Source organism: Pseudomonas sp. WT-JTC (genome assembly GCF_056711565.1).
Genome location: NZ_CM160042.1, coordinates 3,954,838 through 4,182,903, shown reverse-complemented (window position 1 = coordinate 4,182,903; position 228,066 = coordinate 3,954,838). Strand labels below are relative to the sequence as shown.

Sequence of the window (228,066 nt, the reverse complement as noted above, 5' to 3'; positions counted from 1 at the left end):
GGGGGCCGGGTTGTTGGCGGTGGCCTGGGTTTGAGACAGGCCGGTCCTGATGTATTGACAGGTCTATCGCCTTCGCGGGCAAGCCCGTTCCCACAATTGATCTGCGTACACAGCTCAAAATGTGGGAGCGGGCTTGCTCGCGAAGGGGCCGGTCCGGGCGCTAAAAATTTTTGGTCTAACTGCCGCTCTCGGTTCGACGACTACTCACCTCAGCCGGCACATCATCCCCGGCCATGCGTTTGCGGAACAGCGCCGCCCGGGCCAGCAGCAAGGTGGTCACCGGCACGGTAATCGCCAGCAGGATCGGAATCAGCCAGGCGTGCAGTACCGGCGCGGACTTGAGCGCCGAAAAGTAGATGATCGAAGCCAATGCTATGCACCAGGCCCCGAGCGTCGAGGCCAGGGCCGGCGGGTGCATGCGCTGGAAGTAATCCTTCATGTGCAGCAGGCCGGTGGCGCCGATCAATGCGAACAGGCTGCCGAGCACCAGCAGGACCGCCACCGGGATTTCCACCCACAACGACAACGGCGTATTCATTCGATCACCTCACCACGCAGCAGGAATTTCGCCAGGGCGAACGAGCCGACGAAACCGAACAGTGCTATCAGCAGCGCCGCCTCGAAGTACGTGTCACTGGCATAACGGATACCCAGCGCCAGCATCATCAGCATCGCGACGATGTACAGGTAGTCCAGCGCCAGGACCCGATCCTGGGCCGACGGCCCCTTGAACAGGCGGATCAGCGTCAGGATCATCGCCAGGGAAAAGAAGAACAGGCTCAGCAGGATCGCGTTCGACAGCAACGGGCTCATTCGAAGATCTCCATCAGCGGACGTTCGTAGGTCGCCTTGAAGTGCTGGATGAACAGCGCCTCGTCGTCCAGGTCGAAGACATGCAACAGCAAAATGCTGCGGTCCAGCGCCAGCTCCGACCAGACCGTACCGGGCACCACCGTGGTGATCATCGACAGCGCGGCCAGGCCGTTGGCATCGCGCAGGTCCAGCGGCACCTTGATGAATTGCGAGCGGGGCGGACGGCGACCGGCATTGAGCACGCTCCAGGCCACGGCAAGGTTGGACACAAGCACATCACGTCCGACCACCAGCACCAGGCGCAGGATCACCCCGGGACGACGGATGCGCACCGGCAGCGGGCGTAGCCTGCGCATCATCAGCGGCGCACAAAACCCCAGCGCCGCCCCCAGCAGCAGATTGCCGGGGCTGATCGACAGATTCAGCAACAGCCACAGCAGCCACAGGGCCAGCGACAGCAACGGTGCCGGAAACAGGCGCTTCATGGCTGCACCTCTTGCGGGGCCGCTGCGGCCGACGGGTTCGGCACGACGCGAGTGTCGAGCACGGCCATCACGTATTGCTGCGGGTTGTACAAGGCGTCGGCGGCGGCCTGGGTGTAGCGCAGCAGTGGATCGGCCTTGAAGGTCAGCGCAATACTCAAACCCAACAGCGCGAAGATCGGCACGCATTCGAAGCGTCGCAGCAGGGGCGAGGGGCGTTCGGCTGGCGTCCAGAAGCGCTGGATACCCAGGCGCGAGAACGCGATCAGCGATGCCAGCCCGGACAAAATCAACAACACCAACAGGCCCCACGCGGCGTTGGAAATCGGTTCGTCGCCGCTGCTGCCAAGGCCGAGCGGATTGAGCAGGGCGCCGATCAGCCCGAGTTTGCCGATAAACCCGGAGAGCGGCGGCATGCCGATGATCAGCAGGGCGCAGGCGATGAAGCTCAGGCCGAGAAACGCCATGGTCCAGGGAATCACCTGGCCGACCACGGCTTTTTGCTCGTCGTCGAGGTTGGTGCCTTTGGGTGGATGCAGAGATTCCAGTGGCCGGGGCAGCAGTTCGGCTTCATCTTCGAGCAGGACTTCGTTGGCCGAGCGCGAGCGCTCGATCAGTTCGGCCAGCAGGAACAGTGCGCTCAGCGCCAGGGTCGAGCTGAACAGATAGAACAGCGCCGCGCCGACCAGGTTCGGCTGGGCGAAACCGATGGTCGACAACAGAATACCCGCCGACACCAGAATGCTCAGGCTGGCCATGCGCTCCAGGCGTTGCGCGGCGAGGATTGCGATGGCGGCGCAGACGATGGTCGCCATGCCGCCGTAAACCAGCCACTCACCACCAAAGAACGCCGATGCCCCGGCCTCGGCGGAGAACAGCAATGTCCACAGGCGCAGCAAGGTGTAGACGCCCACCTTGGTCATGATCGCGAACATCGCCGCCACCGGCGCGCTGGCCGAGGAATAGGCCGGCACCAGCCAGAAGTTCAGCGGCCACATGCCAGCCTTGGCCAGGAATGCGACGGCCAGAATTCCCGCGCCGGCGTGTAGCAAGCCGCGATCGGCTTCGGACACCAGGGGGATTTTGACCGCCAGGTCGGCCATGTTCAGGGTGCCGGTCACGCCATAGATCAGCGCCGCGCCAATCAGGAACAGCGAAGAGGCCAGCAGGTTGATCGAAATGTAATGCAGCCCCGACGACACCCGCGCCCGGCCCGAGCCGTGGAGCATCAACCCGTAGGACGCGGCCAGCAACACCTCGAAGAACACGAACAGGTTGAACAGGTCGGCGGTGAGGAACGCGCCGTAAAGGCCCATCAACTGGATCTGGAACAGCGCGTGAAAGCTCGAACCGGCGCTGTCCCAGCGTGCCATGGCAAACAGCAGGGCACTGACGCCGATGATGCCGGTCAGCACCAGCATCAGCGCCGACAGGCGATCGACCACCAGCACCAGGCCGAAGGGCACTTGCCAGTTGCTTGGCAGGTACACGCCAATGGAACCGGGCACACCGGTGGTTTGTGTCCATTGCAACAGCGCCACGGCAATGCCCAGCCCGAGCAGGCTGGAGAACAGATTGATCCTGGCCTTGAGCGGCCGGTGCTTCTCGCCGAGCGTCAGCATGATCGCGGCGGTCAGCAGCGGCAGCAGAATGGGTGCGACGATCAGGTGGGTCATCGCCATCATTCTTTAGGCTCCCGGCCATCCACATGGTCGGTGCCGGTCAGGCCCCGGGACGCCAGCAGCACCACCAGAAACAGCGCGGTCATGGCGAAGCTGATGACGATCGCGGTCAGCACCAGGGCTTGCGGCAATGGGTCGGTGTAGTGCAACAGATCCTGCGGCACGCCGTCCTTGATGATCGGCTCCTTGCCGATGAACAGGCTGCCCATGCTGAAGATGAACAGATTGACCCCGTAGGACAGCAGGCACAGGCCCATGACCACCTGGAACGTCCGTGGGCGCAGGATCAGCCAGACGCCCGACGCGGCCAGTACGCCGATGGCGATTGCGATGACTTCTTCCATCAGACGGCTCCCTTGGCGGTAACGGATTTTGGCTGGGCAGCGGTTTTGTGACCCCGCACCGATTGGTGGGCGAGGGCGGTGAGGATCAACAGGGTCGAGCCAACTACCACGCCATACACACCGATGTCGAAGAACAGCGCGCTGGCCAGGTGAATGTCACCCAGCAGCGGCAACGAGAAATGCCAGGTGTGGGTGGTCAGGAACGGATAACCGACCACCATCGCACCCAGGCCGGTGGCCGTGGCGAACAGCAGCCCGGTGCCCATCCAGCGCAGCGGCCGCAGGCTCATTTGCGCCTCGACCCACTGCGTGCCGGCGACCATGTATTGCAGGATGAACGCCACCGACATCACCAGCCCGGCGACAAAGCCGCCGCCCGGTTGATTGTGCCCGCGCATGAACAGGTAGAACGACACCACCAGCGCCACCGGTAACAGCAGGCGCACCAGCACCGCCGGCACCATCATGAAACCGAGCGCGGTGTCGCTGGCGTGACGCGGGTTGACCAGGTCGGTGACCACGTCCGGTGCGAGCAAGCGTTGCTGGGCCGGCAGTTGCAGGCTTTCTTTCGGCGGACGGAAGCGTCGCAGCAGGGCGTACACGGTCAGGGCCACGGCCGCCAGCACGGTGATTTCACCGAGGGTGTCGAAACCACGGAAGTCCACCAGCATCACGTTGACCACGTTGCTGCCGCCGCCTTCGGGCAAGGCGCGACTCAGGTAGAAGGAGGAGATGTCGTTGGGGGTCTGGCGCGTCAGCATGGCGTAGGCCAGCAATGCCATGCCGACACCGACCGAGGTCGACAGCAGCAAGTCGCGGATACGCCGCATCCGCGCCCGGCGCAGACTGCCCGGCAACGGCGAGACTTCTTCGATCCGTCGTGGCAGCCAGCGCAGGCCCAGCAGGATCAGCACCGTGGTCACCACTTCGACCGCCAGTTGGGTCAGGGCCAGGTCCGGCGCGGAAAACCAGACGAAGGTGACGCAGGTCATCAGGCCGCAGACGCTGACCATGGTCAGGGCCGCGAGACGGTGATATTTGGCCTGATAGGCCGCGCCCAAGGCGCAGGCGATGGCCAGCAACCACAAGGTGACGAAGACGATCGATCCCGGGATCTTCGGCCGGTCACCCCAGTGCAGGCTGCTGTGCAGCATGGGGATCAACCCGGCCAGCACGGCGGCGAGCACCACCAGGAACAACTGCATTTGCAGGCGCCGGGTACCAATGCGGGGCTCCAGGCGACGGGCCAGGCGCATGATGGCGACCAGTGCGTATTCGAACAGGCGCTTGCCGTCCAGGCGACCGATGACGGGCGGGCGGTCGAAATTTCCGCGCTTGAATTGATTGCGCAGCAGCAGATAGAGCACGGTACCGCAGGACAATGCGATCAGGCTCATGATCATCGGCGCGTTCAGGCCGTGCCAGATGGCCAGGCTGTACTCGGGCAGCGTGCCGCCGACCACCGGTTGCGCCGCCGCCGCGAGCAGCGGGCCGACCACCTGGGCCGGGAAGATCCCCACCAGCAGGCAGGTGAACACCAGCAGCTCGACCGGCGCACGCATCCAGCGCGGTGGCTCGTGAGGCGTGTGCGGCAGGTCGGTCGCGGGCGGACCGAAGAACACATCCACGGTGAAGCGCAGGGAGTAGGCCACGCTGAACGTCCCGGCAATCGTTGCCACGATCGGCAAGCTCAACTCGACCCAGCGCGTGGCATTGATGAACACGGTTTCGGCGAAGAACATTTCCTTGGACAGGAAGCCGTTGAGCAACGGTACCCCGGCCATCGAGGCGCTGGCGACCATGGCCAGGGTGGCGGTAAACGGCATCAGCTTGTACAGGCCGCTGAGCTTGCGGATGTCGCGGGTGCCACTTTCGTGGTCGATGATCCCAGCAGCCATGAACAGCGAGGCCTTGAACGTCGCATGGTTGAGGATGTGGAACACCGCTGCCACGGCGGCCAGCGGGCTGTTCAAGCCGAGCAGCAGGGTGATCAGGCCGAGGTGGCTGATGGTCGAGTAGGCCAGCAAGCCCTTGAGGTCGTTCTGGAACATCGCGCAGTACGCACCGAGCAACAGGGTGCAGGCACCGGCGCCGCTGACGATGTAGAACCACTCTTCACTGCCCGAAAGCGACGGCCATAACCGCGCAAGCAGAAACACCCCGGCCTTGACCATGGTCGCCGAGTGCAGGTACGCCGACACGGGCGTCGGCGCGGCCATGGCGTGGGGCAGCCAGAAGTGGAAGGGGAATTGCGCACTTTTGCTCAGGGCGCCGATCAGGATCAGGGGCAACAGAATCGGGTAGAGGGCATGGGCGCGAATCAGGTCGCCCGCAGCCAGGACCTTGTCCAGGTCGTAGCTGCCGACCACATGGCCAAGCAGCATGACCCCCGCCAGCAGGCACAAACCGCCCGCGCCGGTCACCATCAGCGCCATATAGGCGCCGCGCCGCGCATCGGCGCGATGGTGCCAGTAGCCAATCAACAGGAACGAGAAGAGGCTGGTCAGTTCCCAGAAAAACACGATCTGGATCAGGTTGCCGGAGATCACCAGCCCGAGCATGGCGCCCATGAAGGCCAGGAAAAACGCGAAGAATCGTGGCACCGGATCGTTCGGCGACATGTAGTAGCGGGCGTACAGCGAAACCAGGGTGCCAATGCCCAGCACCAGCATGGAGAACAGCCAGGCGAAACCGTCCATGCGCAGGACGAAGTTCAGGCCCAGGCTGGGCAGCCAGGAAAATTCTTCGCGAATGACGCCACCGTGGGCGATCTGCGGGTACAGGAACGCGACCTGAACGGTGCCGATAAGGGCGATCAGGCCGGCCAACAGGGATTCGGCGTTGCGTGCATTGTGCGGCAACACGGCCGCCAAACAGCTGCCTATGAAAGGCAGAAGCAGTAGAACTATCAGGGACATAGGCTTCTAATCTGCGGAAGTTTGTGAAGCATCATACGTGCCAGCTCCCGGATCACCAAACGCCAAGCTGTCGCAGAATCCTACACGGTAGTCGGAAAAGCCCTGATTCACATTGTTTCAGCGGGGAGTCCGTTCTGATGCCATCGTGATCTGAGCTGCTCGCGAAGGCGTGTACATATCCGTTGCTGCGGTAACGGCGACTTTGGGTTTCGCCCTTACGGCGACTCACTTTTTTTACAAGCGCCTAAAAAAGTAAGCAAAAAAACGCTCGCCCCGAACGTCCGGCCCCTCGCCAAGGCTCGGGGTTCCTTCGCTCCGGCATTCATCCGGGGGCATTGCCCTCCGGTCGGCTTCGCTCGACCCACATGCAATGGGTTCGACTGCGTCGAACGGCGCTACGCGCCCATCCCCGGATGAACACCTCCGCTCAGCCTGCCGAGCTAACGCTCGGCCTTGTAGGAGCGAGCTTGCTCGCGATGGACGTCAACGATGACGCGGGCTGCCTGAATGCCCGCGGTGTCCCGGCGTTTTTCGCGAGCCAGCTCGCTCCTACAGGGGGAACGCGTTCATCTGTGGTCAGGCCGGCCGGTAGGCCGCCTCGCTTTGGCTTTGACTTTTTGATCTTCTTGCCCCCTCGAGGGAATGCCGAGCCTTGGCGAGGCACCGAACGAAAGGGGCAAGAGCCCTTGGTTACTTGGGGCCAGACGGCGCTCCGCTTTTCCAAGTAACCCGCCGTAAAGGCGGAACCGTTAGCTGCCGTTACCGTAAAAATGGATATACACACGGAAAAAAACGACTATCAGCGAATAAAGTGAATCTTCCCGCTGTCATCATTACCCATGTAGATGCCATAAACCCCAGCCTGACGCTCCTCGATATAACGCTCAAGGATCTGCCGGATCGCCGGGTAGTAGATGCTGTCCCAGGGAATGTCCTCAGGCGCGAAGAATCGGTAGTCGAGGGTTTCCGGACCATACTGCCCGGTGATCTCCAGCGCGATGGCGCGAAAGATGATGTACACCTCGCTGATCTTCGGCACGCTGAAAATCGAGTAGGGCGAGACGATTTCCGCGCGCACGCCGCTTTCTTCCCAGACTTCGCGCAAGGCCGCCTGCTCGGTGGTCTCGCCGCTTTCCATGAAGCCCGCGGGCAGGGTCCAGGTGCCGGGGCGCGGCGGGATGGCGCGTTGGCACAAGAGGTACTTGCCGTCCTGCTCGATGATGCAGCCGGCAATGATTTTCGGATTGACGTAATGGATGTAGCCGCAGCCGCGGCACATCAGGCGCTCGTGCGTATCGCCCGGCGGCAACTGCTGACCGAGATCAGCGCTGCCGCACCTGGGGCAAAAGCTCGGGCTGAACATCTCAGCGACCTATGCGCGGTTCTTTCAAGGCGATGGGCAGGGTGATCTGCGGCGTGGCGCCGGTTTCTTCCTGCTTGCGCTTGAGGTAGTCCAGGGCCACGGCAGCCGCCGCACGCACGTGGTCGACGCAAGCCTGGTGGGCGGCCAGCGCATCACCGCTCTTGATCGCTTCGACCATGCGTTCCATTTCCTGGTTGCTGGCGCCGCGACGGTTTTCCTGGGACACCGAGGTCGCGCGCAGGTAGCTGATGCGTGCCTGCAATTGGCGCAACTGAGTGGCCGCGACATGGTTGCCCGAGCCTTCGAGCAACACGTCGTAGAAGCCTTGCACCGAGTCGATGACCTGTTGCAGTTCGCCGTCCTTGAGCGCCTTGCGGTTTTCTTCCAGGGCTTTTTCCAGGGCCTTGATGTCCTTGGCCTTGGCGCGCAGGGTGAACAACTGCACGATCAGCCCTTCGAGTACGCAGCGCAGCTCGTAGATGTCCACGGCATCGGCCAGGGTAATGATCGCGACACGCGGGCCCTTGGCATCGGCGAATTCCACCAGGCCTTCGGATTCCAGGTGACGCAAGGCTTCGCGCACCGAGGTACGGCTGACGCCCAGGCGATCGCACAGATCGCGTTCGACCAGACGGTCTCCCGGCAAAAGCTGGAAGTTCATGATGGCGCTTCGCAATTTATCCAGCACGATTTCGCGCAGGGTGACGGGGTTGCGATTGACCTTGAAGCTGTCGTCGAGTGGCAGGCGTTTCATGGGGTCCGCTCTGATTGTGGCTGTCCATGCAAAAAGGAGCACTGCGATTACGGGAATCCATGTGCTCGGTCAGATCAAACAGCCAAGGGTTAACTGGAGGCCTCGGCATCGGCTTCGGCGAAGGCTTCACGGGCGAGCCGGAAACTGTCTACGGCAGCGGGGACACCGCAATAAATGCCGACCTGAAGCAATATTTCGCGTATTTGCTCACGACTCAGGCCGTTACGCAAGGCGCCGCGCACATGCAGCTTGAGTTCGTGCGGCCGGTTGAGGGCCGAGATCATCGCCAGGTTGATCATGCTGCGCTCCTTGAGCGACAAACCCTCTCGACCCCAGACATGACCCCAACAGTATTCGGTGACCATTTCCTGAAGGGGGCGGGTGAAGTCGTCGGCGTTCTCGATGGAGCGATTGACGTAGGTTTCGCCCAAAACCTGGGTGCGGATCTTCAGGCCTTTTTCGTATTTTTCGTTGTTCATTTGCGTAGCTCCCGTGGGCTCAGAGGCCTCCCATCAAGGTGTATTTGAGTTCCAGGTAATCCTCGATGCCGTACTTCGAGCCTTCACGGCCCAGCCCTGAGGACTTGATCCCGCCAAACGGCGCGACCTCCGTGGAAATCAGGCCTTCGTTGATCCCGACCATGCCGTACTCCAGCGCCTCGCTCATGCGCCAGGCGCGGCCCAGGTCGCGGGTATAGCAGTAGGCAGCCAGGCCGAACTCGGTGTCGTTGGCCATCTCGACGGCCTGGGCCTCGGTATCGAAGCGGAACACGGCGGCCAGTGGACCAAAGGTTTCATCGCGGGCGACTTTCATCTGCGTGGTGACGCCTGTGAGCACGGTCGGCTGGAAGAAGCCGTTGCCCAGCGCATGGCGCTCGCCGCCGCACAGCAGTTGTGCACCGTGGGCCAGCGCGTCTTGCACGTGGTCTTCGACCTTGGCCACGGCACGCTCGTTGATCAGTGGCCCCTGGGTGACTCCGGCGTCGAAGCCGCTGCCGACCTTGAGCTGCGAAACCCGCTCGGCCAGGCGATTCACAAAGGCATCGTGGATTCCGGCCTGCACCAGGAAGCGGTTGACGCAGACGCAGGTCTGCCCGGCGTTGCGGAATTTGGCGATCAGCGCGCCGTCGACGGCGCGTTCCAGATCGGCGTCGTCGAAGACAATGAACGGCGCGTTGCCGCCCAGTTCCAGCGAGACTTTTTTCAGGGTCGGTGCGCACTGGGCCATCAGCAGTTTGCCGATGGCGGTGGAACCGGTGAACGACAGTTTGCGTACCAGGCTGCTGCCGGTCAGCTCACCGCCGATGGCGATGGCGTCGCCGGTAATCACGTTGAAGATACCCGCCGGAATGCCAGCCTGTTCCGCCAGCGCGGCCATGGCCAGTGCCGAGAACGGTGTTTCCGGAGCCGGCTTGACGATGCACGGGCAACCGGCCGCCAGTGCCGGGCCGGCCTTGCGGGTGATCATCGCCGCCGGGAAATTCCACGGCGTGATGGCCGCAACGACGCCAATCGGCTCCTTGCTGACCACGATGCGCGCATCGCCCTTGTGGCTGGGAATGGTGTCGCCGTAGATGCGCTTGGCCTCTTCGGCGAACCATTCGATGAAGCTCGCGGCGTAGAGGATTTCGCCCTTGGCTTCGGCCAGTGGCTTGCCTTGTTCGAGGGTGAGGATCTCGGCCAGGGCGTCGGCGTTTTCCAGCATCAGCGCGTGCCAGCGCTTGAGCGTATTGCTGCGCTCTTTGGCGGTCAGCGCACGCCAGGCTGGCCAGGCGTTGTTGGCGGCGTCGATGGCCAGGCGCGCATGCTCGGCGCCGAGGTTCGGTACCTGGCCGATCAGTTCACCGGTGGCCGGGTTGAAGATGTCCTGACAGGCGCCATCCGGCGCGTCCAGCCACTGGCCATTGATGTAGGCCTGCTGACGGAACAATTGCGAGGCTGCTGGGCTCATGCCGGCTCCTGAGAAAAGAGAAGGTTACCTGTAGGAGCGAGCTTGCTCGCGAAAAACCCGAGAACGCCAGGGGCTGTCAGGCAGCACGCGTTATCGTTCACGACCATCGCGAGCAAGCTCGCTCCTACAGGGTCTGTGTCAAGCCAGGGTGGGCAGTGGCCCCAGCTTGCCTTTGTGGTAGATCATCGGCGTCACCGGTTGCTCGGGCAGGATCAGGTTCTTCACCGCGCCGACGATGATCGCGTGATCGCCGCCGTCATATTCGCGCCACAGTTCACACTCGATGATCGCCGTGGCCTTGGCCAGGATCGGGTTGCCCAGTTCGCTCAGGTGCCACTCGATGCCTTTGGCCTTGTCCTTGCCTTTACCGGCAAAGGCATAGGCTTCGGCGGTCTGCTCGGCGGACAGCAGGTGAATCGCGAACTGCTTGCTGTCGCGCAACACCGGGTAGGTGTCGGAGCCGTAGTTGGGGCAGAACAGCACCAGTGCCGGGTCGATCGACAGCGCACTGAAGGCGCTGGCGGTGATGCCGACGATGCCGCCGGCCGGGTCCAGGGTGGTGACCACCGTGACCCCGGACGGAAACGAACTCATCACGTCTTTGTAAATGCCGGGTTCGATCATTTTCCAGGACTCCTAGCGCATCACGAAGGGATCAGGCATCGGTGCCTGGGACAGGTTGATCCACACCGTTTTCAGCTCGGTGTAGGCCAGCACCGAATCGATGCCGCTTTCGCGTCCATAGCCGCTGTTCTTGAAGCCGCCGATCGGCGCCATGGCCGAGACCGCGCGGTAGGTGTTGACCCAGATGATCCCCGAACGCACGTCCCGGGCCAGGCGATGGGCGCGGCCCAGGTCGCGGGTCCAGATGCCGGCGGCGAGGCCGAATTGCGAGTCGTTGGCAATCGCCAGCGCTTCGGCTTCGTCCTTGAATCGGATGACCGAAGCCACCGGGCCAAAGACTTCTTCCTGCATGATCTTCATCGAATTGCGGTCGCACTCGAACAAGGTCGGCTCGTAGAACCAGCCGTCGCCCAAGTTATCCGGACGCTTGCCACCCAGGCGCAAACGCGCGCCTTCGGCAATGGCGTCGGCCACCAGGCCTTCGACCACGGCCAGTTGCTGCGCGGTGGCCATCGGGCCCATTTCACTGCTGTCGTCCTGCGGGTTGCCAATGCGGATGCGCTGGGCGCGTTCAACCAGGCGGCCGACGAATTCGTCGTAGATTTCGTCCTGCACCAGCAAGCGCGAACCGGAGACGCAGCTCTGCCCGGAGGCGGCATAGATCCCGGCGATGGCGCCGTTGATCGCGCTGTCGAGGTCGGCGTCGGCGAAGATGATGTTCGGCGATTTGCCGCCCAGTTCCAGCGACAGCTTGGCGAAGTTCTCCGCGCTGCTGCGCACCACATGCCGCGCGGTGGCCGCGCCGCCGGTGAAGGCGATCTTGCGCACCAGCGGATGGCGGGTGAGGGCGGCACCGGTGCTTGGGCCATAACCGGTGACGACGTTGACCACCCCCGGCGGGATCCCGGCTTCCAGCGCCAGGCGAGCCAGTTCGAGAATGGTCGCCGAGGCGTGTTCCGACGGCTTGATCACGATGGTGTTGCCCGCGGCCAGCGCCGGGGCCAGCTTGATCGCGGTCAGGTACAGCGGGCTGTTCCACGGAATGATCGCGGCCACCACGCCCATGGCTTCGTGCACGGTGTAGGCAAACAGGTCCGGCTTGTCCAGCGGCAGGGTGCCGCCTTCGAGCTTGTCGGCCAGGCCTGCGGTGTAGTGGAAGAACTCCGGCAGATAGCCGACCTGGCCACGGGTTTCGCGGATCAGCTTGCCGTTGTCGCGGCTTTCCAGCTGCGCCAGTTGTTCTTTGTTATCGGCGATCAGGTCGCCCAGGCGTCGCAGCAATTTGCCGCGAGCGGTGGCCGTCAAGCCGCGCCAGGCCGGGCTGTCGAAAGCCGTCTGCGCAGCCTGCACGGCGCGTTCGACATCGGCTTCGTCAGCATCGGGCAGTTCGGCCCAAGGCTTGGCCAGCGCGGGGTTGAGGCTTTCGAAGGTCTTGCCGGACAGGGCATCGACCCATTCACCGCCGATGCACATCTGGAAGCGTGCGAGTGTCATGCAACGATCCCCTTGATCTGGTTTTGTTTGGCGTGCGCGGTCTGCAGAAACTCCAGCAACAGCTGGTTGACCAGGCGCGGCGATTCTACGGGCATCATATGCCGTTGCTCGGCGAGGACGGCAACGGTCGCGCCGGGAATGCGTTCGGCCAGTTGCCGGGCCATTTCCGGGGTCGAGCCCGGGTCCAGTTCGCCGGTGGCGATCAGCGTCGGCACCCGGATGCTGGCCAGGTCGTCGGCGCGGTACATGTCCTGGGTGGCGAACAGTTCATATGTGGTCAAGTAACCCTGAGGGTCATTGCCGGCCAGGGTCTGGCGAATCGCGGCGATCTGCGCCGGGTTCGCAGCCTGGTATTCACGGCTGAACCAGCGCGACAGCGCCGCTTCGGCATTGGCGTCCGGCCCGTGTTCGGCAGCCTGACTGGTGCGGGCGATGACCCCGGCACGCTGTTCGGCGCTGCGGTTGAACACGCTGTTGAGCACCACCAGACCTTCCAGGCGTTGCGGGTAGTGCAGGGCAAAGGCCCGCGCCACCAACCCGCCCATGGAAAAGCCGATCACCGTTGCCTTGGGCAATTGCAGGTGGTCGAGCAGCTCCAGCAACTGGTCGGCGTAGCCGAGCAGCGGCGTGCCGCTCTCCGGGCGCGGGCTGGCGCCATGGCCGAGCATGTCGTAGGCGATGACGCGATAGTTCGTGGCCAGGCCAACGATCTGACCGCCCCACATTTCTTTGTTCAGGCCCACGCCGTGGATCAAGACCACGGGCTGGCCTTGGCCGGTCGCCAGGTAACTGGTGCCAGCCGGGGTGAGTTCAGCGGTGAGCCGAATCATGGAGCGCTCCTGCAATGCCTTCTTGTTGTCGTTCTGCTGGCCGGTTACTGGGCTTTTTCGGCTGCCAGTTCTTCCAGGTCGATGTAGCGGTTGCCAATGCGCGGGTGCAGGCGGCCGCCGTCGGCGCAACCCAGGACCACGACGATTTCGTCGGCACGTGGTGCGTCTTCGATCTGCATTTCCAGGGTGATGTAGTGCGAGCGCAGGCCTTCGTCGTCCTTGTGCATCATCGGGATCTGGATCGAGGTGCCCGGACCGCCGCGCTTGTTGGTGAAACTCAGGTAGCTCTTGGCCTTGACCGCTTCGCGGTAATGGTTGCCGAAGCGCAGGGTGTGGATCACCGCCGAAGCGTGTTCGATTTCGCCGTCGGCACCGACCACGGCCGCCTTGCCGTAAGCCTCGATCTTCTCGGCGCCGCCGATGATGCCCACCAGGCGCTCAACCATCAGCGCGCCGAGGTCGGAGCAGTTGGCGCGGATCTGTGGTTTCAGGTCTTCGACAAAACCGTTCCCCAGCCAGGGGTTTTTCATCACCACGGCCAGACCGACCATGGTCACGGGCTTATCGGTGGCTTTGCCGCCTTCAATAAAGGTTTCTTCGACATAGCTGACGATCTTGCGGATTTCGAAACTCATGAGCTGCTCCGTAGAGGTTTGGGTGTCTGTGCGTCTGATGGTATACCATAATACCTGAAGCACAAGTCCCCTAATGGAGTTTCTGGCTGGATGGCGATAAAAAGCGTGCGGCGAGGCGCTATGGGTGGCGGGAAGGACTTATAAAAGGCGTAAAAAAACCCGGCTGATGAGGCCGGGTTTTTCGTTGAGTCCTGCGGTAAAGCACTGCATTCAGACAGCGCGGCTTTCGATCAGACGGTCGGAACCACCTTCAGCGACGCGGTTTTGCAGCAGCTTGTCGGAGCCGCCTTCGGCTACGCGGTTTTGCAGCAGCTTGTCGGAACCGCCTTCCGCAACGCGGTTTTGCAGCAGCTTGTCAGAGCCACCTTCAGCGACGCGGTTTTGCAGAAGTTTGTCGGAGCCACCCTCGGCCACACGGCTTTCAATCAGACGATCCGAGCCGCCTTCAGCGACCACAGGTTGAGCAGAGGTAGCGGCGAAAGCGTTAACTGCGAAAACCGAGAAAGCGATGCTGAGGAGGGTCTGGCGTTTCATGATGGTGTGCTCCGGGGTGCTTATGGGTTGGTATGGAGCAGATGTTACGCCGTGGATTTTTTAAGAGAACTTCATTGAATCAATGGTGACTATCGACGCAGTCAATGGATCGCAGATCCTTGTGGGAGCGGGCTTGCTCGCGAAGGCGGTGTGTCAGTCGCCATCAATGTTGAATGTGCCGGCCTCTTCGCGAGCAAGCCCGCTCCCACAGGGTTCGTGGTGTTAGCGGGAAATGAGCCCGTGATCGATGGCGTATTTGACCAGCGCCGCCGGCTTGTCGATGTTGAGCTTGCGCCGAATGCTCAAGCGATGGGTCTCCACGGTACGCACGCTGATATCCAGTTCCCGGGCCATTTCCTTGTTGTTCAGCCCTTGCGCCATCTTCGACAACACCTGGCTTTCCCTCGGGGTCAGTTCGTTGTCGGTGTTCCTGTCGGCGATCAGCCGCTGGGCGATTTCCGCGCTGTAGAAGGTGCCGCCGCTGCTGATGGCTTCGATGGCGGCGATGATTTCCCGTGAAGGGGCGTTCTTGAGCACGTAGCCGCTGGCGCCGGAGCGCACCGATTCACTGACGTATTCGTAATTGTCGTACATGCTCAGCACCAGCACCTTGAGCGACGGGTACTGGCTGCGCAGCACGCGGGTCAGTTCCAGGCCGTTCATGTCCGGCAGGCTGATGTCGACCAGCAGCAGGTCGGGCTGGCAGCGTCCGACCATCTCGATGGCCTCGGCGCCGTTTTCCGCTTCGCCGACCATTTCCAGGGGCGACATCACGGCCAGTAGCGCCTTGATGCCGTCGCGGACCAGGGAGTGATCGTCGACCAGGGCGACGCGGATCGGGGAGGGCAGGTTCATTGCAGCTATTCACTCTTGTAGTTTTGGGCCGGGTCAGCGTTGTGCGTCCGGTTTCATTGGCAGCCGTACGTCCAGCTCACTTCTGCCCGGCATCGAAATCAAATCGAAGCGCCCGCCAAAATGTTCGACGCGTTCGCGGATGTTACGCAAGCCAATGCCGGCCTGGCGACGTTCGACCTGGGCTACGTTGAAACCGATGCCATCATCGACCACCGTCAGCCGCACTGATTGTTCGCAGCCGCGCAGGGTAATGGACACGTGCCTGGCCCGGGCGTGGCGTTCGATATTGGTCAGGCCTTCCTGCACGATGCGGAACAATGCGACGGCGGCACCGTCGACCAGTTGGCAGTCGAATTCATTTTCGTCATAGGTCACGGTCAGTCCGCTGCGCTGTTCGAATTCCGCGGCCAATTGGCCGATGGCCGCTGGCAGGCCGAGGGTGTCGAGCAAGGATGAGCGCAGGTCGTGAGAGAGGCTGCGGACTTCACCGATGGCATCGCCCAGGCGCTCGGTGGCGTCTTTCAGCGTGTTCAGGCCCTTGTCGTGGGCCTGTCCGCTTTCCAGTAGATGGCTGGCCAGTTCGAACTGAAACTTGATCGAGACCAGCACCTGGCTGATGCCGTCGTGCAACTCGCGGGACACCCGTGATCGTTCTTCCTCCTGCAGGCTGACGATGCGTTGGGTCAGGCGCTGCAGTTTCTTGTCCGCCAGGCGATGCTCGCTGACGTTGAGGGTCATGCCCGTGGCGAAGACGAACAGCACCGCGACGAGGGCAACCACGGCAATCGCCATCATGGTCTTGCGGATGCCCATGGCCACTTCGGCACGGGCCTGCTGGGTGGCGCGTTCGACATCCTCGAGGTAGATGCCGGTGCCGAGCATCCAGCCCCAGCGATCGAGCATCACCACGTAGGCGAGCTTGTCGGTCACCTGGCCGGAGGAGGGTTTGTTCCAGGCGTAGCGTTGAAAGCCTTCGCCCGATTGTGCGCTTTTGAGCAGCGCCTGAATCACCGGCAGGCCGTGGGGGTCTTTCATGTCCCACAGGTATTGCCCCACCAGCTCCGACTGCCGTGCATGCATCAGGCTGCGGCCTTCGCGGTCGTAGACAAAGAAGTAGCCATTGATGCCGAAGCTGAGCTTGCGCAGTTCTTCCAGCACTTGTTGCTGGGCATGGGTGTCGCCGTGGCCGTCGTCGTACAGCGGCGCGATCAGGCTTTGCGCCATTTCCACGTAGTTTTTCAGTTCCGCGCGCTTGCTCGCCAGAATGCTGTCTTCGATCAGCTGCGCCTGCTGATCGCCCAATTGGCGGTTGAGGGAAATCACCAGCGCGCAGATGACGGCAATGGCCAGCACCAGCGGCAGAATCCCGAGGGCGACGATCTTGTGTTTGAGCTGCATGTTGACTCCTGCCCGCGCGAAGGCTCGGCATCATATGCCAAAGATACGCCCTGTAGGAGCGAGCTTGCTCGCGAAAAAGGTACAGCCGACACCACTCAGCGCCTGGAATACCATCGCGAGCAAGCTCGCTCCTACAAGGGGGAAGGGCGTGTTCTACGTAGAACTACGTAGACGCCGCGTACGTAGTAACGCGGATTTATTTGTGGACGGCATGCGCAGATATTGGGCCAGCTCCGCACCGCGGACACAATTATAAAAATTACCGCCGCAGTCACGAGCTGTCGGCAGGAGACCCTCTATGCCCCGTCTGGCTAAACACCTCGCCTGGTTTGCCGTGGCTGTCCTGGGAGCGATTGCGCTGAGTGTCGTGGCCCTGCGCCGCGGTGAAGCGATCAACGCCCTGTGGATCGTAGTCGCAGCAGTCGCCATCTACCTCGTTGCCTACCGCTATTACAGCCTGTTCATCGCCAATAAAGTGATGCAGCTCGACCCCAATCGGGCAACTCCGGCTGTGCTCAACAATGACGGTCTGGACTACGTACCGACCAACAAACACGTACTCTTCGGTCACCACTTCGCGGCCATCGCCGGTGCTGGTCCACTGGTCGGTCCGGTGCTGGCGGCGCAGATGGGCTACCTGCCCGGCACGCTGTGGCTGATCGCCGGCGTGGTGCTGGCCGGTGCCGTCCAGGACTTCATGGTCCTGTTCATGTCCACCCGCCGCAACGGTCGCTCCCTGGGCGACATGGTCCGTGAAGAAATGGGCCGCATCCCCGGTACCATCGCGCTGTTTGGCTGCTTCCTGATCATGATCATCATCCTCGCGGTGCTGGCGCTGATCGTCGTCAAGGCCCTGGCCGATAGCCCGTGGGGCATGTTTACGGTGATGGCGACCATTCCAATCGCGATGTTCATGGGCGTCTACATGCGCTACATCCGCCCGGGCCGCATTGGTGAGATCTCGGTGATCGGCGTTGTGTTGCTGCTGGGCTCGATCTGGCTGGGCGGGCAGATTGCCGCCGATCCGGTGTGGGCCAAAGCCTTTACCTTCACCGGTATCCAGATCACCTGGATGCTGATCGGCTACGGTTTCGTCGCTGCCGTTCTGCCGGTATGGCTGATCCTGGCACCCCGTGACTACCTGTCGACCTTCCTGAAAATCGGCACCATCGTCGCCCTGGCCATCGGCATCCTGGTGACCATGCCCGAGCTGAAAATGCCGGCCCTGACCCAATTCATCGACGGCACCGGCCCGGTATGGAAGGGCGGTCTGTTCCCGTTCCTGTTCATCACCATCGCCTGTGGCGCGGTGTCGGGTTTCCATGCGCTGATCGCCTCCGGCACCACGCCGAAGCTGCTCGCCAGTGAAGGGCATGCCCGTTATATCGGTTACGGCGGCATGCTGATGGAATCGTTCGTGGCGATCATGGCGATGGTTGCCGCGTCGGTGATCGATCCTGGCGTGTACTTCGCCATGAACAGCCCGGCTGCGGTGGTTGGCGCCGATGCGGTTACCGTTGCGCAAACCGTCAGCAGCTGGGGCTTCGCGATTACTCCGCAAGCCCTGCAAGCGGTGGCCCACGACATCGGTGAAACCACCATCCTGGCCCGTGCCGGTGGTGCGCCGACCCTGGCGGTGGGGATCGCGCAGATCCTGCACCACGTATTGCCGGGCGAGAACACCATGGCGTTCTGGTACCACTTCGCGATCCTGTTTGAAGCGTTGTTCATCCTGACCGCGGTCGACGCCGGTACCCGTGCCGGGCGCTTCATGCTCCAGGACCTGCTCGGCTCGTTCGTGCCGGCCCTGCGCCGTACCGAATCCTGGACCGCCAACCTGATCGCCACCGCCGGTTGCGTGGCCATGTGGGGTTATCTGCTGTACCAGGGCGTTATCGATCCATTGGGCGGCATCAACACCCTGTGGCCGCTGTTCGGTATCTCCAACCAGATGCTGGCCGGTATCGCGCTGATGCTCGGCACCGTGGTGCTGATCAAGATGAAGCGCCAGCGTTATGTCTGGGTGACCTTGCTGCCAGCGGTATGGCTGCTGATCTGCACCACCACCGCCGGCTTCATCAAACTGTTCGACGCCAACCCGGCGATCGGCTTCCTCGCCCTGGCCAAGAAGTACAGTGATGCGCTGGCCAACGGTCAGGTGCTGGCCCCGGCCAAGAGCATCGACCAGATGCAGCACGTGATCTTCAACGCCTACACCAACGCGACGCTGACCGCGCTGTTCCTGTTCGTGGTGTTCAGCATCCTGTTCTTCGCGCTCAAGGTCGGTATCTCCGCCTGGGGCAGCAAGGAGCGTACGGATAAAGAAGCGCCATTCCAGGCCGTGCCGAATGCATAGGCGAGGAGGGCAGCATGTTCAATGACCTGAGTCGCCTCGGTAAATACCTCGGTCAGGCCGCGCGCCTGATGGTCGGCATGCCCGACTACGATAATTACGTCGAGCACATGCAGACCAAACACCCGGATAAAGCGGTGATGGACTACGAGGCGTTCTTCCGCGAGCGCCAGGAGGCCCGTTACGGCAGTAAAGCCGGACCGAAGTGCTGTTGAGCGAAACAAAAAAACCGGCTGAAAGGCCGGTTTTTTATTGCGTGCAGGAACGCACCGGATGTTTCAGGCCGCGTGGCAATCCGAATCGTCGCCACCACTTTTATCCCGGCTCATGGCAGTGCTGTCCACCTTTTGACCCTGGGGCTGAGGATCCGGCCTGGCGATCTTGAGCGCACGGTCGGCAACCTTGGCGTTATGCATCAGGCGACAGAACACGGCGGCGACGATGATCGACAGCAATATCCAGATGACAATGATTTTGAGGAGCATGGTGAAACCTCTTGCGGCAAACGATCCTTCCGATCGCCAACATCCTTGTAGCAAATAACAATAATGCATTGTGGCAGGTGTTCATGATCTTGCCGATGCTCTTGCGAGCTGCTGCAGCTTCGTGCTGATTTGAACTGTTTATCAGCTATCTCCCCGGTGGCAGCGACAGTTTCCCGGAGCGGTACTTTAATGGATGTTCTGGAGCGACTGATCACGGGGCCATCATAGCCTTAAGGCTATGGATCCCATACCGAAAAGCTATTTCATCAATCGGTGATCCGGATCCACGCTCAAAGGTGGTTAGCTGAAAACAAAATAAAGAGGAGATGCCATGTCAACTGAATCGAAATGCCCGTTCAATCACGCCGCTGGCGGTGGCACGACGAACCGCGACTGGTGGCCGAACCAACTGAACCTGAAGATCTTGAGTCAACACTCGCCCAAGTCTGACCCGTTGGGGGGCGACTTCAACTACGCCGAAGCCTTCAAGAGCCTGGACTTCCAGGCGTTGAAAAAAGACCTGACTGCGCTGATGACCGACTCCCAGGACTGGTGGCCGGCGGACTTCGGTCACTATGGGCCTTTCTTTATCCGCATGTCCTGGCACGCCGCAGGCACCTATCGCACCGGTGACGGCCGGGGTGGCGCCGGTTCCGGCCAGCAACGCTTCGCACCGCTCAACAGCTGGCCGGACAACGTCAGCCTCGACAAGGCCCGTCGGCTGCTCTGGCCGATCAAGCAAAAGTACGGCAACAAAATCTCCTGGGCCGACCTGATCGTCCTCGCCGGCAACGTTGCACTGGAGTCCATGGGCTTCAAGACCTTTGGTTTTTCCGCTGGTCGCCCGGATGTCTGGGAACCGGACGAAGACGTTTACTGGGGCTCGGAAAGCAAGTGGCTGGGTGGCGACGTGCGTTATGGCAAGGATGCCGGACAAAATCCCGTAGAGCGCACTCTGGAAACCCCTCTCGCAGCCGTGCAGATGGGCCTGATCTACGTAAACCCCGAAGGCCCTGAAGGCAACTCTGATCCGGTTTCCGCCGGGATAGATATCCGTGAAACCTTTGCGCGCATGGCAATGAACGACGAGGAAACCGTCGCGCTGATCGCGGGCGGTCACGCCTTCGGCAAAACCCACGGTGCAGGTACCGTCGATCATGTCGGACCTGAGCCCGAAGCCGCCGGCCTCGAACTGCAGGGCCTGGGCTGGAAGAGCACGTTCGGTACCGGTAAAGGCGGCGACACCATCTCCAGCGGCCTGGAAGTGACCTGGACGACCACGCCAACCCAGTGGAGCAACAACTACCTGGAGAACCTGTTCGGTTACGAATGGGAACTGACCAAGAGCCCGGCGGGGGCCAACCAGTGGAAGCCGAAAAGCGGTGCTGGCGCCGGCACCATTCCGGATGCCCACGATCCGTCAAAACGGCGCGATCCGACCATGCTGACCACGGACCTGTCGCTACGCTTCGACCCGATCTATGAACCGATTTCCCGGCGCTTCCTGGCCAATCCAGACCAGTTGGCCGACGCCTTCGCCCGTGCCTGGTACAAGCTGATTCACCGTGACATGGGCCCGCTCTCGCGTTACCTCGGCCCGGAAATGCCGAACGAAGAGCTTCTGTGGCAAGACCCGATCCCTGCCGTCGATCATCCGCTGGTCAATGACAGCGACGTGGCGGGCCTGAAAAGCAAGGTGCTGGCGTCCGGCCTGTCGGTCTCGCAGCTTGTATCTACAGCTTGGGCGGCGGCTTCCAGCTTCCGTGGCTCCGACAAGCGCGGCGGTGCCAACGGCGGGCGTCTGCGCCTGGCGCCGCAGAAATCCTGGCCGGCCAACCAGCCGGGGCAACTGGCCAATGTGCTGGCCAAACTCGAAGGCATCCAGAAGGAGTTCAATAGCGCGCAAACCGGTGGCAAGAAAATCTCCCTGGCCGACCTGATCGTGCTCGCCGGTGGTGCGGGTGTCGAACAGGCTGCAAAAAACGCCGGCCACAGTGTGACGGTGCCGTTCAGCCCGGGACGCATGGACGCCAGTCAGGAACAGACCGATGTCGACTCCTTCGGCTACCTTGAACCGATTGCCGACGGCTTCCGTAATTACCTGAAGCAACAGTACCGTGTGCCGGCCGAAAAATTGTTGATCGACAAGGCGCAACTGCTGACGCTCAGTGCTCCGGAAATGACGGTACTGCTGGGTGGGCTGCGGGTGTTGAACACCAATGTCGGGCAAACCCGGCATGGCGTGTTCACCCAACGGCCGGAGACGCTGACCAACGACTTCTTCACCAACCTGCTGGATATGGGCGTGGAATGGAAGCCCGTGTCGGATGCCCAGCAAGAGTATGAAGGGCGTGATCGCAAAACCGGTGCAGTGAAGTGGACGGGCACCCGGGTTGACCTGGTCTTCGGTTCGAACGCGCAGTTGCGTGCGCTGGCCGAAGTCTATGCCTGCGCCGATGCGCAGCAGAAGTTCGTCAAGGACTTCGTCGCCGCCTGGACCAAAGTGATGAACCTGGATCGATTCGATCTGAAATAGGGGAGGTTGTCGTAACGTTGGTATTGCCGGCAAAAAAGTACCCCGGCTCGCCCTCCGGCTCCTGCTTCAGCGGAGGGCGTCCGGCGACCATGAACCTTGGCGGTCATGGCCCGGTCCCAGATGAAAGCTGAATGGTGTTTAGCGCGAGTCAGCTTTCAATAAATGAGCGGTTCTCTTCTCGAATGACGCGCGCAGCATCATCGTATAGAAACGGCAGAAACATATAACGGCGACCTTGGGTTACCGGGGTGGCTTCGTGCAACAGTGAGCACGAAAACACCACGGCCCCTCCTGTTGGAGCGCTGTAAAGTACTTTTCCATACTCTGGAAAATGCAGAAAACCACCGTCGTACTCTTCCGCATTGAGAAACAGGGAAACGGCAAAGCGGCGATGCGCCGTACCCTTCGTGGTGTTATCCCGATGGGGCCGGAAATGCCCGCCTTCCTCGCTGTTGTAGCAGGCCACCAGGTAGCGCTCCATTCGAGTGGCATTGAACTGGAACGCTTGATGTAGCTGTGGAAGCAGACGGTTGGCTATACGCAACACACAGGCTTTGGTTAGAGCCTGATCTTCAATCACGCAGTCACGACGTCGTTTGTGGTTATGGTCGGTGATCTGGACGGTTTTACCCGATTGCTCGGTCATGAAGCCGGATTCCTCTCCGCCACGTTCGTCGTAATAACGTATCAGTGCTTTACACAGCGAAGGCTCGAATATACGGGGAACCACCAGGACTGGTGCGTGTGGAGTGGCGGCGCGTGGCGGAGTCGGTGCGGGCAATCTATCCAGAAAGCGCATCAACAAGGGGACATGGTTATCAACCGGTGCTTCTATCGGGACGACGGCCAGGACACGTAGCGCATGATCCAGCACATAGGTCATTTGCCTGATACTGCCGTCTGTTTGCAACGTACCGTAGAGCTTGCTGACTGACCGATCGAAATCCCAAATGAAGCGCATGCCAGGTATCGAACTTTCTACCCGCTTGAGCTTTTCATCATCCGGATCTACGGAAACACCAAAGAAGCAAATGTGATCGTCATCGAACCGCTGGCGATGGGTCCGAATACCTTCCAGAATTTTAATTGATGCCGGATCAGCCGCAGAACCGAAAAAATAAAGCACGACATACCGACCGGCGATAGTGTCGAAACAAAAGCGTTCCCTTAGTTGAGTTCGGCAATAGAACCAAGGGGCTGGTTGACCGACTGAAAATGCTGAGGCGCGCATCACAACTCCTTGCCGGTTGGCCGTGGTTGCGGGTAAAGCTAGTTCAGTCTTGTTGATGTTGCCCGGAGCGCTGATGGCGACTCCTCATTCATGACGTGTCTCTCTGGTTTACCAGGCTTGTCATGCCTGGGCGTCGGCAGACCAGGCCTCGATCACCGATTGCAGGAACTGCTCCGACAATCGAGGGTTGTCCAGGGCCCTGGCGATCAGTATTGCCCCTGTGATCGATGACAGGATGCGCAAGGCTTGCTGGTGCTTTTCATCATAGGTATCGCCGTCGACCAATGGCATCAGCGTTTCGATCAGGGTCTGCACGCCTTTGGTGAACGAGTGGCTGACCGCTCCGCCGTTGCGCGCGACATCGGCACCCAGGGCGGGGATCGGGCAGCCTTCGGTCCAGTTGCTCAGGTGGGCTTGGGTCAGGTAACCCTTGAGCAGTTCGGGGATGGATTTGGCCGCTCGCCAGTCTTCGATGTTGGTTTCGAACGTGCGGCTCACGGCCTCCGACGCCAACTGCTCCTTGCCACCGGGGAACTGTCCGTAAAAGCCGCCATGGGTCAGGCCCACCGAGCGTGAAAGCTCGCCGATGCCAATGCCGTCGATGCCTTTTTCCCGGTACATCCTCGAGGCCGCGCCGAGGATCGCTTCCTTGTTGGCCGCTGCCTGGTCTTTTGTCACTTTCATGAGTGGGTCCTGTCATCCGACGAGCGCCCTGGCAAATTTTTGCGGGGGGCTGGTATTTATGATGGTCGTAATATAAATTCGCTGCAATGGCTTTGCCGGTCCCGAGCCCGTGGCTCAAGTCAAAACACCTCACAAGGTGCTGGCCCATGAAACGTAATGATCTGCGCAGTATCGACCTCAATCTGCTGGTGGTTTTCGAGGTGCTCATTCAGGAGCGCAATGTCAGTCGGGCCGCAGAAAGACTTTGCCTGGGGCAACCGGCGGTCAGCGGTGCATTGGGCCGTTTGCGCACGCTGTTCAACGACCCTCTGTTTAAACGCATTGGCCACAAAATGGAACCGACCACCCGAGCCTTGCAGGTGGCGCAAATGCTTGGGCCCGCATTGGACTCCATCTGTTCCGTCGTCAGTCTGACGGCTTCCAGTAAAAAATCTAATTAATTCATAGGCTTGATCTGAGTATTCGTTTTTTTTGTTCTTAAACATGATAGTCATCATTAATGATGATAGCCAAGTTCACTCCGTTCAATTCGTCGCTGCCCCCTGTGCGGCCGAGAATTCTCCAACCCCTAAACCGTCAGGCGGACACCCCCATGGAACAGTCACTCAAACCTTTGCGTTATCCCCTTGTTGCATTGGCGTTGGCGACCATCACTGCTTGCGGCCACGCACCCGATGCCGCCCAGGCTCCGGGTGCGCCGCATGTCACGGTCGCCAAAGTGCTCGAGCAACCCATCACTGAATGGGATGAGGTCACCGCCCGCCTGGAAGCGCCGGAAACCGTCGTGGTTCGCCCGCGGGTTTCGGGGCAGATCGATCGTGTCGCCTTCACGGATGGCGAGTCGGTAAAGAAAGGGGATTTGCTGTTCCAGATCGATCCACGGCCGTTCGAGCACGAAGTGCATCGCCTTGAAGCGCAGTTGCAGCAAACTCGCGCCACGCTGGTTCGAACCGGCAACGAAGCGCAACGCGGCCAGCGCCTGCTGAGCAGCAATGCCATTTCTGCGGAACTGGCCGACACGCGCAGCACCACCGCCCAGGAAGCCAAGGCCGCCGTCGATGCCGTGCAGGCACAACTCGATCTCGCACGCCTGAACCTGAGCTTCACCCGCGTCACCGCGCCGATCACCGGCCGGGTCAGCCGTGCCGAAATCACCGCTGGCAACATCGTCACCGCCGACACCTCGGCGCTGACCAGCGTGGTCTCCACCGACAAGGTCTACGCCTATTTCGACGCCGACGAACGCCTGTTCCTCAAGTACGGCCAACTCTCCCGCGAAGGCCGGCGCAGTCAGTCCACGCCGGTGTACATGGGCCTGTCGAACGAGGAGGGCAACAGCCACCTGGGGCAGATGAACTTTGTCGACAACCAGGTCAATCCCAAGACGGGCACCATTCGTGGCCGCGCAGTGTTCGACAACGCCGACGGTCAATACACCCCGGGCTTGTATGCCCGATTGAAACTGGTGGGCAGCGCGGCCTATGCCGGCCTGCTGATCAAGGACGAGGCAGTGGGCACCGACCTGGGCAAGAAGTTCGTGCTGGTGATCGATCAGGACAACAAGGCCGTGTACCGCAGTGTCGATCTGGGGCCGAAGCTCGAAGGGTTGCGCATTGTGCGCAGCGGTTTGCAGAAAGACGACCGGATCGTCATCAACGGTCTGCAACGGGTTCGTCCCGGCGCGGTGGTCGCGCCTCAGGATGCGCCAATGGCCGATGCGCAAACCGTCGCCACCCTGGCCCGTCAGCGGCAGGCCATCGAGGCGGGTAATCAGCCCGTCGCTCCGTCACCGGCGCTGGTGAAAACCGATGCCGCCGTTTCACCACGCGGATAAAGGAACACAGCCATGAAGTTCTCACAGTTCTTTATCACGCGGCCGATCTTCGCCGCCGTGCTGTCGCTGCTGATCCTGATCGCCGGTGCCATCGCGCTGTTCCAGTTGCCGATCAGCGAATACCCCGAGGTGGTGCCACCGACCGTCGTCATTCACGCCAACTACCCGGGCGCCAACCCCAAGGTGATTGGCGAAACCGTTGCCGCGCCACTCGAACAAGCCATCACCGGCGTCGAGAACATGCTGTACATGTATTCGCAGTCTACCGCCGATGGCCGGCTCACCCTCACGGTGACCTTCGCCCTGGGCACCGACCTGGACAACGCCCAGGTGCAGGTACAGAACCGTGTCACGCGCACCGAGCCAAAACTTCCCGAAGAAGTGACGCGCATCGGTATCACCGTGGACAAGGCGTCGCCCGAGCTGACGATGGTGGTGCACCTGACCTCGCCGGACAAGCGCTACGACATGCTGTACCTGTCCAACTACGCGATCCTCAACGTCAAGGATGAGCTGTCGCGCCTGAACGGTATCGGTGACGTGAAGATGTTCGGTATCGGCGACTACTCGCTGCGTATCTGGCTCGATCCGAACAAGACCGCTTCACGCAACCTGACCGCGACCGATGTGGTCAACGCGGTCCGCGAACAGAACCGTCAGGTCGCTGCCGGCCAATTGGGCGCACCGCCTGCGCCCAACGCCACGAGCTTCCAGATGTCGATCAACTCCCAGGGGCGGCTCGTCACCGAGGAGGAGTTCGAGAACGTGATTGTCCGCAGTGGTCCGGACGGCGAGATCACTCGCCTCAAGGACATTGCGCGGATTGAGCTCGGCTCCAACCAGTACGCCCTGCGCGCACTGCTCAATAACCAGGAAGCGGTGGCGATGCCGATTTTCCAGCGCCCGGGTTCCAATGCGATCGACGTCTCCGACCAGGTGCGGGCGAAGATGGCCGAGCTGAAGAAGGGCTTCCCGGAGGGCATGGACTACGAGATCGTCTACGATCCGACCATCTTCGTCCGCAGTTCGATTGAAGCGGTGGTTCACACGCTGTTCGAAGCACTGATCCTGGTGGTGCTGGTGGTGATCCTGTTCCTGCAAACCTGGCGCGCCTCGATCATTCCGCTGGTCGCCGTACCGGTGTCGTTGATCGGCACGTTTGCCGTGATGCACCTGTTCGGTTTCTCGCTCAATGCCCTGTCGCTGTTTGGCCTGGTGCTGGCGATCGGTATCGTGGTCGATGATGCGATCGTGGTGGTGGAGAACGTCGAGCGCAACATCGAGTTGGGCCTCGAGCCGATCGAGGCCACCAAGAAAGCCATGGGCGAGGTGACCGGACCGATCATCGCCACCGCGTTGGTGTTGTGTGCGGTATTCGTGCCGGCAGCGTTCATCTCGGGCTTGACCGGGCAGTTCTACAAGCAATTCGCCCTGACCATTGCCATCTCGACGGTGATCTCGGCGTTCAACTCCTTGACCCTGTCGCCGGCATTGGCCGCGGTATTACTCAGGGCCCACGGCGCGCCGAAAGACCGTTTCTCCAAAGTGCTGGATCGTCTGTTCGGTGGCTGGCTGTTCAAACCCTTCAACCGTGTATTCGAAAAGGCCAGCCATGGCTATGTGGTTGCCGTCGCCAAGGTCATTCGTGGCAGCGGCGTGGCCTTGCTGGTGTATGCCGGGCTGATCGCCATGACGTACATGGGCTTCAGTACCACGCCGACCGGTTTCGTGCCGACCCAGGATAAAAAATACCTGGTGACTTTCGCGCAACTGCCGGACGCCGCCAGCCTTGATCGCTCGGAGTCGGTGATCCGGCGCATGAGCACCATCGCCATGAACGAGCCGGGTTTCGACAGCGCGGTGGCGTTCCCCGGACTGTCGATCAATGGCTTCACCAACAGCCCGAACGCTGGTATCGCCTTCATCGGCTTGCGGCCCTTCGATGAACGCAAAGACCCGAGTCTGTCGGCAAAGGCGATTTCCGCGTCACTGAACGCCAAGTTCGGCAGCATTCAGGACGCCTACATCGCCGTGTTCCCGCCACCGCCGGTTCAAGGCCTGGGCACCATCGGCGGGTTCAAACTGCAGATCGAAGACCGCGGCAACCTGGGTTATGAAGCCCTGTACAAAGAGACCATGAACGTCATCGCCAAGAGCCGCAGCGTTCCGGAGCTGGCCAACCTGTTCACCAGCTTCACGGTGAACGTGCCGCAGGTCGACGCCGCGATCGACCGGGAAAAGGCCAAGACTCACGGCGTCGCCGTCAGCGATATCTTCGATACGTTGCAGGTGTACCTGGGTTCGCTGTATGCCAACGACTTCAACCGTTTCGGCCGCACCTATCAGGTCAACGTTCAGGCCGACCAGCAATTCCGCCTGGAGCCGGAGCAGATCGGCCAGTTGAAGGTGCGTAATGATCATGGGGAAATGATCCCGCTCGCCACGTTCATCAAGGTCAGCCCGACGTCGGGGCCTGATCGGGTCATGCACTACAACGGCTTCATCAGTGCGGAAATCAACGGAGCGGCGGCGCCCGGCTTCAGCTCCGGCCAGGCCCAGAAAGCCATCGAGAAACTGCTCAAGGAAGAGCTGCCCAACGGCATGACCTACGAATGGACCGACCTGACCTACCAGCAGATCCTGTCCGGCGATACCGCGTTGCTGGTGTTCCCGCTCTGCGTCCTGCTGGCGTTCCTGGTGTTGGCGGCACTGTATGAAAGCTGGAGCCTGCCGCTGGCGGTGATCCTGATCGTACCGATGACCCTGTTGTCGGCGATTGCCGGGGTGATCATCTCAAAGGGCGACAACAACATCTTCACCCAGATCGGCTTGATCGTGCTGGTGGGCCTGGCCTGCAAGAACGCGATCCTGATCGTCGAGTTCGCCAAGGACCGGCAGGACCAGGGCCTGTCGCCGCTGGACGCAGTACTCGATGCTTGCCGCATGCGTCTGCGGCCGATCCTGATGACCTCGATCGCTTTCATCATGGGGGTGATCCCGTTGGTGACGTCCACCGGAGCCGGTTCGGAAATGCGTCGGGCCATGGGGGTCGCGGTGTTCTCCGGAATGCTCGGGGTGACCTTCTTCGGGTTGCTGCTGACGCCGGTGTTCTTCGTCCTGATTCGTCGCTACATCGAGCGTAAAGCCGCGCGCAAGGCGGCCCAGGTTCACTCGCTCAAGGTTATTGATTCGGAGGCACACTGATGAACGCGTTAAAGCTGTTTTTACCGAGTCTGCTGGTCACCGCGTTAGCGGCATGCACGGTCGGGCCGGATTACAAAACCCCGGACACGGCACCCGCCCATGTCGTTTCGGCACAAGGGGCCAATTACGATCAAACGCGTTTCGAAACGCTGTGGTGGCAGCAATTCGATGACCCCACGCTGAACCAGCTGGTCGGCAAAGCGCTCGACGGCAACCGCGATCTGCGCGTGGCCTTTGCCCGCTGGAAAGCCGCCCGGGCCATCCGCGACGACGTCAGCAACGACAACCTGCCGGTGGTCACCAGCCGTGTCAGCAGTCTGCAGGGCAAGTCGCAGGTACCGGGGCTGACCGAGCACCGGGTCAACACCGAACGCTACGATCTGGGCCTGGACATGGCCTGGGAGATCGACCTGTTCGGGCGCATCCAGCGCGAACTGGAGTCCAGCGATGCCCGGGAAGACGCCACGGCGGCGGACCTGTACCAGCTGCGGGTGAGCATGATCGCCGAACTGGTGGATGCCTATGGTCAACTGCGCGGAGCACAACTGCGGGAAAAGATCGCCCTGGCCAACCTCAAGAACCAGAGTGAATCGCGCACCGTGACGGTGAGCCTGCGTGACGCTGGCGTGGGTAACGAACTCGACGTGGTGCGAGCCGATGCCCGGTTGGCGGCCGTCGAGGCCAGCGTGCCGCAACTGCAGGCGGAGCAGGTGCACCACAAAAACCGCATCGCCACGCTGCTGGGCGAACGCCCTGACACGCTGAGCATCGACTTGAGTCCAAAGGACTTGCCGGCCATCGCCAAGGCGTTGCCGATTGGCGATCCCGGCGAGCTGTTGCACCGGCGCCCGGACGTGCTCGCGGCAGAGCGCCGGTTGGCGGCTTCCACGGCCGATGTCGGCGTGGCCACCGCGGACCTGTTCCCACGGGTGAGTTTGAGCGGGTTCCTGGGGTTCACGGCGGGGCGTGGTTCACAAATCGGCTCCAGTGCCGCCCGCGCCTGGAGCCTGGGGCCGAGCATCACCTGGGCCGCATTTGACCTGGGCAGTGTGCGGGCGCGAATCCGTGGCGCAAACGCCGACGCCGAGGGGGCGTTGGCGACCTATGAGCAACAGGTACTGCTCGCACTGGAAGAGTCGGAAAACGCCTTCAGCGACTACGGCAAACGCCAGCAACGCCTGCTGTCGCTGATCAAGCAAAGCGAGTCGAGTCGCGCGGCGGCCGAACTGGCGGCGACGCAATACAAGGAAGGGGTGGTGGACTATCTGGTGTTGCTGGATGCACAACGTGAGCGATTGAACGCCGAGGACGCCCAGGCACTGGGTGAAACCGACCAGTACCGGGCTATTGTCGCGATCTACAAATCCCTGGGCGGCGGTTGGGACAGCGGTGAAACCCGGCTAGCGAAAAACAACTGACTGACCCGTTGCTGTTGCTGTTGTTGTAGGAGCGAGCTTGCTCGCGATGGACGTTAACGAAAACGCGGGCTTGCTGGTTAAGCGCGGCGCTCTTGAGTCCATCGCGAGCAAGCTCGCTCCTACAAGACAACGCAATGGCATTTTTCGTCTATTGACCGTCCACAAGGCGTGCCCTCGCCACAGAAATTCAATGAACGGAATTACATTGTAGGAGCGAGCTTGCTCGCGATGGACGTTAACGAAAACGCGAGCTTGCTGGTTAAGCGCGGCGCTCTTGAGTCCATCGCGAGCAAGCTCGCTCCTACAAGACAACGCAATGGCATTTTTCGTCTATTGACCGTCCACAAGGCGTGCCCTCGCCACAGAAATTCAATGAACGGAATTACATTGTAGGAGCGAGCTTGCTCGCGATGGTCGTTAACGAAAACGCGGGCTTGCTGGCTAAGCGCGGCGCTCTTGAGTCCATCGCGAGCAAGCTCGCTCCTACAAGACAACGCAATGGCATTTTTCGTCTATTGACCGTCCACAAGGCGTGCCCTCGCCACAGAAATTCAATGAACGGAATTACATTGTAGGAGCGAGCTTGCTCGCGATGGTCGTTAACGAAAACGCGGGCTTGCTGGCTAAGCGCGGCGCTCTTGAGTCCATCGCGAGCAAGCTCGCTCCTACAAGTCAACGCAATGACATTTTTCGTTTATTGACCGTCCACAAGGCGCGGCAGCCCCAAAGGATTGCCCTCGCGCAGGGGCTCTGGCAGCAGGGCATCCGGAAAACCCTGGTAGGCCACCGGGCGCAGGAAGCGTTCGATGGAGGTCATGCCCACTGAGGTAAAGCGGCTGTCGGATGTGGCCGGAAACGGCCCGCCATGCACGGTGGCAAAACACACTTCCTGCGGATGGGCGAAGGCGTTGACCACGATGCGCCCGGTACGTCGCTCCAGGGTTGGCAGCACGCGACGGGCCAGGGGCAGATCGTCCTGCTCAAGATGCAGGGTCGCGCTGAGTTGCCCCTTGAATGAGCGCGTTACCCGTAGCAACTCATCCTCATCCCTGACCTTCACCAGCAGCGCGGACGGGCCGAATACCTCCTGTGAAAGCGCCGGTTCGGCGAGAAAGCGCTGGCCATCGACTTCGAACAGCGCCGAGCGGCCATCGACTTCAGCCGTGGAGGTCGAGCCAACGGCGACGAGGCGGGCGCCGGCGTTCTCCATGTTGCAGAGTCCCTTCAGGTACGCGCCATGGATGCCCGGAGTCAGCATCGTGCGTGCCGGAGCCTCGCTCACGCGTTTGTTCATGGCGTGGCGCAGTGCTGCAAACCCTGCACCTTCGATGGCAATCAGGATCGCCGGTTTGAGGCAGGCCTGGCCGACGTTGACCAGCATGCGTTCGGCAAACCCATCGCCGATCTGCGCACCGCGTTCGGCGAGTGCCCGGGGCAGGATGAAGGTCGGGTTGACGCTGGTCATTTCGGCGAAGACCGGGATCGGCTCGAGGCGTTGTTGCGCGCGCCGATACAGCGCCATGCCACCTTGTTCGGAACCGGTGAAGGTCACGGCCTTGATCAGCGGATGATCGACCAGCGCTTCGCCGATGGCATTGCCGCTGCCACGCACCATGGAGAACACGCCTTCGGGCAGTCCACAGGCTTGCACCGCCTCACGAATGGCGCGGGCCTGAATTTCCGAGGCACCGGGGTGCGCGTTGTGCGCCTTGAGAATCACGGTCGCGCCGGCTGCCAGCGCCGAAGCGGTATCGCCACCGGCCACCGAGTAGGCGATGGGAAAGTTGCTCGCACCGAAGATCGCCACCGGGCCGATGGCGATTTTCTGCAGGCGATGGTCCATGCGCGGGCGTGGCTGGCGCTCGGGCTGTGCAGGGTCGATGGCCAGTTGCAGGAAACGCCCCTTGCGCACGACATCGGCGAACTGGCGGAACTGGGTGGCCGCCTTGGTTGCCTCGCCTGCCAGTTGCGCCTCGGGCAGGCCGGTTTCCAGGGCGGCCCGTGCCGCCAGCGCCTCGCGGACCCTGTCGAGGTTGTCGGCGATGCACTCGAGAAACGTCGCCCGGGCGGCGAGCGAGGTATGGCTGTAGACATCGAACGCCTCGTCGGCGAGAACCGCGGCGCGGTCGACGTCGGCCACGCTGCCCAGCGCAAACGCCGGTTCAATCGGCTGGTTTGTCGCGGGATTGAGCGCCTTCAGGGTGCCTTCGCTGGCGGCGACATCGCTGGCGCCGATCAGCAGATTGCCAGTCAACTGCATCACGCACCTGCCTGTGCCAGTACGGCAACGAGTTCTTCGGTAGTCACGATGGAATGGGCGAACGTCGGTCCGTTCAGCTCATGGGCGGAATGCATCATTTCCGGCTTGAAGGCCGCGGTTGCGTCGCGTACCAAGGTGACGTGATAGCCGAGTTCCTGAGCGTAACGGGCGGTTGCCTCGATGCAGGTATTGGCCAACAGGCCGACGATGATCACGTGGGTGATACCCTTCTGCTTGAGGCGAAAATCGAGGTCGGTATTGGCAAAGCCGCTCGACCCCCAATGTTCCTGTACGACGATGTCGCCGTCCTTCGGTGCGAAGTCGGGGTGCCATTCGCCGCCCCATTCACCGCGTGCGAAGTGATGCATATGCATGATCTTGCACTGGGTGGGGCTTGGGTGGTCCCAGTTTTCATAGTCGCCTTTTTCCCAGCGGTGGTGCGGTACGATGACCACTGGAATATTGAGCGCGCGTACGGTGCGATCGAGCGTACGCAGGTTGTCGAGCAGACCGACCTGCTCGGCGATTGGCTCGATCAAGGGATAGATCTTTCCGCCATCGGAGAGAAAATCATTGTAGGGATCGACCAGCAGATAGGCAGTCCGGTCAAGAGGGTAGGTAGCGTTGGACATGACGGTTCTCCGCAAAATATCCGTGGATGGTGAAGTGTAGTTGCTCGGAATTCACGCAGATATGATAATCATAGTAACTAGGAAAGAGGCAATACCGCATGTCGGTGAAAAAAACCGTTTCTGAAACCCTGTGTCCGATTTCCCGGGCCGAATCCGTCGTGGGCGACCGCTGGACGGTGCTGGTGCTGCGCGAACTGTTCATGGGCAGCCATCGTTTTGACGACATCCAGGTGCAGACCGGCGGTACGCCGCAAATGGTCGCGGCGCGTTTGAAAAGCATGGAAGCGGACGGAATCATCGCGCGTCGGGCCTACAGCGAACGGCCAAAACGCTACGAGTATCACCTCACGGAAAAAGGCGACGCGTTCTACTCGGTGATCCTGGCGCTGCGGGCCTGGGGCGAAACCTGGTGCAAGTCGCCCGAGGAAGGGTTGGCGGTGGTGTATACCCACCGCAGCTGCGGCGAGCCGGCCGGACTCGGACCGTTGTGCGTGCATTGCGGGCAGCCCTTGCGCCGCGCCGACCTGATCAGTGAACCGAGTGTTGCCTATGTCGCCGAACGCAACGCCCGGCGCGAAGCGTTCAAGGGCAGTCGCGCGGCCGATTCGGGAGCGGCGGGGGAGTAGACCAGCGACGTGCCCGCAGCGGTGGGTTTGTATCAATAGGTATCGGCGACGCCTGCCGTTACCCGTGCATACAAAACCGCCGTTTCCCGACACCCGGGCGATACACGGCGGCCTTCAAATGGAACCACCGGCATCGCGCCACTTTCGGCGCGGCCTGGCGTGGTTCAACTGGAGGAAAGACTATGTTGCGTACCCACACCCGTCACACCCTCGGCAAGCTTGGCATGATCCTGGCCGCGGCAGGGCTTGCCAGCGCAGCGAGCCTCGCTCAAGCCCAGGAAGCACAGCCGGCCCCGGCGATGAAAAGCTGGCAGCAGGGCCTGCATCGCACCGACCTGGTACACGAAGACCTGGGCGCCGCCGATCGCGAAGTCCTGCAAGTACTCGTGGACTTCGATTCCGGTGTGACTTCGCCCAAGCATGCCCACCCGGGCGTCGAGGTGGCACACGTGATCAGCGGCACCTTCGAGTATCAACTGGAAGGGCGGGCACCGGTGACGCTCAAGGCCGGTGATTCGTTGTACATTCCCGCAGGCGTCGCCCATGTGGCGAAGAACGTGGGTGGGGGCAAGGCCTCGGAACTGGCGACCTACATCGTGAAGAAAGGCGAACCGCTGCTGATCCTGAAGGAGTAGGCAATGTAGGAGCGAGCTTGCTCGCGATGGTCGTTAACGATAACGCGTGCTTACTGGCTAAACGCGGCGCTCTCAAGACCATCGCGAGCGAGCTCGCTCCTACAAGCAATTTTGGTGTTCAAGAGGCCTGGCCTGACCGGTATCAAGACGTCAGGCCAGGCTTTTCTGCATCGGTCAAACCAGATTGATTTCGACGTCGATGTTGCCGCGCGTCGCCTTGGAGTACGGGCAAGTCTGATGCGCCAGTTCCACCACCTTGCGTGCGATGGTCGGGTCCAGGCCCGGCAGGCTGACATTCAGACGGGCTTGAAGGAAGAAAGCGTTTTCGGACTTGCCCAGATCGATTTCGGCATCCACCGCAACGTCGCTCGGCAAGGCCACTTTCAGCGCGACGCACGCTTTGCCCATCGCCCCGATGAAACAAGCCGACCAACCCGCCGCCAGCAGTTGCTCAGGATTGGTACCGGCACCCGAAGAGCCGGGAGGCGAAAGCTTGATGTCCAGGCGTCCATCGGTGCTGCGTGCCTGACCATCGCGGCCGCCGGTGGTGTGGGTCTTGCCGGTGTACAGCACGGTATCGATTGCATTGATCATGGTGGTTTTTCCTGTCAGTGGGTCGCTGGAATGCTCGGAAAACCTGCGCTTTCCGATGCGCCCCACTTTTTCATTGCCATGTACTGCCTATATGTCCTGAACCTGGCGGATTTGTATCGCTGTGTAAGGTGGCCGGGGGAAATACAGTTCGATACAAAGCGCTTGAATGCCTTCGACCGGGGAGGGTGTGGCGGTCAAGCCTGGCGTTTCACACTGAATTTTCCGGTGGCGTTATTGACTGCAAACCTCCCACACGCACCCGCGCAGCCAGCGATGCGCCGGGTCGGCGTCCATGCGCGGGTGCCACAGCATCGAAACCGTGATCGGTGGCGTGGCGAACGGCAGGGCAAAGCAATGCATCCCCTGGCACAGGTTGCCGACGTGCCGCTCCGGTACGCTGGCGACCAGGTCGGAAGCCCGCGCCAATGCAATCGCGGAAGAGAAACCGGCAACGATGGTGACGATGTCCCGCTTCAGTCCCAGCTCATTCAAGGCGTCGTCCATGACGCCTTTTTCGTGACCCCGGCGTGAAACCAGAATGTGACGGGCGTCGGCATAGCGCACAGCTGTCATTGCACCTTTTGTCAGTGGGTGATCCTTGCGCACGACGCCAATGAACCGATCGCGAAACAGCATCCGGGTGCGTACTTCCGGGCTGGTCGATTCGCCGATCACACCGGTTTCCAGGTCCACCGAGCCGTCACGCAGCAAGGTGCTGTCCTTGTTCAGCTTCTGCACGAAATTCAAGCGGACACCGGGCGCCTCCTGGTGGATGCGTGCGATGAGCTGCGGTCCGAAGTTTTCCACGAAGCCGTCGCTGGTGCGCAGGGTGAACGTGCGGGTCAGTTGATGGAGATCGAGCGCCTCGGCGGGGCGCAGGACGGCTTCGGCGTCCTGCACGAGCACACCGACGCGTTCACGCAACTCCAGCGCCCGAGGCGTGGGAACCAGCCCGCGCCCGGCCCGCACCAACAGCGGATCACCCGTGGTTTCGCGCAATCGCGCCAGCGCCCGGCTCATGGCCGACGGGCTCAGGCGCAAACGCTGCGCCGCCCGGGCCACGCTGCCTTCCTCCAGCAAAACGTTCAGGGTGATTAACAGATTCAGGTCTGGCATCGGAAATACCTGTGGGAGCGGGCTTGCTCGCGAATGCGGTGTGTCAGTTGACACGTGTATTGCCTGACACACCGCTTTCGCGAGCAAGCCCGCTCCCACATGGGTTCGTCGCTATGTGGCGTCTCGTGCATGAATAAACTGCAAATGCTGCGTCTTCCGCCATGTTATGGCCGAGCTTAGGCTTGGGACAACCTATTTGCGGAGTCGCGAGAGAATGAAGTCCATATCGATTCGGGGAGCCTTGGCCAGCCTGTCGTTATCCATGTTGCTGTCGTCCCTGGGCACCAGCATTGCCAACGTTGGCCTACCGGCATTGGCCGAGGCGTTTTCAGCGTCGTTCCAGGCCGTGCAGTGGGTGGTGCTCGCCTACTTGCTGAGCATCACGGTGTTGATCGTCAGCGTTGGCCGGCTCGGCGATCTCATTGGGCGGCGCCGGTTGCTGCTGATCGGCATTGCGCTGTTTACCGTTGCCTCGATCCTGTGCGCAATGGCGCCCGGTCTGTGGCTGTTGATTGCTGCCCGGGCGTTACAGGGCATCGGCGCGGCCACCATGATGGCGTTGTCCATGGCAATGGTGAGCGCGGCAGTGCCCAAGGAAAAAATGGGCAGCGCGATGGGCGTGCTCGGCACGATGTCGGCAGTCGGCACTTCCCTGGGGCCGACACTTGGCGGCGTGCTGATCGCACAAGTGGGATGGCAGGGGATTTTTCTGCTCAACGTACCCTTGGGTGTCCTGGCGCTCGGGCTTGCCTGGCGCTTTTTGCCAGTGGATCGCCACGAGATGACGTCCAATCGGCCAGACTTCGACGCACTCGGCACGCTGGTATTGGTCCTGACCCTGCTGGCCTACACGCTGGCCATGACCCTTGGGCACGGCAGCTTCGGCCCGCTCAATACCGCGCTGCTGCTGGTCGCGGTGATCGGCTTGATCCTGTTCGTGTTGGTCGAGCAGACGGCCACGTCGCCGCTGGTCAAACTGACGATGTTGCGCAACCCGCGGCTGAGCGCAGGGTTCGCCATGAGCACCCTGGTGACCACGGTCGTCATGGCCACCCTTGTGGTCGGCCCGTTCTATCTGTCGGGTGCGCTGGGTTTGAAGGCGGTGAGTGTCGGGCTGGTGATGTCGGCCGGCCCGCTGGTGGCGGCATTGGCCGGTGTGCCCTGCGGGCGGCTGGTCGACCGACTGGGCGCGCAGCGTTCGAGTGCGGTCGGGTTGATTGCCATGTTGGCCGGCGCAGCCATCCTGCCGGCCGTGCCGATGAGCCTCGGCGTACTCGGCTACCTCGCGCCGCTGGTGGTGCTCACGGCCGGCTATGCGCTGTTCCAGGCGGCGAACAATACCGCCGTGCTGTCGGACATTGCGCCAGAACAACGTGGCGTGATCTCCGGTCTGCTCGGTCTGTCACGCAACCTGGGGTTGATCACCGGCGCTTGCGTGATGGGCGCGGTGTTCGCCTTCGCCACGGCCAGCAGCAACATTGTGCAGGCACCACCGGAAGCGGTCGCGCAGGGGATGCGGGTCACGTTCGCCGTCGCGGCGGCGCTGGTTGTCGTGGCCCTGGTCATCGGCACGCTCAGTCAATGGGGGTCACGGCGCCTGGCAACCTCGTGCTGAAAAACGGCGCGACTGTCGTGAAAACGACCTGTTTGCGCTGAACGCGAAGCCTCGCGAGTTTTCTGTTGAACGAGTGTTCAGTCTCGACTATGTTGGGGGCCACCTTCCCCCGGCTGGTTGCGGGCTTGCGTTTCTTCAATTCGAACGAGGCACTGGCATGCGGTTTTCACCCTTTGTTGAGCGGATCAGTGGCCAAGGCGTTGCCGCCTGGGATATTCACTACGCGGCCAATGCGGCGCAGCGCAACGGCGAGGACGTGATCATCCTCAGCGTCGGCGACCCGGATTTCCCCACCCCCGATTTCATTACCGACGCCGCCATCCACGCCTTGCGCGAAGGGGATACCCACTACACCGAAATCGCCGGCCGCCAGGCCCTGCGCGAGGCCATTGCCGCCCGCTACAGCCGGTTGACCGACCGCGAACTGCAGGCGTCCAACGTCATTCTCACGGCCGGTGCGCAGAACGCGTTGTTTGCCACCTCAATGTGCCTGCTTGGTGCCGGCGACGAAGTGATCGCCTTCGATCCGATGTACGTGACCTACGAAGCGACGCTCAAGGCGTCCGGCGCCACGCTGGTGCGGGTGCCCTGTGCGGCGGACTCGGGTTTCCGCCTCGATGCCGCCGTGTTGGCCAAGGCCATTACCCCGCGCACCCGGGCGATTTTCTTCTCCAACCCGAACAACCCCACTGGCGTGGTGCTCAACCGCGAAGAGCTGCAAGCCATCGCCGACCTCGCCATTGCCCATGACCTGTGGGTGGTGGTCGACGAGGTCTACGAGAGCCTCGCCTACGAGCGCGAACACCTCAGCCTGGCAGCGTTGCCGGGCATGGCCGAGCGCTGCGTGGTGATCGGCAGCCTGTCGAAATCCCATGCCATGACCGGTTGGCGCATCGGCTGGGTCGTGGCCAACGAAGCCCTGGTCAATCATGTCGAAACCCTGGTGTTGAGCATGCTCTACGGCCTGCCCGGGTTTGTCATGGAAGCGGCGCTCAAGGCCGTGCAGGCCTTTGATGAAGTCACCCACGGCATGCGCGAGATCTATCGTCGGCGCCGCGATCTGGTGGTGTCCGGCCTGGCCGATTGCCCGGGCATCAGCGTGCTCAACCCCGATGCCGGCATGTTCGTGCTGGTCGACGTGCGTGCTACCGGCCTGACGTCGCTGGAGTTCGCCTGGCGCCTGCTGCGCGAAGCCGGTGTCTCGGTGCTGGATGCGGCGGCATTCGGTGAGCCGGCCCAGGGTTTTGTAAGGCTTTCGTTCACCCTGAGTGAAGAGCGACTGGCCCAGGCATGCCAACGCATTCGCGACTTTGTCCGGGTGCTGAACGGCGAAGCACCGAGGCCAGTGATCGGCACGGTGACCAGTACCGCAACCGTCGAACCGGCAGCGGCCAAGACCATGATCGAGGTCGATCGCCTGCACAAACGCTTCGGCAATATCGAAGTGCTCAAGGGCGTTTCCCTGACCGCCCGCGAGGGCGAAGTGATCTCCCTGATCGGTGCCAGCGGCTCGGGCAAAAGTACCTTGCTGCGCTGCATCAACATGCTCGAAGTGCCGGACCAGGGCCGTATCCTGGTCGATGGCGAAAGCATTCACCTCAACCAGAATCGTCCCGGCGCACCGCTGGTGTCGGACGCCAAACAGCTGGTACGCATCCGTTCCAGCCTGGGCATGGTGTTTCAGAACTTCAACCTCTGGCCCCATCGCACGGTGCTGGAAAACCTCATCGAAGCGCCGACCCAGGTCCTGCGTGAAAGCCGTGCGGAGGCCACCGAACGGGCCGAAGCCCTGCTCGAACGCGTCGGGCTTGCGGCCAAGCGCAACGAGTACCCGGCGTTTCTCTCCGGGGGACAGCAACAACGGGTGGCCATCGCCCGGGCCCTGGCCATGCGGCCCAAGGTCATGCTGTTCGATGAACCCACCTCGGCACTCGACCCGGAACTGGTCGGGGAAGTGCTGCGGGTGATCCGCTCCCTCGCCGAAGAAGGCCGGACCATGATTCTGGTGACTCATGAAATGGCCTTCGCACGCGATGTCTCTTCCAAAGTCGCCTTCCTGCATCAAGGGCTGATCGAGGAAACCGGTTCGCCGGACGAAGTGTTCGTACACCCACGCAGCGAGCGCTGCCGACAATTCGTCAACGCTCATCAGACTCGCTAACTCATCATAAAAAGACGGGAAAACAACATGGGAAATCGACGTTTTGCAAACTGGTTGACCGGTGCGGCCTGCGTATTGCTGGCTGGCATGAGTGCGGCACAGGCGCAGCCGATCAGGTTCGCGGTGGCAGCCGAACCCTATCCGCCGTACACAGAGAAGCAGGCCAACGGTGAATGGAAGGGCTTTGAAGTCGACCTGATCCACAAGCTGTGCAGCGAAATGAAAGCCGATTGCGAGATCAAGGAAGTGGCGTGGGACGGCATCATTCCGTCGCTGCTGGCGAAGAAGATCGACGTGATTTTTTCCTCGATGTCGGTGACCGAAGAACGCGAAAAACAGATCGCCTTCAGCAAGGCCTACTACGATTCGGCGATTGCCGTGGTCGGCCCGAAAGAGTCGTCGGTGAAGAAGTACCCGGATGACCTCAAGGGCAAGATCATCGGCGTGCAGAACTCGACCGTGAGCGCCAGTTACCTGAAGACCTACTACGAAAAAATCGCCGACGTTAAGTACTACGACACCCAGGACTCGGCCAACGCCGACCTGATTGCCGGCCGCATCGACCTGATGATGGCCGACGGCACTGCCATGGCCGCGTTCGTCAAGACCCCGGATGCCAAGGACCTGGCCTACCTCGGCACCGTGCCATATGACCCGATCTTCGGCAAAGGCGTGGGCGCTGGCTTGCGCAAGGACGACACCGAACTCAAGGCCAAACTGGACAAGGCCATCCAGCAATTGCTGGCGAGCAAGGACTACGACGACCTCTCCCAAAGCTACTTCGGCACCAGCGTGAAACCTGCGTTCTGACGACTGGTTAAACGCAGATCCCCTGTGGGAGCGGGCTTGCTCGCGAAGACGGCATCACATTCAGCAATGATGTCGACTGACACACCGCTTTCGCGAGCAAGCCCGCTCCCACATTGGGGGGTGTGAGGTCCGCAACTGGAGAGTGAAATGCCGGCAATGTTCGATCTGATCAATTTCACCGAACAGGGATGGGGCAGTGCGCTGTTGAAGGGGCTCTGGATGACCCTGCAGATTTCTGCCGGGGCCTTTGTGCTCGGGCTGGCCATCGGGCTGGTGGTGGCTTGCCTCAAGCTTGGCGCGCCGAAGCCGATTGCGGCGCTGATGCGCGGCTACACCACGTTGTTCCGTGCGGTACCGGAGTTGCTGCTGATCCTGTTGCTGTACTACGTCGGCTCCATGCTCCTCAATTCGTTGATGACCCGGCTCGGCTACGGCGTGGTCAATGTCAGCGGTCCGCTGGCCGCCATCGTGGTGCTGGGGCTGGTGCAGGGCGCCTACGCCTCGGAGATTTTCCGCGCGGCGATCCAGGCGATTCCCTTCGGCCAGATCGAAGCGGCCAAGGCGTTCGGCCTGAGCGGTTTCGGCCTGTTCCGTCGGGTCACGCTGCCGATCATGGCGCCTTACGCCATGGCCGGGATGGCCAACCTGTGGATCAACCTGATCAAGGACAGTGCGCTGATCAGCGTGGTCGGCACCAACGAGCTGCTGTACACCGCCAAGCAAGGCGCGGGGTCGACGCGCCACTATCTGTTGTTCTACCTCACGGCTGCCGCGTTGTATTACGCGGTGACGCTGGCGTCGAACTACCTTTCGGGACGGTTGGAGCGACGCATTCGTCGCTGGATGCCTCTTGTTGACTGAACCGGCAGAGAGAATGAAATGATTCCAGCGTGGATAGTTGAATACGCGGCACTGTTGGGCCGGGGGCTGCAAACCACCCTCGCGATCCTGTTGGTTTCCAGTGTGCTGGGTTTTGCGTTGGCGATCCTGGTGGCGCTGGCGCGGATCTCGAAAAACAAGGTGATCGCCAAGGTCAGCCTGTTCTACACCAGCGTGACCCGCGGGACACCGTTGCTGATCCAGATCTACATTTTCTACTACGGCCTGGGCAGCCTGTTTGCCCAGTTCCCGCTGATTCGCGGCAGCTTCCTCTGGCCGTACCTGCGCGACGGATACTGGTACATCGTGTTCGCCCTGGTGGTGTCGGTCGGGGCTTATGTCGGCGAAGTGATTCGCGGTGGCCTGCTGGCGGTGCCGAAGGGCGAAATGGAAGCGGCCTCGGCGTTTGGCATGACCGCGCGCCAGTCCTTGCTGCGGGTGCGCTTGCCCCGGGCGATGCGCTTGTTGCTGCCGACCCTGGCCGGGGAAACCGTGATGCTGCTCAAGTCCACGGCTCTGGCCTCGACCATCGCCGTGATCGACCTGCTCGGCGCCGCCAACGTGGTCCGCGCACAAACCTTGCAAGTGTACGAACCCTTGCTGCTGGTGGCCGGTGTGTATGTCTGCCTGACGTTCCTGATCGAAGCGCTGTTTGCCTTTGCCGAGCGGCGTGGGACGCCCGTGCGCAGGTCAGCCTGATGAGTTCGCCAAGAGTGGACCGCTCGCTGCAGGGCATTGGCCTGTGCACGTTGGGTTATGCATTCCTGTCGCTGCAGGATGCGGTCATCAAGTGGCTGGTGGCCGACTATTCGGTGGTCACCATTCTGTTCTGGCGCGCCGCCGTGGTGGTCGTGGCAGTGTTGCTGGCGGGGCGTTTGCGCGTTATCCAGCAGGCCTGGCACTCACCGAGCCGGCGCCTGCTAGTGGTGCGCGGCTTGCTGTCGATCGTGGCCTGGGTGCTGTACTACACGGCGGCCAGGGACCTGACCCTGGCCGAGATGACCACGTTGTACTTTTCCGCGCCGATCATGGTCACGGTGCTGGCGGCGGTGATTCTCAAGGAGCGCGCCAGCGGCTGGCAGTGGTTCAGCCTGATCGTCGGTTTTGTCGGGGTGGTCATTGCCTGTCGCCCCGACAACATGACCGACCCGTTGCCGATCGTCCTGACCCTGCTGGCGGCGATGTGCTGGGCGTTCACCTACATCCAGTTGCGCCAGGTGGATGAGCAGACGTCAGTGCTGGAGCAGATGCTGATCACCAACGTGGTGTTCGTGATTTGCATGACGGTCGCGTTGCCGTGGACCCACACACCATCGCCGACGCCCGCCTGGCTGGGCATGCTCGGCGCCGGCCTGGTGGGCGGTATCGGCCAGTTCCTGTTGTTCGCCAGTTTCCGCCGCGCCACCGCGACCTTGCTCGCGCCGTTCGAATACACCGGGCTGATCTGGGCGTTTGCGCTGTCGAGCCTGGTCTGGGGCACGCTGATGGATACGTCGCTAATGATCGGTGCCGGGCTGATCGCGGTCAGCGGCACCCTGGCGATGATCTTCGGCCGGCACTCGTCACAGGACGTCGTCGGTGCCGAATGCTCCGTGACGCAGCCCCTTTATCCAGCAACGGCAGATATGGAGCCCGTTGGCGGCGCTGAAGGTCTCGGGGTTGAGGCACCACTCGAGCCAGAGACCGTCGAGCATCGCCGATAAGCCGATGGCCGCCAGGCGGGTGTCGTGAATCACGAAGCCTTCGCTGGCCGCCAGCCCGTCGAGCAACTGGCGGATCAGGTCAAGGTAGGCGCGGTAGCTTTTTTCGTGGGACTGGCTGACGTGATCGGAGTGGCGGATCAGGCTCCAGAACACCACCCACACGCCGAGCAGTTTCGGGTCCATGACCCTGGGCGAGAACGAGCCGACCAGGAAGGCATCGATCTTCTGCGCAGGTGTTTCGGCCTGCTCGATTTCCAGCAGCAGGGCAGCGGTCAGTTCGCTCGCGAGCCGCTGGTAGGTTTCAGCGATCAGGGCCTCGATGCTGCCGAAGTGATGGTTGAGCAAACCCACGGACACCCCGGCCTCGGTGGCAATGCGGCGCACGGAGATCCCGGCGTGACCGTCGCGGCCCAGGCAACGCAGGGTGGCAGCCACCAGCATTTCGCGGCGGTCATCGGGTTCGGCGCGGCGTTTTTTTGGGGCATCGGCTGTCACGAGGCTGTCCTTGGATGAGGTTCCACGTTGCCGAGCTTAGTTGAACGTCTGTTCAATCACCAGCATCGGCAGTAGCGATACAACGTTTTCAACGTTCATGACCGGAGGGAAAGCCAATGCCGCAGGATCTTTCATTCAGCGTTCGCAACAACAATGGCGACGCCGTGCAGGTCGGCGCCTGGCGTTATGCGGGCGATGGCAGCGGGCCGAACGTGCACCTGCAAGCCGGCGTGCACGCCGATGAAATCGCCGGGATGTTGGTCCTGCATCTGCTGATGCAACGGCTTCAGGTCGCCGAGGCCCAAGGCCGGCTCAAGGGCAACATCACCGTGGTGCCGCAGGCCAATCCGCTGGGCATCGGGCAGTTTCGCCAGGGGCGGATTCTCGGTCGCTATCACGACGCCACCGGGCATAACTTCAATCGCGCATTCGACCAGTCGGCGGCCATGGAGCGACCTTCGACCTGCGTCCAGGAGTGGCAGAAAAAACTGGTGCAACTGGCCGCCCCGGCCGATGTGATGCTCGACCTGCACACCGATGACGAGGCCTTGCCGTACCTCTACGTGCACCGCAGCTTCTGGCCCCGCGGCCGTGAACTGGCGGCGTCGATGAAGATGGACGTGGCGATCATCTGGGATGACGGCGGCGATGGCTCCTTCGAGGAAACCATCATTGCCCCGTGGTTGCGCGAAGGCGTCACCGCGCACCGCATGGCGGCAACCCTGGAGCTGCGCGGGCAGGGCGATGTCAGCGACCGTTTCGCGCAATCGGATGCCGAAGGGCTGTACAACTGGTTGTGCAGTTATGGCGTCATCAATGAGTCAGTGACGCCCGCCGACTGGCCTGTCGAGGCGGTGGAAATGGGCCACATGGAAACCATCATCGCCCCGCAACCCGGCGTGCTGATCTTCGAAAAAGAGCTGGGGGATTTCGTAGAGGAAGGCCAGCGCTTTGCGCGGATCCTCAGGACCCCGGGCGATCCATCCTCCGAAGTGGTGCTGCACGCCGAGCAAGCGGGGCGGCTGGTGACGCGCTATCGCGACCGCCTGATAGCCCAGGGCATGGGCGTGGCGAAATTCACCGGCAGTCGGGTGTCGCGCAACTGGGGTGGCGGGTTGCTTGATCCGAATTGAGGGTTTGAGCTTCAGGCCTGAAGATATGTGGTTGCGGCTGCTGAGTCAGAAGGCTTCATGAGCAGCCGCTTTACCCTGTTACCTAGTGCATGGCGACGTCGGTGAACTTGAGCATCAGATACTCACTGTCTTTATCCTGAAAACCCAGTTTGATCGCTGGGGTTTTGCTCAACTTGCTGTTGCTTTGCTGAAACAGCAACGTCACGCGTGTTGGTACGTTGCGAACCAGCTGAAACTGTCTGGAGTAGTAGTCCTCGACTTGGCCGACTCGAATCGATTCCGGTTTGAGCGGGCCACCAGACTCGTCGAACATCCGTGTGCCATCTTCGAAGCGAAAGATGCGGTCCACATTGAGGTTGGTGAGTTCGAAGGTGCAGGTTGGCAATCGCCCGATATTCTCGCAGCCCAGCAGCTCAAAGCGGACGTTGTCCAGAACCTCCATGCGTTTTCCGAGCAGGTTGTTGCCTTCGTTTTCGACCATTTTGGATTGAACCTTGGCAAACTCGAACGACGGTTTGGCGTATTCAGTGCCCAGGATGAAGAAGCCAAAAGACAGGCCAATCACCATGCAAAACTGCAGCACCCCTCTGATCACAGGCGTGAAATTACGGATCTGCCAGCCAATGGAAATGGCGCTCAGCAGCAGGAATGTACTGACCACCAACACCACGCTCTTCCAGCTGATGAAGCTGAAGCCGAACACGCTTGGGTCCGGAACGGCGTAAGTGATCAGCCCCCACAGGCCACTCAGTACAACACCGAGGCCTGCCATGCCACGGGTGATCAGCGAAGTGATTTTTTGCGTGCGAGTAACGGGTGCGAGTAAATCCTGCTGAGGCATCAACGGTGCCAACTCCTTGTTTTGTAGCCGGGTCAGCCGTCCTTGAGGAGCGGCGGGCTATTGCAGTAGAAATCCCTGGGATGCCAAGGCAGGCGTCAATTGTGGCATGTTGCCACTATCTAGTCATCGGCCCAGCCCTTTTTTACCGGACCACCCAAATCCCTGTGGGAGCGAGCTTGCTCGCGATGGGCCGCGCAGCGGTCCAAAAAAGTGATAGCCGCACAGCCCAACGCGAACAACATCACTCCTCACAGCAGACGGCATCTACTCAGGCGGATCAATCCGATCCAGCACCCGGTTTGCCGTGATCTCCGCCAACATCACGCTGTTGGAAATCCCCAGCAGGGCATTGCGCGATCCGCCGTCCAGATGATCGACCAACTGGTGCACCATCACATCGACCGAGGCCAGCGTCTCGACCAGATACACCATCAGGGTTTCGGTATCGACCTTGGGGTCCACGGTAAACAACGTGCCGGGTGTACGTGGAGTGGCTTTGATGTCGGAAATCGATGGGGATGTCGGATCGGTGTCCGGCGGGTTGGGGGTGACCTTGAACATGGCTGTCTCCGCTTCATGGTTGAAGCTGCCACGTTCGTTTCCAGACGAAGAGGTGGCAGCTGTGCGCAGGCTGGAAACCCGGGGAAACGGCAACCCGGTAGACCCGAAGGTCTCCCGCGCACAGCCGCCATAACGGAGTGCACACTTAAAAGCGCGCAAGCATAGGTTATGAAGGGCGCAGTTGCGCCATTTTCATTTCGGGGTTTCCAGACCCGACCACTGATGGGCAGTGGCGCGGAAACGATAGAGACCAGGGGCAGGGCGCACAAGCCGGCGGATTCTGGCGTAACCGTAGGCAACGACGCAAGGTGTTGTGGCTTTCTGGAAATACCCTACAACCTTTTTAAACATGCGCGCTTGCGGACATGAGCAACTGAGTATCGGCTTTCGTGTATCGCTGTGTATCAGGGCACGACATGCGCATACAGCCATACAAAACCATCACTTCACGGATACAGCCGGGATACACCACGGGGGCCAAATAGACCTGCCAGAACGAGATGCCCAACGCACCTCGCAACCAGGTTCATTAACCCTTGTGGTACGACCAATAGTGGTCCAGCCACGCCATTGATCCGGAGTATCAACATGTCTCGTATCCAGTCGAACAAAACCCGTATTGGCCTGCTCGCCGTTGCACTGGTCGGCGGTATCAACTTCGCTTCCACCGCGTTTTCCGCTGAAGCCTTGCCTCAAGGCTATCAACTGGCCTCTGCGGAGAAGACCAGCGAAGGCAAATGTGGCGAAGGCAAGTGCGGTGCCAACGAAGCCAGCGCGCAAAAGACCCAGGCCGAGGGCAAGTGCGGTGAAGGCAAGTGCGGCGATGCTTCTTTCGCCAGGACCGACGCCGATCATGACGGCCGCGTGTCGCTCAAGGAACTGCTGGCGGTGGCGCCCAAGGGCGCTGAGGAATTCAAGGCGATAGACACCAACGGCGACGGCTTCCTGTCCGAGGGTGAGACGTACAAGTACCGCACCAACCAGTTCATCTCCAACGGCAAGAAAGTACCGACCGAGCTGTACACCAAGTTGAGCCAGGCTAAAGACTGATCAGTCGCAATGAAAAAAACCTTCCTGCGTTGATGCGCAGGAAGGTTTTTTTGCGTGGGTAGTACTGGTTTGGTCGTCAGGCGCGAAATTGCACTGCACTTGACCACCGGTTGCATCGGATTTAACCAGCAGGCTTTGTGAGCATGACCGGCAGAGAGCGGCCAGAAGCGTTCGTTCTACGAACCAATCAAAGCAGCCAGTATTTTTTGACGTCTATCTCCATGTTAATGGGAATTCTACTCGCCTAGTAATCCCTTCCAACGGAAGACCTGCTGTGTCCGCTCAAATCTGGCGTCAGGCCCTTTGCATGAGAAGCGCCCGACTGAATTGCGTGATAGCAAACGGACAGTACTCTTCAGTAAGATCCATTAATAAGCAAGTCAACGGTGGGTTGCTTGAAAATGATGACGATGAATCAGAAGAGAAAAAAATGAAGCTCATCACGACAGCCATAGACCTAGAAACAAACCTTCAACGGCTTATCAAGAGCTACTCAAATATTTCCATTGGGGTCGCGTGGGCTTCAGCCTCAACGAAGCCCTACGAGCTTCTCTTGAAGCATAAGGACAAGATTCGGGTTGGAGTGATCGGAACCCACTTCTACCAGACCCACCCTGACGTGCTGGACAACTTCCTCCAGTCCAACACCGTCAAGTTCGTACTGCAACCCAAGGGCGTATTTCATCCAAAGGTGTATCTCTTCTGGAGTAACCATCAGTGGGAAGCCATCATTGGTAGCGCCAACTTCACCGCCGGTGCCCTACACGAGAACACCGAGCTTTGCACTCTTCTTTCCCATGAGGATGGCAATCACCTCAAGGACCTGCAAGCCCTTATAGAAGGCTATTCTGAGCGAGCCAAATCCATCACATCAATCGAAGCTGCTAACTACCGGAGAATCTGGAAGGCCAAGCAACCTGAGCTTCGCAAGCTGATGGATCACTACGGCGATAGGCCGCCGACCAAATCAGCTATCGAGTCCGAAGTGATGGGTATGGACTGGCCAACGTTCCTGGCTGAACTTAAGAAGGACAAGTTACATGGCTTCGATGACCGCTTGGATCTCTTGGACAAGATCCAAAAGGTTTTTGCAAGCGTGCCTCACTTCAAGGACGTTGATGCTCAAACTCGGCGTGCGATTGCAGGGATCCCAAACAAGGTAATGGAGCATGCAGCCTGGTTTGGCTCCATGAAGGGTGCGGGTGTATTCAAGAACGTAGTCATTGAAAGTCCTGAATTTCTATCGACTGCTCTAGACCAGATACCTTCCGCTGGTACTGTCACCAAGGATCAGTACCAGCGCTTCATTGCCGAATACTTGAAAGCCTTCCCAAATGGACGCGATGGCATAGGCACGGCAACCAGGTTGCTCAGCATGAGGCGACCAGACCAGTTCCTTTGTGTTGATAGTGCGAACCTCAGAAAGCTGGCCAAAGACGTTGGTATGACCAATTCCACACAGCTTGACTACGACCGCTATTGGGAAGAAGTCGTTGAGAGAATCATGAATGCACCGTGGTGGAAGTCAGCACCACCGAAATCAGGCAAAGAGCTCAAAGCCTGGAGGGCAAGAGCGGCCATGCTGGACGCTATCTTTTACGAACCAAAGTAAATATTGAGGTCGACGACGCCTTCAAGATGATCAAGCGAACTGACTAGACTAGCAACGGTTGCGTCTGCAGCCGTCGCTCTCAGCACCATCCGCTTTGGGTTGTGGATTCAACCGGTCATTGCAGCCCTTCGCGACAGGCAGCAATCGGCCAGATATTGACTGTGGAAACACGTGAAATCGGATATAAGGCAACTGCTGCTGATAGCGTCCTATAAGCCGAGAGCCGACCTACGGCTTTCTCTGATTGCCTAGCGTTAAGTTCCGAAGCTACGCAGGGGGAGCGTAGACGCCGTAAAGGCTGAGCTGTAGCTTAGCGAGCAAAGAAAAATCAAAAGAGGCACGACTGGGCCTGTGCCTTAGCTCACCTAGCGTGTTGCTAGGATTGAGCACGGGTTCAAGGCTTGCAGCAACGTGGGACGCAGGCGCTTGGATCGGTTATCGGCATTTTCGTAATACAGGAGTTTTTCAGTGGACATCGAGCGGCTACAAGTTGAAGGCGGATTTCTGGATGGTCTGGATCTTAGGTTTTCCGACGGTCTTAATGTAATCATCGGCGCGAGGGGCACTGGAAAGACTTCGGTAATCGAATTAATTAGATATGCATTTGCTGCTCGCAGCCACACCGTGGAAGCCAAAAACCGTTCGCTTGACCACGCGAGGGCAGTGCTGGACGGCGGAGAAGTGACCGTCGTGTTAAATAATTTAATCGATGACGTCACCGTTTCGCGCACTGCTGACGAAGATCAGCCACGCTCAACTGCTCGTTTCGTTGCGCCGATTGTACTCTCGCAAACTGAAGTCGAAACTCTAGGGCTCAGCGATGCGGGACGTCTGTCACTTATTGACGGATTTATCAACGGGCGTACGAGCATGGCTGCTAACGAAGCCTCTGTGATTAGTTCGATAAAAAGTATTTATAAAGAGGTATTAGCGGTCGAGACAGAGATCTCTTCATTATTAGATGAGGTCATTAAGGTACCGAGCTTAATATCGCAAGTGCAGGATTTTGAGCGGCAGCTTCGGGAGCTTCAGGGAGATTCGATTGAGGTAGCAAAAAAGCAAGAGGAATCTTCGCTTCTTACCGAAGAGCTTGCAGCCGCTTCCGCTCGTGAAGACATTGTGGCTCGTTTCGAAAATCATGCTTCCGAATGGAAAACGAAGTTAGATGCGCTGCTTTCTGAAAATTATGGTCCAGATGCATGGCTCGGCGAGCCAGATAAAGATCCAGTTAGTGACCTTCGCGGTGTATATGAGCTTGCCATTTCAAAAATTTTTGACGCTTCGAAAACCTTTGAACAGATTGAAGACGTGTCTAAATTGAGACGTGAAGAGATTTCCTCTAAACACTTTGACATGGAGCGTAAAGCTAGAATCTTACGACTGGAGCTTGATAAAGTTTCTGAAGGCACCGGAGCATTGAGTCGCAACATATCGATCATTAAAGCGCAGATTGCTCAAATTAATACCCGCGAAAGTTTATTGGGAGAACGTCGAAACAGATTGGAAGCGCTCCGCAAACGACGTGACGAGGCTGCAAGTGAGTTGGAAGACCTTCGACTTAAGCGTTACGCACTTAGATGCGAAGTGGCGAATGCCATTAATCAAGCGCTAACACCCTATATAAAAGTAGAAGTCGAACAGTCATCTCAGCTGGGGGAATATTCTAAGGCGCTTACTGATGCACTCAAGGGTAGTGGCATTAAATACAATGATCTGGCTTCAAAAATTTCAGAAAATATTAGTCCTCGAGAACTTGTTAAGGTCGTTGATAACGGTGGATTTGAAGATCTTTCAGATTTGGTGGATATACCGAAAGAGCGTGCAGCTAGGGTGGTAGCGCAGTTGCGGGAATTCGGCTTGGCTGACATATTGACTTGCGACGTTCAAGATGACGTTAGCATGAGCCTTCTCGACGGCGTGGACTACAAGGACGTTTCCGCTCTGTCAGCTGGTCAGCGGTGTACAGTTATTCTATCTATTGTTTTGCAACACTCTGAAAGAGTTTTGATAATTGATCAGCCGGAAGATCATTTAGATAACGCCTTCGTGACTAAAACAATAATAAAAACTCTGAACAATCGAAAGGGACGGGGGCAGATCATTTTGTCTACGCACAATGCCAACATCCCTGTATTAGGTGAGGCGGACTTAATCATTGAATTGACGTCTGATGGCAGAAACGGCTTTGTCCAAGTCAATAAGCCCTTAACCCATCCAGAGGCAGTTAACGCTATTACTACTGTAATGGAGGGGGGGCTGAAGCGTTCGCTACCCGTGCAAAATTTTATCAAGAAAACTCATTGTGATGACGCGAGAGCAGGCGACTGCTTCCCTTTTCAGCAACTCAGTTGATGAAAGGCTGGAAGCCGCTCGCTACTTTTCCAGGGCCGCAGAAGTTACTGACGCTTCTATGCTCTTGCGGGCGCTTGCGAAGGAGAACGCTCGATGGGTAAAGCGCGCACTTGAGCGAGCTATGGATCGGATTCAGGTTGGTCCACCAAAGCAAGATGTAGCGACCATTGAAGAACCCGTTATTGAACACGATTCTGAACGGTTGGTTAAAGATCTGCGAGCACAGGCTGTAGATGAGGTTTCTCGAACCATTCTGCATGAATTCGCTCCGCTTATTGGATCTCTGCGGCTCGTGGCAGAAATGGAAGTTGATGCATACGAAACATCTAGGACCAAACACTGCGTAGAGCGTTTAAACGGCTTATTAGAAGCGGTGGGGAACCTGAAAAAGGCGGCATCTACGCCTTCATACAGCGAGTTTGATCTGTCAGAGCTAGTTGCTGAATGTGTAGCAGTTCTAAATATTTCGAACGAAGAAATAGTTTTACGGGTTGCTGGTATAAAGCCTTACATGGTTCAGGCCGATCGCGACTCCCTGGGTTTAGCTATCGACAATGGAATTAGAAATGCTGTTGAAGCGGTTAGAGATTTTTCAACACTTGACCCAGCAGAGATTCTAATAAACTGGGGGCCTGCCGGCTCTGAAAATTGGCTTGCAGTTCTTGATTGCGGAGCGGGTTTTTCAGGAAATCCTGAAGAAGCTTTTAAGCTTGGTGTCTCAAATAAGGATGAACACTTTGGTTACGGGCTAACCACAGCTCAGCTGTCGATGCGCTCAATGGAAGGCGATGTTTTTGTCTCAAACAAAGCCGAGGGTGGAGCAAGATTTGAATTGAGGTGGTATCGGGATTATGCAAATATTGTTCGTTGAGGATAATTTCTCTTACGCAGATACACTGGTTTCAGTAGTGAACGAGAAATTTCCCGGGGTGTCATGGGATGTAATCGATAACTCAGGTTCGGCTGAGGAGCTACTAGCGCATAATTTTTACGACCTAGTGATTCTTGACCTTTGTATGCCGAGCATCCCGTCTGGGCTTGAGAAGAACGTTGAGAATGGTCAGAAGCTATTTTATTTGATTCAGCAACTTATGCCGGGAACGCCAATCTATATTCTTACCGGCTCGGACCTGGACAGCTTTGCCACAGGGCTTTCACGACATGGAGAGAGGGTTAGACTCTGGGGGGCTGAAAAAGAGTTTCCAACCGTATTGTATTTTAGAAAAAATAAGACGCCTGAACTTATTGAAGAATTATCGGGCGTTTACCATGAGATCTTATCTGTAAACTCTATTCCCATTAACACCAGGGGCAAGGCAATAGTATTTGCCAAAGGGCAAGAGCGAGCCCTAAAAACATTTGTCAGAAGTATGGGGGGGGTTGATGGGGTTTACTACCCCTTAAGTGGTTTGTCTGGCTCTTTGGTTGGTCGAATAGAGGTTCGAGATGTTCGGCTGAATATTATTGGGGCGTTCGTCGCCAAGCTTGGACTTACTTCAAAGATTCAGAAGGAAAATGAGTCGTACGCACGCCATGTTAGACTTATGGCTATCAACACATTCACTCCGTTGTTATCTGGGATAGATAAAGGCTTGAAGGAATATAGTGCAATATTTTATACACTGGCTGAAGGTTACAAGGAAACTTTGTTCGAAGTTGTGCGTCGCGATACTATAGCTGCGGTCGGGGTAATCCAGCAAGTCCGGGCTAGTTTGGAGCGGTGGAGTGCTGTTCGAGAGGTTTCAAGAGTATCCGTTGGTGAAATACGAAAGGCGAAGCTTACTGATGAAAGTTTTGATGCGCTAATCGAGCAATACGATTTAGAAGAATTACGAGAAATTGAAAGCATTCATGTAAGTGCTTCCTCTTCTTGTATTCATGGGGATTTGCATGGTGGAAATATTCTGGTAAACCGCGCTGGAACGCCTGTTTTAATTGACTTTGGTGACGTGGGTTTTGGCTATACAGGATTAGATCCTATAACTTTGGAAATGAGTCTTATTTTTCATCCTGATTGCGTATCATCTGGAGTGTCGCAAGAAATGCGATCTTTTCTGGTGCATTGGCCGGTAATTGATGGGTACTGCCAAAATAATCCATTTGGCAATATTGTTAAATATTGTCGAGATTGGGCTTATGACATAAGCGGAGATGATCGATCTGTTTTGGCCGCCGGTTACGCTTTCGCAATAAGACAACTGAAATATGATACTGTGAACTCCGATGAGACTATCGCGCTTATAGTACGTATCGCTAATGCATTAAAGGAAGGGGGGCGATAAGGTATAATGGCCTAGTGCTGTTCATGTTTCTGCTTTAAGGGCTGTTCATAAAGCGCTGATTATTGCTCATAGTAAATCACCTCCACTTTCGTTCTCGCGTCCAAGGTCTGCTAATGGCCGAGCTGCCTCACACGAAAGGCAGCTATGGGTCGAATAGCGCCCACCATTCGTTATGACTGATTCACCCTCGTCCTCCCTCAACGTGGAGGGCGAGCCATGAAAACTATAGCTAGATACAGCCATCAGCCTTGGAACAAAGTAAAACTTGTCGGGCAGAAAGCCCCGCTCCCAGTCAGAGATGGCCATTCGGGTCAGACTCCAGCTCGCGGAGAAGACACGTGATTTGGCGCTCTTCAACTTGGCCATCGACAGCAAGCTACGTGCCTGTGACTTAACCAAGCTGCGAGTTCGAGACATCGCCCATGGGGAGCATGCTTCGTCACGGGCCATCGTGATGCAGCAGAAAACTCAGCACCCAGTGCAATTTGAAATCACGGAGCAAACTCGAACGGTTCTGGAGGCGTGGATGCATCAGGCGCACCTACGCAGCGAGGACTTCTTGTTTCTAACTCGATTGCATGCTTCAGACCATCTTTCCACCAGGCAATACGCTCGAATAGTCAAAGCGTGGGTGACAGTCATTGGCCTGGGCCCAACCATGTATACGGTACTCACACACTACGGCGAACCAGAGCATCGCTGATCTATCGCAGGACGAAAAACCTGAAAGCTGTCCAGCTTCTGCTTGGGTAGCGTTGAAGGTTTCAAACGGCGTGATCTTTTATGATTCGCACCATTCGAGGTCAAGCTTTTTTGTATTTTTTGCGGGAAACTCAGGGCTCATAGCAACTCTAGTCGCCGACAATTTTTGCGTTCAATCCCATTGCTACTACTTCAAATACTGTTCTAGAGGAAAGAAATTCCCTGATAGCTTTTGTGACTCAGCAATTTTAACCAAGCAGATATAGAACCCCATAAGAGCGCCGCTCTCGCTATTACCCGTTGAATAGTGAACGTTTCCATGAACCTTTCTAATGAAGAACCCGTTATTCTTCACCAAATAATACCCTCTGTCTAAAACAGCGATGATGTCAGGCATATCATCCAGGTCGACATTGTTTCCAGTCATGTATTGATAAAGCGAATCTCGTAGCGTCTTTTCTTCAGGCCCCCGAAAGGCAAATATTATGAATGGAGTTTTTTTCATAGTCGCACACATACCTGTGATTTGCTCAGCTATGTTCCCCACGTGAGCGGGAATATTCCGCTGCATCAGGTAACCATCATCGATGCCTACTGGATTAATTCGAATCAAACTCTTTGATTTGACGCAAGCGTCTAGTGTGGTCTTAAGATTTGAACTTCCTTCAATCATTGAGCCAGTGCTTAATGACGATTTACATTCGATTAATGCTAGCGCTGAATCGACAGGGATCATATCCTGATCTTTTCCAAAGTTCAGCTTCAAGGAATGCTTAGAGTATATAATGATATCTGCTTGATTCGAGACGTTGTCCTTAGAGTCGAAAATTTGCCCTGTCGTAAACTCTAAATTGCTAGGTAGGTTTGCAATTAAAAACTCTGTTACTACAATCTCCCGAGCACTTCCTTTGCTACTCCCGTGCGTCGTTAAGGACGAAACGTTAAACTTTGAAGTCAAAAGCCCCGTAGAGTTTGTTAAGTGCCGTTGGATTAACTTCATGAATTTCCGTCCATTTTAGATAATTCACATTTTTCGGAGGCAGGCGGGAAGCTCAGTTACAATTTATTAAAACTCCCGCAATCAGCAAGCTTTCGTCAGATTAAAATAACAAATTAACCAGCAGGTGCTAATTGTTTTAATCAATGAGTCGTATCCTCGTGACCTGCCGCAAGCCATTTTGCAAAATATCATATAAGTCTGCTCTAAATGTCTGCTTCTGGCCGATTTCAGCCTGGTGTCGAACGTCTGCAAAGGGTCGTTTAGTGCCCTTGGCGAAAGCCATGAGCAGACAGCTCCCACACGGATCAGTAGGCTCATCTCTAGGTATCGGGGTGTCCAGAAAAGCTGTACGTATCACGGCCCTATTGCAGCGAGTTCGAATTGGCCATACCCTATCGTTGGTTTTGGAAGCCCCAGCCTCCCCCATTGCACGCCAGTGCACGGTTAATGCCTTCCCACCCTCCGCATCGCGGGGGCGCGACACACTCATGCTAGGCCCTAAATCAACTCGATCTAGTGTCTGTAATAGGGGGAACCAGATGCATATGGGTCGATTATCTGGTGCCTCGTATGTCCGCGCTCTCTTCAAACGATGTAAAACTGCTGTCGCAGATCCTCCACTCCACATCAAAAACTCTGGGCCGTCCCAGTAAACTCGCGGCTACGCGTGAAATGCTCAGCAGGCTGCTCGGCTACAATGACTGGAATGGGGCATGCGCAATGTTGCCCAACAACACGTCCAACAATACCCATGTTGGCATCGCCTTGCTCGAGGTGCCGTCCGTACCACCGAAGACGTTCATAGTCACCGGCAATGATGCTCCATGGCAGCTGTCTGATACGGTGCGCAAGCACCTGACCAAGCATTCCTTGAACCCGGCAGGTTTCACCGTGCCCAGTTGCTCGAGGTCAGACCCGGAAGGTGATTCGAAACCACGATACTGGAGTTTTGTGGTCGCGCAGACACCTGGGAGCAGCACAGAGCACAGAGTGCCATTTGGTCCGCACACGCCCGATTACAGCCGCCTGGATCACACCCCCACCGTGATGACATTTGCCAATGCACAGGGTCGCGTCGACTTCACGCTCACAGTCTGGTGCATCACCCTGCATCCTGGCACCGGCACGGCGACGAACTTCACCGGCGCGACGTCAATGCCGCTGTCCCACACACTCATTGAATCAATCACCGGCCGCGCACCTGATCTTCGCCAGGCCTATTGCTTGGTCAACAGCCGGCAAGGCGGATTTGCCTACGCGATCGTTAGGTGCAATGAGAGGGGAAGCGAGCTGGAAATCGTCAAGCATCTTCCCCACATGTCGGACGACGAGGCTTGGGCACAAGTGGCGCCGTACAACAATGTACTAGGCCTATCTCTTCTGGATGTAGCAGACATCACCGACGCATGCATTAGCGCGGACAATGATGATATCGGGGAGACCTGGTGACGGGCGTTGCGTAATTGCACCAGTCTGGCGAGCCTGTTGGGTCAATATTGACCACCTATTGCATCTGACTTGGACGGTCCCAGCCAATGGTGACCGTCAGGAGCCGGCCCAATTCAGTCGATGCTCACCGGCAACTTTTGGCCGTTTTCTGCCGGTCATAGCCATAAAACACGGCAGTCAATCCCATACAAATACCTGCCCAGCTCAAACGCAATCAGGTGAGCAAGCCTATGCAACCCCCCATCAAGCCTTAACCCACCGCTGCCGACTCCAACTACTCAACCCATCAACCGCAAACACCAGCACCAACATCGCCAAAATCACCGTACTGGCCTGCGCCTCCTGGAACAAACTGAGGCTGACATACAGCATCTGCCCCAAACCGCCGGCACCGACAAAACCGAGCACGCTGGCCATGCGGATGTTGTTTTCCCAGCGGTACAGGATGTACGCCAGCAGCTGTGGAAACAGGTTGGGCAGGGTGCCGTAACAGAAGGCCCAGACGACGTTGCCGCCCTGCAAGCGGATGGCTTCGGCCGGTTGCGGTGGGGTGTTTTCCAGGGCTTCGGCGAACAGGCGGCCGAGTACGCCGGTGGTGTGCATGGCCAGTGCCAGGGTACCGGCGTTCGGGCCGAGTCCGGCGGCCAGCACCATCAGTGCGGCCCACACCAGTTCCGGAATGGCGCGAAGGGCGTTGAGCACTAGGCGCGATGCGCTCTGCAACGGCCAACCGAAACGCCCGGCCGCTGGCAGTGCCAACAGCATGCCGAACACGGCGGCGAGCAGGGTGCCGAGGGCCGACATGGCCATGGTTTCCACGGCGCCACGGCCGATGGCTTGCAGATGGCCGGTGCTCAGGTCCGGGCTGAGAAAGCGCAGCACGTAGGCGCCCATCTGCTTCAGGTTACCGCTGCCGGTCAGCTCGCCGAGCTCGATGCCCAGATAGCGGAACGAAGCGACGACCGCTGCGCCGATGCCCAGGATCAGCAGCAGGTTGACCAGGCGATTCATGCGAACCTCCAGCGCAGCAGGCGGCTGATCTGGTCGGCGAAGAGCACCAACAGGAGAAAGGTCAGCAACATGCTCGCCACTTCACCGCCGGCGAACATGCGCAACGACAAGTCGATCTGCTGGCCCAGCCCGCCGGCGCCGACGAAGCCCATCACCACGGACGCGCGGATCGCGCATTCCCAGCGGTACACGGTGTACGACAGCAATTCCGCGCCGACATTGGGCAGGATGCCGTAGCAGAAGGCCGCCAGCCGGCCACTGCCGGATTGCAATAATGAGTGGACGGGGCGCTGGTCGACCGACTCGAAGATTTCCGCGTAGACCTTGCCCAGCATGCCGCTGTAGGTGATGGCAATGGCCAGCACCCCGGCCGTCGGGCCAAGTCCGACGGCGCGCACGAACAACAGGGCCCAGACGATTTCCGGCACGCTGCGCAGGAAAATCAGCAGCCCGCGCACCGGCCAGCGCAACAGCCGGCCCAAGGCGCTCGGGCGACCGCTGCGCGAGGCGGCCGACAGCGACAGCGCCCGGCTGGCCAGCAGGCTGGCGGGCACGGCCAGCAGCAAGGCCAGGGCCATGCCGGCGGTGGCGATGGCCAGTGTCTGCAGCGTGGCTTGCCACAGCAACTGGAGGAATTCTTCGCCATGGGCGGGTGGCCAGAAGGCTGAAACAAAACGGCCCATCTCACTCTGGCTGTCGGCCTTGAGCAGCACACCCAGGTCCAGTTCGCTGAAGTGGATGCCGGGCCACAGCAGGGCAAGCGCCAACAGACTGAGCAACAGACGGGGCAGGGTGGCCGGGTCTCGCCTATCACGCGTCAGCATCGGGGAATCTGCACACTCAAGGGCACCACCGGGACGGGCGGCGATTGCAGTTGCTCGTTGGCGTAGAGCTTGTCGAGCAGCGCGTGGTCGACGTCGCTGGCGGGCAGGTCGAACAGGACCTGGCCGTCGCGCAGGCCGATGATGCGCGAGAAGTGCGTCAGGGCCAGATCCACGGCATGCAGGCTGGCGACCAGTGTCACCTTGTGTTCCCGTGCGTGGCGGCAGAGGATCGACAGGGTGTGCCCGGCCAGTACGGGGTCCATCGCCGACACCGGCTCATCGGCCAGCAGCACTTCGGGGGCCTGGTACAGCACGCGGGCAATGCCCACGCGCTGCAGTTGGCCACCGGACAATTGCTGGCACTGGGCGAACAGCTTGTCACTGAGGTCCAGCTTGAGCAGTGCCGCCCGCGCGCCTGGAACATCCACCGGATGCAGCAGGCTCAACAGGCTTTTGGCGAACCCCCATTGCCCCAGCTTTCCGGCCAGCACCGCCGTGACCACCCGTTGCCGCGGTGGCAGTGGCGGCGCCTGATGGACCAGGCCGATGCGTGCGCGCAAGCGCTGGCGCTGGCGGGCGCCGAGCTGCCAGGCGTGCTCGCCGAGCACCTCGACCGTGCCGCTGCCGGGGCGCAGGGCGGTCGCCAGCAGGTTGAGCAGGCTCGACTTGCCGGCACCGGACGGCCCGATGATGGCGACCTGCTCACCGGCAGCGATGTGCAGGTCGACCTCATGCAGCGCACGCACGCCATTGCCGTGGGTGAGGCTGACCCGGTTCAGATGCAATGTCATTTCAGCAGGTCGGCAGCGCGCGCGGCTTCCTCGATGCCCTTGTAGTTCTCAGGCTTGGTCTCGATGAAGCGGCTGGCGGCCTGCAGGTCCAGAATGGCTTTTTGCTCCGGGTTGGCCGGGTCGAGCGCGAGCAAGGCTACCTTGATCTTGTTGGCGAGGGCCGGGTCGAGGGTACCGCGCACGGTCCAGTTGTAATCGAAATAGGCTGGCGTGGTGGCGAAGACCTTGACCTTGTCGGTGTCGACCTTGCCGGCCTTGACCAGTTTTTCCCAGACGCTGGCATTGAGCACGCCGGCGTCCACCTTGCCGGCCTGAACCCAGGCGACCGTGGCGTCGTGGGCGCCGGAGTAGCCGACACGGCTGAAGTAGGTTTCCGGCTTGATGCCGTCCTTGAGCATGAAATAACGCGGCATCAGGCTGCCGGAAGTGGAAGACACCGAACCGAAGGCAAAGGACTTGCCCTTGAGGTCGGCCAGCGACTTGACGGCCGGGTCGGCGGTGATGAACTTGCTGGTGAACTGGGCATCCTGCTCACGCTGTACCAATGGAATGGCATTGCCGGTTTTCAGTCGCGCCTGCACGAACGTGAAGCCACCCAGCCAGGCCATGTCGATGCGGTCAGTGGCCAGGGCCTCGACCACCGCCGGGTAGTCGGAAACCGGCACGAACTCGACTTTCATGCCCAGCTGCTGCTCTAGATATTCGCCCAGTGGCTTGAACTTTCGCAGCAATTCGGTCGGGGCTTCGTCAGGAATGGCGCTGACCTTGAGGGTGTCGGCAGCCTGTGCCAGCAGGGCGGAAAAGGATAGGGTCAGGCCGACGGCCAATGCCAGGGTACGTTTGAGCATGGAAGTTCTCCGGTTCAATAGCGGAAAAATGTCGATGCGCCCCGCACAAGCTGATTGCTGCACGACGCTTCGTGAGGGTAGACGAAAACGCCGCGATTATAGGGACTCTTGCTTGCCAGACCAGCAAAACCTGTAGGAGCGAGCTCGCTCGCGATGGTCGTTAACGATGCCGCGTGTTTACTGACTAAGCGCGGCGTTCTTGAGTCCATCGCGAGCAAGCTCGCTCCTACAGGTACGGGTACAGGTACGGGTACAGGTACAGGTACAGGTACAGGTACAGCGTTTACGGTGTGCCACCATTCAGGTGATTTACATCCTTGCCAACGCCTGCGCCAGATCGGCCCGCAAGTCCTCGACATCCTCGACACCCACCGACAACCGCACCAACCCGTCGCCAATCCCCAGTTCCGCGCGGGTGTCGGCGGGGATGGTGGCGTGGGTCATGATCGCCGGGTGTTCGATCAGGCTTTCCACGCCGCCCAGGCTCTCGGCCAGGGCGAAGATCTTCACGCTCTCGAGGAAGCGTTTGGTGCCCGCCAGGTCGCTCTTGATATCGAGGGAAATCATCCCGCCGAAACCGCGCATTTGCCGTTGCGCCAGTTCGTGCTGTGGGTGTGACGGCAGGCCGGGGTAGTAAACCCGTGAGACTTGCGGTTGGCGTTCCAGCCACTGCGCCAGGTCCAGCGCGTTACTGCAATGACGCTCCATGCGCAATGCCAGGGTCTTTACGCCGCGCAGGGTGAGGAACGCATCGAACGGGCCGGCGATGGCGCCGACGGCGTTTTGCAGGAAGCCCAGGCGCTCGGCCAGTTCGGCGTTCTGCCCGACCACGGCGATGCCGCCGATCACGTCGGAGTGGCCGTTCAGGTATTTGGTGGTCGAGTGCAGCACGATGTCGAAACCCAGTTCCAGCGGGCGCTGGATCCACGGGCTGGCAAAGGTGTTGTCGGCCACGCAGATGATGCCGCGCGCGCGGCAGGTGCGGGCGATGGCGGCCAGGTCGGTGAGGCGCAAAAGCGGATTGCTCGGGGTCTCGACCATGACCATCCGGGTGTCGTCCTGCAGGGACGCCTCGAACGCCGCCAGGTCGGTCAGGTCGACGAAGCTGAAGCGGTGCCCGGCGCTGCGCTGGCGCACCTTGTCGAACAGGCGGAAGGTGCCGCCGTAAAGGTCGTTGCCGGAGACGATGTGCGAGCCGGCGTCGAGCAGTTCCAGCACCGTGGAAATGGTCGCCAGGCCCGAGGCGAACGCAAAGGCCCGGGTGCCGCCTTCCAGGTCGGCCACGCAGCGTTCCAGCGCCCAGCGCGTCGGGTTGTGCGAACGCCCGTAGTCGAGGCCTTTGTGCACCCCGGGGCTCTGCTGCAGGTAGGTGGAGTTGGCATAGATCGGCGGCATCAACGCCCCGGTCGACGGGTCCGGCGTTTGCCCGGCATGGATCACGCGGGTGGCGAAGCCGCGCGGCGGGGCGTTTTCATCGTGCTGACTCATGGCAGGGATCTCCGCAGGTGGTTGAGCATGTCGGTTCGGGTAATCAGGCCGTGGAATCCCGAGGCATCCTGAATGATCGCCACCAGCCCACGGCCCAGCTCTGCCTCCAGATCAGCCAGCGTGGCGTCGGGGGACAGGGTTTGCAGCTTGTCGGTCATGGCGCTGGCCACGGCTTTACGGAAGTGCGCAACGTCTTCATGCACCCCCAGCAGGATGTCGGACTCGTCGATCACGCCCACCAGTTGCTTGCCGTTCACCAGCACCGGCAGTTGCGACACATCCGCCAGGCGCATGCGCTGGAAGGCGGTGAGCAGGGTGTCGTCGGGGCCGACGCTGATCACCCGGCCGTCCTCGAAGCGCCGCGCGATCAGGTCGCGCAAGTCACCGTATTGCTTGCGTTGCAGCAGGCCCTGATCGTTCATCCACTGGTCGTTGTAGATCTTCGACAGGTAACGCGTACCGGTGTCGCAGACGAAACTCACCACCCGTTTCGGCGTGGTCTGTTCGCGGCAGTAACGCAGTGCGGCGGCCAGCAGGGTGCCGGTCGAGGAACCGCCGAGAATGCCTTCGGCGCGCAGCAGTTGGCGGGCATGGTCGAAGCTTTCTTCATCGCTGATCGAATAGGCGTGGCGCACGCTGGACAGGTCGGCAATAGACGGAATGAAGTCCTCGCCTATGCCTTCCACCGCCCACGAACCGGGGGTGCCGAGGGTGCCGCTGCGGCTGTACTCGGCCATCACCGAACCGACCGGGTCGGCCAGGACCATTTCCAGGTCCGGCTGCACGCGTTGGAAAAAGCGCGTCAGCCCGGTCAGGGTCCCGGCGGAACCGACGCCGACGACGATGGCGTCCAGATCATGCTGGGTCTGCGCCCAGATCTCCGGCGCGGTGCTGTATTCGTGGGCCAGCGGGTTGGCCGGGTTGTTGAACTGGTCGGCGAAGAACGCATCGGGAATATCCGCGGCCAGCCGCGCCGCGACGTCCTGGTAGTACTCGGGATGGCCCTTGCCGACATCGGAGCGGGTGATGTGCACCTCGGCGCCCATGGCCTTGAGGTGCAGGACCTTCTCGGTGGACATCTTGTCCGGCACCACCAGCACCACCCGGTAACCTTTGGCGCGGCCGACCAGGGCCAGGCCGAGGCCGGTGTTGCCGGCGGTGGCTTCGACGATGGTGCCACCGGGGCGCAGGCGGCCATCGCGTTCGGCGGCATCGATCATCGCCAGACCGATGCGGTCCTTGATCGAACCGCCGGGGTTCTGGGATTCGAGTTTGAGAAACAGCGTGCACGGGCCGGTATCGAACCGGCTGACCCGTACCAGGGGTGTATTGCCGATCAGTTCGAGCACGGCAGGGCGGGAGTTGTCAGGCATGTCGTCACTTCCTTGCGCAAATACGCACTGGGTGGACAGTGGCCTGCGATGTGCCATCAGGCATCGATCGCAGGCATTGCATCGCTAGGACCATAGGCCGGGATCGGGCCCGCCGCAACCTCATGTAGCCAGCCGGTTGCCTCGACGCTTTTTCCTCGCCAGCGACCACAAAAAACATAATTTCGCTATTTCCCGGCTCCGAACAGAATGCGGCCAACACCCTGACACCGATAGCCGCAGCAGAAGAACAACAGTGATCAGAATCGAGGCGGCAGCCATGACCGACCTGAATCAAACCACCTTTCAGAAGTGCACAGCCATGACAGTTGATAAAACCGAAATTGATACGCTTGTTGTTGGCGCCGGCCAGGCCGGCGTGGCCATGAGTGAACACCTGAGCAAGCTGGGTGTGCCCCACCTCGTGCTGGAGCGCAACCGTATCGCCGAAGCCTGGCGCACCGGCCGCTGGGATTCGCTGGTGGCCAACGGTCCTGCCTGGCACGACCGCTTTCCGGGCCTGGAATTCGACGGCCTGGACCCGGATGCCTTCGCCGGAAAAGAGCAGGTGGCTCAGTACTTCGAAGCTTATGCCCGCAAGTTCAATGCACCGATCCGCACGGGCGTTGACGTGAAGAAAGTAGAGCGTAATGCCGATCGTCCGGGTTTCACCGTTGAAACCTCTGATGGCGTGATCGAGGCCCGCCACGTGGTGGTCGCCACCGGCCCGTTCCAGCGTCCGGCCATTCCGCCGATTGCTCCGCAAATCGCTGGTATCAGCCAGATTCACTCCGCCCAATACTACAACCCGCAGCAACTGGCCGAAGGCGCCGTATTGGTGGTGGGCGCCGGTTCGTCGGGCGTGCAGATCGCCGATGAGCTGCAACGCTCCGGCAAACAGGTCTACCTGTCGGTCGGCGCCCACGATCGTCCGCCGCGTGCCTATCGCAACCGCGATTTCTGCTGGTGGCTGGGGGTACTCGGCGAGTGGGATGCCGAGGCCATGCAACCGGGCAAGGAGCACGTGACCATCGCCGTGAGCGGTGCCCGTGGCGGCCACACCGTGGACTTCCGCCGGCTGGCCCATCAGGGCATGACCCTGGTGGGCCTGACCCAAGCGTTCAACGGCGCGGTGGTGAGCTTTGAAAATAACCTCGCCGACAACATCCGGCGCGGCGATGAAAACTACCTCGCGCTGCTCGACAAGGCCGACGCCTATATCGAACGCAACGGCCTGGACCTGCCGCTGGAACCCGAAGCCCGCGCCATGCTGGCCGATCCGGACTGCGTGACCAACCCGATCCTGGAACTGGATCTGCTCAAGGCAGGCGTGACCACGATCATCTGGGCCACCGGTTACTCCACCGATTACAGCTGGCTGAAGGTCGATGCCTTCAAGGAAAACGGCAAACCGCAGCATCAGCGCGGGGTGTCGGCCGAGCCCGGCGTGTATTTCGTCGGTTTGCCTTGGCAGTCCCGTCGTGGCTCCGCGTTCATCTGGGGCGTTTGGCACGACGCCAAGCACATCGCCGACCACATCGTTAAACAGCACACCTATTTCAACTATCGGGATGCGAGCCAGCGTCAAGCCGACGCCGCCCGTGCATCTCTTCAAAAAGCCAGCCTCATGGGAGTTCGTTAATGCCTACTCATACCCGCATCCGCATGTTCAACACCAAAGACACCTACCCGAACCAGACGCTCGACAACGACCTGTGCCAGGCCGTGCGCGCCGGCAACACCGTGTATGTCCGTGGCCAGGTCGGCACCGATTTCAACGGCCAACTGGTGGGCCTCGGTGATCCGCGCGCCCAGGCCGAACAGGCCATGCGCAACGTCAAGCAACTGCTCGAAGAGGCCGGCAGCGACCTGAGCCACATCGTCAAGACCACCACTTACCTGATCGACCCGCGCTATCGCGAGCCGGTGTACCAGGAAGTCGGCAAGTGGCTCAAGGGTGTGTTCCCGATTTCCACGGGCCTGGTGGTCAGCGCCCTCGGCCAGCCGCAGTGGCTGATGGAAATCGATGTGATCGCTGTCATCCCTGAATAAGGAATTCGCCATGACCTTTTCCATCGTTGGTCGCTGCGCCGAGACCGGCCAGCTGGGCATTGCCATCAGCTCTTCGAGCATTGCCGTCGGCGCGCGTTGTCCCTGGCTGCGGGCCGGTGTCGGCGCGGTGTCGAGCCAGAACATCACGCTGCCGGCCCTCGGCCCGCAGATCCTCGATGAACTGGCCAACGGCTCGGCGCCGCCCCAGGCGCTGGACCACTCCTTGACCCGCAATGGCTACAGCCAGTACCGCCAGGTGGCGGTGGTCGACGCCCAGGGACGCACGGCGGTGTTCAGCGGCAACCATGCGCTGGGCATCAACAACGCCCTGGCCGGCGACCAATGCGTGGCGGCTGGCAACCTGCTGGCCAACAGCGGGGTGATCGAGGCGATGGTCGCGGCGTTCGAAAACAGCGAAGGCTGCCTCGCCACCCGCCTGATGAACGCCTTGCAGGCCGGGCAGGATGCGGGGGGCGAAGCCGGTGCAGTGCACTCGGCGGCGTTGTCGGTGGTCGGTGACCTGACCTGGCCGATTGTCGACCTGCGGGTGGATTGGGCCGATGAAAACCCGATCGGCGAGCTGGGCAAACTGTGGGCTGCCTATGAGCCGCAATTGCAGGACTACCTGACCCGTGCCCTCAATCCGACCCTGGCTCCGAGCTATGGAGTGCCCGGCGATGAGTGAGTTGCGCAGCCGCGCCATGCTCGCGCGATTGATCGGGTTCGCCACGGTCAGCCGCGATTCGAACCTGGCGCTGATCGAGTTCGTGCGGGACTACCTGCACGGACTGGGCGTGGATTGCGAACTGATCTACAACGCCGAGCGGACCAAGGCCAATCTGTTGGCCACGGTCGGCCCGCGCGTGGCCGGCGGCATCGTGCTGTCCGGACATACCGATGTGGTACCGGTGGACGGTCAGGCCTGGACGGTCGAGCCGTTCTGCCTGAGCGAGGCGCACGGCAAGCTTTACGGACGCGGCACCGCGGACATGAAGGGCTATCTGGCTTCTGTGTTGGCGGCCGTGCCGATGTTTCTGCAAAGCCCTTTGAAGCGCCCGGTGCACCTGGCGTTCTCCTACGACGAGGAGGTCGGTTGCCTTGGCGTGCGCGGGTTGCTGGAAGTGCTGCCGCAACGCATCCCGGCACCGGCGTTGTGCCTGATCGGCGAGCCGACCGGGCTCAAGCCGGTGCTCGGCCACAAGGGCAAGCTGGCGATGCGTTGCCACGTGCGCGGCGCAGCCTGTCATTCGGCCTACGCGCCTTATGGGGTCAATGCCATCGAGCAGGCCGCGCGCCTGATCGGTCGGCTGGGTGAAATCGGCACGCGCCTGGCTGAACCGCAGCATCACGACGAGCGCTTCGATCCGGCGTATTCGACGGTGCAGGTGGGTGTGATTTCCGGCGGGACGGCGTTGAACATCGTGCCGCAGAACTGCCGCTTTGATTTCGAAGTGCGCGCCTTGCCGGACTTTGCTCCGGAAGCGGTCGCCGATGAGCTGCAAAACTACGCCGAGCAAACCTTGCTACCGGCGATGCAGGCGGTGAAGGCCGACACATCAATTCGTTTTGAAAAGCTTTCGGCCTATCCCGGCCTGGCCACACCCACCGACAGCGCAGCTGCCCGGCTGATTGCCGAGCTGTGCGGCAGCGATGATTTCAGCACCGTGGCCTTTGGCACCGAAGGCGGGCTGTTCGATCAGGCCGGCATACCGTCGGTGGTCTGCGGTCCCGGCAGCATGGACCAGGGGCACAAGCCCGATGAATTTGTCAGCGTCGAACAGATGGCGGCCTGTGACCGCCTGATGGATCGCCTGGCGGCTTACTTGAGTGAATCCGAACACCCATAACAACAAAGGGCCATTCAGGCCCGAGGAAGCGATCCATGTCCAGATCCTTGCGTTGCAGTGTTCCGTTTGCCCTGGCGTTGTTGAGTGCCAGTGTGTGGGCGGCCCCCCAGGACCTCACCGTGATTTCCTTCGGTGGTGCTACCAAGCAGGCCCAGGATAAGGCCTACTTCCAGCCCTTCAATGCCAGCGGCGCGGGCAACATCATCGCCGGTGAGTACAACGGCGAGCTGTCGAAAATCAAGGCCATGGTCTCGGCCGGTCACACCAGCTGGGACGTGGTGGAAGTCGAAAGCCCCGAGTTGTTGCGCGGCTGCGAGGAGGGTTTGTTCGAGAAGCTCGATGCAGGACGCTTCGGTGATTCGGCGAACTTCGTGCCGGGTGCGCTGACCGAATGCGGGGTGGCCACTTATGTCTGGTCGATGGTCATGGCCTATGACCAGAGCAAGCAGGCCAAGGCGCCGCAATCCTGGGCGGACTTCTGGAATGTCGCCGACTTCCCGGGCAAGCGCGGCCTGCGCAAGAGCGCCAAGTACACCCTGGAAATCGCCTTGCTGGCCGACGGCGTCAAGGCTGACGATGTGTACAAGGTCTTGAACACCCCGCAAGGCGTGACGCGGGCCTTTGCCAAGCTCGACCAGATCAAGCCGAACATTCAGTGGTGGGAGGCGGGCGCACAACCGGCGCAATGGCTGGTGGCCGGGGACGTGGTGATGAGCGCGGCCTACAACGGCCGAATTGCCTCGGCGCAAAAGGAAGGCATGAAGCTGAGCATCGTCTGGCCGCAGAGCCTGTACGACCCGGAATACTGGGCGGTGGTCAAGGGCACGCCGAACAAGGCATTGGCCGAAAACTTCATTGCATTTGCCAGCCAGCCGCAGACGCAAAAAGTGTTCTCGGAAAACATCCCTTACGGGCCGGTGCATCGCCAGACCCTGCCATTGCTGCCCAAGGACGTGCAAGAGCAACTGCCGACCGCCGAGGCCAACCTGGCCGGTGCGCGGGCAGTGGATGCGGAGTTCTGGGTAGACCATGGCGAGGAGCTTGAACAGCGCTTCAACGCCTGGGCCGCACGCTAACCCCCTGTGGGAGCGGCGGTGCCCGCGAAGACGGCAGTACATCCAGCATCGATGTGGCTGACAAACCGCTTTCGCGAGCAAGCCCGCTCCCACAAAAATGCAGAGTTCTGGACGGCCCAGACGCCGCAGCCCCCCTGTGGGAGCGGGCTTGCCCGCGAAGACGGCAGCACATCCAATATTTGTGTGGCTGACAAACCGCTTTCGCGAGCAAGCCCGCTCCCACAAAAATGCAGAGTTCTGGACAGTCCAGGCGCCGCAGCCCCCCTGTGGGAGCGGGCTTGCCCGCGAAGACGGCAGCACATCCAATATTTGTGTGGCTGACAAACCGCTTTCGCGAGCAAGCCCGCTCCCACAAAAATGCAGAGTTCTGGACAGTCCAGGCGCCGCAGCCCCCCTGTGGGAGCGGGCTTGCTCGCGAAGACGGCAGCACATTCAACATTAATGTGGCTGATGAACCGCCTTCGCGAGCAAGTCGGATCGCCGCACCGCCGCTCCCACAGGGATTTCATTGGTCAGATTTTTTCCGGTTACCCTCTCGAATGTCGGGAAAGGGGTTGCGGTGCGTTGTGCTGTATTTTTGTTTTTTATTGATTTTTTCTGCCGCAATGGCCGAATAATTGCGCAATCTTTTTTAAGGTTTAAAGGCACAAATTAACTAATTTTCCTCCCGCCGCTCTTTGTCCATGATCACTCCCAACAAGAAATGCGCCGTTCCGTGTGCGCACACCGAAGTACGAACACGTACTCATCCTTGCCTTGGAGTTCGTCATGTCCACCACCGCTTCATCCGCCCCGCTCATCGAGAAACACACGATCGGGTACGTCCCCCCTGAGGATCGCCACGGAAAGGTCAAAGATCTGTTCACCCTGTGGTTCGGCGGCAATATCGCGCCGTTGCCCATCGTCACCGGCGCGCTCGGCGTGCAGTTGTTCCACCTGAACCTGGTCTGGGGCATTGTCGCTATCATCGTTGGCCATCTGGTCGGCGGTGTGCTGATGGCGTTGCACTCGGCGCAAGGCCCGCAGATGGGCATTCCGCAGATGATCCAGAGTCGCGCACAGTTCGGTTCGCTGGGCGCGTTGCTGGTGGTGGTGATTGCCGGCGTGATGTACATCGGTTTCTTCGCCTCCAACATCGTCCTGGCCGGCAAGTCGCTGCATGGCGTGGTCGAGAGCGTGCCGGTATCGGTCGGCATCGTCCTCGGCGGCCTCGGTTCGGGGATCATCGGCATCATTGGCTACCGCTTCATCCACGTGCTCAACCGCATCGGCACCTGGGTGCTGGGCCTGGGCATCGTGCTGGGCTTCGGCTACATCCTGACCCACGTGCAGACCAATGACTTCCTGACCCGCGGCAGTTTCAACATTTCCGGCTGGCTGGCCACGGTGTCGCTGGCGGCGCTCTGGCAGATCGCGTTCGCGCCGTACGTGTCCGACTACTCGCGTTACCTGCCCAAGGACGTGAAAGTCAGCGCGACCTTCTGGGCGACCTACCTCGGCTCTTCGCTGGGCTCGATCCTGTCCTTCGTGTTCGGCGCCGTCGCCGTGCTGGCAACGCCGGTGGGCATGGACACCATGGACGCCGTGAAGCTTGCAACCGGTGCCATCGGCCCGTTGATGCTAGTGCTGTTCCTGCTCAGCGTGATCAGCCATAACGCCCTGAACCTGTATGGCGCCGTGCTCTCGGTGATCACCTTGCTGCAAACCTTCGCCCACCGCTGGATTCCGACGGCGCAAAGCCGGGCGGTACTGTCACTGATCATCCTGGCCGGTTGCTGCGTGGCAGCCATTGGCGCCTCGGCGGACTTCATCGGGCACTTCGTCGACCTGGTGCTGGCGCTGCTGGTGGTGCTGGTGCCCTGGACCGCGATCAACCTCATCGACTTCTATGCGATCCACAAGGGTGACTACGACATCGCCTCGATCTTCCGCGTCGACGGTGGCATCTATGGCCGCTTCAATCCGCAGGCGCTGCTGGCCTACGCCATCGGCATCGTGGTGCAGATTCCGTTCATGAACACGCCGATCTACACCGGGCCCGTGGCGGTGCATATCGACGGTGCGGACCTGTCGTGGCTGGTCGGCCTGGTGGTCACCACGCCGCTGTATTACTGGCTGGCGAACCGTGACACGGCTTATCGTCGGCGCCAGACCATGGCCGGGTTGATGCCAACCAACGGTTGATCGGGAATTTGGAACAGATGTACCGGGTTGAGCGGTTGTGAACGCCAGGGATGGCTGTTTGTCGGGCGTATGGTTATGCTCAGCGCGTTTGCCCATCGCCAGATAAAAACAACCACAGTGAAGCCATGAGCCAATCAGACACGCGTGCGACTGTTCTAGCGCTGTATCCAGAAGACTCCCGCGAGGCAGCGGCATTGCTCAAGCAGGCAGTGCCGCTGATGGTTCGTCACAACATTCCGCCCAACCCGGTGCATTACGCGCTCTGGTACACCTACAGCAAAGGCCAGGAGCCGGAACTCAATCGGCACCTGGACCGGGTCGTCAACGATTTCGACTACTTTCCTCCTGAGTCCGCCGCCAAGCTGTTTCGCGAGTACATCATCCGTGATGAGCTGGCGGACGCTCGCGCCGGGCAACAGGACGCGATCAATCTGGTTGATGATATGGAGCGCGATGTTTCGCGCAGCGTGAAGGGCAATCAGAATTTCCAGGCCAGCCTCGGCCAGTACCTGCAAATGCTTGAGGATCCGGCCGGTGAGCGCTTGCCGGGCATCCTGAGCCAACTGCAAAAGAGCACCCAGCTCATGCAGAGCCAGCAGGAGCATTTCCTCGCCCAGTTGCAGTCCGCACAGCATGAAATCAAAAGCCTGCGGGACAAACTGGAGCGCGCCCAATTGGCGGCGACCCTCGATGGCCTGACCGAATTGCTCAACCGCACCACCTTCAACCGCAAGCTTGAACAGGCAATGAGCCACGCAGCGACCGGCGTGGCGCTGGTGATGCTGGATATCGACCACTTCAAGCAATTCAATGACCAGTACGGCCATCCCCTGGGTGACCGGGTGCTTCAGCATGTCGCCCAGGTGTTGCGCGATGCGCTGCCGGCCGAGGCCTTTGCCGCGCGTTATGGCGGTGAAGAATTCTGTGTGGTGCTCAAGGATTGCCAGGATCTGGCGGCTGCCGGCGCGTTTGCCGAGCGCCTGCGCCTGAAAGTCCAGGCGCTGCGGGTCAAGGCCCGGGGCACCGACACCGTGCTGGACACCATCACCGCGTCGTTCGGCGTGGCCCATGCACAACCCGGCGACACCCCGGAAAGCCTGGTGACCCGCGCCGACGACGCGCTGTACCAGGCCAAGCGCAACGGGCGCAATCAGGTTCGTCAGCAGCCTGACGTAGCGGTCGAGGGCCGTTAGCCGAGGATGAAGCAGGCGTCATGTTTTGCCGATTTGTACGCCTATGGAACTGAAAACCGTTCTTGCAATCGTAACTTTCACGGGTGTGCAGGGGTTACGCATACGCATTGAATGCCCGGCATGGCTGTAAAACCGGGAGGGTGGCATGGAAAACGACTCGATGTTCAGGTTCGTTGCGGGCTACCTGTTCGTTTGCGCCCTGCTGGCATGGGGGGTGGCCCAGGCGTCTCCCTGGATTGCCTCGCACCTGCTGTTGAAATGGATACTTTAGCGCCGACCCGCGATGCCACACTCGACAGTTCCCGATACTTCAAGCACCGCGACGGTGTGACCCACGAATTGACCCTCTTTCCCTGACCCCCAGCCTGCACCGCGTCTCCCTGCATGATGCGTCACGGCCTGCTGACGTCCCGCTCAAATCCCCTGAAACAAGCGCTGCCTGAGGCAGCAAAAATAGAATTCAAATGTATTCGATCGGGTACATTTTTACTTCTTGAATGCAAATGAGAGGGGTTATCAATAGTATTTGTTTCTGCATCGCTTTCGATTAGACTCCCGCCGGCTGGAGGAAAACAGCGTTCTGGATGTAAGAAAAAACACAAAATATCTGTCGCAGGGGAGCGGGGCGTGAATTTCAAAAAGAACACAATTGCGTTGGCTGTGGGGTCGGCGGCCTGTCTGATGAACAGCGCATGGGCGGCCGAACAGTCGAACACAATGGAAATCGCGCCGATCACGGTGACCGGTGAAAAAATCAACCGCACCCTGGAGCAGACCCAGTCGAGCGTGGTGGTCGTCACCGACAAACAACTTCGGGAAAAAGAAGACCACAACCTGGTCGACGTATTCGCCCGGACACCGGGTGTCTACAACCAGGCCGGCAATGAAAACTGGGGCATCCGTGGTGTGCCGGTGTCCGGTTTCGATGACCAGGGACCGGCCACGCTCAACGGCGCGGTTTCGGTGTTCGTCGACGGCGCCGTGCAGCCGAACCGTGCATTGACCCTCAGCCCGATGCCGCTGTGGGACGTCGAGCAGGTCGAAGTGTTCCTGGGCCCGCAGTCTACCACCCAGGGCCGCAACTCCCTGGCCGGTGCCGTTGTCATCCAGACCAGAAACCCGACGTTCGAACCGAGCTTTTCCGCGCAAACCAACGCCGGGAGCTACAACGAGCGCGGCGCGGCAGTTGCCGGCGGCGGCTCGATCGTCGATGACAGGATCGCCGGCCGTATCGCTGTGGATTACCAGGAAGGTGACGGCTACATCGACAACATCGCCCTGGATAACGACGCCAACCCGACCCGCACCAGCAATGCCCGCGGCAAGCTGCTGATTCTGCCCAACGACGATCTCGATGTGCTGCTGACATATGCCCACGGTGAAAGTCGCAAGGGCGACAACTCGGTCATGCGCGAAAACGACCGGATCCGTTATTACAAGATCGCGTCCAACACCAATGCCTTCGACAAACTCCAGCAGGACACCGTCAGCGCCAAGGTGGATTACCGCCTGGACGACAACTGGTCCCTGACCAGCCTTACGGCCAATACCCGCTCGGACTACGACGCGCGCCTGGACTTCGACCAGACGGCCGTGGACAACCAGGTCGTGCTGCGCAAGCAGGACGGCGACCTGTTCAGTCAGGAACTGCGTTTGAATTACGCCTCGGACACCGTGAAGAGCTTCGTCGGAGCCTACTACGGCCGCAGCACCAACAATTTCCACGACAGGTTGTTGTTCGACAATGAACTGTTCGGTACCGCCAAGGGCGATACGACGATTGAAAACAAGGCCGTGTTCGGTGAAATCGACTGGACCTTCGCCCCGCGCTGGACGTTGATCACCGGTCTGCGCTACGACCACGAGACTAACGACACCGACGTCGAACAGGACGACTTCTCCAGCCCTGGCGGCGCCAGCAAGTCGTTTGATGCCGTGTTGCCGAAACTGGGTATCGACTATGAACTGGCCGCCAATCAGTACCTGGGCTTCATGGTGCAGAAGGGCTATCGCGGCGGCGGCGTCAACGTTCGCGCCGGTGGCGGTCACGAGGCGTACGATCCGGAATACACCACCAACTACGAGTTGTCCTACCGCGGTTCGTTCTTCGACCAGACCCTGCGGACCCGCGCCAACCTGTACTACACCGACTGGAAAGACCAGCAGGTCAGTGTGCTCGACCCGGACTCCCCGTTCGCGCACATCTTCAACGCCGGCAGCAGTGACATCAAGGGCCTGGAAGTCTTCGTTGAAAAAGACTTCACCGAACAGCTGACCCTGACCGCCGGTGGTGCCATCACCGATGGCAAGTACAAGGACTTCGTCACGGGCGATGGCCGCGACCTGAGCGGCGAGTCGTTCCTGTATTCGCCCAGGTACAAGATGTCGCTGGGTGGCATCTATCGCTGGAATGACCGTCTGACCCTCAACACCGACGTCATTTACCAGAGCACCTCACCGTCGGAGTACGAGTTCGATGACGCTGGCCAGGTCATTGATGAGCGCAAGAGCGACGCCTACTGGCTGGTCAACTTCAACACCGAGTACAAGATCACCAGGAACGTTGCCGTATCCGGTTTCGTGAAAAACGCCTTCGACAAGGAATACATCACCAACAACCGCAGCGGCGACATCATCGATGCCGGTGCACCGCGCACGGTGGGTGTGGTTCTGCGCTACGACCTGTAACCCCCCACAATCCTGTGGGAACTTGCTCGCGATGACGGCCTGACATGTGCCCCCTGTAGGAGCGAGCATGCTCCGGGCGGCGTTCCGACGATGGTCGTTAACGATGCCGCGTGTTTGCTGAATAAACGCGGCGCTCTTGAGTCCATCGCGAGCTAGCTCGCTCCTACAACTACCCAGTCGCCGGCAATTGACCCAATTCAAGGATTGAGCCAGTTGCCGTTGCTACCGGGTCAGTGGAACGGAAAGATGTAGTTCATCCATGCAGCCATGCGCAGAAGGATCTTGCGCATCATCGCGATGTGATGGAAATGCTGGCTGTACAACGCCGCCTGGCCGTAGGACCCGCCGGGCATCTGTTTGCTGTACTGGGCATAGTCGGGGTCGGTGATTTCAATGATCACCGGGACCCGGCCGGCCGGTGGTGAACCGGTGAAGCCGATCAGCGTGCCCGAAGGTTGAACCTGGCCTTCGGCGATGACCGAAACGACGGTTTTGACCTTGCCTTCGAACACTCTCCCGGGAATGCCGTCAAAGGCGACTTCGGCCTCGTCGCCCTCGGTCAGGCGCAACAGGCTGTTCTGGCGCATCCACGCGGCGAAGTAATGCCCTTCGTCAGGAATGAAGACCATCGAGGGGCGCAGCGGCAACTTGGTCGCCATCATGCCCGGACGCAGCGAAACATGGGTGACGAAGCCTTTGCTCGGCGCACGGACCGTGGTGTTGTCGAGCTCGTACTGCGCGTTGTCCAGTTGGGCCTTCAGGTCATCACTGCGAGAGACCACAATGTCCAGTTCCCGTTGGGTACTGAAATTACGCTTGATCAGCTCGGTGATCCGGGCGCGATCGGCCTGGGCGGCAATCAGTTGCGCCTTGAGGGATCTGACCCGGTACTCGAAAGGCGCGGGATCGATGCTGAACAGCACATCGCCTTTTTCCAGGGGCTGGTTGGATTTCACCGGCACGTCGATCACCTGGCCACTGACCACGGGTATGACCGGAACCGATACGAAATAGGTACGCGCCACCTCGGAGTAGGGGTGGTTGTAGTTCATGGTGAAAATCAGCGCGCCAATGATCACGATCCCCCCCAGTACCGCTGTGGGCACCGTCCATTTGTTCAGGGGGATGCGGAAGATCTTGAAGATGGCAACGCAGAGTGCGGCATACGTCAGAATGAGTAAAAGATCCATGGCTCAGAGGCCCTCGCCGTGATTGTCCGTTGGCAGCCTGGTCTGTGCCGTGCCCGTCGCCGCCTCGAGGCGCTCGATCCGCCCTTGCAGTTCGGCGACCTGTTGTTCGAGGTGAACCACATGGCTTTTTGCCGAGTGTCCGTCACTGAAACCCCAGCCCCGGTCCTCTCGATAGGCCATCGCCCAGATCCACAGGAATGGCCAGAGCGCATGCAGGGTAAACAGGCTGACCCAGCCGGTGGCGTGGATCGCATCCTGGTGCGGGTGGTTGCGGTGAACGGAAATTTCATAGGGGATGTCATGGAGCACGATGATCCCGTAGAACAAGACGAGCCCGACAAATATCAGTATGCCCAGTGCGAAGTAATCAAGCATGAATCACTCCTTTTACAGCAGGTGACGTGTCCGCATGAGTGTAGCCGTTCAATCTACACTTGACGGGAACGCGGATATCCCGTTCGAACAACCGGTGCCTGGCCGAAGCGTCGACCGATATCGTGCCGGCAGATCCTGGCGAGGTGAATTCATGCAAACCAATGGTCAATTCGAAAGGGCGCCTGTACTTGACCCTGTCGAGCGCATTACCGAGGTGATCTTCGGCCTGCTGATGGCCATGACGTTCACCGGCACCATCAGCGTGTCCACGGCAGACCAGGCGGCCGAACGCACGATGATGCTTGCCGCACTCGGCTGCAATCTCGCCTGGGGACTGGCCGATGCGGTCATGTACCTGTTGCGCGCACTGGTCGAGCGCACGCGCCGGATCAAGCTGTACCTCGACCTGCGCAATGGCACGGACGCCGCGGCCGGTCAGGCGCTCGTTGCGCAAGTGTTGCCGTTGCAATTCGCCACGGCGGCCGGCAGCGAGGGCCTGGAATTGTTGCGTCGTCGGCTGCTTGAGCAACCCCCCTTGCCGACCAGGGCCGGCCTCGGCTGGAACGACTTCAAGGGTGCGCTCGGGGTTTTCCTGTTGGTGGTGTGCTCGACATTTCCGCTGGTGGTGCCGTTCATATTGCTCGACCAGACGGCACTCGCCATCCGCCTGTCCAACCTGATCGGACTCGTGGTGCTGTTCATTGCAGGCTGGATGCTCGCCAGATACGCCGGCGCCACGCAATGGCAGGGTGGGGTGATCATGGCCGCCACGGGGGCGGTGCTGATCCTTGCAATCATTGCGCTGGGTGGATAACCACTGGGGATAATTCAACACACTAAAGACTCGTTCTCATTTACACTTGCCCTTCCATTTACGTCGGGCAGCCTGGTATGGATGTTCTTGCCACTATCCATCTTCATTTACTCAAGTGGGTGATCGAACCGGTCACCGGGCAGTTCCTGGGCATTTTCGACTTCAACGGTCGGCTCGGTCTATCCTTTCTCTGCATGTCTTACGGCATCGCTTATGGCCTGTTTCGCTGGCGCAAATCCCGGGGTTTGACCGACGCGCGCTCATTCGGGCAGTTCATTGGCGGCTGCCGGGTGTACCTGCATCGCTCGGCGCTGCTCGACTACCGCTACTACTTTGTTCTGGCCATCCTCAAGGTTGTCCTGGTGCTGCCCATCGTCGGCCTGGTCGATCCCTACGTCTTGCGTTCAGCGGACTACATCGCGTTCTTCAACAACCTGTGGGGCGCGCGTACGCAAGTGGAGGAGAACCTGGCGCTGACCCTGCTCTATGGGCTGGGCGTTTTTCTGGTCAAGGATTTCAGTCATTACTGGGGCCATCGCGCTTTTCATTCGCGCTATCTGTGGGCCTTCCACAAAGTCCATCATTCGGCGCCCGTGCTGGTGCCGGCGACGGCCAGCCGCGTGCACTTTCTGGAAGAAGTGGTGGAAAAGCTCACCGACATCGTCTGTGTAAGCGCGTTTGCCGGTGTCTTCTGGTACGCCTGCGGCGGGGAGATCAGCCGCTATACGCTATTTGGCGTGACCTACATGGTGTTCATCTTCAATAGCCTGGCGGCGAACCTGCGCCACAGCCACGTGTGGTTTTCCTTCGGGCCGGTGCTTGAACGGGTGCTGAGCAGCCCGGCGCAACACCAGATTCATCACAGTGATGCACCGCGACACTTCAACAAGAACTTCGGCATCAATCTGTCACTGTGGGACTGGATGTTCGGCACGCTCTACGTCACGCAGTCCAGACCCGAGTCCATTCACTTCGGCACCGGTGAGCAGGATCACGAGCGTTACCTGACGATGCGGGGGTTGATCGTCACGCCGTTTGTGGACATCGCCCGCAAATTCTTCCCGGCAAAACGCCCGAAAGTACAACCTGAAAGACGATCTGATCCGTATTTTTCAAGGCAATCTGCCTCTGTAACGGATACAGCTGCCAGCCCACAATAAGTCTTCGGTACGCCGTTGGGGCCGCGCAAGACGCCCCTGTACCGCCAATTCACAGTGTGGGAGGCCATATGGCCAAGATGACGATTTTTCTCGGCGGTTTCCTGGTGTTGACCATCCTGATCGGTGTGCTGGCGACGATTCCACCGGGGTGATTATCCCCGCCGGTTTTCGTCGACGGCCAGGCGCAGTTCGCGGTACGCCGTGACCAGATGCTCGAGGCTGAACCCACGATTTCTCCCACTGGGGTTGGGCAGGACCCAGACCGACGCATTGCCGAAGGTTTTCGGTTGCAGGCCCCAGGCAATGTCCCGCTGACCGGACAGCGCGCAATAGGCCGCCTTGCCCAGAAACGCCACGAAACGCGGTGCATGGCGTGCGATTTTCTGTTCGAAGCCGGCGGCGGCGACGCTGAACTCGTGCAACGACAACTGATCCGCGCTGGCTGTCGGCCGTTCGACCACCGCGGTCAAGCCGCATTGGTACCTCAAGATCGTCCGATCGTTTTCCGGCCGCACTTGCTCGGGGGTAAACCCGGCGAGATGCAGCGTGCGCCAGAAGCGATTGCCGCGCCCCGCAAAATGGTGCCCCTGGGCGGCGGCAGTCATTCCGGGGTTGATGCCGCAGAAGATCACGGCCAACTGCCCGGCGAGGATATCTTCGAGTTTTTCACTCACCGCAGATCACTCTGATCGCCTGGCGTGCCAGCCTCGTCAGCTCGGCTCGGGATTTACCGGCCCGGGCACGTATCGAAATGCTGTGCAGCAGGGACGAGGCCAGCACGGCAAGGGCCGCCGGATCGGCATCGCCTTTCAACTCGCCAGCATTTTTCGCCGCTTGCAGGCGAACTTCCAGATCGGCATCCAGCCGGCTCAACCGGTCGGACAGCACCTCGCGAATTTCCGCGTCCTCGACGGCTTCGGTGGTTGCCGTGCCGATGGCGAAGCAGCCACGGGGCTGACCGTCGCCGGAGAAGTAAATCGATAACTGCCCCTCATAGAAACGCTGCAAGGCCTCGGCCAACGGCAGCTCCAGGTCCGTCAGCGCCTCGTGCATGGACGCCGCGGCAAACTCCCAATATTGCTCCAGCGCTTTGATATAGAGCGCGTGCTTGTCGCCGAATGCCGCATAGAGGCTGGGGCGATTCATGCCGGCGGCGGTGGCGATGCTATCGAGCGACGCGCCGGAATAGCCAGTGTTCCAGAACACACCGAGTGCTTGCTGCAACGCTGTCTGCGGGTCGTATGCCCGAGGGCGGCCACGGCCTTTGCCCTCTGTCGATTTATTTTGTGCCATGTCGTACAAAATCCTTGTGGGAAGGTGGGGTGAGGGATATTCTTACACCATCGCACAAAATTAAGGAATCAGAAATTCCTTGATCCAGGGTTTGTTGTAGCCGAGCGCGAACTGAGTGTTGCGGCGACGAAACCGACGCGGTGGGAGCGATCCTCCTGGCCGCGCACGGGCTTGCTTGTTTCCAGCATTTATTGACTTCCGGGCCGTCGGCGCTTGCTGCCGACGCCTGCCCGATTACCCGGCTAAAGGCGTACTCGACCATGACCAAAGCGTTCGATATCCCGGCTTCACAGACCTTCGGGCAGCCTGGCCCCAACCCGGCCGACGCACCCACCAGAAAACCGCTGAAACAGACCTTGCGTCCCTGGCTGATGGTGGGCGTTCCCGTTCTCTTCGCGGCGCTGGGCTATGCCCATTACGTGTCGGGACAGGCTTATGTTTCAACCGATAACGCTTACGCCCGGGTGGCGAAGGCATCGATCAATGCGCGGATCTCCGGGCAAGTGGTGGACATCGCCGTCGAGGACAATCAGCAGGTCCACAAGGGTCAGGTGCTGTTCCGGATCGACCCGAAACCGTTCCAGATCGCCGTCGACCGCGCACAGGCACAACTGAGCGTGGCGCGGCTGCGTATCGACGGGCTCAAGGCCAGCTATCACCAGCAACAGGCGGAACTGCAATCGGCGAAAGAGTCGGCCGACTTCGACCAAAAGGATTTTGCCCGCAAGAAAGCACTGGTCGCGTCCGAGTTCGTTTCGAAATCGATTTACGAACGTGCCGACACCGACGTGAAAGTGGCGCGGCAACGGATCGCGTCCATCGAACAACAGATCGCCAGCACCGTGGTGGCCTTGAACGGCAATCCGGACATCGATGCCGATAGCCACCCGACGGTTCGCGAGGCCAGGGCGCAGCTCGACGAGGCGCAGTTGTACCTCTCGTACACCACGGTGTATGCGCCGCAGGATGGCACCGTGGCCAAGGTCGACGACCTGCAGGTGGGCAACTACGTGAACAACGGCGCTCCGGCCTTTGCCTTGTTGTCCGGTCACGAGGTCTGGATCGAGGCGAACTTCCGCGAAACCGACGTGACCCACATGCGCCCGGGCCAGGAAGCCACCATCCGTATCGATACCTACCCGGATCGCGTGTTCAAGGCCCACGTCACCAGCATGAGCCCGGGGGCCGGGTCGGACTTCGCGCTGCTGCCACCGGAGAATGCCACCGGTAACTGGGTCAAGGTGACGCAGCGGGTGCCGGTACGGCTTGAACTCGACGAAGTGGACCCGGCGCTGCCGCTGTTCTCCGGGACCAGCGCCACGGTGAAGATCGACACCCGGTTTCGCAGCCCGTGGTGGCATCCGCTCAAGGCATTGCTGACCGCAGGTAACTTCTGATGAACGCCCAACCGATGGTAAACCCCGGTGGGGAGGGTGCGCGTTCGCTCAGGTTCGCCGCCTTGCTGGCGACCTATATGCAGTCGGCCAACCTGCCGCTGCCGAACTCGGCACTCAGGTTGATTCAGGGCAGCCTGTCGATGAGCGATGATCAGGCAGGGGGGATTTTCACTTCGTACCTGGCTGCCAGTGCGATCAGCATGCCGCTCGCGCAGTGGCTGGCCGCACGCTTTGGCTTGAAGCGGGTGTATCAGGCTGCGCTGGCGTTGTTCGTCCTTGGCTTGTTGCTCGCCACGACCGCGACGACGCCGCTGGAATTCGTGGGGGCGCGCATCATTCAAGGCATTGCCAGTGGCGTACTGGCGCCGCTGTCGATGGCGATTGCCACGCAAACCCTGGCGCAGGACAAGCGGGCAAAATTTGCCGCAAGCTGGACCGCCATCGTGCTGTTCGGCATCGTCAGCGGCCCGAGTATCGGTGGCTGGATCGCCGAGCATTTCGGCTGGCGGCCGATGTTCTACCTCAGCGTGCCACTGTCGGCGTTCATCTTCCTGGTGGCGGCGCTGTTGTTGACCGAGAAGAAGGCCGAGAAACCTCCGGCGTTCGATTTCTTCGGTTTCGGCACCTTCACCCTTGGCATGATCAGCCTGCAAATGCTGCTCGACCGGGGTGAGCGGCTGGACTGGTTCGCCGCGCCCGAAATCTGGCTGGAAGCCGTGGCGTCGGCACTGGGGGTCTACCTGTTCGTGGTGCATGTGCTGACCTCGAACGTGCATTTCCTCAACAAGCGCCTGCTCAAGGACCGCAACTTCGTGTTGTCGACGGTGATCTTTTTCGCCCTCGGTTTTGTGCTGTTGTCGACCATGGCCCTGACCTCGCCGATGCTGGACGAAATTCTCGGCTACCCGCCTGACACCACCGGCGCCCTGACGATTCCCCGTGGCATCGGGCTGGTGGGTGCCTTTGTGCTGATGGGGCGGCTGCCCGAGCGTTTCGACCGGCGCCTCTTCGTGGCGGCCGGTGTCGCCATGGTGATTTATGCCAACTGGCTGATGCTCGGTTATTCGCCGCTGATGGACGAGTGGCCCGTGGCTGTCGCCGGTGCGATCCAGGGCGCGGGCCTGGGCATCCTGATGCCGGCGGTGAGCAAGGTCGCGTTCAGTACGCTCGACCCCACGCTGCGCCCCGAAGGCACCGGTCTGTTCAATCTGGCCCGTGTCTATGGCAGCACGCTGGGGGTGGCAATCGTGCAGCTGTTCTTCTTCAACAACACCCAGGCGATGCACATGGCGCTGGCCAGCAACCTGACGCCATACCGCGCCGCAGCCCATTCGCTGACTTCGGCGCCGTTGCAGGTGCTGGGCGGGCTCAACGAAATGATCACTGGCCAGGCCGCGTTCATCGCCGTGATCGACCAGTTCAAGATCCTGATGGTGGTGATGCTGGTGGTGAGCCCGCTGGTGTTGTTTCTTCGCAAGCCGGTTGCGGCCAATTAGTTTTCGTGGAGTTTGCCAAATGAAATCCTGTGCGCTGGTCCTCAACCGCTACTGGATACAAACGAAGCTCGCGGTGTTGTCGGTGCTGGTATTGCTGACGGCCTGCACCGTTGGCCCGGACTATGAAACACCGGCGGCAAGTACGTCGCAGCACTATGACCGGCAAGCCGAGCAGCGTCTGGCCCAGGGTGCCGATCCACGGATCGACCTCGGCAGGACGGTCAGCGGCGATTGGTGGTCTGCCTTTCGCTCGCCGAAGCTCGACCACGTGGTTCGTCGCGCCATCGACGGCAACCTGGATCTGGTGGCGGCCGATGCCACGATCCGACAAGCCGCTTCTTCTGTTGCGGCGGCGCAGGGCGCGCTTTATCCGCAGGTCGATTTCGGCGCCGTGGCCGGCCGTCAACGGGTGCACAACGCCAAGGAGCCTTCCGTCTCCAATTTCTACGCGATAGGACCGCGGGTAGGGTTCGACCTCGATGTGTTCGGCGGCAACCAGCGTCTGGTTGAGCAAGAGCAGGCGTTTACCGACCTGCAAAAACACCGGTACGAAGCGGCCTACCTGACCCTGACCGGCAACGTCGCCAGCCAGGCGTTGCTGGTGGCCTCCGCCAACGCGCAGATCCAGGCCGTGGAAAAGCTGCTGGCCAATGACACGAGGAACCTTGAGCTGGTGCGCATGGCCCACCTCAATGGCAGCACCACGCAGATCGATGTATCGCTGGCCGAGACGCGGCTGGCGCAGGACCGCACGTTGTTGCCGCCCCTCGCTCAACAGCGTGATGCGGCACGCCACGCGCTGTCGATTCTGACGGGCAAGGGGCCGGCGGACTGGGTCGCTCCCGACTTCGACCTGAGCGAGTTTGTCCTGCCGTCGAACATGCCGGTGAGCCTGCCCTCGGAAATGGCCCACGACCGGCCGGATGTGCTGCAAGCCGAAGCTCAACTGCACATGGCCAGCGCGGCGGTGGGCGTGGCGACGGCGAACCTCTATCCCCACGTCACGCTGTCGGCGTCCCTGGCGCAGGCGGCTTCCGGCAATGGTGGTGCGGCACTCTGGGGGTTCGCTGCCGGGCTGGCCGGGCCGCTCTTCGATGGCGGAACGCTCAAGGCGCAACGGCAGGCGGCCGTCGACGGTTACAAGGCGACGCTCGCCGGTTACCAGCAGACGGTCATCACCTCGTTCGGGCAGGTCGCCGACACCTTGCAGGCGATCAGCCATGACGCCGAGGAAAACCTGGCCCAGGCCGATGCCTTGCAAGCGGCCGAAACCAGTTTGCAGTTGAACCAGCAAGCCTTTGCCCAGGGCGAAAACAGCATTCTCCAGGTCCTCGAAGCGGAGCGTGCCTATGAACAGGCGCTGCTGGGACAGATTCGCGTGAAAACCGCGCAGTACCTCGACTCCGTGCAGTTGTTCATTGCCCTGGGCGGCAATTCGGTCGGTGCCTTCGAGCAACGCGTTGCTTCTGGCGACGGACAGAAACCTTCGTATCAATAATGGCTGCGGCCTGGAGTAAACCACATGACCTATGAAGCCTTTCACGACGGACTGCGCGATACCGGGTTTGCGCTAAACCATGGGGCGGTCGAGATGCCGGCGGTTGGATTCGGTACCTTGTTCCGCGATCTCGCCACCACGACCGAAGCGGTGAAGGAAGCGCTGGCCGCCGGTTTCCGCCATTTCGATTGTGCCGAGCGTTATCGCAATGAAGCGCAGGTTGGCGTAGCACTGAAGGAAGTGCAGGAGGCCGGCAAAGTCCGGCGCGAAGAGCTGTTCATCACCACCAAACTGTGGAACACCAACCATCGTCCCGAGCGCGTCGAGCCCGCGTTCGAAGCCAGTTGCCAACGCCTGCAAGTGGACTACATCGACTGCTACCTGATCCACACGCCGTTTGCCTTTCAACCCGGCGACAACCAGGACCCGAGGGACGGGCAGGGCAACGTCATTTACGACAACGGCGTGACATTGATCGAGACGTGGCGGGCGCTTGAGCGGCTGGTGGATGAGGGGCGGGCGAGGTCCATCGGCCTGTCCGATATCACACTGGAGGCGCTGAAGGCGATTGTCGCCGTCGCCCGGATAAAACCCGCCGTGGTGCAGGTCGAGTCCCACCCTTATCTGCCGGAGTGGGAGTTGCTTGAGTTCTGCAAGGAGCACGGAATTATCGTGCTGGCGTTTGCGCCACTGGGGCATGGCATGGAGCCGAATGTGCTGCAGGACCCGGTGATCACCGGCATCGCCCGACGCCTGCAGAAAACGCCGGCCCAAGTGGCTCTGGCCTGGTCGGTACAACGCGGGGTGGCGTTCCTGACCACCTCGGCAACGCCGAGCCATATCCGGGAAAATATCGATATCTCGACCTTGCCGCACAGGGCCATGGTCGAGATTCAACAAGACATCACAACCCGTATACGCTTCAATTCGGTGGTTGAAACCGGTGTCCCCGGGTTCATTCCGCGCAAGCCGTAGTGCCTGACGCCGGGGCGGTCCGTCACCGGGCCGTCCTGTTTGCCTATCCCTTGAGGTGAAAACGATGGATGTTTTCCAGACCCTGCGGTGTTTCGTGGCGGTAGCCCAAAGCGGCAGCTTCACCGCAGCGGCCGCGATGCTGGACACCACCACGACCAACGTTTCCAAAGCCGTTTCCAGCCTGGAAGCCAGGCTGCAGACGCGGCTGATCAACCGGACTACCAGACGCCTGGCATTGACCGAAGCCGGTGTGCGCTATTTGCAGCGCTGCGAGCGGATTCTGCAGGACATGCGCGAGGCCGACGAAGAGGCGGGCACGGCTCAGGTCAAGCCCGCAGGCCGGCTGAAAATCCATGCCATGTCGGCCATTGGCAACCATTACGTGATCGGCGCCATTGCCCGCTACCGGGAAACCTATCCTTCGGTGCTGTTTGACCTGACCGTGACCAATCGGCTGCCGGATCTGCTGGAGGAAGGCTATGACATGTCGATTGTGCTGGCGCGGGACCTGCCCGATTCCGGGTTTGTCGCCCAGCGGCTGGGTATCACCTACAGCATCCTCTGCGCTTCGCCGGCGTACCTGAGCGAACGCGGGATTCCCAGGTCGCCGAGTGAACTCGACGGCCATGATTGCCTGCGCATCGTCAACACGGTCATGCCGGCCGAGAACTGGGTATTTGAAGGCCCGCTTGGGGCGGAAACGTTCAGCACACCCGTGTCTCCCTTTCACGTCAACACGGCCGACGCCATGACATTCGCGATCAAGAACGGGATGGGGATTGGCATTCAGCCGATTGCTTCGGCCGTCGAGGGCCTGCGGGCGGGGACGTTGGTGCGCGTATTGCCGGGGTATCGGCTTGAGGAGTTGAACCTGTTTGCGATCTACCCGTCACGCAAGTTCGTGGATGCAAAAATAAAAACCTGGGTGGAATTCCTGAAGCATTCCATTCCGGGGTTGCTGGCGTCGGATGAAAAAATTGTCGGTGCATCTGTTTAGCGATGTGGCTGACGCTGTACGCATGGAGTGTCGACCCTCCATCGTCCATACAGTGTTCAACCGTTCGAGCATCCGCTGCCCATCACTTGGTACTCAATCGTGCGGCGTTGACCTTGGGAATCTTCATAGATCATGCGTGCCGGAACCGGTGCACATTCATTGGCGATCTCCGAGACCTCGATGACGCGCTTGATATCAAGCTTCGTATCATAGGTATAGGTTTCAACCGGTGATTGGCCGGTGGCGGCAGTCGAATGGCTGTCGTCTGCAAAGGCCTGGGCACCGGCGGCGCCAAGCGCGACAAAGAGTGCGACGTTCAACAGTTTCATGATGTTCACCTCGTGGTTGAAGCGTTGTCCTGCAAGGGGGCTTTTACCTTGTGAGCAGGTTGCTTATGACTGGGTCTACTCACTTGGGTAGAGCCGATATTAGGCGTTTGGCGGGGGCGCAAATATCGGTCGGCGGGATAAACACTGTTGCCGGATTGCTGATGAATCGAGGGGGATTCGTTGAGCCGATCAGCCAGTCAAAATGTGCAGCAGGCTGGATCGCACGCGCCATTCGGCGGCAAATCCCGTCTGTGAAATTTATTGACTTAAAAGTCAGCTTCTAGAAAGATGCAGGCCGCCAGACCTGTTTCGATATTTTCCGAGCCTCAATCACGTATCACTGACAGCGCTTGCAGACCTGCAGGCCCTGAATTTCGCCAATCGCTATATACAAAAATATATAGCGATTGGCGAAAACGCCAGGTCGCGAGGGATCAGGACCCTGGACACCAAAAAAACAAGAGACCCGCACTGGAGTAAACACAATGAAGCTGCAACCCCTGGCCCTGGCCATCACCCTGGGTGGTTTGACCCACCAGGCCATCGCCGCCGGTTTTATCGATGACAGCAAGGCCTCGCTGAGCCTGCGCAATTTCTATTTCAATTCGGACAACCGGGAAAGCCAGGGCAACGTGGGCAATGCCGCCTACAGCAGCCAGGCCAGGGAGTGGGGGCAGGGGCTGCAACTCAATGTGATCTCCGGATTCACCCAGGGCACCGTCGGCTTTGGTCTGGACGCCATCGCCATGACGGGGCTGAAACTGGACAGTGGCGGTCGTGCGGGCAAGGCCGGTATCGACCGCACGCCAGGCGCGCTGTTTCCCACGGACAGCGACGGCCACGCGGTCGATGAGTATTCCAAGGGCGGCGTGACCGGCAAAGTGCGCATTTCCAAGACCGAAGCCCGCCTGGGCACCCTGCAACCCAAGATGCCAGTGATCAATTTCAACGACGGTCGCCTGTTGCCGCAAACCTTCGAAGGCGGGCAGATCACTTCGAGCGAGATCGACGGCCTGACCCTCACCGCCGGCCAACTGCAAAGCACCAAGACCCGCAGCTCCACCGACGATATCGATCTGCGCATCGGCGGCGCGACGCGTCCTGCCGGTACCCCGGCCAGCACCGCGCTGGCCGATTCGGACAGCTTCGTCTTCGCTGGCGGCGACTACAAAATCACCAAGGACCTGACGGCCCAGTACTACTACGGCAGTCTCGAAGATTTCTATAAACAGCATTTCCTCGGCCTGATCCACACCCTGGCCATCGGCCCCGGCGCGCTGAAGACCGACCTGCGCTATTTCCACAGCAGCGCCGATGGCAAGAACGGCAACGCGGCCGGACGTGCCCAAGGCTACAAAAGCAGCGGCTTCTGGAGAGCGGGTGACACGCACGCCGGTGAGGTGGACAACGACACCTGGAGCGCCCTGTTCACCTACAGCCTGAGTGGCCATGCATTCAGCGCGGGCTATCAGCAAGTGTCCGGCGACAGCGCGTTCCCGTTCGTCAACCAGGGGGATGGCGCCACCGCTTACCTGATCACCGACCGGCAGATCGGCAAGTTCCTCAGTGCCGGCGAGCGCACCTGGCTGGCCGAGTACGGGTATGACTTCGTCGCACTTGGCGTGCCGGGGCTCAAGACCGTGGTCACTTATCTCAGCGGCGACAATATCGATTCCGCCGCCGGTGATCGCAAAGAATGGGAACGCGATCTGCGGATCGACTACGCGCTGCAAAGCGGTCCACTCAAGGGGGTGGGCATTTCCTGGCGCAACGCCAGCTTGCGTGGCAATGCCAGCAGCGACCTGGATGAAAACCGCCTGATCCTCAGCTACAGCCTGCCGCTGCTTTAAGCACGGCGGACCGGTCTTTGGCTGCCAGTGCGCAGCCCGGGACCCCAGGGTGATTGGTCAACCACGACAGGAGCATCGCCATGCGTTCAATTTTTTCGACTGTGCAAAGTCTTGTTCGCTCCAGCGCAAAACCCGTGTTGTTGCCAGGCGTAGCCATCGATGTGGCCGAGCAGACGCTGGAGGTGGTCGGGCAGGTGCAGAACCCGCTGTGCCTGAGCGTGGCCGACCTGCAAGCCATGCCAGGTTATGACTGGGTGAGACTGACCAGCAATACCTGCGAGGGCAATCCGCCAAAAGCACAGAAAAAGGGCTATCGCGGGGTGTTGCTGCGTGAAATTGTCCTGAAGGCCGGGTTGCAGAGCGACGATCCCAAAGGCTGGAAACGCGCCTATGTAGTGGCGCGCGCCAGTGACGGTTATGTCGCGTTGTTCAGTTGGAACGAACTGATCAATACCGACGTGGGCGATGCGGTACTGGTGGTGTACCGACAACACGCGTACGCGGCTGACGGCGAGCCAGGCGAGCACCTTTCATTGGTCTCGGGAAGCGATCGTCATTCCGGGGCTCGTCAGGTGAAGTGGCTGCGCAGTATTGAACTGTGCAGCATTTTTGGCTGACTCATCCACGACGCCGTACCGAGGGAAATGCCGATGCCAGTCTTCCATTCACTTGGTCATGATCGACAGCCCTCGGTCGAGCAGGTGTTGGCCGGCGAACAGTGGCCACCCGAATTCGAAGTGGCCCTGAGGGATTTGCTGGAGCAAATGGCCAGCGCCGGGCATGAAGTCACCCTGCATAACCTGGGCCGGTTCCTCGGCGACTTTGTGCCGCGATACACGCTTGATCGTGCCGAGGAATGGCAGGAATGGGCGACCCGGCGCTGGTTCGCGCAGACCAAGCCGGCGCTGGTGGACAAACTGGCGGATGTCTTCATCGGCAGCCAGTGACACCGTTGGCACTCACTTGTACTCATCATGCCGGCGCCACCAGGGCCCCGTTTCATTGCGCCCCCAGGGCGCGCGGTCGAGCCATTGGTACATGCCCCACAATCCGTCCAGGCCTCGGGCGTAGGTGGAATAGGTGTGATAAATCTCGCCGTCTTCCAACACAAAGGTGCTCAGCCCTGGCCTGTCGCGGGTGTAGGTCGGCGCGTCGGTGCCACAGGTCGCGGCGAACTGTTTCACCGGTTCCGGGACCTGGCTGGCGTCCATCGCATGCCCGCCGCGCTGATAGTTGTACTCGACCTGTCCTTCACGTTGCTGCGCTTCGGTGAAGTAAACGTTGAAGTCGGCGGTGAAGTCGCTGTCGGCGGCCGAGGTCCAGGGGAACGTCCAGCCCATTCGGCGCTTGTAGGCCTGCAGTTTCGCCAACGGCGCGCGGGATATCGCCATCAGTGTCACGTCGTGGTTCGCCAGGTGGATGACGAGGGGGTCGAAACCATCGGCGATGGCTGAGCAGGACGGGCAGCCGGCGGTGTAGTCGGGGCCGAACATGAAGTGGTAGACCAGCAGTTGCGAGCGCCCCTGGAAGAGCTCGGCCAGGGTTGCGCTGCCGCTGTCGGTATCGAAGCGGTACGCCTTGTCGAGGCGAACCCATGGCAATGCCTGGCGTTGCCTGGCCACTTCATCGCTGCGTCGGGTCAGGGCCTTTTCCGCTTCCAGCAATTGCAGGCGTGCTGCCAGCCATTGGTCCCGGGTCGCGGTTTTGTGCGTGTTCATCGTTGTACGCTCCTGGTGAAAGGTCGTGATTTAGACTAAACCCGGGTATCGAATGCGGGGAGTGACAAGCGTGGCGGGATTTCGATGGACTCGATGATCACGGCAGCCGCCCAGGCGCTGGCGGCGGGGAACCCGCTGGGCGCACTGGACCGCGTGGCATTGCGCGACGATGCGCCGGCATTGGCCCTGCGCGGTATCGCCATGGCCCAACTGGGCGATCTGGTGCGGGCCAGGGCGCTGGTCAAGCGTGCGCAACGGGCCTTTGCGCCCAGGGAAGTGCTGGCCCGGGCGCGATGCGTGGTGGCCGAGGCCGAAATCGCCCTGGCTTCGCGAGAACTCGGCTGGCCGGTCAAGGCGCTGGAAACGGCGCGGGTCTCCCTTGAACAGCACGGTGACCGGGTCAATGCCGCCCATGCGCGCTATCTGCAAATCCGCCGTTTGCTGTTGCTTGGCCAGCTCGATGAGGCGCAGCAGTTACTCGCCGAACTCGACCCCGGCCGATTGCCGCCGGCATTGCGTGCAACCCATGAACTGGTGTTGGCGGGTATTGCCATTCGACGCCTGCAATCGAACGCGGCACGGGACGCGTTGACGAGGGCCGGGCAGGCGGCCGCTCAAACGGGGATTGCCGCGCTGATGGCTGAGGTGGAACAGGCTGCGCGTCTGCTCAATGCACCCGCGGCACACCTGATTGCCCAGGGTGAAATACGGCCATTGTTGCTCGATGAAGTTGAAGCGTTGTTCGGTTCAACCTCTCTGGTCGTGGATGCCTGCCGGTACGTTGTGCGTGGCTGTGGCATGTCGGTGTCACTCGCTACGCGGCCGGTCCTGTTCATGTTGGCCCGCGCCCTGGCCGAGGCGTGGCCCGCCGACGTTGCGCGGGAAGTGCTGATCGCCCGGGCGTTCCGTTTGAAGCTCGCGGATGAATCCCATCGTGCCCGGCTGCGCGTGGAAATCGGCAGGCTGCGCCAGGCACTCAAGCCGTTGGCCGGCATCATCGCGACCGCGCGCGGTTATGCCCTGCAATCAGCGGTCTGTACGCAGGTGGTGACACTGGCACAACCGATCGAGGAGAAGTTTGCCGCGGTCGTTGCCTGCCTCGCCGATGGCGAGTCGTGGTCGAGTTCCGCCCTGGCATTGGCGCTGGGTACCAGCCAGCGCACAGTGCAACGGGCGCTCGATACGCTGGCGGCACAGGGCAAGGTGCAGTGGTTTGGCCGTGGTCGCGCACGGCGCTGGATGACGCCGCCCGTACCGGGATTCGCGACGACCTTGTTACTCCCGGCGCCGCTGCCCGGTGGCTAGGATGAACGCCACCAACCCCTATTGAGGAATGCCAGATGAAACCTGCAACTGCTGAAATCATTCGTGAGTATGGCCCGTTTGCCGATGTTGACCATGTGTGCGGCGTCACCTGGGATGGCGAAAAGGTCTGGTTCGCAAGCAACAACAAAATCAACGCCCTGGACCCGGAAAGCGGCCAGGTGCTGAGCACGATCGATGTCGCGGCCCATGCCGGCACCGCGTTCGATGGCGAGCATCTGTTCCAGATCGCCGAAGACCGCATCCACAAAATCGACCCTCGTACCGGCCGCATCCTCTCGACGATTCCTGCGCCCGGTGCAGGCGCCGATTCGGGGCTGACCTGGGCCGAAGGGACGTTGTGGGTGGGCCAGTACCGCGAACGCAAGATTCACCAGATCGACCCCGAGAACGGCAAGATCCTGCGCACCATCGAATCCAACCGTTTCGTCACCGGCGTGACCTGGGTGGACGGCGCGCTGTGGCACGGTACCTGGGAAGGCGATGAAAGCGAACTGCGCCGGATCGATCCGCGAACGGGCGAAGTGCTGCAGAGCCTGAAAATGCCCGAAGGCAAGGGCGTCTCGGGGCTTGAGTCCGATGGTGGCGAACGGTTGTTCTGCGGTGGCGGCGATAGCGGTCGGGTGAGGGTGGTGCGTCGGCCTTCATGAGCCAGCGATTGTCAGGTGCAACCTGTGTGGGAGCGGGCTTGCTCGCGAAGGCGGCGTGACAGGCGCCATGGATGTTGAATGTGCCGGCCACTTCGCGAGCAAGCCCGCTCCCACAGTGGATTTTCGGCGACCAGGAAAGATGAGTACGACTCGGTTCACTGTGTGGGAGCGGGCTTGCTCGCGAAGGCGGAGTGTCAGGCGCCATGGATGTTGAATGTGCCGGCCACTTCGCGAGCAAGCCCGCTCCCACAATGGATCTTCAGCGACCAGGAAAGATGGGTACGACTCGGCTCACCCACGGCTCAGTCGGTTTTGGGGTGCTGATCGTTGATGTCGTACCACCCCGCTTTCGAGCTGACACATACATGCTTTTGTTTGTGGATGCGTAGTGGCGTATCCAGCGTGCCGAGGGCAACTGAAACCCAATCGGAAAACGCTCCTGTCGAGTCAGTCCAGAACAGCGAAGATCCGCAGTGAGCACAGAACTGCCGCGTGACGCCCCTGGACGACTCATACGCCTGCAGCGAATCTGCGCCGGTCATGATCGATAGTGCCGAGGCGGGCGCGCTGGCATAGGTTGCAAACGCAGCTCCGTGGCCCTTGCGGCATTGGCTGCAATGGCAATGGGTGACGGCTTTCAGTTCGGTCGACAGGCCATATTTGATGGCGCCGCAGAGGCAGCTGCCTTGGTGAAACTCATCCATGTAAAGCCATCCTTGTATCCATAGTATTTTTCTGTCCTGCGCTGTTTTCTGCTGGTCGAAATCGGTCTAAAAGCCTGGTTGGCATTTGAGCCTGTTTTGCTATCCTCAAACCTGTAGGTGAAGACGCAGACTGATGCGCAAAAGGATAGCAAGGAGACGTGGGGCGCGTTCCGAAGGGTACACGGTTAGAAAGATCCCCGCGCTGGGATCCAGCCCTTATGCCGTGTGAAGCAGAAGAGTTCCATTACAGTTTCACGGCTCTTTTGTGGGAGGCCTGATAAACCTTGTAAGCCGGAGACCAGCACCGGCCACCTACTTACACTCACCCGCGAAGCCCGCCCAGTGCGGGCTTTTTAATGCCCGCTAGGTGGGCCTGGCCAGTGGCTCAAGGCGCGCCAAACAGCATCGTCCAGTAGACACCGTTGTCGCTGCGTGCGTTGGCGGCGTAAGCGGCACCGACCTGGGTGAACATCGGGTTCATCAGGTTGGCGCAGTGCCCGGGGCTGGCGAGCCAGCCGGCCATGGCCTTGCTCGGTGAACCTTGCCCGGCGGCGATGTTTTCACCGATCTGCCGGCCACGGTAGCCGGCGGCCTTGGCGCGGTCGTAGGGCATGTCGCCGTCGGGGTCCTGGTGGGCGAAATAGTTGCCGTAGGCCATGGCCTTGCTATGGCCCTGGGCGGCGGCGCCGAGGGAGGCGTTCCAGGACAACGGCCGCGCGGCGGCGAAGCGTTGGCGACCACACATGCGCGGCCTGGCCCGGGCTGCATTGACCTGTGCCAGCAACGCCTGGGCGGCACTGCGTGTGTCGCCGGTTTGCCCGTCGAGCACCGGCCTGGCGAGCACCACTTGCCACTCGCTCCCGGCGCGGCTGACGCCGATGTCGGCGTATTGGTTGTCGAGCAGCGCGGCGCAGTGCTCGTCCTGGAACATATCGAACGCCTCTTCGGCGTCCCGTGCACCCACCACGCGGATCGACCGCACCATGGTTGCCTGATAGCCGGAAGCCTTTAACCGGTCCCGCAACCCACCGCCATAGCCAACGGGCAAGGCCAGGTTCGACTTGAGCTTCAGAGGGGACAAACGTTGCGTCGGTCGCCGGTCGCAGCGTTGCGGGTGTGCGCGATAGTCGTTGATGGCGTCGACCAGTTGCCGCTGCCCATCGGCGTGGGCGGGGCTTGAAAAAACGGGGAGCAGGGAAAACAGGCACAGCGAAGAAAAGCGCAAGGCAACGACAGTGTGGCGCATGGACGGACAACTCTGATGAGATGACAACGAAGAAAGTGGGGAAAAGCGCTGGGCTATGACTGGCGCCTCTAAACAAGGTTCACGCCGCAGACGTGTCTATTTGAGGGCGAAGCCTTCAGTCCGACGAAGGGTGTCGGCGGGCCTGTATGATGGGACTTTTTCGCCCCGTACAAGGATCAATCCATGGGTTTGAGCAAACGCGATCAGGCGCATATCGAACGGCGTCTGGCCGCCACCCTGACCGAAGCGTGCGAGACGGCCAAAGCGGAAATCGTCGGGTTTCAGTGGCTGACCCATGTCGTCGACTACGCCCGGTATCCGGCCAGCCTCAAGGTGGTTTGGGTCTTCGATACGCAGGCCAACAGGGAGCAGGCGCTGGGCAAGGGGCAGGGCGAACGCATGGTCGAATTCACCGCCATGGCCTTGGGTGAGGCACACGTTCAGGTTGGTCCGGTGGCAGCCCATGTGTTGTTCGACTCGGAAGAAGCCTGCCAGCGGGATAACGCCGGAAACTGGCAGCAACGGCTGTCACGCCAGCGCTAGGCTGGCTGATCGGTATTGACTGAAGCAGCTTCTGTCGCGACGTCCGGGGTTTCGCTCGGTCGCAACCTGAAGCGACAGACGTGCCCGCCACGCACCATGCATTCGCTGTGCTCGACTTCACCGCCGCCCAACGCACCGATCAAGGCCAGGTCCAGTTCGCAGACCACCGGATGGGCAGCGGCCAGGCGGTGGAAGACGCAGTTATGCGCGACGATTTCCGGGGTGCCGGCCGAGCGAAAAAACACCTCGGCTTCGTAGCCCGCCTGGTTCATGTGCTGCACGATCCTGGCTTCATCCACGACCTGTTGTTCACGGTCCAGAGCCAGCTTGCGGCCCATGTTGCGCATCAGCGTGGTCAGGGCATCAGGCCCGATGATGCCCGCCACTTCATCGATCAATACGCTGGCCAGTAGCTGATAGTGGCGAGGGAACTGCTCCCGCGCGTGGTCGGTGAGCTGATACAACTGCTCCGGACGACGCCCCGTCGGACGGGTGTCGCCGCGCAGCACCAGGCCGTCACGCTCCAGCGCCGCCAGGTGTTGGCGGATCGCCGTGCGCGTGACGGCCAGATGTTCAGCCAGATCGTCAATGCTCATGCCGCCCGCATGGTGCAGCAGCGCATTGAGCAGGTCTTGCTGTGTTCGGCCCAGTCCTTCCAGCATGGGATGCCCTCGCGCGGTATCAGAACTTGTCCGGGAATTGCTTGACCAGCGCGCCAGTCAACGCGTCGGCCAAGGCCAGGATGTGCGTACGCATCATCGCCCAGGTACGGGCCTCGCCGGCGTAATCGTGCGCGGCAAACTCATCGATCTGGGCAACGTGGTGACCGCCATGGGCCGACAACATGTTGACCAGTGTGGCTTCAGGCAGATTGGGGTTGGCGGTGGCCAGGAAAACCGCAATCGCCTTGGCATTGCTGGTCAGTTCGGTGACGGCGGCCTGCTTGCCCTTGGAATCTTTGGCCACCGTGGCATCGCTGTAGTGTTTCACCGCCCCCCAATGGCCGGCAAGCAGCTTGAGCAATTGATCCGCCGCCGGTTGGCCGTAGAGCGGGGCGATGCTGTTGGCGATTTTGGTCGCGTTGTCGACGACCTGATCCGCCGCGACCTTGGCTTGCTTCTTGTCGGCGGATTGATTGGCCATCGCGTAGTTTCTGATCCAGAAAACGTGTTCGACCCAAAGGTCGCGCAGGGCCAGGCGCGTGGTCAGCGCGGGGCTGTCGGCAGCGGCGGGGGAGGCCGCGGGTGAGGCGGTGGGCGTCTGGCTCCAGACCGGTTGCGCACACAAAGCCAGCAGGAGCAAAGCCAGGGTTTTGATATTCATGACGGCACCCTCTGAGAGTGGGAACATTCGACAATATCAATATAGGCATAAAAATATGTTTTTATTAGTCTGCGGCAAAATCCCGGATCAACGGTCGTATTTCGTCATGGGAAAAGGCAGGTTGCGCTCAGGTATTACAGGCCTTCACGCAGACGTTTGAGGTAGTCGGGGCTTTCGCTGATCGAGTTATGTCCCGTCCCCGCAATGACCTGCAATGACGCCACACCAGGGGTGAAGTGACTCAACAGGCGCTCGGTGCTCGAGCGCGGAATCACCTCGTCATGCTCGGCCGCTATCAACACCGTCGGCACCGTGATGCGGGCGGCGTACTGCCAGGACTGGTATTTGTCCTTCAACAGCCAGCGCACCGGAAACCAGCGGAACTGACGGGTGGCGAGCTCTTCGAGGCTGTTGTAGGGCGTGATCAGCACCAGCCGTGCCACCGGGCGCTGGCTGGCCAGGCGCACGGCGACCCCGGAACCCAGGCTGCGTCCGACCACCGCCACATGCGGATGGGTGGCATGCACCTGGTCGAACAAGGCGAGGGCATCACGGGCGATAGCCTCTTCCGAAGGCGAGCCGGAACTCCCGCCATAGCCACGGTAATGCAGCAGGTACAGCGCATGGTCAGGGAACGCTTGCGTGAACCCGGGCAGGTTGCGCGAGACGTCTTCGGCATTGCCGCCGAAATAAATCAGCGCGTCGGGGCCCTCGTGAGGCCGAATGGTGACCAGCACCCGTGCGTCGGCGATCGGCAGTGTGAGCAGGGTAGCGGCTGTGCCAACGGCGCGCGGCTGCGGGTAATAAATCAGCGCCCGCTGAAACACGAACAGCGCCACGCATAGCGCCAAGTACAGCGCAGCGACGATGACGACGAGTAACACCAGGGTGCGCGACATTCGGCTAACGTTAGTGGGCGGCATTGACTGCTCGGGGTTCGAAAGTGGCTGGCGCCGCAAGGCTTTCTGAGTGTAGTCAATCGACCCTTGGCGCGGGTTATCCGGGTTGTCGGTGCAACATGTCTGATCCGGGCGACTGGTGAGAAGCGTTTTATGAGCCATCCTGTGGGTTACACCCGTAGAGAAATACTCACGCTGGCTGCCGGTGCTTCGGCGGTCTTCACGTTCGGTCCGGCGGGATCTCAACCCGTGCCGTCGACGGGAACAGGAGGCGAGACCATGCAGACCCGTGCCATTCCTTCCAGCAAAGAGTCCTTGCCGATCGTAGGATTGGGCACTTATCGCGGATTCGATGTGGAGCCTTCGCAACCGGCTTACAAAGACTTGCCCGCGGTGCTGGACGCGTTGTTCGACAAGGGTGGCAAGCTGATCGACAGTTCGCCGATGTACGGTCGCGCCGAACAGACGGTCGGCGAACTGCTGTCGATCCATGAGCCGCGCTCGCCGGCGTTCCTGGCCACCAAGGTGTGGACCCGGGGGCGCGAAGAAGGCATCGCGCAGATGGAACAATCCTTTGCCCTGTTGCAGACCGACCGGATTGACCTGATGCAGATCCACAACCTGCTGGACTGGCAGATTCACCTGCCGACCCTGCGCCACTGGAAGGAAGAAGGGCGCATTCGCTACATCGGCATCACCCATTACACGGCGTTGGCCTATGAAGAAGTGGAGGCGGTACTCAGGGCCGAGCCAGTGGACTTTTTACAGATCAACTACGCCCTGGATGATCGCGGTGCCGAGAAGCGCCTGCTGCCGTTGTGCCGTGAGCTTGGCGTGGCGGTGATCTGCAATCGGCCGTTCGGCGGTGGCGACTTGCTGGCCAGGCTGAAGGACAAGCCGCTGCCAGGCTGGGCGGCGCAAGTCGGGGTCAAGAGCTGGCCGCAACTGGCGCTGAAGTTCCTGCTGTCGCATTCGGCGGTGACGTGCGTGATTCCGGGCACCGGCAACCCGCGCTACATGGCGGAAAATGCCCGGGCCGGTTTCGGCCCGATGCTGACCGATGCCCAGCGTCAGCAACTGATTGCACTGGTGGGGTAGCGACTCTGCCAACGCAGCCCGGCGAGTCCCGGAACCTCTCCTATACTGTTTCGCGTCCATGCCGTTGAAAGCGTATTCGTTGCCCTGACGGCGTCCCTGTCCATCACTGCAAGGAGATCGAACATGGCTATCCGCATTGGCGATGAAGCACCGGATTTCACCGCCGAAACCACCGAAGGCACCCTCAACTTTCACCAATGGATCGGCGACGGGTGGGCCATCCTGTTTTCCCACCCCAAGGATTTCACCCCGGTGTGCACCACCGAACTGGGGTACCTGGCCAAACTCAAGCCGGAATTCGACAAGCGCAACACCAAGGTCGTCGGCCTCAGCGTCGACCCGGTCAGTGATCACCACCGCTGGGTCGGTGACATCGCCGAGACCCAGGGCAACGCGGTCAACTATCCACTGATCGGCGACGAAAACCTGGTGGTGGCCAAGCTCTACGACATGATCCATCCCAATGCCAGCGGCGGCGCGCGCACGGCGGTGGATAACGCCACGGTGCGTTCGGTGTTCATCGTCGGCCCGGACAAGAAGGTCAAGGCCATGCTGATCTACCCGATGAGCGCCGGGCGCAATTTCGATGAAGTGCTGCGCCTGCTCGATTCCCTGCAACTGAATGCCAAACACACCGTCGCCACGCCAGTGAACTGGCGGCCGGGTGAAGACGTGATCATCCCGACTTCGGTGTCTGACGAAGATGCGAAGAAGAAGTACCCGGATGGCTTCAAGACCCTGAAACCGTATCTGCGGACCGTGGCTCAGCCGAAGTAACTGCGCAGGTCTCAAGATCGCCTTCGCGAGCAAGCCCGCTCCCACATTGGATCTGCGTCGTACACAGAGCCAATGTGGGAGCGGGCTTGCTCGCGAAGAGGCCGGCCCTGCTGCCCTCAAATTCTGGTCAAACCAGATACTTTTTAAACCACCCCAACGTTCGTTCCCACGCCAGTTTCGCCGCCGCCTCGTCGAAGCGCGGCGTGGAGTCGTTGTGGAAACCGTGATTGCAGCCCGGGTAAATGTACGCCTCATAGGTCTTGCCCCCAGCCTTCAACGCTTTCTCAAAGGCCGGCCAGCCTTCGTTGATCCGCGTATCCAGTTCGCCGTAGTGCAGCATCAGCGGAGCCTTGATGCGGGGCACGTCCTCGGCCGCTGGCTGGCGACCATAAAACGACACTGCGGCACCCAATTCCGGATAGGCCACGGCAGCGGCGTTGGTCACGCCACCGCCGTAGCAGAATCCGGTGATGCCGACTTTTCCGCTGGCGGCAGGGTGTTTCATCATCCATTCGACGGCCGCGAAAAAGTCGTTCATCAGCTTTTCCGGGTCGACCGTGGCCTGAAGTTCTCGGCCCTTTTCGTCATTGCCCGGATAACCGCCGACCGAACTCAGGCCGTCTGGTGCAAGGGCGATGAAACCGGCCTTGGCCAGCCGCCGGGCGACATCTTCAATGTACGGGTTGAGCCCGCGGTTTTCGTGCACCACCACCACTGCCGGCACTTTGCCGGTGGCCTTGGCCGGACGCACCAGATAACCGCGAACCTGGCCGTGGCCCTTGGGCGACGGGTAGGTGATGTACTCGGCAACAATCTCCGGATCGGTGAACGAGATCTGTTCGGCCAGCGCATAGTTGGGGCTCAGCGCGGCGAGCAGGGCGCCGGCGGTCATGCCTGCAAAGGCAAATAGCGCCGCTCGATCAAGAAACTCCCGACGGTCGATCTTGCCGTGGGCGTAGTAGTCGTAGAGTTCCAGCAGTTCGGGGGCAAAGTCTTTCGCAGTTAGACGGGGCATTGCTGCAACTCCTCTCGGCTGGTTTAACACAGCCCCCTTGTGGGAGCGGGCTTGCTCGCGAAGGCGGTGTATCAGACACATGGATGTCAGATGTGCCACCGCTTTCGCGAGCAAGCCCGCTCCCACAGGGGTCCAGGATAAAGTCAAAATCTCATTTCAGGCTCTGCGCACCGGCCTTCGCAATTTGCGCATCCTGCTCAGGCTTGACGCCCGACACCCCGACAGCGCCAATCACCTGGCCATCGAAAACAATCGGCACGCCACCCTCGAGCGAAGTCAGCAAGGGTGCTGACAGAAAAGCGTAGCGCCCACCGTTGATCATGTCCTCATAGCTTTTCGATTCGCGCCGCCCGAGGGCCGAGGTACGGGCCTTTTCGGTAGCGATATAGGCGCTGCCCGGCGCGCAGCCGTCGAGGCGTTCGAGGGCCAGCGGGTGGCCGCCGTCATCGACTACCACGATGGTCACGGCCCATTGATTGGCCTGTGCTTCGGCGCGGGCGGCTTTGATGATCTGGCTGACTTCGGTCTGGCTCAGGACGGCTTTGCGGTTCATGGGCATCTCCGGGATTCGGTTAAGGCAGGGCAGCTTCGACCAGTTCGATCCAGTGCCGCACCGGGGTTCGGCCCGCGCCATCGAGGTGCGCCTGGCAGCCGATGTTGGCTGTGACAATGACCTCGGGATGGCCACTTTCCAGGGCGTTGAGCTTGTTGTCGCGCAGTTGCCGCGACAGTTCGGGCTGGGTCAGCGAGTAGGTGCCCGCCGAACCGCAGCACAGGTGCCCGTCGGGAACGGACGTCAGGTTGAAACCGAACCCGGTCAGCAGTGCTTCCACGGCACCGCCGAGTTTCTGCCCGTGCTGCAAGGTGCAGGGGCAATGGAAGGCCAGGCGTTGCGAGGCGTGGATGCCGAGTTGCTCCAGCGGTTCGTCGCGCAACACTTCCACCAGGTCCCGGGCCAGCGCACTGACCTTTTTTGCCTTGTCGGCATAGGCCGGGTCGCTGGCGAGCAGGTGGCCGTAATCCTTGATGAAGGCGCCGCAACCGCTGGCCGTCTGCACAATTGCTTCGGCACCTTTTTCGATGCTCGGCCACCACGCGTCGATGTTGCGCCGGGCGCGATCGAGGCCGGCGGCCTGGGCGTCCAGGTGATAGTCCACGGCACCGCAGCAACCGACTTCGCGGGTCGCGATGACGCTGATCCCCAACCGGTCCAGCACCCGCGCCGCCGCGGCATTGGTGTTGGGTGACAGGCTGGGCTGCACGCATCCTTCGAGCATCAGCACCTGACGCTCACGCACGGTCATGGGCCGCGGCTTGGCCGGGTAGACCCTGCGCGGCAACTTGCTTTGCAGGGGGCCGGGCAGCAGCGCACGGAATACCTGACCGCTATTGACCAGACTCTTGAACAGATCGGGATGCGGCACGGTCTGACGCAACCCCTCGCGCAACAGGCGCTGACCGAGCGGGCGCGGCACCGCCGCATCGACCACCGCCCGGCCGATGTCCAGCAGGTTGTGGTAATCGACGCCCGACGGGCAGGTGGTTTCGCAGTTGCGGCACGACAGGCAGCGGTCCAGGTGCTGTTGGGTCTTTTGCGTGACGTCGTTGCCTTCCAGCACTTGCTTGATCAGGTAGATGCGGCCCCGAGGTCCGTCCAGTTCATCGCCGAGCAATTGATAGGTCGGGCACGTGGCATTGCAGAACCCGCAGTGCACGCAGGTGCGCAGGATGCTTTCGGCTTCTGCGGCGCGGGGCAGATGGCTGGCGTTTTCACTCAAGGTCGTCTGCATGGTTCAAAGCTCCGCGTACAGGCGTCCGGGGTTGAAGATGCCCCGTGGATCGAGCTGTTGTTTCAGGTTGCGGTGATAACGCATCAGGGCCGGGGGCAGCGGCTGGAACGGGGTGTCGGTCAGGCCGTGGCTGAAACAGGTGGCATGGCCGCCGACCTCGTCGACGACCTGGCGGATGAACGCCGCTTCGGCATCGGATTTCAACCAGCGCTGGGCGCCTCCCCAGTCGAGCAACTGGCGACCCGGCAACGTCAGGCATGGCGTGTTGTGTGGCAGTGACAGGCGCCAAAGCGGCTGGTCTTGATCGAAGAAACTCAAGCGCTGCTCGTTGAGATCGTCCCAGTATGAAGCGTCCAGCCGTTCGCCACCGAGGCGGTCATGGGCCGCCGCCACCGAACCTTCACCGCCCTCGAGCCGCAGGTGCAGGCGTGAACCGTCGTGACAGGCGGCACTGATCGGCAACGGTTGCTGGCCCCATTCTGCCAGGCGCAATAAGGCCTGTGCGGTGTCCATTTCCAGGCTGATACTGAGGCACTGCCGGGGTTTGGGCAGCACTTTGAGCGAGACTTCGGTGATCAGCCCGAGGCAGCCGTAACTGCCGGCCATCAGGCGCGACAGGTCGTAGCCGGCGACGTTTTTCATCACCTCGCCACCGAAGCGCAACAGCTTGCCTTGCCCGGTGATGACCCGCGTGCCGAGTACGAAATCGCGCACCGAGCCGACCCAAGGACGCCGAGGTCCGGACAACCCGCAGGCGATCATTCCGCCGACTGTGGCACCGTCGCCAAAGGCCGGCGGTTCGCAGGGCAGCATCTGTTGCGCGGCATCGAGCACCTGCGTCAGCTGCGCCAACGGCGTGCCGCAACGGGCGGTGATCACCAGTTCAGTCGGGTCGTAACTGACGATGCCCCGGTGCGAGCGGGTATCGAGAATTTCCCCGGCCGTGGCACGCCCGAGGAAGCCCTTGCTGTTGGATCCCTGAAGGCGCAACGGCGTGGCGTTTTCCAGCGCCTGGTTGACCTGTTCCAGCAGCGACTGGCTGTCATCGAAATCTTCAGGGCCGCGCATCAGAAACGCTCCAGCTCAGGGAAGGGCAATTGCCCGCCGTGCACGTGCATGGCACCGAATTCGGCGCAGCGGTGCAGGGTCGGAATGTTCTTGCCGGGGTTGAGCAGGCCGCTCGGGTCGAAGGCGGCTTTGATGGCATGGAACAGGGTCAGCTCATCGCTGTTGAACTGCGCGCACATCTGGTTGATCTTCTCGCGACCCACGCCGTGTTCACCGGTGATGCTGCCGCCGACTTTCACGCACAACTCCAGAATCCTGCCACCCAGGGCTTCGGCCCGATCAAGTTCACCGGGTTGATTGGCGTCGAATAGAATCAACGGATGCATGTTGCCGTCACCGGCGTGGAACACGTTCGCCACCCGCAGGCCGTATTCGTTCGAGAGCTCGGCGATGGCCTGCAGCACGCCGGGCAGTTCGCGACGGGGGATGGTGCCGTCCATGCAGTAATAGTCCGGCGACAGGCGGCCCACTGCCGGGAAGGCATTCTTGCGCCCGGCCCAGAAACGCACGCGTTCGGCTTCGTCTTTCGCCTGACGCAATTCGATTGCGCCGGCCTGTTGCAGTACCTGGCGCACCCGCTCGCAGTCATCCTGGACATCGGCTTCCACACCATCGAGCTCGCACAGCAGAATGGCCTGGGCGTCCACCGGATAACCGGCGTGGATGAAGTCCTCGGCGGCGCGGATGGCCAGGTTGTCCATCATTTCCAGGCCTCCGGGGATGATGCCGGCAGCGATGATGTCGCCGACGGCACGGCCGGCTTTTTCCACGGAGTCGAAGGCTGCCAGCAGCACTTTGGCGGTCTGCGGTTTGGGCAGCAGCTTGACCGTGACTTCGGTGATGACCCCGAGCAGGCCTTCGGAGCCGGTGAACAGCGCCAGCAGGTCGAAACCGGGGGCATCGAGGGCGTTGGAGCCCAGGCTCAGGTGCTCGCCGTCGACGGTGAGGATGTCGACCTTCAGCACGTTGTGCACGGTCAGGCCGTATTTCAGGCAGTGCACGCCACCGGCGTTTTCCGCCACGTTGCCGCCGATGGAACAGGCGATTTGCGAGGACGGATCCGGCGCGTAATACAGGCCGAACGGTGCCGCCGCCTGGGAAATCGCCAGATTGCGTACGCCGGGTTGAACCCGCGCAGTACGGGCGGCGGGGTCGATGTGCAGGATGTTGTTGAAGCGCGCCATCACCAGCAGCACGCCTTTCTCCAAAGGCAAGGCGCCACCGGACAAACCGGTGCCCGCGCCACGGGCCACGACGGGGACGTGCCGTTCATGACAGACGCGCAGCACCCCTTGCACTTCGTCGATGTATCGGGGCAGCACCACCAGCATCGGCGTGGTGCGGTAGGCCGAGAGCCCGTCGCATTCGTAGGGCTTGAGTTCCTCCTGGTGATGGAGGATTTCCAGATTCGGCAAGCGGGATTTCAGGGCGTGCAACAGCGCCTGCCTGTCGACGTCGGGCAGGGCGCCGTCAACGCGTTCATCGTAGAGAATGTTCATGGGTTGACGATTCTCGCTGGAGGCCACTGACCTTCATCATTGGCCTGAGACGGCCGGCTGTCCATGGGATGTTTGTCCGCACGACAGACCATTCATTCAATAAAAACCACTCGCCAATGTGGGAGCGGCGGTGCGGCGATCCGACTTGCTCGCGAAGAGGGAGTGTCAGTCGAAGACATTGCCGTCTGACACACCGCCTTCGCGAGCAAGCCCGCTCCCACAGGGATCAGGCTCAAGCAGAATGACGCGTGTATTCGATTTAATGTCCTCCCACCACCATATGGCTGAACGGCGCGACGTAGGCCTGCAACGTCACCAGTCCACCGACCAGTATCGCCAGCACGATCGAGTGGAAGAACACGTAGCGCAGGATTTCCCCTTCATGGCCGTACCAGCGGGTGGCGGTGGAGGCGACCACGATCGACTGGGCGTCGACCATCTTGCCCATGACCCCGCCGGAACTGTTGGCGGCGGCCATCAACACCGGGCTGATGCCCAACTGTTCGGAGGTCACCCGTTGCAAGCCGCCGAACAGCACGTTGGACGCCGTGTCCGAACCGGTCAACGCCACGCCGAGCCAGCCGAGCAGGGTGCCGAACATGGGGTAGAAGATGCCCGTCGCGGCGAAGGCCAGGCCCATGGTCGCATCCAGGCCGGAGTAGCGCGTGAGGAAGCCCAGGGCAAGCATTGCCGCAATGGTGATCAGCGAGTAGCGCACCACCCACAGGGTGCGCAGGTACTGGTGGATCAGTTGCGGGATCGAGTAACCCATCAGCAAGCCGCCGACAATCGCCGCCAGCAGAATGCCGCTGCCGGTAGCGGTGAACCAGGTGAACTTGTACACCGCTTCCTCGGGTTTCGGCGCCGCCACCACCGGCGGGACCTTTACCACTTGCAAGTGCAAGGTACTGAACGTCAAGACCGGCGCAAACACCGGGTTCGCCTCGCGCAATGGTTTACCCTGGGGGTCGAGTTTGGCGGCGCTGGTTTGCGGGTCGATGGCAGGGCGGGTGTCGAAGGTGTTCTTGAAGCCCTGGGTGCCCCAGATGAAGACGAAGATCGTGAGGATGATCCACGGCATCCACGCCCGCATCACCGCCGGTTTTGCCTCATTGGCAAAGGTTGCAGTCGGTACCGGCTTTTCGTCGTGCTCGGCGTCGATCTTCGTGTTGTCGACCCGGCCGGACAGGGCGGCGGAAGTGTGTACCGTGGCCGGCTTCCACACCCTGAGGAAACCGGCCAGGCAGGCCATGGAAATCAGTGCGGCGATCACATCCACCAGCATCGGCCCGTGATAGTTGGACACGAGGAACTGCGGCACGGCAAAACTGACCCCGGCCACGAGGATCGCCGGCCAGATTTCCAGCATCTTGCGCCAGCCGGCAAAGGCCCAGATCAGCCAGAACGGCACCAGTACCGAGAAGAACGGCAACTGCCGGCCGACCATCATCGACAGCTCCATTTCATCCAGCCCGGTGACCTTGGCCAGGGTGATGATCGGCGTGCCGAGGGCGCCGAACGCAACAGGGGCGGTGTTGGCGATCAGCGCCAGACCTGAAGCGGCGAGCGGCGAAAACCCCAGCCCGATCAGAATCGCGCCAGTCACCGCCACCGGCGTACCGAAACCGGCCGCTCCTTCGAAAAACGCACCGAAGCAGAAGGCGATCAGCAGCAATTGCAGGCGCCGGTCATCGGTGATGCGCGCCAGGGAGTCTTGCAGCACCTTGAACGAGCCGTTCTCGGTGGTCAGGCGGTGCAGGAAGATGATGTTCAACACAATCCAGCCAATCGGCAGCAGACCGTTGGCTGCCCCGAACAGCGCCGCGGAGCCTGCCATGTTTGCCGGCATGCCGAAGGCGAAGATCGCGATCAGCAAGGCCGAGGTCAGGGCGAGCAACGCCGCCAGGTGCGCCTTGACATGGAAAAAAGCGAGGGACGCCAGCATCACCACCACCGGTACGGCGGCCATGATGGTTGAAAGCACCGGATTGCCGAACGGATCGTAGACTTGCTGCCAGACCATGTTCCACCTCTGCTTTTTATTGTTGAACGTGCAGATCCCCTGGGGGGGAGGTGGTCTTGAGTATAGGTGGCATTGCGCCGCTGTCAGGGCAGGCCTCTGGTCCAGCAGGTCTACGCAGTTGCGGGGGCTGAGCTAGCATTGCCGGTAGACTCGCAATCCACAGGCGGGAGGAAAGCAGCAATGACTGAGCGCCATGAGGTCCACAAGGAAACGCTGTCGAACGGATGCCGGATTGAAGTCAAGGCCGAGATATTGAAGGACGGTTCATTGGGCATGTTCATTGGTGTCTATTGGCCGGACGGCACCGTCATCAATGAGAACCACGATCCACGGCCGCACATGATGGACATGGAGGCGGCGATGGATTGGGGGATCGATATTGCCAAGGGGATTGGCAACAGCCAGCGAACGTTGTGAGCGCTTCCCGTTCGAGCCCGGGTGACCGGCGGTCGCTGTCAGAACCCGAACGAACGGGCCGAGCCTTTTGCAAGCTCTACATCCAGTAGATGCTCGACCAGCACGTCATTCAGAAAACGGAACTGATCATTGAGCCCGACCACTTCGTTGCTGAAGTGATGATCGGCTGCCGGAATCAGCAACGCCTCGAAATTTTTGTCGAACATCAGAGTCAACTCTTTACGTGACTCGAATTCCTGCGCGCAGAAATTGTTGCCGAACACCGGGAAACGCACGGCGAGGGTGACGGTGTGAATCATGACGTTTGCTCCTCGCTCAGGACGTACCAGGAAAACACACCCAAAGTGAACGCCGTCAGGGCCAGGCAGGTCAGCAGATGGATCAGCATGATATTCCCCTCCGATTCGGGGTTTCGTGTTGGCCTGGGATCGATCCTACGCTGACGGCCATCAAGCGGAAGGCAATCGCGGCGATGGTGATTATCGACGCAAGTGATGGTGGTTTTTGTGCTGTTGATGCGGGTCCCTTCGCGGCTTCGGGAGCACCGCCACCTATACTTAAACCGAAAGTTTCGTGTGTCAGGCATTCCGCCCGGTACCAACTGCAGGAAACCGCCATCTTGAACCTGCGTTCGCTGATCATTGCCGTGCTGGTGGTGTTGGCGGGGTGTGCTACGCCTGTGCGCGCGCCAGTGGAAGTGGCACCGGTCATCGTCGTTCCTGCCAGCACCTGGCAACAAGTGGACCGGGAGATCGTCGCCGCGTCGCAGGCGGCGACCGAGGAGACCAAAATCTACGCCCGCGGCGCCATGGAATACTGGCGCACACGGGTCTATGAATTGACCGAACAGAATTTCATTCCGTGGTTCAGCAGTTACTGGACCCAGGAATGGCTGTCGATGAAGGTCAGCTGGTACACCATCAGCGCCAAGGGTGAGCAGGATGTCGTGGAAAAACACCTGGCGGCGTACCTGCTCGAAGCCTATCAGGAGAAGGTCCTGGCCCCGGCGGCCGTGGACGTCGATCCCGATGCGATTCTCGGCCTGGCAGCGGCGTTCTATGTCGATATCCTCAAGGAAGAGCTGCAGAAAATCTCCCACCGCCACAGCGTGCCGATGGCCCAGCTCAACGGGCGCATCCAGAAAGTCCCGGCCATCGCCCTCGGGCCTCCGCCGACGAGGGACGCCTCGTTGTACCAGGTCGTGCACACCGAACCGCTGAACTCCTTGCCGGCCTTCGCCGCGCTGATCGACAAAGTCCATAAGGCCGGTGGCGACAAGGGCGTGGGCTCGACCGATACCGCGATGGCGCCGGTGGCCAGGCGCGCCAGCCGGCGCATGGAAGCCGAGATGGCCCCGCGCGGGGCCGCCAGCGCCGTGGCCGCAGCGACCGGGAAACTGGCCGGTGGCTTGATCACGCTAGGGGTGGCTGGCATTCGCGCATTCATCCAGGCCTTTGACCGGCCCGATAGCGAGGCGCTGATTCGCCGTAGCCTGGGCAATACCTTCGACAAGGCCTGGACCAAACTGGTGCAGAGCCCGACCAGCGGCGTCATGGCCGCCACGCTTTACATGGCGGCGCAGATCGAAGGCAGCCTGGCGGACCGCACTGCACCGCCGGTCGGTTTGGGCACCGGCACTGTCGATCGGACGCCAGCGCAACCGACTATCCAGCAGCACACCCCATGATCCAAGGAGAGCACTCATGTCTTACGTCGATGGTTTTATCGCTGCCGTACCCACCGCCAACCGTGAGCAATACATCAAGCACGCCGAAATCGCCGCTTCGATCTTCAAGGAAAACGGTGCCTTGAGCGTGGTCGAATGCTGGGGCGAAGACGTGCCGGAGGGCAAGGTCACATCGTTCCCGATGGCGGTGAAACTCAAGGACGGCGAAACCGTGGCTTTTGGCTGGATCATCTGGCCGGACAAGGCCACCCGTAATGCCGGGATGGACAAGATGATGCAGGACCCGCGCATGCAGCCGAACGTCAATCCGATGCCATTTGACGGTCAGCGCCTGGTGTACGGCGGGTTTGAAATACTCCTCAAAGTCTGACGCCAGCCTTGGGATCACTCCGGCGTCGGGGTGATCCTGCAACTCTTGCGCTGCTGAATCTCGTCGTCCGTCGGCCGCTCGCGGATGAATTCGAAGCGCGGCTCACCCTCGCTGTAATGCACCAGCCAGCCCCATTCCAGCTTGAGTTCGTCCTGACCTGGCTCGGGCGGTCTGGCCCACCATGGCTCTTTGCTGAGGATCTGTCGCATGGTCCCCTCCGCTTTTTCGGGATGCTAGAACTATAACGCGCCTGCCGGACGGTGCCAGAAATGCGCTGGCCGGTACGCGAGGGTTGAGTACACTCAGGCAGTCTTCCCAAGAGGTGTCCGGCATGAGCGACGAATCCCGCGAGCCGTTCAAGCGTCTGTTCTTTGCGCTCGATTGCGCTCCTGCCCAGCGCCGGGACATCGCCCAGTGGCGCAGTGCGCTGCAACTGCGCAACGGGCGGCCAGTGCCGGCGGAAAACTTTCACCTGACGCTGAAGTTTCTGGGGGCGGTGGGTGTGGCGCAGATTGCCGACATCTGCACCGCTGCGGCGTCCATCCGCACACCGGGCGAGCGCTTGACGGTGGTACTGGACCGGCTGGACGTGTGGCGCAGGGCGGGGGCGCTGGTGCTCGCGCCGGAGCAGGCGCCCCCGGCATTGCTGCGATTGGTGTATGCGCTGGAACAGGCGATGTTGCCGTTCGGTCTGGAGGAAGCACCCAGGGAATACCGTCCGCACCTGACCCTGGCACGGCAGTATCGGGCGCCGGTGCCGGAGTCCGCGACCGCGCCGCAATTTTTCCTGCGTGCCGACCGCTTCGCCCTGTTCGAATCCCACAAAGGCCGCTATCGGACTCTGGCCGAATGGCCTTTGATTGATCCCCAATAAAAAGGGCGCCCGAAGGCGCCAAACTTCACCTTGACCGAGGGAGCCCAGGTGAGGCCGTTCTACTGCAGGAGAGGCAGCGGTGGTAAGGCGCTGCGTGAACGGAAAAGGTTGGAACACCACCACTCCTTGTGGGAGCGGGCTTGCTCGCGAAGAGGCCATCACCATTCAATATTAATGGTGGCTGGCACACCGCTTTCGCGAGCAAGCCCGCTCCCACACTTGATCGGTGGGGTTCTGGATTACTGGCCCAACTTCACCTTGGTCCAGCCACGGGTCATGATCCGCTGGATGGCGATCGGCTGGTCTGGCACGGCATAGAGCGTGGCCATCACCGCTTCCGGCGGGTAGGAGCCCGGATCGTTGCGGATCGCTTCATCGACCAACGGCGTGGCCGCCGCGTTGGCGTTGCTGTAGCCGATGTTGTTGGTGATGTCGGCGATCACGTCGGGGCGCATCAGGAAGTTCATGAACAGGTAAGCGTTCTCGACGTTGGCGGCATCGCGGGGGATGGCGAGCATGTCGTAGAAACTGGCGGCGCCTTCTTTCGGGATGCTGTAGTCGATCTTCACCTTGTCCCCGGCTTCCTGGGCGCGGGCCTTGGCCTGCAGCACGTCGCCGGAGTAACCCACGGCCACGCAGATGTTGCCGTTGGCCAGGTCCGAGATGTATTTCGACGAATGGAAGTACGCCACGTTCGGGCGAATCTTCATGAACAGCGCCTCGGCTTCGGCGATGTGCTGTTTGTCCTGATCGTTCACCGGGTAGCCCAGGTAGTGCAGGGCGGTCGGGAGCATTTCTGTCGGCGAGTCGAGGAAGCTGATGCCGCAGGCTTTGAGCTTCTCGGCGTTTTCCGGTTTGAACAGCAGGTCCCAGGAATTGGTCGGAGCGTTGCTGCCGAGCACTTCCCTGACCTTCTGCGGGTTGAAGCCGATGCCGATCGAGCCCCACATGTACGGGATGGCATGAGCGTTTTCGGGATCGCTCGCGGAGGCGTTCTTCAGCAGCACCGGGTTGAGGTTTTTCCAGTTCGGCAGCTTCGATTTGTCCAGCGTCTGGTAGACGCCGGCCTTGATCTGCTTGGCCAGGAAACTGTTGGACGGCACGACGATGTCGTAGCCGGATTTGCCCGCCAGCAGGCGTGCTTCAAGGGTCTCGTTGCTGTCGAACACATCGTAGGTCACCTGGATGCCGGTCTCGTCTTCAAACTTCTTGACGGTATCCGGGCCAATGTAATCCGACCAGTTGTAGACGCGCAGAACCTTGTCATTGGCCTGGGCGCCAGTGGCGATCGCGCCCAATAAGGACAGTGTCAGCAGAGTCCTGCCAAACATTTTCATCGGTACAACTCCATTTCTTTTCTTATTCAAATCACACAGTAAATAAGCTTTCACGCTCCTTGTAGGAGCGAGCTTGCTCGCGAAAAACTCAAGGACGACGCGTTCATTCAGATAGCCCGCGTCATCGTTGATGGCCATCGCGAGCATGCTCGCTCCTACAGGGGGCGGCCTCAGGCCGCTGCTTCTGCCATTTGCTTTTTCGGTTGTTGCCAGGATTCGCTGGCGGTCTGGTCCATGGCTTCCTGGATCGCGCGCTTGCGGCTTTCTTCGGCACGACGGCTGAAGTACCAGACCATGAAGGTCACGATCGACACCGCCAGCAGAATCAGGCTGGCCACGGCGTTGATCTCGGGCTTCACGCCCAGGCGCACCGCCGAGAACACTTCCATCGGCAGGGTCGTGGAACCAGGTCCCGACACGAAGCTCGCCAGTACCAGGTCATCCAGCGACAGGGCGAACGACATCATGCCGCCCGCCGCCAGTGATGGCGCGATCATCGGGATGGTGATCAGGAAAAACACCTTGAACGGCTTCGCACCCAGGTCCATGGCCGCTTCTTCGATGGACAGGTCCAGCTCGCGAAGGCGGGCGGAGACTACCACCGCCACGTAGGCTGCACAAAACGTGGTGTGGGCGATCCAGATGGTGACGATGCCGCGTTCCTGCGGCCAGCCGATCAGTTGCGCCATGGCCACGAACAGCAGCAACAGCGACAGACCGGTGATCACTTCAGGCATCACCAGCGGCGCGGTGACCAGGCCACCGAACAGGGTACGACCCTTGAAGCGTGTAACGCGGGTCAACACGAACGCGGCTAACGTCCCTAGTGCGACTGCTGCGACGGCGGTATAGCAGGCGATTTCCAGCGAGCGCACCACCGAACCCATCAGTTGCGAGTTGTCGAGCAGGCCGGCGTACCACTTGATCGACCAGCCACCCCACACCGTCACCAGCTTCGAGGCGTTGAACGAGTAGATCACCAGGATCAGCATCGGCAGGTAGATAAACGACAGGCCGAAAATCAGCATGAACTTTGAAAATCCGAAGCGTTTCATCCCCGTGCCTCCATCTCTTTGGCCTGGCTGCGGTTGAACAGCAGAATCGGCACAATCAGGATCAACAGCATTACCACCGCCAGGGCAGACGCCACCGGCCAGTCGCGGTTGTTGAAGAACTCTTGCCACAACACACGGCCGATCATCAGGGTTTCCGGACCGCCGAGCAGTTCAGGAATCACGAACTCACCGACCACCGGAATGAACACCAGCATGCAGCCGGCGATGATGCCGTTCTTGGCCAGCGGCACGGTGATTTTCCAGAAGCTGTTGAACGTGCTTGAACCCAGGTCCGATGCGGCTTCCAGCAGGCTCTGGTCATGCTTGACCAGGTTGGCGTACAGCGGCAGCACCATGAACGGCAGGTACGCGTACACCACGCCGATGTAGACGGCAGTGTTGGTGTTGAGGATCTCGATCGGGTGCGACGTCAGGCCGGTCCACATCAGGAACGCGTTGAGCAGGCCGTTGTTGCTGAGGATGCCCATCCACGCATAGACGCGGATCAGGATCGCGGTCCAGGTCGGCATCATGATCAGCAGCATCAGCACGTTCTGCGCTTCCTTGCTGGCCTTGGTGATGGCGTAGGCCATCGGGAAACCGATCACCAGGCACATCAGGGTGCTGAACAGCGCGACCTTCAACGAACCCAGGTAAGCGGAGAGGTACAGCTCATCTTCGCCCAGCAGGGAATAGTTGCCGATGTTGAGCAACAGCTGGAATTTCTGCTCGGCGTAGGTGTAGATCTCCGAGTAGGGCGGAATGGCCAGGGCCGCTTCCGAGAAGCTGATCTTCATCACCAGGAAGAACGGCAACATGAAGAACAGGAACAACCAGATGAAGGGAATCCCGATGACGAACTTGCGCCCGCTGGGGACCAGTCTCAGAAATTGCTGATTGAAGGTTTTCATGCGCGCAGTACCACGCCGCTGTCGTCTTCCCACCACACGTAGACCTGATCGTCCCAGGTCGGACGTGCGCCACGGCGTTCGGCGTTGGCCATGAACGACTGGACGATCTTGCCGCCAGGCAGCTCGACGTAGAACACCGAGTGGCCGCCGAGGTAGGCGATGTCATGCACCTTGCCGCTGGACCAGTTGTAGCGGTTCTCCGGCTTGACGGTGCTGACCAGCAGTTTTTCCGGGCGGATCGCGTAGGTGATCGATTTGTCCTGCACCGAGGTGCTGACGCCGTGGCCGACGTAGATCTTCTGCTCCAGGTCCGGGCTGTGGATGATCGCGTGACCTTCCAGGTCTTCAACCACGGTGCCGTCGAAGGCGTTCACGTTGCCGATGAATTCGCAGACCATGCGGCTGACGGGGGCTTCATAGATGTCGACCGGGCTGCCGATCTGGGCGATCCAGCCCAGGTGCATGATCGCGATGCGCTGGGCCATGGTCATGGCCTCTTCCTGGTCGTGGGTCACCATCACGCAGGTCACGCCCACGCGCTCGATGATTTCCACCAGCTCCAGCTGCATTTGCGAGCGCAACTTCTTGTCCAAGGCGCCCATCGGTTCGTCGAGCAGCAGCAGCTTCGGACGCTTGGCCAGGGAACGGGCCAGGGCCACGCGTTGACGCTGGCCGCCGGACAGTTGGTGCGGCTTGCGCTTGGCGTATTGGGTCATGTGCACCAGCCGCAGCATCTCCTGCACGCGGGCTTCGATTTCGGCCGCTGGCAAACGGTCCTGCTTGAGGCCAAAGGCGATGTTCTGCGCCACCGTCATGTGCGGGAACAGCGCGTAGGACTGGAACATCATGTTGATCGGTCGTTCGTACGGCGGCATGTCGGTGATGTCGACACCGTCGAGCAGAATCCGGCCTTCGGTCGGGCGCTCGAAACCGGCGAGCATGCGCAGCAGGGTCGATTTGCCGGAGCCGGAACCACCGAGCAGGGCGAAGATTTCACCCTGGTGGATTTCCAGGGACACATCGTCCACCGCGGTGGTTTCGTCGAATTTCTTGGTGACGCGATCGACTTTCACCAACACCTTTTTCGGTGCCTGGTGACCTTCAATAGCCTTCCTGTAGATGCTGGAGGCGTTTGCCATGTGAAACTCCCAACAGGTTTCAGTCGCCAGGCCAACACGGCCCGGCTTAATAGTGGATTGCAAACCCGGTGGCGGGTGTGACACGCAACCTGTGGGAGCGGGCTTGCTCGCGAAAGCGGTGTATCAGATAACAATGGTGTCGACTGACACTCCGCCTTCGCGAGCAAGCCCGCTCCCACATGGAACGTGCTTGCCTGACCCAAACCGCTCGGGTTTATTCGGCGCCGCCATCCTGGCTGCCTTTCGTACTTGTTGTTATTGCAGTGTGTTGTTGTCGCGGGTGACGGACGCGCAAAGGCACGCCCGCCCGACCCGCGGGGGCAGAAAATCGTTTGTCAGTGTTTTTTCGTCAGCCCGAGTGACGCAGCGCTGCCCGTTGCCGGCAGGCTTCGCCGAACGCCTGGAAAATACTCAAATAAGGAGGGTTGTTCAGGACTTGCCATTCCGGGTGCCATTGCACGCCGAGGGCGAAGGCCTTGCTGTTCTCCACCGACACCGCCTCGATCAAGCCATCGGGTGCGACGGCTTCGGCACGCAGGCCGGGCGCCAGGCGGTCGATGCCCTGGCTGTGAATCGAGTTGACCTGGAACACCGCCGGCAGGTCCAGCGCTTCGAACACGCCGCCGGGCTGCACACTCACCCCATGGGCCGGCGCGTATTGCACGGCCAGGTCCGGGTGACTGGCTTCACGGTGATCAAGGAAGCCTGGGAGTTCATGGACTTTCTGATGCAGGCTGCCACCGAACGCCACGTTCATTTCCTGGAAACCCCGGCAGATGCCGAGGACCGGAACGCCGGCTGCGATGGCTGCGCGGATCAGCGGCAGGGTGGTGCGGTCCCGTTGCGGATCGTGCTCCGTACCGGGGGCGCTGTCCGGGCCTTGATAGTGGAAGGGTTCCACGTTCGACGGCGAGCCGGTCAGCAACAGACCGTCGAGCTGCGGCAGCAGGTCATCGATTTCGGTCAGGTCGCCTAAGGAAGGAATAACGACAGGCAGCCCCAGCGCCGCGACGCTGACAGCACGCAAGTACTTGTCGCCGCTGATGTGGTAGGGGTGCAGGCCAATCTGTTTGACGCACGCAGTAACGCCGATCAATGGCTTGAGTGCCATTTTTATCACCTCGAAGTTTCACACTTGAACGAGCTTTTCCGGAGCTTAGCCTTGTTGATTTTAATTAACAACTCTCATGTAAAAAATTCTAAACGCCGCACGTCCGATCTTCAGGGTTTACGCGTGTTTGAGGGCTTGTCTGGCACTCTCGTCCTTCTGAGAGGCCCGAAAATATACGCTGAACGGCTGAGTGTTCGCTATTGACTTCACTTTGCCTTTCGGATTGACTGGGCTCGTGAAAGGGCGGTGAACATAATAATTAACAGTAAAAAATAGGTGCATCATGTCGGTCCCTCTGCGTGCCGTTCAACTCAACGAAGCAAACGCATTCCTTAAGAAACATCCTGAGGTTTTGTACGTCGACCTTCTGATTGCGGATATGAACGGTGTGGTGCGCGGCAAGCGCATCGAGCGCACCAGTCTTCATAAGGTTTACGAGAAAGGCATCAACCTGCCGGCGTCTCTGTTTGCTCTGGACATCAACGGTTCCACGGTGGAAAGCACCGGCCTGGGTCTGGACATCGGCGACTCCGACCGGATCTGCTACCCAATCCCGGGCACCCTGAGCATCGAACCCTGGCAGAAGCGCCCGACTGCGCAACTGCTGATGACCATGCACGAACTCGAAGGCGAGCCATTCTTCGCCGATCCGCGGGAAGTGCTGGCCAATATCGTGCGCAAGTTCGACGACATGGGCCTGACCATCTGCGCCGCGTTCGAACTGGAGTTCTACCTGATCGACCAGGACAACGTGAACGGTCGTCCGCAATCGCCACGTTCGCCGGTATCGGGCAAGCGTCCGATGTCGACCCAGGTGTACCTGATCGACGACCTCGACGAATACGTCGACTGTCTGCAAGACATCCTCGAAGGCGCGAAAGAGCAGGGCATCCCGGCTGACGCCATCGTCAAGGAAAGCGCCCCGGCGCAGTTCGAAGTCAACCTGCACCACGTGGCTGACCCGATCAAGGCGTGCGACTACGCGGTCCTGCTCAAGCGTCTGGTGAAGAACATCGCCTACGACCACGAGATGGACACCACCTTCATGGCCAAGCCGTATCCGGGCCAGGCAGGTAACGGTCTGCACGTGCACATTTCGATTCTCGACAAGGAAGGCAACAACATCTTTGCCAGCGAGGATCCCGAGCAGAACGCCGCGCTGCGTCACGCGATCGGCGGTGTGCTCGAGACCCTGCCGGCGCAGATGGCGTTCCTCTGCCCGAACGTCAACTCGTACCGTCGTTTCGGCGCGCAGTTCTATGTGCCGAACTCGCCGAGCTGGGGCATCGACAACCGCACCGTGGCTGTCCGTGTACCGACCGGCTCAAAGGATGCCGTGCGCATCGAGCATCGTGTAGCCGGTGCCGACGCCAACCCGTATCTGCTGATGGCTTCGGTATTGGCGGGCGTGCACCACGGCCTGACCAACCAGATCGAACCGGGCGCTCCGGTGGAAGGCAACAGCTACGAGCAGAACGAGCAGAGCCTGCCGAACAACCTGCGCGATGCCCTGCGCGAACTGGACGACAGCGAAGTCATGGCGCGCTACATCGACCCGATGTACATCGACGTGTTCGTGGCGTGCAAGGAAAGCGAGCTGGCCGAGTTCGAGAACTCCATCTCCGACCTTGAGTACAACTGGTACCTGCATACCGTTTAAGACGGATCACACCGATCAACTGTGGGAGCGGCGGTGCGGCGTTCCGACTTGCTCGCGAAGACGGCGGCACAGTCAACACTGATGTCGCTTGATACACCGCCTTCGCGAGCAAGCCCGCTCCCACAGGGGACCGTATTTCCAAGGTCGTAATTGGTTGGCGTTCAATCCGGCGACCACCTATTCCCCTGCGTCGAGTCACAACCATGACAAACACTCGCAGCGATTGGGAGCAACGCTTCCAGTCCCTCTCCATTGAAGGTCGCGCATTCATTGACGGCCAATACTGCGCGGCCGCCAGTGGCGCCACGTTCGAATGCATCAGCCCGGTAGACGGTCGTTTCCTGGCAAACGTCGCCAGCACCGACGAAGCTGACGCCAATGCGGCGGTCGCCGTGGCGCGCCGCGCGTTCGAGTCCGGCGTCTGGGCCAACCTGGCCCCGGCCGAGCGCAAGCGTGTCCTGATCCGTTTTGCCGACCTGATTCTGGCAAACCGTGAAGAACTGGCCCTGCTCGAAACCCTCGACATGGGCAAGCCGATCAGCGATTCCATGAGCATCGACATTCCAGCGACCGCCAACGCGATCCGCTGGACCGCCGAAGCCATCGACAAGATCTACGACGAAGTCGCCGCCACACCCCAGGATCAGCTTGGCCTGGTGACGCGCGAAGCAGCCGGCGTGGTCGCGGCTATCGTGCCGTGGAACTTCCCGTTGATCATGGCCAGCTGGAAATTCGCTCCGGCTCTGGCGATGGGCAACTCGTTCATCCTCAAGCCTTCGGAAAAGTCTCCGCTGACCGCGATCCGCATCGCGCAGCTGGCGCTGGAAGCGGGCATCCCGAAAGGCGTGTTCAACGTCCTGCCGGGCTACGGCCACACCGTCGGCAAGGCGTTGGCGCTGCACCTGGACGTCGACGTGCTGGCCTTCACCGGCTCCACGGCGATCGCCAAGCAACTGATGATCTACGCCGGGCAAAGCAACATGAAACGCGTCTGGGCCGAAGCGGGGGGCAAGAGCGCCAACGTGGTGTTTGCCGATGCGCCGGATTTGCGCGCGGCAGCACAGGCCGCAGCCGGTGCCATTGCCTTCAACCAGGGCGAAGTCTGCACCGCCGGTTCGCGCCTGCTGGTGGAGCGCTCGATTCGCGAGCAGTTCATCCCGCTGCTGGTGGAAGCCCTGCAAGCCTGGAAGCCGGGCCACGCCCTCGATCCTGCAACCACCGTCGGCGCGGTCGTCGACCAGCGTCAACTGGACAACGTGCTGCGCTACATCGGTATCGGCAAAGAGCAGGGCGCTCAGTTGATCGCTGGCGGCAGCCGCACCCTCGAAGACACCGGTGGCCAGTACGTGGAACCGACGATTTTCGACGGCGTGACCAATGCCATGACCATCGCCCAGGAAGAAATCTTCGGCCCGGTGCTGTCGGTCATTACCTTCGACACCGCTGAAGAAGCTCTGGCGATTGCCAACGACAGCATCTACGGCCTGGCCGCAGGCGTATGGACCAGCAACCTGAGCAAGGCCCATACCTTCGCCCGTGCCCTGCGTGCCGGCAGCGTCTGGGTCAACCAGTACGACGGCGGCGACATGACCGCGCCGTTCGGCGGGTTCAAGCAGTCGGGTAACGGTCGGGACAAATCGCTGCACGCGTTCGACAAGTACACCGAACTCAAAGCGACCTGGATCAAGCTCTAAGACCTTTTAAACGGCGGTCGCCTGCACGTTGCCGGCGGCCATCGGAGAAACCTATGAAACAAGATTCTGTTAAACAAAAGCATGTAGACAGCTACTACGCCGCCACCCGCAACTTCACCGGCGATTTCCCGGTGCTGGAAGGAGCGGTGGACTGCGACGTCTGCGTGATCGGCGCCGGCTACACCGGTCTGTCCTCGGCGCTGTTCCTCGCTGAAGCGGGCTACAGCGTGACCGTGCTGGAAGCGGCCAAGGTCGGTTTCGGCGCCAGCGGTCGCAACGGCGGCCAACTGGTCAACTCCTACAGCCGCGACGTCGATGTCATCGAAGAGCGCTACGGCGACAAGACCGCCGAAATCCTCGGCAGCATGATTTTCGAAGGCGCCGACATCATTCGTCAGCGCATACAGCACTACGACATCCAGTGTGATTACCGTCCCGGCGGCATCTTCGCGGCGATGAACAAGAAGCAACTCAAGGGCCTGGCCGAACAGAAGAAGAGCTGGGAACGCTACGGCAACAAGAATCTGAAAATGCTCGATGCGGCTGACATCAAGCGTGAAATCGGTTCCGATGCCTACGTCGGCGGCCTGCTGGACATGCAGGGCGGCCACATTCACCCGCTGAACCTGGCCCTCGGCGAAGCCTCGGCCATCATCGGCCTGGGCGGCAAGATCTACGAGCAGTCGGCGGCGGTGGAGATCAACTACGGCGAGCCGATCACCGTGCGCACCGCCAAAGGCCTGGTGCGGGCCAAGTACCTGTTGATCGCCGGTAACGCCTACCTGCCACAGGGCCTCGACAACCGCGTGACCAGCAAGAGCATGCCGTGCGGTTCGCAGATCGTCGTTACCGAGCCATTGTCGGAAAAACAGGCCCGCAGCCTGATCAAGAACAACTACTGCGTCGAAGACTGCAACTACCTGCTCGACTACTACCGTCTGACCGCAGACAACCGCCTGCTGTACGGCGGCGGCGTGGTCTACGGCGCTCGTGAACCGGACGACATCGAACAACTGATCCGTCCGAAGATCCTCAAGACCTTCCCGCAACTCAAGGACGTGAAGATCGACTACCGCTGGACCGGCAACTTCCTGCTGACCATGTCGCGCATGCCGCAATTCGGCCGTATCGAGAAAAACGCCTACTACATGCAGGGCTACAGCGGCCACGGCGTCACGTGCTCGCACCTGGCCGGCAAACTGATCTCGGAAATGATCCGTGGCGACGCCGAGCGCTTCGATGCGTTTGCCTCGCTGCCGCACATGCCGATGATCGGCGGGCGCACTTTCTCCGCGCCGTTGACCGCCCTCGGTGCCGTGTACTACTCGCTGCGCGACCGTTTCGGGATCTAGGCTTTACCTCGCCGGCGGCCGCCCCAAAAGGGTGCCGCCGGTTTTTTTATACCAGAAACACCGCGGTCCCCTGTGGGAGCGGGCTTGCTCGCGAAGAGGTCATCTCGGCCAAAATTGATGGCGCCTGACACACCGCTTTCGCGAGCAAGCCCGCTCCCACAGGTTGTGCAACTTCGTGGCAAATGGCTATTTTTCCAGCCGTTTATCGAACCTGCTGAGCATTACGAACAAACGTGATTTAATAGCCGCCTTTCACGTTTCCGGGAGCGGAAAACGGCGTGATCCGCGCCTGCACTCCACCCCTCCATTATCCCTGCAGGAGCGAGCTTGCTCGCTCCTGCAGGTTGGCGCATAAGGCTGTCATGGACACGGGCTCACGACTCAAATTAGTACGCGAAAGCTACAAACTGTCCCAGCGCGAGCTGGCCCGGCGTAGCGGCGTCACCAATGCAACCATCTCCCTGATCGAACAGAATCGGGTCAGTCCTTCCGTCAGCTCCCTGAAAAAGTTGCTGGAGGGCATCCCCATGTCCCTGGCCGACTTCTTCACCTTCGATCAGCCACCGCGCGAACACCAGTACGTCTTCCGCGCCAACGAACAGCCCGACCTCGGCCGCCATGGCCTGCGCCTGCTGCTGATCGGCGCTTCCGTGCCGAGCCGGCAGATGCGCCTGCTGCGCGAGCAATACGCGCCGGGCGCCAGTTCGGGTGAAGAGCCGATCGTGCATTCCGAAGGCGAGGAGTGTGGGTTGGTGACACGGGGTACCGTGGAGTTGACCGTGGACGGACAGGTAAGCGTGCTGAATGCCGGGGATGGCTATTACTTCCCGACGACCTTGCCGCATCGGTTTCGCAATATCGGGGCGGATGAGGCCGAGATTATCAGTGCCAACACGCCGGCGAACTTCTGACGGCGCGCAAGGATAATCAGCTGGTTGGTTGAAACGGCTTTTATCGAGTGGAACAAAAAATCCGATGCCTGTTCAGGGATCGGATTTTTTTTGTTTTGGTGGTGCCCGCTTTGGTCAGTTTCAATTGTTGTAATCCACCTTGGTCGTTAATTGTTTCCTGATGTAATACGCCGAAGGTAAGTATTTTTCACAGTAAAAGCGGTGCCTTTATTGCTGTAAATAGATATTTGTCGAAGTGTTTTGTATTTCAAATTATCGGTCCTTCGCCTTGACTGTAGGTTGTTTCATAAATTGTGTAGGGTAATTCCTACTTGGCGTGTAGGTAGTGTTTGCCTAAAAGGGTCGGAAGCATCTGAATCGTATTTTTCGGGGTGGTGCGTCCCTCCAGGATAGTTCATTGTTGCCCCCCGAAATGATTGATACATTTATCGACAGAGATGTTGCTCGCGGCTGTTGCGAGTTCGCATGGAGGAGTTATGGCTTCAAACAGTTTTCAAAATGAAGTGCCCAAGGCTCGGGTCAACATCAAGCTCGATTTGCACACTGGCGGTGCTCAAAAAAAGGTCGAGCTGCCTTTGAAGTTGATGGTCATGGGTGACTACAGCAACGGCAAGGAGCAGCGCCCGCTTTCGGAGCGCCACAAAGTTGGAATCAACAAGAATAACTTCGATAGCGTATTGGCCGAGTTCTCGCCAGTCCTGAAACTGGCGGTGGAAAATACCCTGGTGGATGACGGCGTCGACACTTCGGTCGAATTGAACTTTCAGTGCATGAAGGATTTCGAGCCTGAGCAGGTGGCGAGGCAAATCCCCCAGTTGCGTGCCTTGCTGGCGATGCGCAACCTGCTGCGCGACCTCAAGTCCAACCTGTTGGACAACGCTACCTTCCGTCACGAACTGGAGCGAATCCTCAAGGACGATGTGCTGAGTGATGAGCTGCGGGCCGAGTTGGCCGCCTTGGCTCCGGAAGAAGCTCGTTAATTCAATTCGGTTCGTTTAAAGGGAAGTTCCACAATGTCTTTAGAAAGTTCTAACGCGCAATCGCGCGGCGCTACAGTGTTGCCTGAAGAAAATGCAAGCGTGTATGGCGCACTGTTTGGAAAGATCAATCTCAGTCCAGTGGCGAAATTAGGCGGCATCGACAGCTTTCAGAATGCCGAGGCGCTGGCTGAGGCCACGGCCGATGAGCGCGTGACGGCCGCTGTCAGTGTGTTCCTGAACCTGCTCAAGCAGTCGTCGCAGAAAATCGAGCGCCTGGACAGAGCGCTGCTCGACGGCCATATCGCAATGCTGGATGCACAGATCAGCCGTCAACTCGACGCTGTGATGCACCATCCTGACTTCCAGCGAACCGAGTCAACCTGGCGTGGCGTGAAGTCGCTGATCGACCAGACCGATTTTCGCCAGAACGTACGAATCGAGCTGCTCGATATCAGCAAGGCGCACCTGGTACAGGATTTTGAAGACGCTCCGGAAATCGCGCAAAGCGGCCTGTATTTGCACACCTACACCCAGGAGTACGACACGCCCGGCGGGGAGCCGATTGCCGCGGCCATTTCCAACTACGAGTTTGGTCGCGATCCGCAGGACATAGCCCTGCTGCGCAACATCTCCAAAGTCTCGGCGGCTGCGCACATGCCTTTCATCGGTGCCGTCGGCCCCGAGTTCTTTGGCAAGCAGTCGATGGAAGAAGTCGCCGCCATCAAGGACATCGGCAATTACTTCGACCGTGCCGAATACATCAAGTGGAAGGCGTTCCGCGAGAGTGACGATGCCCGTTACATCGGCTTGCTCATGCCGCGGGTGCTGGGGCGTCTGCCGTATGGTCCAGACACCGTTCCGGTGCGCAGCTTCAACTACATCGAAAGCGTCAAAGGCCTGGATCACGACAAATACCTGTGGACCAACGCCTCGTTTGCCTTCGCTGCCAACATGGTTAAAAGCTTTATTGCCAACGGTTGGTGCGTGCAGATTCGCGGACCGCAGTCTGGCGGTGCGGTCACCGGTTTGCCGATCCATTTATACGATCTGGGCACGGGCAACCAGGTGAAGATTCCTTCGGAGGTGATGATTCCGGAAACTCGCGAATTCGAGTTCGCCAACCTCGGATTCATCCCGCTCTCGTATTACAAGAATCGCGACTACGCGTGTTTCTTCTCGGCCAACTCTGCGCAGAAGCCGGCGCTGTACGACACGGCCGATGCCACTGCCAACAGCCGAATCAACTCGCGCTTGCCCTACATCTTCCTGCTGTCGCGCATCGCTCACTACTTGAAGTTGATCCAGCGCGAAAACATCGGCACGACCAAGGATCGTCGTCTGCTGGAGCTGGAGCTGAACAAGTGGATCGGCGGCCTGGTGACCGAGATGACCGACCCAAGTGATGACTTGCAGGCTTCGCACCCGTTGCGCGATGCCAAGGTCACCGTGGAAGACATCGAGGACAACCCCGGCTTCTTCCGCGTCAAGTTGTATGCCGTGCCGCATTTCCAGGTGGAAGGCATGGACGTCAATTTGTCGCTGGTTTCGCAGATGCCCAAGGCAAAAGCCTGAGGCTCCGAACAGCTGTTCATTTCGTAGGGAAACGACGTCATGAAAATCGACCGCCCCTTGTGGGCCGCGGGGGCTCTTCTGTCTCCGCAGCAATTCCAGCAGCAGGCACGCTGGGAGGCCTGGGCAAATGAGCGTCTGGCGCATTTGTCGCTGGTTCATCCCTGGGGCATCCAGGCGGTGGCGTTTGACCTGGAAGCTCTGCGCCTGGGTAAGCTCAAGGCCACTGAGCTGCGATTGCGCATGCCCGACGGGACACTGATCGATACTGATCATGTGGATCGTCTGCCAGCGGGCCTGGAACTGGCGCGCCTGTTGCCCGATGACCTTGCGGGTGCAACGTTGCTCCTGGCCTTGCCGCTGGAGCAGGGCAATGGCAACAACTGCCTGTTCGACGACGTCAAGGCCGATCGACCGACACGCTTTCGTCAGGATTGGCGCCAGGTGCAGGACCTGTATGGCGATGAGGCGCAATCGATCGGCGTGCTGGAGCACGTACTGAGCCTGCGCTTTGCCCATGACGACAACGGCGACTACCTGACCTGCCCGATCGCGCGCCTGGTGCGCGACGGGCAGGGCGCCTGGAGTCTTGATCCCGGCTATGTGCCGCCGCTACTCAGCTTCGCGGCGCATCCGGGGCTGTTGGCGCAATTGGATAACCTGTTGACCCAGTTGTCCGCCAAGCGTCAGCGCTTGATGGGCATGCGTCGCGAAAGCAATCAGCGCATGGCTGACTTTGCCGTGGCGGACGTGTCGTTGTTCTGGCTGCTCAACGCCTTGAACACTTACCAGCCGGTATTGGCCGATCTCAAGTCCTGGCCTGCACGGCACCCCGAGCAGGTCTACCTGGAGCTGACCAGGCTGGCCGGCAGCCTGCTGACCTTTTCCCTCGAACACGACATCGAGCAGATCCCCCCTTACCGACACGAACATCTGGAACAGGTATTGCCACCGTTGTTGCGCCTGATCTCCACCTTGCTGGAGGCCAGCCTGCCGTCGCGAGTCATTGCCCTTGCGCTGGAGGAGGCCGGCGCCAACCGCTGGCAGGTCCGTCTCGACGATGGGCGCCTGCGCGAACAGGACGGCGCCGACTTCTATCTGTCGGTGCGTAGCGGCTTGCCGGCGGCGCAGTTGCAGAGCCAGTTCCCGCGCCTGTGCAAGATCGGCGCGCCGGACGATGTCGAGCGTCTGGTCAACGCCGCGCTTGACGGCGTGCCGTTGCAGCCACTGAGCCATGTTCCGGCGGCCATTCCCCTGCGCCTGGAAAACCAGTACTTCGCCCTTGACCTGAACCATGCGAAGGGGCAGGCCATGCTGGCCGCAGGGACCTGTGTCTTCTACGTACCCGGCACCCTGGCCGACGTCAAACTCGAACTGTTCGCGGTATTACGCACATGAAACCGACCTTATCCAAACTACCTGCCGTAGCGGCGGTGGACGTCGATACGCTGTTGCAGGACAGCTACCTGCTGGTGGTCGAGCTGCTGCACGGCACACCCGTACATGGCAGCCAGGACATATCGGCACTGTGCATCAAACAGATCGAGCACGTACTCGGGCAGCTTGAACAAGCCGGGTTGAGCCGACGCAGCATCGACCATATCAGTCATGCGCAGTGCGCGTTGCTGGATGAAACCGTGCTGGGCTTCGCCAAAGGGGAAGACCACGCCAAGTGGGCCAATGAACCCCTGCAAGCCAGGTTTTTCAATCGCCACCAGGCCGGTGAGTTCCTGTATGAGGACATGCGCGAAGTGCTGCGCGATCCCGCGCCGGACTTGCATGTACTGACGGCCTTTCACCGGGTGTTGATGCTGGGGTTCAAGGGCCGTTATCAGCAACTGGATGACCCCGAGCGGGAGCAACTGCTGGCCGCATTGAGTGCCAGGGTGCAGCCGTTGAAACTCGGCCAGTCGATCGACACGCAGTTCAACCCGGGCACTCGCGGCATCACGCCTGCCTGGCTGCGAACGCCCCTGGCCCAGGGGTTGGCTGCAGGTGTGTTGCTGGCGGCGGTCTGGTGCGGACTGGACTATCTGTTGGGCGATCTGATCGCCACGCTTGTGCCTGGCCGGGTGTGAGGGGCCGATGACCTTCAAACTCAAACGTGGTCTCTGGCTCTGGGCGGGCACACTGGCGACCGTACTGCTGCTGATCATTCCAATGACGCTCTGGCTTCGCGTCATGGCAATCGTCGTGGTGGTTGTCGGCGTCGGCATGGCCTGGAAGCGGATCGGCCGGCAGGCGGCTCATCAGCGCCAGGCGCTGCTGATGAGCGAAAGCCAGCCATTGCCGCCGGCGTCCTATCGCCTGCCGGTGGTATTGGTCTGTGGTGACGGCCTGGTCGGTCTGTTTGGGGAGATCCCCGCCGGGCAACTGGCCCTGCGCATCACCGGGCAGGGCTGTTATGTGCGCGTGGCCAGTCTGGAACAGTTACCCGCGGTAGCTGACAACCTGATGTCCCTGCGTCCTGACTGGGGCCGGCAATTGAGCGTCCTGTTCATCGTCAATCCCCAGGAACAGGTCGACAGCGAAGTGCTCGCCGGCCGGGTGCGGACGGTGCGCCATCAATTGATGCGTGTGCGCAAACAGGGCATTGCCGCGCCGCTGCTGGTGTTGAGTTACCTGCAAAGCCCGCGGGGGGCGGGGCAGTGGTTCAGTTGGGAATCCGGGCAGGCCAGCCCCAACGTGCGCGAAGCCGGCGAGTGCGTCAGCCTGGACCAATGGCAGGTGCAGGTGGCGGACAATGCCACGCGCGCGTTGCGATTGCAGACCAGCGTTCGGCTCAACAGCGCGGCGGCGTGGCTGGCTGAAACCGTATTACCACATCTCGCCCCCCGCGAGGCCCACACCCACAGCGACCTGGTCGTGGCCAGTGCCATCACGCTGGTCGCGGAGGGGCCCCGGCGTGTGCCGGGCAACCTGTGGCAGCAATGGTTGCGCAACAGGATTGCATTGGCGGACCCACGGCCCATCGAGCCTGATGCGTCACAGGCCTTGCCGTTTCCTGATCCGTTGTTGAGCCTGCTGCCGAGGGATTCGCGCTACTCACCGAACCGTCGTGCGGGTGTGATTGCGCTGTGGATGTTCACGGCTGCCGCGCTGGTCGCGCTGGTGAACTCGGCGTGGCAGAACACCTTGCTGGCACGGCAAGTGACCGATGACCTGCGGCGATACAACGCCATCACTCCGGCGGATCAGGCTTCCCGACCTGACGTCAACAGGCGGGAAGAGACCCTGGCAGTACTGCACCAGGATGCCGTGCGCCTTGACCACTATTACCGCCACGGCGCACCCCTGTCCCTGGGGCTTGGCCTGTATCGCGGCGAACGGCTACGTGAACATCTGTTGGCGGTGATCGCCGGCCACCGACAGCCAAAGGCGGCATCCGCCACGACGGTTCGCCTGGACAGCCTCTCGCTGTTCAGCAGCGGCAGCGCCCAGCTCAAGCCCGAGTCGGCCAAGGTGCTGATCAGCGCCCTTGTCGGCATCAAGGCCCAGCCCGGCTGGCTGATCGTCATTGCCGGGCACACCGATGCCAGTGGCAGTGCCGAGCACAACCTGGCGTTGTCACGAGCCCGCGCCGCAGCGGTTCACCACTGGATGCGGCAGATGGGCGATATCCCCGACAGCTGTTTCGCGGTGCAGGGTTTCGGTGCCAGTCAGCCCATCGCCAGCAACGCCACCGAGGTTGGTCGCCAGGCCAATCGTCGCGTCGATATACGTCTGATTCCTGAAGCGGGGGCCTGCGTGCCTCCCGCTGCAGGAGCGGACCAGCACCCCCCTGTCGCATAACGCGGCATTCACGATCCGAGAAAAGGAGCTTCACATGGCAATTCCCGTTTACCTGTGGCTGAAAGATGACGGCGACGCGGACATCAAGGGTTCGGTGGACGTGCAAAAGCGCGAAGGCAGCATTGAGGTGGTCGCCCAGGACCACAGCCTGTACATCCCCACCGACAACAACACCGGCAAGTTGACTGGCACACGGGTGCATACCCCGTTTCAGTTCAGCAAGGAAATCGACGCCTCAACCCCCTACCTCTATAAGGCGGTGACCACCGGCCAGACCCTGAAAAGCGCCGAGTTCAGGTGGTATCGCATCGACGATGCCGGCCAGGAAGTCGAGTACTTCAACACCAGACTGGAAAACGTGAAGGTGGTGAAAGTCGCGTCGAAAATGCACGACGTGAAAGATCCGACCAAGGAAAAACACAACCACCTGGAGCAGATCGAGTTGCGGTACGAGAAGGTCACCTGGACCTTCAAGGACGGCAACATCATCCACTCCGATTCCTGGAGCGAGCGCCAGAGCTCCTGATGCAAGGCAACCAGCAGGCGGGCATCCGCCTGCTGGTTGCGGTGTGCCTTGTCGAGCGTCTGCATGCGGACGTTCAACAAGGCATATCCCCACGCTTTCCATTTTGCACAACCGACTACTCGCTGGGGATCCAGCACAAGGACGTACCGCATGGCACTCGCTTCCACACGCTTGCTTCGCCGCCTCAATCCTTTCTGTGCCCAGGCACTGAGCGCAGCGGCATCGCTGTGCCAGAGCCGTGCCCATGCGCAGGTCAGCATCGAACACTGGCTGCTCAAACTGCTGGAGCAGGGCGAGGGCGACCTGACCCTGATTGCCCGCCGTTATGAATGGGACATGGACGCGCTGTGGCGCGGACTGCTCGACCATCTCGACACACTGCCGCGCAGCGTGCAGGGCAAACCGCAGCTGTGTGGCAAGTTGCAGGAATTGATCAAGAACGCCTGGCTGCGTGCGTCGCTGGAGAGCAAGGACAGCCTGCGTTCGGCGCACCTGCTCGGTGCGCTGCTGGAGAGTCCCGACCTGCTGGCGTGCGAAACCGCTTGGCCCCTGCTCAGTCTCAGCGAAACCCAGTTGCAACACCTGTTTGCAGTGCTCGACCAACACTCCGAAGAACGTCCGCTGGTGCAACAGGCAACAGCATTGGAGCAGACATTCGAGGGCTCGACTTCCAGTGAAGTGCCCAACGATGCCTTGCTGGCCGTGCTGGACAGATTCACTCAGGACATCACGGCCAAGGCGAGGGCAGGGAGCATTGATCCCGTATTCGGCCGTGACGATGAAATCCGCCAGGTCATCGACATCCTCAGCCGCCGACGCAAGAACAACCCGATCCTGGTCGGCGAGCCAGGTGTGGGCAAGACGGCACTGGTCGAAGGCCTTGCCTTGCGCATCGCTGAAGGCAATGTCCCGGACAGCCTCAAGCCGGTGTGTGTGCGCACCCTCGATCTGGGGTTGTTGCAGGCGGGCGCCGGGGTCAAGGGTGAGTTCGAACAACGTCTGAAGAATGTCATCGACGCCGTGCAGCAGTCGGCTGACCCAGTGCTGCTGTTCATCGACGAAGCCCATACCCTGATCGGTGCCGGCAACCAGGCGGGCGGGGCGGATGCGGCCAACTTGCTCAAGCCGGCGCTGGCCCGTGGTGAGTTGCGCACCATCGCCGCGACCACCTGGAGTGAGTACAAGCAGTATTTCGAGCGCGATGCCGCGCTGGAGCGGCGGTTTCAGATGGTCAATGGCTCAGCGGCCACAAGCGGGCAAGTCGTGCAAATTCTTCAGACGTCGAGATTGAACGTTCGTCGGATGGCGGGTTGCTACCATCGCAATTGCCTGCCGATATCGACACGGCTGCTACGCTTGGTCGTTGCAGTGCCCGAGCCTCATTCCTGCTCACGCTGCAAGGGTAATTACGGAGCGCGACATCCATTCCTGTCGGCAACCTGCACGGAGGCAGGCGATGGTGATCAAAAGCATGGCCGATTCGACTGCGGCGGGGGTTCCCGTGCCGCTCGATCGGGAAGAAATCGAGCGGGTGCTGGCGCTGTTGCTGGCCAGCCCGTTGTTTGCCAAGTCCAGGCGCATGGGCGGTCTGTTGCGCTTTCTGGTCGAGCACGACCTTCAGGCTTGCAACACGCCGCTGACCGAACACGCCATCGGCATCGCGGTGTTTCGTCGTGACCCGGCAGTGTATTGCACGGGCGACGATCCGGTGGTGCGAGTCCAGGTGGGGCGCTTGCGGCGCAAGCTCGCAGCGCATTACGCCGGCAATGGCCAGCAGGACCCGGTGCGCTTGAGCATTCCACCCGGGTGTTATCGCTTGACCTATCAGCGGCTGCGGCCCAAGGGCGTCGGCACTCGCCATCCGGTGGTCCAGATCCAGCCGTTTACCTGCCTCACCCGCGATGGCGATGACTTTACCCGGGGCTTGTGCGAGGAGTTGAGCTGCCGCCTGTTCGAGTCGTTCGAACAGGCGCAGACCGGGACCAATCATGTGTTGATGCGGGTGGCACGCAACAGCGAACCGGTACCGGACTTCAAGCGTGGCGGGCGTTACAGCTATTGCCTGGAGGGCAGCGTGCGGGTCGAGCCTTCGCGGGTGCGAGCGTCATTGCGTCTGGTGGATGTGGCGCAGGGGCGGATTCGCTGGTCGGCGCAGTTCGATCGTGATCGACCCTATGGCATCGCCACCCAGGAGGACCTCGCGCAGTCGATCTGCCGCTCGCTGACGGGTTACTTCGCCACGACGGGCAACGAGGAGTGAAAGGGGCAACCGCAAGGTTGCCCCGGCATGACGGTTACACGGTTTTCCACTGACCGCCTTCGTAAAGGCGACCTGCGGTGTTATCGAACGTCAAGTCGATTTCGATCGCCTTGGAGCGTGAGGTACTGAACATGGTGCTGGTCTGTACGTTCTGTTCGAACCACACGAGGATGGTTTCCACCGGCGTCAGCACGGTTTCACCGGTGACGACCTGATCCACCGCAACGTAAATGGGGGTGCTGACCTGAGTGCCATCAATGCCGGTAGATAGCTGGTTGATACCCGGATGGATGGGGGCGTAGTCGTTTACAAAGGTCATGGAAATGTTCGGTCCTCCGGTAACCGCCGAACTCAACAGACCGTGCTCATCGAGTGTCGATGTTTGCCCCAGGCCGATATTGACGATATTGGTCGAGACTTTGACCTGCACATTTGCCTTGAACAGGTTGGACGCAAACAGCTGATATTGAGGCGTCCAGCTGAACTCGTTGTTGCTCAGGTAAGCGTCATAGGACTGCCAGACCACGTTGTAGTCGGCGTCACCCACCTTCTTGGCAAAGCACAGCTTGTAGCCGGACTTCTTCAGCAGCGTCAGGTCGCCGGCGGCGATTTCGATGGTGACGGTTTTTTGCGAAGCCGCCAGGGCCGACCTCAATACCGGGCCGTAATCCGACGTCTTCAGTTGCGTTGCACCCATGATCGACTTGACGGCTTCTTGCACATCATTGTGAAGCTGCTGGCTCTGTTGGCTGACAGCGATTGATTTGCTCATGGTTTCCCTCTTCCTTGGTGGTGTGTTGGACAATCAATGGGTTGCTGGCGCCTGGCACTGCAGTCCATTGACGGCTTCACTCTAGGGGCGAGGGGCAGGGCGGCTAAGTGTCTTGGTGTTACAAGCGGGTATCGGGGTTGTATCAGGGGGCAAGTCAGCGGGGCAGCCAATCGGCCGCCCCGCCTTGACCTCAGGCGGCCTTGGCATCGGCCCAGACGAAGTTCCAGCTCGTGCGCTTACCCTTGGCGACCTCGATCAGCTTGTTCTCGTACACCGTGTGATTGACCACGCCGGTGTAGGTCAGGGTGCGGGCGGCATTGGTCCCGGTGACCTCGCCCGGCTTGCCGCCCGATTCGACCATGGCTTTTTTCATGTCGGCTTCCGACGGGGCGCTGCTCTGGTTTTTTTCCACTTTGACGAAACTCATGATTCACCTCTTCCGTGATGGGGGGATCGGTGCCGGCGCGGGCCGACAAGTCGACGACCCTGCTGCACACCGACGGCCATACTCTATTGGCCAGTTCGGCGGCGCAGAAGTGACAACTGCGGCGCTGAGGTAACAATCGGGAAACAGCGCCACGCATTGAAGTATCTGCGACGTATCAAGGGTGGATTCATATCGAAGAAGGTTGCGGCGAGTATCTCGGGCCGAATGGGCGCTCACCGAATGGAATTCCATACAAGGTTTCAGAGTTGTGCCTGCAGGAAATCGCAGGTCTCGACGTCACTTGTCGATAAACCCGCGAATCGCCGCGATGGTCTGCGTCGGCGCTTCCTCCATCAGCCAATGCCCGGCCCCCGGAATCACCACTTCGGTGACCTTGTCCGCCGCATTGCGCATCACGATGGCCTCATTGGCCCCGAAGGATTTCTCACCGCCGACCGCGAGTACCGGCATGCTCAGTTTTTTGACCATCGACGCTTCATTGTCCACGGCATCCTGACGAATGCTGCGGAACTGGGCGAAGGCCGCGTGCATGGCGCCGGGGCGGGCGTAGAGTCTGGCGTAGTGCTGGCGGGTGCCTTCGTCGACCTTGGCCGGGTTGCCGGCGAATTCGTTCCAGAAGCGGTCGAGGTAGAGGCGCTCACGCCCGGCGACCAGGCGTTCCATGTCCGGTCCGCCGAAGTCGAAGTGCCACAGCATTGGCGAACGCACGATGTCGTTCCACGGCGGAATGCCCGGTACCGGCGCGTCCATCACCACCAGGCGATCGGTGTGTTCCGGGTAGCGCGAGGCATAGGCGAAGGCGACCATGGTGCCGATGTCGTGGCCGACGACCACCGAGTGCTCGATCTTCAGCGCATGCAACACGCCGCGGATGTCGCCGGCCTGGGTTTTCTTGTCGTAGCCCGCCGCTGGAATCGATGACAGGCCCATGCCACGCAGGTCCGGCACCACCACGGTGTGGTCCCGCGCCAGATCGGCCGCCAGCGGTGCCCACATGTCGCCGGTGTCGCCAAAGCCATGCAACAGCACCACCGCCGGCCCCTTGCCGCCGACGCGCACGTGCATCGTGACGCCATCGACGGGGATGTCCTGGGTCTGGAAGGAGGCAGGGAACGGCGTGACATCGGCGTGGGCCGCGACGCTTGAGGCGAGCAGGGTGAGGGCGGTCAGCAGGGGGCGGATCATGGCGCTGTCTCCGGGGAGGTGCTGTGAGATGCATACAATCGACATGCCCCATCCTTCGGCAAACACCTGCAAGGCTTCGATCGGATGAGCGTAGACGGTTTATGGTTCTGTGCCTCGATGGAACCAACTTCGTCAATAGCGTCTAAATTTCAGGGAATATTCCCGCCACGAAGGAGCGACTCATGTTCAGGTCTCGATCATTGATTGCAGCGATTACCTGTCTGACTCTGGTCAGCGGTCCGCTGACTGCGCTGGCCGATCCGGGTAACGGCCAGGGCAACGGGAAGGCAAGCCATGGCAACCAGGGCAGTCATGGCAACAAGAACAAGAATTCCAGTGGTGGGGACTGGAGCAATGGTCCAAGCATCAATCGAGGCAGCGTGCTCGAGATCATTGGCGGGAATACGGGCTACTGGAGCCCCGGGCCGGCTTTGCCACCGGGTATTCAAAAGAACCTCGCCCGAGGCAAGCCGCTTCCACCGGGCATTGCCAAAAAACTCGATGGCCGACTGGTCGGCAGACTGCCCCACTATGAGGGTTACGAGTGGCAGCAGGTCGGTACGGATTTGATCCTGGTAGCGCTGGCCACCGGGGTCATTTATGAAATTCTCGACGGCGCGTTTGATTAACCTGAGGAAGGTCGTCTTCCTGCTGATTCAAGGTGCTCCAGCCGTCTGTCGTGACAACTTGAACTGTCTGAGGGATATCGCGTCATACGCCACGCGATATCAACCACCTACGGAAGCAATCATGCTTTTTAAAAACAAGAGTCTCGTAGCTGTAATGTCATGCGCCATGATGCTTGCAGCCGCCCCGTTACTCCCTGACGGCCTGTCGATCATGGGTTCTGCATACGCGAAGGACGGCGGTGGGGGCGGTGGCGGTGGAAACGGCGGCGGTGGCGGTGGCGGTGGCGGTGGCGGAAACGGCGGCGGAAATGGTGGCGGAAACGGCGCAGGCCACGGCGGCGGCATGGGTGGCGGACACGCCGGTACAGGCCATTCCGGCAGTAACGGCCGCGGCAACGGGCTGGACAGCGACCATGCCGGCAAATCCGTGCGCGACCATGGCCTCAGCGGGAACCATTTCGGCAGTGAGCGCAATGACGATAACGGCCGTGGCACCACGACCTCAGGCATCGCCCATTCCAAGGATACTCGCGGTGTCGCCAAGGCCCGGGCCATTTCGGCCTCGAAGCCGGGTGATCACAACACCAAAGGCTTGAGTAAAGCCGGACTGTCGACCTCGAAAAAATCCCATTGAGTTCGCGGTTGTAGAAATCAGTTTCAGAAAATCAAAGAACCCGCCGAGAGGCGGGTTTTTTGCACCTGGCATTAGATCACCGGCCATTGCGCATCTCGCGTCGCACCCCGCACATCATTCACTTCCTTCAGTAAAGTGGCCGCAAAACGGCCCTTGCACGGACAGAAAACGAGCCACCCGGACACATCGCGCAGTGATTTGCGTCCGCGGGCGATTTGTCATGTTCAGCGTCATTTCAATGTAGATATTAGTCAGCCCAATGCGATTTCAATGAGGCTGCCCTGTGTTCCAACGACTTGTGTGTTCGCTGTCTGTCTTGAGCCTGTCCATCGCTGCCGCCCAGGCTGCGGAGACGGTCCCCCTCAACACGCCACGCCTGAAGAGCATCGACAATTTCCGCGATGTCGCCGGGCTTGCCACCGCCTATACCACGGCCAATGACGGTACCCTGCGTGGCGGGGTGTTTTACCGCTCCAACGCGCTGACCCCGTCGGCGGCGGATCTGGCGACCCTCAACGGCCTGGGCATCAAGGCGGTCTACGACCTGCGCACGCCCAGCGAGATCGCCGCTACGCCCGACAGGATGCTCACGGGCGCGACGTACACCAACATCGACATCATCGGCGGCTCCACGTCTGGGGCGAACGTCACCAATGTCGCGTTCCACAGCGCCGCCGAAGCCACCGCCATGATGCAGGACACCAACCGTGATTTCGTCAGGAACGCGGGGATGCGCAGCGAATTCAACCAGCTGTTCAATGAGCTGGCCGCGGTCGACGGCGCGGCGCTGTTCCATTGCACCGCCGGCAAGGACCGTACCGGCTGGACCGCGGCTGTGCTGCAAAGCATCGCCGGAGTCGACGATGCCACCATCATGAGCAACTACCTGGCGACCAACAACTACACCGCCGCGCGTATCAAGGCGACCCTGGCGGCGATGCCACCGGCCATGGCGACCATCTATGCGCCGCTGATCGGTGTGGAGGCCAGTTACCTGCAAGCCGGCCTGGACCAGGTGACCGCGCAGTACGGCACGATGGATAACTACCTCAAGCAAGGCCTCGGCCTGTCCCAGGAAACCATCTACGTGCTGCGCGGCAAGATGGTGTTCTACAACAGCTTGCCGGGCGCGGCGGACCTGGCCGGCAACGCCGCGGCCGGTGCGCAGTTGTTGCAGCAACTGCAGAACAGCAACCTGTCGGGCACCTACAGCGCCTATAACTATTACCTGCAGTCGGCCATCGACGCGCGCAGCCTCGGGGGCGTCGAGTCTACCGTCGGCGGTCAGGTGCACGCCGACGCTGCCAGCTATCTGTTGCGCCAGGGCGCAATGATCGAACAGGCCGCCGCGCCCTTCACCAGCGGCACCGAACTCAAGGCCGGGCAATATCGACTGTGGAGCACCGCCCTGGCGGGGTATCTGGGCACCGACGGCTCATCCCGGGCCTCCAGCAGCAACGAGCATAGCCAGGGCATGATGATTGGCCTGACCCAGCGCTTTTCCGAACAGCTCAGCGCCCATGCCGGTTTCGGCTACAGCAACGGCAATGTCGGTGGCGCCGGTGGCGAGGCCGATACCGACCTAACCTTCTTCAGTGTCGGCGCACGCTTTGCACCCAACGGGCTGGAACGTGGCCTGTTCGTGGATGCCGATGCCAGCGGCGGCTATCTGGATTACTCAAGCACGCGCGAACTCGGTGGAGGTCTGGGCACGGCCAAGGGCGACAGTCATGGCAACCTCACCGGCGCGACCCTGGCACTGGGTTACCGTGTTCCGGTGAGCGGCGTGACCCTCGAGCCAAGCCTCGGAGTGCGAATCAGCCACGTCAACCTGTCGGGCTTCCAGGAAAAGGGCAGTGAGCTGGCCCTGGACGTCGACGGTATCCACGAGACCCGCAAAAGCGCGGTGGCCAACCTCAACGCTTCATTTGCACCGGTCGCCCTGGGCGCCTGGCAAGTGGTGCCGGGCGTGCAAGTGGGCTACGAGCATGTGTTGGGCGACCACGAAACCGACAGCGAAGGGCACTTGCTGGGCCTGGATGTTGAACAGCAGGCAGCCTTCGACAACCGTGACCAGTTCACCGGTGGCGTCAATGTCATGGCCAATCTGGGGGCGTGGAGCGTGGGTGCAGAAATCGGCGCCAGCGGTGGCGGCGACAGCCATGGTTTCAATGGTGGCCTGAAGGCGAGCTATCTATTCTGACGGGATCCTTGTGGGAGCGAGCCTGCTCCGGGCGGCGTTCCGACGAAGGCGGCCTGACTGAGTACATATCCGTTTTTTGGGTGACGGCGACTTAGGGTTTCGCCCTTACGGCGACTCACTTTTTTTACAAGCGCCTAAAAAAAGTAAGCAAAAAAACGCTCGCCCCGAACGTCCGGCCCCTCGCCTAGGCTCGGGGTTCCTTCGCTCCGGCATTCATCCGGGGGCATTGCCCTCCGGTCGGCTTCGCTCGACCTACATGCAATGGGTTCGACTGCGTCGAACGGCGCTACGCGCCATTCCCCGGATGAACACCTCCACTCAGCCTGCCGAGGGGGCGGGTGGATCAAGATCAAGAGCGGCAGGCGAGCTAACGCTCGGCCTGTTGAGTGGTGAAGGGCAGAGCGGGTGTTCGCGAATCTGCCTTCGCTCTGCTCCGCTCTTCTGTAGGAGCGAGCTTGCTCGCGATGGACGTCAACGATAACGCGGGCTGTCTGAATCCCCGCGGTGTCCCGGCGTTTTTCGCGAGCAAGCTCGCTCCTACAGGGAAACGCGTTCAATTGCGATCAGGCCGGCCGGTAGGCCGCCTCGCTTTGGCTTTGGCTTTTGATCTTCTTGCCCCCTCGTGAGGCTTCGTTCCGGTTCTGCGCAGTGGGCAACCCGGCATGGATGCCGGGTTAGCCGCGTACGGCCATGGATGGCCGATCGCGGCGGGCCCACGGAGCAGGACCGGAGCGAGGCACCGAACGTCAGGGGCAAGAGCCCTTGGTTACTTGGGGCCGGGCGGCGCTCCGCTTTTCCAAGTAACCCGCTGTAAAAGCGGAACCATAAGAAGCCGTTACCGCAGCAACGGATATGTACACCGGTAAAAGACGCGTCGCCCAACACCCCGCCATCGCAAGCAGGCTTGCTCGCGATGGACGTCAACGATGACGCGGGCTGCCTGAATCCCCGCGGTGTCCCGGCGTTTTTCGCGAGCAAGCTCGCTCCCACAATTCCTCAATTGTCCGGCATTGGCCGCGTTCGCAGGCCCTTTCTCACATCGGCGGGACTGATGCCGTAGGCACTCTGGAAATACTGGCAAAACCGCCCGACATTGCTGAAGCCGTGTTGCAAGGCCACGTCAGTCACTGAAGGCGACACTCCCTGGGACAGCGCAGCGAAGGCGCGTTCCAGGCGTACCTGGCGCTGATAGGCAACGATCGAAGTGCCCATGAAGCGCTGAAAACCCTCCTGCAAGGCGCGCAGGCTGACGTTGCTCAGTTGTGCCAGTTCCGTACCGCTGGCCAGGTGGTCGGGATGCGCCTGAATGTACTCGACGGCCAGCTTCACATGCCGTGGCGCGATCAACGGGGAAGGGCGCCGAAGGGCTTCGGTGAAGTTGTGCGGCCAGGCTTCCAGCACCGCATCGACCAGCATTTCGCGAAGGCGCGAAGGCATCAGCGAACCCGTGTTGATCAGCAGGTCGAACTCGGTTCCCGTGGCCATGTCCACCAGTGCCTTGATGCCCTGCAAGGCGGGTAGGTTCAGGTCCACCACGGGCTCGAAACGGACTTTCTGCAGGATCGGCTTGCCCAGCAGCACCGACAGTCGTTCGGTGACCAGCCCCCGGCTGATCGAGATCCCGTGCTGGGCATGATTGTCGACGAAGCGTGCCGAGCGCACCTCGGCCTTGTCGATGGCCAGCCCGACCTGGGTAAAACCGGTCGACTCGGTGCCATGGTTGAAGATGATCTTGCCGGCGGTGGGAATGACGAAGGTGATTTCATCGAGAGGGGCGGGAAAAGCCACCGTGAAGTCACCGCGATAGTGCATGCGACGGAAACTGACACCTTCGTGTCTGCCGTAGACCCCGCCGATGATGATGTTTTTGGGCGGCGGCGGAGAGTCGGAATAAAGGTTGCCGAACAGGTTCGAGAACAACGCGCCAAAGTCGTCGCAACTCATGTCGTTGGATCTGATGATGATTTGCTTGCGCGTCGTGCTTGAGTACACCTGAAGTGTCACCTTGAGCGGAGGGGCAAAGCCCTGGTACAGGGATCTGGCGATCGGAGATCGAGCGGATGTGGTTCGGGGAAGCGCCAAGACGTTATCAGTGAGTAATGACAGGTTTGTGACCAGGGTCTTTAGCGCTGTCGCCGCTCGCACTGAACATTCGGTGGCACGAGCGGTATCGGCAGGTGGGCTGACCTGAAATGGCCGTGGCTATTTCACTGGCTCTCCAGACTTGATATCCCCGCAAAAAATATCGTAGTTGCCATCGGTCGCAGCCGTTCGCACGACCACCGAGTATTTGCCGGCAAGCAGGGTTTGCAAGGGGACAGGTGCCGTCCTTGAAAACGTCCAGCCACGTATGGGTTGGCGTTCGGTGACGACGATGTTGTTCATCGCATAGGCGACAGACCCGGGTTGCTCGCAACTGCCATTATTGATGAACGAGTAAAGGCGCAAGGGCAGGGAAACGTAGGATGGAGCGCCGCTGATGAAGAAACTGAGTCCGGTTTTGTTGTCCCAGTCCGTCAACGTGACGTTTCCGATCTGACCGGCGTTTTGCCGGGTGGCAACCAACTTGACGTTCACGCCATGGTTCGATGACGTGGCGCAGCCGAAAAGGCTTGCCGCAACCATGAGTGCAGCCACTGAGATGTTGAGTTTCATTGCCAAACTCCTGAGTTGAAGAACTGCAATGGGAGAATTAGCGGGTATAGCTCAATTATCGCCTTCTGACGTCGTCCGGATAAGGCTTTCCCTTTTTGACCGGTGATGGTGGGGCGTCTGTCCCCTTCGCCAGTCATGGAACGGCGTGGCCGCGCAAACCGGCTACATTTGTAACTGGCCAAGCCTGCGTGGATTGCCCACTGGCACATTCGCCTGGATGTCGATGAAGGTTTGCAGTGGTTACGCGTGCAGTTAAAGGATTGTGCGGTCAGTTGAGCCCACTCATCATCCGCACCGGACGAATTGTGACTGGAGTGATTCATGGATCAACAAGGCAGCCATCCGCAAGAGCGAAGTCCAGGCGCTCCACAACGGGGTACCTTGCGCAGCCTGTTGATCCCGGAATGGCTCGGCAGTTACCGGCCCGACTGGCTACGAGGCGATGTGGTAGCAGGGTTGACGGCAGCGGCCGTGGTCATTCCCAAGGCGCTGGCGTACGCCACCATTGCCGGCCTGCCGGTGCAGGTCGGGCTGTACACGGTGCTGGTGCCGATGGTGATCTATGCCGTGCTCGGTACCTCGCGCCCGCTCAGTGTCAGCACCACAACCACCCTGGCCATTCTCGCCGGCTCCGCGCTGGGCCAGATCAGCCCCGATGGCGATGCGGCGACCTTGCTGGCGGGGTCCGCCACGCTGGCCCTGATGGTGGGCGCGATCCTGATCGTCGCGGGGTTGCTGCGCCTGGGCTTCGTCGCCAATTTCATTTCCGAACCGGTGCTGGTGGGTTTCAAGGCCGGCATCGGCGTGGTCATCGTGCTCGACCAGCTACCCAAACTGCTGGGTACTCACATCGACAAAGGTGGCTTCCTGCACAATGTGCTGGCCACAGCCCAGAGCATCGCTCATGCCTCGCTGCCGACCGTGGCGGTCGGTGTGTTCATGGTACTGCTGCTGGTCGGCATGAAGCGTTTTACCCCGCGACTGCCCGCACCGTTGATTGCGGTGGCGCTTGGCATCATCGGCATGAGCCTGTTTGGCCTGGAGCGCTTTGGTGTTTCCGCGGTCGGCGTGGTGCCGATCGGACTGCCCGCGCCGACCCTGCCGGTATGGTCGTTGGCCGAAACCCTGTGGCCTTCGGCGATGGGCATCGCACTGATGAGTTTCACCGAAACCATCGCCGCGGGGCGCGCGTTCGCCCGCAGTGACGAGCCCGCGCCACAACCGAATAGGGAGCTGCTGGCCACCGGCGTTGCCAACATCGGCGGTGCGTTTCTCGGGGCCATGGTCGCGGGTGGCGGGACCACCCAGACGGCGGTGAACCGCCTGGCCGGCGCCCGTTCGCAACTGGCTGCACTGGTCACCGCTGCACTGGCATTGGGCACTTGCCTGCTGCTGGCACCGCTGATTGGCCTGATGCCCAATGCCACGCTCGCCGCCGTGGTGATCGTGTATTCGGTGGGCCTGATCGAGCCGGCGGAATTTCGCGAGATTCTGTCGGTTCGCCGTACCGAATTTGCCTGGGCCGTGGTGGCCATGATCGGCGTGATGCTGCTGGGCACGCTGCAAGGGATTGTCGTGGCGATTGTCGTTTCGTTGCTGGCACTGGCCTATCAAGTCTCGGACCCACCCGTGCACATCCTCGGGCGCAAGCCTGGCACCAATGTGTACCGGCCGCAGTCCGCCGAACACCCCGATGACGAACACTTTGACGGGCTGCTGTTGCTTCGACCGGAAGGCCGGATCTTTTTCGCCAACGCCCAGCGCATCGGCATGAAGATGCACCCCCTGATCGAAGAAGCACGGCCCGCCGTTGTGGTTCTGGACCTGCGCAGCGTGTTCGACCTGGAGTACACGGCCCTGAAAATGCTCACAGGGGCGGAACAGCGAATGCAGGAAAAAGGCATTTCATTGTGGCTGGTGGGCATGAGCCCGGGTGTATGGGACATGGTCATCAAGGCGCCCTTGGGCCATACGCTGGGCGAGGCCCGCATGTTCCTGAATCTGGAGCAGGCGGTTGAACATTACCAGCGCAGTCGACGCTGAATGAACGCGGCCGGGCGCGCTCCGGACGTTGTGTGATGCATTGAAGGAGGTAACGGGCATGGCAAAGAAGAAAGCAGCAGCGAAAAACAAACCGGTCGAAGGCGACAAGCTCAAGAACAAGGTTTATCTCGAAGAACTGGAGCGGCTGCATGTCGAGCTGGTCAAACTGCAGGAGTGGGTGCAGCACACGGGCGCCAAGATTTGCATCATCTTCGAGGGCCGTGATGGCGCCGGCAAGGGCGGGACCATCAAGGCACTGACCGAACGGGTCAGTCCGCGGGTGTTCCGGGTGATTGCGTTGCCGGCACCGACCGACCGGGAAAAAAGCCAGATGTATGTGCAGCGTTATCTGCCGCACCTGCCGGCGGCCGGTGAAGTGGTGATCTTCGATCGCAGCTGGTACAACCGCGCCGGTGTTGAGCGGGTCATGGGGTTTTGCAGCGAAGAGCAGGTGCGCAATTTTCTCACCGTGGTGCCGCGGGTCGAGCATGCACTGGTCGAATCGGGAATCATCCTGATCAAATACTGGCTTGAAGTGAGCCAGGAAGAACAGACCCGACGCCTCAAGGAGCGTATCACCGACGGGCGCAAGATCTGGAAGCTGTCACCCATGGACCTCAAGTCCTATAACCGCTGGTACGACTACTCCCGTGCCCGGGACGACATGTTCGAGGCCACCGATACCGAATTGGCGCCTTGGCGGGTCGCCAACTCCAATGACAAGCGGCGGGCACGACTGAACATCATCAGCGATGTGCTGAACAGCATTCCTTACGAAGAGGTGCCGCGGGAAAAAGTGAAATTGCCCAAGCGGCAAAGTCCCGGCAACTATCGGGATCCGAACTATCCGTTCAAGTTCATCCCGGAAAAATTCTGATCGATGCATTGGGCAGGAGCCAGCCCGGGCCGGCTCCTGCTGCATGCCTCAGGCCTTGATCACATACCCATACGCCCGGGTGCGACCGCCTTCGTGTTTCAGGTAGACACCCTGTAGCTCCGGTGTGAACCCCGGCAAGCGGTTGATGCCTTCTTCCAGGGCCAGGAAGTATTTCAATACCGCGCCACCCCAGATCTCTCCCGGTACCACGCAGAGCACACCCGGCGGATAGGGCAGCGCACCTTCGGCGGCGATACGCCCGTCCGCATCCGCCAGCGCCACCAGTTCGACGTTGCCACGGATGTATTCGATCTGCGCTTGCTGCGGGTTCATGGCCTTTTTCGGGAAGTATTCCTTGCGGAACATGTTCTTCTGCAACTGCTGCACATTGTGGCTGCGATACAGGTCGTGCATTTCCTGGCAGAGCTGGCGAATGGTGTAGTTGCGATAGCGTTCCTGATGTTGCGCGTAGATGGCCGGCAGCACCCGGCTCATGGGTGCGTCATCGCTGATGAAACGTTCGAAACGGGCGATTTGCGCGGCCAGGTGGGTCATCTTCGCCCAGTCTTCAGCCGGGGTGAGCAGGAACAGAATCGAGTTCAGGTCGCATTTTTCCGGGACGATGCCGTTTTCCCGCAGGAAGTTGGCGAGGATGCCAGCGTGAATACCGAACTCGGTGTAGCTGCCGTCCACCGGGTCGATGCCCGGGGTGGTGAACAGCAGTTTGCATGGGTCGATGAAGTACTGCTTCTCGGCGTAGCCACCAAAAGCGTGCCAGCGGTCCTTCGGATGAAATTCGAAGAAGCGGATGTCATTGGCGATTTCGTCCGTCGGGTAGTCTTCCCACGCGCGCCCTTCGATGGTGGACGGCACGAACGGCCGGACCATGGTGCAGGCTTCGATAATCAACTTGCGTGCTTCGATGCCGAACTTCACGCAGTCCTCCCAAAGGCGCAGGCCGCTGCGGCCTGAGTGAATGCGCGCGTTGACATCCAGCGAGGCGAACAGCGGGTAGAACGGGCTGGTGGAGGCCTGGGACATGAAGGCGTTGTTGAGCCGGTGGTGGTTGCAATAGCGGGCCTGGCCCTTGATGTGCCGGTCTTTCTTGTGCACCTGGGAGGCCTGGGAAAAACCGGCCTGCTGTTTGTGCACCGATTGCGTGACGAAGATGCCCGGGTCGTTCTCGTTCAGGTCGAGCAACAGTGGCGAGCAGTCTTTCATCATCGGGATGAACTGTTCGTAGCCGACCCACGCCGAGTCGAACAGGATGTAGTCACACAACTTGCCGATGCGGTCGACCACTTGCCGGGCGTTGTAGATGGTGCCGTCGTAGGTGCCCAATTGAATGATCGCCAGGCGGAATGGCCGTGGCAGTTGGGCCTTGTCCGGGGCGACTTCGGCAATCAGTTCGCGCAAGTACTCTTCTTCGAAACAGTGGGCGTCGATCCCGCCGATGAAACCGTAGGGATTGCGCGCGGTTTCCAGATAGACCGGCGTGGCGCCGGCCTGCAACAGCGCGCCCTGGTGGTTGGACTTGTGGTTGTTGCGGTCGAACAGCACCAGGTCGCCCGGAGTCAACAGGGCGTTGGTCACCACCTTGTTCGATGCCGAGGTGCCGTTGAGCACGAAATAGGTCTTGTCAGCGTTGAACACTTGCGCGGCGTGTTTCTGTGCCAGCAGCGCCGGGCCTTCGTGGATCAGCAAGTCACCGAGCTTGACGTCGGCGTTGCACATGTCGGCGCGAAACAGCGTCTCGCCGAAGAAGTCGAAGAACTGCCGGCCGGCCGGGTGCTTGCGAAAGAACTGGCCGCCCTGGTGACCGGGGCAGGCAAAGGTCGCGTTGGCGGCCTCGGTGTACCGTTTGAGCGAATCGAAGAACGGCGGCAGCAAGCTTTCTTCATAGGCCTTGGCCGCTGTCTCCAGTTGGTTGCCATGGTATTCGACGTTGCTGGGGGACAGGTCGAAGATGCCGTTCACTTGCAGCAGCACGTCATTCAGGTGTTTGTAGACTTCTCGGGGGCGGGTACTGGTGCCGGGGGAAGGCACCAGGAAAATCGGCACGTCAAAACCGGTGCGCTGAATGACGTCCAACGCTCCAGCCAACACGTCATTGACCGACACCACGGCCACGGCGACGTCGGTGAAGTCGGTTTGACTGAGCGGGACCACCTCCCGGGCGTTCAGGAAGCATTCGGAGGTGCCATCGCTGGCGGCAATTTTCAGAGCTTTCATGGGTGGTGTCTCCTGGCGGGCACTCAATTGTCCGCAGCTTTTTTAGAGAGCAACTTCCGAGGGAGCCTTCCAGTTCCCCTGATCGGAAATCATGTCACCACTGGTTATAGAGCATATTCCTGATCTGTCAGGCTTTTAGCGATTTGCTGGACGAGAGGCCATGGTCCCCCCGATAGCGGTCAGCCGTTCACCAGTGCAATCGTGAACGAAACTACGATCATGCACGCAAAAGCAAAATTGATATTCATGAAGTTTCCATCCAAAACATGAGTGACGGTGCCATCTTGGACAGGTCACAGGAAAATGAAAAATTCGCTGTAATGATTTGAAAGATCGAAAAAAATGATACCGGGAAGTGTTTTCCCGGCCGGCCGTTTGTGTTTAACCCGAGCTTTGGCTAATCTCGCATAAACACGCAGTTGCACGCATAAACGGGCGAAAACATGCACGACATCCATTCTGCTGCCGAACTGCCGTCAGTACGCCGACAAAAAATCCTGCTGATCCTCGAACGTGATGGCAAGGTCATGGCCTCGGAGTTGAGCCAGCACTTCGCGGTGTCCGAAGACACCATCCGCCGCGACCTGGCGGAGCTGGCCAGCGCCGGCCTGGTGCAGCGGGTGCACGGCGGGGCGTTGCCGCGGCCCAAAGACTCGGGCAAGGACTATTTTACCCGGATCAGCGAAACCGACGAGGTGAAAACCCGGTTGGCGCAACTGGCTGCACGACGGGTGCGGGACGGTCAGATCGTGGTGTTCGATTCCGGCACCACTACCTTGCAGATCGCACGCTCGCTGCCGGCGGACATCGCCATCACCGCGATCACGGCATCGCCGATGACAGCCATTACCTTGTCCGAATACAAAGGCATCAAGGTGATCCTGGCTGGCGGCCAGCTCAACCCGGCAACGATGTCGGCCAGCGGCCACGAAACCCTGCGGCTGCTGGCGGGCATCAAGGCCGACCTGCTGTTTACCGGGGTCTGCGCGATCCACCCGCAGGTGGGCCTCAGTTCGCTGCACTTCGATGAAGTGCCGGTGAAACAGGCCATGCTCGACTGTGCTTCCCACGTGATTGCCGTGACCACGGCGGACAAGCTCGGCGCGGTGGAACCCTTTGTCGTCGCGCCTTGTCAGCGCGTGCACACGCTGATCACCGAGCAGCATGTGGCGTCAGGCAGTGTCGAGGACTACCGGGCGTTGGGGGTCGAGGTGGTGCAGGCGCAGGATTGAACACTTTTTTGTGTCCACCGAAGATCAAACTGTGGGAGCGGGCTTGCTCGCGAAGGCGGTGTGACTGCCGCTGAATATGTGTTGAATGTACCGACCCCTTCGCGAGCAAGCCCGCTCCCACAGGGATTGATGTCGAGCTCAAATATCGAGGCCGGTACAAACAACATCCATGTTGAATGTATTGGCCAGTAACCTCAGCGCAGTCGCTCAAGCATCTGGTAGTACCACATGCCGGCAGCGAGCATCGGGTTGCCCAGCAGGTCGCCCATGGGTACGCGGATGTGCTGGCAGGCAGCGAACGTGTCGAACTGCTCCAGCTGCCCGGTGATCGCCCGGCCCATGATTTCACCCATGATGTGGCTGGTGGCGATGCCGTGGCCGGAGTAGCCCTGGCAATACCAGACGTTGTCCGACAGCTTGCCCAGTTGCGGGATGCGGTTGATCACGATGCCCATCGCGCAGCTCCACTGGTAATCGATGGCCACGCCTTTGAGCGCCGGGAAGGTCTGCTCGATGCACGGGCGCAGCTCGGCGGCGATGTCGCGTGAATCCTTGCCGCTGTAGTTGGCGCCGCCACCGAACAACAGGCGACCGTCAGCGGTGAGGCGGTAGTAGTCGAGCACGAAACGGCAGTCGTAGACCGCCAGGTCTTCGGGGTTGATCTGTCTGGCCAGATCGCCCAGCGGCGCGGTAGTGACGATGCCGCCCATGGCCGGGAAAATCTTGCCCTTGAGCTTGCCCGGTTCCAGCTTGTGGTAGACGTCGCCGGCCAGCAGCACCTGACTGGCCTCGATGTGCCCGTGGGCGGTACGTACGCCCGGGCTCTGGTGAAGGCCATCGCCATGGATGATCTCTAGCACTTCGCTGTTTTCGAAGATCAACGCGCCCAGGCTTTCGGCTGCGCGGGCTTCGCCGATGCACAGATTGAGCGGGTGCAGGTGCATGTTGCGGGTGTTCTTGATCGCGCCGTGGTAGAGGTCGCTTTGCAGCAGGTCGCGGACCTGGCTGCGGTCGAGCAGGCTGACCTCATCGCCCATGCCACGGCGCACGGCTTCCTCGTAGTCCTTGCGCAAGCCAGCCATGTGCGCGGGCTTGTACGCCGCGTGCAGGTGGCCGTGCTTGAGGTCGCAGGCGATGCCGTACTTTTCCACGCGCTGGCTGATGATCTGGTGCCCGCGCCAGCGCAGGTTCCAGATGAAGTCGTCGACTTCATCGCCGATGGTGCGGCGCATCTGTTTGCGCATGGCTTCATCGCCCGAGAGACTGCCGGTGACCTGGCCGCCATTGCGCCCGGTGGCGCCCCAGCCGATCTTGTGGCTTTCGACGATGGCGACCTTCAGGCCTTTTTCCGCCAGCTCGACGGCGCTGGCCACGCCGGTGAAACCGCCGCCGATGATCACCACGTCAACCCGGTGCCGGCCTTGCAGCGTCGGGTAATCGGTGTCCTGGTTGAGGGTGGCGGTGTAGTAGGAATTGCAACGTTGAGTCATGTCGGTGTCCAGGCAAAATGGGGAGAAGCTCAATGCCGGTCAGGCGAACGCAGTCATGTGGGAGCGGGCTTGCTCGCGAACGCGGTGTGTCATTCGACATCAACGGTGAATGACACACCGCGTTCGCGAGCAAGCCCGCTCCCACAGGTTCTGTGTATGGCTGAGCAGGAGCGTAAGGAGGGGGCGCGCCGATCAGGCGGGCAGGGCGCTATCCGGCGGACGTGCGGAATGACGCAGTTTGGAACGGCGCAGGGCCATGGGCAGGTTGACGATGCGCTTCATGCAATGCCGTCCACGGCCAGCAGCGAGGTGGCCTGGAGCGAAATGTTCAGCAGGTGCTGTTCTGACGGCAAAGTACGCATGGCGCAGGTTTCCGGCGGCGCAAATCGTCGGTGGCGAGTAGAACAAGCCATCCGGGGATGGCTGGATACTAGGGAGGATTGTGACGCGTGTAAATGTCTGGTTCAGGACATCAGGTGCACACCAAGGCCGATCAACCCGCAGACGGTCAACACCTCGATCACCCCGCGCTTGAAACGAAGCAACGCAATGCCCGCCACCAGGGCGATCAGCAGCGAAGGCCAGTCCAGTCGTCCTTCGAAGCCTTTGGGCCAAAGCACATGGTAGCCAAAGAAACACGCCAGATTGAGAATCACGCCCACCACGGCAGCCGTAATGGCCGTCAGTGGCGCGGTGAAGGTGAGTTCGTTGTGCGTCGACTCCACCAGCGGTCCGCCGGCGAGGATGAACAGGAACGAAGGCAGGAAGGTGAACCAGGTCACCAGCGTGGCGGCAATGGCGCCGGCGACAAACGCTTGATCCGGCCCGAAGACCTGATGCACGTAGGCACCGATGAAACCGACAAAGGCGACGACCATGATCAACGGACCCGGAGTGGTTTCACCGAGCGCCAGACCGTCGATCATCTGCGTCGGCGTCAGCCATCCGTAGTGACCGACCGCGCCCTGGTAGACATACGGCAGCACGGCATAGGCCCCTCCGAAGGTCAGCAGCGCAGCCTTGGTGAAGAACCAGGCCATCTGGGTCAAGGTGCCTTCCCAGCCGAACAGTGCGGTGAGCATGGCCATGGGCAGTGCCCACAGGATCGCACCGACAACGGCCAGGCGCGCCAGTTTCCAGCCACTGAAACGGGCGTGCTCCGGGGTCGGGGTGTCGTCGTCGATCACGGCCGGGCCGAAGGATTTTTTCGCCGCGCCGTGGCCACCGGCCCTGAATTTTTCCGGTGCCAGTCGTCCGCCGAAATAACCGATGACCGCCGCGCCGAGCACGATCAACGGAAACGGCACGTTGAGCACGAAGATGGCCACGAAGGCCGCGGCGGCGATGCCCCATAACCAGCCATTCTTCAGCGCCCGCGAGCCGATCCGGTGAGCCGCCTGCACCACGATGGCCGTGACCGCCGGCTTGATCCCGTAGAACAATCCGGCGACCACGGGCACTTCACCAAAGGCGATGTACACCCAGGACAGTGCAATCAGGATGAACAACGACGGCAACACAAACAGCACGCCAGCGATCACGCCGCCCCAGGTCCGGTGCATCAGCCAGCCGATGTAGGTCGCCAGCTGCTGAGCCTCAGGCCCAGGCAGCAACATGCAGTAGTTGAGCGCATGCAGAAAGCGCCGCTCGGAGATCCAGCGCCGGCGTTCGACCAGTTCCTGATGCATGATCGAAATCTGCCCGGCGGGCCCGCCAAAGCTGATGAAACCGAGCTTGAGCCAGAATAGAAAGGCTTCGCGCAGGCTGATGGACCGGGGCAGCAGCACATCCTGCTCCGTGATCGGGGAGGGCGTGGGGCTCAAGAGGAAACTCCTTGTGCAGAGGTGTTTTGAGCCAATGACTGTAGCTACACCGAAGCGCGTTGGATAGTCACCTGATGCTGCGCTTCTGCCCAGCGCGCGACGGCTGACCGGTCGCTGTCACGGGCATCGACCCAGCGTGCGCCGCACGCCACGTCTTCGCGTTTCCAGAACGGCGCGTCGGTTTTCAGGTAGTCCATGATGAACGCACAGGCTTCGAAAGCGGCTTGACGATGGGGGCTGCTGACACCGACAAACACGATCGGCTCGCCGGTCGACAACGGGCCGATCCGATGCACGATCTCCACGGCCCGCAGCGGCCATCGGGCCCTGGCATTGTCGATGATTTTCTGCAGTGAACGTTCGGTCATGCCCGGGTAGTGCTCCAGAAACAATCCGGCGACCGCCTCACCCTGATTGATGTCGCGCACGTAGCCGACGAAGTTGACCACGGCACCCACGCCCGGATCGTTCGCCTGCAAGTTGTCGATCAACCGGCCGACGTCGAACGCTTCACACTGGACCCGAACCGTCATGTCTCAACCCCCGGTGACCGGTGGAAAAAAGGCGATCTCGTCATAGTCCTCGATCACCCGGTCCGGATGGCACAGCTCCTGGTTCAGGGCACACATCAGGTTGCTTTCACCCAGCACGTTGCTCCACACCTCACCGCGAGCCATCAGCAATCGGCGCACGTCTTCGATGGTCTTGAGGCTGTCGGTCAGGGGCAGTTTTTCACCGCCCAGATTGAGCTGCTCGCGGTAACGGGCGAAGTAGTTGATCAGGATCATTGTGCGGCCTCGAACTTGAAATGACCGGAGCGGCCGCCTTGTTTGCTCAGCAGGCGGATGTCATCGATGACCATGGCGCGGTCCACCGCCTTGCACATGTCATAGAGGGTCAGCGCCGCCACGCTGACGGCGGTCAAAGCTTCCAGTTCGACCCCGGTCTGGCCCTCGACGCGGCAGGTGCCGACAATTTTCACACTGTCCGGTGTGCAGGCCTTGAGTTCGACGTGGATCGAACTGAGCAGCAGGCTGTGGCACAGCGGAATCAGCTCATGGGTTTTCTTCGCCGCCATGATTCCGGCGATTCGCGCGACGGCAAACACATCGCCCTTGGGGTGGCCGTCGCTTTGAATCAACTTCAAGGTTTCCGGGCGCATCCGCACCCAGGCCTGGGCCTGGGCTTCACGCAGCGTCGAGGTTTTTTCGCTGACATCGACCATGTTGGCGCGACCCTGACGGTCGAGGTGGGTCAGGCCATTGGGCGATGCATCTGAAATGTCTGTCATGGGGAGTTCCTGCGCTTGCCAGCGCGGTGATCGGGTGAAGGCATCATGCCGGGCTGTAAATGCGTGGTGCGTTTCGGTGAGGGACGTGAATCAGGTTGAGGCGATGTTTGATTGCCCATTGCACGGTCAGGGCGGTGGGCGCCGACAGGCTGACCAGCGTGCCGAGCCTGGCCCTGACGGCTTTGTGAATCAGCTCCAGGCTGCAACGGCTGGTGACCACGGTGAAGCCGCTGCGGCTGTCGATGCCGGCGTGTTGCAGGGCACCGATCAGTTTGTCCAGTGCGTTGTGGCGGCCAATGTCCTCGCGGCAGATCAGCGCGTTGCCATGAGGGTCGAAGTACAGCGCTGCGTGCAGTGCACCGCTGCTGCGGGCCATTTGTTGTGCCTGTTCGATGCGGCCGCGAATGTCGATGAAATGCTCGGCGGGCGGCAGGGGAACCGGATCGAGAATCTGCAGTTTCGGCAAGGCCTGTTCCAGCGCTTGCACACCGCACAGTCCGCAGCCACTGGTGCCCGCCATTTGCCGACGATGGTTCTTCAGTGCCCAGAACGCGCGGCTGGAGATCTGCACGTCTGCTTGAACGGCCTGGTCGAAATGGGTGAGGCGCAGGTCGTAGATTTCGCTCTGGTCTTCGACGATGTCGTTGCTGACGCTGAAACCACGGATGAAATCTTCGAGGTTGCCCGGCGACACCATCATCACGGCCTGACTCAAACCGTTGTAGGTGATTGCCAGGGCAATCTCTGAAGCCAGCGCCGCCTGACAGACTGACGCCGCGTTGTCGTACTCGCGAAAGTTCACATTCAGCGGCTTGGGTGCGGGGGCGTTGGTGTCGCTTCGAATATCGGTTTGTTCAACTTGGCATAACATGAAAAGAACCTCGAAGCGCTGAATTAAGTTCAGGCTACGGGTAACTTTTCAACGCGTCCAATCGCTTGTTCCGATGCGCCGATTGGTGATGTCTATCAGGCTGGCCAAACAGGTCTTTTTCGGTTTTATATAAAACCGCAACTTGATCAGTGAGTCCGGCTGAATAAAGTTCGGGCTTCGGCGAAACACTTCTCGGCAATTGCCGAGCGCGGTTCGGTCTTGCGCATGACCAGGCCCAGGGGGGCGAGCACACTGGCATCCGGCAGTTCGATGAACGACAGGTGTTCGATGGGTTCTTCCAGGCCGCTGTCCAGCGGCATGATCGCGCAGCAGAAACCTTCGTGAATCGCCTGCAGCAATTGGTAAGTCGAATCGCTTTCCAGGATCGGCTGCGGGTCCAGTCCGCGGCTGCGAAAGCTCAGGTCGATGGATTTGCGGTAGTGCATGCCGTTGCTGAGCATCCCCAGCGGCAGTTCGGCGGCGTCCTCCCAGCTCATTTGCGCACCCTCGAAATGGAAGTGGCGGGTGTCGTACAGCAGGCCGACGCGGGTTGCGCCGATCTCGAAAAACTCGAAATAGCTCGGATTGACGTGATCGAGGTAGCACACGCCCAGGTCAAGCTGATTGTTGCCCAGGCCCTCGATGATCTGGTCGGAACTCAGGGAAGACAGGCTGTACTTGAGCTCGGGAAAGCTGCGGGACAGGCCCTGAATGTAGGTGACGGGGTTGAAGCTGCTCAGCGGCACCAGGCCCAGGCGCAAGTTGCCGACGAGCTGGCCCCGGCACGCGGCGGCCTCGGCGAAGAGCCCGTCGTGGGCGGCCAACAGGGTTCTGGCCCACGCCAGTACCCGCTCGCCGGCCTGGGTAAAACCCTCGAAGCGCTGCCCCCGGGTGACCAGCACCAGGTCCAGTTCATCCTCCAGGTTGCGCAGACGCATGGACAGGGTGGGCTGGGTGATGTGGCAGCGCGCGGCAGCCTGGCCGAAGTGGCGGGTCTGCTCCAGGGCGATCAGGAACTTGAGTTGTTTGATGTCCATGACGGCACCTGCTGACGGGGGAGTGAAGGGTAAGTATTGACTCAGGTGCGCAAGACACAAGGCGCGGCGGAAACCGTGAGGTGTGGACGATCTCACTGTCCTGGGCGTGCGTCCAATCACTGGTATTTAAGGGGTTATCGATGCGCTCTATCGTCGATGGTGTTTTATATTGATAGAGCGGCTCGATAGTCTGGTTGGTTAGAGTGATTAGACAGCGTTTGTTGGACCGATTTAGTCTCCGGAAGTTGTTTAATTCAGCTATTTAATTCATGCCAGCCGGAGAATCCCATGAGCGTTAAACCGGATGCGTTGTTTATCCCTTTGAATATTGCCGTGCTGACAGTCAGCGATACCCGTGAATATGCCAATGACACTTCCGGCCAACTGCTCGCCAGTCGTTTGCTGGAAGCCGGCCACACCCTCAGCGAGCGCAACCTGCTCAAGGATGACCTGTACAAGATCCGCGCGCAGGTGGCGAACTGGATTGCCGACGACGGCATTCAGGTGGTGTTGATCACTGGCGGTACCGGGTTCACCGGCCGCGACAGCACCCCCGAGGCGGTGGCCTGTTTGCTGGACAAGCAGATCGACGGATTCGGTGAGCTGTTCCGGGCGATTTCGATCCTCGACATTGGTACCTCCACAGTGCAGAGCCGGGCACTGGCCGGGCTGGCCAATGGCACGCTGGTCTGTTGCCTGCCGGGTTCCACGGGCGCCTGCCGCACCGCGTGGGAAGGCATCCTCGCCGAGCAACTCGACGCTCGCCACCGGCCGTGCAATTTCGTACCGCACCTCAAGCCCGTGCAAGCCTGCGGGACGCGGGGATGAGCGCTGCACCGCTGATGTCGGTGGAGCAAGCCATCGACCGGCTGCTGACAATGGCCGAGGCACACAGGATTGAAGACAGCGAAGCGGTGCCGCTAAGTGCCGCCGGGCAGCGGGTGTTGGCCAATGACCTGGTGGCGACCCTCGATCTGCCGCCGTGGCCGAACAGCGCCATGGACGGGTATGCCCTGAATGTCGACGGCTGGGATGGGGAGCCATTGAGCGTGTCGCAGCAGGTGTTTGCCGGACACGCCCCCGAAGCCTTGGCACCGGGAACCTGCGCGCGCATCTTCACCGGCGCGCCTGTTCCGCCGGGTGCCAACTGTGTGGAGATGCAGGAAAACACCGAGGTGCTGGATGACGGACGGATCCGGTTCAAGCAGCCACTGCGCGCCGGCAATAACATCCGTCCGCAAGGCCAGGAGAACGGCGTCGGCGATGTATTGCTGCGCGCCGGCAAACGCCTTGGTCCGTTCGAGTTGGCTGTCGCGGCGGCGCAGGGCTGCACCCATGTGCAGGTCGTGCGGCGACCACGGGTGGCGTTGTTGTCCACCGGCGATGAACTGGTCGAGCCGGGCACGCCACTCAAGCCCGGCAGCATTTACAACAGCAACCGCACATTGTTGAGCCATTGGTTGAGTGCGTTGGGTTGCGAGGTTATCGATGTCGGCATACTCCCCGACGAGCCGCGCCAGACGCGGCTCAAGCTCGAACAGCTGCAACACGCCGCTGACCTGATGCTCAGCACTGGCGGTGTGTCCGCCGGTGACGCCGACTGCCTCGGCCAGGTGCTGCGCGAGTGCGGCAAGCCGTTGCTGTGGAAACTCTCGATCAAACCCGGCAAGCCATTGACCGTCGGCCACTTCGGCCGCGTGCCGGTGATTGGCCTGCCGGGTAATCCGACATCGGCGTTGGTCACTTTCGGCCTGTTGGCCCGGGTTTACCTGTTGCGGATTCAGGGTGTCGAAGACGTCGAGCCCTTGAGCTTTCCGGTCAGGCTCGGCTTTGCCTGGCCCAAACCTGGCAGTCGGCGCGAGTACCTCAGGGCGAAACTCCAGGCCGGTCAAGCGGTGCTCTATCCGAACCAGAGCTCAGGCGTTTTGTTGGGGGCCTCCTGGGCCGATGGGTTGTTGGAGGTGCCGGAAGGCTGCACCTTGGCAGAGGGCGACACGGCGCGGTTTATTCCCTTCAGCGAGCTGTTCTGAATACACCTGAAATACCTGTGGGAGCGGCGGTGCGGCGATCCGACTTGCTCGCGACGAGGCCGGCACATCCAACAGTGATATTGACTGACCCACCGCCTTCGCGAGCAAGCCCGCTCCTACAGTTTGATCTTCAGTGAACGCCAATCCTGCGGCCAGCCACAATCCCTGTGGGAGCGGGCTTGCTCGCGAAGAGGTCGGCATATGCAAAAGAGATATTGCCTGACCCACCGCCTTCGCGAGCAAGCCCGCTCCCACAGGTTTTGTGTGTTTCTTGAGTCTCAGTTCAGCACAAAGTCCACCGGTTCCAGTTGTGGCGGCAGTTCTGTCACGCCCAGTGCTGCCAGTACATCACGCTCGATGTTGCGCACGATGGCGTCGGTGGGCAGGTCGTTTTCATCGCGGCCGAACGGGTCTTCCAGTTCATCGGCAATCGCGTCCAGGCCGAAAAAGGTGTAGCTGACGATCGCGGTGAAAATCGGGGTCAGCCAGCCCAGGGGTTCGGCCATGGCAAACGGCAGGAGGATGCAGAACAGGTAGATGGTGCGGTGCAGCAACAGGGTGTAGGGGAACGGTAGCGGGGTGTTCTTGATCCGTTCACAGACCGCCTGGGCGTGGGTCAGGCTGGCCAGGTGGTTGGCCATGAGCGTGTAGCGCCAGTCGTTGACCGCCCCGGATTCGTTGAGTGCCGAACACTGCTGACCGACCTGCATCAGTATCTGCCCGCTGATGTCCGTACTGTTGCCCTTGGGCATCGGTTGCAGCCAGTCGCCGCTGGCTGCCAGTTCGTTTTCCTGGCGCAGCCGCGCGTTGAGGGCATGAGCAAAGCCGCACAGGTTGCTCAGGATCGTGTGTCGCTCATCCGTGTCCTTGATGACCAGGGTTTCACGAATCATCGAGCGCACTTCCACGATCACCTCGCCCCACGCCTTGCGCGCTTCATACCAGCGGTCGTAGCAGGCGTTGTTGCGAAAGCTCATGAAGATCGACAACGACAAACCCAGCAGCGTGAAGGGCGTTGCACTGACCTTGGAAAAGTAGCTGGGATGCAAGGTTTCAACGAGCACGATGGCCGAGGCGAGCAACGTCACCATCAGGCTGCGCCAGGCAATGCGCTTGGCGATCGAACCCTTGAGGGACGTCAGGACGCCGATCAGGTTGGGTTTGGGTCTCACGATCATGGGTTTCAGCCGCCCGTCATGTTCATGAAGCGAATGACCTGTACGTCGTCGTTCACTTCGAAGTTGTGTCGATAAGGCTTGAGCTTCATCGCCTCGATAATGGCTTTCTCCAGGCGCTCGGGCTGTCCGGGGTGGCTGCGCAGAACAGCCTTGAGATCCACAGAGTGCTCATTGCCCAGGCACAGCAGCAGACGTCCTTCCACGGTCAGCCGCACCCGATTGCAGGTGCCGCAAAAGTTGTGGCTGTGGGGTGAGATGAACCCCAGGCGAATCTGCGGCGCCTCGGCCAGGCGCCAGTAGCGCGACGGGCCCTGGGTCGACTCGGCGGAATCAATCAAAGTGTAGCGTTCGGCGATGCGCTCGCGGACCTGGCTGCTTGCGAAAAACGATTCGGCGCGGCTGTGCTCGTCGATGGTGCCCAACGGCATCTCCTCGATGAAGGAGATGTCGAGGTTGCGGTCGATGGCGAAGCTCACCAGATCGTTGATCTCATGGTCGTTGCGGCCTTTCATGACCACGCAATTGAGCTTGGTGTTGCGAAATCCGGCCTGGTTGGCCGCGTCGATGCCCTTGATGACCTGCGCCAGATCACCGGTGCGGGTCAGTTCGCGAAAACGTTGCGGGTCCAGGCTGTCGAGGCTGATGTTGAGGCGCTTGACCCCGGCCTCGAACAACGGCTCGGCGAGTTTGGCCAACTGCGAACCGTTGGTTGTCATGCACAGTTCACGCAGGCCGGGCAGGGCGGCGATCTTCTGGCACAGCTGCACCACGCCCGGACGAATCAGCGGCTCGCCTCCGGTCAGGCGGATCTTGCGGGTGCCCAGCGCTACGAAGCTTTGTGCCAGTTGATAAATCTCTTCCAGCGTCAGCACCCGTTGGCGCGGCAGGAACTGCATGTCCTCGGCCATGCAATACACGCAACGGAAATCGCAGCGGTCGGTGACCGACATCCGCAGATAGTCCACGCGCCGGGAGAATCCATCGATCAAGACTTGTTCTGACATGACACCCTCGCTTGGCACGTATTGAATGAATGTTCCGTGTAGGAGCGAGCTCTGCTCACGATGGTCGTTAACGATTACGCGTGCCTGCTGGCTGAACGCGGTGCTCTTGAGTCCATCGCGAGCAGAGCTCGCTCCTACAAATATTGCGCCTGTTGAGCGCAGGTGTAGGAGCGAGCCTGCTCGCGATGGTCGTTAACGATTACGCGTGCCTGCTGGCTGAACGCGGTGCTCTTGAGTCCATCGCGAGCAGAGCTCGCTCCTACAAATATTGCGCCTGTTGAGCGCTGGTGTAGGAGCGAGCTTGCTCGCGATGGTCGTTAACGATTACGCGTGCTTGCTGGCTGAACGCGGTGCTCTTGAGTCCATCGCGAGCAGAGCTCGCTCCTACAAATATTGCGCCTGTTGAGCGCTGGTGTAGGAGCGAGCTTGCTCGCGATGGTCGTTAACGATTACGCGTGCTTGCTGGCTGAACGCGGTGCTCTTGAGTCCATCGCGAGCAGAGCTCGCTCCTACAGGTATTGCGCTGATAACGGATTTGTTCAGCGCAGGTGTAGGAGCGAGCCTGCTCGCGATGGTCGTTAACGATTACGCGTGCTTGCTGGCTTAACGCGGTGCTCTTGAGTCCATCGCGAGCAGAGCTCGCTCCTACAGAAAATGCGCCGATAACGGATTTGTTGAGTGCAGGCTAAGAGCAACTTTAGGGGACGTCCAATCACTATTAGCAACCGGTTGATCGACTGCATCTATGATGGGTAAAGTTGTTGCATAAATGGCTATTTAATTTTTATAAGTGATTGATAATAAACAATAAAATACGATGATAAATATCCTCGATCATATGGTCATAAATAGCGATTAGACAGTAATTAATCCCTGTTCATATGCTTTCTCCGTCAAACGATCAATGACCTGAATCGGGTCGAAGCCTGTGTGCATTGTCACGGAGAACTACCATGTCTCAAGTCGACCGCTACAAACCCTACAAAGGTGCCGCCGCCGGTTGGGGCGCGCTGATTGCTGTTACCAGGAACTGGCTGGGCAGTGAAAACGCGCTGAAGAACATTCGCGCCATGCTCAAGACCAACCAGAACGGCGGGTTCGACTGCCCCGGTTGCGCCTGGGGCGAGTCACCGGAAAACGGCATGGTCAAGTTCTGTGAAAACGGCGCCAAGGCCGTTAACTGGGAAGCCACGGGCCGTTTGGTCGACCCGGCCTTCTTCAACAAATACAGCGTCTCGGCGCTGGCCGAGCAGAGCGATTACTGGCTGGAGTATCAGGGGCGCCTGACCCACCCGATGCGCTATGACGTTGCCACCGATCGTTACGTGGAAACCACCTGGGACGAAGCGTTCGCGACGATCGCCCGGCACCTCAACGCGCTGGAGTCACCCCACCAGGCCGAGTTCTATACCTCGGGCCGGGCCAGCAACGAGGCGGCGTTTCTCTATCAGTTGTTCGTCCGGGCTTACGGTACCAACAACTTTCCGGACTGCTCCAACATGTGCCACGAAGCCAGCGCGGTGAGCATGATCGAAAGCCTCGGCGTGGGCAAAGGCACCGTGGTGTTCGACGATCTGGAGCATGCCGATGCGATCTTCGTCATTGGCCAGAACCCCGGCACCAACCACCCGCGGATGCTCGAACCGTTGCGCGAAGCGGTCAAGCGCGGTGCCCAGGTGATCTGCATCAATCCGCTCAAGGAGCGTGGGCTGGAGCGCTTCCAGCATCCGCAGCACCCGATCGAAATGCTGATGAATGGCTCCGAGCCCACCAACACCGCGTACTTCCGCCCGGCACTTGGCGGTGACATGGCGGTCATGCGCGGCATGGTCAAGTTCCTGTTGCAGTGGGAGCGCGAAGCTCAGGCCACCGGCGGCGAACCGGTGTTCGACCATGAGTTCATCGCCGAACACACTTCGGGAATGGGGGCCTACCTGGCCGAAGTCGACGCGACCAGCTGGGAGCACATCGAACAGCAATCAGGCATGACCCTGGCTGACATCGAACTCGCCGCACGCATGTACGCCCGGTCCAAGCGGGTGATCATGTGCTGGGCGATGGGCCTGACCCAGCACACGCACTCGGTGCCGACGCTGCAGGAAGTCATCAACCTGATGCTGCTGCGTGGCAACGTTGGCCGTCCGGGCGCGGGCCTGTCGCCGGTTCGCGGTCACAGTAACGTGCAGGGCGACCGCACCATGGGCATCAACGAACTGGCACCCACCGAGTTGCTCAATGCCTTGGAAAAACGCTTCTCCTTCAAGCCGCCGCGTGAGCATGGTCACAACACCGTGATGGCGATTGGCGCGATGGAGCAGGGGCGTTCGAAAGTGTTTATCGCCCTGGGTGGCAACTTCGCCCAGGCCACCCCCGACACGCCGCGCACCCACGCTGCGTTGCGCAAATGCGACCTCACCGTGCACATCGCCACCAAGCTCAACCGCAGTCATTTGGTCACCGGCCGTGAAGCGCTGATCCTGCCGTGCCTGGGCCGCACCGACATCGACATGCAGGCCGAAGGCCCGCAGGGTGTGACCGTGGAAGACACCTTCAGCATGATCCACATCTCTCACGGTCAGCTGAAACCCAAGTCGAAACACCTGCTGTCGGAACCTGCGATCATTGCCGGCATCGCCGCCGCCACACTGGGCAAGCACCCGATCGACTGGAACTGGGCCATCGGCGACTACGGGCGCATCCGCAACATGATTGCCGACACCATTCCCGGCTTCGAGGATTTCAACCGGCGCCTGCTGCATCCGGGCGGTTTCCACATGCCCAACGACGCGGCCAGGCGCATCTGGAAAACCGCCAGCGGCAAAGCCCAATTCACCCCGAGTGTGTTGCCGCAGCACCTGATCAGCGAGGGCGTGCGCAACCTGGCGGTCAAGCCGCACCTGATCTTGCAGACCATGCGTTCCCACGATCAGTACAACACCACGCTGTACGGCCTGGATGACCGTTATCGCGGGGTGTACGGCATGCGCGACGTGGTGTTCGCCAACGAGCAGGACATTCGCCGGCTGGGTTTCGAACCGGGGCAGAAGGTTGACCTGGTGGCGCTGTGGGACGACGACCGCGAACGCCGGGTCAGCGGTTTCACCCTGATCGCCTACGACATTCCGGCCGGTCAGGCGGCGGCGTACTACCCGGAGACCAATCCGCTGGTGCCATTGGAAAGTTACGGTGACCGTACCTTCACCCCGACTTCCAAGTTCGTTGCCATCCGGCTGGAGCAGGCGAAGGCCAGCAGCCTGATTTCGACTACCGCCGCATAGCAGCGGGGCGGCCCGGTGCCGCACCCGCTCACTGCAAACCTTTCGACTTGTGTTGGCTGCAGGCCCTCCGGCCTGACGGTGGCCCGGCCGTGTGCCGCCGTTTTTCAGCCGCAATGAGGATATCGACATGTTTAACCTGGAGGCACTGGACCTGGCGCGGATTCAATTCGCGTTCACGGTTTCGTTCCACATTATCTTTCCCGCCATCACCATCGGGCTGGCCAGTTTCCTGGCGGTGCTCGAAGGCCTTTGGCTGAAGACCCACAACGACACCTATCGTGATCTCTACCATTTCTGGTCGAAGATCTTCGCCGTCAACTTCGGCATGGGCGTGGTCTCGGGGCTGGTCATGGCCTACGAGTTCGGCACCAACTGGAGCCGTTTCTCCGACTTCGCCGGCAGCATCACCGGGCCGTTGCTGACCTATGAAGTGCTCACGGCGTTCTTCCTCGAGGCCGGTTTCCTCGGGGTCATGCTGTTCGGCTGGAACCGGGTAGGGCGTGGCTTGCACTTCTTCTCGACGGTCATGGTCGCCATCGGCACCTTGATCTCGACCTTCTGGATTCTCGCGTCCAACAGCTGGATGCAAACGCCCCAGGGCTTCGAGATCGTCGACGGTCGCGTGATGCCGCTGGACTGGCTGGCCATCGTGTTCAACCCGTCGTTCCCGTACCGCCTGGCGCACATGGCGATTGCCGCGTTCGTGGCCACGGCGTTCTTTGTCGGCTCGTCGGCGGCGTGGCACTTGCTGCGCGGCAACGACACCCGGCAAGTGCGCAAGATGCTGTCGATGGCGTTGTGGATGGCATTGATCGTCGCGCCGATCCAGGCCGTGGTGGGTGACGCCCACGGCTTGAACACCCTGGAACATCAACCGGCGAAAATCGCTGCGATTGAAGGCCACTGGGAAAACAACGGGAGCGAAGCGACGCCACTGGTGCTGTTCGGCATCCCCGACATGCAGGCCGAGAAAACCAAATACGCCATCGAGATTCCGTACCTGGGCAGCCTGATCCTGACCCACAGCCTCGACAAGCAGATCCCGGCGCTCAAGAGCTTCCCGAAAGAGGACCGGCCCAATGCGACGGTGATCTTCTGGAGTTTCCGCGTCATGGCCGGGCTGGGCATGTTGATGGTGCTGGCCGGCGTACTCGGCCTGGCCCTGCGCCGCAGCGGCGCCATCTACCGCAATCGCTGGTTCCTTCGCCTGATGCTGTGGATGGGCCCAAGCGGCCTGATCGCCATGCTGGCCGGGTGGATCACCACCGAAGTCGGGCGTCAGCCGTGGGTGGTGTATGGCCTGTTGCGCACCGCCGATGCCGCGTCGAATCACAGTGTCGCGCAGTTGAGCATTTCGCTGGCGTTGTTCGTGGTGATCTATTTCTCGGTGTTCACGGTGGGCATCGGCTACATGATGAAACTGGTCGGCAAAGGGCCGCAGCCGCATCACGGGCATCCCGTCGACGGGCATTCCGACCAGGTGATCACACCGCGCCGGCCACTGTCTGCCGACGCCGAAATCCTCGAAACCGACGCCCGCGTCAATTGAAGGAAGGGAGTTGAATCATGGGTATTCAAGGTATCGATTTATCGCTGATCTGGGGCGTGATCATCGCCTTCGGCGTGATGATGTACGTGATCATGGACGGCTTCGATCTGGGGCTGGGGATTCTGTTCCCGCTGATCCCGGATGCGAAGGAGCGCGATGTGATGATGAACACCGTGGCACCAGTCTGGGACGGCAACGAGACCTGGCTGGTGCTGGGTGGCGCGGCGCTGTATGGCGCGTTCCCGCTGGCCTATTCGGTGATTCTGGAAGCGTTGTACCTGCCGCTGATCCTGATGTTGTGCGGCTTGATTTTTCGTGGCGTGGCGTTCGAGTTTCGTTTCAAGGCCAGCCCTGAAAAGCGACATATCTGGGACATGGCGTTCATCGGCGGTTCGTTGCTGGCGACGTTCTCCCAGGGTGTGGTGATCGGTAGTTACATTGCCGGTATCCCGGTGGTCGACCGGCAGTTCGCCGGTGGTTCGCTGGACTGGCTGGCACCGTTTCCGCTGTTCTGTGGTGTCGGCCTGATCATTGCCTACGCGCTGTTGGGCAGTACGTGGTTGCTGGTCAAGACTGAAGGCATGCTGGAGTCGCGGATGCGCTTGTTCACCCGGCCCCTGGCGTGGCTGCTGTTGGCGGTGATTGGTGTGATCTGTGTGTGGACGCCGATTTTGCATCCGGAAATCGCCACGCGCTGGTTTGCCCATGCCCACCTGGCGGTGTTCGGTGGTCTTGCGGTGCTGGCCCTGTTGGCGGTGTTCGGCTTGCTCAAGACCCTGCGCCAGCGCCACACCCATTGGCCGTTTGCCTTCACCCTGATGCTGGTGTTCCTGGGCTACATCGGCCTGGCGTTCAGCATCTGGCCGAACATCGTGCCGCCTTCCATCAGCTTGTGGGCGGCGGCGTCACCGGCGACCAGCCAGTTGTTCATCCTGATCGGGGCGTTGTTCATTTTGCCGATCATTCTGATGTACACGGTTTGGAGTTACTACGTATTCCGCGGCAAAGTGAGGATTGGCGATGGCTATCATTGATTCTTGTGAACCGGCACCGGTGGCTTGGTACAAGCACCTGGGGTGGCTGGTGGTGATCTGGTCGGGCAGTGTGGTTGGGTTGGGGGTAGTGGCGGGGGGATTGCGGATGTTGATGCATGCTGCCGGCATGAGTAGTCATTGATGGCAAGTCGTTAAGGGGGGCAGTTCAGTTTGGGGCGTGTGTGAACATCCATTCCTGCGGTAACGGCGGCTTATGGTTCCGCCTTTACGGCGGGTTACTTGGAAGAGCGGAGCGCCGCCCGGCCCCAAGTAACCAAGGGCTCTTGCCCCTGACGTTCGGTGCCTCGCCAAGGCTCGGCATTCCCTCGCTCCGGTCCTGCTCCGTGGGCCCGCCGCGATCGGCCATCCTTGGCCGTACGCGGCTAACCCGGCATCCATGCCGGGTTGCCCACTGCGCAGAACCTGCGCTCGGCCTCTCGAGGGGGCAAGAAGATCAAAAGCAAAAGCAAAAGCAAAAGCAAAAGCAAAAGCAAAAGCAAAAGCGAGGCAAGGCGGCCTGCGGGCCGACCTGGTCTTGGCTGGCGTCCCCGATTCCCTGTAGGAGCGAGCCTGCTCGCGATGGACGTCAACGATGACGCGGGGTGTCTGGATGAGCGCGTTGTCTGGGCATTTTTCGCGAGCAGGCTCGCTCCTACAGAAGATTGAGTAAAGCCACGAAAGCCAGGTCGGCCCGAAGGCCGCCTGGCTTTTGCTTTGGCTTTTGATCTGCCCTGCCCCGTCGGAGCGAGGGAACCCTGAGCCTAGGCGAAGGGCCGTACGTCAGGGGATAGGCCCTTTGGTTACTTTGGGCTGGGCCGGCATTCCGGCCCCAAAGTGACCCGCCGTAAGGGCGGAATCATAAGCCGCCGTTACCAAAGAAACGGATATGTATACCTTCGGTTGCACAGTCCGAGCGCGACGCCCTCTGTGCGCCAAGGACTTCAGCCTCACCGCAAAAAAACTTGAAGGGCACAGAGCCTTGTCATTACTGCGCCCCAAACATCGCCGTCCAGTAAATCCCCGCATCGCTCTTCGGGTCGGTCGCGTAAGCGGCGCCCAGTTCGCGGAATTGCGGGTTCATCAGGTTGGCGCAATGGCCGGGGCTGGCCAGCCAGCCTTCGACCACTTTGTGTGGCGTGTCTTGCCCGGCGGCGATGTTTTCGCCGATCTGCTGGAAGTCGTAGCCGGCCAGTTCCGCGCGGTCACCCGGTGTGCGGCCGTCGCGGTCCTTGTGGTCGAAGTAGTTGTTGTTGGCCATGGAGCGCGAGTTGCCTTCGGCGGCGCTGGCCAGTGTGGCGTTCCAGGCCAGCGCCGGCGCGGCGGCAAAGGATTGCGGGCCGCACTGGCGTGGCCGGGTGCGTGCTGCGTTGACTTCGGTCAGCAGTTTCTGGCCTTCGGCCTGTGCGTCGCCCAGGCGCGCGCTCAACAATGGCCGTGCGACCACGATGCGCCATTCACGGTCCTGGCGGCTGACGCCGACATCGACGAATTGCGGGTCGAGGACGATCTGGCAAAAGCTTTCCTGGATCGCCTTCATCGCCGAGGCCGCATCGCGAGGTCCGGACAGGCTGATGGCCTGCACATTCTTCATGGGATAACCCGCAGTGGCCATGGCCTGCTGCAGATTGCCGATGCTCGGGGCGGTCAGCACCAGGCGCGGGTCGGCCGACAGTGGCGGCAACTCGGAGGAAACCTGGCCGGCACAGCGCTGCAGTTGGCTGCGGTAGACGTTGATCGATTCGATCAATTGCGATTCGTCCGCCGCCGAGGCGTTGGCGGCGAATACCAGGCCCAGTGACAAACCGGCCAAGCGCATTGCGGATGAGATGAAACCCATGAAAATCCCTCTTGAGCAGTTTGCGCCAATGATGCGCGAAGTTGGCCCATTCAGGGCAACCGATTTATCCAGAGTGTAGTGGGGCGGGTGAAATCATTTCACTACTACACTGAAGCGAACCACTCCCCCGAGTGACACCGATCATGCGTCTCGACTGGATCGCCACCTGCCTCGCCCTCACGTTGCTTGTCGGCCCGGTATCCGGCGGGGATCAAGCGCAAAAGCAGCAAGCGGCCGAGAACAAGGCCGAGGTGCTGGAACACAAAGCCGCCGAAAACAGCAACCCCGCACCGGTACCCAAGGCTGAAGCCATTACCCCGTCCGAAGTCCAGGCCGTTGACCCGGCGGGGTCCGCGCCCCTGGACGATGCTATCACCTGCCTGGCCCGCTCGATTTACTGGGAAGCCAAGGGCGAGGACCCCGCCGACATGGAGGCGGTGGCCAACGTGGTCATGAATCGCCTGGGCCACGAGGGCTTTCCGGACACGGTGTGCAAAGTGGTCAAGCAGGGTTCCGAGACCGGGAGTTGCCAGTTCTCCTGGTGGTGTGACGGCAAATCCGATTCGGTGCAGGAAGAGGTGCCCTACGCGATGGCCAAGGAAATCGCGCGCAAGGCCCTGAACAAGGAGCTGCCGGATCGCACGCAGGGTGCCCTGTATTTCCATGACCGTACCGTCAACCCGGATTGGGCCAAGGAATACATCAGGACCGTGGATATCGGTTTGTTCCGGTTTTACAAGCCGCATGGCATATCGGCCAAATAATGGCGGCCGTTTCGGCCAAATATCTTTTTTTTGCTGATGTCGTGCGCGGAATTATCGAAACTGAAATGTTTCTGTTTTATAAGTTTCATAACGTAACATTGCGCGAATGACGCCATAAACAGGAAGTACACATGAAGCTGACGAGGGTCTGGATCAGTAATCTCGCGCCAATCGCTGCGCAGTCGCAGGCGTGCGCCCAATGACCGTGCTGGTCACCGGTGCGGCCGGTTTCATCGGTTTTCATACAGTCCAGCGCTTGTGCCGCGAGGGTCAGGACGTTGTCGGTATCGACAACCTCAACGACTACTACGACGTGGAACTCAAGCACGCACGCCTCGAAGTGCTGGAGACTTTGCCGGGCTTTCGTTTCCGGAAAATGGACATCGTCGATAAACCGGCGCTGATGAGCCTGTTCCAGGAACACCGTTTTACCGAGGTGGTGCACCTGGCCGCCCAGGCTGGCGTGCGCTATTCGCTGGACAACCCGGATGTCTATGGGCAGTCGAACCTGGTGGGTTTCCTCAATGTGCTGGAAGCCTGTCGGCACCATCGCCCCGAGCATCTGATCTACGCCTCGAGCAGTTCGGTGTACGGCACCAACAGCAAGATGCCGTTCAGTGTCGAGGACCCTGTCGAACATCCTGTTTCGCTGTACGCCGCCAGCAAGCGCGCCAATGAACTGCTGGCCGAAAGTTACTGCCATCTGTATGGCTTGAAGGCCAGCGGCCTGCGCTTTTTTACCGTCTACGGTCCATGGGGCCGCCCGGACATGGCGCTGTTCAAGTTTACCGACGCCATCCTCAAAGACCTGCCCATCGACATTTACAACCAGGGGCAGATGTCGCGCGACTTTACCTACGTCGACGACATTGTCGAAGGTATTGCCCGACTACGTCCGAAGCCGCCGGTGCCGCAAGGTTCCGCCACCGGGGTCAACCGGCTCTTCAACATCGGGCGTGGCATGCCGGTGGCGTTGCTGGATTTCGTCGACTGCCTGGAATCCGCCCTGGGCCTGCAGGCCCGGCGCAACTATCTGCCGATGCAGGCCGGTGATGTGGTCAAGACCTGGGCCGATGTCTCGGCACTGGCCGAGTGGGTGGGCTTCAGCCCGCAGGTGACGCTCGAAACCGGCGTCGGTGAATTTGTGAAGTGGTATCGGCAGTTCTACCAGATTTGAAGCGTTCGCCTCTGATCTCGAAAAAATCAAAAAGGCGAGAGAGATTCCATGAGCCAAGACATTTTTGTATCCGTACTGATTCCCGCCAAGAACGAAGCGAACAACCTCAAGCCATTGCTTGAGGAAATCCGCGTGGCACTGGCCGATGAGGCTTACGAAATCATCGTGGTCGACGATGGCAGCACCGATTCGACCCTGCAGGAATTGCGGCAGATGCGCCACGACGGCCTGGACACCCTGCGCATCCTCCATCACGAGCGTTCGCTGGGGCAGAGCACCTCGCTGTACCACGCGGCGCGCGAGGCCCGTGGGCAATGGTTGGCGACCCTCGATGGCGACGGCCAGAACGATCCGGCGGACATTCCCGGCATGCTCGCGCTGGTGCGCGGCGAACCGGGCCAGGTCGATGTGCAACTGGTTGCCGGGCACCGGGTCAATCGCCGCGACACCGCGAGCAAACGCTACGCCTCGCGTTTCGCCAACAACCTGCGCCGGCGCCTGCTCAAGGACGCCACCCCGGACACCGGTTGCGGCCTGAAGCTGATCGAGCGCGCGGCGTTCCTGCGCCTGCCGTACTTCGACCACATGCATCGCTATATTCCGGCACTGATCCAGCGCCATAACGGGCGCATGATCGTGCACCCGGTCAACCACCGGCCGCGCACGGCCGGGGTGTCGAAATACGGCAACATCGACCGCGCGCTGGTCGGCATTCTCGATTTGTTCGGGGTCTGGTGGCTGATCAAGCGCACGCGGCTGAACACCATTGCCCAGGAGATCGAAGGATGATGTTGTCTCGTGAAACCCTGTGGCTGATCGTCGGTTTTGCGGGGCAGGTGGCCTTTACCGGGCGCTTTGTCCTGCAGTGGCTGTACAGCGAGTACAAGAAACGCAGCGTGATCCCGACCAACTTCTGGTACCTGAGCATCGTCGGCAGCACCTTGCTGCTCGCCTACGCCATTTATCGCGAGGACCCGGTGTTCATCGCCGGGCAGGCGTTCGGCTCCCTTGTGTATTTTCGCAACCTGCAATTGATTGCCAAAAGCAGAAGCGTGAAGGAATAAACCATGCGTAGATCGTTGTCGCCCAGGGTCGAGTGCCTGGGCCTGATGCTGCTTGCCCTGTTGCTGATAGGCGCGGGAATGGGGCTGCGCCAGGCCCAGAATGTGGATGAGGAACGCTTCCTCGGCGTCGCACTGGAGATGCTGCAAAACGGCTCGTGGCTGATCCCGCACCGGGCCGCCGAGATCTACGGCGACAAGCCGCCGATTTTCATGTGGACGGTGGCGTTTTTCACCTGGCTGACCGGCAAGCCCAACATCGCCCTTTACATCCCGGGACTGTTTTCGGCCGTGACGGTCACGGCGATGGTCTATGACCTGGGCCGTCGCCTGTGGACCCAGCGTACCGGGCGCAACGCCGCACTGTTGTACCTGGCGACATACCAGACCTACAGCATCCTGCGTACCGGTCAGATCGACAGTTTGTTGATTCTGTTCACCTCCCTGGGCCTGTACGGTCTGGCGCGACACCTGCTGCTCGGCCCGGCATGGCGCTGGTTTTACGTGGGCTGCGCGGCCATGGGCATCGGCGTGATCACCAAGGGCGTGGGATTTTTGCCAGCGCTGTTGCTGATTCCTTACGCCTATGCGGTACGCAAAGATTGGCCCGGTGTGGTGGCCATGCCCGGCGAGGCGCGCAAGTGGTTGCTGGGGTTTGCGCTGATGCTTGCGGCGATTGCGATCTGGTTGTTGCCCTTGGCCTTGTCCATCATCTTCAATGGCAGCGAAGACGAAATTGCCTATGCGCGGGAAATCCTCCTGCACCAGACCGCCGGCCGCTATGCCGCTGCGTGGCATCACCGCGAACCGTTCTGGTACTTCTTCACCAACGTGATTCCGCAGTACTGGCTACCGTTGGTGCTGGTGCTGCCATGGCTGGTGCCCGCCTGGCGCCGTCAGTTGCAAAAACGTGACGGCCGGGTCCTGGTATTGCTCGGTTGGGTAGCACTGGTGGTGCTGTTTTTCTGCATCAGCAGCGGCAAGCGCAAGTTGTACATCTACCCGGCGCTGCCTGGGCTGGTGTTGGTCGCCGCGCCGTTGATTCCGTGGCTGCTCAAGCGCTGGTTCAAAAGGCACCCGCGTTTGCGCCGGGTGTTCCCGGCACTGGTGGCGACCTGGTTCGTGTTGTGGTTCGCCCGTGGTTTCATCGAGCCGCTCAAGGAAGGCACCAACATCGATCAGGTGCTCATGACACAGGCTGCGACCATGACCCAGGGCGCCGATCTGGTGCTGGTCAACTGGGAAGAGGGGCACTGGTTGTTTGCCCGTCAGCCGATCGTGCATTTCGGCATGGACTATTCGTCCATCGAAAAAGCCGCGCTGTACCTGCGCGAACACCCCAAGGCCTACGCCTTGGTGCCGGATGACGTACTGAGCCAGTGCTTCAATCCCGAAGCGGCCCGTGAACTGGGTGAAAACTCCCGGGCGAACTGGTCGATCGTGGGGGCGGATGCCGATAACGGCAAATGCCTGCCGCAAGAAACCAGCAAAGCCTATCGGTTCACCTGGGATGACCCGCATATGCCGTCGGCGCCGGCGCAAGTAGCCAATCCCTGAGCAAAAAAAGGGCCGTTTGAACAAGCGGCCCTTTTTCTTCGTTCGTCGCCTGTCATTGACTGGCGTCCAGCACCACGCGGTATCGCGCCTTGCCGCTGCGCAGATGATCGATGGCTTCGTTGATCCGGCTCATGGGAAACATCTCGACCTGCGGCAGGATCTGATGGCGTGCGCAGAACTCCAGCATGGTCGCGGTGTTGGCGGGTGAGCCGACCGGTGAGGCGGACAAGACTTTTTGCTGGGGAATCAGGTTGAACACGTGCACCGGAATGGCATCGGGCACGACGCCGACAAAGTGCAGGCGACCCTTGCCGCGCAGGGTGGCAAGCATGGCGGTCCAGTCGAGGTTGGCGTTGGCGGTGACCAGGAGAAAATCCAGGGTGCCGGCAATGGCATTGAGTGCATCGGTGTCGGTCGAGGCGACCACCTTGTGCGCGCCCAGGCGCCTGGCTTCGTCCTGCTTGCTCAGCGAAGAGGTGAACGCCGTGACTTCGCAGCCCCAGGCGTTGAGAAAGCGCAGCGCCAGGTGACCGAGGCCGCCGATACCCACCACGCCGACCCGGTCGGTGGGCTTGATGCCGAATTCCAACAGCGGGTTGAACACGGTCGAGCCGGCACAGAACAACGGCCCGGCCAACGCCGGGTCGAGCCCGTCCGGAATCGGCAGGGCCCAGGCCCAGTGCGCGCGAATGCGGTCGGCAAAGCCGCCGTTGCTGCCGATGATGGTCGGTTGAACCGTGCTACACAGGTTATGGGAGCCTTCGATGCACGACGTGCAATGCATGCAACTGCCCTTGTACCAACCGATGCCCACCCGCTGGCCCAGTTCCAGGCCGCGCACCTGGGCGCCCACCCGCACGATACGGCCGACTACTTCATGGCCGGGAATGAACGGGTAGTGGCTGATCCCCCAATCGTTGTCGATCAGCGACTGGTCGGAGTGGCAGACGCCGCAATATTCCACCGCGACCTCCACCTCATCGTTTCCCAACGGGCCGGGATCGTAGCTGTAGCGTTCCAGTGGCGCGCCCGCTGCCGTGGCGGCCCAGCCGGTAAAGGTAGTGAGTTCGCTGCTGTCGCTCATGGGATACCTCCAGATTATAAGTCAGGGGTTTTTGGCCGCTCGGGTGCAGCGGCGGAGCGAGGAAAGTGTAGCGGGTTGCCGGGGCTCCATCGGGTACGACCCCGGATACTTGAAAATACAAAGGCGCCCGAAATGGACACAATGCAGATACATGAGCGCGGTTTCATGGGCCAGGTCCGACGTTCACAGAGAGATCAGCCATGTTCCGCAAATTGCAGCAGCTCGCCAGATTGCTCAGTCAGAGCGCCCGATTGATGGTGGGCGTTCCCGAGTACGACAACTACGTGGCGCAAATGGCCCGAAACCGTCCGGGCGAGCCGGTGATGAGTCATGAGGCGTTTTTCCGCGAACGCCAGGAAGCGCGTTTTGGCCGGGGCAAGTGCAATACGCGCTGCTGTTGAAGGCGTTGGGCGTATGCGCGGGTCTTCAGTGACCGACGCATACGCCCGCCACGGTCACTGTTCGAACATTTGGCGATTGGCCCGTACGAAGTCAGCCACCGTTTGCGGCGCTTGACCGGTGATCTGCCCGATCACGCCATCCACTCCGGCAAAGATCCCGTTCTGGTAATCGACAGCCACCTCCAGAAAGTGCTGGATGACAAATTCCGGCAGATCGTAGGTCTGCAGGTGCTGGCGATACTCCTCCAGCGTCGATGGACTGTAGGTGATGGTGCGGCCGACGATGGCGCTGATTTCCTCGGCGATTTGCCCATGGCTCAGTTCGACCGGGCCGCACAGCGGGTAGGTCTTGCCGATATGACCGGCCGGCTGGGTCAGTAGCCTGGCGATCACACGGGCCTGGTCTTCGGCGGCAATCGGTGCGTGTCGCCCGTTACCGTACGGCAGCGTTATCTTGTTTTCCTTGACGATCTGATCCAGCACCCACGGAAAAATCAGCCATTCGGAAAAGAATGTCGGGCGAATGTGCACCACAGGCACGCCCGACCAGTCGAGTACGCGCTCGGCGATCCAGTGGTCGCGGGCGGCATGGCTCAGCGAGTCTTCGCGAGCGGAAATCTGCGACATTTCCACCACCACCTCGACGCCTGCGCGCCGTGCGGCATCGGCAAAGTAGGCGGTCGCCTGAATGTAGCCGGGGCGAACCGGGTAGCACAGGTAAGCGCCGGTCACACCATCCATGGCACGCAAGATGTCGTCATGCTCCAGCAGGTCGCCAACAAAGATTTCGGCACCCTCGTTCTGCAATGCAGTGCTGCGCTCGTCCAGCTGATGCACGAAAGCGCGCACCGCATGACCTTCATTGAGCAGATGACGAACGGTATGGACGCCGGTTTTACCGGTTGCCCCGGTGATGAGATAGGTACGTGGTTGCATGATGGAGTCTCTCTCTGCAAAAAAACGATTGGATTGGATCAGCTGTCGAAGGGCGCGTCGTCGATCAGGTCGCAGACATTCGGGCAATCGAAGCCATGGATGTGGCGACGCCCGACATCCGCGAGCCCGGTGCCAATGGCCGTATGGGGTTTCTTCCTGGCCACTTCGGCCAGGGCTTGGGTAAAGGCCGCTTTCATGCCTATGCGGGGGTAGAGCGCGAGCGTGTCGTCGACCAGCGAGGGGGTTATTTCATCCAGATGCAGCCCCATGACATCGACATGGGCGCCCAGATAGATCAGGGCGATTTCCGGCTGCTTACGGTCGGCGATGCCGGCGCTGGAGTGCAGGGCGATCGCATCCCAGACCTGTTCGGCTTTTGCCTGCGCATAACCGTTGGCCAAGAGAAAACGACGGGCGGCATCGGCGCCATCGACCTCAAAGCGCTGGTCGGCGGCAAACTCGGGCGTCAGCCCAAGATCGTGCAGCAGTGCCGCGAGGTAGACCGCTTCCCGGTCGTACTGCAAGCCCCGGCGCTGGCCGAGGAATTCGGCAAACCACCATGTCCGGTGCACATGATGCAAAAGCGCCCTGGAGTGGACGCGTTCCACGAGCGAAGCGGCTCTGCGGGCCAGTTCGGAGTCTGGTGCGCTGAAGCCGCCGATGTTGATGGGTGTATTCATGTTGCCTCCCGGGGATGAAGATGACTTGACGTTCACTCTAGGGATTTGGCGGGTGGCACAATTGACTATTTACGGATGATTTGTGCCAATATTGACGCCTTGAACCTGCAGGAGTCAGCCGTGACCAGCAAGACAAAACCCGGCCAGCCATCGATTGGCCGTACGCCAAAACGCATCGTGATATTGGGCCTGCCACCCGTGGACGGGCTCGATGTGATCGGCCCGGCCGAGGTGTTTTCCCTGGCGAACAATCTGCACGAGGGAGCGTCCGCGCCTTACGTACTTGAGCTGGTCTGCGCCGGTGTCGACCCGCAGATGGCCAGCAGCACCGGCATCGGGCTCATGGCCCACACGACCCTTGAGCACGAGCGCCGTGCCGACAAGTCCATCGACACGCTGATCGTGGCGACGGGCTGGCAGGCAATCGATCAACTGGACGGGGCGGCAATCGAATGGATTCGCGCGAGGTCACAAAACGTACGCCGGGTGTGCTCGATCTGTGTCGGTGCGTTCGCCCTGGCGGATTCGGGTCTGCTGGACGGGCGCCGTGCGACGACTCACTGGCGCATGGCGCGCGACCTGGCCGAGCGTTATCCCAAGGTGCAGGTCGATCCGAATCCGATCTGGATCAAGGACGGCAACGTCTATACCTCGGCCGGCATCTCGGCGGGCATCGACCTTGCCCTGGCACTGGTCAGCGAAGACCTGGGGGATGACGCCGCGCTGGACATCGCGAAAAACCTGGTGCTGTTCCTGCGCCGTCCCGGTGGGCAGGCGCAGTTCAGCGTCGCCCTGCAATCGCAGCAGGTCCCCGGTTCAAATCTGGATGAACTGCGCCACTGGATCAGCGAACACCTGGGTTCACAGCTAACCGTGGAAATCCTCGCGGATCGCTTTGCCACCAGCGTCCGAACCTTGATACGGATCTTTCAGCGGGAGTTGCAGACCACGCCCGCCAGGTACGTTGAAGACGTTCGGCTGGAAGCGGCTTGCCGGGAGCTCGAACTGGGCGGACGCTCGATGGAAGAGGTCGCACGCCGATGCGGTTATCACAGCGTCGACGTACTGAGGAAGGTTTTCGTCCGGCGCCTTGGCGTGAGCCCCAGAGAGTACGCGCAACGTTTCGCGCCGGACGCGGGGTAGGGGCGCCCGAGGTTTTCGCACTGGGCGTCCCCTTAAGCAGCGGTTCAGTCGAGTGGCTTGCCGGCCGTTTCCTTGACCCGCGCCAGCCCGATCAAGGTCAGGCAAAGGCACGCCATGACGTACAGCGCCGGGGCGTTGTTGTTGCCAGTCAAGCCAATCAACCCGGTGGCGAAGAACTGCGCGAAGCCGCCGAACACCGAGACGCCCAGGCAATAGATGATCGACAGCCCGGTGGCACGAATCGCCCTTGGGAACAGTTCAGTGATCAACACCAGGGTCGGCACGGTGATCAACACCAGCAACAAGGTGCTGACCAACGAGACGGCCAGCAGCATGCCGAGCGTCGGGAACCGGTTCATCAGGATGAACGCCGGGTAGATCAGCAACAGCATGGGGATGCTGCCCAGGGCGATGGTGCGGCGCCGGCCGATCCGGTCGCTGAGTCGGCCGGCCCAGATCGACAGGCCGATCTGCACCAGTGCGCCAAGGCAGGCAGCGTTGGTGCCCATGGTCATCGGCAGGTGCAGCACCGTGACCGTGTAGTTGGTCATGTAATCGAGCACGATGTAGCTGGACGCGGTGCTGCCGATCACCAACAGCACACCGGTCACTATCAGGCGACGATAGCCGGTGAAGATCACCCGCACGCTGGATACCGCTTCATGACCTTGTTCGGCGGCGGTTTCCTTGAGGTGGCGACGGATGTAAATGCCCACCGGGATCACCAGGATTCCCAAGGCAAAAGGTATCCGCCAACCCCAGCTCTCCAATGCCTCGGGCGACAAGGACGAGCTCAGGGCCAGCGCCACCAGTGCCCCCAGCAGGAAACTCAAGCCCTGGCTGAACAGCTGCCAACTGCCGTAGAAACCTCGGCTTTTGTCATCTGCGTATTCCATCAGCATCGCCGTCGAGGCTCCGACTTCACCGCCGATGGCGAAGCCCTGAATCAAGCGTGCCAGCACAATGATCAGCGGCGCAAAGAAGCCGATCTGCGCATAGGTGGGGGCGATAGTGAACAACAGCGAACCCAGTGCCATCAGCCACAGGGTCAGCATCATCGCCGGTTTGCGTCCGGCCCGGTCGGCATAGGCCCCCAGCACCAGGCCACCGACGGGGCGCATGCCGAAACCGACGCCAAACGTGGCCAGCGACAGCAGCAATTGCCCGAGCGTGCTCTCGACCGGGAAAAACTGGCGACCGATGAGCGTGGCGAAGAAGCTGTAGACGGAGAAATCGTAGAACTCGAGACCCGAGCCGATGGTGATGGCGGCGATGGCTTTTGCGCCAATCGGCCGCCGGGCTGCGGCGGCATCGGGCAGGGCGGTAGAAAGGGGAGTGGACATGGGGCGAACTCCTGAAGACGAGGGCGATACCAGCAGATTTTGGAAGGATCAGGCCAGGAAGGCCTCGACCAGTCGCACCCAGTAGCTCGCACCGGTCGCCAGGCAGTCGTCGTTGAAGTCGTAGCCGGGGTTGTGCACCATGCAGCCGCCTTCGCCATCACCGTTGCCGATCAGCAGGTAGCAGCCGGGGCAGCGCTCGAGCATCACGGCGAAGTCCTCGCTGCCGGTCAGTGGCTGCATGTTCGGGATCAAGCCTTGTTCGCCCACCCAATCGAGCGCCACCTGGCGAGCGAATTCGGTACTTTCGGGGTGATTGAACAGTGCCGGGAAGCGTTGCGCCTCGTCGACCGTCACCGTGGCGCGTGCACCGAAACTTGCCGCCTGGGCTTCGGCCACGGCGGTGATCCGTGCAATCAGCTCGTCGCGTACTTGCGTCTTGAGTGCGCGCACGCTCAGTTGCAACTCGGCATGATCGGGAATCACATTGGCCGCAATCCCGGCGTGAAACGCGCCGACGGTGACGACAGCGGTGTCGAGCGGCGCGACATTGCGCGAGACGATGCTCTGCAATGCCATGACGATGGCCGAGCCGGCCAGCACCGGGTCAACGGCCTTGTGCGGCATGGCGCCGTGACCGCCAACGCCGTCGACCCGAATGCTCACGGTGTCGGTCGAGGCCATGAACGGACCGGCCAGGAATCCCAGTTTGCCCACCGGCAGCCCCGGCATGTTGTGCATCGCAAACACTGCGTCGCAGGGGAACAGCTCGAACAAACCGTCTTCGAGCATGCGCCGGGCGCCACCGTCGCCTTCCTCGGCGGGCTGGAAAATCACCACCAGCGAGCCGTCGAACTCGCAACTCTCGACCAGGTAGCGGGCGGCCGCCAGCAACATCGCCGTGTGCCCATCGTGACCGCAGGCATGCATCACGCCTTCGTGGCGGCTGGAGTAGGGCAAACCGGTCTGTTCGATGATCGGTAGCGCATCCATGTCCGCTCGCAGGCCGATCGTCTTGCCACTGTTGCCTCGGCGCAGCAGCCCGACCACGCCGGTGCCACCCAGGCCCCGGTGCACTTGATAACCCCAGGCCTGGAGCTTGCCCGCCACCAGGTCGGCGGTGGCGAACTCTTTAAAGCTCAATTCCGGGTGGGCGTGGAGGTGCCGGCGCAGGGCGATCATCTCTTCTTCGAGCGCACGAATGCCGGGCAGGGCGGGCAAATCGATCATCAGATTCTCCTCGTTTTTATTGGTCGTTTTCGGCTGTTGGACTGATACCCTGCGATGCTAATGAGTTGGCGAATGCCGCGGCAGTCGCAAAAAAGATGGGCTGAAAACCGCTGGTTTACACCCGGTGCATCAGGAGGAAGGGATGAAGCTGCATCAATTGCGGGCGCTGGTGATGATTGCCGATTGCGGCAGCATTCGTGCGGCGGCGCGGCAACTGGGGATGTCGCAGACAGCAGTGGCCAAGGCTTTGCGCGAGCTGGAGGAGCACTTGAACCTGCCGCTGCTGGTGCGCAATGCCAGCGGCGTGGTGCTGACCACCTACGGTCAGTCGCTGTTGCAGCATGCGCGGCAGATGCTCAGCCAACTCGAACGCGCGCAACTGGAACTGGCACACCTGAGCGATCAGGCCGAAGGGCAGTTGCGCCTTGGCATTTCGCCGTGGATGGGCATGACCCTGTTGCCCGAAGTCGTGACGCTGTTCCGCCAGCGCATGCCACGGGTACGCCTGGAGATTTTCGAAGGCTTGATGGCGGTGACGTTGCCGCGTTTGCGCGACGGCACCATGGAGTTTGCGGTGGGGCTGGTGTCTTCGTTACTGCCGCGCCCGGAGTTTGTCAGCGAGCAGATTTTTTCGTATCGCATGGCCGTCGTCGCCCGCCATGGGCATCCGCTGCGTGAAAGCCGTTCCATCCACGATTTGCTCGATCAGGATTGGGTGGTCAATTACCCGGATGCCAATCACGAAAGTTTGATGACCGAACTGTTCTGGCAGCACGGCGCGCAGATCGACATGCAACACATCCACCGTGCGCATTCACCGCAGCTGACGCTTTCACTGGTCGAGCAGACCGACATGCTGAGTTATTTTCCGGAGCCGATGCTCACCATCCCGGGCTACCGCGAACGGGTGAGGCGTCTGGCTCTCGAGGAGAGCTTTGCCACCGACACCATCGGGATCGTCACCGGGCGCAATGCTCAGATGGGTGTGGCCGCGCAATGCTTCGTCGACTGCCTGTTCCAGGTCATCCGGCGCCGCGCCCGGTCGGCACGGCCGGAGGATGTCGAGCTGTTCGATACGCTGGAACTGTTGATCTGAGGGGTGCCTCAGAGCGCCAGGTCGATCACGAACGCGTCATTGAAATCAGGATTTTCGTTGATGCCATTCCTGGCATAGCCCCGGGGGTTGCAGACCACGCGGGTGTTGCCCACCCGATAATCAAAACTGCCATGGGTGTGGCCATGCAGCCACAGTGCCGGCTGCCAGTCTTTGATCCGCGCTTCGAGGTCCGAGACAAAGCTTGAATTGATCGGCGAACCGGCAAACGCCGGGCTGATGCTCGATCGTGTCGGGGCGAAATGAGAGACCACTACCGTAGGCATGCTGCTGTCGCGGGTGAAGCAGTCATCCAGCCAGGCGACGGTCTGCAGAAACACCAGCTGGGAAATGGCGGGCGTGAACAGGTCTGGAAAGTCGGGGGCGATCTTGATGTGGCTGAAGTCACGGATCAGTTGGGTCGCCAGATCAATGCCCAGCGCCCGATCTTCGGGGCTGTCGAGCAGACGATGGTCAGACCACAAGGTGCAACCGAGAAAACGCACGCCATCATGGACGTACTCCGAACGCTCCAGAACGTGGATCTGTGTGCCTCGCGCCAGGCTGTTCAACTGTTCGTGGGTGGACACCAGGTCACTGCCGTAAAACTCGTGATTGCCCGCCACGTACACCAACGGAACCGGGCACGCCTTGGCCCACTCGATGGCCTTGGCTGGCCGGGCGATATCCCCGGCGAGCACGACAATATCGGCATCCACGGCGGGAAAGGGGGTCGTGTTGACGGACAGGTGCATGTCGGACAGCAAGGCGATGCGCATTGATCAACTCCGGCTGGTTTTGCAGGGCAGGTCATTCAAGTTACGCGTTGCTGACCTCTTGCCACAAGCCTGCCGTGGCAACGGAACTGTCGGCGGATAGCGGCGGGCCAGGCGACTTCGATGCTGGATGTGCCGGCCTCTTCGCGAGCAAGCCCGCTCCCACAGGGACTGTGGTCGGCCGCAAGGTTGGAGTTCACTGAGGATCAAACTGTGGGAGCGGGCTTGCTCGCGAAGAGGCCGGCACATCCAACAGACATATTGGCCGACCCACCGCTCCCACAGTTGACATGTTTACTTCAGATACCATCCCCACGGCTGGTCGCTGACGTACTCGGTAACCTGTTTGACCTCCAGGTAGTTGTGCAGGCCCCATTGGCCCAGCTCCCGGCCGATGCCGCTGTGTTTCATGCCGCCCCACGGCGCTTCGACGAAGGTCGGCTGCGAGCAGTTGACCCAGACGATCCCGGCGCGCAGCTGGTTGGCAACCCGGGCGGTGCGCTGCAAGTCCGCGCTCATTACGGCGGCGGCCAGGCCGAAGCGGCTGGCGTTGGCCATTTGCACCGCTTGCTCTTCGGTCTTGAAGCGCTTGATGCTCAGCACCGGGCCGAACACTTCCTCGCGCCACAGAATGCTGCTGTGGCCCGGCTCATCGAAAATCGCCGGTTCGATGAAATACCCTTCGGCCAGGTGCGCCGGTCGCCGTCCGCCCGTGAGCAAATGGGCGCCGCTGGCCAGGCCCTGGTCGATGAAGCCGAGCACCTTGTCGTACTGGCCCTGGCTGACCAGCGGCCCGATCAGAACCCCGGGCTGCATGCCGGAGCCAATGCTGATCCTGCGGGTTTCTGCCACCAGCCGCTCGATCAGGCGCGGGGCGATGGCTTCCTGCACCAGCAGGCGTGAAGTGGCGCTGCACACCTGGCCCTGATTCCAGAAAATCCCGAACAGAATCCACTCCACCGCCGCTTCGACATCGGCGTCATCGAACACGATGAAGGCCGACTTGCCGCCCAGTTCCAGGCTGATGTTCTTGATGTCCCGCGCCGCCGCCGACATGATTTTCGCCCCGGTGGGCACGCTGCCGGTGAACGCCAGTTTGTCCACACCCGGGTGCTCGGTGAGCGGGCTGCCGGCGTCGGCGCCGAAGCCGGTGACCACGTTCAACACCCCGGCGGGCAAGCCAATGCGATCGGCGGCGGCTGCCAGTTCCAGGGCGGTCAGCGGGGTCAGCTCGGACGGTTTCAACACCACCGTGGCCCCGGCGGCCAAGGCGGGTGCCACCTTCCACGCGGCCATCAACAGCGGGTAGTTCCAGGGAATGATTTGTCCGGCGACGCCAATCGGCTCGTGGCGGATTCGGCAGCGGAAACGCTCGTCCGGCAAGGCCAGCGGCTGATCCTGCTGCTGGTCCAGTTCGCGGGCCAGACCGGCGTAGTAGCGAAAACAGGCGATGGCGTCGCCGATGTCCCATTGTGCTTCAGGCAAGGGTTTGCCGTTGTCGCGCACCTCCAGTTCCGAGAGTGCCTGCTTGCCGGTTTCCAGTTCATCGGCCAATGCCTCCAGCCACTGCGCGCGCTCGGCGCCGCTGCTTTGGCCCCAGCCATTGTCGAAGGCGCGACGGGCCGCGCGCACGGCATGGTCGACGTCTTCTTCGGTGCCTGCCGCCACGCGGTGGAAGGCCTGTTCGGTGGCCGGGTCTATCACGTCCAGATAGCCGCCCAGATCCGGGTTGACCCACTCGCCATTGATGTAAAGCTGATCACGCATGGTGCGACTCCTGGACGCCGGTACGGCGGTTTTGCAGATGGCGGGAAGTGAACAGCAGGGCCAGCGACACGCAGATGATCACCGTCGAAATCGCGTTGATCTCTGGCGTCACGCCACGGCGGATGGAGGAAAAGATGTAGATCGGCAGCGTCGTTTCCGATCCGGCGACGAAGAACGCGATGATGAAATCGTCGAAGCTGAAGGTGAAGGCCAGCAGGAACCCGGCCATGATCGCCGGGCTGATCTGCGGCAGGGTCACCCGCCAGAAGGTGTCCATCGGTGGTGCGTAGAGGTCAGCCGAGGCTTCGAGCAAGGCCTTGTCCAGCGAATCGACGCGGCTGCGCACGATCACCATGACCAGGGCCATGGTGAACAGCGAGTGCGCGGCGATCACGGTGAAGAAACCCATGTTCAACTTCGGCACCGTCGGCAACCAGCTCGCCAGCAACGGGTTGATCAGGTCGAACAGGCTGATGAAGGCGATCAGCGTCGAGATGCCGATGACGATGCCCGGCACGATGATCGCGCAATAGGTCAGCGCATCGAACAGCATCCGTACTTTGCTGCCGCAGCGCTGCAAGCCGAACACCGCCAGGGTGCCGAACAGCGTGGCGATCACCGCCGAGCTGAAGGCGATCAGCGCGCTGTTGCCCAGGGCCTCCATGATGAACGGGTTGCCGAATGCAGTGCCGAACCATTGCACCGAGCAGCACTGAAAGGCCAGGCCACTGCGCCCGGCGTTGAAGCTGAACAGCACGATCAAGGCAATCGGTGCGTAGAGGAACAGGTACAGCGATGTCGAATAGCTGCGCAGCCACATGTTAAAGGCCTCCGTCGGCAGGGCGACCGCCGTAGCGCGCCACCAGTTTCAAGTACAGGCCGATGATCAGCAGCATCATCGCCACCAGCGTCATCGCCAGGGCACTGCCGAACGGCCAGTTGCGCGACTGCAGGAACAGGTCGACCAGCGCGTTGCCGACAAAGAACACCTTGCCGCCACCGAGAATCGCCGGGATCAGGAACTCGCCCATCAGCAGGATGAACACCAGCATCACCCCGGTGATGATCCCCGGCGCGGACAGGGGCAGGGTGATGCGCCGGAAACTTTCGAAGGCGCTGGCACCGAGGTCCGCCGAGGCTTCGAGCAGGCGCTTGTCGAGTTTTTCCAGGCTGACGTAGATCGGGAACACCATCAGCGGCAGGTAGCCGTAGACGATGCCGATCAGCACCGCCCACGGCGTGTTGATCAATCGCACGTCCTCAAGGCCCAGGCTGGCCAGCAGCGCCGGAATGCCTTTGCCGCTGAGGATGAAAATCCACGCGTAGGTGCGGATCAGGAAACTGGTCCAGAACGGTACGATCACCAGGGTCAGCAACAACGAGCGGTTTCTGGTGACCTTGACCGCCAGGAAGTACGCCAGCGGATAAGCCGCCACCAGGCACACCAGGGTGCCCAGCGGCGCGAGCATCAGCGTGTTGCTGAACGCCGCGCCGCGCGAGCCGAGGTTCAGGTAGTTGGCCAGGGTGAAGCCACCGGCATAACCGCCCACGGCGCTGCGCTCGCCGAAACTGAAGACCAGGATGATCACCAGCGGCATCAACAACAGCAGCAGGAACCACAGGGTCGAAGGCAAGAGCATCAGCAGGGTGATGCGTCGGCCGAGGCTGCGCCGTTGGCGAACCTCGGCGGACAGGGCACGGCCCGGCTGCACCGTTTGCGGGTGGGCGGCGGCATTCATGGGTGACTCCTCATTGGCCATGGTCAAGCGATCAGGCGGACTTGAAACGTGCCATCAGTTCGGCGCGTGCCGGGCTGGTCAGCGTGGCGGCAGCTCCGAACTCCAGCGGGCTCAAGGCTTCGGCGGCCGGGTACATGATCGGGTCGTCGAGCATCGCCGTGGGCAGCAAGGCATCGACTCGCTTGTCGCCGCTCGGGTAGCCGTGGCTCAGCACTTCGAGTTTGTTGTGCTGCGGGTCGAGCAGGTAGTTGATGAAGGCATAGGCGGCGTCCTTGTGCTCCGAGCTTTTCGGAATCGCGAAGAAGTCGCTCCACAGTTCGCCACCTTCCTTGCCCAGTTCGAACTGCATTTGCGCGTTGTCGCGGTGCAGTTGCGAGGCATCGCCGGTCCACGACATCGCCAGCCAGGCATCGCCGCTGCGCATCGATGGCTGGATGTCGGAGTTGATCGCGAACAGGTGCGGCTTGACCTCGATCAGCAGTTTTTCCGCATCGGCCAGTTCTTTCGGGTCCAGGGAGTTGAAGCTGTAGCCGAAGCTCTTGAGGGCGTTGCCGATGGCGGTCAACTGGTAGTCGTGGACCATCGTCCGGCCACTGGCAGGGCCTTGGGCGGCGGCCCAGAATTCCTTCCAGCTGCTCGGGCCGTTTTTCAGTTTGCCGGCGTCGTAGAGCATGCCGGTGGTGCCCCAGTTTTTCGGCACCGCGTAAACCTTGCCGTCCACCGTGCCCTGGGCCATGAATTTCTGCTGGAACGCCGAGGCGTCGAAGTTGGGAATGCGCGACAGGTCCAGCGGTTCGATCAGGCCCAGCCCGACGTACGTGCTGATGGTGTAGTTGGTCGGCACCAGCACGTCCCAGCCACTGCCGCCGGCCTGCAGTTTGGCGAGCATTTCCTCGTTGGAACCGAACACGCTCATCGACACCCGGGCGCCGGTGGCCTTGCCGAAGGCGTCGAGGTTTTCCTGGCTGTGGTAGTTCGGCCAGGTCGCCAGCGACAGGCGATCACCGAGTTTGGCCTGCTCGGCAGCCTCGGCGGTGGAGGTCAGCAGGCCGGGCATGTGGGTGGCGACCACGGCGGCGGCAATCCCCAGGCCGGTGCGGCCAAGGAAGTCGCGGCGACTGATCGAGCCGTTCTGCCAGCTGCGCAGGGTTTTTATAAAAGTCTTCTGGTCCATAGCACGCTCCACATCCGGTTGATGAAACGAATCGATGATTTACAACGCCATGGCCAGGCCATTGGCGTGATCCCAGCCGACGCGCACTGCCGCGCCGTGTTCGAATGCATTGGCGCCGTGATCCTGATGGCGCGGCACACGCACGCACACCACCCCGAAGGCCTGGGTGCGTACGCGGTATTCGGTGGAATTGCCCAGGTAAATGCGGTCTTCGACGCAGCCCGGCAGCTTCACTTCGCGGGTCAACTCGGCGTTGGCCCCGACGATGCTGATCAGCTCCGGGCGTACCGCAATGCAGCCGGCGGCGTTGGCGCTCAGGCCCTTGCCGGTGGGGGTGAGGGGGCTGGTCAGTTCCAGCCCTTGCTCGGTACGCAGCACCACCGAATGGCCGTTGAGCTGGCGAACGGTGCCGTCGAACAGGTTGGACTCACCGATAAAGTCGGCCACATAACGGCTGGCCGGGGCTTCATAGAGTTGTTCCGGGGTGGCGGTCTGGATGATCGAACCGTTGTGCATCACGCTGATGCTGTCACTCATCGACAGGGCTTCTTCCTGATCGTGGGTGACCAGCACGAACGTGATGCCGACTTCGCGCTGCAAGCGCAGCAATTCCGATTGCATTTCCTTGCGCAGCTTGCGGTCCAGCGCCGCCAGTGGCTCGTCGAGCAGCAACACCGTCGGCTTGTTGACCAGGGCGCGGGCGAGGGCGACACGCTGTTGCTGGCCGCCTGAAAGCTCGCTCGGCTTGCGCTGGCCGAAGCCGCTCAGGCGCACCATTTCCAGTGCTTCATCGGCCATGCGCAGTTGCTGTTTTTTATCCGGGCGCGGCGTGCGATAGCGCAAGCCATAGGCAATGTTCTGCGCCACGGTCAGGTGCGGAAACAGCGCGTAATGCTGGAACACCATGTTCACCGGCCGCTCGAACGCCGGCACGCCGGCAACGCTCTTGCCGGCCAGACGGACCTCACCGCTGGTGGGCTGTTCGAAGCCGGCGATCATGCGCAAGGTGGTGGTCTTGCCGCAGCCCGAACCACCGAGGAAGGAATGAAACGAGCCACGCCGCACCGCGAAATTCAGACCGCCGACGGCCTGCACCTCGCCATAGCGTTTGACCACATTGCAGAATTCGATATCGCTTGGCGGGGTGTTGTTCACGAGGCGGGCTCCCTTGCAGTGATGAATCAGTGCGTCGGGGGCCAAACTAGCAATCGGGGTTTTGCGGTGTATATATCCCTTGGGGGATAGGAGGGGATTGTTGTAGGAGCGAGCTCGCTCGCGATGGACTCAAGAGCGCTGCGTTCAGCCAGTCATCCCGTGTAATCGTTAACGACCATCGCGAGCTCGCTCCTACACAAAATGCAGGTGCGTGTTTAACGACACCCGGCGTTACTTCGCGGAGGCTACAACGTCTTGCGTCGTTACCTACAGGTACGCCAGAATCCGCCGGCTTGTGCGTCTAGGGGTTGGGTTTTATCGTTTGCCGGTCGCTGGAAAACAGTGATCGGGTTTGGTAGCCCGTCTTCGTTCTAGGCGCATTGCGCCACCTTGATGCGGTCATTTTTTGGGACTGTGTTTTATATGGTGGTCATGCGCGGGGCTCCCTTGCGGGCGCCGGGTTCTAGTGCGACCGGTCTACCAACCCGCGTGTGGCCGCCACCTTTCGTTTGGTAGCGAGGGTGATGGCTCCTTACTATTCGCACTAGAGGTCCACTCCATGTTCAAAGTCACACCCAACCCGCCAGACAACGATCCGGCATCTCCCCACGAAAGCCTCGATCACGATCTCAACCCCGGCCCCCACATCATGGCCACCCCGCGCAAGCCCAACTCGATGTTCATCGTCAATCCCGAGCTCAATACCGAAACCCTGCTGGTGCATGCCTGTGAATCGCTGGCGTCGGCCAATGTCATGGCCAACGATCTGGTGGATCATCTGCAGGGGACGAGCCGCCATGCATTGTTGGGGATTGCGCAGGTGATCATGTTGGGGGAGTTGGCGGTGAACCGGGCGCTGGATCAGCTTGATCCGCCCTGACCACGATCTCCAGATCACCGATGGACCTGTGGGATTTGCGTCAACCGACGGAAATCAGGCTTGCAGCTTGAGGCCGGGCGCCTGCAACGGATCCTCCGTCAACTCCCGAATAAACAACCCCAGCAACTCCGACTGGCTGCCAATGCCCAGCTTGGCGTAGATGTTCTTGCGGTGAATCTTCACTGTGCCGGGGCTGATGCTCAGTTGTTCGGCCACCGAGGCGCTGGAGTGGCCGCGCAGCAGCAGTTGCACGATTTCCTGCTCGCGCCCGGTGAGGATGTGCGCGCCGAAGTGGTCGAAGGCTTCGCGGATCTTGAAGTCCAGGTCTTGGGCCGGGCGCGGTTGCTGGGCCTGACGCAAGCGCCAGGCTTCATTGATGACCTGTTCGACCACCGCTTGCGCGCATTCGACCAGCTGCATTTCGTCACGGCTGAAGGCGCAGCTGGCGGTCGAACGCATCAGCGACAGCACCGCCGTGGCGCCGTCGCCGAGGTCGACGAAAAACGCCACTTCCTCGGCCAGTCCGGTTTGCTGGTAATAGGTCAGGAAGTATTCGCCAAGGTAGAAGTGGTCGGGGGCGAACTGGCGCAGACGCCACAGTCCCGGTGCCTGACCGCGGGTGCAGGCCAGGTAGAACGGATCGAGCAGGTAAGGCCCACACTGGTAGTCGTCGACATACACCGCGCGCTTGTCCGCCGAGAACGTATCGAACAACGCCAGTGGCCGGTGATTGCCTTCGTAGACAAACAACACGAAATGATCGACCGGGCAGATTTGCCGGATCCAGTGGCTCAACCCCGACAGCCGCGCATGCCCGGCGGGCAGGTCGAGCAGGTGGGCGACACCGGTGGTCCAGAGTTTCAGTTCCTTGGGGCGCATGGCGGCTACAGGCAGAAGAGGATGGCCTGTGGATGCACAAAGTACGCCATGGCGGTTCTGCCCGTGTGGAGCGCGGCGGTTGGCGGCGCGTCGTGGAGAAGACGCACCGCAACAGGGCCGGGTGTTACCGAGTGCTACAGGGCGGGTAGCAAAAATGATCAGGTGGAGCGGTCATTCACGCTCCCGACGGGCGCTTTGCGGTAGACGGTAACAGGATCGTCAGAATCCCCAGCAGCGGCAGGTACGAACACAGCGTGTACACGTACTCGATGCCCTGGATATCCGCCAGATGCCCCAGCAGCGCGGCGCCAATGCCGCCGAAGCCGAACATCAGGCCGAAGAACACCCCGGCGATCATGCCGACATTGCCGGGCACCAGTTCCTGGGCGAAGACCACGATGGCCGAGAATGCCGAGGCGAGGATGAAGCCGATGATCATGCTCAGCACGCCCGTCCAGAAAAGGTCGACGTAGGGCAGGGCGAGGGTGAACGGCGCGGCACCGAGGATGGAAAACCAGATCACTCGCTTGCGGCCGATCCGGTCGCCGATCGGGCCACCAAAGAACGTGCCCGCCGCGACGGAGCCGAGGAACAGGAACAGGTACAGCTGCGAACTGGCCACCGACAGGTCGAACTTCTCGATCAGGTAGAAGGTGAAGTAACTGGTGAAGCTGGCCATGTAGAAGTATTTGGAGAACACCAGCAGCGCCAGCACCACAAGGGCGAACGTCACCCGCCGTTTCGACAGGCCGTGGGTGGCCTTGCTGCCTTGCTTGAGCTTGAACAGGTTCAGGTGATTGCGGTACCAGCGGCTCAGGCCGTACTGCACGAGGATGGCAAACACCGCGAACAGGCCGAACCAGGCGACGTTGCCCTGACCATAGGGAATGATGATCGCGGCGGCCAGCAATGGGCCGAAGGCGCTGCCGGCGTTGCCACCGACCTGAAAGGTCGATTGCGCCAGGCCGTAGCGACCGCCCGAAGCCAGGCGCGCCACCCGCGAAGTCTCGGGGTGAAAGGTCGACGAACCGACGCCCACCAGCGCCGAGGCCACGAGAATGGCCGGGAAGCTGCCGACCATCGACAGCATCAGAATACCGATCAGCGTGCAGACCATGCCAGCCGGCAGCAGCCATGGTTTGGGATGACGGTCGGTGTAGAAACCGATCCATGGTTGCAGCAGTGAGGCAGTGAGCTGGAAGGTCAAGGTGATCAGGCCGACCTGGGTGAAGCTCAGGCCATAGCTGGCCTTGAGCATCGGATAGATCGACGGCAGCACGGCCTGGATCAGGTCGTTGATCAGGTGCGCCAGGGCACACGCACCAATGACACGCATGACCAGGGGGCTGGCCTGGCTGGCAACCGAGACGGTGGGTGAGGGTGAGCTGAGGGTAGTGGTCGACATGGGCAGATTTCCGGATAAAAAACGTGAACTGCGAGCGCAAGGCGCAGCCAATTTCGGGGTTCGGCGTTATCCTAGGGGCCTCAAGGGTGCCCGTCTCGCGCAACTCGGGCGCTGACCATCGCAAAAAGGGCGTCATGATCAAGCCATTGCAGACATTCCTCGCGGAGATCGACCAGGGCGGCTGGAGCGTTCGCAGCAGTGCGACCGACTACCCGGAAAACTGGTTCATCCCGCCGCACTCCCATGAGAAACATCAACTGATCTATGCCATCGAAGGCGTGATGGTGGTGCACGCCGCAATGGGCCAATGGACGGTGCCGCCGAGCCGTGGCATCTGGATGCCGAGTGGAGAGGTGCACTCGATTCGCTGCGTGGGGGCGATCAAGATGCGCAGTGTTTTCGTGCACCCTGACGCGAGCCCGGATCTGCCCGCCGAAACCCGGGCAGTGAGTGTTTCCGCATTGCTGAGTGAGCTGATCAAGGTCTCGGTCGATTTCGACTTTTCCGCCGATCCGGACCCGCGGGAAGCCCGGGTGTTGCGGTTGATCCTGGATGAGCTGACGATCCTGCCGACCTTGCCATTGAACCTGCCGCAGCCTGTCGATCAACGTATCAACCTGATCTGTACCGCGTTGCAACGTGATCCGGGGGATGGCTCGACGGTGTCGGACTGGAGCGCCCGGTTGGGCCTTGACGAAAAAACCATCCAGCGACGCTTCCGCAAGGAAACCGGCATGACCTTCGGCCAATGGCGCCAGCAAGCGCGACTGCTGCTGGCGCTGGAACGAATCGCCGTCGGCGAGAAGATCATCGACATCGCCGGCGAGCTGGGATACGACAGCCCGAGCGCGTTCACGACCATGTTCAAGAAGCAGTTCGGCAAGACGCCGAGTGATTTTTTCAAATGATGGAATGGGTGTTCTCTTGCAGAAGAGAACACCCATTTCACTGGCACATCTTCAAACGAACAGACGCAACAGTATCGTCGCCAGAATCACCGTCGAAGCCCCACCGATACGGGTGGAGATCTGCGCGAACGGCATCAGCGACATGCGGTTCGAGGCCGAGAGAATCGCCACGTCGCCAGTGCCGCCCAGGCCGCTGTGGCAGCAGGTCACGATGGCTGATTCGATGGGGTACATCTTCATCAGGTTGCCGATGAAGAAGCCGGCCACGGTCATCGACACCACCACCGAGACGCAGACCAGCACATAGCCGACCGAGAACACTTTCACCACGCTGTCCAATGGCACATAGAGCATGCCCAGGCCGATCATGACCGGCCAGATGAACGCCGAGGACACCAGTTTGTAAAAGGTGTTGGCACCTTTCTCGAGTTTTTCCGGCAGCACCCGAAGGTACTTAAACAGCACTGCCGCGAGGATCATCATCACCGGGCCGGGAATGCCCACGATTTTTTCCAGCAGACCGCCGAGGACGAAGAAAGCGCAGATCAACAGTACGCCGGCGCCCATGACGCGGAAGTCGACGATGGCGCCTGCGTCTTCCTTGACCTGGAACTGGTCATTCTCGGCCTTGGCGCGAATCAGCGAGCCTTCGCCGTTGATGGCCGGGCGTTTGAGGGCCAGGCGCGACAGATAACCCGCACAGATGATCGCCACGATGTTGCCGACCACGGCGGCGGGTGCCAGTTGCGCCACGTAGATATCCGGGGTGCCGCCGAGGATCACCGAGTAGGCCAGCGACAGCGGCAGAATCCCTTCGCCGATCCCGCCGCCAATAATCGGCACGATGATGAAAAAGAACGTGTGGTGGAAGCTGTAGCCCATCAGTTTTCCAACCATCAATCCGCTGGCAACGGCGGCCAGGGTGCCGACGAGCAGGGGAATGAACATCCGCAGCATGCCCTGGACCAGAATGAAACGGCTCATTCCCAGAATGCTGCCGACCACCAGGCTGGCGATCACGAAGTACAAAAAGTTGGCTTCCTTCATCAACATTTTGGTCGCGTCGATCGTCGCCGGCCCGAAGAAGCCGTAGAACACCAGTATCGACGGCAGCATCAGGCACAGAATCGCGCCGCCGCCAATTTCCTTGAGGACCGGCAGGCGCGAGCCCATTTGGCCGAAGAACATGCCCATGGTCATGATGACGGCGAGCCCGCCGATCATGTTCTTGGGCAGGAAACCCAGGTGGGCCGAGAGATAAACGATGACTGCGATGCCGAGAAAGACCGGCAGCGGGATGACGCCGATTTCGTAGGCGCACAGGCTGCGCAGGCGTTGCACAAACCCGCCATCGGAGGCAGTTGCGACTTTCAGGGATTGCTCATAGGGCTTGTTCATGTCGCTCTTTCCTCATGTTGTTTTTATCGAGGATTCAGAAACCACGGCGGACCGGGGATGGATTGCCACTCGGTAGATCGATGGTATCCTTCGCAAATAGCGCAATAAACAGCGAAAGTATGAGGCGTATGAACACGAATCGTGATCAATTTCCGTTGCCGGAAGACCTCAAGGTTTTCCTCACCGTCGTTCGAAAAAACGGCTTCGCCAGCGCTGCCGAGGAGCTGGGTTTTTCACCGGCTTACATCAGCAAGCGCATTTCCGTGCTGGAAACCACGCTCTCGAGCCGCTTGCTGCACCGCACCACTCGGCGCATCGCGCTGACTGACGACGGCGAGCGGGTGCGGGTGTGGGCGGAGAAATTGCTCGGTGACTTCGATGATTTCGTCGGCGAAATATCCCAGGCGCGGCAACAGCCGATGGGCTCGCTGCACATTTGCAGCAGCTTCGGTTTCGGGCGTAATCATGTGGCGCCGGCCATCTGCGAACTGTCGCGAACCTATCCAAAACTCGAGCTGCGGCTGGATGTGTTCGATCGCGTGGTCGATATCGTCGGCGAGGGCTTCGATCTGGAAATTCGCGTGGGGGATGACCTGCCTGGCCAGCACCTGGGCCGCAAACTGGTGAGCAACCGGCGGGTGTTGTGTGCGACGCCCGAGTATCTGGAACGGCGGGGTGTGCCGCAATCGCTGGCGGACTTGAAAGACCACGATTGCCTGGTACTGAAGGAGCGCAACAATGCGTTCGGCGTGTGGAGCCTGACGAAGGACGGGCAGGAAGAATCGGTGCGTGTCAGCGGACCTTTGTCCTCCAACAACGGTGAGATCGTGTTGCAGTGGGCCTTGAGTGGCGGCGGGATTCTGTTGCGCTCGATGTGGGATGTGAAGCCGATGCTGGATCAGGGGCGGCTGGTGCAAGTGCTGCACGATTACACCCAGAGCGCCAACGTCTGGGCCGTGTACCCGACGCGCCTGAGCCAGTCGGCCAAGCTACGGGTTTGCGTCGAGTTTTTGGAACAGTATTTTCGTCATCTCTCGGTTGAGTGAACCCACGGCAAATGTACGTGTAGGAGCGAGCTCGCTCGCGATGGACTCAACGGCACCGCGTTTAACCATTAAACACGCGTTATCGTTAACGACCATCGCGAGCGAGCTCGCTCCTACAGAGCATTAGATCCGCCGGGGTTTTCCATCAGTTCAGCCAGGGATTTTCCGCCAGGTGCCGCGCCTCGAAGCTGCGAATCTGTCCGGCGCGTTGCAGCGTGGTGCCAATGGCATCCAGGCCCAGCAGCAGCGATTGCTTGCGCAGTTGATCGATCTCGAACGGGATCACGTTGCCGTCTGCCAGTTCGATGGTTTGTTCCGGCAGATTGACGCTGATTCGAGCCGTTGCCGGGTTGCCGGTCAGCGCGGCAATCTGCTTGAGTTGAACCTCGGTCAGCTGAATCGCCAACACGCCATTGCGTTGACAGTTGTCGTAGAAAATACCGGCGAAGCTGCTGCCGATCAGCGCCCGGATGCCGACCTGTTTCAGCCCCCAGACCGCGTGTTCACGGCTTGATCCGCAACCGAAGTTAGGCCCTACAACCAGAAAAGCGGCGTCAGTCCAGGGCGACTGGTTGAGGATGAATTCAGGATTGGCTGCGCCGGACTCCAGGAGCCTCAAATCAAAGAACAGACCCTTATCCAGGCCCTTGCGATCAATTCCCTTGAGGAACTGCTTGGGCATGATCACGTCGGTGTCGATGTTGGCGGCCAGAAGCGGCGCGGCGCTGCCACTGACGATAGTGAAAGGTTGCATGGTTCAAGCCTCCTGCGCGAACGTGCGCACGTCGGTCAAATGCCCGGTAATCGCTGCGGCGGCGACCATGGCCGGGCTCATCAAATGGGTGCGCGCACCGGCGCCTTGCCGGCCTTCAAAGTTGCGGTTGGTGCTTGAGGCGCAGCGATCGCCGGGGGCGAGCACATCGTCATTCATGGCCAGGCACATCGAGCAACCCGACTGGCGCCATTCAAAACCGGCATCGAGGAAAGTCTGCGCCAGCCCTTCGTCTTCGGCCTGATTACGCACCAGTGTCGAACCGGGCACGATCATCGCCCGGACGTGGGCCGCCACCCGTTTGCCGCGCACGACGCGGGCGACATCGCGCAGGTCTTCGATGCGCGCATTGGTGCACGAACCGATGAAGGCATGGCTGATCACCACGTCTCTCAGCGGCATGCCCGGCTCCAGGCCCATGTAGGTCAGGGCGCGTTGCATGCCCTGGCGCAGGATCAGGTCAGGCTGCGCGGCCGGGTCCGGTACATGCCCGCCCACTGGAGCGGCCTGATCGGGGCTGGTGCCCCAGGTGACCATGGGTTCCAGCGCCGCGACATCCAGGGTGACTTCGCGATCGAACACCGCACCTGCATCACTGTGCAGGCTGCGCCATTTCGCGACGGCCTGTTCCCACAGATGGCCCCGAGGGGCCCGGGGCTTGTGTTGCAGGTAGGCGAAGACCTTGTCATCCGGGGCCATGAACGCGCCCCGGGCGCCGGCTTCGACGGCCATGTTGCAGATGGTCATGCGCGCTTCGACGCTGAGGTCGCTGATCGCCGGGCCGGTGAACTCGATGGCATAGCCGGTGGCGCCGGAAGCGCCGATTTTTTCGATCAGGGCCATGATGATGTCCTTGGACGTCACGCCAGTCCCGAGCACGCCATTGACTGTCACGCGCAGGGTCTTCAGGCGCTTGTAGACCAGGGTTTGCGAGGCCAGCAGGTGTTCGATTTCCGAGGTGCCGATGCCGAAGCCGAAGGCTCCCAGGGCGCCGTAGGTGGTGGTGTGGCTGTCGCCGGCGGCAACGACCATGCCGGGCAGGATAAAGCCTTGTTCGGGGGCCACGACGTGCTCGATGCCCTGGCGCTTGTCCAGTACGTCGAACAGCTCAATGCCGAAGTCGCGGCAGTTTTCTTCGAAGTAAGACACCTGGCGGGCACCGCCAGCATCCGGCATGGCGGCGGTGCGCGTTGGAGCCGTGGGATTGACATGGTCCACGACCGCCAGCGTCGCGCCCGGTCGCCACGCTTTGCGACCCGCTTCGCGCATGCCGCTGAAGGCTTGCGGGCTGGTGTATTCGTTGGCGACCTGGCGGTCGATGTACAGCAGCACGTGGCCCTGATCGTCGAGGGCGCACACGGTGTGACTGTCGATATGTTTTTGGTAGAGCGTTCTGGGGCTGTGCATGGAGTGGGCTCTTGTTGTCATGCGAGATCACGGAAACGTACCAACAGCATATTCGTCGCCATTCCTGCATCAAGCGCCATTAAGTGAAGGCATTAAACACGCAGTGTGAATTATCGAGTGCTGTCCAACGTAAAGAAACTACCTAATTCACTGCGGCAAATGCCGCAAACCATGGGGTTCGTCTCAATATCCCGCTGGCGGGGGCTGTCATAGGCTGTGGGCTTTGAAAGCCGTTCGCCGGAGTCGTTATGCGTTTTTTTGAACTGATCACTTTTACCGTGCGTGTGCGTACCGTCGCCGATAGCCTGGCGCGCATCGAGGCTGCGCTGGATGATCCGAACGTCGGCGGCACGCTGATGGGGTGCTGGGCCTCGGAGATCGGCCAGTTGAACCAGATTGCCGTGCTGCGTGGCTACGCTGACGAAAGCCTGCGGCAGGCGGAGCGCGAGCGGTTTCTGTTGGGGGGCGAGACGTTTGGTGTCAACGAGTTCATCAGCGATCTGCGCATCGAAAACTACACGCTGTTTCCCTTCCTCGAACCCTTGAGCGCCGGCCAGCACGGTCCGTTCTATGAGTTGCGCGTCTACGACCTGGTCAGCAGCGGGTTGCAGCCGACCCTCGACGGCTGGAGCAAGGCCATCGAAGCGCGGACCGCCGAACAGTATTCGCCTGTGTATGCGGCGTTTTATGCCACTGACGGTTCGCTGCCGCGCTATCTGCACATCTGGCCGTGGACCAGCCTTGAACAGCGCTTGCAGGTGCGCACCCAGGCAGTCGCCGACGGCGTCTGGCCGCCGGAAAACTCCGGCCCGCAACTGCGGGACATGTGCTCGACGATCTACCTGCCTGCGAAGTTCTCGCCCTTGCAGTGATGGGGGCACGCCTGTGTCTACTGTCATTACCCTCAGAATCGATCCAGCCGGTACGCCGCCGTCGCCGGCAGGTCGCACGGCTGGGCGCCGGTCAAGGGCGAGGCCATTTGCGCAATCATTTCCGCCGTGACCGCCGCCTGGGTCAACCCCAGGTGCTGGTGGCCGAAGGCGAGCAGGACCTTGCCGTCGCACACCCGATCGATGATCGGCAGGGAGTCGGGCAAGGAGGGGCGAAAGCCCATCCACGGTGTGGCCGCTTCGGCACTCAGGTCGCGCTTGAACAGGCCTTTGCTCAATCGGTGCAATTGCCAGGCACGCTCCATCGTCGGTGGGCATTCGAGACCGGCGAATTCAACGGTGCCGGCCAGGCGCAGCCCATCGGCCATCGGCGTCATGATGAACTTGCGTTCCAGCGAGGTGACGGCAAACGGTAAGCGTTGGTGTTCGTGGGGCAGCATCAGGTGATAGCCGCGCTCGGTGTCCAAGGGCACCTTTTTGCCGGTCAGCGCGGCGGTGAGCTTCGCTGAATGCGCGCCGCAGGCAATCAGCACTTGTCGACTATTGACGCGACCCTGATCAGTGATCAACGACACGCCGTGTTCATTCAACTGCCCGCCCTCGACCCGCTGCTGGAGGAACTGCACACCGCTGCTTTTGGCCGCGTGGACCAGTTCACCCACCACCCGGAAGGGATCGAGAAAGTGCCCGGTGCGCGGGAAGAACAGACCACCCCGGATCTGCTCGCTGAGTTGCGGCGCAGCATCGCGGACATTCTTGGCCTGCCAGAAATCGACCGGTACCTGTTGCTGGCGCATGCGCGCCTGCAGCGCTTCGATGGCCTGTTGCGAGTCGGCGCGCTCGAAAACCAGTAACGAGCCGTCTTCTTTGAGTAACCCGGGACGGTCGATGGCTTCCAGCAAACGGTTCCAGGCACCCAGGCTGCTTTCATTGAGCGCGCGGATGCCGGCCACGGTGCGCTGGAACGGCGCGGGCCGCAGGTTCAGCAACAGGCGCATGAACCAGGGCAGGGCCCGGGGCATGTATTTCCAGTCCAGGCGCAGCGGGCCCATGGGGTCCAGGAGCATGGCGGGCAGGCGCTTGAGGATGGACAGGTCGGCGATGGGGAACACCTGCTCGGTGGCCAGGTGTCCGGCATTGCCGAACGAGGCGCCACGGCCGGGCTCCTGCTGATCGATGACCACCACCCGCCGGCCCTGGCGAGCCAGGCGCAGGGCGCAGGCGACGCCGATGATCCCGGCGCCGATCACGGCAACATCCGCCGTGGGATGCGGGGTGTTGAAATGGGAGGCGTTGGACATGGCCTAGGCCTCTCTCTGGCCGTCGAGCAGGCGACGCAACTGCAACGGATTGCCGTGCTTGAGCGCAGCCGGCAACAAGGCGTCCGGGAAATCCTGATAGCAGACCGGGCGAAGGAAACGCAGGATGGCGGCGGTACCGACCGAGGTGGTGCGCGGGTCGGAAGTCGCCGGGAACGGGCCGCCATGGACCATGGCATCGCACACTTCGACCCCGGTCGGCCAGCCATTGACCAACAGGCGCCCGGCCTTGCGCTCCAGAGTCGACAGTAATGCCCTGGCGCTCTCCACGTCGGCATCGTCCAGGTGCAGGGTGGCGGTCAGTTGGCCTTCCAGGTGTTCGATGACCTGGCGGATTTCCTCGTCGCTGGCACATTGCACGATCAGCGACGCGGCGCCGAACATTTCCGCCTGCAAGGCCGGGTTGGCGAGAAACTCGCTGGCCTTGGTGACGAACAGGTGGGCCTGGCACTGGTTCGGGGTTTCGCCCCTCAGGCCGACGGCCACTGTGTCAGCGTGGGCATGCTCGACCAGCGCGCCAACGCCAGTCTCATAGGCGTTGAAAATGCCGGGGGTGAGCATGGTCTGCGCCGGGCTGCGCTGGATCAGTTGCGCGGCCGTCTGGATGAAGCGCTCAAGGGCCGGGCCTTGGCGGGCAATCACCAGGCCAGGGTTGGTGCAGAACTGGCCAGCGCCCTGGGTGAGGGAGGCGACGAAGCCTTGCGCCAGCGCTTCGGCTCGCGATTGCAGTGCTGCCGGGAACAGCAATACCGGATTGATCGAACTCATTTCCGCGTACACCGGGATCGGCTCGGGACGCGCCTGGGCTGCCTTGCACAAGGCGATGCCACCGCTGCGCGAGCCGGTGAAACCCACGGCCTTGATGCGCGGGTCGGTGACCAGGGCGATGCCCACTTCGCGGCCCGAGCCGAACAACAGCGAAAACACGCCTTCATGCAACCCGCACAGCTTGACCGCACGGGCCAGCGCCCGACCCACCAGCTCACTGGTGCCGGGGTGCGCGCCATGGGCCTTGACGATCACCGGGCAACCGGCGGCCAGCGCCGACGCTGTGTCTCCGCCGGCGACCGAGAAGGCCAGGGGAAAGTTGCTGGCGCCGAACACCGCCACCGGACCCAGCGGCACCTGACGCTGACGCAGATCCGGGCGGGGCAGGGGCTGGCGTTCCGGCAGTGCGCTGTCGATCCGTACATCCAGCCATTCGCCAGCGCGTACGGTGCGGGCAAAGGTGCGCAGTTGCTGGCAGGTGCGGCCGCGTTCACCCTGGATACGCGGGCGTGGCAGGCCGGTCTCGGCCACGGCGCGGTCGATCAACGCATCGCCGAGGGCTTCGATTTCGCTGGCGATGGTTTCGAGGAATTCGGCGCGGGCGTCCAGGGAGGTCGCGCGATAGCTGTCCAGGGCACTCCACGCCAGGGCGCAGGCCTGTTCGACGTGCTCGCTGCCGCCGCCGTGATAGGCCGGTTCAAGAGGGAGACCAGTGGCGGGATCAATGCCGTGGATCGCGTCGCGGTTGCCGGGGATGGCCTGTTGGCCGATCAGCATGTTGCCTGTCAGAGTCATGGTATTTCCTGAAAAAAAGAGGCTGGGCGTTTGCGAAAAAACGCTGTACCGCCGTGGACGAAAATAAAGGCGGCGCGCTTCGGCACGCCGCTGTACAGGCTGAATATCAGGCGAAGTCCTGCTCGGCCGACCACTGCTCGTACCACTGGCGGAACAGTGCGTACTGGTTCTCGGCATAACGACGCTGGGCATCGCTGAGCGCATCGGTCTCGTTGAAATGCAGGGTGTATTCCTTGTCGCCGTTGAGCACCATCAGGTGCTTGTAGTAGAGCACCAGGTCGCAGCCCTCATCGAACGACGACAGCACAGCCAAGGCGGACTCCAGTTCCCGCGCCTGACGACGTGCCTTGGCATCGCCCTTGGCCGCTTGTTTGCTCAAGGCCACCAGGCGCAACACTTCGCGCGGCAGTGCGTTGCCGATGCCGGTGATGGCGCCGGTGGCGTTGCAGTTGACGAAGCCATGAACCACCTGGGTGTCGACACCGACCATCAGGGTCACGTCATCGTCCCTGGAGGTGATGTGTTCGGCGGCGTAGCGCAGGTCGGCCGCTCCGCCGAATTCCTTGAAGCCGATCAGGTTCGGGTACTCGCGGCGCAGTTCGAAGAACAGCTCGGCGCGGGTGGCGAAGCCATAGTAAGGGCTGTTGTAGATCACCGCCGGCAAGCCCGGGGCGGCTTTGAGGATCGCGGCGAAGTGGGCTTTTTGCGCGGTGGCCGAAGCGCCGCGAGACAGCACCCGCGGAATGACCATCAAACCATGGGCACCGACTTTGGCCGCGTGTGCCGCATGGGAAACCGCTTCGCGGCTGTTGACCGCACCGGTGCCGACGATGGTCGGAACGCCGGCGGCCACCAGGCGCGCCACGCCTTCCTGACGCTCGGCTTCGGTCAGCAGCGGCCAGTCGCCCATGGAGCCGCAATACACCACTGCGCTCATGCCAATGTCGATCAGCTCGCGACCCTTGGCCACCAGCGCGTCGAAGTCCGGCTTGCGCTCGGCGGTGCATGGGGTCATCAGTGCAGGGATGCAGCCGGTGAAAATGTTGTCGCTCATTTTGTTGTCACTCCTTGAAGCGTTCATTCAGATCGGGTTAGGGAAAAGGCGTGGGGCTCAAATGCCCCACGCAAAGGGATCCTGTTCGTCGATCAGCAAGGTGCAATCGGCGGTCATGTAGGCGCGGCCAGTGATGAAAGGGATGATGCGTTCGCCTTCCCATTCATAGCTGCCGACAAATTGGCTGGCGGTGATGCTGGCCTGGACCCAGCGCTCACCGGTGGCCAGTTTTCCGTCGGCCGCCAGGCACGCCAGTTTCGCGCTGGTGCCGGTGCCGCAGGGCGAGCGGTCGTAGGCCTTGCCGGGGCACATGACGAAGTTGCGGCTGTCGGCCGATTCGTCGTCGGCAAACAGTTCGATGTGGTCGATCAGCGCGCCGTCTTCACCGTGGATGCCTTGGGCCTCGAGGGCCTTGAGCATTGCCCAGGTGTACTCGGTGAGGAACTCGACGTTGTCCATCTGCAGCGCCTGACCGTGATCGGACACCAGGAAAAACCAGTTGCCACCCCAGGCGATGTCGCCGTACACGCGACCATGTCCCGGTACTTCGACCGGCACTCGTTGGCGGTAGCGGTAGGCAGGCACGTTGCGCAGGGTGACGTTGCCGTCCTCATGCAGCGTGGCGCTGACCGGGCCGACCGGCGTATCGATCTTGTGCTCGCCGGGCTGGATGTGCCCCAGGTGATGCAGCGAGTTGACCAGGCCGATGGTGCCGTGACCGCACATGCCGAGGTAGCCGGCGTTGTTGAAGAAGATCACACCGCAAGTGGCATCCGGCGACACCGGTTCGCAATACAGCGCACCCACCAGCACATCGTTGCCACGGGGTTCCAGCAGGCAGGCGCGACGCCATTGGTCATGCTGCTCGCGCAGGGCATCGCGCTTCTCGGCCATGGTCCGGCCGGACAACTGGGGCAGGCCCGACATCACCAGGCGAGTCGGCTCGCCGCCGGTGTGGGAATCAATGACATGTACTTTTTTCATAAACCTTTCCATTAGAGGAACACGCAGGCTTTGCCGGCCTGAATGTCAGCGAGAGGTCTGGGCGGACACACCGATCGGACGCTGGCCTGTGGTCGTGCCGCTGTAGACGGGGTCGGCTTCTTCTTCACCGTCCTCGGCTTCCAGGCGAACCAGTTGCGCCGGTACGCCAGTGGCCGCGCCCCAGTAGTAGATGCCCATGGCGCAGGCCGCCACGACAAGGGTGTCGAACGGATGGGTGAGCACGCCCATGCCGCCGAAGCTGCCGAGCCAGGACAGCACGATGGTCACGGCGTAGAAGCCGATCAGCCACGCCGAAGAACGCACTTGTTGGCCCAGGCTCAGGTGTTGGGTCGGCACAAAGCGACCGCACAGCAGGTACACCACGAACATCAGGATTTGCAGGCCGAGCAGCCAGGACACGGTGCTCCAGCCGGACCAGTAGACGATCAGCGCGGCGATGATGAACGACACCGGGCCGAGGACGCCCATGCGCTTGACCTTGAACGGGCGCGGCATGTCGGGCGCATTACGGCGCAGGGCGGCCACGGACACTGGTGCGACGGCGTAGCTCAACACCAGCGCGGCGGAGACCACGTTGATCAGCGCTTCCCAGGAGGGGAAAGGCAGGGTCCAGAACACCGAAAGGGCAAAGGTCAGCCACAACGCCGGGCGCGGGATGCCGGACTTTTCGTCAATGCGGGTGAAGACCTTGAAGAACGTACCGGTCTGCGCCCAGCCGTAGATCACCCGCGGGGTCGCGTTCATGTAGATGTTGCCGCAGCCGCTGGGGGAAATCACCGCGTCGGCCACCACCAGATAAGCCAGCCAGCCCACGCCCAATGCCAGGGCGATGTCGCGGTATGGCAGGGCCAGTTCCTTGGCGACGCCGGCCCAACCGTTGGCGAGCATTTCGGTGGGCACGCCGCCGAGGAACGCCACTTGCAACAATACATAGATGGCGGTGGACAGCAGTACGGAGAGGATCAATGCAATCGGAATGGTGCGTTGCGGATTCTTCACTTCGCTGGCCACCGAGATGATCGGCGTCAACCCCAAGTAGGCGAAGATGATGCCGCCGGCGGACACCGCCATCTCGACACCCGACAGCCCGAACGGCATGAAGCCCTGGGACTGGAAGTTCTCCGGTTTGAAGAAGGTGAACAGCACGCCGATCACCAGCAACGGCACGATGAACTTGAACATGCTGATCAGGTTGTTGGCCTTGGCGAACGTTTTCACACTGTAGTAGTTGAGCATGAAGAACAGGCACAGCAGGCCGAACTGAACCAGCCAGCCAATCGCCGTCGGATTGCTGGAACCGGCCTGGGTCAATGCTGGAAACCACGCCGCGGCATACTGGCGTGCGGCGACCACCTCGATGGCCACCAGGCTGGAAAACGCGATCAGGGTGATGAAACCCATCAGGTAGCCGAGCAGCGGGCCGTGGGAGTACACCGGGTAGCGAATCACACCACCGGCACGGGGCAATGCGGCGCCGAGTTCACAGTAGACGATGCCCAGCAGCAGCACCGCAAAACCGCCCAGCAGCCAGGAAAATATCCCCGCCGGCCCCGCGATGGCAGACACGTGACTGGCTGCGAACAACCAGCCGGAGCCGAAGATGGCCCCCAGTCCGATAAACGTAAGGTCTATCAATGAAAGTTGTTTTTTGAATTTGCCTTGGCCTGACATTGCATTGTCTTCTTGTGAGTTATTGGATAGGCAGGTGTGCACTTCAAGTCGTCCCCGTCGGTTTGCCGAGGAGGGCGGTGGCCATAGAGTGAACTCGACGGCTTGCTCGCGATTGATGTTTTCCTTGGGTGTCGATGACGAAATCAGCACAATGGGCAACGGCCGATCATTGGGAGAGACAGGTAGATGACTCAGGATGCGTTTGCACTGCTGTGCCAGGGCGACGACTCGAACCGCCCCGAATCCATCGAGCAACTGCTGGCAGGCATTGCGCTTTTGTTGCCGATGCTCGATGTCATTCCGAACGCCGCGATCTTCATCAAGGACGTGCAGGCGCGCTATGTCATGGCCAACCGCACGCTGGTTCAACGCTGTGGCTTGAAGCAGCTCAAGCCGCTGCTGGGGAAAACCAGTGCCGAGGTATTTCCCGAGCAGTTCGGGCCCGGCTATACCGAACAGGACCGGCGTGTGCTGGAGCAAGGTCTGGTGCTGGAAGACCAGCTGGAGTTACACCTGTACGGCAGCCGCGAGCCGGGCTGGTGCCTGACCCATAAACGACCGCTGTATAACCGCCAAAATCAGATCATCGGTTTGGCGGGCATCTCGGTCGACCTGCAATCGGCCAGTGACACGCACCCGGCGTACCAGCGCCTGGCGGCGGTGGACGAATACATTCGCGCGCATTTCAACTGTCGCGTCACCCTCGGCGAGTTGACGCGCATCGCCGGCATTTCCGTGGCGCAGCTCGAACGTTACTGCAAGCGTGTGTTCCATTTGACGCCACGGCAAATGATCCAGAAGGTTCGCCTTGAGCACGCACATCGATTGCTCCACACGGATTTGCCGATCACCGAGGTCGCCCTGCAATGCGGCTATACCGACCACAGTGCGTTCACCCGGCAGTTCAAGGCATTGACCGGCTTCACCCCGCGCCAGTACCGCCAGGCCACCGGTCACCCGCAACCGTCCGGTGCGGATTAGCGACGCGCCGCCAATGGCCCTGTAGAATGGCCGCGCAAAAGGCGCCGGCCTCACCACTTCAAGCAAGAGAGTTCTCATGGCAAATCACGACCTGACCTTTACGCCCGATCCTGATGCGGATTCGATTTCTTCCGATGTCGTCGGTTTCGGCGGTGTGCTGGTCTCGACCCAGATCCCGACCCGCGCCGACGGCAGCCTGGAACTGGGCGACATCACCCTGCAAAGCGAATGCACCCTGCAAGCGCTGAAGGTTGCGCTGGAGCGTGCCGGCAGTTCCATGGACCGCGTGATGCACCTGACCATCTACCTCACTGACATGGCCGACCGCGCAGCGTTCAACGAAGTCTACAAGCGCTACTTCGCCAAACCATGGCCGGTGCGCGCTGCCGTCGGGGTTGCCTCGTTGGCGGTGGAAGGCATGCGCGTGGAAGTGACCGCGATGGCTGCCAAGGCCTGATCGAAGCAACACACAAAACCTTGTGGGAGCAACTGTCTTCACCATGCCGCTCGTCACCTCCATTCGGTGCCGGCCTCTTCGCGGGCAAGCCCGCTCCCACAGGGGATGTTGGGCATGGGCTGGATTTGTGACCGATGCCAAACAAATGTGGGAGATTCTATGTTGCAGGGCAACCCTGCAACTTCAGGCAGGGTTGATGCGCTCCGGCGGTCGCCCCCGCCCGCCACAATCCTGTCCACTGCCTGGGTCGCCGCGACCATGCCGAACGACGCCGTTACCATCATCACCGCGCCAAAGCCGCTGGCGCAGTCGAGCTTCGCGCTGTCAAATCTGAGCGCTGACTTGCCATTGAAGGTGTCTTCAATAACGTGATCACCGCTATGACTTCGTGGTGCGAATTTTTTCGACTTCATTGTTGATAGTGCTCACATTTTAATACGGTGAGTCAAAAAAACGAGCACTCGTCGAAATTTTTTAAACACCGTAAGCTCTTGAAGCGGATTATAGATTTTTAACTTTTTAAAGCGCGCGCAAATCATCGGGGATTAATCCCACTATCACGTAGGAACAAACCCACATCCGTATGGGACATTTCGTGGCGCCATTCGATTGCAAAATAAAATCCACCGAGTATTAATAACTCACTTGCACAAAGATATCGCTAGTGCTGAGTTCACCCATAAGTGCAACTCAGTAAATAGCAGAAGCAAAGGTAATCCTGGAAATGGCTTCCAGGTTTGGTGCAACACGCACCTCGCCCAAACTGAATGGTTGTCCCTAATGAAGCAGATGTCCTTCGCAGATGCCGAGCATAGCGAAAATGTCGAATCATTGTATGGAACGACGATTTTGCACCAGTTTACAGGGCCGTCATCAAAAAATGGTGGGTGCTTCAAGCGTCATCCACTGCTTGTTTTTCATCGACTTGAAGGGGCCATGAAAGATATGGAGTCCAAAGAAGAAACACGAGTAGGAAATGTCCTGGCTGGGTGGAATCATTTATCGATTGTCGGCCCAGTGCATATTAAAAATGCTTCCGGTGCGCGCGTTCAAGTCGCCACAGGGGAGTGGTACGACGATTATATAATGGGGTGGGGTTCGTGTCTTTTAGGGCACGACAGCACCATCATCAAAGAATCTATAACTCGTTCCTTATCACAAGGCTTTCTTCAGCAATACGAAACGGATAAACATAGACTATTGAGTGAAAATTTCTGCGCTGTTGTGCCATGCGCGGAGAAATTGCGTTTGGTAAATTCTGGCCTTGAAGCCACCATGTATGCCACTCGCATAGCCCGCGCTGTGACCGGCAAACGTATGATTCTTAAGTTCGAGGGGCACTTCCATGGTCTCAATGACTCTCTGACGTGGAATATCGATTCATCTCCACGCTCAGGTAAAGTGCTGGCCAGTGGCGAGTTGGAGCGGCTGTCAGGGACTGTCGGCATTCCTGATGAATACGGCATGCTGACTGTTCCGACTCCATGGAACGATACGCACGCCGTACAGAAGGCGTTTGAGCAATACAAGGGGGATGTAGCTGGAATCATTCTCGAACCTGTGGCTTTGAATATCGGCTGCATAAGACCGGACGAGGGATTCCTGCAGGAGCTACGCGCACTTACGAGTCAACATGGCGCTTTACTGATCTTTGATGAAGTGTTGACCGGGTTTCGTGCCAACCTCGGCGGAGCTCAGAAAGACTTCGGTGTCGTCCCGGACATCGCCACCTATGGTAAAGCGTTTGGATGCGGCATGCCTATCGCCGGAATTGCCGGTAAAGCTGAATACATGGACATCATCGCGCCCCGAGGGCCTGTTCAGGTTAGCGGCACTAATACGGGGCGTTATCTCTCGGTGTCGGCTGCTCTGGCTATTATCGAGCACTTGGCGGACGGTGCTGTATTTCGATACATCACGGCGTTGGAGTCTCAGTTAAAAAAGGGTCTGTGGGATGTTTTCGACAAGCACGGAATACCCTGCTATCTCGACAGTTATGGCGGACGGATCGGCGTTCATATTGGCGCATACGAGCGCCCTCGAACAATGAAAGAAATCGAAAAACTATATCCAGTAGAGTTTGCAAAAAAAATTATTCTACATGTTGTCCAACGAATACAACCTGTACGGTTTCCTTATGCCTCTTAGTTATTGTCCAGAGCCCGTTACTTTGTCGGCCGCCCATACCCCCAGGATGATCGAGGATGCCTGTGAGCGCCTCGATTCTGCACTGAAGAGGTTGAGGTTTTCATGAGTAGTGAATATAAAAAAAATATTTGTATCCGCCCCTTCAATGAATCAGATATACCGGAAATGTTAAATTTAGTTGATCAAATCGTTTCGCTAGAGGATTTGACGAAATCTGCATGCATCCAATTTGCCAGCGAACTCACAGATACTGCCCATGAAGGAATTCGCTTTGTCGCGATCACGGATGGAATAGTCGTCGGAACTATGGGGTGCGCACTCGGCCCGATTCCATCCAAGCAGGCACTCTGGGCAGACTGGTTGATCGTTGATAGCGACTATCGACGTGATGGGATCGCCTCGTTGTTGTATTCGAAAATCGAAAGTTACGCCTTTGAACGTGGCAAGCGCTATTTATGCCTAGACATCGGAAATATAGATAAAGAGCGTGCGGCATATAAGTTTCACCTGAGTAATGGCTTTCAGGTTGTCGGGCAGTTGCCTGATTATTGGGGTGACTGCGAGCACTTGAACATAATGGCGAAATTTCTCCCTTCAAGGAAATGAAACTGTCATGGGCGTTCTAACTAATATCGCTGAGTTGCAGGATGTCGTGAGGCACTGCCGCATCAATGGTCTCGTCGTTGGACTTTGCCACGGTTGCTTTGACATAGTCCACCTTGGTCATATTTATCACCTCAAACGCGCCAGAACTATGGTCGACCGCTTGTTTGTGTCAGTTACGGCTGACAACTTTGTCAACAAGGGGCCAGATCGACCGGTTTTTCCTGACTGTAAACGGGCTGAGTTTCTTGCCTCCATCCGCTATTGCGATCATGTGATTGTCAACAATATGCCGACCGCCGAGTACATCATCAAAGCCTTACGACCTGATGTGTACTTCAAGGGGGCGGACTATAGCGACGGCTCTGACGTGAGACTACAGGCGGAAAAAGCTTTGGTTGAAAGTGTGGGCGGACGTATGGTCCTGACCGACAACAGGATATTCGATTCGACCTCGCGGATTGCGCGATTAATTATGTCAAAAAAAGCATGCAGCAGGGAGATTGAATAATGTCGACTCTTATATTAATAGATCTTGACGGGACACTGCTCAATACACCGCACTTCGAAGCCTGGCGCAATACCGCTTTCAAAATTGGAGGCATAGAACTGATCCATGAAGAGTACATCGATCATATTGCTGGGCGTCCCCGCATGGAAGGGGCTTCACGTCTCTTGGAGTTGAAAAGAGACGCTCAAGACCAAGGCGAGTTCCACTCATTGAATGCCAGTGAGTTGGCCGACTACAAGCAGAAGGAATTCCAGCGCCTGTGCGTCGGAACTGAACTTTTTAGCGACGCATTACACCTGTTGCAGCGCATTGACGACGCCCGATTGACGGTCATTTTCTATACGGCTTCGCAGAACGCATCCGACTTGTTCGATATTACCTTGCGTCAGTCGGCGTTATCGCTCAAACAAGCCAAGACAGTTTTTCAGCAATCAGCCAATCAAACGCGGGGAGAGTTGTTTCAGCAGTTGATCGGTATGCGGCCTGCGAAAGATATCCATCTTATCGACGATAGTCCGTACGCAGTTGATCTCGCGTGCAGCCTTGGAGTCCATGCTTGGCAGATTCGCCGTAACCAACGTGAACCTAGGGCCCGCGACCCACGTGTTTCAATACTCTCATCACTCGATGAGTTTATGTTGCCAAAGTAATCAACCAAGGGCGGGGTAGATATGAGTAATGCATCGATTGTTCTTGTAACAGGCGGGGCGGGCTACATCGGTTCCCGATTGGTTCCCAAACTGCTGGCCGCAGGTTATCGAGTCAGGGTCTTGGACGCGCTGTTCTTCTCCAATGGGCTTGAGTTGTTCATGAGTCACCCTCGCCTGGAATTCATCAAGGGTGATATCCGTGACAACTCCATCATGGATAAGGTGTTGCAGGACGCCAGTACCATTATCCATCTTGCTGCGGTGGCCAATGACCCGAGTTTCAATTTGGCCCCTGAACTGGGCCAGTCAATCAATATCGATTGCCTGCCCCATTTAATCGGTAGCGCAAAGCGTCTGGGGTGCCAGCGTTTCATTTACGCCTCGTCTGCGAGCGTGTACGGGATCAATGCAGAACCCTTCGTCGATGAGAACCAAGCCTGCGTTCCGATCACTGACTACAACCGATTCAAGGCGCAAGGAGAGAAGATACTCTTCGACTTGACCGATTCAACCTTCCAGACCGTAGCCGTTAGAGCCGCCACGGTCTGCGGTTGGTCACCTCGGCAACGGCTTGACCTTACGGTGAACATCCTGACTGCCAGCGCGCTTGCACGTGGTGAAATCACCGTGTTTGGAGGCAACCAGTTCCGGCCAAATGTCCATATCGGCGATCTCACCCGACTCTATACGATGCTCGTCCAGCGAGAGTCTCTGAGTTCGGTCAGTGGAACTGCCATCAACGTCGGTTATGAAAACCATACGGTCACCGATATCGCAAACCAGGTAAAAGATATCGTCGACAAGTACTTCTCAACTAACGTACCGATCACCACCATCGCCAGTGATGATGTCCGCTCATACCGCCTGGATTCGCGCAGGGTCCAGCAGCAACTCGGGTTCGAATTCATCTATTCGATCCGGGATGCCGTTCTGGAGATATGCGAGCAATGGCAGTCGGGGAAATTCATAGACAGCGATGATGTGCTCTCGGACACCCGCTACCACAATGTTCGAAGTATGCAGCACAACGATTGGTCCTTCGAGCCTTGCGGAGAAACTTCGTCGTGCTAAGCATTTCTTATGGAAATCAGGCAGAGGAGATCGTCGAGGTCAGCTCGAGATCTTCCGCTTTTGTAGCCTGCGTGGCGACCTTAGCCAATGCTCATATAGGGGTGCGTCCCTACGTACCCCAGTCATCGGCGCGAACGAAACGCACACAGTTGTTGGTGGGAGACACCTATGTTACCGGGCTCGGGGTGTCACGGGAGATAGTTTCACTGCCGGCACCGAGGATTATCCGACTCTATGATGTCGATACTGGTGAGCGCGCCCGTCACATGCCAGACACTTCGACCGTTGTCTTGTCGCTCGACAAGGCGACCGTCATCAGTACCGAACGGGTACGGGTTGGGGGCATCGAATACAAGTTGACGGTAAGGCAATTCATCAATGCGCCTGAAGTTACCGCCGTTTCAACCTACATAGGATTGTACCGGGTCGGCGGTCGGGGAAAACCGCATCGGGTGCGCTTGGACTTTGGCATGGACGACTCGGCACTGAATGAATACCTGGGTGCCTCTGCTTGGTTGACTGCCCGTCACTACAATATCAAACAGAGTTTCAGCGACGACGGTGACTTAAGTGTAATAGTGGAGACGCGAGAGCAGCGACTGAGCTATAGCCTTCGTTTCGAAAGATCCCAACCGGCCGCCAGCTCCGTTATTTACTGGGATGAACAGGACAGTGGCTGCGTCGCCTCGATAACTTTTGATTTTTCAACAATCGAGCACCAGCAACTTTCCGTGCACTGGAAATTAGCACAAGATTCTTTTAATTCGATTTCTGCGTTTTTTTCCTCTGGTACCGATCCGGCTGGTATCGAAAGCGCACACCAGAAAAGGTGGAATACGCTTTGGGATGACCATGAAGTCATCATCAACTCAAGAGGCAGTCCTGCGGAACTCGGTATGAAGTATGCCGTTTTCCAGCTTTTGCAAAATGGAGTCGGCTCGAAGAGCAATGGCCGAGGTGTGATTTCACCAGCACGAGGACTAACTAGCACTTATCACTCTGGTGCCACGTTTTTCGATACTGAACTGCATAAATGTATTTTCTGGATCTGGAACGACCCCGAGATTGCAAAAGCCTTGATCGACTACCGCTACTATTTCATAGAGCAGGCGCGGTTGTTCGCCCAAGTCAATGGCTTCGCCGGGGCTCGTTATCCTGAAGCATCCAACGACATGGGCACCGAAAACGGCCCCCATTACGTGCTGTCCTACCCCGATCCGGAACTGAGACGAGAATGGAGTGCTCAGGAGGTACTGCATATCTCAGCGGATGTTTGCTATGCCCTGAATAAATACTGGGAAGCCACCGGTGACAATGAGTATATGGAGTCACGGGGGTACCAAATCATTGTTGAAAGTGCCAGGTTCGCGGCGTCAGTTTTCAACTGGTCAGAGCATAAGCAAGCTTATGTTCTGAAGTCGGTGATGGGGCCGGACGAATACCATTATCATGTGGATAACAGTTTCTTTACAAACTACATGCTCAGATGGTGCATCAGGCTTGCCCTTTCAATGGTAGGGCGTCGTGGTTTTCCGCCGGTGTTAGCGGCGGAAATCGAGGAGTGGCACACCCTGGCGGATAACGTCTACCTGCCCTGGATGATAGTGGCGGGTGTTTCGATCCCTGAGGAATTCGAGGGTTATGCTTCGCTTCCAGACACTTGCCTCAGAATGGATAAGAAACGTGGCCCACAGTTTGTCGATGAAGCTGAACGGGAAAAGGCCGAAAAGTTGCAAAACTTCGATTCACGTTTGATAAAGCAAGCGGACATAGTTTTGCTCATGTCACTATTTCCCGAGCACTTTACAGACATCGTTAAACGCACCGCATTTAACTATTATGAACCGCGTACGGTGCATGAGTCTTCGCTGAGCTATGGCCCCCATGCAGTGGTGGCCGCGCACTTGGGGGAGACGGAAACTTGTGCCGACTTCATGCTACGTGCGAGTCGCTACAACCTGGACTTCACCCCTGTGACCGAATACAGCAACGGACTGCATCTTTCCGCCTATGCCGGTGCCTGGCAAGGACTTGTCGAGGGATTGGCCGGCGTTGATGTGAAAGATGGGCGATTGTCCTTCCGGCCGCAGCTACCTACCCATTGGGACTCCTGCCATTTTACCCTTTACTTTCGTGGACAGCGGCTCAAGGTCTCGATCCTCGGTCGAGGAGAACTCGAAGTCCGGAGAGGGGGATTGAAGCTCGCTACGCGCTTAAACCAGGACGCAAGCATAGGTCTCAAGGAGGATTACATATGATCTCCATTGCCGATTGCTTATCACCTTATGCCGAAGCGCTGAGCGTCTCGTCTTTTCGCAAGTTGCTCATTGGCCAAAGTCTCTCGATGGCCGGCGACGCTATTTGTCTGGCCGCACTGCCAATAGCGCTTATCCGGACCGGCTACGGAGGAGAAGTATTCGGTTTTGTTATGGCGGCAGTCGGGGTAGGGAGCGTGATCGGAGCCCTGGTCGGAGGTTTGCTGGCGGATCGAAAGTCGCCGAAGCAAGTACTGATTTACACCGACACGGCGAGGGGTTTTGCGCAACTGGCTGCGGTGGCGCTGATCGTCTTCGGTGCGCCCTGGTGGTGGCTGGTCTTTGTCTATCTGATATTTGGCATCGGCATAGGGGTTTCCCGTCCGTGCGCTCAGGTACTACTCGTCAATTTGCTGCCCAAGCAAGCACTGGTGGCGGGCAATGGTGCGATGAACTTTGTCGACAACCTGGTCGCTGTGCTGTTTCCCGCGACGCTGGGTGTATTCATCATTTTCTGGGATCCGGTCTGGGGCATATTGATCGATGGTCTGACATTCTTCTGCGCCGCCGTTTATACGGCGATGTTGCCCAATATGAAGCCCCATGAGTTCGAGGAGGAGTTCTCGATCCGAGAAGCGGTCAATGGCATTGCTATCGTTACCGGCAACTCCACGCTTTTGCTGGGCTTCGCGGCCACCCTCGTGGTGAACGTATTGTGTTTCCCGATTTTCCTGGTCGTAGCGCCCTATGCGATCAGCGATCGATTCAACGAAGAAATGTGGGGAGTGTGTCTGGCCGCCTCGGGATTCGGTGCGTGCATTGGATCAATCATCACGGTGCTTGTTTCCGGACATAAACGACTGATTGGACTTGCAGTGACCTGCGGTTTGTTCCTGGCTGGCGCGATGGCCCTTCTCGGCATGGGAAGCTCGTCCTGGATGGCGATACTGGGGGCGACCCTGGTGGGTATTGTCGAAGCGTCCTGGTTGACTGGTTGGGCCACGGCGATGCAGACACTTTCTCCCGAGAAGGACCTTGGCAAAGTGGTGGCGGTCGATACGTTCTTTACCAGTGGCGTGCACCCCTTCATTTATCTCGGTAGCGGAATCGTCGGCGGGATGGTCGGTTATTCCCAGACCCTTTCCCTCACGGCAATTCTCAGTGCCGTAGGCACACTGTTAATTGTTCTGGTGTCCTTTACGCTCATGCCAAGGAGTGCTCAAAATGATCAAATGCAATAATGTGCAAGAGCAGGCCCAAGATCTTTCAGCTCTGATTCTCCAACGTTGGCAGGAGCTTTTAGCGACGGGAGACTTTGTGCTTGGCGAGGAGGTCGCGAAGTTCGAAGCATGGATGTCCGGGCGATGTAACAGAGCCCATGCCATTTCCCTCAACTCAGGCACCGACGCTTTGCTTCTGGCGCTGCGGGCTCTTGAAATAGGGCCAGGCGATGAAGTCATCACCTGCGCAAATACCTTCGTCGCGACGGTGGGGGCAATAGTTGCCGCAGGCGCCAAACCCGTTCTGGCAGATGTGGGCGATGATGAGCTCATCAACGTCGATACCATCGAACCTCTCATGAATGCCCGGACAAAGGCAGTCATACCGGTTTACCTGCGCGGCCGACCATTGAACATTGACGCGATAATTGACTTGTGTCGTTCTCGCGGTGTGGCGGTAATAGAAGACTGCGCCCAGGCTATCGGCACTACCCTTGACGGGCATCAAGTGGGCACTCGTGGCGATGCATCAGCCTTCTCCATGCATCCGCTGAAGACACTCGGTGGCTTGGGAGATGGTGGGGTTCTAGTGACGACCCATCCAAAGATTGCCGAGTATGCCAGGAGGGCACGTAATCACGGGTTGGAAACGCGCAATGAATCAGTGTTGTTCGGAATCAATTCGCGCCTCGATTCGTTGCAGGCGTCAGCCCTCAACATCAAGGCCCAGTATTTAGACCAATGGTTGAAGCGGCGACGGGAAATCGCTGCTTTCTATGATCAGGCCCTTAGCGAGACAGCGACGACAGTAGACCTTGGTGGTGGCAAGCCCGGCGGGTCTTACTATCACTATGTGGTGCAGTCGAAGCACCGAGACAGGTTACAAAGCTATCTGGCTGAAAATGATATCCAGGCGGCTATTCATTATCCAACACCTATTCATTGGCAAGAAGCCTGGTTGAAGAGTCAAGCTCAGGTTGTTTTGCCTAATACCGAGCGCTTGTCCCGAGAAATGCTCACTCTTCCTTGCCACCATCATTTGACAGACAGTGACGTTGAAAAAATCGTAGGTGCGATTAAGCGCTTTGAGCTCATGGAAAGCCAGTGACCTGGAGCGGTTCTTCGAAGCGCTGGATCAGGCGCTGGAGTTACTGCGATGTACTTGCCTGCCGATGTCGTCACGGAGCTGGAAGATTTGGCGGGGAGGTTCAATCAGTTGGGGCTGGGACGTTAGTTGTCCCAGTCGCGAAGTAATGGTTTGAATGCCGTGCTGCAGCGGATGTGTGAGTTGTCTACGTCCCTGTAGGAGCCTGCTCGCGATGACGGCATGTCAGTCGACATCAATTCTGAATGTCCTGCCGCTATCGCGAGCACCCCCCTCCCACAGGGATTCAGGCAGGTCAGATCTACCCAAGGCCACCACCCGGCAGCATACGGGTGCCGGTCAGGCGTTTCGCCGCTACAATGCACGCCTCGACCGTGACAAGCCTGACTAAAAAAACTATGTCTTTGCCCAAACATCACCTGGAATTGCTCAGCCCTGCCCGCGATGTAGCCATCGCCCGCGAGGCTATCCTGCATGGTGCCGATGCCGTTTACATCGGTGGCCCGAGCTTCGGCGCCCGCCACAACGCCTGCAACGAAGTGAGCGATATCGCCCAATTGGTGGAGTTCGCCCGTCGCTACCATGCGCGCGTGTTCACCACCATCAACACGATCCTGCATGACAACGAACTGGAACCGGCCCGCCAGCTGATCCACCAGTTGTACGACGCCGGCGTCGATGCGCTGATCGTCCAGGACCTGGGTGTGATGGAGCTGGACATTCCGCCGATCGAACTGCACGCCAGTACCCAGACGGACATCCGCACGCTGGAGCGGGCGAAGTTCCTCGACCAGGCCGGTTTCTCGCAACTGGTGCTGGCCCGCGAGCTCAACCTCAAAGAGATCCGTGCCATCGCCGACGAAACCGACGCGGCCATCGAGTTCTTTATCCATGGCGCGTTGTGCGTGGCGTTTTCCGGCCAGTGCAACATTTCCCACGCGCAAACCGGGCGCAGCGCGAACCGTGGCGATTGTTCCCAGGCCTGCCGTCTGCCGTACACCCTCAAGGATGAAAAGGGTGGCGTGATCGCTTACGAAAAGCACCTGCTCTCGATGAAGGACAACAACCAGAGCGCCAACATCCGCGCACTGGTCGAGGCCGGCGTGCGTTCGTTCAAGATCGAGGGCCGCTACAAGGACATGGGCTATGTGAAAAACATCACTGCCTACTACCGCCAGCGCCTCGACGCCGTGCTCGAAGACCGCCCGGACCTGGCCCGTGCCTCCAGTGGGCGCACCGCGCACTTCTTCCTGCCCGACCCGGAAAAAACCTTCCACCGTGGCAGCACCGATTACTTCGTCACTGACCGCAAGATCGATATCGGTGCGTTTGACTCGCCGACCTTCACCGGTTTGCCGGTGGGTGTGGTCGAGAAAGTCGCCAAGCGTGACATGCAGGTCGTGACCCATGAGCCGCTGTCCAATGGCGACGGCCTCAACGTGCTGGTCAAGCGTGAAGTGGTGGGTTTCCGCGCCAACATCGCCGAACCGAAAGGCGAGTTCGAGGAGGACGGCGAGAAGCGTTATCGCTATCGCGTCGAGCCCAATGAGATGCCGGAGGGGATGTACAAGCTGCGCCCCAACCATCCGCTGAATCGCAATCTCGATCACAACTGGCAACAGGCGCTGCAAAAGACCTCCGCCGAGCGTCGCGTGGCCTTGCGCTGGGTTGCGCGCCTGCGTGAAGAGCAGCTGGAACTGACAGCTACCAGCGAAGAAGGCATCAGCGCCAGCGTTACCCTGAATGGCCCGTTCGGCGCCGCCAACAAGCCGGAACAGGCGCTGGAGCAATTGCAGGATCTGCTCGGCCAACTGGGCACCACGCAGTACCACGCCATCGACATCAAGCTGGACGCGCCGCAGGCGTACTTCATCCCGAACTCGCAGCTCAAGGCCTTGCGCCGTGAAGTGATCGATGCCTTGACCGAAGCGCGGATCGCCGCCCATCCCCGTGGCAGCCGCAAGGCCGAAACCACTCCGCCGCCGGTGTACCCGGAATCGCACCTGTCGTTCCTGGCCAACGTCTACAACCAGAAGGCCCGCGACTTCTATCACCGCCATGGCGTCAAGCTGATCGACGCGGCCTACGAGGCCCACGAGGAAGCCGGCGAGGTGCCGGTGATGATCACCAAGCACTGCCTGCGGTTCTCCTTCAACCTGTGCCCGAAACAGGCCAAGGGCGTGACCGGCGTGCGCACCAAGGTTGCGCCAATGCAACTGATCCACGGCGATGAAGTGCTGACGTTGAAGTTCGACTGCAAGCCTTGCGAGATGCACATCATCGGCAAGATGAAGGGCCACATCCTCGATATGCCGCAGCCGGGCAGCGTGGTGGGGCACATCAGCCCCGAAGACTTGCTCAAGACCATCCCGCGCGCGCCGCACTGAGTGACCGGTGAGCGCCCCGCAACGGTGCGCTCACCTGTTGTTCAAAACCCGGCGTAGTTGAAGTAGATGTATGCCACGGCAACTGCCAGACCAAACGCTGCCAGGGCTTTTGTATGTGCAGTGGCCTGCAATTCGTTCGACGCTTGTTCATGGGGTTGCGAGTACGCGGTGGCGTTTTGGCGGCGCTGCAGAATGGCCCGCCAGGTGTAACCCAATCCCGTCAGCAGTGAAATGGCCATCAGGCCGAGGATCAGCCAGCGTATGGTTGCCGGCTTTTTAGCGGCGGCCAGGCTGTTCTCGTGTTCACAGGCCGCGCTCCCGAACTCCAGGACAGAAATGGCTTGGTAGACCGTCGAGGGCTGCTGCGCATCATTGTGCGTCGCGGCCATTTGTTCCAGGTCCAGTGCCTGGTACTTCCAGAGAGTCATCGATCCTTCCCGGCAGTAGGTGAACGCAGCAGGGCTGGAAGCGGCGATGATGCACGCGTCGTCGATACCGATTTTTTTCAGGGCTTCCATCGCAGACCGTGTGAAGTCCATTTCGAGGACCGGAATGACGCAGTTGGCAGACACCGCGGCCGACACCAGCAGGCACGCCATGGCGCAGAGGGTTGATGTTTTCAAGGTCGAGACCCCCTCGTTTTTTGCAGGATTTTTGTTGTTAACGCGGAGTCTGGTTGCAAGCTGCTTTTGCTGAAGTCTAGACGCTGGCGACAAACCCGGAGCTAGCGGTCGACATTATTCACAGGAGTCGGCGACGGCTTTTTCAGCCCGTTTGAATTCCTGTTTGACATCGGTGGGGATGCGTTGCTTCTTGAGTTCCTGACCGAGGAAGGGTTGCTCGCCCCGGGACTGGACCTCGGCGTCCTCGGCGGTTATCTGCGCTTCGATAGTCGCGGAGTGCTTGTCGATGACGGCATCGACCTCGGCTTCATTCCTGGCGGTATCGAGTGCCAGGACCAACTGGCCTGCCTCGGCTTTTTCGGCTTCGGCATAGGCTTCGACCGTCAACCCGGAGGCCAGCGCCCGCGCCTGGATTTGCAGCCTGTCGAGATGCTCCCGGGCGGTCTTGCAGACCGCTTCCTGTCGCTGACTCTGGATGTGATCCCAGGTGTTCAATCCATAAATCGCCGCCCCGACCACCAGGAGGGTTGCAGCGGTACCCATTAATTTGCCTTTCACATTTGGCGCCCTCAGATTGCAAGGGGAAGGGTGTTGCGCTGACGATTCCTGATTCCATTCGAGAAAAGCGTAGCAGACCTGGTCGGGCTGAATGTGTGCCGACCGTTCGCCGCGATTCGGCTCAACACTAAGCATCTGTTTTAAAAAACAAAATATTGTGTTGGGGCTTCCCAGACGAGGCAAAAGTTGGTAAATTTGCGCCCACTCTTGCACAGGCCCTCACGGAGCCTCTCGCGCAAGCAGGCAACAGGTCTTGTTGCCACTCAAGTAAGCGAGTGCCAGGCACTCATCGCAACAGATACAGGGGCGTCGCCAAGCGGTAAGGCAGCAGGTTTTGATCCTGCCATGCGTTGGTTCGAATCCAGCCGCCCCTGCCATTTTCTTCCTGCATAATCAGATAACACTTCGTCGGCGGTTCTGATTCGCTGATTCGCTGGTTTTTTGCGTCCGTTGTCCATTTCCCTGATGTTCCCTTGCCAGTCAGCGTCCAGCCAAGGCTCACGGGTGTCCTTTCGGCGCGTTTCATCAAGACTTTTCAGCTGATCTGGCCATCCGTCACTGAACCAGCGCAGCGCTGTAGTTGTTTCTACATAGCGCTTACACTGATGATCCCCGCCGTTTCCTAACTTCAAAGTCAAGAAAAGGACGCCTCACATGAAAGTCAGTGCACGCAACGTATTCAAAGGCAAAGTCAGTCAGGTCCAGCCAGGCGCGGTCAACGCCGAAGTGGTTCTGACCCTGGCGGGCGGAGAGCAACTGGTTGCCGTCGTCACCATGGAAAGCATCAAGAGCCTCGGCATCGCCGTCGGCAAAGAAGCCGTCGCGCTGATCAAGGCGCCGTGGGTGATGTTGATGACCGAATCGAGCGACATTCGCCTGTCGGCGCGTAACTGCCTGGAAGGCAAGGTACTGAGCGTTACCGATGGTGCGGTCAACGCAGAGGTGGTCATCGAGCTGGCCGGCGGTTCGAAGGTCTATTCGATCGTCACCCGCGATGCTGTGGCAGAGCTGGGTCTGGCAACCGGCGTCAGCGCCACGGCCGTGATCAAGGCTTCCCACATCATCCTGGGCGTTCCGGCCTGATCAGACACAAGCATTGCTTACTGATCCCCGTGATCGATTTCCTGATGGATCACGGGGATTTTTCGTTTTCGGCTCCCAATCATCACTACCGAAACCGTTGTGGAATGGCCTCGGCGAACGGGTACATGGAAAAGTACGGCCTTGCCTCGTCGATCACCCGTTTGACCGAGGGCCACTGGATCAACCTGTCGAAATAAGCACTCAAGCGATGATGATCGTCGGGAAACGGCACGAGGGTGCTGGCATAGAACAGCGCCGGGGCAGCGGCACAGTCGGCCATGCTGAACGCCGGGCTGGCGGCCCAGGCGTTTGCGCTCAACTGATGTTCAAGCATGCCGTACGCCGTTGTCAGCGCGGCGCGTTCGCGGGTCAGGTCGCCGTTGGAGGCGTTCATTCGGTCAGCGACGATCTTCTGCATCGGTACCTGGACGTGCAGGTCGAAAAAACGATCCCACAGGCGTACTTCCAGCGCGGCATCCCAATCTTCAGGAATCAGGCACAGGTGGCCGGCCTGGTGGTGGTCCAGGTACTCGATGATCACACTCGACTCGGCTACGTTCCGTTGGCGGTCGTGATCGCGGATCACCGGAAATTTGCAGAGTGGCCAAAGTGCTTGCAGCTCAGCCCGGTCAGCCTCGTTGCCCAGGTCGATGATCCTTTTTTCAAACTCGATATCCAGTTCATAGAGAGCGATCAGCGCTTTGTGGCAGAACGACGAGAGCGGATGGAAATAAAGAGTCAGCGGCATGTTCCTTTCCTTGGTGAAGGGGGAGGCCCGTGCAGTATCGACCCAGGTTCGCTTCGGTGCGAGGCGGTTCGTCAGGTGGCTGTGATCTCGGTGGCGATTGCCATTCCCCGCGCAAACTGGTTTAAGGGCAAAAGACTGGCTTGCCCAAGGCTTTCAACTTGCGTAAACAGTGCAGGCGCCGAATGATCGGCGCCAGGGGATACAGGTTTCCAGGTCGGGAGTGACAGGTATCAAAGCGTTATTTCACAGGTTCGTCGACAGGACGAAGCGAGGCGAGCGTTGGTAGAGCGACGTCAGTTCAGCGGAGCGATGAAAGGCAAGAACCTTCGCTTCCTCAAGGAGCATGAAGGCCAATCCGTTCTGCAGGCGCGTGCAGGTTTCCTGTTGCTCGAGCATTTCTCGCTGCCGGCGTTTACCCAGGCGCTGGATACGGTCGTGACGGCCAACCTGTTGCGGCCGGAGCTGTTTTCAACGAAAACCTTCGGCCTGAAGGACGCAGAGGTGATCAGCGATCTGGGGCTGGTCATCCGTCCCGACGCCTGCCTGAGCCATGCCGAGATACAGAACCTGGACCTGCTGGTGGTCTGTGGCGGATACCGCACCCATCTGCACGCCGACGAGGCATTGATCAACCTGCTGCAAGACGCGGCGCAGCAGGGCGTTACCCTGGCTGGCGTGTGGAACGGCGCGTGGTTTCTCGGACGCGCCGGTTTGCTCGAGGGTTATCGCTGTGCGATTCACCCGGAACACCGCCCGGCACTGGCGGAAATTGCCAAGCTGACCCAGGTGACCAGCGAAGCCTACGTGGTGGATCGTGACCGCCTGACAGCGTCGAGCCCGACGGGTACTTTCTATATGGCCCTGGAGTGGATCAGGGGGCTGTACGACAAGGCGCTGACCGATGGCATCGAAGACATTCTGGCGTTTGAAGCCTCACGCTACCGGCGCATCAAGCCGTCGCTGAATGTCTCGGTCAGTGGTCCGCTCAGAGAGGTGGTCAACCTGATGGACGCCAATCTGGAGGAACCGCTGGAAATGGAAACGCTCTGCCTCTACGCAGGGCGCTCTCGCCGGCAGATCGAGCGTCTGTTCAAGGAGCAGTTGGGCACCACGCCGCAACGCTATTACATGGACCTGCGCATCACCGAAGCGCGGCGCTTGCTGCAGCACACCACGCTGACCATCGTCGAGGTCTCGGTCGCCTGTGGTTTCGTTTCTCCCAGCCATTTCAGCAAGTGCTACAGCTCTTATTTTGGCTATCGGCCGTCCAGGGAAACCAGGCTGGTGAAGTAGGCCGCCGATCAACGCCGGCCTCGCCGTCGACCTGCCGCACGATGTCGGCATGGTAAGAGTCACGCCTGTTCATCCGACAGCGGCCACATGCGCTGTCGGATGTGATGCCGGCCGGCGTCACCCTGATTTCCGCTGCGAGCTGTTCGGGTTAGAGTGCAAATTCTGGCCTGATTGTCAGGCATGCCACGTTTAGGGTCATTGCGCCATGCACCAGATCGGACTGATTGTTTACCCCGGTTTTCAGGTTCTGGGGCTGGCCATGTGTGCCGCCTTCGAGTTGGCCAACAACGCCGCAGATGAGCCGTTGTACAGCATTGCCTTATTGTCCGAGCCGGGTGGCCTGGTGCAGACGTCCGCCGGTTTCGGTGTGCAGACCGAAGCGTTCGACCAGCGTTCGTTCGATACGCTGCTGGTCATGGGCGACAACCTGATCCGCCCGACCACACCGGGCATGTTGGCGTTTTTGCGCCGCGCCAGTCACGGCACCCGGCGTCTGGGCTCGATTTGCACGGGGGCGAATGCATTGGCGGAGGCCGGTTTGCTCGACGGTCGGCGGGCGACGACCCACTGGGCGCATGTACCGGCCTTTCGCAAGGCGTACCCGAACGTGAAGGTCGAGGAAGACCGGATCTTCATCAACGATGGCCACCTGTGGACGGCGGCGGGCATGAGCGCGTGCGTGGACCTGGCGTTGGCGCTGGTGGAGATGGATCTGGGCGCCGAGGTTGCCCGCAAGGTGGCGCGGCAATTGGTGGTGTACCACCGGCGTTCCGGCGGGCAGTCGCAGTTTTCGGTGATGCTGGAACTGGCCCCCAGGACCGACCGGATACAGGCCGCGCTGAACTACGCCAAGCAGAATCTCAAGTCGGCGCTGACGGTCGAGGAACTGGCCAGCGCGGCCAATCTCAGCCCCCGGCAATTCAGCCGGGTGTTTCATGCCGAAACCGGCCAGTCTCCGGCCAAGGCCATCGAAAACCTGCGGGTCGAGTCGGCCCGGTTGATGATGGAAAGCGGGCGGCACTCCATCGATGCAGTGGCGACAGCCACTGGTTTTGGTGATCGGGAACGTATGCGCCGCGCTTTTATACGTGCTTTCGGACAGCCGCCGCAGGTGATTCAGCGTGCCAGTCGGGGGTGATCTTCGTGATGTCCTAAAAGGTGGTGCATACGACATTCATGCCTTTATATTATTGTCGTAATCTTTATCTCGTTGAAACCTTTCCTTCAGTGAGATCACCGCCATGAGCCTCGTCAAAGCCGCCGCCGTACAAATCAGCCCCGTTCTTTACAGCCGAGAAGGCACCGTCGACAAAGTGGTGCAGAAGATTCTCGAACTCGGCGAACAGGGCGTGCAATTCGCTGTGTTTCCGGAAACCGTCGTGCCGTACTACCCGTACTTTTCCTACGTGCAGTCGCCGTTCGAAATGGCCGCCGAGCACCTCAAGCTGCTGGATCAGGCGGTCACCGTGCCCTCAGCTGCCACCGATGCCATCGGCGCTGCGGCCAGGCAAGCCGGCATGGTCGTGTCCATTGGCGTCAACGAGCGCGATGGCGGCACGCTGTACAACACGCAGTTGTTGTTCGATGCCGACGGCTCGCTGATCCAGCGTCGTCGCAAGATTTCCCCGACCTACCACGAACGCATGATCTGGGGCATGGGCGACGGCTCCGGCCTGCGGGCCGTCGACAGCGCGGTAGGGCGCATCGGTCAATTGGCCTGCTGGGAGCATTACAACCCGCTGGCCCGTTATGCCTTGATGGCCGATGGCGAGCAGATCCATGCGGCGATGTACCCGGGGTCGTTTGCCGGTCCCCTGTTCGCCGCGCAAATGGAAGTCAGCATTCGCCAGCATGCCCTGGAGGCAGCGTGCTTCGTGGTCAACTCCACGGCATGGTTGTACCCCGAGCAACAGGCGCAGATCATGGCCGATACCGGTTGCGCCATCGGCCCGATCTCCGGCGGTTGCTATACCGCGATCATCAGCCCGGATGGCACGGTGCTGGGCTCGTTGCTGGAAGGTGAGGGCGAGGTGATTGCCGACCTCGACATGAGCCTGATCGACAAGCGCAAACGCGTGATGGATTCGCGCGGCCACTACAGCCGCCCGGAACTGCTGAGCCTGTTGATTGATCGCACACCTCAAGCCCATGTGCACGAGCGTAGTGCGCATCCGAAGCTGGCCGAAGAGACCGGGCTGGAGGAACTGATTCGTTAGTTTCGGCACGGTCCCCTGTAGGAGCCGGCTTGCCGGCGATGGACTCAAGTGCGCTGCGTTTGCCCAGTTCACCCGCGTTATCGTTAACGACCATCGCCGGCAAGCCGGCTCCTACAGGTATTGCGTTACTTTTTTTGTCCGCGTTGCAGGTTTCGTTTCAGCGCCGCCAGAAGAAACGGGTCAGCAGCGCATCGATGCTGAGCTTGCCGGCACCCGACAGCAGCAGCGGTGTGAAGGCCACAAGGTAGATCAATGGCAGTTTGAAGTTGCCGTAACCCTTGTTGCTGATGGCATAGCCCTGGGCAAGTTCACTCAGGGTGTGCCAGTCGGCGGGCCAATGGATGGCGGCAGTTGCGACGAGGGTCACGACCATCAGGCTCAACGCCGAAAAACGCGTGCCCAGGCCCAGCAGCAAAGTCATGGAAAAGATCAGTTCGGCCCACATCGACAGCTCCCAGTTCAGCGTCGCGGGAATGTGGTCGAACGGAAACGGGAAGCGGTTCTGGATATCGGCGAACCAGTTCTGGCCGTTGAATTTCTCAAGGCCCGACTCGAAGAATTCCCAGGCGAGGAACACTCGCAACGCCAGGGGGGCAACCCAGTCGCCGGTACGGTCGAGGTTCAGGTGCAGGCCTTTGACGGCCGAAGAAATGGAGGTGCTCATGGACGTTGATCTCTTTCAGGTCAGGGAGGCGGGGCAACGGCATGCCCCGTGAGTTGAGCGCATTGATCGGCGTGGCCGATCGGCAGGCGTATTTCATCAATGGGGTGTATCTGCGGTGTGTCGTTGTGGCGGGGTTTTGAGTGCGGGGTGTGTCGGGGGCGGGGCTGTATACATTGAGATACGTAACCACGGGATTTTTCATCCAGTGCACAACCAGGGTGGGAGCGGGCTTGCTCGCGAATAGCGCCAGGTCAGTCAAATGGATGCTGCCTGACACTCCGCTATCGCGAGCAAGCTCGCTCCTACAGGGAATTTGCTATACATTTTCCGGCCGCCCATTGCATGGTGTAACCGCTTCATGTCTCTTGCGCTCGAACGTCTAGTCGCTGGCACGCCCATCCCTTTCGCCGGTAATCGTGTCACTGTCGTCAGCCCCGAACTGGCGCAGCGCTTCCAGCCCGGTGACCACCTGCTGGTGGAGCAGGTCAGCGGCGAGTTGCTGCTGATCCCGGTGGCGGACCAGCAAGCGGCCAGCGTCGCGATCGAGCGTGCCGAAGCGGCGTTTACCGCGCTGTCGGCCGTGTCTGATCAAGCGATCAGCGCCTTCTTCGACCTGTTTGCCCAGCGCCTGGAAACCCCTGAATGCTGGGCGTTGATCGAAGCCGCCAACCTGGCCGACATCGAACGGGCCAAGGCGCGCGGTCGCTCGACCACCCGGTTGCTCGCCGATGAGCGCATGCGTCGCGACATGATCGCCGGCCTGCGCGCCTGGCGTGATGCAGCGGCCAGCCGTGGCAAGGTGATCAGCTGTGTGGAGCACGATGGCTGGAAAGTCGAGCAAGTGGTCTCGCCGTTGGGCATCGTCGCGTTCGTCTTCGAAGGCCGGCCGAATGTGTTTGCCGATGCCGCCGGTGTGTTGCGCACCGGCAACACCGCTGTGCTGCGCATCGGCAGTGATGCGTTGGGCACGGCCCAGGCGATCGTCACCCATGCGCTGAACCCAGCGCTGAGCGATGCCGGCCTGCCGGCCGGTGCCGTGTCGCTGGTGGAAAGTGTCAACCACGCCGCCGGTTGGGCGATGTTCGCGGACCGGCGCCTGTCATTGGCGGTGGCCCGCGGTTCGGGTCGCGCCGTCAGCCAGTTGGGCAGCATCGCGCAGCAGGCCGGCACGGCGGTCAGCCTGCACGGCACCGGTGGCGCCTGGCTGATCGCCCATGCCGATGCCGACGCCCAGCGCTTTGCCGCGGTGGTGCGCAACTCCCTGGACCGCAAGGTCTGCAACACCCTGAACGTCTGCCTGATTCACCGCGACCGCGCCGCTGAACTGGTGCCGCTGTTCCTCGATGCACTCAAGCAGGCCGGCACCGCACGGGGCCAGGGTTGCAAGCTGCACATCGTTGAAGGCTGCGAGTCGTACCTGCCGCCAGACTGGCTGGCGGCAACGGTCAAGGTGTACCGCGCCGAAGGCTATCAGACCGAGGCGCAGGCCGAACCGTTGCCGGAAGCTCAATTGGGTCGTGAATGGGAGTGGGAGGAAACCCCGGAAGTCAGCCTGAAAATCGTTGATGACCTGGACAGCGCCATTGCCTTGTTCAACCGCTACAGCCCGCAATTCACGGTGTCATTGATCAGTGAAAGTGCAGAGGCGCAGGAACACTTCTACAACGCGGTCAACGCGCCTTTTGTCGGTAATGGCATCACTCGTTGGGTCGACGGCCAGTACGCGTTGAACAAGCCGGAACTGGGTCTTTCGAACTGGGAGAGCGGGCGCCTGTTTGCTCGCAGTGCGATTCTCTCGGGCGATGGTGTGTTCACCATTCGTAGCCGCATGACCCAGATCGACCTGGGCGTCAAACGCTGAGCCGGAACAATCAGTGACCGCTGCAAGGGCGGTCACTTTCTTCAACGATCGGCGGCGCTGATCAAGCGGCCTTGATCACTTTGGCCGATACGGCACAAGTGCCTGGGTATTCGACCAGCGACAGGAAGCTTCGGCTGTCGGCATCCAGCGCGTCGATCGAACCGGTCTCGATGTCGTACACCCAGCCATGCAGGTTCAACAGGCCTTTTTCCTGGGCCAGTCGCACGCTCGGGTGTGTCTGGATGTTGGCCAGTTGGGCGATGACGTTTTCCCGAACCATCGAACTGACCTTGGCCGCTTCACTGGCGTGTGGCCGGGCTTCGTTGATCACTTTCGCCGACTCGGCGTGTTGCAGCCAGCCGCTGACGGCGGGCAGGTGGTCCATGCATTTGCACTTGGCCACCGCCGTCATGGCACCGCAGTCCGAATGGCCGCAAATCACGATATCGGTCACGCCGAGCACAGCGACGGCATATTCGACCGTGGCCGACACACCACCCGGATGCGGGCTGTAGGACGGCACGATGTTGCCGGCGTTACGGATCACGAACAGTTCACCGGGCTCTTGCTGGGTCAGCAGTTCCGGCACGACACGGCTGTCGGAACAGGTGATGAACAGCGTGCCTGGATGTTGGGTGGTGGCCAGGTGTTTGAACAGGTCGGTGCGTTGCGGAAAGGCTTCTTTCTGGAACTTCAAGAAACCGTCGATGAGCGCTTGCATGATCGCTTCCTCATGGCTGGGCAGGGTTCGGCCCGCACGGGGCGTGCGGGCCGCTATCAACTTAGAAAGGACGCAGGGGCAGGAACTTGCCGTCGAGGGTGATGACTGCGCGGGAGCCGCCTTCCGGGTCTTCTACTTTTTTCATGTCGAGCTTGAAGTTGATCGCGCTGATGATGCCGTCGCCGAACTGCTCATGAACCAGGGCTTTGAGGGTGGTGCCGTAGATCTGGATCATTTCGTAGAAGCGGTAGATGGTCGGGTCGGTCGGCACACCCGAGAGGCTGCCGCGCAGCGGGATGATCTGCAGCCGGGCCACGGCGTCGGCGTCCAGTTCAAGTTTGTCGCCGACTACTTTGGCCGCGCTTTCCGGCAGCGGATGTTGACCGAGCAGGGCGGCGGTGACGTAGGCCAGGCTCAATCCGGTGCCGTCGGCCAGGTCCTGCCACGACAGGTTTTTGCGCGCCTTGGCGTCAAGGACAGAAGTGGTCAGGGCCAGGCTTGGGTCGTTGTAGGCATGGGACTGTTGCATGGTGATTCTCCTATCGGAAGGGATGTTGCTTGGGTGTGGGGCCATCTTCTGCCGATCCATCCATAGCGTCCAAGACCGATATACAATGCTAGCCATAAGTACTGCCTATAGATGGAGAATCCCATGTTGCTTCGACATTTGCGTTACCTGCTGGCGGTGGCCGACCACGGTGGTTTCACGCGCGCTGCCGAAGTGCTGCATGTGTCCCAGCCGACCTTGTCGCAGCAGATCCGCCAACTGGAAGACTCCCTGGGCGTGAGCCTGTTCGACCGCACCTCGCGCACGGTCAAGCCGACCGATGCCGGCCAGGCTTACATTGAATGCGCGCGGCGGGTATTGGTGGAGCTGGAAGCGGGCAAGCGTGCGTTGCACGACGTGAAGGATTTGTCCCGCGGGACCTTGCGCCTGGCCATGACGCCGACCTTCATGGCCTATCTGGTAGGGCCGCTGGTGCGCGACTACGTGGCGCGTTACCCGAACATCCACCTGGAGATTTTCGAGTTGTCGATGGACGGGATCGAGGCCGGGCTGGCGGATGATTCGCTGGATATCGCGATTGCGTTCGATCAGGTGAGAAGCACCGACATCGAATCGATCCCGGCCTTTACCGAAACCCTGGGGTTGATGGTCGGGCGCGATCATCCGCTTTACGAACATCAGGACCCGTTGTCTGCTGCAGAGGTGGCTCAGCTTGAGTTTGCGCTGCTGACCCCGGACTACATCACCCGTACGTGCATCGACGAGTATTTCGCTCAGGTGCAGATCACGCCCAAAGTGGCGATTGAAGTGAACTCGGTCAACACGCTGCTGGAAGTCATCCGGCATTCCTCCATCGCCACCATCCTGCCGGAACCCATCGCCACGCAGGATCGGGCATTGCGCAAACTGTCGATGCTGGGCGCAGCACCTGAGCGCGGGGCCGCGTTGCTTCGGCGCAAGAACAACTACCACAGTGCGGCGTCACTGGCGTTTGTGGATCTGGTGTTGGGGGCTGATTTTTCCTAACGACGACTAAACCCTGTAGGAGCCGGCTTGCCGGCGATGGACTCAAGTGCGCCGCTTTTATCCGGGTTACACGCGTTATCGTTAACGACTATCGCTGGCAAGCCAGCTCCTACAAGAGGGCGTGTCCTGGACGAAAAAAAGGCCTGCTCTTTTTGGGAGCAGGCCTTTTTATTTATAAGTCAGTAATGACTCATTTCAATCAGTAGAACCGGTCAATCACCCGAACTTCGTTCTGATTCTGCATCGAGGCCCAGGCCTGTTTCAGAGTTTGCAGAACACTACCGATGAAGTCCTTGTCGGCTGCGGCTTTCTTGCCGACATAGCCCTGGCCGCGACGGTACATCTTCAGTCGGGCGAGCAGGTTCTGGTTGTTCTGGTCGAACTCTGCTTCATGGGCGTGCGGCGACAGGCAGTCGATATGCACCTGGCCACACTTGCTGATCCAGAGAATATGGCTGTCGTGGCTGTCTTTTTTTGCCGCGAACATACGAGCCAGTTCATCGATAGTTGGTTGATTGTTCAGATTCATCATAAAGCCCCTTGACCAATTGGTGATCTTTCAAAGTTGATTCGCTAATACAGGTAGCCCATCGGTTAGTTGATCCCTGGCACCGAAACCAGGACGTCAGCGTTCGACCGCCTTATCGGGCGGGGTCCTGCGTCTGTTGCATGTAGTCGTGTTGAATAACTGCTACGCAATAGCGTCACAACGAAGAGAAGCGGCGAAAACCTTAAGGCCACTGCCGACGTTTTCAGGGTCGACCACAAGCTTCATGAGGATTGCTCGCCAAGACTTCTCGCCCTTGTACTGGACGTTCAGGCCAGGTCAGCTTCTTCAATCTGCCTTGTGGGCAGCGTGTATCCGGGAAAAACAGCTCGGCGGTCAGACGAGCTTGCTCAAACGTGTTGCCTGTACTCCCGATCGGGGAGACGTCTGCATCATGCAAGGGCAAATCGGAGGCGTCAACGGTTTTGTAGTGATTATTTTTAGTCACTACATATTGTCCTACAAAGCCGTTGGGAATTAGCACGGGGAGTCGAGTGTGTGCCGGTCAGGGCGACTGGGGCGGACACTGAAAGCGGTAAAAAGTGCAGGGATGGCGGTCAACCACCTGCTGATGCAAGGTGAGCCCGCCAATGTCGAGCCCTGGCATGACGGCTGCCCAGAACAGCCGTGCCGGCTGATTGGCCTCGATATGGAAAATCTGCCATTGACCGGGGAATTGACTCAAGAGGGTGGACACGACAAACCGGGCGGCACCCTGGCCACGAAAGCGTCGGCTGACGAACAGATAACCGATGTTGTATTCGGCGCCGGGAAGATGGGTCTGGTTATCCACGGTCACGAAGCCGGCCAGTTCTGCGTCGACCTTGATCAGGAAGGGGCGGGTGGCCGGGTTTCGCCAGTAGTCCGACATCGGCTGGATGTTGAAGAAACCGTAGTCACCCAGTTTCAGCGGTAACCATTCGCTGAAATCGTAGGTATAGAACTGCATCAGGTTTTCGATGGTTTCCAGCTCATCGCGCTGGGCGGCGTGCAGTTCTATCGAAGACATGTGAAGCGGCTCCTGACAGATCACGGGACAGGGTTGATTATGACCGGCGCCACAGGGTTCTGTGTCAGGTTTGAGTTTTGCCGGCCGGTTTTGCCCTGCGTTGGGTGCCGCCCGGCTTGCGCTGGGTGCTCTTGCGTTTCTTTTTCCATGGGGCTGCGGCGCGCCCGGCGGGCGGTGGACCGCTGATGGTCAGGCTCAGCCCGGAGCAGCGACTGACCTGTTTGCTCATCCACGCCGCCTGTTTGGTGACGAACTCTTCCAGGCTCATTTCCCCGCTTTGCACCATGTCCAGGGCCTGTTCCCAGATCGCCGTGGTGCCCGGATCGGCGATGGCCCGGGGCACGGCGTCGATCAGGCTGAACGCGGCCGGTGTAGCGGCCAGGGCCTTGCCGTTCTTGACCAGATAACCACGGTCGAGCAGGCCCTGGATGATCGACGCGCGGGTCGCTTCGGTGCCGATGCCGGTGGTGTCCTTGAGCTTTTGCTTGAGCAGCGGGTCTTCCACCAGTTTGGCGACATTCTTCATGGCCTTGATCAGGTCGCCTTCGGTAAACGGTTTCGGCGGTTGCGTCCAGAGGTCCTTGAGTTGCACGCCGGCCACTGCGCAATCGATGCCTTCGGCCAGGTTGGGCAGTGTCTGCGGCGCGGGAGCTTCGCGGGCCCTGGCCGGCGCCAGCGCTTCGGGCAGGGCGCGTTTCCAACCCGGCTCGATGATCTGCTTGCCCACTGCGCGCAGGGCTTCGCCGGCACAATCGAAGTCGGCCTGGGTGCGGTCGTATTCGTGATTGGGCAGGAACTGCGCCAGATAGCGGGCGCGGATCAGGGTGTAGACCGCACGCTGCTTGCCCGCCAGCTTGTCGAGGTTCTTCGCCGCAGCGGTGGGGATGATGCCGTGGTGAGCGCTGACCTTGGCATCGTTCCAGGCCCGTGAGCGCCGTTGCGGATCGAGGTGATCGTGCAAGGCGTTCAACGCCGGATCGGCCTGGCGCAATGCAGCCAGGATGGCCGGTGCCTCTCTGTGCTGACTGAGGGGCAGGTAGCCGCAATCACTGCGCGGATAGGTGATGACTTTGTAGGTCTCGTACAGCGCCTGGGCGATGTCCAGGGTTTCCTGGGCGCCGAGGCCGAGCTTCTTCGAACAGACCTCCTGCAGGGTGCCCAGATCGAACGGCAGCGGGGCCACTTCGCGCATCCGCTCGGTGCGCAGCTTGATCACCCGCGCACTGGCCGCGCCACTCATGGCGGCCGCCGCTTGTTGTGCCAGCGCCTGATTCAGGCAGCGGTCCTGATCGTCACAAACCGCGGATGCCGCGCGCCATTGCGCCGTGAACGCGGTGCCATTGTGCAGCAGCTGCACATCGATGGCCCAATAGGGGACGGGCACAAAGTCGGCGATGCTGCGATCGCGATCCACCACCAGGCGCAAGGTCGGCGTTTGCACCCGGCCGACCGGCAACACGCCTTGATAGCCGGACTGGCGCCCCAGCAGGGTGAACAGCCGGCTCATGTTCATGCCGATCAGCCAGTCGGCCCGGGAACGCCCCAGGGCCGAGTGATAGAGGCTGAAGGTTTCGTTCCCCGGTTTAAGTGCCGCGAGGGCCCTGCGGATTGACGCATCGTCCAGCGCCGACAACCAGAGGCGGCGGATCGGTCCGCGATAGCGGCAATGCTCCACCAGTTCCCGGGCGATCATCTCGCCCTCGCGGTCGGCGTCCGTGGCAATGATCAGTTCGGAAGCTTCACCGAGCAGGCGCTTGACCGCCTTGTACTGGCTGGCGGTGCGCGGCTTGACGGTCATTTTCCACTTTTCCGGAATGATCGGCAGGTCGGCCAGCACCCAGCGCTTGTAGCGTGCGTCGTAGGCATCCGGCGGTGCGGTTTCCAGCAGGTGGCCGATGCACCAGGTCACCGTGACGTCTGTTCCCAGCCAGCAGCCATCGCCCCGGCGTTTAGCGCCGAGGACCGCCGCAATGTCTTTGGCCTGGGAAGGTTTTTCACAGAGGTACAGCCGCATAACCACCATCGTCGATCTATGTGCCAGAGGTGCACAGAATGGCGGTTGATGGACGATCGGGCAATCTTTATCTGTATGGATGTACAGTTTTGTGTGTCGCGACGACTGCCTTGCTCCCGTTCGGCTGCGAAGCAGTTGCATGGGTGAAACTTGGGTTATACCTGATAAATCGTGGTCTCAGGTTTTGGGGTTGCTGCGCAGCCCATCGCGGGCAAGTCACGCTCCCACATTGATTTGCAGGTCCATCACCGTCATGAGGAACGTATTCCATGAAAAGCTCCGGTCCTAGTCCTGTCATCACCATCGCCGAGCAGCCCGGCTGTCTTTTGGTGAAGTTCCACGGAATCCAGGTGGCCGCATCCTCGCGCGCGCTGGTGTTGCTGGAGGCCAATTACCCGCCGGTGTACTACGTGCCGCGAGAGGACATCGACGAGAAGTATTTCGCCCGCACTGATCACACCAGTTATTGCCCGTACAAGGGTGATGCCAGTTATTTCAATTTGCAGGTCCCGGGTCATGAGGGCGCCAACGCGGTGTGGAGCTACGAGAATCCCAAGGTCTCCGTCAGGCAGATTCAGGAGTACATGGCTTTCTATCCGGATCAAGTGAAATTCGAGGTCATCGAACTCGACGAGTGATTGTCGTTTTCGCTGCGACAAAGAAGCCACGATCTACTGGCCTCCTGTGGGAGCGAGCAAGCTCGCTCCCCCCCCTCAGGTTGTTACTGGCTAGTCTCAGTTTTTGTCGAGATCCACGTTACGGGTCTCACGCAGGAAAATCATCCCCACCACCAGGCTCACCCCGGTGATCACCACCGGATACCACAGCCCGTAGAAGATGTCCCCGGTGTATACCACCAACGCGAACGACACCGTCGGGAGGAACCCGCCGAACCAGCCGTTGCCGATGTGGTAGGGCAGGGACATCGAGGTGTAGCGGATGCGGGTCGGGAACAGTTCGACCATCAACGCCGCCAGCGGGCCGTAACACATCGCGGAGATGATGATCAGCGCAACGATCAGCGCGACTATCATCGGCTTGTTGATCTGCTGCATGTCCGCCTGTTGCGGGTAACCGGCGAGGGTCACGGCACCGCGCAGGGCGGCTTCGTCGAAACCATCGATCTTCACGTCACCGACGCTCACCTGCACGCCACTGCCGGCCGGTGCGACAGCACTGCTGTACGGCAAGCCCTGCTTGACCAGGAAGGTCTTGACCTTGTCGCACGGGCTGTCGAATTTCGCCTTGCCCACCGGGTCGAACTGGAAGGTGCAGGTGGCCGGGTCGGCCATCACGGTGATCGGTGCCTGGCGGCTGGCCTGGTCGATGGCCGGGTTGGCGTAGTGGGCCAGGGTCTTGAAGATCGGGAAGTACAGCGCGGTGGCCAGCAGCAGGCCGATCATCAGCACCGGTTTACGCCCGACCTTGTCCGACAGCCAGCCAAAGAAAATGAAGAAGGGGGCGCCGATGGTCACGCTGACAATCAGCAAGCCGTTGGCCACCGCCGGGTCCATTTTCAGGAACTGGGTGAGGAAAAACAGCACGTAAAATTGCGCGGCGTAGAAGGTCACCGCTTGCCCGGCATTGATGCTGAACAGGGCGATCAGCACCACTTTGAGGTTTTCCCACTTGCCGAAGGAGTCGCGAATCGGCTGTTTGCACAGCTTGCCTTCCTCTTTCATTTTCACGAAGGCCGGCGATTCGTGCAGGCTCAGGCGAATCCAGGTCGAGATGCCCAGCAGCACGATGGAAAACAGGAACGGAATGCGCCAGCCCCAGACTTCGAACTGATCGCCGGTGAAGTAGCGGCAGCCCAGCACCACCAGCAGCGAGAGCAGCAGGCCCAGGGTCGCGGTGGATTGAATCCAGCTGGTGTGGAAGCCACGCTTGCCGATGGGCGCGTGCTCGGCGACATAAGTCGCGGCGCCGCCGTATTCACCGCCCAGGGCCAGGCCCTGGAGCATGCGCAACACCACCAGGATGATCGGCGCGGCGATGCCGATGCTGGCGTAGGTCGGCAGCAGCCCGACACAGAACGTCGCCAGGCCCATGAGGACGATGGTGGCGAGAAAGGTGTACTTGCGTCCGATCATGTCCCCCAATCGACCGAACACCAACGCGCCGAACGGCCGCACGATGAAGCCGGCGGCGAAGGCCATCAGCGCAAAGATGAACGCCGTGGTGTCGTTGACCCCGGCAAAAAAC

The 228,066-nt window shown here is 60.5% G+C and carries 208 protein-coding genes, 1 tRNA gene and 5 pseudogenes (2 of these 214 cut by a window edge); 108 read left to right on the top strand and 106 right to left on the bottom strand.

Going from position 1 to position 228,066, the window contains the following annotated elements; all coding sequences use genetic code 11:
• A protein-coding gene (locus AC06G5_RS19015) for a DUF3995 domain-containing protein (RefSeq protein WP_413428397.1) crosses the window boundary here: on the top strand, positions 1-34 show its 3' end. Its footprint begins 404 nt before the window's first position; the window shows 34 of its 438 coding nt (coding positions 405-438); the start codon falls outside the window, past its left edge; the stop codon is at positions 32-34.
• A 141-nt stretch (positions 35-175) separates the two neighbouring features.
• On the opposite strand, the gene AC06G5_RS19010 is transcribed toward AC06G5_RS19015, so the two are convergent.
• From AC06G5_RS19010 to AC06G5_RS18930, 17 genes are all read right to left on the bottom strand, one after another.
• Positions 176-538: a Na+/H+ antiporter subunit G gene (locus tag AC06G5_RS19010; protein WP_413704496.1), complete on the bottom strand. Its 363-nt coding sequence runs from the start codon at positions 536-538 to the stop codon at positions 176-178.
• Positions 535-813 carry a K+/H+ antiporter subunit F gene (locus AC06G5_RS19005; RefSeq protein WP_007986253.1) on the bottom strand — a complete coding sequence of 93 codons (279 nt, stop codon included), beginning with the start codon at positions 811-813 and terminating at the stop codon, positions 535-537. The genes AC06G5_RS19010 and AC06G5_RS19005 overlap by 4 nt, the downstream gene beginning before the upstream one ends.
• Entirely contained in the window at positions 810-1,298 is a 489-nt protein-coding gene (locus AC06G5_RS19000) for a Na+/H+ antiporter subunit E (RefSeq protein ID WP_480458064.1), read from the bottom strand. The genes AC06G5_RS19005 and AC06G5_RS19000 overlap by 4 nt, the downstream gene beginning before the upstream one ends.
• On the bottom strand, positions 1,295-2,980 hold the full coding sequence (locus AC06G5_RS18995; protein ID WP_480458062.1) for a monovalent cation/H+ antiporter subunit D: 1,686 nt from the start codon (positions 2,978-2,980) through the stop codon (positions 1,295-1,297). The genes AC06G5_RS19000 and AC06G5_RS18995 overlap by 4 nt, the downstream gene beginning before the upstream one ends.
• Positions 2,977-3,321 (bottom strand): Na+/H+ antiporter subunit C, encoded by a 345-nt coding sequence (locus AC06G5_RS18990; protein WP_007986256.1) that lies wholly within the window; start codon positions 3,319-3,321, stop codon positions 2,977-2,979. Before AC06G5_RS18990 ends, AC06G5_RS18995 begins: the two co-directional genes overlap by 4 nt.
• Entirely contained in the window at positions 3,321-6,239 is a 2,919-nt protein-coding gene (locus AC06G5_RS18985) for a monovalent cation/H+ antiporter subunit A (protein ID WP_480458060.1), read from the bottom strand. Before AC06G5_RS18985 ends, AC06G5_RS18990 begins: the two co-directional genes overlap by 1 nt.
• A 799-nt stretch (positions 6,240-7,038) precedes the next feature.
• Complete coding sequence (locus AC06G5_RS18980) at positions 7,039-7,602, bottom strand: NUDIX hydrolase (protein WP_413427771.1); 564 nt, start codon at positions 7,600-7,602, stop codon at positions 7,039-7,041.
• A gap of 1 nt (position 7,603) precedes the next feature.
• Entirely contained in the window at positions 7,604-8,356 is a 753-nt protein-coding gene (locus AC06G5_RS18975) for a GntR family transcriptional regulator (RefSeq protein WP_008019714.1), read from the bottom strand.
• 89 nt (positions 8,357-8,445) lie between these two features.
• Positions 8,446-8,835, bottom strand: a complete 390-nt coding sequence (locus AC06G5_RS18970) for a carboxymuconolactone decarboxylase family protein (protein ID WP_154908677.1) — start codon at positions 8,833-8,835, stop codon at positions 8,446-8,448.
• Positions 8,836-8,854: 19 nt separating this feature from the next.
• A complete protein-coding gene (locus AC06G5_RS18965) occupies positions 8,855-10,306 on the bottom strand; it encodes an NAD-dependent succinate-semialdehyde dehydrogenase (RefSeq protein ID WP_413427769.1) in 1,452 nt (483 codons plus the stop codon).
• A 138-nt stretch (positions 10,307-10,444) separates the two neighbouring features.
• On the bottom strand, positions 10,445-10,930 hold the full coding sequence (locus AC06G5_RS18960) for a flavin reductase family protein (RefSeq protein ID WP_413427768.1): 486 nt from the start codon (positions 10,928-10,930) through the stop codon (positions 10,445-10,447).
• A 12-nt stretch (positions 10,931-10,942) separates the two neighbouring features.
• A complete protein-coding gene (locus AC06G5_RS18955) occupies positions 10,943-12,424 on the bottom strand; it encodes an aldehyde dehydrogenase (protein WP_413704500.1) in 1,482 nt (493 codons plus the stop codon).
• Positions 12,421-13,254: an alpha/beta fold hydrolase gene (locus tag AC06G5_RS18950; protein WP_413427766.1), complete on the bottom strand. Its 834-nt coding sequence runs from the start codon at positions 13,252-13,254 to the stop codon at positions 12,421-12,423. The genes AC06G5_RS18955 and AC06G5_RS18950 overlap by 4 nt, the downstream gene beginning before the upstream one ends.
• Positions 13,255-13,298: 44 nt before the next feature.
• A complete protein-coding gene (locus AC06G5_RS18945) occupies positions 13,299-13,889 on the bottom strand; it encodes an amino acid synthesis family protein (RefSeq protein ID WP_007978708.1) in 591 nt (196 codons plus the stop codon).
• A gap of 210 nt (positions 13,890-14,099) precedes the next feature.
• Positions 14,100-14,423 carry a hypothetical protein gene (locus tag AC06G5_RS18940; RefSeq protein ID WP_413427765.1) on the bottom strand — a complete coding sequence of 108 codons (324 nt, stop codon included), beginning with the start codon at positions 14,421-14,423 and terminating at the stop codon, positions 14,100-14,102.
• Positions 14,424-14,645: 222 nt separating this feature from the next.
• Positions 14,646-15,278, bottom strand: coding sequence for a response regulator (locus tag AC06G5_RS18935; protein WP_057396633.1), 633 nt, complete (start codon positions 15,276-15,278; stop codon positions 14,646-14,648).
• Between the two features lie 33 nt (positions 15,279-15,311).
• Positions 15,312-16,676 carry a cache domain-containing protein gene (locus AC06G5_RS18930; RefSeq protein ID WP_480458057.1) on the bottom strand — a complete coding sequence of 455 codons (1,365 nt, stop codon included), beginning with the start codon at positions 16,674-16,676 and terminating at the stop codon, positions 15,312-15,314.
• A gap of 298 nt (positions 16,677-16,974) precedes the next feature.
• Here AC06G5_RS18930 and AC06G5_RS18925 point away from each other — a divergent pair, with 298 nt between their 5' ends.
• Both AC06G5_RS18925 and AC06G5_RS18920 read left to right on the top strand, forming a co-directional pair.
• Complete coding sequence (locus AC06G5_RS18925) at positions 16,975-19,032, top strand: carbon starvation CstA family protein (RefSeq protein WP_413427763.1); 2,058 nt, start codon at positions 16,975-16,977, stop codon at positions 19,030-19,032.
• Between the two features lie 14 nt (positions 19,033-19,046).
• Positions 19,047-19,244, top strand: a complete 198-nt coding sequence (locus AC06G5_RS18920; protein ID WP_480458055.1) for a YbdD/YjiX family protein — start codon at positions 19,047-19,049, stop codon at positions 19,242-19,244.
• 63 nt (positions 19,245-19,307) lie between these two features.
• On the opposite strand, the gene AC06G5_RS18915 is transcribed toward AC06G5_RS18920, so the two are convergent.
• Positions 19,308-19,514, bottom strand: a complete 207-nt coding sequence (locus AC06G5_RS18915; protein WP_480458052.1) for a hypothetical protein — start codon at positions 19,512-19,514, stop codon at positions 19,308-19,310.
• Positions 19,515-19,845: 331 nt separating this feature from the next.
• Here AC06G5_RS18915 and katG point away from each other — a divergent pair, with 331 nt between their 5' ends.
• Entirely contained in the window at positions 19,846-22,050 is a 2,205-nt protein-coding gene (gene katG, locus AC06G5_RS18910) for a catalase/peroxidase HPI (protein ID WP_413427761.1), read from the top strand.
• Positions 22,051-22,198: 148 nt separating this feature from the next.
• On the opposite strand, the gene AC06G5_RS18905 is transcribed toward katG, so the two are convergent.
• Both AC06G5_RS18905 and AC06G5_RS18900 read right to left on the bottom strand, forming a co-directional pair.
• Positions 22,199-23,281, bottom strand: coding sequence for a 2OG-Fe(II) oxygenase (locus AC06G5_RS18905; RefSeq protein WP_413427760.1), 1,083 nt, complete (start codon positions 23,279-23,281; stop codon positions 22,199-22,201).
• A gap of 120 nt (positions 23,282-23,401) precedes the next feature.
• The gene (locus AC06G5_RS18900; RefSeq protein ID WP_413704504.1) at positions 23,402-23,965 is read right to left on the bottom strand and encodes a TetR/AcrR family transcriptional regulator; all 564 of its coding nucleotides are present in this window, start codon (positions 23,963-23,965) and stop codon (positions 23,402-23,404) included.
• 146 nt (positions 23,966-24,111) lie between these two features.
• Between AC06G5_RS18900 and AC06G5_RS18895 the strand changes: the two genes are divergently transcribed.
• The 4 genes from AC06G5_RS18895 (at position 24,112) to AC06G5_RS18880 (ending at position 30,421) form a co-directional block, all read left to right on the top strand.
• A complete protein-coding gene (locus AC06G5_RS18895) occupies positions 24,112-24,405 on the top strand; it encodes a LysR family transcriptional regulator (protein ID WP_413427758.1) in 294 nt (97 codons plus the stop codon).
• 152 nt (positions 24,406-24,557) lie between these two features.
• Complete coding sequence (mexE, locus tag AC06G5_RS18890; protein WP_413427757.1) at positions 24,558-25,799, top strand: multidrug efflux RND transporter periplasmic adaptor subunit MexE; 1,242 nt, start codon at positions 24,558-24,560, stop codon at positions 25,797-25,799.
• A 12-nt stretch (positions 25,800-25,811) separates the two neighbouring features.
• The gene (locus AC06G5_RS18885; protein ID WP_413427756.1) at positions 25,812-29,003 is read left to right on the top strand and encodes an efflux RND transporter permease subunit; all 3,192 of its coding nucleotides are present in this window, start codon (positions 25,812-25,814) and stop codon (positions 29,001-29,003) included.
• Positions 29,003-30,421, top strand: a complete 1,419-nt coding sequence (locus AC06G5_RS18880; RefSeq protein ID WP_480458048.1) for an efflux transporter outer membrane subunit — start codon at positions 29,003-29,005, stop codon at positions 30,419-30,421. The genes AC06G5_RS18885 and AC06G5_RS18880 overlap by 1 nt, the downstream gene beginning before the upstream one ends.
• A 694-nt stretch (positions 30,422-31,115) precedes the next feature.
• On the opposite strand, the gene AC06G5_RS18875 is transcribed toward AC06G5_RS18880, so the two are convergent.
• Together AC06G5_RS18875 and AC06G5_RS18870 are read right to left on the bottom strand one after the other, a co-directional pair.
• Positions 31,116-32,681, bottom strand: a complete 1,566-nt coding sequence (locus tag AC06G5_RS18875) for an aldehyde dehydrogenase (NADP(+)) (RefSeq protein WP_480459908.1) — start codon at positions 32,679-32,681, stop codon at positions 31,116-31,118.
• Positions 32,681-33,313, bottom strand: coding sequence for a cysteine hydrolase family protein (locus AC06G5_RS18870; protein ID WP_413428841.1), 633 nt, complete (start codon positions 33,311-33,313; stop codon positions 32,681-32,683). Before AC06G5_RS18870 ends, AC06G5_RS18875 begins: the two co-directional genes overlap by 1 nt.
• Positions 33,314-33,411: 98 nt before the next feature.
• Between AC06G5_RS18870 and AC06G5_RS18865 the strand changes: the two genes are divergently transcribed.
• Together AC06G5_RS18865 and AC06G5_RS18860 are read left to right on the top strand one after the other, a co-directional pair.
• A complete protein-coding gene (locus AC06G5_RS18865; protein ID WP_413428842.1) occupies positions 33,412-33,939 on the top strand; it encodes a winged helix-turn-helix transcriptional regulator in 528 nt (175 codons plus the stop codon).
• Positions 33,940-34,121: 182 nt separating this feature from the next.
• A complete protein-coding gene (locus AC06G5_RS18860) occupies positions 34,122-34,574 on the top strand; it encodes a cupin domain-containing protein (protein ID WP_413428843.1) in 453 nt (150 codons plus the stop codon).
• 174 nt (positions 34,575-34,748) lie between these two features.
• Here the strand turns inward: AC06G5_RS18860 and AC06G5_RS18855 are convergent, their stop codons facing one another.
• Complete coding sequence (locus AC06G5_RS18855) at positions 34,749-35,168, bottom strand: organic hydroperoxide resistance protein (protein WP_413428844.1); 420 nt, start codon at positions 35,166-35,168, stop codon at positions 34,749-34,751.
• A 231-nt stretch (positions 35,169-35,399) separates the two neighbouring features.
• Positions 35,400-36,284, bottom strand: a complete 885-nt coding sequence (locus tag AC06G5_RS18850) for a LysR family transcriptional regulator (RefSeq protein ID WP_480458044.1) — start codon at positions 36,282-36,284, stop codon at positions 35,400-35,402.
• Between the two features lie 166 nt (positions 36,285-36,450).
• Here AC06G5_RS18850 and AC06G5_RS18845 point away from each other — a divergent pair, with 166 nt between their 5' ends.
• The 6 genes from AC06G5_RS18845 (at position 36,451) to AC06G5_RS18820 (ending at position 43,452) form a co-directional block, all read left to right on the top strand.
• Positions 36,451-37,899, top strand: coding sequence for an MFS transporter (locus AC06G5_RS18845; RefSeq protein WP_413428185.1), 1,449 nt, complete (start codon positions 36,451-36,453; stop codon positions 37,897-37,899).
• Between the two features lie 157 nt (positions 37,900-38,056).
• Positions 38,057-40,060 carry an aminotransferase class I/II-fold pyridoxal phosphate-dependent enzyme gene (locus tag AC06G5_RS18840; RefSeq protein WP_413428186.1) on the top strand — a complete coding sequence of 668 codons (2,004 nt, stop codon included), beginning with the start codon at positions 38,057-38,059 and terminating at the stop codon, positions 40,058-40,060.
• 27 nt (positions 40,061-40,087) lie between these two features.
• The gene (locus tag AC06G5_RS18835) at positions 40,088-40,870 is read left to right on the top strand and encodes a transporter substrate-binding domain-containing protein (RefSeq protein ID WP_413428187.1); all 783 of its coding nucleotides are present in this window, start codon (positions 40,088-40,090) and stop codon (positions 40,868-40,870) included.
• A gap of 147 nt (positions 40,871-41,017) precedes the next feature.
• Positions 41,018-41,731, top strand: coding sequence for an ABC transporter permease (locus AC06G5_RS18830; protein ID WP_413704510.1), 714 nt, complete (start codon positions 41,018-41,020; stop codon positions 41,729-41,731).
• A gap of 18 nt (positions 41,732-41,749) precedes the next feature.
• Positions 41,750-42,448: an ABC transporter permease gene (locus tag AC06G5_RS18825; protein ID WP_413704511.1), complete on the top strand. Its 699-nt coding sequence runs from the start codon at positions 41,750-41,752 to the stop codon at positions 42,446-42,448.
• On the top strand, positions 42,448-43,452 hold the full coding sequence (locus tag AC06G5_RS18820; RefSeq protein ID WP_480458040.1) for a DMT family transporter: 1,005 nt from the start codon (positions 42,448-42,450) through the stop codon (positions 43,450-43,452). The genes AC06G5_RS18825 and AC06G5_RS18820 overlap by 1 nt, the downstream gene beginning before the upstream one ends.
• On the opposite strand, the pseudogene AC06G5_RS18815 reads toward AC06G5_RS18820, so the two are convergent.
• A pseudogene (locus AC06G5_RS18815) lies at positions 43,408-43,893 on the bottom strand (TetR family transcriptional regulator C-terminal domain-containing protein); the annotation flags it as partial. The gene AC06G5_RS18820 and the pseudogene AC06G5_RS18815 overlap by 45 nt on opposite strands.
• Positions 43,894-44,063: 170 nt before the next feature.
• Between AC06G5_RS18815 and AC06G5_RS18810 the strand changes: the two are divergent.
• Positions 44,064-45,080 (top strand): M14 family zinc carboxypeptidase, encoded by a 1,017-nt coding sequence (locus tag AC06G5_RS18810; protein WP_480458038.1) that lies wholly within the window; start codon positions 44,064-44,066, stop codon positions 45,078-45,080.
• An 82-nt stretch (positions 45,081-45,162) separates the two neighbouring features.
• Here the strand turns inward: AC06G5_RS18810 and AC06G5_RS18805 are convergent, their stop codons facing one another.
• Entirely contained in the window at positions 45,163-45,921 is a 759-nt protein-coding gene (locus AC06G5_RS18805) for a hypothetical protein (RefSeq protein ID WP_413428191.1), read from the bottom strand.
• Between the two features lie 264 nt (positions 45,922-46,185).
• On the bottom strand, positions 46,186-46,482 hold the full coding sequence (locus tag AC06G5_RS18800) for a DUF6124 family protein (protein ID WP_480458036.1): 297 nt from the start codon (positions 46,480-46,482) through the stop codon (positions 46,186-46,188).
• Positions 46,483-47,070: 588 nt separating this feature from the next.
• On the opposite strand from AC06G5_RS18800, the gene AC06G5_RS18795 reads away from it, so the two are divergent.
• From AC06G5_RS18795 to AC06G5_RS18770, 6 genes and pseudogenes are all read left to right on the top strand, one after another.
• The gene (locus AC06G5_RS18795) at positions 47,071-47,532 is read left to right on the top strand and encodes an HvfA family oxazolone/thioamide-modified RiPP metallophore (protein WP_480458034.1); all 462 of its coding nucleotides are present in this window, start codon (positions 47,071-47,073) and stop codon (positions 47,530-47,532) included.
• A 274-nt stretch (positions 47,533-47,806) separates the two neighbouring features.
• Positions 47,807-49,144 (top strand): phospholipase D family protein, encoded by a 1,338-nt coding sequence (locus tag AC06G5_RS18790; RefSeq protein WP_480458032.1) that lies wholly within the window; start codon positions 47,807-47,809, stop codon positions 49,142-49,144.
• A gap of 468 nt (positions 49,145-49,612) precedes the next feature.
• On the top strand, positions 49,613-51,496 hold the full coding sequence (locus tag AC06G5_RS18785) for an AAA family ATPase (RefSeq protein ID WP_480458030.1): 1,884 nt from the start codon (positions 49,613-49,615) through the stop codon (positions 51,494-51,496).
• Positions 51,497-51,617: 121 nt separating this feature from the next.
• Positions 51,618-52,367: an ATP-binding protein gene (locus AC06G5_RS18780; RefSeq protein WP_480458028.1), complete on the top strand. Its 750-nt coding sequence runs from the start codon at positions 51,618-51,620 to the stop codon at positions 52,365-52,367.
• Positions 52,348-53,778 (top strand): phosphotransferase, encoded by a 1,431-nt coding sequence (locus AC06G5_RS18775; RefSeq protein ID WP_480458026.1) that lies wholly within the window; start codon positions 52,348-52,350, stop codon positions 53,776-53,778. Before AC06G5_RS18780 ends, AC06G5_RS18775 begins: the two co-directional genes overlap by 20 nt.
• 216 nt (positions 53,779-53,994) lie before the next feature.
• Positions 53,995-54,528: pseudogene (locus AC06G5_RS18770) on the top strand (tyrosine-type recombinase/integrase); the annotation flags it as partial.
• Between the two features lie 139 nt (positions 54,529-54,667).
• Here AC06G5_RS18770 and AC06G5_RS18765 read toward each other — a convergent pair.
• A complete protein-coding gene (locus AC06G5_RS18765; protein WP_480458024.1) occupies positions 54,668-55,480 on the bottom strand; it encodes a DUF6602 domain-containing protein in 813 nt (270 codons plus the stop codon).
• A 570-nt stretch (positions 55,481-56,050) separates the two neighbouring features.
• Between AC06G5_RS18765 and AC06G5_RS18760 the strand changes: the two genes are divergently transcribed.
• On the top strand, positions 56,051-56,929 hold the full coding sequence (locus AC06G5_RS18760; RefSeq protein ID WP_480458022.1) for a hypothetical protein: 879 nt from the start codon (positions 56,051-56,053) through the stop codon (positions 56,927-56,929).
• Between the two features lie 243 nt (positions 56,930-57,172).
• Here AC06G5_RS18760 and phnE read toward each other — a convergent pair whose 3' ends face one another.
• The 6 genes from phnE to AC06G5_RS18730 all read right to left on the bottom strand — a co-directional run bounded on the left by phnE (position 57,173) and on the right by AC06G5_RS18730 (position 63,264).
• Positions 57,173-57,940, bottom strand: coding sequence for a phosphonate ABC transporter, permease protein PhnE (phnE, locus tag AC06G5_RS18755; RefSeq protein ID WP_480458020.1), 768 nt, complete (start codon positions 57,938-57,940; stop codon positions 57,173-57,175).
• Complete coding sequence (locus AC06G5_RS18750) at positions 57,937-58,764, bottom strand: PhnE/PtxC family ABC transporter permease (RefSeq protein WP_480458018.1); 828 nt, start codon at positions 58,762-58,764, stop codon at positions 57,937-57,939. The genes phnE and AC06G5_RS18750 overlap by 4 nt, the downstream gene beginning before the upstream one ends.
• Positions 58,758-59,555 carry a phosphonate ABC transporter ATP-binding protein gene (locus AC06G5_RS18745; protein WP_413704521.1) on the bottom strand — a complete coding sequence of 266 codons (798 nt, stop codon included), beginning with the start codon at positions 59,553-59,555 and terminating at the stop codon, positions 58,758-58,760. The genes AC06G5_RS18750 and AC06G5_RS18745 overlap by 7 nt, the downstream gene beginning before the upstream one ends.
• Positions 59,552-60,403, bottom strand: a complete 852-nt coding sequence (locus tag AC06G5_RS18740; protein ID WP_413428360.1) for a putative selenate ABC transporter substrate-binding protein — start codon at positions 60,401-60,403, stop codon at positions 59,552-59,554. The genes AC06G5_RS18745 and AC06G5_RS18740 overlap by 4 nt, the downstream gene beginning before the upstream one ends.
• Before the next feature lie 309 nt (positions 60,404-60,712).
• Positions 60,713-61,891: a trans-sulfuration enzyme family protein gene (locus AC06G5_RS18735; protein ID WP_413428361.1), complete on the bottom strand. Its 1,179-nt coding sequence runs from the start codon at positions 61,889-61,891 to the stop codon at positions 60,713-60,715.
• Entirely contained in the window at positions 61,888-63,264 is a 1,377-nt protein-coding gene (locus tag AC06G5_RS18730; RefSeq protein WP_413428362.1) for a pyridoxal-phosphate dependent enzyme, read from the bottom strand. The genes AC06G5_RS18735 and AC06G5_RS18730 overlap by 4 nt, the downstream gene beginning before the upstream one ends.
• Before the next feature lie 277 nt (positions 63,265-63,541).
• Between AC06G5_RS18730 and AC06G5_RS18725 the strand changes: the two genes are divergently transcribed.
• The 9 genes from AC06G5_RS18725 (at position 63,542) to AC06G5_RS18685 (ending at position 74,301) form a co-directional block, all read left to right on the top strand.
• A complete protein-coding gene (locus tag AC06G5_RS18725) occupies positions 63,542-64,903 on the top strand; it encodes a flavin-containing monooxygenase (RefSeq protein ID WP_413704523.1) in 1,362 nt (453 codons plus the stop codon).
• Positions 64,903-65,313, top strand: coding sequence for a RidA family protein (locus AC06G5_RS18720; RefSeq protein ID WP_003201555.1), 411 nt, complete (start codon positions 64,903-64,905; stop codon positions 65,311-65,313). The genes AC06G5_RS18725 and AC06G5_RS18720 overlap by 1 nt, the downstream gene beginning before the upstream one ends.
• A gap of 10 nt (positions 65,314-65,323) precedes the next feature.
• A complete protein-coding gene (locus AC06G5_RS18715) occupies positions 65,324-65,998 on the top strand; it encodes a DUF1028 domain-containing protein (protein ID WP_480458013.1) in 675 nt (224 codons plus the stop codon).
• Positions 65,991-67,160 carry an acetylornithine deacetylase gene (argE, locus tag AC06G5_RS18710; protein WP_413428365.1) on the top strand — a complete coding sequence of 390 codons (1,170 nt, stop codon included), beginning with the start codon at positions 65,991-65,993 and terminating at the stop codon, positions 67,158-67,160. Before AC06G5_RS18715 ends, argE begins: the two co-directional genes overlap by 8 nt.
• Before the next feature lie 35 nt (positions 67,161-67,195).
• Complete coding sequence (locus AC06G5_RS18705) at positions 67,196-68,236, top strand: ABC transporter substrate-binding protein (protein WP_007987073.1); 1,041 nt, start codon at positions 67,196-67,198, stop codon at positions 68,234-68,236.
• Between the two features lie 768 nt (positions 68,237-69,004).
• The gene (locus AC06G5_RS18700) at positions 69,005-70,420 is read left to right on the top strand and encodes a purine-cytosine permease family protein (RefSeq protein WP_480458010.1); all 1,416 of its coding nucleotides are present in this window, start codon (positions 69,005-69,007) and stop codon (positions 70,418-70,420) included.
• A gap of 125 nt (positions 70,421-70,545) precedes the next feature.
• Positions 70,546-71,613 (top strand): GGDEF domain-containing protein, encoded by a 1,068-nt coding sequence (locus AC06G5_RS18695; protein ID WP_480458008.1) that lies wholly within the window; start codon positions 70,546-70,548, stop codon positions 71,611-71,613.
• A gap of 145 nt (positions 71,614-71,758) precedes the next feature.
• Positions 71,759-71,884, top strand: a complete 126-nt coding sequence (locus AC06G5_RS18690) for a hypothetical protein (RefSeq protein ID WP_480458006.1) — start codon at positions 71,759-71,761, stop codon at positions 71,882-71,884.
• Between the two features lie 356 nt (positions 71,885-72,240).
• On the top strand, positions 72,241-74,301 hold the full coding sequence (locus AC06G5_RS18685) for a TonB-dependent receptor (RefSeq protein ID WP_480458004.1): 2,061 nt from the start codon (positions 72,241-72,243) through the stop codon (positions 74,299-74,301).
• Positions 74,302-74,531: 230 nt separating this feature from the next.
• Here AC06G5_RS18685 and AC06G5_RS18680 read toward each other — a convergent pair whose 3' ends face one another.
• Together AC06G5_RS18680 and AC06G5_RS18675 are read right to left on the bottom strand one after the other, a co-directional pair.
• Complete coding sequence (locus AC06G5_RS18680) at positions 74,532-75,491, bottom strand: HlyD family secretion protein (RefSeq protein ID WP_413427534.1); 960 nt, start codon at positions 75,489-75,491, stop codon at positions 74,532-74,534.
• Positions 75,492-75,494: 3 nt separating this feature from the next.
• Positions 75,495-75,866, bottom strand: coding sequence for a DUF3302 domain-containing protein (locus tag AC06G5_RS18675; RefSeq protein ID WP_057396672.1), 372 nt, complete (start codon positions 75,864-75,866; stop codon positions 75,495-75,497).
• A gap of 151 nt (positions 75,867-76,017) precedes the next feature.
• On the opposite strand from AC06G5_RS18675, the gene AC06G5_RS18670 reads away from it, so the two are divergent.
• Positions 76,018-76,680 carry a hypothetical protein gene (locus AC06G5_RS18670; RefSeq protein ID WP_413704530.1) on the top strand — a complete coding sequence of 221 codons (663 nt, stop codon included), beginning with the start codon at positions 76,018-76,020 and terminating at the stop codon, positions 76,678-76,680.
• A 77-nt stretch (positions 76,681-76,757) separates the two neighbouring features.
• Positions 76,758-77,840, top strand: coding sequence for a sterol desaturase family protein (locus tag AC06G5_RS18665; RefSeq protein ID WP_480458001.1), 1,083 nt, complete (start codon positions 76,758-76,760; stop codon positions 77,838-77,840).
• Between the two features lie 152 nt (positions 77,841-77,992).
• On the opposite strand, the gene mug is transcribed toward AC06G5_RS18665, so the two are convergent.
• Entirely contained in the window at positions 77,993-78,514 is a 522-nt protein-coding gene (gene mug, locus AC06G5_RS18660) for a G/U mismatch-specific DNA glycosylase (protein WP_480457999.1), read from the bottom strand.
• Positions 78,507-79,133 (bottom strand): TetR/AcrR family transcriptional regulator, encoded by a 627-nt coding sequence (locus tag AC06G5_RS18655; protein ID WP_480457997.1) that lies wholly within the window; start codon positions 79,131-79,133, stop codon positions 78,507-78,509. Before AC06G5_RS18655 ends, mug begins: the two co-directional genes overlap by 8 nt.
• A 260-nt stretch (positions 79,134-79,393) precedes the next feature.
• On the opposite strand from AC06G5_RS18655, the gene AC06G5_RS18650 reads away from it, so the two are divergent.
• The 5 genes from AC06G5_RS18650 (at position 79,394) to AC06G5_RS18630 (ending at position 85,496) form a co-directional block, all read left to right on the top strand.
• Positions 79,394-80,530, top strand: a complete 1,137-nt coding sequence (locus AC06G5_RS18650; protein ID WP_480457995.1) for an HlyD family secretion protein — start codon at positions 79,394-79,396, stop codon at positions 80,528-80,530.
• Positions 80,530-82,026, top strand: a complete 1,497-nt coding sequence (locus AC06G5_RS18645; RefSeq protein WP_480457993.1) for a DHA2 family efflux MFS transporter permease subunit — start codon at positions 80,530-80,532, stop codon at positions 82,024-82,026. Before AC06G5_RS18650 ends, AC06G5_RS18645 begins: the two co-directional genes overlap by 1 nt.
• A gap of 19 nt (positions 82,027-82,045) precedes the next feature.
• The gene (locus AC06G5_RS18640; RefSeq protein WP_480457991.1) at positions 82,046-83,524 is read left to right on the top strand and encodes an efflux transporter outer membrane subunit; all 1,479 of its coding nucleotides are present in this window, start codon (positions 82,046-82,048) and stop codon (positions 83,522-83,524) included.
• Positions 83,525-83,548: 24 nt separating this feature from the next.
• The gene (locus AC06G5_RS18635; protein WP_480457990.1) at positions 83,549-84,499 is read left to right on the top strand and encodes an aldo/keto reductase; all 951 of its coding nucleotides are present in this window, start codon (positions 83,549-83,551) and stop codon (positions 84,497-84,499) included.
• 64 nt (positions 84,500-84,563) lie between these two features.
• The gene (locus AC06G5_RS18630; RefSeq protein WP_480457989.1) at positions 84,564-85,496 is read left to right on the top strand and encodes a LysR family transcriptional regulator; all 933 of its coding nucleotides are present in this window, start codon (positions 84,564-84,566) and stop codon (positions 85,494-85,496) included.
• Positions 85,497-85,552: 56 nt separating this feature from the next.
• Here AC06G5_RS18630 and AC06G5_RS18625 read toward each other — a convergent pair whose 3' ends face one another.
• On the bottom strand, positions 85,553-85,825 hold the full coding sequence (locus AC06G5_RS18625) for a DUF2790 domain-containing protein (protein ID WP_480457987.1): 273 nt from the start codon (positions 85,823-85,825) through the stop codon (positions 85,553-85,555).
• Between the two features lie 485 nt (positions 85,826-86,310).
• Here AC06G5_RS18625 and AC06G5_RS18620 point away from each other — a divergent pair, with 485 nt between their 5' ends.
• The 3 genes from AC06G5_RS18620 to AC06G5_RS18610 all read left to right on the top strand — a co-directional run bounded on the left by AC06G5_RS18620 (position 86,311) and on the right by AC06G5_RS18610 (position 88,622).
• The gene (locus AC06G5_RS18620) at positions 86,311-87,675 is read left to right on the top strand and encodes an OprD family porin (RefSeq protein WP_413427545.1); all 1,365 of its coding nucleotides are present in this window, start codon (positions 86,311-86,313) and stop codon (positions 87,673-87,675) included.
• Between the two features lie 80 nt (positions 87,676-87,755).
• Complete coding sequence (locus tag AC06G5_RS18615) at positions 87,756-88,292, top strand: molybdopterin-dependent oxidoreductase (protein ID WP_413427546.1); 537 nt, start codon at positions 87,756-87,758, stop codon at positions 88,290-88,292.
• Between the two features lie 33 nt (positions 88,293-88,325).
• The gene (locus tag AC06G5_RS18610; protein WP_480457986.1) at positions 88,326-88,622 is read left to right on the top strand and encodes a hypothetical protein; all 297 of its coding nucleotides are present in this window, start codon (positions 88,326-88,328) and stop codon (positions 88,620-88,622) included.
• A gap of 12 nt (positions 88,623-88,634) precedes the next feature.
• On the opposite strand, the gene AC06G5_RS18605 is transcribed toward AC06G5_RS18610, so the two are convergent.
• Positions 88,635-89,393 (bottom strand): DUF899 domain-containing protein, encoded by a 759-nt coding sequence (locus AC06G5_RS18605; RefSeq protein ID WP_480457985.1) that lies wholly within the window; start codon positions 89,391-89,393, stop codon positions 88,635-88,637.
• Positions 89,394-89,477: 84 nt separating this feature from the next.
• Here AC06G5_RS18605 and AC06G5_RS18600 point away from each other — a divergent pair, with 84 nt between their 5' ends.
• Both AC06G5_RS18600 and AC06G5_RS18595 read left to right on the top strand, forming a co-directional pair.
• The gene (locus AC06G5_RS18600; protein ID WP_480457982.1) at positions 89,478-90,698 is read left to right on the top strand and encodes a helix-turn-helix domain-containing protein; all 1,221 of its coding nucleotides are present in this window, start codon (positions 89,478-89,480) and stop codon (positions 90,696-90,698) included.
• A 35-nt stretch (positions 90,699-90,733) separates the two neighbouring features.
• Positions 90,734-91,366, top strand: a complete 633-nt coding sequence (locus AC06G5_RS18595) for a Vgb family protein (RefSeq protein WP_480457980.1) — start codon at positions 90,734-90,736, stop codon at positions 91,364-91,366.
• A gap of 302 nt (positions 91,367-91,668) precedes the next feature.
• On the opposite strand, the gene AC06G5_RS18590 is transcribed toward AC06G5_RS18595, so the two are convergent.
• A complete protein-coding gene (locus tag AC06G5_RS18590) occupies positions 91,669-92,070 on the bottom strand; it encodes a GFA family protein (RefSeq protein ID WP_413427551.1) in 402 nt (133 codons plus the stop codon).
• 385 nt (positions 92,071-92,455) lie between these two features.
• The gene (locus AC06G5_RS18585; RefSeq protein WP_480457978.1) at positions 92,456-93,316 is read right to left on the bottom strand and encodes a CAP domain-containing protein; all 861 of its coding nucleotides are present in this window, start codon (positions 93,314-93,316) and stop codon (positions 92,456-92,458) included.
• Between the two features lie 183 nt (positions 93,317-93,499).
• On the opposite strand from AC06G5_RS18585, the gene AC06G5_RS18580 reads away from it, so the two are divergent.
• On the top strand, positions 93,500-93,859 hold the full coding sequence (locus tag AC06G5_RS18580; protein ID WP_413427553.1) for a hypothetical protein: 360 nt from the start codon (positions 93,500-93,502) through the stop codon (positions 93,857-93,859).
• Here AC06G5_RS18580 and AC06G5_RS18575 read toward each other — a convergent pair.
• From AC06G5_RS18575 to AC06G5_RS18565, 3 genes are all read right to left on the bottom strand, one after another.
• Positions 93,856-94,521 carry a helix-turn-helix transcriptional regulator gene (locus tag AC06G5_RS18575; RefSeq protein ID WP_480457976.1) on the bottom strand — a complete coding sequence of 222 codons (666 nt, stop codon included), beginning with the start codon at positions 94,519-94,521 and terminating at the stop codon, positions 93,856-93,858. The two genes, AC06G5_RS18580 and AC06G5_RS18575, sit on opposite strands and share 4 nt — an antisense overlap.
• Positions 94,522-94,540: 19 nt before the next feature.
• Positions 94,541-95,182, bottom strand: coding sequence for a hypothetical protein (locus AC06G5_RS18570; RefSeq protein WP_413704546.1), 642 nt, complete (start codon positions 95,180-95,182; stop codon positions 94,541-94,543).
• A gap of 134 nt (positions 95,183-95,316) precedes the next feature.
• Entirely contained in the window at positions 95,317-96,105 is a 789-nt protein-coding gene (locus AC06G5_RS18565; RefSeq protein WP_413704547.1) for an alpha/beta hydrolase, read from the bottom strand.
• A gap of 129 nt (positions 96,106-96,234) precedes the next feature.
• Between AC06G5_RS18565 and AC06G5_RS18560 the strand changes: the two genes are divergently transcribed.
• Positions 96,235-97,179 (top strand): aldo/keto reductase, encoded by a 945-nt coding sequence (locus AC06G5_RS18560; protein WP_480457973.1) that lies wholly within the window; start codon positions 96,235-96,237, stop codon positions 97,177-97,179.
• Positions 97,180-97,302: 123 nt separating this feature from the next.
• The gene (locus AC06G5_RS18555) at positions 97,303-97,956 is read left to right on the top strand and encodes a peroxiredoxin (RefSeq protein ID WP_413427561.1); all 654 of its coding nucleotides are present in this window, start codon (positions 97,303-97,305) and stop codon (positions 97,954-97,956) included.
• A 127-nt stretch (positions 97,957-98,083) separates the two neighbouring features.
• On the opposite strand, the gene yghX is transcribed toward AC06G5_RS18555, so the two are convergent.
• The 6 genes from yghX to AC06G5_RS18525 all read right to left on the bottom strand — a co-directional run bounded on the left by yghX (position 98,084) and on the right by AC06G5_RS18525 (position 105,351).
• On the bottom strand, positions 98,084-98,971 hold the full coding sequence (gene yghX / locus AC06G5_RS18550; RefSeq protein WP_413427562.1) for a YghX family hydrolase: 888 nt from the start codon (positions 98,969-98,971) through the stop codon (positions 98,084-98,086).
• 151 nt (positions 98,972-99,122) lie between these two features.
• Entirely contained in the window at positions 99,123-99,524 is a 402-nt protein-coding gene (locus AC06G5_RS18545) for a heme-binding protein (protein WP_085717966.1), read from the bottom strand.
• 19 nt (positions 99,525-99,543) lie between these two features.
• Positions 99,544-100,761, bottom strand: coding sequence for a glycolate oxidase subunit GlcF (glcF, locus tag AC06G5_RS18540; RefSeq protein WP_413428651.1), 1,218 nt, complete (start codon positions 100,759-100,761; stop codon positions 99,544-99,546).
• A 3-nt stretch (positions 100,762-100,764) separates the two neighbouring features.
• Positions 100,765-101,829: a glycolate oxidase subunit GlcE gene (gene glcE / locus AC06G5_RS18535; protein WP_480457970.1), complete on the bottom strand. Its 1,065-nt coding sequence runs from the start codon at positions 101,827-101,829 to the stop codon at positions 100,765-100,767.
• Entirely contained in the window at positions 101,829-103,328 is a 1,500-nt protein-coding gene (gene glcD, locus AC06G5_RS18530; protein WP_480457968.1) for a glycolate oxidase subunit GlcD, read from the bottom strand. The genes glcE and glcD overlap by 1 nt, the downstream gene beginning before the upstream one ends.
• A 259-nt stretch (positions 103,329-103,587) precedes the next feature.
• Positions 103,588-105,351: an L-lactate permease gene (locus AC06G5_RS18525; protein ID WP_413428654.1), complete on the bottom strand. Its 1,764-nt coding sequence runs from the start codon at positions 105,349-105,351 to the stop codon at positions 103,588-103,590.
• Between the two features lie 180 nt (positions 105,352-105,531).
• On the opposite strand from AC06G5_RS18525, the gene AC06G5_RS18520 reads away from it, so the two are divergent.
• On the top strand, positions 105,532-105,768 hold the full coding sequence (locus tag AC06G5_RS18520; protein ID WP_413428655.1) for a hypothetical protein: 237 nt from the start codon (positions 105,532-105,534) through the stop codon (positions 105,766-105,768).
• A 38-nt stretch (positions 105,769-105,806) separates the two neighbouring features.
• Here AC06G5_RS18520 and AC06G5_RS18515 read toward each other — a convergent pair whose 3' ends face one another.
• Positions 105,807-106,067, bottom strand: coding sequence for a hypothetical protein (locus AC06G5_RS18515; protein ID WP_480457966.1), 261 nt, complete (start codon positions 106,065-106,067; stop codon positions 105,807-105,809).
• Between the two features lie 320 nt (positions 106,068-106,387).
• On the opposite strand from AC06G5_RS18515, the gene AC06G5_RS18510 reads away from it, so the two are divergent.
• Together AC06G5_RS18510 and AC06G5_RS18505 are read left to right on the top strand one after the other, a co-directional pair.
• Entirely contained in the window at positions 106,388-107,455 is a 1,068-nt protein-coding gene (locus AC06G5_RS18510) for a hypothetical protein (protein WP_480457964.1), read from the top strand.
• Between the two features lie 16 nt (positions 107,456-107,471).
• The gene (locus AC06G5_RS18505; RefSeq protein ID WP_413704555.1) at positions 107,472-107,825 is read left to right on the top strand and encodes a DUF1428 domain-containing protein; all 354 of its coding nucleotides are present in this window, start codon (positions 107,472-107,474) and stop codon (positions 107,823-107,825) included.
• Between the two features lie 14 nt (positions 107,826-107,839).
• Here the strand turns inward: AC06G5_RS18505 and AC06G5_RS18500 are convergent, their stop codons facing one another.
• Positions 107,840-108,034: a hypothetical protein gene (locus AC06G5_RS18500; protein WP_480457962.1), complete on the bottom strand. Its 195-nt coding sequence runs from the start codon at positions 108,032-108,034 to the stop codon at positions 107,840-107,842.
• A 122-nt stretch (positions 108,035-108,156) separates the two neighbouring features.
• Here AC06G5_RS18500 and thpR point away from each other — a divergent pair, with 122 nt between their 5' ends.
• Entirely contained in the window at positions 108,157-108,699 is a 543-nt protein-coding gene (gene thpR / locus AC06G5_RS18495) for an RNA 2',3'-cyclic phosphodiesterase (protein ID WP_413428660.1), read from the top strand.
• Between the two features lie 239 nt (positions 108,700-108,938).
• Here the strand turns inward: thpR and AC06G5_RS18490 are convergent, their stop codons facing one another.
• The 5 genes from AC06G5_RS18490 to AC06G5_RS18470 all read right to left on the bottom strand — a co-directional run bounded on the left by AC06G5_RS18490 (position 108,939) and on the right by AC06G5_RS18470 (position 114,252).
• Positions 108,939-110,036: a polyamine ABC transporter substrate-binding protein gene (locus AC06G5_RS18490; protein ID WP_413426881.1), complete on the bottom strand. Its 1,098-nt coding sequence runs from the start codon at positions 110,034-110,036 to the stop codon at positions 108,939-108,941.
• A gap of 170 nt (positions 110,037-110,206) precedes the next feature.
• Positions 110,207-111,091, bottom strand: coding sequence for an ABC transporter permease subunit (locus AC06G5_RS18485; protein WP_413426879.1), 885 nt, complete (start codon positions 111,089-111,091; stop codon positions 110,207-110,209).
• The gene (locus AC06G5_RS18480) at positions 111,088-112,002 is read right to left on the bottom strand and encodes an ABC transporter permease subunit (RefSeq protein WP_413704557.1); all 915 of its coding nucleotides are present in this window, start codon (positions 112,000-112,002) and stop codon (positions 111,088-111,090) included. Before AC06G5_RS18480 ends, AC06G5_RS18485 begins: the two co-directional genes overlap by 4 nt.
• The gene (potA, locus tag AC06G5_RS18475) at positions 111,999-113,141 is read right to left on the bottom strand and encodes a polyamine ABC transporter ATP-binding protein (protein WP_111286908.1); all 1,143 of its coding nucleotides are present in this window, start codon (positions 113,139-113,141) and stop codon (positions 111,999-112,001) included. The genes AC06G5_RS18480 and potA overlap by 4 nt, the downstream gene beginning before the upstream one ends.
• A gap of 349 nt (positions 113,142-113,490) precedes the next feature.
• Positions 113,491-114,252 (bottom strand): gamma-glutamyl-gamma-aminobutyrate hydrolase family protein, encoded by a 762-nt coding sequence (locus AC06G5_RS18470; protein ID WP_413426875.1) that lies wholly within the window; start codon positions 114,250-114,252, stop codon positions 113,491-113,493.
• Between the two features lie 283 nt (positions 114,253-114,535).
• Between AC06G5_RS18470 and AC06G5_RS18465 the strand changes: the two genes are divergently transcribed.
• From AC06G5_RS18465 to AC06G5_RS18410, 12 genes and pseudogenes are all read left to right on the top strand, one after another.
• Positions 114,536-115,912, top strand: a complete 1,377-nt coding sequence (locus AC06G5_RS18465) for a glutamine synthetase family protein (RefSeq protein ID WP_008019695.1) — start codon at positions 114,536-114,538, stop codon at positions 115,910-115,912.
• 203 nt (positions 115,913-116,115) lie between these two features.
• Positions 116,116-117,606: an aldehyde dehydrogenase gene (locus AC06G5_RS18460; RefSeq protein WP_480457957.1), complete on the top strand. Its 1,491-nt coding sequence runs from the start codon at positions 116,116-116,118 to the stop codon at positions 117,604-117,606.
• 53 nt (positions 117,607-117,659) lie between these two features.
• The gene (locus AC06G5_RS18455; protein WP_413426871.1) at positions 117,660-118,958 is read left to right on the top strand and encodes an NAD(P)/FAD-dependent oxidoreductase; all 1,299 of its coding nucleotides are present in this window, start codon (positions 117,660-117,662) and stop codon (positions 118,956-118,958) included.
• Between the two features lie 362 nt (positions 118,959-119,320).
• Positions 119,321-119,869, top strand: a complete 549-nt coding sequence (locus AC06G5_RS18450) for a cupin domain-containing protein (protein WP_007975263.1) — start codon at positions 119,321-119,323, stop codon at positions 119,867-119,869.
• A 476-nt stretch (positions 119,870-120,345) separates the two neighbouring features.
• Positions 120,346-120,849 (top strand): type VI secretion system contractile sheath small subunit, encoded by a 504-nt coding sequence (gene tssB, locus AC06G5_RS18445; RefSeq protein WP_413426869.1) that lies wholly within the window; start codon positions 120,346-120,348, stop codon positions 120,847-120,849.
• A gap of 33 nt (positions 120,850-120,882) precedes the next feature.
• Positions 120,883-122,421 carry a type VI secretion system contractile sheath large subunit gene (gene tssC, locus AC06G5_RS18440; protein ID WP_413704559.1) on the top strand — a complete coding sequence of 513 codons (1,539 nt, stop codon included), beginning with the start codon at positions 120,883-120,885 and terminating at the stop codon, positions 122,419-122,421.
• Between the two features lie 39 nt (positions 122,422-122,460).
• Positions 122,461-123,816, top strand: a complete 1,356-nt coding sequence (gene tssK, locus AC06G5_RS18435; protein ID WP_413704560.1) for a type VI secretion system baseplate subunit TssK — start codon at positions 122,461-122,463, stop codon at positions 123,814-123,816.
• A complete protein-coding gene (gene tssL, locus AC06G5_RS18430; RefSeq protein WP_413426863.1) occupies positions 123,813-124,496 on the top strand; it encodes a type VI secretion system protein TssL, short form in 684 nt (227 codons plus the stop codon). Before tssK ends, tssL begins: the two co-directional genes overlap by 4 nt.
• A 7-nt stretch (positions 124,497-124,503) precedes the next feature.
• Positions 124,504-126,210 (top strand): OmpA family protein, encoded by a 1,707-nt coding sequence (locus AC06G5_RS18425; RefSeq protein ID WP_480457952.1) that lies wholly within the window; start codon positions 124,504-124,506, stop codon positions 126,208-126,210.
• 34 nt (positions 126,211-126,244) lie between these two features.
• Positions 126,245-126,736 (top strand): Hcp family type VI secretion system effector, encoded by a 492-nt coding sequence (locus AC06G5_RS18420; RefSeq protein ID WP_413426859.1) that lies wholly within the window; start codon positions 126,245-126,247, stop codon positions 126,734-126,736.
• Between the two features lie 150 nt (positions 126,737-126,886).
• Positions 126,887-127,969 (top strand): annotated as a pseudogene (locus AC06G5_RS18415) (Clp protease N-terminal domain-containing protein); the annotation flags it as partial.
• A gap of 223 nt (positions 127,970-128,192) precedes the next feature.
• Positions 128,193-128,996 carry a hypothetical protein gene (locus AC06G5_RS18410; protein WP_413426826.1) on the top strand — a complete coding sequence of 268 codons (804 nt, stop codon included), beginning with the start codon at positions 128,193-128,195 and terminating at the stop codon, positions 128,994-128,996.
• Between the two features lie 34 nt (positions 128,997-129,030).
• On the opposite strand, the gene AC06G5_RS18405 is transcribed toward AC06G5_RS18410, so the two are convergent.
• The 3 genes from AC06G5_RS18405 to AC06G5_RS18395 form a co-directional block, all read right to left on the bottom strand.
• Complete coding sequence (locus tag AC06G5_RS18405; protein WP_413426824.1) at positions 129,031-129,768, bottom strand: hypothetical protein; 738 nt, start codon at positions 129,766-129,768, stop codon at positions 129,031-129,033.
• A 190-nt stretch (positions 129,769-129,958) separates the two neighbouring features.
• Positions 129,959-130,195: a hypothetical protein gene (locus AC06G5_RS18400; protein ID WP_413426822.1), complete on the bottom strand. Its 237-nt coding sequence runs from the start codon at positions 130,193-130,195 to the stop codon at positions 129,959-129,961.
• Positions 130,196-130,492: 297 nt separating this feature from the next.
• Positions 130,493-131,401: an alpha/beta fold hydrolase gene (locus AC06G5_RS18395; protein WP_413426820.1), complete on the bottom strand. Its 909-nt coding sequence runs from the start codon at positions 131,399-131,401 to the stop codon at positions 130,493-130,495.
• 182 nt (positions 131,402-131,583) lie between these two features.
• On the opposite strand from AC06G5_RS18395, the gene AC06G5_RS18390 reads away from it, so the two are divergent.
• The 3 genes from AC06G5_RS18390 to AC06G5_RS18380 all read left to right on the top strand — a co-directional run bounded on the left by AC06G5_RS18390 (position 131,584) and on the right by AC06G5_RS18380 (position 134,867).
• Complete coding sequence (locus AC06G5_RS18390; protein WP_480457948.1) at positions 131,584-132,030, top strand: anti-virulence regulator CigR family protein; 447 nt, start codon at positions 131,584-131,586, stop codon at positions 132,028-132,030.
• Between the two features lie 121 nt (positions 132,031-132,151).
• Entirely contained in the window at positions 132,152-132,664 is a 513-nt protein-coding gene (locus AC06G5_RS18385; RefSeq protein ID WP_480457946.1) for a hypothetical protein, read from the top strand.
• Between the two features lie 283 nt (positions 132,665-132,947).
• Positions 132,948-134,867 (top strand): tyrosine-protein phosphatase, encoded by a 1,920-nt coding sequence (locus tag AC06G5_RS18380; protein WP_480457944.1) that lies wholly within the window; start codon positions 132,948-132,950, stop codon positions 134,865-134,867.
• 996 nt (positions 134,868-135,863) lie between these two features.
• Here AC06G5_RS18380 and AC06G5_RS18375 read toward each other — a convergent pair.
• Positions 135,864-136,811, bottom strand: coding sequence for a helix-turn-helix transcriptional regulator (locus tag AC06G5_RS18375; RefSeq protein WP_413704577.1), 948 nt, complete (start codon positions 136,809-136,811; stop codon positions 135,864-135,866).
• Positions 136,812-137,069: 258 nt separating this feature from the next.
• On the bottom strand, positions 137,070-137,522 hold the full coding sequence (locus tag AC06G5_RS18370; protein WP_413428728.1) for a hypothetical protein: 453 nt from the start codon (positions 137,520-137,522) through the stop codon (positions 137,070-137,072).
• Positions 137,523-137,843: 321 nt separating this feature from the next.
• Here AC06G5_RS18370 and AC06G5_RS18365 point away from each other — a divergent pair, with 321 nt between their 5' ends.
• On the top strand, positions 137,844-139,565 hold the full coding sequence (locus AC06G5_RS18365) for a SulP family inorganic anion transporter (protein WP_413428729.1): 1,722 nt from the start codon (positions 137,844-137,846) through the stop codon (positions 139,563-139,565).
• Between the two features lie 58 nt (positions 139,566-139,623).
• A complete protein-coding gene (gene ppk2, locus AC06G5_RS18360; protein WP_413428730.1) occupies positions 139,624-140,442 on the top strand; it encodes a polyphosphate kinase 2 in 819 nt (272 codons plus the stop codon).
• A gap of 48 nt (positions 140,443-140,490) precedes the next feature.
• Here the strand turns inward: ppk2 and speF are convergent, their stop codons facing one another.
• Entirely contained in the window at positions 140,491-142,674 is a 2,184-nt protein-coding gene (gene speF / locus AC06G5_RS18355) for an ornithine decarboxylase SpeF (protein ID WP_413428731.1), read from the bottom strand.
• Positions 142,675-143,117: 443 nt separating this feature from the next.
• On the opposite strand from speF, the gene AC06G5_RS18350 reads away from it, so the two are divergent.
• Positions 143,118-143,906: a DeoR/GlpR family DNA-binding transcription regulator gene (locus AC06G5_RS18350; protein ID WP_480457940.1), complete on the top strand. Its 789-nt coding sequence runs from the start codon at positions 143,118-143,120 to the stop codon at positions 143,904-143,906.
• Between the two features lie 194 nt (positions 143,907-144,100).
• Here the strand turns inward: AC06G5_RS18350 and AC06G5_RS18345 are convergent, their stop codons facing one another.
• The 7 genes from AC06G5_RS18345 to AC06G5_RS18315 all read right to left on the bottom strand — a co-directional run bounded on the left by AC06G5_RS18345 (position 144,101) and on the right by AC06G5_RS18315 (position 150,418).
• Positions 144,101-145,396, bottom strand: a complete 1,296-nt coding sequence (locus tag AC06G5_RS18345; protein ID WP_480457938.1) for an NAD(P)/FAD-dependent oxidoreductase — start codon at positions 145,394-145,396, stop codon at positions 144,101-144,103.
• A gap of 464 nt (positions 145,397-145,860) precedes the next feature.
• The gene (gene chrA, locus AC06G5_RS18340; protein ID WP_413428560.1) at positions 145,861-147,219 is read right to left on the bottom strand and encodes a chromate efflux transporter; all 1,359 of its coding nucleotides are present in this window, start codon (positions 147,217-147,219) and stop codon (positions 145,861-145,863) included.
• Positions 147,220-147,263: 44 nt separating this feature from the next.
• Entirely contained in the window at positions 147,264-147,752 is a 489-nt protein-coding gene (moaE, locus tag AC06G5_RS18335) for a molybdopterin synthase catalytic subunit MoaE (RefSeq protein WP_480457936.1), read from the bottom strand.
• A gap of 3 nt (positions 147,753-147,755) precedes the next feature.
• Positions 147,756-148,007, bottom strand: a complete 252-nt coding sequence (gene moaD / locus AC06G5_RS18330) for a molybdopterin converting factor subunit 1 (RefSeq protein WP_480457934.1) — start codon at positions 148,005-148,007, stop codon at positions 147,756-147,758.
• Positions 148,004-148,510 (bottom strand): cyclic pyranopterin monophosphate synthase MoaC, encoded by a 507-nt coding sequence (gene moaC, locus AC06G5_RS18325; RefSeq protein WP_413428563.1) that lies wholly within the window; start codon positions 148,508-148,510, stop codon positions 148,004-148,006. The genes moaD and moaC overlap by 4 nt, the downstream gene beginning before the upstream one ends.
• Positions 148,511-148,553: 43 nt before the next feature.
• Positions 148,554-149,381 carry a formate dehydrogenase accessory sulfurtransferase FdhD gene (gene fdhD / locus AC06G5_RS18320; protein WP_413428564.1) on the bottom strand — a complete coding sequence of 276 codons (828 nt, stop codon included), beginning with the start codon at positions 149,379-149,381 and terminating at the stop codon, positions 148,554-148,556.
• 146 nt (positions 149,382-149,527) lie between these two features.
• Positions 149,528-150,418, bottom strand: a complete 891-nt coding sequence (locus AC06G5_RS18315; protein WP_008021986.1) for a LysR family transcriptional regulator — start codon at positions 150,416-150,418, stop codon at positions 149,528-149,530.
• A 288-nt stretch (positions 150,419-150,706) separates the two neighbouring features.
• Between AC06G5_RS18315 and moaB the strand changes: the two genes are divergently transcribed.
• Both moaB and AC06G5_RS18305 read left to right on the top strand, forming a co-directional pair.
• Entirely contained in the window at positions 150,707-151,246 is a 540-nt protein-coding gene (gene moaB, locus AC06G5_RS18310; protein ID WP_413704582.1) for a molybdenum cofactor biosynthesis protein B, read from the top strand.
• The gene (locus AC06G5_RS18305) at positions 151,243-152,448 is read left to right on the top strand and encodes a molybdopterin molybdotransferase MoeA (protein WP_413704583.1); all 1,206 of its coding nucleotides are present in this window, start codon (positions 151,243-151,245) and stop codon (positions 152,446-152,448) included. The genes moaB and AC06G5_RS18305 overlap by 4 nt, the downstream gene beginning before the upstream one ends.
• Positions 152,449-152,726: 278 nt before the next feature.
• On the opposite strand, the gene AC06G5_RS18300 is transcribed toward AC06G5_RS18305, so the two are convergent.
• Positions 152,727-153,626, bottom strand: a complete 900-nt coding sequence (locus AC06G5_RS18300) for a bestrophin family protein (protein WP_480457930.1) — start codon at positions 153,624-153,626, stop codon at positions 152,727-152,729.
• A gap of 5 nt (positions 153,627-153,631) precedes the next feature.
• Complete coding sequence (moaA, locus tag AC06G5_RS18295; protein WP_413428568.1) at positions 153,632-154,630, bottom strand: GTP 3',8-cyclase MoaA; 999 nt, start codon at positions 154,628-154,630, stop codon at positions 153,632-153,634.
• Between the two features lie 953 nt (positions 154,631-155,583).
• Between moaA and AC06G5_RS18290 the strand changes: the two genes are divergently transcribed.
• The 4 genes from AC06G5_RS18290 (at position 155,584) to AC06G5_RS18275 (ending at position 160,633) form a co-directional block, all read left to right on the top strand.
• A complete protein-coding gene (locus AC06G5_RS18290; RefSeq protein ID WP_480457927.1) occupies positions 155,584-157,908 on the top strand; it encodes an FdhF/YdeP family oxidoreductase in 2,325 nt (774 codons plus the stop codon).
• 127 nt (positions 157,909-158,035) lie between these two features.
• A complete protein-coding gene (locus tag AC06G5_RS18285) occupies positions 158,036-159,457 on the top strand; it encodes a cytochrome ubiquinol oxidase subunit I (protein WP_480457925.1) in 1,422 nt (473 codons plus the stop codon).
• Between the two features lie 17 nt (positions 159,458-159,474).
• Positions 159,475-160,491 (top strand): cytochrome d ubiquinol oxidase subunit II, encoded by a 1,017-nt coding sequence (gene cydB / locus AC06G5_RS18280; RefSeq protein WP_413428679.1) that lies wholly within the window; start codon positions 159,475-159,477, stop codon positions 160,489-160,491.
• Positions 160,478-160,633 (top strand): DUF2474 family protein, encoded by a 156-nt coding sequence (locus tag AC06G5_RS18275; RefSeq protein ID WP_413428680.1) that lies wholly within the window; start codon positions 160,478-160,480, stop codon positions 160,631-160,633. The genes cydB and AC06G5_RS18275 overlap by 14 nt, the downstream gene beginning before the upstream one ends.
• 843 nt (positions 160,634-161,476) lie before the next feature.
• On the opposite strand, the gene AC06G5_RS18270 is transcribed toward AC06G5_RS18275, so the two are convergent.
• The gene (locus AC06G5_RS18270) at positions 161,477-162,328 is read right to left on the bottom strand and encodes a CAP domain-containing protein (RefSeq protein ID WP_480457922.1); all 852 of its coding nucleotides are present in this window, start codon (positions 162,326-162,328) and stop codon (positions 161,477-161,479) included.
• 143 nt (positions 162,329-162,471) lie between these two features.
• Between AC06G5_RS18270 and AC06G5_RS18265 the strand changes: the two genes are divergently transcribed.
• From AC06G5_RS18265 to AC06G5_RS18245, 5 genes are all read left to right on the top strand, one after another.
• Complete coding sequence (locus AC06G5_RS18265) at positions 162,472-163,092, top strand: cell wall hydrolase (protein ID WP_413428682.1); 621 nt, start codon at positions 162,472-162,474, stop codon at positions 163,090-163,092.
• Positions 163,093-163,291: 199 nt separating this feature from the next.
• Complete coding sequence (locus AC06G5_RS18260) at positions 163,292-164,269, top strand: NAD-dependent epimerase (RefSeq protein ID WP_111287024.1); 978 nt, start codon at positions 163,292-163,294, stop codon at positions 164,267-164,269.
• 48 nt (positions 164,270-164,317) lie between these two features.
• Positions 164,318-165,058 (top strand): glycosyltransferase family 2 protein, encoded by a 741-nt coding sequence (locus AC06G5_RS18255; RefSeq protein WP_322616459.1) that lies wholly within the window; start codon positions 164,318-164,320, stop codon positions 165,056-165,058.
• Entirely contained in the window at positions 165,055-165,333 is a 279-nt protein-coding gene (locus tag AC06G5_RS18250; RefSeq protein WP_480457919.1) for a lipid-A-disaccharide synthase N-terminal domain-containing protein, read from the top strand. Before AC06G5_RS18255 ends, AC06G5_RS18250 begins: the two co-directional genes overlap by 4 nt.
• Positions 165,334-165,336: 3 nt before the next feature.
• Entirely contained in the window at positions 165,337-166,887 is a 1,551-nt protein-coding gene (locus AC06G5_RS18245; protein ID WP_480457917.1) for an ArnT family glycosyltransferase, read from the top strand.
• Positions 166,888-166,939: 52 nt separating this feature from the next.
• On the opposite strand, the gene ahr is transcribed toward AC06G5_RS18245, so the two are convergent.
• A complete protein-coding gene (gene ahr / locus AC06G5_RS18240; protein ID WP_480457915.1) occupies positions 166,940-167,971 on the bottom strand; it encodes an NADPH-dependent aldehyde reductase Ahr in 1,032 nt (343 codons plus the stop codon).
• 200 nt (positions 167,972-168,171) lie between these two features.
• Here ahr and AC06G5_RS18235 point away from each other — a divergent pair, with 200 nt between their 5' ends.
• Positions 168,172-168,372 (top strand): YbdD/YjiX family protein, encoded by a 201-nt coding sequence (locus AC06G5_RS18235; protein ID WP_480457913.1) that lies wholly within the window; start codon positions 168,172-168,174, stop codon positions 168,370-168,372.
• A gap of 54 nt (positions 168,373-168,426) precedes the next feature.
• Here the strand turns inward: AC06G5_RS18235 and AC06G5_RS18230 are convergent, their stop codons facing one another.
• Both AC06G5_RS18230 and AC06G5_RS18225 read right to left on the bottom strand, forming a co-directional pair.
• Positions 168,427-169,308, bottom strand: a complete 882-nt coding sequence (locus AC06G5_RS18230; protein ID WP_480457911.1) for an NmrA family NAD(P)-binding protein — start codon at positions 169,306-169,308, stop codon at positions 168,427-168,429.
• Between the two features lie 38 nt (positions 169,309-169,346).
• Entirely contained in the window at positions 169,347-169,988 is a 642-nt protein-coding gene (locus AC06G5_RS18225; protein ID WP_480457909.1) for an HD domain-containing protein, read from the bottom strand.
• Positions 169,989-170,108: 120 nt separating this feature from the next.
• On the opposite strand from AC06G5_RS18225, the gene AC06G5_RS18220 reads away from it, so the two are divergent.
• A complete protein-coding gene (locus tag AC06G5_RS18220; RefSeq protein WP_413426804.1) occupies positions 170,109-171,131 on the top strand; it encodes a GlxA family transcriptional regulator in 1,023 nt (340 codons plus the stop codon).
• A 44-nt stretch (positions 171,132-171,175) separates the two neighbouring features.
• Here the strand turns inward: AC06G5_RS18220 and AC06G5_RS18215 are convergent, their stop codons facing one another.
• Both AC06G5_RS18215 and AC06G5_RS18210 read right to left on the bottom strand, forming a co-directional pair.
• Positions 171,176-172,474, bottom strand: a complete 1,299-nt coding sequence (locus AC06G5_RS18215; RefSeq protein WP_480457906.1) for an MFS transporter — start codon at positions 172,472-172,474, stop codon at positions 171,176-171,178.
• Positions 172,475-172,522: 48 nt separating this feature from the next.
• A complete protein-coding gene (locus AC06G5_RS18210; protein WP_480457904.1) occupies positions 172,523-173,701 on the bottom strand; it encodes a M20 aminoacylase family protein in 1,179 nt (392 codons plus the stop codon).
• 142 nt (positions 173,702-173,843) lie between these two features.
• On the opposite strand from AC06G5_RS18210, the gene AC06G5_RS18205 reads away from it, so the two are divergent.
• On the top strand, positions 173,844-174,797 hold the full coding sequence (locus AC06G5_RS18205) for a LysR family transcriptional regulator (RefSeq protein ID WP_413426798.1): 954 nt from the start codon (positions 173,844-173,846) through the stop codon (positions 174,795-174,797).
• An 8-nt stretch (positions 174,798-174,805) separates the two neighbouring features.
• On the opposite strand, the gene AC06G5_RS18200 is transcribed toward AC06G5_RS18205, so the two are convergent.
• The 6 genes from AC06G5_RS18200 to AC06G5_RS18175 all read right to left on the bottom strand — a co-directional run bounded on the left by AC06G5_RS18200 (position 174,806) and on the right by AC06G5_RS18175 (position 181,405).
• Positions 174,806-175,573 (bottom strand): metallophosphoesterase, encoded by a 768-nt coding sequence (locus AC06G5_RS18200; RefSeq protein ID WP_413426796.1) that lies wholly within the window; start codon positions 175,571-175,573, stop codon positions 174,806-174,808.
• Between the two features lie 291 nt (positions 175,574-175,864).
• The gene (locus AC06G5_RS18195; protein WP_480457901.1) at positions 175,865-177,337 is read right to left on the bottom strand and encodes an aldehyde dehydrogenase family protein; all 1,473 of its coding nucleotides are present in this window, start codon (positions 177,335-177,337) and stop codon (positions 175,865-175,867) included.
• Positions 177,330-178,157: an ABC transporter permease gene (locus tag AC06G5_RS18190; RefSeq protein WP_110659223.1), complete on the bottom strand. Its 828-nt coding sequence runs from the start codon at positions 178,155-178,157 to the stop codon at positions 177,330-177,332. Before AC06G5_RS18190 ends, AC06G5_RS18195 begins: the two co-directional genes overlap by 8 nt.
• Position 178,158: 1 nt before the next feature.
• A complete protein-coding gene (locus AC06G5_RS18185) occupies positions 178,159-179,076 on the bottom strand; it encodes an ABC transporter permease (protein ID WP_480457899.1) in 918 nt (305 codons plus the stop codon).
• Positions 179,077-179,107: 31 nt separating this feature from the next.
• A complete protein-coding gene (locus AC06G5_RS18180) occupies positions 179,108-180,250 on the bottom strand; it encodes an ABC transporter substrate-binding protein (protein WP_480457898.1) in 1,143 nt (380 codons plus the stop codon).
• A gap of 39 nt (positions 180,251-180,289) precedes the next feature.
• Positions 180,290-181,405, bottom strand: a complete 1,116-nt coding sequence (locus tag AC06G5_RS18175; RefSeq protein ID WP_480457896.1) for an ABC transporter ATP-binding protein — start codon at positions 181,403-181,405, stop codon at positions 180,290-180,292.
• A 559-nt stretch (positions 181,406-181,964) separates the two neighbouring features.
• On the opposite strand from AC06G5_RS18175, the gene AC06G5_RS18170 reads away from it, so the two are divergent.
• The gene (locus AC06G5_RS18170; protein WP_413426784.1) at positions 181,965-182,285 is read left to right on the top strand and encodes a DUF6124 family protein; all 321 of its coding nucleotides are present in this window, start codon (positions 181,965-181,967) and stop codon (positions 182,283-182,285) included.
• A gap of 54 nt (positions 182,286-182,339) precedes the next feature.
• On the opposite strand, the gene AC06G5_RS18165 is transcribed toward AC06G5_RS18170, so the two are convergent.
• Both AC06G5_RS18165 and AC06G5_RS18160 read right to left on the bottom strand, forming a co-directional pair.
• A complete protein-coding gene (locus tag AC06G5_RS18165) occupies positions 182,340-183,164 on the bottom strand; it encodes a response regulator transcription factor (RefSeq protein WP_085714668.1) in 825 nt (274 codons plus the stop codon).
• Positions 183,165-183,339: 175 nt separating this feature from the next.
• Positions 183,340-184,569 carry an MFS transporter gene (locus tag AC06G5_RS18160; RefSeq protein ID WP_480457893.1) on the bottom strand — a complete coding sequence of 410 codons (1,230 nt, stop codon included), beginning with the start codon at positions 184,567-184,569 and terminating at the stop codon, positions 183,340-183,342.
• Between the two features lie 134 nt (positions 184,570-184,703).
• Here AC06G5_RS18160 and AC06G5_RS18155 point away from each other — a divergent pair, with 134 nt between their 5' ends.
• Positions 184,704-185,477 carry an AraC family transcriptional regulator gene (locus tag AC06G5_RS18155; protein WP_480457891.1) on the top strand — a complete coding sequence of 258 codons (774 nt, stop codon included), beginning with the start codon at positions 184,704-184,706 and terminating at the stop codon, positions 185,475-185,477.
• A gap of 51 nt (positions 185,478-185,528) precedes the next feature.
• Here the strand turns inward: AC06G5_RS18155 and AC06G5_RS18150 are convergent, their stop codons facing one another.
• Positions 185,529-186,875 carry a 2-hydroxycarboxylate transporter family protein gene (locus AC06G5_RS18150; RefSeq protein WP_413426778.1) on the bottom strand — a complete coding sequence of 449 codons (1,347 nt, stop codon included), beginning with the start codon at positions 186,873-186,875 and terminating at the stop codon, positions 185,529-185,531.
• 128 nt (positions 186,876-187,003) lie between these two features.
• Between AC06G5_RS18150 and AC06G5_RS18145 the strand changes: the two genes are divergently transcribed.
• A complete protein-coding gene (locus AC06G5_RS18145; RefSeq protein ID WP_413426776.1) occupies positions 187,004-187,921 on the top strand; it encodes a LysR substrate-binding domain-containing protein in 918 nt (305 codons plus the stop codon).
• Between the two features lie 145 nt (positions 187,922-188,066).
• On the opposite strand, the gene leuD is transcribed toward AC06G5_RS18145, so the two are convergent.
• The gene (gene leuD, locus AC06G5_RS18140; RefSeq protein ID WP_480457888.1) at positions 188,067-188,675 is read right to left on the bottom strand and encodes a 3-isopropylmalate dehydratase small subunit; all 609 of its coding nucleotides are present in this window, start codon (positions 188,673-188,675) and stop codon (positions 188,067-188,069) included.
• A gap of 3 nt (positions 188,676-188,678) precedes the next feature.
• A complete protein-coding gene (leuC, locus tag AC06G5_RS18135) occupies positions 188,679-190,100 on the bottom strand; it encodes a 3-isopropylmalate dehydratase large subunit (protein WP_480457886.1) in 1,422 nt (473 codons plus the stop codon).
• A gap of 248 nt (positions 190,101-190,348) precedes the next feature.
• Between leuC and AC06G5_RS18130 the strand changes: the two genes are divergently transcribed.
• The gene (locus AC06G5_RS18130; RefSeq protein WP_480457884.1) at positions 190,349-190,972 is read left to right on the top strand and encodes an NIPSNAP family protein; all 624 of its coding nucleotides are present in this window, start codon (positions 190,349-190,351) and stop codon (positions 190,970-190,972) included.
• A 32-nt stretch (positions 190,973-191,004) separates the two neighbouring features.
• On the opposite strand, the gene AC06G5_RS18125 is transcribed toward AC06G5_RS18130, so the two are convergent.
• The 5 genes from AC06G5_RS18125 to AC06G5_RS18105 form a co-directional block, all read right to left on the bottom strand.
• The gene (locus AC06G5_RS18125; RefSeq protein WP_480457882.1) at positions 191,005-192,291 is read right to left on the bottom strand and encodes an NAD(P)/FAD-dependent oxidoreductase; all 1,287 of its coding nucleotides are present in this window, start codon (positions 192,289-192,291) and stop codon (positions 191,005-191,007) included.
• A gap of 3 nt (positions 192,292-192,294) precedes the next feature.
• Positions 192,295-193,872, bottom strand: a complete 1,578-nt coding sequence (locus AC06G5_RS18120) for an aldehyde dehydrogenase (NADP(+)) (protein ID WP_480457880.1) — start codon at positions 193,870-193,872, stop codon at positions 192,295-192,297.
• 106 nt (positions 193,873-193,978) lie between these two features.
• Positions 193,979-194,926 (bottom strand): dihydrodipicolinate synthase family protein, encoded by a 948-nt coding sequence (locus tag AC06G5_RS18115; RefSeq protein WP_413704598.1) that lies wholly within the window; start codon positions 194,924-194,926, stop codon positions 193,979-193,981.
• Between the two features lie 57 nt (positions 194,927-194,983).
• Positions 194,984-195,910: a 4-hydroxyproline epimerase gene (locus AC06G5_RS18110; protein WP_413704599.1), complete on the bottom strand. Its 927-nt coding sequence runs from the start codon at positions 195,908-195,910 to the stop codon at positions 194,984-194,986.
• A gap of 45 nt (positions 195,911-195,955) precedes the next feature.
• Complete coding sequence (locus AC06G5_RS18105) at positions 195,956-197,602, bottom strand: APC family permease (RefSeq protein ID WP_480457877.1); 1,647 nt, start codon at positions 197,600-197,602, stop codon at positions 195,956-195,958.
• Positions 197,603-197,788: 186 nt separating this feature from the next.
• On the opposite strand from AC06G5_RS18105, the gene AC06G5_RS18100 reads away from it, so the two are divergent.
• Together AC06G5_RS18100 and AC06G5_RS18095 are read left to right on the top strand one after the other, a co-directional pair.
• Positions 197,789-198,583, top strand: coding sequence for a PAS domain-containing protein (locus AC06G5_RS18100; RefSeq protein WP_480457874.1), 795 nt, complete (start codon positions 197,789-197,791; stop codon positions 198,581-198,583).
• Positions 198,584-198,659: 76 nt separating this feature from the next.
• Complete coding sequence (locus AC06G5_RS18095; RefSeq protein WP_008021538.1) at positions 198,660-199,040, top strand: RidA family protein; 381 nt, start codon at positions 198,660-198,662, stop codon at positions 199,038-199,040.
• 183 nt (positions 199,041-199,223) lie between these two features.
• Here the strand turns inward: AC06G5_RS18095 and AC06G5_RS18090 are convergent.
• Positions 199,224-199,366, bottom strand: a pseudogene (locus AC06G5_RS18090) (tRNA threonylcarbamoyladenosine dehydratase); the annotation flags it as partial.
• Positions 199,367-199,820: 454 nt separating this feature from the next.
• Between AC06G5_RS18090 and AC06G5_RS18085 the strand changes: the two are divergent.
• The 10 genes and pseudogenes from AC06G5_RS18085 (at position 199,821) to AC06G5_RS18040 (ending at position 210,990) form a co-directional block, all read left to right on the top strand.
• Entirely contained in the window at positions 199,821-201,188 is a 1,368-nt protein-coding gene (locus tag AC06G5_RS18085) for an aspartate aminotransferase family protein (RefSeq protein WP_480457871.1), read from the top strand.
• A gap of 102 nt (positions 201,189-201,290) precedes the next feature.
• The gene (locus AC06G5_RS18080) at positions 201,291-201,794 is read left to right on the top strand and encodes an N-acetyltransferase family protein (protein ID WP_480457869.1); all 504 of its coding nucleotides are present in this window, start codon (positions 201,291-201,293) and stop codon (positions 201,792-201,794) included.
• 7 nt (positions 201,795-201,801) lie between these two features.
• On the top strand, positions 201,802-202,302 hold the full coding sequence (locus tag AC06G5_RS18075; RefSeq protein ID WP_480457868.1) for an adenylyltransferase/cytidyltransferase family protein: 501 nt from the start codon (positions 201,802-201,804) through the stop codon (positions 202,300-202,302).
• Entirely contained in the window at positions 202,302-202,952 is a 651-nt protein-coding gene (locus tag AC06G5_RS18070; RefSeq protein WP_480457864.1) for an HAD family hydrolase, read from the top strand. Before AC06G5_RS18075 ends, AC06G5_RS18070 begins: the two co-directional genes overlap by 1 nt.
• Before the next feature lie 21 nt (positions 202,953-202,973).
• On the top strand, positions 202,974-204,023 hold the full coding sequence (locus tag AC06G5_RS18065; RefSeq protein ID WP_429521955.1) for an NAD-dependent epimerase/dehydratase family protein: 1,050 nt from the start codon (positions 202,974-202,976) through the stop codon (positions 204,021-204,023).
• Positions 204,017-206,281 (top strand): glycosyl hydrolase family 65 domain-containing protein, encoded by a 2,265-nt coding sequence (locus tag AC06G5_RS18060; protein ID WP_480457861.1) that lies wholly within the window; start codon positions 204,017-204,019, stop codon positions 206,279-206,281. Before AC06G5_RS18065 ends, AC06G5_RS18060 begins: the two co-directional genes overlap by 7 nt.
• The gene (locus AC06G5_RS18055) at positions 206,278-207,519 is read left to right on the top strand and encodes an MFS transporter (protein WP_480457859.1); all 1,242 of its coding nucleotides are present in this window, start codon (positions 206,278-206,280) and stop codon (positions 207,517-207,519) included. Before AC06G5_RS18060 ends, AC06G5_RS18055 begins: the two co-directional genes overlap by 4 nt.
• The gene (locus tag AC06G5_RS18050) at positions 207,503-208,606 is read left to right on the top strand and encodes a DegT/DnrJ/EryC1/StrS family aminotransferase (RefSeq protein ID WP_340317671.1); all 1,104 of its coding nucleotides are present in this window, start codon (positions 207,503-207,505) and stop codon (positions 208,604-208,606) included. The genes AC06G5_RS18055 and AC06G5_RS18050 overlap by 17 nt, the downstream gene beginning before the upstream one ends.
• Positions 208,607-208,690: 84 nt before the next feature.
• A pseudogene (locus AC06G5_RS18045) lies at positions 208,691-208,804 on the top strand (SufE family protein); the annotation flags it as partial.
• A gap of 197 nt (positions 208,805-209,001) precedes the next feature.
• Entirely contained in the window at positions 209,002-210,990 is a 1,989-nt protein-coding gene (locus tag AC06G5_RS18040) for a peptidase U32 family protein (protein ID WP_413426756.1), read from the top strand.
• 41 nt (positions 210,991-211,031) lie between these two features.
• Here AC06G5_RS18040 and AC06G5_RS18035 read toward each other — a convergent pair whose 3' ends face one another.
• Positions 211,032-211,613, bottom strand: a complete 582-nt coding sequence (locus AC06G5_RS18035; protein WP_413704602.1) for a hypothetical protein — start codon at positions 211,611-211,613, stop codon at positions 211,032-211,034.
• 114 nt (positions 211,614-211,727) lie between these two features.
• Positions 211,728-212,156 carry a hypothetical protein gene (locus tag AC06G5_RS18030; RefSeq protein ID WP_413426752.1) on the bottom strand — a complete coding sequence of 143 codons (429 nt, stop codon included), beginning with the start codon at positions 212,154-212,156 and terminating at the stop codon, positions 211,728-211,730.
• A gap of 317 nt (positions 212,157-212,473) precedes the next feature.
• On the opposite strand from AC06G5_RS18030, the gene AC06G5_RS18025 reads away from it, so the two are divergent.
• Both AC06G5_RS18025 and AC06G5_RS18020 read left to right on the top strand, forming a co-directional pair.
• Positions 212,474-212,548: transfer RNA gene (locus AC06G5_RS18025), tRNA-Gln, on the top strand.
• A 277-nt stretch (positions 212,549-212,825) separates the two neighbouring features.
• Positions 212,826-213,254, top strand: a complete 429-nt coding sequence (locus AC06G5_RS18020) for a TOBE domain-containing protein (protein WP_008021531.1) — start codon at positions 212,826-212,828, stop codon at positions 213,252-213,254.
• Between the two features lie 85 nt (positions 213,255-213,339).
• On the opposite strand, the gene AC06G5_RS18015 is transcribed toward AC06G5_RS18020, so the two are convergent.
• Positions 213,340-214,002, bottom strand: coding sequence for a glutathione S-transferase family protein (locus AC06G5_RS18015; RefSeq protein ID WP_413426750.1), 663 nt, complete (start codon positions 214,000-214,002; stop codon positions 213,340-213,342).
• Between the two features lie 279 nt (positions 214,003-214,281).
• Between AC06G5_RS18015 and AC06G5_RS18010 the strand changes: the two genes are divergently transcribed.
• From AC06G5_RS18010 to AC06G5_RS18000, 3 genes are all read left to right on the top strand, one after another.
• Positions 214,282-215,295, top strand: coding sequence for a GlxA family transcriptional regulator (locus AC06G5_RS18010; RefSeq protein ID WP_413426748.1), 1,014 nt, complete (start codon positions 214,282-214,284; stop codon positions 215,293-215,295).
• Between the two features lie 205 nt (positions 215,296-215,500).
• Positions 215,501-216,433 carry a GlxA family transcriptional regulator gene (locus AC06G5_RS18005; protein WP_413426746.1) on the top strand — a complete coding sequence of 311 codons (933 nt, stop codon included), beginning with the start codon at positions 215,501-215,503 and terminating at the stop codon, positions 216,431-216,433.
• Positions 216,434-216,536: 103 nt separating this feature from the next.
• Positions 216,537-217,511 (top strand): nitrilase-related carbon-nitrogen hydrolase, encoded by a 975-nt coding sequence (locus tag AC06G5_RS18000; protein WP_480457855.1) that lies wholly within the window; start codon positions 216,537-216,539, stop codon positions 217,509-217,511.
• Positions 217,512-217,668: 157 nt separating this feature from the next.
• Here AC06G5_RS18000 and AC06G5_RS17995 read toward each other — a convergent pair whose 3' ends face one another.
• A complete protein-coding gene (locus AC06G5_RS17995; RefSeq protein WP_480457853.1) occupies positions 217,669-218,175 on the bottom strand; it encodes an HvfX family Cu-binding RiPP maturation protein in 507 nt (168 codons plus the stop codon).
• A 358-nt stretch (positions 218,176-218,533) separates the two neighbouring features.
• Here AC06G5_RS17995 and AC06G5_RS17990 point away from each other — a divergent pair, with 358 nt between their 5' ends.
• Complete coding sequence (locus tag AC06G5_RS17990; RefSeq protein WP_413704605.1) at positions 218,534-220,036, top strand: aldehyde dehydrogenase family protein; 1,503 nt, start codon at positions 218,534-218,536, stop codon at positions 220,034-220,036.
• A 61-nt stretch (positions 220,037-220,097) separates the two neighbouring features.
• On the opposite strand, the gene AC06G5_RS17985 is transcribed toward AC06G5_RS17990, so the two are convergent.
• Together AC06G5_RS17985 and cynS are read right to left on the bottom strand one after the other, a co-directional pair.
• A complete protein-coding gene (locus AC06G5_RS17985) occupies positions 220,098-220,757 on the bottom strand; it encodes a carbonic anhydrase (protein ID WP_413428773.1) in 660 nt (219 codons plus the stop codon).
• Between the two features lie 61 nt (positions 220,758-220,818).
• On the bottom strand, positions 220,819-221,286 hold the full coding sequence (gene cynS, locus AC06G5_RS17980; protein ID WP_007971791.1) for a cyanase: 468 nt from the start codon (positions 221,284-221,286) through the stop codon (positions 220,819-220,821).
• Between the two features lie 123 nt (positions 221,287-221,409).
• On the opposite strand from cynS, the gene cynR reads away from it, so the two are divergent.
• Positions 221,410-222,291 (top strand): transcriptional regulator CynR, encoded by an 882-nt coding sequence (cynR, locus tag AC06G5_RS17975; RefSeq protein WP_413428774.1) that lies wholly within the window; start codon positions 221,410-221,412, stop codon positions 222,289-222,291.
• Positions 222,292-222,490: 199 nt separating this feature from the next.
• On the opposite strand, the gene AC06G5_RS17970 is transcribed toward cynR, so the two are convergent.
• From AC06G5_RS17970 to AC06G5_RS17960, 3 genes are all read right to left on the bottom strand, one after another.
• Positions 222,491-222,820, bottom strand: coding sequence for a hypothetical protein (locus tag AC06G5_RS17970; RefSeq protein WP_413428775.1), 330 nt, complete (start codon positions 222,818-222,820; stop codon positions 222,491-222,493).
• Positions 222,821-223,343: 523 nt separating this feature from the next.
• Positions 223,344-223,847: a GNAT family N-acetyltransferase gene (locus AC06G5_RS17965; RefSeq protein WP_413428776.1), complete on the bottom strand. Its 504-nt coding sequence runs from the start codon at positions 223,845-223,847 to the stop codon at positions 223,344-223,346.
• Between the two features lie 64 nt (positions 223,848-223,911).
• Positions 223,912-225,861: a DNA topoisomerase III gene (locus AC06G5_RS17960; RefSeq protein WP_480457848.1), complete on the bottom strand. Its 1,950-nt coding sequence runs from the start codon at positions 225,859-225,861 to the stop codon at positions 223,912-223,914.
• 269 nt (positions 225,862-226,130) lie between these two features.
• On the opposite strand from AC06G5_RS17960, the gene AC06G5_RS17955 reads away from it, so the two are divergent.
• The gene (locus AC06G5_RS17955) at positions 226,131-226,499 is read left to right on the top strand and encodes a DUF427 domain-containing protein (RefSeq protein WP_413428778.1); all 369 of its coding nucleotides are present in this window, start codon (positions 226,131-226,133) and stop codon (positions 226,497-226,499) included.
• Positions 226,500-226,595: 96 nt separating this feature from the next.
• On the opposite strand, the gene AC06G5_RS17950 is transcribed toward AC06G5_RS17955, so the two are convergent.
• Positions 226,596-228,066, bottom strand: the 3' portion of a protein-coding gene (locus tag AC06G5_RS17950; protein ID WP_413427789.1) for an MFS transporter. It continues 152 nt past the right edge of the window; the window shows 1,471 of its 1,623 coding nt (coding positions 153-1,623); its start codon lies off the right edge, out of view; the stop codon is at positions 226,596-226,598.

Bases quoted from the DNA above. Each gene is read 5' to 3' on its own strand.
- AC06G5_RS19010 (WP_413704496.1), bottom strand. From the start codon at position 538: ATGAATACGCCGTTGTCGTTGTGGGTGGAAATCCCGGTGGCGGTCCTG.
- AC06G5_RS19005 (WP_007986253.1), bottom strand. From the start codon at position 813: ATGAGCCCGTTGCTGTCGAACGCGATCCTGCTGAGCCTGTTCTTCTTT.
- AC06G5_RS19000 (WP_480458064.1), bottom strand. From the start codon at position 1,298: ATGAAGCGCCTGTTTCCGGCACCGTTGCTGTCGCTGGCCCTGTGGCTG.
- AC06G5_RS18995 (WP_480458062.1), bottom strand. From the start codon at position 2,980: ATGATGGCGATGACCCACCTGATCGTCGCACCCATTCTGCTGCCGCTG.
- AC06G5_RS18990 (WP_007986256.1), bottom strand. From the start codon at position 3,321: ATGGAAGAAGTCATCGCAATCGCCATCGGCGTACTGGCCGCGTCGGGC.
- AC06G5_RS18985 (WP_480458060.1), bottom strand. From the start codon at position 6,239: ATGTCCCTGATAGTTCTACTGCTTCTGCCTTTCATAGGCAGCTGTTTG.
- AC06G5_RS18980 (WP_413427771.1), bottom strand. From the start codon at position 7,602: ATGTTCAGCCCGAGCTTTTGCCCCAGGTGCGGCAGCGCTGATCTCGGT.
- AC06G5_RS18975 (WP_008019714.1), bottom strand. From the start codon at position 8,356: ATGAAACGCCTGCCACTCGACGACAGCTTCAAGGTCAATCGCAACCCC.
- AC06G5_RS18970 (WP_154908677.1), bottom strand. From the start codon at position 8,835: ATGAACAACGAAAAATACGAAAAAGGCCTGAAGATCCGCACCCAGGTT.
- AC06G5_RS18965 (WP_413427769.1), bottom strand. From the start codon at position 10,306: ATGAGCCCAGCAGCCTCGCAATTGTTCCGTCAGCAGGCCTACATCAAT.
- AC06G5_RS18960 (WP_413427768.1), bottom strand. From the start codon at position 10,930: ATGATCGAACCCGGCATTTACAAAGACGTGATGAGTTCGTTTCCGTCC.
- AC06G5_RS18955 (WP_413704500.1), bottom strand. From the start codon at position 12,424: ATGACACTCGCACGCTTCCAGATGTGCATCGGCGGTGAATGGGTCGAT.
- AC06G5_RS18950 (WP_413427766.1), bottom strand. From the start codon at position 13,254: ATGATTCGGCTCACCGCTGAACTCACCCCGGCTGGCACCAGTTACCTG.
- AC06G5_RS18945 (WP_007978708.1), bottom strand. From the start codon at position 13,889: ATGAGTTTCGAAATCCGCAAGATCGTCAGCTATGTCGAAGAAACCTTT.
- AC06G5_RS18940 (WP_413427765.1), bottom strand. From the start codon at position 14,423: ATGAAACGCCAGACCCTCCTCAGCATCGCTTTCTCGGTTTTCGCAGTT.
- AC06G5_RS18935 (WP_057396633.1), bottom strand. From the start codon at position 15,278: ATGAACCTGCCCTCCCCGATCCGCGTCGCCCTGGTCGACGATCACTCC.
- AC06G5_RS18930 (WP_480458057.1), bottom strand. From the start codon at position 16,676: ATGCAGCTCAAACACAAGATCGTCGCCCTCGGGATTCTGCCGCTGGTG.
- AC06G5_RS18925 (WP_413427763.1), top strand. From the start codon at position 16,975: ATGCCCCGTCTGGCTAAACACCTCGCCTGGTTTGCCGTGGCTGTCCTG.
- AC06G5_RS18920 (WP_480458055.1), top strand. From the start codon at position 19,047: ATGTTCAATGACCTGAGTCGCCTCGGTAAATACCTCGGTCAGGCCGCG.
- AC06G5_RS18915 (WP_480458052.1), bottom strand. From the start codon at position 19,514: ATGCTCCTCAAAATCATTGTCATCTGGATATTGCTGTCGATCATCGTC.
- katG (WP_413427761.1), top strand. From the start codon at position 19,846: ATGTCAACTGAATCGAAATGCCCGTTCAATCACGCCGCTGGCGGTGGC.
- AC06G5_RS18905 (WP_413427760.1), bottom strand. From the start codon at position 23,281: ATGCGCGCCTCAGCATTTTCAGTCGGTCAACCAGCCCCTTGGTTCTAT.
- AC06G5_RS18900 (WP_413704504.1), bottom strand. From the start codon at position 23,965: ATGAAAGTGACAAAAGACCAGGCAGCGGCCAACAAGGAAGCGATCCTC.
- AC06G5_RS18895 (WP_413427758.1), top strand. From the start codon at position 24,112: ATGAAACGTAATGATCTGCGCAGTATCGACCTCAATCTGCTGGTGGTT.
- mexE (WP_413427757.1), top strand. From the start codon at position 24,558: ATGGAACAGTCACTCAAACCTTTGCGTTATCCCCTTGTTGCATTGGCG.
- AC06G5_RS18885 (WP_413427756.1), top strand. From the start codon at position 25,812: ATGAAGTTCTCACAGTTCTTTATCACGCGGCCGATCTTCGCCGCCGTG.
- AC06G5_RS18880 (WP_480458048.1), top strand. From the start codon at position 29,003: ATGAACGCGTTAAAGCTGTTTTTACCGAGTCTGCTGGTCACCGCGTTA.
- AC06G5_RS18875 (WP_480459908.1), bottom strand. From the start codon at position 32,681: ATGCAGTTGACTGGCAATCTGCTGATCGGCGCCAGCGATGTCGCCGCC.
- AC06G5_RS18870 (WP_413428841.1), bottom strand. From the start codon at position 33,313: ATGTCCAACGCTACCTACCCTCTTGACCGGACTGCCTATCTGCTGGTC.
- AC06G5_RS18865 (WP_413428842.1), top strand. From the start codon at position 33,412: ATGTCGGTGAAAAAAACCGTTTCTGAAACCCTGTGTCCGATTTCCCGG.
- AC06G5_RS18860 (WP_413428843.1), top strand. From the start codon at position 34,122: ATGTTGCGTACCCACACCCGTCACACCCTCGGCAAGCTTGGCATGATC.
- AC06G5_RS18855 (WP_413428844.1), bottom strand. From the start codon at position 35,168: ATGATCAATGCAATCGATACCGTGCTGTACACCGGCAAGACCCACACC.
- AC06G5_RS18850 (WP_480458044.1), bottom strand. From the start codon at position 36,284: ATGCCAGACCTGAATCTGTTAATCACCCTGAACGTTTTGCTGGAGGAA.
- AC06G5_RS18845 (WP_413428185.1), top strand. From the start codon at position 36,451: ATGGCCGAGCTTAGGCTTGGGACAACCTATTTGCGGAGTCGCGAGAGA.
- AC06G5_RS18840 (WP_413428186.1), top strand. From the start codon at position 38,057: ATGCGGTTTTCACCCTTTGTTGAGCGGATCAGTGGCCAAGGCGTTGCC.
- AC06G5_RS18835 (WP_413428187.1), top strand. From the start codon at position 40,088: ATGGGAAATCGACGTTTTGCAAACTGGTTGACCGGTGCGGCCTGCGTA.
- AC06G5_RS18830 (WP_413704510.1), top strand. From the start codon at position 41,018: ATGCCGGCAATGTTCGATCTGATCAATTTCACCGAACAGGGATGGGGC.
- AC06G5_RS18825 (WP_413704511.1), top strand. From the start codon at position 41,750: ATGATTCCAGCGTGGATAGTTGAATACGCGGCACTGTTGGGCCGGGGG.
- AC06G5_RS18820 (WP_480458040.1), top strand. From the start codon at position 42,448: ATGAGTTCGCCAAGAGTGGACCGCTCGCTGCAGGGCATTGGCCTGTGC.
- AC06G5_RS18810 (WP_480458038.1), top strand. From the start codon at position 44,064: ATGCCGCAGGATCTTTCATTCAGCGTTCGCAACAACAATGGCGACGCC.
- AC06G5_RS18805 (WP_413428191.1), bottom strand. From the start codon at position 45,921: ATGCCTCAGCAGGATTTACTCGCACCCGTTACTCGCACGCAAAAAATC.
- AC06G5_RS18800 (WP_480458036.1), bottom strand. From the start codon at position 46,482: ATGTTCAAGGTCACCCCCAACCCGCCGGACACCGATCCGACATCCCCA.
- AC06G5_RS18795 (WP_480458034.1), top strand. From the start codon at position 47,071: ATGTCTCGTATCCAGTCGAACAAAACCCGTATTGGCCTGCTCGCCGTT.
- AC06G5_RS18780 (WP_480458028.1), top strand. From the start codon at position 51,618: ATGGATCGGATTCAGGTTGGTCCACCAAAGCAAGATGTAGCGACCATT.
- AC06G5_RS18775 (WP_480458026.1), top strand. From the start codon at position 52,348: ATGCAAATATTGTTCGTTGAGGATAATTTCTCTTACGCAGATACACTG.
- AC06G5_RS18765 (WP_480458024.1), bottom strand. From the start codon at position 55,480: ATGAAGTTAATCCAACGGCACTTAACAAACTCTACGGGGCTTTTGACT.
- AC06G5_RS18760 (WP_480458022.1), top strand. From the start codon at position 56,051: ATGTCCGCGCTCTCTTCAAACGATGTAAAACTGCTGTCGCAGATCCTC.
- phnE (WP_480458020.1), bottom strand. From the start codon at position 57,940: ATGAATCGCCTGGTCAACCTGCTGCTGATCCTGGGCATCGGCGCAGCG.
- AC06G5_RS18750 (WP_480458018.1), bottom strand. From the start codon at position 58,764: ATGCTGACGCGTGATAGGCGAGACCCGGCCACCCTGCCCCGTCTGTTG.
- AC06G5_RS18745 (WP_413704521.1), bottom strand. From the start codon at position 59,555: ATGACATTGCATCTGAACCGGGTCAGCCTCACCCACGGCAATGGCGTG.
- AC06G5_RS18740 (WP_413428360.1), bottom strand. From the start codon at position 60,403: ATGCTCAAACGTACCCTGGCATTGGCCGTCGGCCTGACCCTATCCTTT.
- AC06G5_RS18735 (WP_413428361.1), bottom strand. From the start codon at position 61,891: ATGAGTCAGCACGATGAAAACGCCCCGCCGCGCGGCTTCGCCACCCGC.
- AC06G5_RS18730 (WP_413428362.1), bottom strand. From the start codon at position 63,264: ATGCCTGACAACTCCCGCCCTGCCGTGCTCGAACTGATCGGCAATACA.
- AC06G5_RS18725 (WP_413704523.1), top strand. From the start codon at position 63,542: ATGACCGACCTGAATCAAACCACCTTTCAGAAGTGCACAGCCATGACA.
- AC06G5_RS18720 (WP_003201555.1), top strand. From the start codon at position 64,903: ATGCCTACTCATACCCGCATCCGCATGTTCAACACCAAAGACACCTAC.
- AC06G5_RS18715 (WP_480458013.1), top strand. From the start codon at position 65,324: ATGACCTTTTCCATCGTTGGTCGCTGCGCCGAGACCGGCCAGCTGGGC.
- argE (WP_413428365.1), top strand. From the start codon at position 65,991: ATGAGTGAGTTGCGCAGCCGCGCCATGCTCGCGCGATTGATCGGGTTC.
- AC06G5_RS18705 (WP_007987073.1), top strand. From the start codon at position 67,196: ATGTCCAGATCCTTGCGTTGCAGTGTTCCGTTTGCCCTGGCGTTGTTG.
- AC06G5_RS18700 (WP_480458010.1), top strand. From the start codon at position 69,005: ATGTCCACCACCGCTTCATCCGCCCCGCTCATCGAGAAACACACGATC.
- AC06G5_RS18695 (WP_480458008.1), top strand. From the start codon at position 70,546: ATGAGCCAATCAGACACGCGTGCGACTGTTCTAGCGCTGTATCCAGAA.
- AC06G5_RS18690 (WP_480458006.1), top strand. From the start codon at position 71,759: ATGGAAAACGACTCGATGTTCAGGTTCGTTGCGGGCTACCTGTTCGTT.
- AC06G5_RS18680 (WP_413427534.1), bottom strand. From the start codon at position 75,491: ATGGATCTTTTACTCATTCTGACGTATGCCGCACTCTGCGTTGCCATC.
- AC06G5_RS18675 (WP_057396672.1), bottom strand. From the start codon at position 75,866: ATGCTTGATTACTTCGCACTGGGCATACTGATATTTGTCGGGCTCGTC.
- AC06G5_RS18670 (WP_413704530.1), top strand. From the start codon at position 76,018: ATGCAAACCAATGGTCAATTCGAAAGGGCGCCTGTACTTGACCCTGTC.
- AC06G5_RS18665 (WP_480458001.1), top strand. From the start codon at position 76,758: ATGGATGTTCTTGCCACTATCCATCTTCATTTACTCAAGTGGGTGATC.
- AC06G5_RS18655 (WP_480457997.1), bottom strand. From the start codon at position 79,133: ATGGCACAAAATAAATCGACAGAGGGCAAAGGCCGTGGCCGCCCTCGG.
- AC06G5_RS18650 (WP_480457995.1), top strand. From the start codon at position 79,394: ATGACCAAAGCGTTCGATATCCCGGCTTCACAGACCTTCGGGCAGCCT.
- AC06G5_RS18645 (WP_480457993.1), top strand. From the start codon at position 80,530: ATGAACGCCCAACCGATGGTAAACCCCGGTGGGGAGGGTGCGCGTTCG.
- AC06G5_RS18640 (WP_480457991.1), top strand. From the start codon at position 82,046: ATGAAATCCTGTGCGCTGGTCCTCAACCGCTACTGGATACAAACGAAG.
- AC06G5_RS18635 (WP_480457990.1), top strand. From the start codon at position 83,549: ATGACCTATGAAGCCTTTCACGACGGACTGCGCGATACCGGGTTTGCG.
- AC06G5_RS18630 (WP_480457989.1), top strand. From the start codon at position 84,564: ATGGATGTTTTCCAGACCCTGCGGTGTTTCGTGGCGGTAGCCCAAAGC.
- AC06G5_RS18625 (WP_480457987.1), bottom strand. From the start codon at position 85,825: ATGAAACTGTTGAACGTCGCACTCTTTGTCGCGCTTGGCGCCGCCGGT.
- AC06G5_RS18620 (WP_413427545.1), top strand. From the start codon at position 86,311: ATGAAGCTGCAACCCCTGGCCCTGGCCATCACCCTGGGTGGTTTGACC.
- AC06G5_RS18615 (WP_413427546.1), top strand. From the start codon at position 87,756: ATGCGTTCAATTTTTTCGACTGTGCAAAGTCTTGTTCGCTCCAGCGCA.
- AC06G5_RS18610 (WP_480457986.1), top strand. From the start codon at position 88,326: ATGCCAGTCTTCCATTCACTTGGTCATGATCGACAGCCCTCGGTCGAG.
- AC06G5_RS18605 (WP_480457985.1), bottom strand. From the start codon at position 89,393: ATGAACACGCACAAAACCGCGACCCGGGACCAATGGCTGGCAGCACGC.
- AC06G5_RS18600 (WP_480457982.1), top strand. From the start codon at position 89,478: ATGGACTCGATGATCACGGCAGCCGCCCAGGCGCTGGCGGCGGGGAAC.
- AC06G5_RS18595 (WP_480457980.1), top strand. From the start codon at position 90,734: ATGAAACCTGCAACTGCTGAAATCATTCGTGAGTATGGCCCGTTTGCC.
- AC06G5_RS18590 (WP_413427551.1), bottom strand. From the start codon at position 92,070: ATGGATGAGTTTCACCAAGGCAGCTGCCTCTGCGGCGCCATCAAATAT.
- AC06G5_RS18585 (WP_480457978.1), bottom strand. From the start codon at position 93,316: ATGCGCCACACTGTCGTTGCCTTGCGCTTTTCTTCGCTGTGCCTGTTT.
- AC06G5_RS18580 (WP_413427553.1), top strand. From the start codon at position 93,500: ATGGGTTTGAGCAAACGCGATCAGGCGCATATCGAACGGCGTCTGGCC.
- AC06G5_RS18575 (WP_480457976.1), bottom strand. From the start codon at position 94,521: ATGCTGGAAGGACTGGGCCGAACACAGCAAGACCTGCTCAATGCGCTG.
- AC06G5_RS18570 (WP_413704546.1), bottom strand. From the start codon at position 95,182: ATGAATATCAAAACCCTGGCTTTGCTCCTGCTGGCTTTGTGTGCGCAA.
- AC06G5_RS18565 (WP_413704547.1), bottom strand. From the start codon at position 96,105: ATGCCGCCCACTAACGTTAGCCGAATGTCGCGCACCCTGGTGTTACTC.
- AC06G5_RS18560 (WP_480457973.1), top strand. From the start codon at position 96,235: ATGAGCCATCCTGTGGGTTACACCCGTAGAGAAATACTCACGCTGGCT.
- AC06G5_RS18555 (WP_413427561.1), top strand. From the start codon at position 97,303: ATGGCTATCCGCATTGGCGATGAAGCACCGGATTTCACCGCCGAAACC.
- yghX (WP_413427562.1), bottom strand. From the start codon at position 98,971: ATGCCCCGTCTAACTGCGAAAGACTTTGCCCCCGAACTGCTGGAACTC.
- AC06G5_RS18545 (WP_085717966.1), bottom strand. From the start codon at position 99,524: ATGAACCGCAAAGCCGTCCTGAGCCAGACCGAAGTCAGCCAGATCATC.
- glcF (WP_413428651.1), bottom strand. From the start codon at position 100,761: ATGCAGACGACCTTGAGTGAAAACGCCAGCCATCTGCCCCGCGCCGCA.
- glcE (WP_480457970.1), bottom strand. From the start codon at position 101,829: ATGCGCGGCCCTGAAGATTTCGATGACAGCCAGTCGCTGCTGGAACAG.
- glcD (WP_480457968.1), bottom strand. From the start codon at position 103,328: ATGAACATTCTCTACGATGAACGCGTTGACGGCGCCCTGCCCGACGTC.
- AC06G5_RS18525 (WP_413428654.1), bottom strand. From the start codon at position 105,351: ATGGTCTGGCAGCAAGTCTACGATCCGTTCGGCAATCCGGTGCTTTCA.
- AC06G5_RS18520 (WP_413428655.1), top strand. From the start codon at position 105,532: ATGACTGAGCGCCATGAGGTCCACAAGGAAACGCTGTCGAACGGATGC.
- AC06G5_RS18515 (WP_480457966.1), bottom strand. From the start codon at position 106,067: ATGATTCACACCGTCACCCTCGCCGTGCGTTTCCCGGTGTTCGGCAAC.
- AC06G5_RS18505 (WP_413704555.1), top strand. From the start codon at position 107,472: ATGTCTTACGTCGATGGTTTTATCGCTGCCGTACCCACCGCCAACCGT.
- AC06G5_RS18500 (WP_480457962.1), bottom strand. From the start codon at position 108,034: ATGCGACAGATCCTCAGCAAAGAGCCATGGTGGGCCAGACCGCCCGAG.
- thpR (WP_413428660.1), top strand. From the start codon at position 108,157: ATGAGCGACGAATCCCGCGAGCCGTTCAAGCGTCTGTTCTTTGCGCTC.
- AC06G5_RS18490 (WP_413426881.1), bottom strand. From the start codon at position 110,036: ATGAAAATGTTTGGCAGGACTCTGCTGACACTGTCCTTATTGGGCGCG.
- AC06G5_RS18485 (WP_413426879.1), bottom strand. From the start codon at position 111,091: ATGAAACGCTTCGGATTTTCAAAGTTCATGCTGATTTTCGGCCTGTCG.
- AC06G5_RS18480 (WP_413704557.1), bottom strand. From the start codon at position 112,002: ATGAAAACCTTCAATCAGCAATTTCTGAGACTGGTCCCCAGCGGGCGC.
- potA (WP_111286908.1), bottom strand. From the start codon at position 113,141: ATGGCAAACGCCTCCAGCATCTACAGGAAGGCTATTGAAGGTCACCAG.
- AC06G5_RS18470 (WP_413426875.1), bottom strand. From the start codon at position 114,252: ATGGCACTCAAGCCATTGATCGGCGTTACTGCGTGCGTCAAACAGATT.
- AC06G5_RS18465 (WP_008019695.1), top strand. From the start codon at position 114,536: ATGTCGGTCCCTCTGCGTGCCGTTCAACTCAACGAAGCAAACGCATTC.
- AC06G5_RS18460 (WP_480457957.1), top strand. From the start codon at position 116,116: ATGACAAACACTCGCAGCGATTGGGAGCAACGCTTCCAGTCCCTCTCC.
- AC06G5_RS18455 (WP_413426871.1), top strand. From the start codon at position 117,660: ATGAAACAAGATTCTGTTAAACAAAAGCATGTAGACAGCTACTACGCC.
- AC06G5_RS18450 (WP_007975263.1), top strand. From the start codon at position 119,321: ATGGACACGGGCTCACGACTCAAATTAGTACGCGAAAGCTACAAACTG.
- tssB (WP_413426869.1), top strand. From the start codon at position 120,346: ATGGCTTCAAACAGTTTTCAAAATGAAGTGCCCAAGGCTCGGGTCAAC.
- tssC (WP_413704559.1), top strand. From the start codon at position 120,883: ATGTCTTTAGAAAGTTCTAACGCGCAATCGCGCGGCGCTACAGTGTTG.
- tssK (WP_413704560.1), top strand. From the start codon at position 122,461: ATGAAAATCGACCGCCCCTTGTGGGCCGCGGGGGCTCTTCTGTCTCCG.
- tssL (WP_413426863.1), top strand. From the start codon at position 123,813: ATGAAACCGACCTTATCCAAACTACCTGCCGTAGCGGCGGTGGACGTC.
- AC06G5_RS18425 (WP_480457952.1), top strand. From the start codon at position 124,504: ATGACCTTCAAACTCAAACGTGGTCTCTGGCTCTGGGCGGGCACACTG.
- AC06G5_RS18420 (WP_413426859.1), top strand. From the start codon at position 126,245: ATGGCAATTCCCGTTTACCTGTGGCTGAAAGATGACGGCGACGCGGAC.
- AC06G5_RS18410 (WP_413426826.1), top strand. From the start codon at position 128,193: ATGGTGATCAAAAGCATGGCCGATTCGACTGCGGCGGGGGTTCCCGTG.
- AC06G5_RS18405 (WP_413426824.1), bottom strand. From the start codon at position 129,768: ATGAGCAAATCAATCGCTGTCAGCCAACAGAGCCAGCAGCTTCACAAT.
- AC06G5_RS18400 (WP_413426822.1), bottom strand. From the start codon at position 130,195: ATGAGTTTCGTCAAAGTGGAAAAAAACCAGAGCAGCGCCCCGTCGGAA.
- AC06G5_RS18395 (WP_413426820.1), bottom strand. From the start codon at position 131,401: ATGATCCGCCCCCTGCTGACCGCCCTCACCCTGCTCGCCTCAAGCGTC.
- AC06G5_RS18390 (WP_480457948.1), top strand. From the start codon at position 131,584: ATGTTCAGGTCTCGATCATTGATTGCAGCGATTACCTGTCTGACTCTG.
- AC06G5_RS18385 (WP_480457946.1), top strand. From the start codon at position 132,152: ATGCTTTTTAAAAACAAGAGTCTCGTAGCTGTAATGTCATGCGCCATG.
- AC06G5_RS18375 (WP_413704577.1), bottom strand. From the start codon at position 136,811: ATGAGTTGCGACGACTTTGGCGCGTTGTTCTCGAACCTGTTCGGCAAC.
- AC06G5_RS18370 (WP_413428728.1), bottom strand. From the start codon at position 137,522: ATGAAACTCAACATCTCAGTGGCTGCACTCATGGTTGCGGCAAGCCTT.
- AC06G5_RS18365 (WP_413428729.1), top strand. From the start codon at position 137,844: ATGGATCAACAAGGCAGCCATCCGCAAGAGCGAAGTCCAGGCGCTCCA.
- ppk2 (WP_413428730.1), top strand. From the start codon at position 139,624: ATGGCAAAGAAGAAAGCAGCAGCGAAAAACAAACCGGTCGAAGGCGAC.
- speF (WP_413428731.1), bottom strand. From the start codon at position 142,674: ATGAAAGCTCTGAAAATTGCCGCCAGCGATGGCACCTCCGAATGCTTC.
- AC06G5_RS18350 (WP_480457940.1), top strand. From the start codon at position 143,118: ATGCACGACATCCATTCTGCTGCCGAACTGCCGTCAGTACGCCGACAA.
- AC06G5_RS18345 (WP_480457938.1), bottom strand. From the start codon at position 145,396: ATGACTCAACGTTGCAATTCCTACTACACCGCCACCCTCAACCAGGAC.
- moaE (WP_480457936.1), bottom strand. From the start codon at position 147,752: ATGACGGTTCGGGTCCAGTGTGAAGCGTTCGACGTCGGCCGGTTGATC.
- moaD (WP_480457934.1), bottom strand. From the start codon at position 148,007: ATGATCCTGATCAACTACTTCGCCCGTTACCGCGAGCAGCTCAATCTG.
- moaC (WP_413428563.1), bottom strand. From the start codon at position 148,510: ATGACAGACATTTCAGATGCATCGCCCAATGGCCTGACCCACCTCGAC.
- fdhD (WP_413428564.1), bottom strand. From the start codon at position 149,381: ATGTTATGCCAAGTTGAACAAACCGATATTCGAAGCGACACCAACGCC.
- AC06G5_RS18315 (WP_008021986.1), bottom strand. From the start codon at position 150,418: ATGGACATCAAACAACTCAAGTTCCTGATCGCCCTGGAGCAGACCCGC.
- moaB (WP_413704582.1), top strand. From the start codon at position 150,707: ATGAGCGTTAAACCGGATGCGTTGTTTATCCCTTTGAATATTGCCGTG.
- AC06G5_RS18305 (WP_413704583.1), top strand. From the start codon at position 151,243: ATGAGCGCTGCACCGCTGATGTCGGTGGAGCAAGCCATCGACCGGCTG.
- AC06G5_RS18300 (WP_480457930.1), bottom strand. From the start codon at position 153,626: ATGATCGTGAGACCCAAACCCAACCTGATCGGCGTCCTGACGTCCCTC.
- moaA (WP_413428568.1), bottom strand. From the start codon at position 154,630: ATGTCAGAACAAGTCTTGATCGATGGATTCTCCCGGCGCGTGGACTAT.
- AC06G5_RS18290 (WP_480457927.1), top strand. From the start codon at position 155,584: ATGTCTCAAGTCGACCGCTACAAACCCTACAAAGGTGCCGCCGCCGGT.
- AC06G5_RS18285 (WP_480457925.1), top strand. From the start codon at position 158,036: ATGTTTAACCTGGAGGCACTGGACCTGGCGCGGATTCAATTCGCGTTC.
- cydB (WP_413428679.1), top strand. From the start codon at position 159,475: ATGGGTATTCAAGGTATCGATTTATCGCTGATCTGGGGCGTGATCATC.
- AC06G5_RS18275 (WP_413428680.1), top strand. From the start codon at position 160,478: ATGGCTATCATTGATTCTTGTGAACCGGCACCGGTGGCTTGGTACAAG.
- AC06G5_RS18270 (WP_480457922.1), bottom strand. From the start codon at position 162,328: ATGGGTTTCATCTCATCCGCAATGCGCTTGGCCGGTTTGTCACTGGGC.
- AC06G5_RS18265 (WP_413428682.1), top strand. From the start codon at position 162,472: ATGCGTCTCGACTGGATCGCCACCTGCCTCGCCCTCACGTTGCTTGTC.
- AC06G5_RS18260 (WP_111287024.1), top strand. From the start codon at position 163,292: ATGACCGTGCTGGTCACCGGTGCGGCCGGTTTCATCGGTTTTCATACA.
- AC06G5_RS18255 (WP_322616459.1), top strand. From the start codon at position 164,318: ATGAGCCAAGACATTTTTGTATCCGTACTGATTCCCGCCAAGAACGAA.
- AC06G5_RS18250 (WP_480457919.1), top strand. From the start codon at position 165,055: ATGATGTTGTCTCGTGAAACCCTGTGGCTGATCGTCGGTTTTGCGGGG.
- AC06G5_RS18245 (WP_480457917.1), top strand. From the start codon at position 165,337: ATGCGTAGATCGTTGTCGCCCAGGGTCGAGTGCCTGGGCCTGATGCTG.
- ahr (WP_480457915.1), bottom strand. From the start codon at position 167,971: ATGAGCGACAGCAGCGAACTCACTACCTTTACCGGCTGGGCCGCCACG.
- AC06G5_RS18235 (WP_480457913.1), top strand. From the start codon at position 168,172: ATGTTCCGCAAATTGCAGCAGCTCGCCAGATTGCTCAGTCAGAGCGCC.
- AC06G5_RS18230 (WP_480457911.1), bottom strand. From the start codon at position 169,308: ATGCAACCACGTACCTATCTCATCACCGGGGCAACCGGTAAAACCGGC.
- AC06G5_RS18225 (WP_480457909.1), bottom strand. From the start codon at position 169,988: ATGAATACACCCATCAACATCGGCGGCTTCAGCGCACCAGACTCCGAA.
- AC06G5_RS18215 (WP_480457906.1), bottom strand. From the start codon at position 172,474: ATGTCCACTCCCCTTTCTACCGCCCTGCCCGATGCCGCCGCAGCCCGG.
- AC06G5_RS18210 (WP_480457904.1), bottom strand. From the start codon at position 173,701: ATGATCGATTTGCCCGCCCTGCCCGGCATTCGTGCGCTCGAAGAAGAG.
- AC06G5_RS18205 (WP_413426798.1), top strand. From the start codon at position 173,844: ATGAAGCTGCATCAATTGCGGGCGCTGGTGATGATTGCCGATTGCGGC.
- AC06G5_RS18200 (WP_413426796.1), bottom strand. From the start codon at position 175,573: ATGCGCATCGCCTTGCTGTCCGACATGCACCTGTCCGTCAACACGACC.
- AC06G5_RS18195 (WP_480457901.1), bottom strand. From the start codon at position 177,337: ATGCGTGATCAGCTTTACATCAATGGCGAGTGGGTCAACCCGGATCTG.
- AC06G5_RS18190 (WP_110659223.1), bottom strand. From the start codon at position 178,157: ATGTGGCTGCGCAGCTATTCGACATCGCTGTACCTGTTCCTCTACGCA.
- AC06G5_RS18185 (WP_480457899.1), bottom strand. From the start codon at position 179,076: ATGAATGCCGCCGCCCACCCGCAAACGGTGCAGCCGGGCCGTGCCCTG.
- AC06G5_RS18180 (WP_480457898.1), bottom strand. From the start codon at position 180,250: ATGGACCAGAAGACTTTTATAAAAACCCTGCGCAGCTGGCAGAACGGC.
- AC06G5_RS18170 (WP_413426784.1), top strand. From the start codon at position 181,965: ATGTTCAAAGTCACACCCAACCCGCCAGACAACGATCCGGCATCTCCC.
- AC06G5_RS18165 (WP_085714668.1), bottom strand. From the start codon at position 183,164: ATGCGCCCCAAGGAACTGAAACTCTGGACCACCGGTGTCGCCCACCTG.
- AC06G5_RS18160 (WP_480457893.1), bottom strand. From the start codon at position 184,569: ATGTCGACCACTACCCTCAGCTCACCCTCACCCACCGTCTCGGTTGCC.
- AC06G5_RS18155 (WP_480457891.1), top strand. From the start codon at position 184,704: ATGATCAAGCCATTGCAGACATTCCTCGCGGAGATCGACCAGGGCGGC.
- AC06G5_RS18150 (WP_413426778.1), bottom strand. From the start codon at position 186,875: ATGAACAAGCCCTATGAGCAATCCCTGAAAGTCGCAACTGCCTCCGAT.
- AC06G5_RS18145 (WP_413426776.1), top strand. From the start codon at position 187,004: ATGAACACGAATCGTGATCAATTTCCGTTGCCGGAAGACCTCAAGGTT.
- leuD (WP_480457888.1), bottom strand. From the start codon at position 188,675: ATGCAACCTTTCACTATCGTCAGTGGCAGCGCCGCGCCGCTTCTGGCC.
- leuC (WP_480457886.1), bottom strand. From the start codon at position 190,100: ATGCACAGCCCCAGAACGCTCTACCAAAAACATATCGACAGTCACACC.
- AC06G5_RS18130 (WP_480457884.1), top strand. From the start codon at position 190,349: ATGCGTTTTTTTGAACTGATCACTTTTACCGTGCGTGTGCGTACCGTC.
- AC06G5_RS18125 (WP_480457882.1), bottom strand. From the start codon at position 192,291: ATGTCCAACGCCTCCCATTTCAACACCCCGCATCCCACGGCGGATGTT.
- AC06G5_RS18120 (WP_480457880.1), bottom strand. From the start codon at position 193,872: ATGACTCTGACAGGCAACATGCTGATCGGCCAACAGGCCATCCCCGGC.
- AC06G5_RS18115 (WP_413704598.1), bottom strand. From the start codon at position 194,926: ATGAGCGACAACATTTTCACCGGCTGCATCCCTGCACTGATGACCCCA.
- AC06G5_RS18110 (WP_413704599.1), bottom strand. From the start codon at position 195,910: ATGAAAAAAGTACATGTCATTGATTCCCACACCGGCGGCGAGCCGACT.
- AC06G5_RS18105 (WP_480457877.1), bottom strand. From the start codon at position 197,602: ATGTCAGGCCAAGGCAAATTCAAAAAACAACTTTCATTGATAGACCTT.
- AC06G5_RS18100 (WP_480457874.1), top strand. From the start codon at position 197,789: ATGACTCAGGATGCGTTTGCACTGCTGTGCCAGGGCGACGACTCGAAC.
- AC06G5_RS18095 (WP_008021538.1), top strand. From the start codon at position 198,660: ATGGCAAATCACGACCTGACCTTTACGCCCGATCCTGATGCGGATTCG.
- AC06G5_RS18085 (WP_480457871.1), top strand. From the start codon at position 199,821: ATGAAGCAGATGTCCTTCGCAGATGCCGAGCATAGCGAAAATGTCGAA.
- AC06G5_RS18080 (WP_480457869.1), top strand. From the start codon at position 201,291: ATGAGTAGTGAATATAAAAAAAATATTTGTATCCGCCCCTTCAATGAA.
- AC06G5_RS18075 (WP_480457868.1), top strand. From the start codon at position 201,802: ATGGGCGTTCTAACTAATATCGCTGAGTTGCAGGATGTCGTGAGGCAC.
- AC06G5_RS18070 (WP_480457864.1), top strand. From the start codon at position 202,302: ATGTCGACTCTTATATTAATAGATCTTGACGGGACACTGCTCAATACA.
- AC06G5_RS18065 (WP_429521955.1), top strand. From the start codon at position 202,974: ATGAGTAATGCATCGATTGTTCTTGTAACAGGCGGGGCGGGCTACATC.
- AC06G5_RS18055 (WP_480457859.1), top strand. From the start codon at position 206,278: ATGATCTCCATTGCCGATTGCTTATCACCTTATGCCGAAGCGCTGAGC.
- AC06G5_RS18050 (WP_340317671.1), top strand. From the start codon at position 207,503: ATGATCAAATGCAATAATGTGCAAGAGCAGGCCCAAGATCTTTCAGCT.
- AC06G5_RS18040 (WP_413426756.1), top strand. From the start codon at position 209,002: ATGTCTTTGCCCAAACATCACCTGGAATTGCTCAGCCCTGCCCGCGAT.
- AC06G5_RS18030 (WP_413426752.1), bottom strand. From the start codon at position 212,156: ATGGGTACCGCTGCAACCCTCCTGGTGGTCGGGGCGGCGATTTATGGA.
- AC06G5_RS18020 (WP_008021531.1), top strand. From the start codon at position 212,826: ATGAAAGTCAGTGCACGCAACGTATTCAAAGGCAAAGTCAGTCAGGTC.
- AC06G5_RS18015 (WP_413426750.1), bottom strand. From the start codon at position 214,002: ATGCCGCTGACTCTTTATTTCCATCCGCTCTCGTCGTTCTGCCACAAA.
- AC06G5_RS18005 (WP_413426746.1), top strand. From the start codon at position 215,501: ATGCACCAGATCGGACTGATTGTTTACCCCGGTTTTCAGGTTCTGGGG.
- AC06G5_RS18000 (WP_480457855.1), top strand. From the start codon at position 216,537: ATGAGCCTCGTCAAAGCCGCCGCCGTACAAATCAGCCCCGTTCTTTAC.
- AC06G5_RS17995 (WP_480457853.1), bottom strand. From the start codon at position 218,175: ATGAGCACCTCCATTTCTTCGGCCGTCAAAGGCCTGCACCTGAACCTC.
- AC06G5_RS17990 (WP_413704605.1), top strand. From the start codon at position 218,534: ATGTCTCTTGCGCTCGAACGTCTAGTCGCTGGCACGCCCATCCCTTTC.
- AC06G5_RS17985 (WP_413428773.1), bottom strand. From the start codon at position 220,757: ATGCAAGCGCTCATCGACGGTTTCTTGAAGTTCCAGAAAGAAGCCTTT.
- cynS (WP_007971791.1), bottom strand. From the start codon at position 221,286: ATGCAACAGTCCCATGCCTACAACGACCCAAGCCTGGCCCTGACCACT.
- cynR (WP_413428774.1), top strand. From the start codon at position 221,410: ATGTTGCTTCGACATTTGCGTTACCTGCTGGCGGTGGCCGACCACGGT.
- AC06G5_RS17970 (WP_413428775.1), bottom strand. From the start codon at position 222,820: ATGAATCTGAACAATCAACCAACTATCGATGAACTGGCTCGTATGTTC.
- AC06G5_RS17965 (WP_413428776.1), bottom strand. From the start codon at position 223,847: ATGTCTTCGATAGAACTGCACGCCGCCCAGCGCGATGAGCTGGAAACC.
- AC06G5_RS17960 (WP_480457848.1), bottom strand. From the start codon at position 225,861: ATGCGGCTGTACCTCTGTGAAAAACCTTCCCAGGCCAAAGACATTGCG.
- AC06G5_RS17955 (WP_413428778.1), top strand. From the start codon at position 226,131: ATGAAAAGCTCCGGTCCTAGTCCTGTCATCACCATCGCCGAGCAGCCC.